Source organism: Leifsonia sp. NPDC056824, from assembly GCF_042789575.1.
Taxonomy (GTDB): domain Bacteria; phylum Actinomycetota; class Actinomycetes; order Actinomycetales; family Microbacteriaceae; genus Leifsonia.
Map to the genome: position 1 here is coordinate 1227818 of NZ_JBHUAV010000001.1, position 227317 is coordinate 1455134.

205 protein-coding genes, 1 tRNA gene, 3 rRNA genes and 1 pseudogene (2 of these 210 cut by a window edge) are annotated in these 227317 nt (G+C 70.5%); 141 read left to right on the forward strand and 69 right to left on the reverse strand.

The genetic code is table 11. The features are described 5' to 3' along the window. Together ACFRFH_RS06235 and ACFRFH_RS06240 are read left to right on the forward strand one after the other, a co-directional pair. Positions 1-213, forward strand: the 3' end of a protein-coding gene (locus ACFRFH_RS06235) for an acyltransferase family protein (protein WP_382462118.1). 921 nt of this gene lie to the left of the window's left edge; the window shows 213 of its 1134 coding nt (coding positions 922-1134); the start codon falls outside the window, past its left edge; its stop codon occupies positions 211-213. Positions 214-293: 80 nt separating this feature from the next. Further along, complete coding sequence (locus ACFRFH_RS06240) at positions 294-2195, forward strand: BglG family transcription antiterminator (protein WP_382462119.1); 1902 nt, start codon at positions 294-296, stop codon at positions 2193-2195. A 69-nt stretch (positions 2196-2264) separates the two neighbouring features. Here ACFRFH_RS06240 and ACFRFH_RS06245 read toward each other — a convergent pair whose 3' ends face one another. The 4 genes from ACFRFH_RS06245 to nucS all read right to left on the reverse strand — a co-directional run bounded on the left by ACFRFH_RS06245 (position 2265) and on the right by nucS (position 4622). Beyond that, on the reverse strand, positions 2265-2675 hold the full coding sequence (locus ACFRFH_RS06245; RefSeq protein ID WP_382462120.1) for a hypothetical protein: 411 nt from the start codon (positions 2673-2675) through the stop codon (positions 2265-2267). A gap of 96 nt (positions 2676-2771) precedes the next feature. After that, positions 2772-3467: an HAD hydrolase-like protein gene (locus ACFRFH_RS06250; protein ID WP_382462121.1), complete on the reverse strand. Its 696-nt coding sequence runs from the start codon at positions 3465-3467 to the stop codon at positions 2772-2774. 37 nt (positions 3468-3504) lie between these two features. Beyond that, positions 3505-3927, reverse strand: a complete 423-nt coding sequence (locus tag ACFRFH_RS06255; protein ID WP_382462122.1) for an SseB family protein — start codon at positions 3925-3927, stop codon at positions 3505-3507. Further along, positions 3927-4622, reverse strand: a complete 696-nt coding sequence (nucS, locus tag ACFRFH_RS06260) for an endonuclease NucS (protein WP_382462123.1) — start codon at positions 4620-4622, stop codon at positions 3927-3929. The genes ACFRFH_RS06255 and nucS overlap by 1 nt, the downstream gene beginning before the upstream one ends. A gap of 33 nt (positions 4623-4655) precedes the next feature. On the opposite strand from nucS, the gene ACFRFH_RS06265 reads away from it, so the two are divergent. Then, positions 4656-5699, forward strand: coding sequence for a lactonase family protein (locus tag ACFRFH_RS06265; RefSeq protein ID WP_382462124.1), 1044 nt, complete (start codon positions 4656-4658; stop codon positions 5697-5699). A gap of 391 nt (positions 5700-6090) precedes the next feature. Here ACFRFH_RS06265 and ACFRFH_RS06270 read toward each other — a convergent pair whose 3' ends face one another. After that, the gene (locus tag ACFRFH_RS06270) at positions 6091-7347 is read right to left on the reverse strand and encodes an MFS transporter (RefSeq protein ID WP_382462125.1); all 1257 of its coding nucleotides are present in this window, start codon (positions 7345-7347) and stop codon (positions 6091-6093) included. Between the two features lie 111 nt (positions 7348-7458). Between ACFRFH_RS06270 and ACFRFH_RS06275 the strand changes: the two genes are divergently transcribed. Beyond that, the gene (locus ACFRFH_RS06275) at positions 7459-8523 is read left to right on the forward strand and encodes a LacI family DNA-binding transcriptional regulator (RefSeq protein ID WP_382462126.1); all 1065 of its coding nucleotides are present in this window, start codon (positions 7459-7461) and stop codon (positions 8521-8523) included. 151 nt (positions 8524-8674) lie between these two features. Further along, positions 8675-9883 carry an amidohydrolase gene (locus ACFRFH_RS06280; protein ID WP_382462127.1) on the forward strand — a complete coding sequence of 403 codons (1209 nt, stop codon included), beginning with the start codon at positions 8675-8677 and terminating at the stop codon, positions 9881-9883. 28 nt (positions 9884-9911) lie between these two features. Here ACFRFH_RS06280 and ACFRFH_RS06285 read toward each other — a convergent pair whose 3' ends face one another. Then, a complete protein-coding gene (locus ACFRFH_RS06285; protein WP_382462128.1) occupies positions 9912-11246 on the reverse strand; it encodes an MATE family efflux transporter in 1335 nt (444 codons plus the stop codon). A 58-nt stretch (positions 11247-11304) separates the two neighbouring features. Here ACFRFH_RS06285 and ACFRFH_RS06290 point away from each other — a divergent pair, with 58 nt between their 5' ends. The 10 genes from ACFRFH_RS06290 to ACFRFH_RS06335 all read left to right on the forward strand — a co-directional run bounded on the left by ACFRFH_RS06290 (position 11305) and on the right by ACFRFH_RS06335 (position 21584). Beyond that, positions 11305-12078, forward strand: coding sequence for an MBL fold metallo-hydrolase (locus ACFRFH_RS06290; protein ID WP_382462129.1), 774 nt, complete (start codon positions 11305-11307; stop codon positions 12076-12078). Further along, the gene (locus ACFRFH_RS06295; RefSeq protein WP_382462130.1) at positions 12075-12701 is read left to right on the forward strand and encodes a hypothetical protein; all 627 of its coding nucleotides are present in this window, start codon (positions 12075-12077) and stop codon (positions 12699-12701) included. Before ACFRFH_RS06290 ends, ACFRFH_RS06295 begins: the two co-directional genes overlap by 4 nt. Then, the gene (locus tag ACFRFH_RS06300; RefSeq protein WP_382462131.1) at positions 12698-13447 is read left to right on the forward strand and encodes an HNH endonuclease family protein; all 750 of its coding nucleotides are present in this window, start codon (positions 12698-12700) and stop codon (positions 13445-13447) included. Before ACFRFH_RS06295 ends, ACFRFH_RS06300 begins: the two co-directional genes overlap by 4 nt. Positions 13448-13564: 117 nt before the next feature. After that, entirely contained in the window at positions 13565-14578 is a 1014-nt protein-coding gene (locus ACFRFH_RS06305) for a hypothetical protein (protein ID WP_382462132.1), read from the forward strand. Between the two features lie 64 nt (positions 14579-14642). Further along, entirely contained in the window at positions 14643-15587 is a 945-nt protein-coding gene (locus ACFRFH_RS06310; RefSeq protein ID WP_382462133.1) for an ATP-binding cassette domain-containing protein, read from the forward strand. Continuing rightward, the gene (locus ACFRFH_RS06315; RefSeq protein WP_382462134.1) at positions 15584-17281 is read left to right on the forward strand and encodes an ABC transporter permease; all 1698 of its coding nucleotides are present in this window, start codon (positions 15584-15586) and stop codon (positions 17279-17281) included. The genes ACFRFH_RS06310 and ACFRFH_RS06315 overlap by 4 nt, the downstream gene beginning before the upstream one ends. An 8-nt stretch (positions 17282-17289) precedes the next feature. After that, the gene (locus ACFRFH_RS06320; RefSeq protein ID WP_382462135.1) at positions 17290-17763 is read left to right on the forward strand and encodes a GbsR/MarR family transcriptional regulator; all 474 of its coding nucleotides are present in this window, start codon (positions 17290-17292) and stop codon (positions 17761-17763) included. 303 nt (positions 17764-18066) lie between these two features. Then, the gene (locus ACFRFH_RS06325) at positions 18067-18522 is read left to right on the forward strand and encodes a hypothetical protein (RefSeq protein ID WP_382462136.1); all 456 of its coding nucleotides are present in this window, start codon (positions 18067-18069) and stop codon (positions 18520-18522) included. A 33-nt stretch (positions 18523-18555) separates the two neighbouring features. Further along, entirely contained in the window at positions 18556-20511 is a 1956-nt protein-coding gene (locus tag ACFRFH_RS06330; RefSeq protein WP_382462137.1) for a M13 family metallopeptidase, read from the forward strand. 158 nt (positions 20512-20669) lie between these two features. After that, on the forward strand, positions 20670-21584 hold the full coding sequence (locus ACFRFH_RS06335; RefSeq protein WP_382462138.1) for a serine hydrolase: 915 nt from the start codon (positions 20670-20672) through the stop codon (positions 21582-21584). Between the two features lie 137 nt (positions 21585-21721). Here the strand turns inward: ACFRFH_RS06335 and ACFRFH_RS06340 are convergent, their stop codons facing one another. The 6 genes from ACFRFH_RS06340 to ACFRFH_RS06365 all read right to left on the reverse strand — a co-directional run bounded on the left by ACFRFH_RS06340 (position 21722) and on the right by ACFRFH_RS06365 (position 29229). Then, a complete protein-coding gene (locus ACFRFH_RS06340; protein WP_382462139.1) occupies positions 21722-22210 on the reverse strand; it encodes an excisionase family DNA-binding protein in 489 nt (162 codons plus the stop codon). Positions 22211-22279: 69 nt separating this feature from the next. Then, complete coding sequence (locus ACFRFH_RS06345) at positions 22280-24847, reverse strand: bifunctional lysylphosphatidylglycerol flippase/synthetase MprF (RefSeq protein WP_382462140.1); 2568 nt, start codon at positions 24845-24847, stop codon at positions 22280-22282. A 55-nt stretch (positions 24848-24902) separates the two neighbouring features. Then, positions 24903-26291 (reverse strand): glycine--tRNA ligase, encoded by a 1389-nt coding sequence (locus ACFRFH_RS06350; RefSeq protein ID WP_382462141.1) that lies wholly within the window; start codon positions 26289-26291, stop codon positions 24903-24905. 194 nt (positions 26292-26485) lie between these two features. Beyond that, complete coding sequence (locus tag ACFRFH_RS06355) at positions 26486-27139, reverse strand: DUF3800 domain-containing protein (protein ID WP_382462142.1); 654 nt, start codon at positions 27137-27139, stop codon at positions 26486-26488. Between the two features lie 129 nt (positions 27140-27268). Further along, positions 27269-27892 (reverse strand): GNAT family N-acetyltransferase, encoded by a 624-nt coding sequence (locus tag ACFRFH_RS06360; protein WP_382462143.1) that lies wholly within the window; start codon positions 27890-27892, stop codon positions 27269-27271. A gap of 35 nt (positions 27893-27927) precedes the next feature. Next, the gene (locus ACFRFH_RS06365) at positions 27928-29229 is read right to left on the reverse strand and encodes a glutamyl-tRNA reductase (RefSeq protein WP_382462144.1); all 1302 of its coding nucleotides are present in this window, start codon (positions 29227-29229) and stop codon (positions 27928-27930) included. A 113-nt stretch (positions 29230-29342) separates the two neighbouring features. On the opposite strand from ACFRFH_RS06365, the gene hemE reads away from it, so the two are divergent. From hemE to hemL, 11 genes are all read left to right on the forward strand, one after another. Beyond that, positions 29343-30491 carry a uroporphyrinogen decarboxylase gene (gene hemE, locus ACFRFH_RS06370; protein WP_382462145.1) on the forward strand — a complete coding sequence of 383 codons (1149 nt, stop codon included), beginning with the start codon at positions 29343-29345 and terminating at the stop codon, positions 30489-30491. Beyond that, a complete protein-coding gene (locus ACFRFH_RS06375; RefSeq protein ID WP_382462146.1) occupies positions 30488-32131 on the forward strand; it encodes a protoporphyrinogen/coproporphyrinogen oxidase in 1644 nt (547 codons plus the stop codon). Before hemE ends, ACFRFH_RS06375 begins: the two co-directional genes overlap by 4 nt. A 6-nt stretch (positions 32132-32137) precedes the next feature. After that, positions 32138-32458 carry a hypothetical protein gene (locus tag ACFRFH_RS06380; protein WP_382462147.1) on the forward strand — a complete coding sequence of 107 codons (321 nt, stop codon included), beginning with the start codon at positions 32138-32140 and terminating at the stop codon, positions 32456-32458. Positions 32459-32499: 41 nt separating this feature from the next. After that, a complete protein-coding gene (locus tag ACFRFH_RS06385) occupies positions 32500-32910 on the forward strand; it encodes a phage holin family protein (RefSeq protein WP_382462148.1) in 411 nt (136 codons plus the stop codon). Next, positions 32900-33115, forward strand: a complete 216-nt coding sequence (locus ACFRFH_RS06390; RefSeq protein ID WP_382462149.1) for a DUF3618 domain-containing protein — start codon at positions 32900-32902, stop codon at positions 33113-33115. The genes ACFRFH_RS06385 and ACFRFH_RS06390 overlap by 11 nt, the downstream gene beginning before the upstream one ends. A 112-nt stretch (positions 33116-33227) precedes the next feature. Then, positions 33228-33962, forward strand: a complete 735-nt coding sequence (gene hemQ / locus ACFRFH_RS06395) for a hydrogen peroxide-dependent heme synthase (protein WP_382462150.1) — start codon at positions 33228-33230, stop codon at positions 33960-33962. Continuing rightward, positions 33959-35140 carry a ferrochelatase gene (locus ACFRFH_RS06400; protein WP_382462151.1) on the forward strand — a complete coding sequence of 394 codons (1182 nt, stop codon included), beginning with the start codon at positions 33959-33961 and terminating at the stop codon, positions 35138-35140. The genes hemQ and ACFRFH_RS06400 overlap by 4 nt, the downstream gene beginning before the upstream one ends. Further along, positions 35137-36135 (forward strand): hydroxymethylbilane synthase, encoded by a 999-nt coding sequence (gene hemC, locus ACFRFH_RS06405; protein ID WP_382462152.1) that lies wholly within the window; start codon positions 35137-35139, stop codon positions 36133-36135. The genes ACFRFH_RS06400 and hemC overlap by 4 nt, the downstream gene beginning before the upstream one ends. Then, positions 36132-36929: a uroporphyrinogen-III synthase gene (locus ACFRFH_RS06410; protein ID WP_382462153.1), complete on the forward strand. Its 798-nt coding sequence runs from the start codon at positions 36132-36134 to the stop codon at positions 36927-36929. Before hemC ends, ACFRFH_RS06410 begins: the two co-directional genes overlap by 4 nt. Before the next feature lie 95 nt (positions 36930-37024). Further along, complete coding sequence (gene hemB / locus ACFRFH_RS06415; RefSeq protein ID WP_382462154.1) at positions 37025-37951, forward strand: porphobilinogen synthase; 927 nt, start codon at positions 37025-37027, stop codon at positions 37949-37951. Beyond that, the gene (gene hemL, locus ACFRFH_RS06420) at positions 37948-39303 is read left to right on the forward strand and encodes a glutamate-1-semialdehyde 2,1-aminomutase (protein WP_382462155.1); all 1356 of its coding nucleotides are present in this window, start codon (positions 37948-37950) and stop codon (positions 39301-39303) included. The genes hemB and hemL overlap by 4 nt, the downstream gene beginning before the upstream one ends. A 65-nt stretch (positions 39304-39368) precedes the next feature. Here the strand turns inward: hemL and ACFRFH_RS06425 are convergent, their stop codons facing one another. From ACFRFH_RS06425 to ACFRFH_RS06445, 5 genes are all read right to left on the reverse strand, one after another. Continuing rightward, positions 39369-39605: a hypothetical protein gene (locus ACFRFH_RS06425; protein ID WP_382462156.1), complete on the reverse strand. Its 237-nt coding sequence runs from the start codon at positions 39603-39605 to the stop codon at positions 39369-39371. 38 nt (positions 39606-39643) lie between these two features. Beyond that, positions 39644-40897, reverse strand: a complete 1254-nt coding sequence (locus ACFRFH_RS06430; RefSeq protein ID WP_382462157.1) for a sugar ABC transporter permease — start codon at positions 40895-40897, stop codon at positions 39644-39646. Further along, a complete protein-coding gene (locus ACFRFH_RS06435; RefSeq protein WP_382462737.1) occupies positions 40897-41733 on the reverse strand; it encodes an ATP-binding cassette domain-containing protein in 837 nt (278 codons plus the stop codon). Before ACFRFH_RS06435 ends, ACFRFH_RS06430 begins: the two co-directional genes overlap by 1 nt. Before the next feature lie 145 nt (positions 41734-41878). Further along, on the reverse strand, positions 41879-42997 hold the full coding sequence (locus tag ACFRFH_RS06440) for a sugar ABC transporter substrate-binding protein (protein ID WP_382462158.1): 1119 nt from the start codon (positions 42995-42997) through the stop codon (positions 41879-41881). 148 nt (positions 42998-43145) lie between these two features. Then, complete coding sequence (locus tag ACFRFH_RS06445; RefSeq protein WP_382462159.1) at positions 43146-44327, reverse strand: ROK family protein; 1182 nt, start codon at positions 44325-44327, stop codon at positions 43146-43148. Positions 44328-44475: 148 nt separating this feature from the next. Here ACFRFH_RS06445 and ACFRFH_RS06450 point away from each other — a divergent pair, with 148 nt between their 5' ends. Continuing rightward, on the forward strand, positions 44476-44862 hold the full coding sequence (locus ACFRFH_RS06450) for a hypothetical protein (protein WP_382462160.1): 387 nt from the start codon (positions 44476-44478) through the stop codon (positions 44860-44862). Positions 44863-44877: 15 nt separating this feature from the next. Here the strand turns inward: ACFRFH_RS06450 and ACFRFH_RS06455 are convergent, their stop codons facing one another. Continuing rightward, entirely contained in the window at positions 44878-45267 is a 390-nt protein-coding gene (locus ACFRFH_RS06455; protein ID WP_382462161.1) for a DUF1304 domain-containing protein, read from the reverse strand. Between the two features lie 24 nt (positions 45268-45291). Here ACFRFH_RS06455 and ACFRFH_RS06460 point away from each other — a divergent pair, with 24 nt between their 5' ends. Beyond that, a complete protein-coding gene (locus ACFRFH_RS06460; RefSeq protein ID WP_382462162.1) occupies positions 45292-46512 on the forward strand; it encodes an FAD-dependent oxidoreductase in 1221 nt (406 codons plus the stop codon). A gap of 8 nt (positions 46513-46520) precedes the next feature. On the opposite strand, the gene ACFRFH_RS06465 is transcribed toward ACFRFH_RS06460, so the two are convergent. Genes ACFRFH_RS06465 through ACFRFH_RS06475 form a run of 3 tightly spaced genes read right to left on the reverse strand, consistent with a single transcriptional unit; the run spans position 46521 to position 48785 of the window. Then, positions 46521-46901: a DUF1304 domain-containing protein gene (locus tag ACFRFH_RS06465; RefSeq protein ID WP_382462163.1), complete on the reverse strand. Its 381-nt coding sequence runs from the start codon at positions 46899-46901 to the stop codon at positions 46521-46523. A 28-nt stretch (positions 46902-46929) separates the two neighbouring features. Next, entirely contained in the window at positions 46930-47952 is a 1023-nt protein-coding gene (locus tag ACFRFH_RS06470) for an MDR family oxidoreductase (RefSeq protein ID WP_382462164.1), read from the reverse strand. A gap of 56 nt (positions 47953-48008) precedes the next feature. After that, on the reverse strand, positions 48009-48785 hold the full coding sequence (locus ACFRFH_RS06475) for an isocitrate lyase/phosphoenolpyruvate mutase family protein (RefSeq protein WP_382462165.1): 777 nt from the start codon (positions 48783-48785) through the stop codon (positions 48009-48011). Positions 48786-48830: 45 nt separating this feature from the next. Between ACFRFH_RS06475 and ACFRFH_RS06480 the strand changes: the two genes are divergently transcribed. After that, positions 48831-50324: an LssY C-terminal domain-containing protein gene (locus tag ACFRFH_RS06480; RefSeq protein WP_382462166.1), complete on the forward strand. Its 1494-nt coding sequence runs from the start codon at positions 48831-48833 to the stop codon at positions 50322-50324. 15 nt (positions 50325-50339) lie between these two features. Here ACFRFH_RS06480 and ACFRFH_RS06485 read toward each other — a convergent pair whose 3' ends face one another. Together ACFRFH_RS06485 and ACFRFH_RS06490 are read right to left on the reverse strand one after the other, a co-directional pair. After that, entirely contained in the window at positions 50340-51923 is a 1584-nt protein-coding gene (locus ACFRFH_RS06485) for a cation:proton antiporter (protein ID WP_382462167.1), read from the reverse strand. 107 nt (positions 51924-52030) lie between these two features. Next, positions 52031-52918: a rhodanese-related sulfurtransferase gene (locus ACFRFH_RS06490; protein WP_382462168.1), complete on the reverse strand. Its 888-nt coding sequence runs from the start codon at positions 52916-52918 to the stop codon at positions 52031-52033. A gap of 81 nt (positions 52919-52999) precedes the next feature. Between ACFRFH_RS06490 and ACFRFH_RS06495 the strand changes: the two genes are divergently transcribed. Together ACFRFH_RS06495 and ACFRFH_RS06500 are read left to right on the forward strand one after the other, a co-directional pair. Next, positions 53000-53788: a polyprenol monophosphomannose synthase gene (locus tag ACFRFH_RS06495; protein WP_382462169.1), complete on the forward strand. Its 789-nt coding sequence runs from the start codon at positions 53000-53002 to the stop codon at positions 53786-53788. A gap of 10 nt (positions 53789-53798) precedes the next feature. Further along, positions 53799-54329, forward strand: coding sequence for a YbhB/YbcL family Raf kinase inhibitor-like protein (locus tag ACFRFH_RS06500; protein ID WP_382462170.1), 531 nt, complete (start codon positions 53799-53801; stop codon positions 54327-54329). A 7-nt stretch (positions 54330-54336) separates the two neighbouring features. Here ACFRFH_RS06500 and ACFRFH_RS06505 read toward each other — a convergent pair whose 3' ends face one another. Further along, positions 54337-54975 carry a LysE family translocator gene (locus tag ACFRFH_RS06505; RefSeq protein ID WP_382462171.1) on the reverse strand — a complete coding sequence of 213 codons (639 nt, stop codon included), beginning with the start codon at positions 54973-54975 and terminating at the stop codon, positions 54337-54339. Between the two features lie 31 nt (positions 54976-55006). Between ACFRFH_RS06505 and ACFRFH_RS06510 the strand changes: the two genes are divergently transcribed. The 3 genes from ACFRFH_RS06510 to ACFRFH_RS06520 are packed head-to-tail and all read left to right on the forward strand — an operon-like array spanning position 55007 to position 58660. Then, on the forward strand, positions 55007-56578 hold the full coding sequence (locus ACFRFH_RS06510; RefSeq protein WP_382462172.1) for an MmgE/PrpD family protein: 1572 nt from the start codon (positions 55007-55009) through the stop codon (positions 56576-56578). Next, a complete protein-coding gene (gene prpB / locus ACFRFH_RS06515) occupies positions 56578-57477 on the forward strand; it encodes a methylisocitrate lyase (protein WP_382462173.1) in 900 nt (299 codons plus the stop codon). The genes ACFRFH_RS06510 and prpB overlap by 1 nt, the downstream gene beginning before the upstream one ends. A 58-nt stretch (positions 57478-57535) precedes the next feature. Then, entirely contained in the window at positions 57536-58660 is a 1125-nt protein-coding gene (locus tag ACFRFH_RS06520; protein ID WP_382462174.1) for a bifunctional 2-methylcitrate synthase/citrate synthase, read from the forward strand. Between the two features lie 118 nt (positions 58661-58778). Here ACFRFH_RS06520 and ACFRFH_RS06525 read toward each other — a convergent pair whose 3' ends face one another. Further along, positions 58779-59984, reverse strand: coding sequence for an acetyl-CoA C-acetyltransferase (locus ACFRFH_RS06525; RefSeq protein ID WP_382462175.1), 1206 nt, complete (start codon positions 59982-59984; stop codon positions 58779-58781). Between the two features lie 130 nt (positions 59985-60114). Between ACFRFH_RS06525 and ACFRFH_RS06530 the strand changes: the two genes are divergently transcribed. Beyond that, a complete protein-coding gene (locus tag ACFRFH_RS06530; RefSeq protein ID WP_382462176.1) occupies positions 60115-60771 on the forward strand; it encodes a RadC family protein in 657 nt (218 codons plus the stop codon). A 12-nt stretch (positions 60772-60783) separates the two neighbouring features. Here the strand turns inward: ACFRFH_RS06530 and aspS are convergent, their stop codons facing one another. Next, positions 60784-62112: an aspartate--tRNA(Asn) ligase gene (gene aspS, locus ACFRFH_RS06535; RefSeq protein ID WP_382462177.1), complete on the reverse strand. Its 1329-nt coding sequence runs from the start codon at positions 62110-62112 to the stop codon at positions 60784-60786. A 106-nt stretch (positions 62113-62218) separates the two neighbouring features. On the opposite strand from aspS, the gene ACFRFH_RS06540 reads away from it, so the two are divergent. The 8 genes from ACFRFH_RS06540 (at position 62219) to rrf (ending at position 72966) form a co-directional block, all read left to right on the forward strand. Beyond that, positions 62219-62926 (forward strand): histidine phosphatase family protein, encoded by a 708-nt coding sequence (locus ACFRFH_RS06540; RefSeq protein ID WP_382462178.1) that lies wholly within the window; start codon positions 62219-62221, stop codon positions 62924-62926. Beyond that, positions 62923-63543: a TlpA disulfide reductase family protein gene (locus ACFRFH_RS06545; RefSeq protein WP_382462179.1), complete on the forward strand. Its 621-nt coding sequence runs from the start codon at positions 62923-62925 to the stop codon at positions 63541-63543. The genes ACFRFH_RS06540 and ACFRFH_RS06545 overlap by 4 nt, the downstream gene beginning before the upstream one ends. Before the next feature lie 2 nt (positions 63544-63545). Next, complete coding sequence (locus ACFRFH_RS06550) at positions 63546-64283, forward strand: cytochrome c biogenesis CcdA family protein (protein WP_382462180.1); 738 nt, start codon at positions 63546-63548, stop codon at positions 64281-64283. Continuing rightward, positions 64267-65892 (forward strand): cytochrome c biogenesis protein ResB, encoded by a 1626-nt coding sequence (locus tag ACFRFH_RS06555; protein ID WP_382462181.1) that lies wholly within the window; start codon positions 64267-64269, stop codon positions 65890-65892. Before ACFRFH_RS06550 ends, ACFRFH_RS06555 begins: the two co-directional genes overlap by 17 nt. Positions 65893-65902: 10 nt before the next feature. Then, entirely contained in the window at positions 65903-66985 is a 1083-nt protein-coding gene (gene ccsB, locus ACFRFH_RS06560) for a c-type cytochrome biogenesis protein CcsB (RefSeq protein ID WP_382462182.1), read from the forward strand. Between the two features lie 668 nt (positions 66986-67653). After that, positions 67654-69177, forward strand: a 16S ribosomal RNA gene (locus ACFRFH_RS06565). Between the two features lie 425 nt (positions 69178-69602). Further along, positions 69603-72716, forward strand: a 23S ribosomal RNA gene (locus ACFRFH_RS06570). 133 nt (positions 72717-72849) lie between these two features. Beyond that, a 5S ribosomal RNA gene (gene rrf, locus ACFRFH_RS06575) occupies positions 72850-72966 on the forward strand. Together the 16S, 23S and 5S rRNA genes form the textbook arrangement of a ribosomal RNA operon. Before the next feature lie 319 nt (positions 72967-73285). Here the strand turns inward: rrf and ACFRFH_RS06580 are convergent. Continuing rightward, a complete protein-coding gene (locus tag ACFRFH_RS06580; RefSeq protein ID WP_382462183.1) occupies positions 73286-74392 on the reverse strand; it encodes a hypothetical protein in 1107 nt (368 codons plus the stop codon). On the opposite strand from ACFRFH_RS06580, the gene ACFRFH_RS06585 reads away from it, so the two are divergent. Both ACFRFH_RS06585 and ACFRFH_RS06590 read left to right on the forward strand, forming a co-directional pair. Beyond that, entirely contained in the window at positions 74378-75586 is a 1209-nt protein-coding gene (locus tag ACFRFH_RS06585; protein ID WP_382462184.1) for a hypothetical protein, read from the forward strand. The genes ACFRFH_RS06580 and ACFRFH_RS06585 overlap by 15 nt on opposite strands. After that, a complete protein-coding gene (locus tag ACFRFH_RS06590) occupies positions 75561-76580 on the forward strand; it encodes an HAD-IIA family hydrolase (RefSeq protein WP_382462185.1) in 1020 nt (339 codons plus the stop codon). Before ACFRFH_RS06585 ends, ACFRFH_RS06590 begins: the two co-directional genes overlap by 26 nt. A gap of 24 nt (positions 76581-76604) precedes the next feature. Here ACFRFH_RS06590 and ACFRFH_RS06595 read toward each other — a convergent pair whose 3' ends face one another. After that, positions 76605-77597, reverse strand: coding sequence for an o-succinylbenzoate synthase (locus ACFRFH_RS06595; protein WP_382462186.1), 993 nt, complete (start codon positions 77595-77597; stop codon positions 76605-76607). A 57-nt stretch (positions 77598-77654) separates the two neighbouring features. Between ACFRFH_RS06595 and ACFRFH_RS06600 the strand changes: the two genes are divergently transcribed. The 3 genes from ACFRFH_RS06600 to ACFRFH_RS06610 are packed head-to-tail and all read left to right on the forward strand — an operon-like array spanning position 77655 to position 80818. Beyond that, the gene (locus tag ACFRFH_RS06600; RefSeq protein ID WP_382462187.1) at positions 77655-78566 is read left to right on the forward strand and encodes a 1,4-dihydroxy-2-naphthoyl-CoA synthase; all 912 of its coding nucleotides are present in this window, start codon (positions 77655-77657) and stop codon (positions 78564-78566) included. Between the two features lie 48 nt (positions 78567-78614). Beyond that, positions 78615-79808, forward strand: a complete 1194-nt coding sequence (locus ACFRFH_RS06605) for an AMP-binding protein (protein WP_382462188.1) — start codon at positions 78615-78617, stop codon at positions 79806-79808. Positions 79809-79834: 26 nt separating this feature from the next. Beyond that, positions 79835-80818: a 1,4-dihydroxy-2-naphthoate polyprenyltransferase gene (locus tag ACFRFH_RS06610; protein ID WP_382462189.1), complete on the forward strand. Its 984-nt coding sequence runs from the start codon at positions 79835-79837 to the stop codon at positions 80816-80818. Here ACFRFH_RS06610 and ACFRFH_RS06615 read toward each other — a convergent pair. After that, a complete protein-coding gene (locus ACFRFH_RS06615) occupies positions 80806-81120 on the reverse strand; it encodes a DUF4229 domain-containing protein (RefSeq protein WP_370055571.1) in 315 nt (104 codons plus the stop codon). The two genes, ACFRFH_RS06610 and ACFRFH_RS06615, sit on opposite strands and share 13 nt — an antisense overlap. A gap of 42 nt (positions 81121-81162) precedes the next feature. Between ACFRFH_RS06615 and ACFRFH_RS06620 the strand changes: the two genes are divergently transcribed. Both ACFRFH_RS06620 and menD read left to right on the forward strand, forming a co-directional pair. Then, positions 81163-81516, forward strand: coding sequence for a PLD nuclease N-terminal domain-containing protein (locus ACFRFH_RS06620; RefSeq protein WP_382462190.1), 354 nt, complete (start codon positions 81163-81165; stop codon positions 81514-81516). Continuing rightward, on the forward strand, positions 81509-83284 hold the full coding sequence (menD, locus tag ACFRFH_RS06625; RefSeq protein WP_382462191.1) for a 2-succinyl-5-enolpyruvyl-6-hydroxy-3-cyclohexene-1-carboxylic-acid synthase: 1776 nt from the start codon (positions 81509-81511) through the stop codon (positions 83282-83284). The genes ACFRFH_RS06620 and menD overlap by 8 nt, the downstream gene beginning before the upstream one ends. A gap of 37 nt (positions 83285-83321) precedes the next feature. Here menD and ACFRFH_RS06630 read toward each other — a convergent pair whose 3' ends face one another. Further along, a complete protein-coding gene (locus ACFRFH_RS06630; protein WP_382462192.1) occupies positions 83322-84143 on the reverse strand; it encodes a LysM domain-containing protein in 822 nt (273 codons plus the stop codon). Between the two features lie 194 nt (positions 84144-84337). On the opposite strand from ACFRFH_RS06630, the gene ACFRFH_RS06635 reads away from it, so the two are divergent. Further along, complete coding sequence (locus tag ACFRFH_RS06635) at positions 84338-84883, forward strand: acyl-CoA thioesterase (protein ID WP_382462738.1); 546 nt, start codon at positions 84338-84340, stop codon at positions 84881-84883. 26 nt (positions 84884-84909) lie between these two features. On the opposite strand, the gene ACFRFH_RS06640 is transcribed toward ACFRFH_RS06635, so the two are convergent. Next, the gene (locus tag ACFRFH_RS06640; RefSeq protein ID WP_382462193.1) at positions 84910-86280 is read right to left on the reverse strand and encodes an FAD-binding oxidoreductase; all 1371 of its coding nucleotides are present in this window, start codon (positions 86278-86280) and stop codon (positions 84910-84912) included. Between the two features lie 94 nt (positions 86281-86374). On the opposite strand from ACFRFH_RS06640, the gene ACFRFH_RS06645 reads away from it, so the two are divergent. Then, positions 86375-87328 carry a DNA-3-methyladenine glycosylase family protein gene (locus ACFRFH_RS06645; RefSeq protein ID WP_382462194.1) on the forward strand — a complete coding sequence of 318 codons (954 nt, stop codon included), beginning with the start codon at positions 86375-86377 and terminating at the stop codon, positions 87326-87328. A gap of 34 nt (positions 87329-87362) precedes the next feature. Here ACFRFH_RS06645 and ACFRFH_RS06650 read toward each other — a convergent pair whose 3' ends face one another. The 3 genes from ACFRFH_RS06650 to ACFRFH_RS06660 all read right to left on the reverse strand — a co-directional run bounded on the left by ACFRFH_RS06650 (position 87363) and on the right by ACFRFH_RS06660 (position 90566). Further along, positions 87363-87917 (reverse strand): SRPBCC domain-containing protein, encoded by a 555-nt coding sequence (locus ACFRFH_RS06650; RefSeq protein WP_382462195.1) that lies wholly within the window; start codon positions 87915-87917, stop codon positions 87363-87365. 134 nt (positions 87918-88051) lie between these two features. Then, entirely contained in the window at positions 88052-89641 is a 1590-nt protein-coding gene (locus tag ACFRFH_RS06655) for a phytoene desaturase family protein (protein WP_382462196.1), read from the reverse strand. A gap of 10 nt (positions 89642-89651) precedes the next feature. Then, the gene (locus ACFRFH_RS06660; RefSeq protein ID WP_382462197.1) at positions 89652-90566 is read right to left on the reverse strand and encodes a LysR substrate-binding domain-containing protein; all 915 of its coding nucleotides are present in this window, start codon (positions 90564-90566) and stop codon (positions 89652-89654) included. A gap of 154 nt (positions 90567-90720) precedes the next feature. Here ACFRFH_RS06660 and ACFRFH_RS06665 point away from each other — a divergent pair, with 154 nt between their 5' ends. Beyond that, on the forward strand, positions 90721-94437 hold the full coding sequence (locus ACFRFH_RS06665) for a proline dehydrogenase family protein (protein ID WP_382462198.1): 3717 nt from the start codon (positions 90721-90723) through the stop codon (positions 94435-94437). A 34-nt stretch (positions 94438-94471) separates the two neighbouring features. On the opposite strand, the gene ACFRFH_RS06670 is transcribed toward ACFRFH_RS06665, so the two are convergent. After that, entirely contained in the window at positions 94472-94747 is a 276-nt protein-coding gene (locus ACFRFH_RS06670) for a hypothetical protein (RefSeq protein WP_382462199.1), read from the reverse strand. A gap of 49 nt (positions 94748-94796) precedes the next feature. On the opposite strand from ACFRFH_RS06670, the gene ACFRFH_RS06675 reads away from it, so the two are divergent. Next, the gene (locus ACFRFH_RS06675; RefSeq protein ID WP_382462200.1) at positions 94797-95645 is read left to right on the forward strand and encodes an aldo/keto reductase; all 849 of its coding nucleotides are present in this window, start codon (positions 94797-94799) and stop codon (positions 95643-95645) included. 4 nt (positions 95646-95649) lie between these two features. Here ACFRFH_RS06675 and ACFRFH_RS06680 read toward each other — a convergent pair whose 3' ends face one another. The 4 genes from ACFRFH_RS06680 to ACFRFH_RS06695 all read right to left on the reverse strand — a co-directional run bounded on the left by ACFRFH_RS06680 (position 95650) and on the right by ACFRFH_RS06695 (position 98894). Then, on the reverse strand, positions 95650-97161 hold the full coding sequence (locus ACFRFH_RS06680; RefSeq protein WP_382462201.1) for a sensor histidine kinase: 1512 nt from the start codon (positions 97159-97161) through the stop codon (positions 95650-95652). Beyond that, positions 97158-97892 (reverse strand): response regulator transcription factor, encoded by a 735-nt coding sequence (locus ACFRFH_RS06685; protein WP_382462202.1) that lies wholly within the window; start codon positions 97890-97892, stop codon positions 97158-97160. Before ACFRFH_RS06685 ends, ACFRFH_RS06680 begins: the two co-directional genes overlap by 4 nt. A gap of 89 nt (positions 97893-97981) precedes the next feature. Then, complete coding sequence (locus ACFRFH_RS06690) at positions 97982-98407, reverse strand: SRPBCC family protein (protein ID WP_382462203.1); 426 nt, start codon at positions 98405-98407, stop codon at positions 97982-97984. Between the two features lie 49 nt (positions 98408-98456). Continuing rightward, the gene (locus ACFRFH_RS06695) at positions 98457-98894 is read right to left on the reverse strand and encodes an Lrp/AsnC family transcriptional regulator (protein ID WP_345839942.1); all 438 of its coding nucleotides are present in this window, start codon (positions 98892-98894) and stop codon (positions 98457-98459) included. A 334-nt stretch (positions 98895-99228) separates the two neighbouring features. Between ACFRFH_RS06695 and rocD the strand changes: the two genes are divergently transcribed. Continuing rightward, positions 99229-100506, forward strand: a complete 1278-nt coding sequence (gene rocD / locus ACFRFH_RS06700) for an ornithine--oxo-acid transaminase (protein ID WP_382462204.1) — start codon at positions 99229-99231, stop codon at positions 100504-100506. A gap of 32 nt (positions 100507-100538) precedes the next feature. On the opposite strand, the gene ACFRFH_RS06705 is transcribed toward rocD, so the two are convergent. Next, positions 100539-101270, reverse strand: a complete 732-nt coding sequence (locus tag ACFRFH_RS06705; protein WP_382462205.1) for an NYN domain-containing protein — start codon at positions 101268-101270, stop codon at positions 100539-100541. A 90-nt stretch (positions 101271-101360) separates the two neighbouring features. Here ACFRFH_RS06705 and ACFRFH_RS06710 point away from each other — a divergent pair, with 90 nt between their 5' ends. Together ACFRFH_RS06710 and ACFRFH_RS06715 are read left to right on the forward strand one after the other, a co-directional pair. Beyond that, positions 101361-102875, forward strand: a complete 1515-nt coding sequence (locus tag ACFRFH_RS06710; RefSeq protein WP_382462206.1) for a peptide MFS transporter — start codon at positions 101361-101363, stop codon at positions 102873-102875. A gap of 134 nt (positions 102876-103009) precedes the next feature. After that, positions 103010-103666 carry an MOSC domain-containing protein gene (locus ACFRFH_RS06715; RefSeq protein WP_382462207.1) on the forward strand — a complete coding sequence of 219 codons (657 nt, stop codon included), beginning with the start codon at positions 103010-103012 and terminating at the stop codon, positions 103664-103666. Positions 103667-103673: 7 nt separating this feature from the next. On the opposite strand, the gene ACFRFH_RS06720 is transcribed toward ACFRFH_RS06715, so the two are convergent. Then, positions 103674-104558: a hypothetical protein gene (locus ACFRFH_RS06720; protein ID WP_382462208.1), complete on the reverse strand. Its 885-nt coding sequence runs from the start codon at positions 104556-104558 to the stop codon at positions 103674-103676. 75 nt (positions 104559-104633) lie between these two features. Between ACFRFH_RS06720 and panD the strand changes: the two genes are divergently transcribed. Both panD and ACFRFH_RS06730 read left to right on the forward strand, forming a co-directional pair. Continuing rightward, complete coding sequence (gene panD / locus ACFRFH_RS06725) at positions 104634-105071, forward strand: aspartate 1-decarboxylase (RefSeq protein WP_382457636.1); 438 nt, start codon at positions 104634-104636, stop codon at positions 105069-105071. Continuing rightward, positions 105068-105598, forward strand: coding sequence for a hypothetical protein (locus ACFRFH_RS06730; protein WP_382462209.1), 531 nt, complete (start codon positions 105068-105070; stop codon positions 105596-105598). The genes panD and ACFRFH_RS06730 overlap by 4 nt, the downstream gene beginning before the upstream one ends. Positions 105599-105608: 10 nt before the next feature. Here the strand turns inward: ACFRFH_RS06730 and ACFRFH_RS06735 are convergent, their stop codons facing one another. Then, positions 105609-106895, reverse strand: coding sequence for a saccharopine dehydrogenase C-terminal domain-containing protein (locus ACFRFH_RS06735; protein WP_382462210.1), 1287 nt, complete (start codon positions 106893-106895; stop codon positions 105609-105611). Between the two features lie 133 nt (positions 106896-107028). Here ACFRFH_RS06735 and ACFRFH_RS06740 point away from each other — a divergent pair, with 133 nt between their 5' ends. Then, positions 107029-107937: a LysR family transcriptional regulator gene (locus tag ACFRFH_RS06740; protein WP_382462211.1), complete on the forward strand. Its 909-nt coding sequence runs from the start codon at positions 107029-107031 to the stop codon at positions 107935-107937. Between the two features lie 15 nt (positions 107938-107952). Here the strand turns inward: ACFRFH_RS06740 and ACFRFH_RS06745 are convergent, their stop codons facing one another. From ACFRFH_RS06745 to ACFRFH_RS06755, 3 genes are all read right to left on the reverse strand, one after another. Further along, positions 107953-108813, reverse strand: coding sequence for an aldo/keto reductase (locus ACFRFH_RS06745; RefSeq protein ID WP_382462212.1), 861 nt, complete (start codon positions 108811-108813; stop codon positions 107953-107955). A gap of 120 nt (positions 108814-108933) precedes the next feature. Further along, on the reverse strand, positions 108934-109905 hold the full coding sequence (locus ACFRFH_RS06750; protein WP_382462739.1) for an aldo/keto reductase: 972 nt from the start codon (positions 109903-109905) through the stop codon (positions 108934-108936). Positions 109906-110000: 95 nt separating this feature from the next. After that, on the reverse strand, positions 110001-110816 hold the full coding sequence (locus ACFRFH_RS06755) for an alpha/beta hydrolase (protein WP_382462213.1): 816 nt from the start codon (positions 110814-110816) through the stop codon (positions 110001-110003). On the opposite strand from ACFRFH_RS06755, the gene ACFRFH_RS06760 reads away from it, so the two are divergent. The 3 genes from ACFRFH_RS06760 to ACFRFH_RS06770 all read left to right on the forward strand — a co-directional run bounded on the left by ACFRFH_RS06760 (position 110815) and on the right by ACFRFH_RS06770 (position 114251). After that, complete coding sequence (locus tag ACFRFH_RS06760) at positions 110815-111441, forward strand: MBL fold metallo-hydrolase (RefSeq protein ID WP_382462214.1); 627 nt, start codon at positions 110815-110817, stop codon at positions 111439-111441. The genes ACFRFH_RS06755 and ACFRFH_RS06760 overlap by 2 nt on opposite strands. 78 nt (positions 111442-111519) lie before the next feature. Continuing rightward, a complete protein-coding gene (gene helR, locus ACFRFH_RS06765; RefSeq protein WP_382462740.1) occupies positions 111520-113685 on the forward strand; it encodes an RNA polymerase recycling motor ATPase HelR in 2166 nt (721 codons plus the stop codon). Between the two features lie 59 nt (positions 113686-113744). Beyond that, on the forward strand, positions 113745-114251 hold the full coding sequence (locus ACFRFH_RS06770) for a hypothetical protein (protein ID WP_382462215.1): 507 nt from the start codon (positions 113745-113747) through the stop codon (positions 114249-114251). Here the strand turns inward: ACFRFH_RS06770 and ACFRFH_RS06775 are convergent. Together ACFRFH_RS06775 and ACFRFH_RS06780 are read right to left on the reverse strand one after the other, a co-directional pair. Continuing rightward, positions 114248-114496 (reverse strand): glutaredoxin family protein, encoded by a 249-nt coding sequence (locus ACFRFH_RS06775; protein ID WP_382462216.1) that lies wholly within the window; start codon positions 114494-114496, stop codon positions 114248-114250. The two genes, ACFRFH_RS06770 and ACFRFH_RS06775, sit on opposite strands and share 4 nt — an antisense overlap. 9 nt (positions 114497-114505) lie before the next feature. Beyond that, positions 114506-115171, reverse strand: a complete 666-nt coding sequence (locus ACFRFH_RS06780; protein WP_382462217.1) for a nucleoside/nucleotide kinase family protein — start codon at positions 115169-115171, stop codon at positions 114506-114508. A gap of 103 nt (positions 115172-115274) precedes the next feature. Between ACFRFH_RS06780 and ACFRFH_RS06785 the strand changes: the two genes are divergently transcribed. Together ACFRFH_RS06785 and ACFRFH_RS06790 are read left to right on the forward strand one after the other, a co-directional pair. Continuing rightward, positions 115275-118235, forward strand: coding sequence for a glycosyl hydrolase (locus ACFRFH_RS06785; RefSeq protein ID WP_382462218.1), 2961 nt, complete (start codon positions 115275-115277; stop codon positions 118233-118235). Positions 118236-118315: 80 nt separating this feature from the next. After that, the gene (locus ACFRFH_RS06790; RefSeq protein ID WP_382462219.1) at positions 118316-118822 is read left to right on the forward strand and encodes a MarR family winged helix-turn-helix transcriptional regulator; all 507 of its coding nucleotides are present in this window, start codon (positions 118316-118318) and stop codon (positions 118820-118822) included. Between the two features lie 39 nt (positions 118823-118861). On the opposite strand, the gene ACFRFH_RS06795 is transcribed toward ACFRFH_RS06790, so the two are convergent. Beyond that, complete coding sequence (locus ACFRFH_RS06795) at positions 118862-119872, reverse strand: LacI family DNA-binding transcriptional regulator (protein WP_382462220.1); 1011 nt, start codon at positions 119870-119872, stop codon at positions 118862-118864. A 315-nt stretch (positions 119873-120187) separates the two neighbouring features. On the opposite strand from ACFRFH_RS06795, the gene ACFRFH_RS06800 reads away from it, so the two are divergent. The 12 genes from ACFRFH_RS06800 to ACFRFH_RS06855 all read left to right on the forward strand — a co-directional run bounded on the left by ACFRFH_RS06800 (position 120188) and on the right by ACFRFH_RS06855 (position 134854). Then, positions 120188-121507, forward strand: a complete 1320-nt coding sequence (locus ACFRFH_RS06800; protein WP_382462221.1) for an ABC transporter substrate-binding protein — start codon at positions 120188-120190, stop codon at positions 121505-121507. Between the two features lie 166 nt (positions 121508-121673). Continuing rightward, positions 121674-122528, forward strand: coding sequence for a carbohydrate ABC transporter permease (locus ACFRFH_RS06805; RefSeq protein WP_382462222.1), 855 nt, complete (start codon positions 121674-121676; stop codon positions 122526-122528). Further along, entirely contained in the window at positions 122525-123358 is an 834-nt protein-coding gene (locus ACFRFH_RS06810; RefSeq protein WP_382462223.1) for a carbohydrate ABC transporter permease, read from the forward strand. The genes ACFRFH_RS06805 and ACFRFH_RS06810 overlap by 4 nt, the downstream gene beginning before the upstream one ends. Positions 123359-123421: 63 nt before the next feature. After that, the gene (locus tag ACFRFH_RS06815) at positions 123422-125692 is read left to right on the forward strand and encodes a family 78 glycoside hydrolase catalytic domain (RefSeq protein ID WP_382462224.1); all 2271 of its coding nucleotides are present in this window, start codon (positions 123422-123424) and stop codon (positions 125690-125692) included. A 133-nt stretch (positions 125693-125825) separates the two neighbouring features. Continuing rightward, the gene (locus tag ACFRFH_RS06820) at positions 125826-126143 is read left to right on the forward strand and encodes an L-rhamnose mutarotase (RefSeq protein ID WP_382462225.1); all 318 of its coding nucleotides are present in this window, start codon (positions 125826-125828) and stop codon (positions 126141-126143) included. A gap of 74 nt (positions 126144-126217) precedes the next feature. After that, positions 126218-127465, forward strand: coding sequence for an MFS transporter (locus ACFRFH_RS06825; protein WP_382462226.1), 1248 nt, complete (start codon positions 126218-126220; stop codon positions 127463-127465). 31 nt (positions 127466-127496) lie between these two features. Continuing rightward, the gene (gene rhaI, locus ACFRFH_RS06830) at positions 127497-128660 is read left to right on the forward strand and encodes an L-rhamnose isomerase (protein ID WP_382462227.1); all 1164 of its coding nucleotides are present in this window, start codon (positions 127497-127499) and stop codon (positions 128658-128660) included. A gap of 49 nt (positions 128661-128709) precedes the next feature. Continuing rightward, positions 128710-130746 carry a bifunctional aldolase/short-chain dehydrogenase gene (locus tag ACFRFH_RS06835; RefSeq protein ID WP_382462228.1) on the forward strand — a complete coding sequence of 679 codons (2037 nt, stop codon included), beginning with the start codon at positions 128710-128712 and terminating at the stop codon, positions 130744-130746. A gap of 13 nt (positions 130747-130759) precedes the next feature. Next, entirely contained in the window at positions 130760-132208 is a 1449-nt protein-coding gene (locus tag ACFRFH_RS06840; RefSeq protein WP_382462229.1) for a rhamnulokinase family protein, read from the forward strand. A gap of 91 nt (positions 132209-132299) precedes the next feature. Beyond that, the gene (locus tag ACFRFH_RS06845; protein ID WP_382462230.1) at positions 132300-133085 is read left to right on the forward strand and encodes a nucleotidyltransferase domain-containing protein; all 786 of its coding nucleotides are present in this window, start codon (positions 132300-132302) and stop codon (positions 133083-133085) included. A gap of 298 nt (positions 133086-133383) precedes the next feature. Continuing rightward, positions 133384-134115, forward strand: coding sequence for a dienelactone hydrolase family protein (locus tag ACFRFH_RS06850; RefSeq protein WP_382462231.1), 732 nt, complete (start codon positions 133384-133386; stop codon positions 134113-134115). A gap of 91 nt (positions 134116-134206) precedes the next feature. Next, positions 134207-134854, forward strand: a complete 648-nt coding sequence (locus ACFRFH_RS06855) for a GNAT family N-acetyltransferase (RefSeq protein ID WP_382462232.1) — start codon at positions 134207-134209, stop codon at positions 134852-134854. A 170-nt stretch (positions 134855-135024) separates the two neighbouring features. On the opposite strand, the gene ACFRFH_RS06860 is transcribed toward ACFRFH_RS06855, so the two are convergent. After that, positions 135025-136320: an MFS transporter gene (locus ACFRFH_RS06860; protein ID WP_382462233.1), complete on the reverse strand. Its 1296-nt coding sequence runs from the start codon at positions 136318-136320 to the stop codon at positions 135025-135027. A gap of 5 nt (positions 136321-136325) precedes the next feature. Next, on the reverse strand, positions 136326-136754 hold the full coding sequence (locus tag ACFRFH_RS06865; RefSeq protein ID WP_382462234.1) for a MarR family winged helix-turn-helix transcriptional regulator: 429 nt from the start codon (positions 136752-136754) through the stop codon (positions 136326-136328). Between the two features lie 84 nt (positions 136755-136838). Here ACFRFH_RS06865 and ACFRFH_RS06870 point away from each other — a divergent pair, with 84 nt between their 5' ends. From ACFRFH_RS06870 to ACFRFH_RS06880, 3 genes are all read left to right on the forward strand, one after another. After that, complete coding sequence (locus ACFRFH_RS06870) at positions 136839-137690, forward strand: alpha/beta fold hydrolase (protein WP_382462235.1); 852 nt, start codon at positions 136839-136841, stop codon at positions 137688-137690. 101 nt (positions 137691-137791) lie between these two features. Then, positions 137792-138841, forward strand: a complete 1050-nt coding sequence (locus ACFRFH_RS06875) for a biotin/lipoate A/B protein ligase family protein (RefSeq protein ID WP_382462236.1) — start codon at positions 137792-137794, stop codon at positions 138839-138841. 69 nt (positions 138842-138910) lie between these two features. Beyond that, positions 138911-139279, forward strand: coding sequence for a hypothetical protein (locus ACFRFH_RS06880; RefSeq protein WP_382462237.1), 369 nt, complete (start codon positions 138911-138913; stop codon positions 139277-139279). 13 nt (positions 139280-139292) lie between these two features. On the opposite strand, the gene ACFRFH_RS06885 is transcribed toward ACFRFH_RS06880, so the two are convergent. Next, complete coding sequence (locus ACFRFH_RS06885; protein WP_382462238.1) at positions 139293-139577, reverse strand: GNAT family N-acetyltransferase; 285 nt, start codon at positions 139575-139577, stop codon at positions 139293-139295. Between the two features lie 56 nt (positions 139578-139633). On the opposite strand from ACFRFH_RS06885, the gene ACFRFH_RS06890 reads away from it, so the two are divergent. Next, positions 139634-140518, forward strand: coding sequence for a DNA-methyltransferase (locus tag ACFRFH_RS06890; RefSeq protein WP_382462239.1), 885 nt, complete (start codon positions 139634-139636; stop codon positions 140516-140518). Between the two features lie 77 nt (positions 140519-140595). Here the strand turns inward: ACFRFH_RS06890 and ACFRFH_RS06895 are convergent, their stop codons facing one another. Further along, positions 140596-141060 (reverse strand): SRPBCC family protein, encoded by a 465-nt coding sequence (locus ACFRFH_RS06895; RefSeq protein WP_382462240.1) that lies wholly within the window; start codon positions 141058-141060, stop codon positions 140596-140598. A gap of 108 nt (positions 141061-141168) precedes the next feature. On the opposite strand from ACFRFH_RS06895, the gene ACFRFH_RS06900 reads away from it, so the two are divergent. After that, positions 141169-141996 carry a phosphatase PAP2 family protein gene (locus tag ACFRFH_RS06900; RefSeq protein ID WP_382462241.1) on the forward strand — a complete coding sequence of 276 codons (828 nt, stop codon included), beginning with the start codon at positions 141169-141171 and terminating at the stop codon, positions 141994-141996. A 105-nt stretch (positions 141997-142101) separates the two neighbouring features. On the opposite strand, the gene ACFRFH_RS06905 is transcribed toward ACFRFH_RS06900, so the two are convergent. From ACFRFH_RS06905 to ACFRFH_RS06925, 5 genes are all read right to left on the reverse strand, one after another. Beyond that, positions 142102-143124, reverse strand: a complete 1023-nt coding sequence (locus ACFRFH_RS06905) for a LacI family DNA-binding transcriptional regulator (protein WP_382462242.1) — start codon at positions 143122-143124, stop codon at positions 142102-142104. 57 nt (positions 143125-143181) lie between these two features. Next, complete coding sequence (locus ACFRFH_RS06910) at positions 143182-144675, reverse strand: GH1 family beta-glucosidase (protein WP_382462243.1); 1494 nt, start codon at positions 144673-144675, stop codon at positions 143182-143184. Between the two features lie 2 nt (positions 144676-144677). Next, positions 144678-145553, reverse strand: coding sequence for a carbohydrate ABC transporter permease (locus tag ACFRFH_RS06915; protein ID WP_382462244.1), 876 nt, complete (start codon positions 145551-145553; stop codon positions 144678-144680). Beyond that, the gene (locus tag ACFRFH_RS06920) at positions 145550-146689 is read right to left on the reverse strand and encodes a carbohydrate ABC transporter permease (protein ID WP_382462245.1); all 1140 of its coding nucleotides are present in this window, start codon (positions 146687-146689) and stop codon (positions 145550-145552) included. Before ACFRFH_RS06920 ends, ACFRFH_RS06915 begins: the two co-directional genes overlap by 4 nt. Positions 146690-146783: 94 nt before the next feature. Next, positions 146784-148109, reverse strand: coding sequence for an ABC transporter substrate-binding protein (locus tag ACFRFH_RS06925; protein WP_382462246.1), 1326 nt, complete (start codon positions 148107-148109; stop codon positions 146784-146786). A 291-nt stretch (positions 148110-148400) separates the two neighbouring features. Between ACFRFH_RS06925 and ACFRFH_RS06930 the strand changes: the two genes are divergently transcribed. Continuing rightward, positions 148401-148994: a TetR/AcrR family transcriptional regulator gene (locus ACFRFH_RS06930; protein ID WP_382462247.1), complete on the forward strand. Its 594-nt coding sequence runs from the start codon at positions 148401-148403 to the stop codon at positions 148992-148994. 366 nt (positions 148995-149360) lie between these two features. Next, the gene (locus ACFRFH_RS06935) at positions 149361-150707 is read left to right on the forward strand and encodes a cation:proton antiporter (RefSeq protein ID WP_382462248.1); all 1347 of its coding nucleotides are present in this window, start codon (positions 149361-149363) and stop codon (positions 150705-150707) included. Positions 150708-150720: 13 nt separating this feature from the next. On the opposite strand, the gene ACFRFH_RS06940 is transcribed toward ACFRFH_RS06935, so the two are convergent. Beyond that, entirely contained in the window at positions 150721-152805 is a 2085-nt protein-coding gene (locus ACFRFH_RS06940) for an MDR family MFS transporter (protein ID WP_382462249.1), read from the reverse strand. A gap of 317 nt (positions 152806-153122) precedes the next feature. On the opposite strand from ACFRFH_RS06940, the gene ACFRFH_RS06945 reads away from it, so the two are divergent. Then, complete coding sequence (locus tag ACFRFH_RS06945) at positions 153123-154019, forward strand: amidase domain-containing protein (protein ID WP_382462250.1); 897 nt, start codon at positions 153123-153125, stop codon at positions 154017-154019. 70 nt (positions 154020-154089) lie between these two features. Then, complete coding sequence (locus tag ACFRFH_RS06950) at positions 154090-154878, forward strand: M15 family metallopeptidase (protein ID WP_382462251.1); 789 nt, start codon at positions 154090-154092, stop codon at positions 154876-154878. Positions 154879-154884: 6 nt separating this feature from the next. Here ACFRFH_RS06950 and ACFRFH_RS06955 read toward each other — a convergent pair whose 3' ends face one another. Continuing rightward, positions 154885-156132 carry an LCP family protein gene (locus tag ACFRFH_RS06955; RefSeq protein WP_382462252.1) on the reverse strand — a complete coding sequence of 416 codons (1248 nt, stop codon included), beginning with the start codon at positions 156130-156132 and terminating at the stop codon, positions 154885-154887. A gap of 133 nt (positions 156133-156265) precedes the next feature. On the opposite strand from ACFRFH_RS06955, the gene ACFRFH_RS06960 reads away from it, so the two are divergent. From ACFRFH_RS06960 to ACFRFH_RS06975, 4 genes are read left to right on the forward strand one after another with little or no spacing between them, the layout of a single operon-like run. Continuing rightward, on the forward strand, positions 156266-157441 hold the full coding sequence (locus tag ACFRFH_RS06960; protein WP_382462253.1) for a PP2C family protein-serine/threonine phosphatase: 1176 nt from the start codon (positions 156266-156268) through the stop codon (positions 157439-157441). Further along, the gene (locus ACFRFH_RS06965; RefSeq protein ID WP_382462254.1) at positions 157438-159390 is read left to right on the forward strand and encodes a glycosyltransferase family 2 protein; all 1953 of its coding nucleotides are present in this window, start codon (positions 157438-157440) and stop codon (positions 159388-159390) included. The genes ACFRFH_RS06960 and ACFRFH_RS06965 overlap by 4 nt, the downstream gene beginning before the upstream one ends. Then, positions 159387-159719 (forward strand): STAS domain-containing protein, encoded by a 333-nt coding sequence (locus ACFRFH_RS06970; RefSeq protein WP_382462255.1) that lies wholly within the window; start codon positions 159387-159389, stop codon positions 159717-159719. Before ACFRFH_RS06965 ends, ACFRFH_RS06970 begins: the two co-directional genes overlap by 4 nt. Next, positions 159712-160137, forward strand: coding sequence for an ATP-binding protein (locus ACFRFH_RS06975; RefSeq protein WP_382462256.1), 426 nt, complete (start codon positions 159712-159714; stop codon positions 160135-160137). The genes ACFRFH_RS06970 and ACFRFH_RS06975 overlap by 8 nt, the downstream gene beginning before the upstream one ends. A 52-nt stretch (positions 160138-160189) precedes the next feature. Here ACFRFH_RS06975 and pgm read toward each other — a convergent pair whose 3' ends face one another. Beyond that, a complete protein-coding gene (pgm, locus tag ACFRFH_RS06980) occupies positions 160190-161809 on the reverse strand; it encodes a phosphoglucomutase (alpha-D-glucose-1,6-bisphosphate-dependent) (protein ID WP_382462257.1) in 1620 nt (539 codons plus the stop codon). 71 nt (positions 161810-161880) lie between these two features. Between pgm and pheA the strand changes: the two genes are divergently transcribed. The 3 genes from pheA to ACFRFH_RS06995 are packed head-to-tail and all read left to right on the forward strand — an operon-like array spanning position 161881 to position 164316. Beyond that, complete coding sequence (gene pheA, locus ACFRFH_RS06985; protein WP_382462258.1) at positions 161881-162870, forward strand: prephenate dehydratase; 990 nt, start codon at positions 161881-161883, stop codon at positions 162868-162870. After that, the gene (locus tag ACFRFH_RS06990) at positions 162845-163567 is read left to right on the forward strand and encodes a hypothetical protein (RefSeq protein ID WP_382462259.1); all 723 of its coding nucleotides are present in this window, start codon (positions 162845-162847) and stop codon (positions 163565-163567) included. Before pheA ends, ACFRFH_RS06990 begins: the two co-directional genes overlap by 26 nt. A 44-nt stretch (positions 163568-163611) precedes the next feature. Then, positions 163612-164316 carry a DUF4190 domain-containing protein gene (locus ACFRFH_RS06995; protein ID WP_382462260.1) on the forward strand — a complete coding sequence of 235 codons (705 nt, stop codon included), beginning with the start codon at positions 163612-163614 and terminating at the stop codon, positions 164314-164316. A gap of 10 nt (positions 164317-164326) precedes the next feature. Here the strand turns inward: ACFRFH_RS06995 and ACFRFH_RS07000 are convergent, their stop codons facing one another. Further along, positions 164327-165313, reverse strand: a complete 987-nt coding sequence (locus ACFRFH_RS07000) for a diacylglycerol/lipid kinase family protein (protein WP_382462261.1) — start codon at positions 165311-165313, stop codon at positions 164327-164329. A gap of 35 nt (positions 165314-165348) precedes the next feature. On the opposite strand from ACFRFH_RS07000, the gene serS reads away from it, so the two are divergent. The 6 genes from serS (at position 165349) to ACFRFH_RS07030 (ending at position 170895) form a co-directional block, all read left to right on the forward strand. Then, positions 165349-166614, forward strand: coding sequence for a serine--tRNA ligase (gene serS, locus ACFRFH_RS07005; protein ID WP_382462262.1), 1266 nt, complete (start codon positions 165349-165351; stop codon positions 166612-166614). Beyond that, positions 166611-167423: an HAD family hydrolase gene (locus ACFRFH_RS07010; RefSeq protein WP_382462263.1), complete on the forward strand. Its 813-nt coding sequence runs from the start codon at positions 166611-166613 to the stop codon at positions 167421-167423. The genes serS and ACFRFH_RS07010 overlap by 4 nt, the downstream gene beginning before the upstream one ends. A gap of 170 nt (positions 167424-167593) precedes the next feature. Continuing rightward, positions 167594-168874, forward strand: a complete 1281-nt coding sequence (locus ACFRFH_RS07015) for an LCP family protein (RefSeq protein WP_382462264.1) — start codon at positions 167594-167596, stop codon at positions 168872-168874. 172 nt (positions 168875-169046) lie between these two features. Continuing rightward, positions 169047-170303 (forward strand): MFS transporter, encoded by a 1257-nt coding sequence (locus ACFRFH_RS07020; RefSeq protein WP_382462265.1) that lies wholly within the window; start codon positions 169047-169049, stop codon positions 170301-170303. 105 nt (positions 170304-170408) lie between these two features. Beyond that, positions 170409-170496 (forward strand) — tRNA-Ser (locus ACFRFH_RS07025). A 147-nt stretch (positions 170497-170643) separates the two neighbouring features. After that, entirely contained in the window at positions 170644-170895 is a 252-nt protein-coding gene (locus tag ACFRFH_RS07030) for a hypothetical protein (RefSeq protein ID WP_382462266.1), read from the forward strand. Here the strand turns inward: ACFRFH_RS07030 and ACFRFH_RS07035 are convergent. Next, on the reverse strand, positions 170862-171566 hold the full coding sequence (locus ACFRFH_RS07035) for a sirohydrochlorin chelatase (RefSeq protein ID WP_382462267.1): 705 nt from the start codon (positions 171564-171566) through the stop codon (positions 170862-170864). The two genes, ACFRFH_RS07030 and ACFRFH_RS07035, sit on opposite strands and share 34 nt — an antisense overlap. Positions 171567-171753: 187 nt before the next feature. Here ACFRFH_RS07035 and ACFRFH_RS07040 point away from each other — a divergent pair, with 187 nt between their 5' ends. The 12 genes from ACFRFH_RS07040 to cysK are packed head-to-tail and all read left to right on the forward strand — an operon-like array spanning position 171754 to position 183600. Beyond that, entirely contained in the window at positions 171754-173466 is a 1713-nt protein-coding gene (locus ACFRFH_RS07040) for a nitrite/sulfite reductase (RefSeq protein ID WP_382462268.1), read from the forward strand. Then, positions 173463-174203, forward strand: a complete 741-nt coding sequence (locus ACFRFH_RS07045; protein ID WP_382462269.1) for a phosphoadenylyl-sulfate reductase — start codon at positions 173463-173465, stop codon at positions 174201-174203. Before ACFRFH_RS07040 ends, ACFRFH_RS07045 begins: the two co-directional genes overlap by 4 nt. Beyond that, the gene (cysD, locus tag ACFRFH_RS07050; RefSeq protein WP_382462270.1) at positions 174200-175135 is read left to right on the forward strand and encodes a sulfate adenylyltransferase subunit CysD; all 936 of its coding nucleotides are present in this window, start codon (positions 174200-174202) and stop codon (positions 175133-175135) included. Before ACFRFH_RS07045 ends, cysD begins: the two co-directional genes overlap by 4 nt. Further along, positions 175135-176481: a sulfate adenylyltransferase subunit 1 gene (locus tag ACFRFH_RS07055; RefSeq protein WP_382462271.1), complete on the forward strand. Its 1347-nt coding sequence runs from the start codon at positions 175135-175137 to the stop codon at positions 176479-176481. Before cysD ends, ACFRFH_RS07055 begins: the two co-directional genes overlap by 1 nt. Positions 176482-176492: 11 nt before the next feature. Beyond that, positions 176493-177542 carry an ABC transporter substrate-binding protein gene (locus ACFRFH_RS07060; RefSeq protein ID WP_382462272.1) on the forward strand — a complete coding sequence of 350 codons (1050 nt, stop codon included), beginning with the start codon at positions 176493-176495 and terminating at the stop codon, positions 177540-177542. A 4-nt stretch (positions 177543-177546) separates the two neighbouring features. Beyond that, positions 177547-178299, forward strand: a complete 753-nt coding sequence (locus tag ACFRFH_RS07065; RefSeq protein ID WP_382462273.1) for an ABC transporter ATP-binding protein — start codon at positions 177547-177549, stop codon at positions 178297-178299. Beyond that, on the forward strand, positions 178289-179206 hold the full coding sequence (locus ACFRFH_RS07070; RefSeq protein WP_382462274.1) for an ABC transporter permease: 918 nt from the start codon (positions 178289-178291) through the stop codon (positions 179204-179206). The genes ACFRFH_RS07065 and ACFRFH_RS07070 overlap by 11 nt, the downstream gene beginning before the upstream one ends. Next, positions 179203-179976, forward strand: coding sequence for a uroporphyrinogen-III C-methyltransferase (gene cobA / locus ACFRFH_RS07075; RefSeq protein ID WP_382462275.1), 774 nt, complete (start codon positions 179203-179205; stop codon positions 179974-179976). Before ACFRFH_RS07070 ends, cobA (ACFRFH_RS07075) begins: the two co-directional genes overlap by 4 nt. Then, positions 179973-181355, forward strand: a complete 1383-nt coding sequence (locus ACFRFH_RS07080; RefSeq protein ID WP_382462276.1) for an FAD-dependent oxidoreductase — start codon at positions 179973-179975, stop codon at positions 181353-181355. The genes cobA (ACFRFH_RS07075) and ACFRFH_RS07080 overlap by 4 nt, the downstream gene beginning before the upstream one ends. Then, positions 181352-181681 (forward strand): ferredoxin, encoded by a 330-nt coding sequence (fdxA, locus tag ACFRFH_RS07085; RefSeq protein WP_382462277.1) that lies wholly within the window; start codon positions 181352-181354, stop codon positions 181679-181681. Before ACFRFH_RS07080 ends, fdxA begins: the two co-directional genes overlap by 4 nt. Further along, positions 181674-182621 (forward strand): NAD(P)/FAD-dependent oxidoreductase, encoded by a 948-nt coding sequence (locus tag ACFRFH_RS07090; RefSeq protein ID WP_382462278.1) that lies wholly within the window; start codon positions 181674-181676, stop codon positions 182619-182621. Before fdxA ends, ACFRFH_RS07090 begins: the two co-directional genes overlap by 8 nt. A 40-nt stretch (positions 182622-182661) precedes the next feature. Next, positions 182662-183600 carry a cysteine synthase A gene (gene cysK, locus ACFRFH_RS07095; RefSeq protein WP_382462279.1) on the forward strand — a complete coding sequence of 313 codons (939 nt, stop codon included), beginning with the start codon at positions 182662-182664 and terminating at the stop codon, positions 183598-183600. Positions 183601-183612: 12 nt separating this feature from the next. Here cysK and ACFRFH_RS07100 read toward each other — a convergent pair whose 3' ends face one another. Both ACFRFH_RS07100 and nirD read right to left on the reverse strand, forming a co-directional pair. Beyond that, the gene (locus ACFRFH_RS07100; protein WP_382462280.1) at positions 183613-184311 is read right to left on the reverse strand and encodes a sirohydrochlorin chelatase; all 699 of its coding nucleotides are present in this window, start codon (positions 184309-184311) and stop codon (positions 183613-183615) included. Beyond that, entirely contained in the window at positions 184308-184679 is a 372-nt protein-coding gene (gene nirD, locus ACFRFH_RS07105) for a nitrite reductase small subunit NirD (RefSeq protein WP_382462281.1), read from the reverse strand. Before nirD ends, ACFRFH_RS07100 begins: the two co-directional genes overlap by 4 nt. A gap of 217 nt (positions 184680-184896) precedes the next feature. Between nirD and nirB the strand changes: the two genes are divergently transcribed. The 3 genes and pseudogenes from nirB to ACFRFH_RS07120 all read left to right on the forward strand — a co-directional run bounded on the left by nirB (position 184897) and on the right by ACFRFH_RS07120 (position 189381). Further along, a complete protein-coding gene (nirB, locus tag ACFRFH_RS07110; protein WP_382462282.1) occupies positions 184897-187476 on the forward strand; it encodes a nitrite reductase large subunit NirB in 2580 nt (859 codons plus the stop codon). A gap of 11 nt (positions 187477-187487) precedes the next feature. Next, positions 187488-188249, forward strand: a pseudogene (cobA, locus tag ACFRFH_RS07115) (uroporphyrinogen-III C-methyltransferase); the annotation flags it as partial. Between the two features lies 1 nt (position 188250). Beyond that, positions 188251-189381, forward strand: a complete 1131-nt coding sequence (locus ACFRFH_RS07120; protein ID WP_382462283.1) for a uroporphyrinogen-III synthase — start codon at positions 188251-188253, stop codon at positions 189379-189381. A 6-nt stretch (positions 189382-189387) separates the two neighbouring features. Here the strand turns inward: ACFRFH_RS07120 and ACFRFH_RS07125 are convergent, their stop codons facing one another. From ACFRFH_RS07125 to ACFRFH_RS07135, 3 genes are read right to left on the reverse strand one after another with little or no spacing between them, the layout of a single operon-like run. After that, positions 189388-190956, reverse strand: coding sequence for an FAD-dependent oxidoreductase (locus ACFRFH_RS07125; RefSeq protein WP_382462284.1), 1569 nt, complete (start codon positions 190954-190956; stop codon positions 189388-189390). Continuing rightward, positions 190953-193082, reverse strand: coding sequence for a molybdopterin oxidoreductase family protein (locus ACFRFH_RS07130; protein WP_382462285.1), 2130 nt, complete (start codon positions 193080-193082; stop codon positions 190953-190955). The genes ACFRFH_RS07125 and ACFRFH_RS07130 overlap by 4 nt, the downstream gene beginning before the upstream one ends. A gap of 14 nt (positions 193083-193096) precedes the next feature. Beyond that, a complete protein-coding gene (locus ACFRFH_RS07135) occupies positions 193097-194485 on the reverse strand; it encodes an MFS transporter (protein WP_382462286.1) in 1389 nt (462 codons plus the stop codon). Positions 194486-194731: 246 nt separating this feature from the next. On the opposite strand from ACFRFH_RS07135, the gene ACFRFH_RS07140 reads away from it, so the two are divergent. From ACFRFH_RS07140 to ACFRFH_RS07185, 10 genes are all read left to right on the forward strand, one after another. Next, positions 194732-195463 carry an IclR family transcriptional regulator gene (locus tag ACFRFH_RS07140; protein WP_382462287.1) on the forward strand — a complete coding sequence of 244 codons (732 nt, stop codon included), beginning with the start codon at positions 194732-194734 and terminating at the stop codon, positions 195461-195463. 136 nt (positions 195464-195599) lie between these two features. Then, positions 195600-196478, forward strand: coding sequence for a branched-chain amino acid ABC transporter permease (locus ACFRFH_RS07145; RefSeq protein WP_382462288.1), 879 nt, complete (start codon positions 195600-195602; stop codon positions 196476-196478). 2 nt (positions 196479-196480) lie between these two features. After that, a complete protein-coding gene (locus ACFRFH_RS07150; RefSeq protein ID WP_382462289.1) occupies positions 196481-197506 on the forward strand; it encodes a branched-chain amino acid ABC transporter permease in 1026 nt (341 codons plus the stop codon). 2 nt (positions 197507-197508) lie between these two features. Continuing rightward, positions 197509-198327: an ABC transporter ATP-binding protein gene (locus ACFRFH_RS07155; protein WP_382462290.1), complete on the forward strand. Its 819-nt coding sequence runs from the start codon at positions 197509-197511 to the stop codon at positions 198325-198327. Then, on the forward strand, positions 198308-199048 hold the full coding sequence (locus tag ACFRFH_RS07160; RefSeq protein ID WP_382462291.1) for an ABC transporter ATP-binding protein: 741 nt from the start codon (positions 198308-198310) through the stop codon (positions 199046-199048). The genes ACFRFH_RS07155 and ACFRFH_RS07160 overlap by 20 nt, the downstream gene beginning before the upstream one ends. Further along, a complete protein-coding gene (locus ACFRFH_RS07165; protein WP_382462292.1) occupies positions 199045-200304 on the forward strand; it encodes an ABC transporter substrate-binding protein in 1260 nt (419 codons plus the stop codon). Before ACFRFH_RS07160 ends, ACFRFH_RS07165 begins: the two co-directional genes overlap by 4 nt. Positions 200305-200382: 78 nt before the next feature. Continuing rightward, positions 200383-201612 carry a CaiB/BaiF CoA transferase family protein gene (locus tag ACFRFH_RS07170; protein ID WP_382462293.1) on the forward strand — a complete coding sequence of 410 codons (1230 nt, stop codon included), beginning with the start codon at positions 200383-200385 and terminating at the stop codon, positions 201610-201612. Then, on the forward strand, positions 201605-202792 hold the full coding sequence (locus ACFRFH_RS07175) for a citramalate synthase (RefSeq protein ID WP_382462294.1): 1188 nt from the start codon (positions 201605-201607) through the stop codon (positions 202790-202792). Before ACFRFH_RS07170 ends, ACFRFH_RS07175 begins: the two co-directional genes overlap by 8 nt. A gap of 105 nt (positions 202793-202897) precedes the next feature. Next, on the forward strand, positions 202898-203053 hold the full coding sequence (locus tag ACFRFH_RS07180) for a hypothetical protein (protein WP_382462295.1): 156 nt from the start codon (positions 202898-202900) through the stop codon (positions 203051-203053). 525 nt (positions 203054-203578) lie between these two features. Beyond that, on the forward strand, positions 203579-204436 hold the full coding sequence (locus ACFRFH_RS07185) for a hypothetical protein (RefSeq protein ID WP_382462296.1): 858 nt from the start codon (positions 203579-203581) through the stop codon (positions 204434-204436). A 17-nt stretch (positions 204437-204453) separates the two neighbouring features. On the opposite strand, the gene ACFRFH_RS07190 is transcribed toward ACFRFH_RS07185, so the two are convergent. Continuing rightward, complete coding sequence (locus tag ACFRFH_RS07190) at positions 204454-205833, reverse strand: FAD-binding oxidoreductase (RefSeq protein ID WP_382462297.1); 1380 nt, start codon at positions 205831-205833, stop codon at positions 204454-204456. 290 nt (positions 205834-206123) lie between these two features. Between ACFRFH_RS07190 and ACFRFH_RS07195 the strand changes: the two genes are divergently transcribed. Genes ACFRFH_RS07195 through ACFRFH_RS07220 form a run of 6 tightly spaced genes read left to right on the forward strand, consistent with a single transcriptional unit; the run spans position 206124 to position 213045 of the window. Continuing rightward, the gene (locus ACFRFH_RS07195) at positions 206124-207620 is read left to right on the forward strand and encodes an MFS transporter (protein ID WP_382462298.1); all 1497 of its coding nucleotides are present in this window, start codon (positions 206124-206126) and stop codon (positions 207618-207620) included. A gap of 39 nt (positions 207621-207659) precedes the next feature. Further along, positions 207660-209258, forward strand: coding sequence for a GMC oxidoreductase (locus ACFRFH_RS07200; protein WP_382462299.1), 1599 nt, complete (start codon positions 207660-207662; stop codon positions 209256-209258). Positions 209259-209282: 24 nt separating this feature from the next. Further along, positions 209283-209684 carry a DUF6379 domain-containing protein gene (locus tag ACFRFH_RS07205; RefSeq protein ID WP_382462300.1) on the forward strand — a complete coding sequence of 134 codons (402 nt, stop codon included), beginning with the start codon at positions 209283-209285 and terminating at the stop codon, positions 209682-209684. Next, the gene (locus ACFRFH_RS07210) at positions 209681-210619 is read left to right on the forward strand and encodes a sugar phosphate isomerase/epimerase family protein (RefSeq protein WP_382462301.1); all 939 of its coding nucleotides are present in this window, start codon (positions 209681-209683) and stop codon (positions 210617-210619) included. Before ACFRFH_RS07205 ends, ACFRFH_RS07210 begins: the two co-directional genes overlap by 4 nt. Positions 210620-210621: 2 nt before the next feature. Then, positions 210622-212103, forward strand: a complete 1482-nt coding sequence (locus ACFRFH_RS07215) for a DUF6379 domain-containing protein (protein ID WP_382462302.1) — start codon at positions 210622-210624, stop codon at positions 212101-212103. 6 nt (positions 212104-212109) lie between these two features. Beyond that, the gene (locus ACFRFH_RS07220) at positions 212110-213045 is read left to right on the forward strand and encodes an alpha/beta hydrolase (protein WP_382462303.1); all 936 of its coding nucleotides are present in this window, start codon (positions 212110-212112) and stop codon (positions 213043-213045) included. 50 nt (positions 213046-213095) lie between these two features. On the opposite strand, the gene ACFRFH_RS07225 is transcribed toward ACFRFH_RS07220, so the two are convergent. Further along, positions 213096-214031, reverse strand: a complete 936-nt coding sequence (locus ACFRFH_RS07225) for a LysR family transcriptional regulator (RefSeq protein WP_382462304.1) — start codon at positions 214029-214031, stop codon at positions 213096-213098. A gap of 229 nt (positions 214032-214260) precedes the next feature. Between ACFRFH_RS07225 and ACFRFH_RS07230 the strand changes: the two genes are divergently transcribed. The 11 genes from ACFRFH_RS07230 to ACFRFH_RS07280 form a co-directional block, all read left to right on the forward strand. After that, positions 214261-215550 carry an ABC transporter substrate-binding protein gene (locus ACFRFH_RS07230; RefSeq protein ID WP_382462305.1) on the forward strand — a complete coding sequence of 430 codons (1290 nt, stop codon included), beginning with the start codon at positions 214261-214263 and terminating at the stop codon, positions 215548-215550. A gap of 65 nt (positions 215551-215615) precedes the next feature. Next, entirely contained in the window at positions 215616-216572 is a 957-nt protein-coding gene (locus ACFRFH_RS07235; RefSeq protein WP_382462306.1) for a carbohydrate ABC transporter permease, read from the forward strand. A gap of 3 nt (positions 216573-216575) precedes the next feature. Beyond that, positions 216576-217418: a carbohydrate ABC transporter permease gene (locus ACFRFH_RS07240; protein ID WP_382462307.1), complete on the forward strand. Its 843-nt coding sequence runs from the start codon at positions 216576-216578 to the stop codon at positions 217416-217418. A gap of 4 nt (positions 217419-217422) precedes the next feature. Then, complete coding sequence (locus ACFRFH_RS07245) at positions 217423-218931, forward strand: family 43 glycosylhydrolase (RefSeq protein WP_382462308.1); 1509 nt, start codon at positions 217423-217425, stop codon at positions 218929-218931. Further along, positions 218931-221099, forward strand: coding sequence for a glycoside hydrolase family 3 N-terminal domain-containing protein (locus tag ACFRFH_RS07250; RefSeq protein WP_382462309.1), 2169 nt, complete (start codon positions 218931-218933; stop codon positions 221097-221099). Before ACFRFH_RS07245 ends, ACFRFH_RS07250 begins: the two co-directional genes overlap by 1 nt. Continuing rightward, entirely contained in the window at positions 221096-223723 is a 2628-nt protein-coding gene (locus ACFRFH_RS07255; protein ID WP_382462310.1) for a glycosylhydrolase-like jelly roll fold domain-containing protein, read from the forward strand. The genes ACFRFH_RS07250 and ACFRFH_RS07255 overlap by 4 nt, the downstream gene beginning before the upstream one ends. Further along, positions 223720-224091 (forward strand): nuclear transport factor 2 family protein, encoded by a 372-nt coding sequence (locus tag ACFRFH_RS07260; protein WP_382462311.1) that lies wholly within the window; start codon positions 223720-223722, stop codon positions 224089-224091. Before ACFRFH_RS07255 ends, ACFRFH_RS07260 begins: the two co-directional genes overlap by 4 nt. Positions 224092-224103: 12 nt before the next feature. Further along, on the forward strand, positions 224104-224898 hold the full coding sequence (locus ACFRFH_RS07265; protein WP_382462312.1) for a TIM barrel protein: 795 nt from the start codon (positions 224104-224106) through the stop codon (positions 224896-224898). Continuing rightward, entirely contained in the window at positions 224895-226484 is a 1590-nt protein-coding gene (locus tag ACFRFH_RS07270) for a GMC oxidoreductase (RefSeq protein ID WP_382462313.1), read from the forward strand. The genes ACFRFH_RS07265 and ACFRFH_RS07270 overlap by 4 nt, the downstream gene beginning before the upstream one ends. Before the next feature lie 30 nt (positions 226485-226514). Continuing rightward, positions 226515-226913, forward strand: a complete 399-nt coding sequence (locus ACFRFH_RS07275) for a DUF6379 domain-containing protein (RefSeq protein WP_382462314.1) — start codon at positions 226515-226517, stop codon at positions 226911-226913. Further along, positions 226910-227317, forward strand: partial view of a sugar phosphate isomerase/epimerase family protein gene (locus ACFRFH_RS07280; protein ID WP_382462315.1) — the beginning only. It continues 729 nt past the right edge of the window; only the first 408 of its 1137 coding nucleotides appear in the window; it begins with the start codon at positions 226910-226912; the stop codon falls past the right edge of the window. Before ACFRFH_RS07275 ends, ACFRFH_RS07280 begins: the two co-directional genes overlap by 4 nt.

Below are 227317 nucleotides of genomic sequence, written 5' to 3' on the forward strand. Positions count from 1 at the left end.
GAGGCGATCTGGCCCGGGATCGCCGCAGCCCTCCTTGTGGTCCTGATCGTGGCGGCGGCCATCCACTTCGTCGTGGAGCGAGGCGGGGCGACGCTCTGGCGTGCGCTGTTCGCGTTCGTGTTCTCTCCTGTCGCCCGGGTGGAGCGGCGGAAGGAACCGAGGGGCACGCGGCGCGGACGGCGGGCCGAGCGCGCGCCCAGCCGTTCTTCCTGAGGGGCGGAAATCTGGCGCGGGCCGCCTGCGGGAACCCCGGCCGAGTGATTGACTCGGTTGCGGAAAGGTGGTCGCGTCGCATGGCGCTCTCGGCGAAGCAGACGAGGATGCTCGACATCCTGTCGCGTCGTGCTGCCTGGGTGACGGCCGCCGAACTCGCGCACGACCTCGGCGTGACCTCCCGCAGCATCCGCAGCTACTCCGCCGCGCTCGGCGAACTGGTCGAGTCGGGGCCGAACGGCTACCGGGTGAAGGGGGAGGCCTACGCCGCCTACCTGGCCGACGCGTCCGGCGCCTCACCGACGGCGGGCTCGCCGCAGGAGCGCCTCGCCTTCCTCGCCCGGCGGCTCCTCGACGAGCCGGAGGGGATCGACGTCTACGAGACGGCGGAGAGCCTCTTCGTGAGCGACTCCACCATCGAGTCGGATCTCACCCGGGTGCGCAGCCTCCTCGCGGACACCGAGCTGGAGCTCGACCGGCACGGTCCGGTCGCGCGGTTGAACGGGCCGGAGATCGCGCGGCGCAAGCTGATCAGCCGGCTGTTCCGGGACGAGATGCGGCAGGGCGTCGTCGATGTCTCGCGCATCCAGGAGGCGTTCAAGTCGGAGGGGTTGGCCGCGTTCAAGTCCGACCTGGTGGAGATGCTGGACGCGCGCGGGTTCTTCGTCAACGAGTACGGCATCAACGACGTGCTGCTGCACATGGCCGTCGCCCTAGACCGCGTCGCCAAGGACCGGGTGCTCCCCGCGGCGGGCGCGGCGGAGGCGGGAGAGGCCCTGCGCGGCCTGGCGGACGACCTCGGCGGCCTCGTGCGCACGCACTTCGACGTGGAGCTCGACCCGACCGAGCTGCGCTACCTCGCCATCCTGCTGCGCACGCGGGTCATCGCGCCGGGAGCGCGCGCGGACAGCGTCGCCGAGTTCGTCAGCGAGGCCGACCTGGAGACCGTGCGCGGGATCGTCGCGCGGGCCTCCACCGAGTACCTGGTCGACCTCCGCGACGAGGATTTCATCGTGCGGCTCACCCTGCACGTCCAGAACCTGGTGGCCAGGGCGCACGAGAACACCTATTCGCGCAACCCGCTCACTCGTTCCATCAAGAGCTCGTACCCGATGACGTACGAGCTGGCCGTCTACATCGCCAGCCGGCTGCAGGCGGCCGAGGGGATCGCGGTCAACGACGACGAGATCGCCTACATCGCGATGCACGTCGGCGCCTACCTGGAGCAGCAGTCCCGCCGCCGGGACGCCGTGCGCACCGCGGTGGTCTGCCCGAACTACTACGACATGCACATCCTGCTGCGCGAGAAGCTGGAGAGCGCGCTCGGCGACGAGTTGGACATCGTGAGCGTGATCACGTCCACCGACGCCGACTGGTCCGCGATCGACGCCGACCTCGTGCTGACCACGATCGACCCGCGCGGACGGCGGGAGAACACGGTCATCGTGCAGCCGTTCCTCACCGCGACCGACGTGGAGCACATCCGGCAGTCGGTCGCGCGCATCCGCCGGCAGCGCCGCAGGGCTGGGATCAAGAATGAGCTGCTGGAGTACTTCGACGACAGCCTGTTCCTCCGCAACTTCTACGCGCGCGACGCCATCACGATGATCCGCGCGCTCGGCGACAGGATGATCGCGGCGGACGCGATCGGCCGCGACTACGTGGAGCAGGCGGTCGAGCGCGAGCAGATGTCGTCCACAGCGTTCACGGACACCCTGGCGGTGCCGCACGCCATGACGATGAACGCGAAGCGGACGGCGATCGCGATCGTCGTCAACGACACCGCGATGGACTGGGGCGACGCCCGGGTCAACGTGATCGCGTTCATCGCCTTCTCGGAGGGCGGCCGCGCCGCGTTCCAGACGGTCTTCGACCAGTTCGTGGAGGTCTTCTCCGACCGGGAGGCCGTGCTCGGCCTGATCCGCCGCGCCGACACCTTCACCGCCTTCATCGACGAGCTCGTCCGCATCATCGACGCGTAGCGCCCCCCGAAACGTGAGAAGTCGCGGGAATCGACCGTGCGATTCCCGCGACTACTCACTGTTCGATCGTCAGTTGGCGGTGACGGCGTACGTCACGGCGACGCCGGGGGTGCCGACGGCGACGGTGTACGTGGCGTTCTTGTAGACGGCACGGCTGTCGGTCGCGCCGGGCTGGGCCGTGTAACCGGCCTTCTCGAGAGCGGCCTTGGCGTCGGCGAAGCCGTTCTTGTCCTTCGGCTGGACGGTGACGGACCAGCCGTCGTTCTTGTCGCCGTTGGCCACGATGACGGTGCCGGCGACGAGCGGGACGTCCGACTTCGGGAAGTCGGACGGGAGCGACTTGGCGGCCGCCTCCTGGGAAGCCGACGCCGCCGGCGTCGAGCTGGAGCCGCTGCCGCCGCCGGAGCAGCCGGTCAGTGCGGCGATGGACAGTGCCGCGACGAGGGCGGCGGGGACGAGCAGTTTGCTGTTGGTGCGCATCATTCTTCCTAGTGCTGTATGCGGTTCGGTAGTACAACACTCCAGCGTACTGCGCAGCCTCCGGCGCTCTCGCCTCCGGGCCCTGGCGGCCGGCGCTCAGCCCAGCAGCAGCGTGCTGAGCTGGTCGGCGGAGTGCACGACCGCGATGGCGCCCGCCGCCTCGGCCGGGGAGCCGTAGCCCCACTCGACGAGGATCGTCGGGATGCCGTGCTCGCCCGCACCCTCCACGTCGTACGCGCGGTCGCCGACCATCACGGTGTGGTCGAGCGCGACGCCCAGCTCACCGAGGCGGCGCAGGGCGTCGGCGATGACGTCGGCCTTCGCGCTGCGGCTCTCGTCCTCGGTCGCGCCGGCGATGATGTCGAAGTACTGCGCGAGCTCGAAGTGCTCCAGGATGCGCGTGGCCTGGGCCTCCGGCTTGCTGGTGGCGACGGCGAGCGGGATGCCCGCGGCCTGCAGACGCTGGAGGAGGCCACGGACGCCGGGGAACACGGCGCTGTCGAACGCGCCGTTGGCCGCGTAGTCCGCGCGGTAGACGGTGAGTGCGGCGCGGGCGCCCGCCTCGTCGAAGCCGGCCATCTCCTGCAGCGAGTCGAGCAGGGGAGGCCCGACGTACTCCACGAGTTCGGCGGGGGTGGGGATGGGGAGGCCGAGCGTCTCGAACATGCGCACCAGGGAGGACGTGATGCCGGGTGCGGAGTCGGTGAGGGTGCCATCGAGGTCGAAGAGGACGCAGGTCCAGGTGCGCGCGACGGGCGCGGGTGCCTCGGTGATCGTGGTCGGATTTGTCATAGCCGTCCAATGCTATGTGAGATGTACGAATGTATCGTCAGTGCTCGCTGAGAGCCGACTCGATGTGCGAGCGCGCGACGACCATCGTGTGGGCGGCTCCCGGGTCGAACTGCACGGCCACGAAGTCGGCGTTCGCGATGTAGCCGAGGGCCTCGGCGGCCGGGACGATCACGGCCTGCACCCGCGTGCCCGTGCCACCCGCGGCCCCGACGGCGTTGCGCAGCGCCTTCATCGAGGTGAACAGCGGCAGCACCGGCTCGCCCGCGGTGGACTGGATGGTCCGCAGCCGCACCTCCCCGGGCTCGGACCCGGTGACGTCGACCACGAGGCCGCCCGTCGTCGCGGCGGAGAGCAGAGCCTCCAGGTTCTCCATCGTCGGCTCGCTGGCGATGGCGGCGAGGGCCTTGCGGACGGGCCCGTTCTCGTAGGTCTGCGGGAAGCGTCCAGCGGGGGCGGCCATCAGAACAGCCTGCTGTCGCTGTCGTCCAGCCCCCGCATGGCGTCGTAGTCGAGCACCAGACAGCGGATGCCGCGGTCCTCGGCCAGCGTGCGGGCCTGGGGTTTGATCTCCTGAGCGGCGAACACCCCGGACACCGGCGCCAGCAGCGGGTCGCGGTTCATCAGCTCGAGGTAGCGGGTGAGCTGCTCGACGCCGTCGATGTCGCCGCGGCGCTTCAGCTCGACGGCGACCGACGCTCCGCGGTCGTCGCGGGCCAGGATGTCGACCGGGCCGATCGCGGTCATGTACTCGCGGCGGACCAGTACGTGGCCGTCGCCGAGGAGGTGGATCTGCTCGGCAAGCAGCTTCTGGAGGTGCGCTTCCACGCCGTCCTTCTGCAGCCCGGGGTCGACGCCCAGCTCGTGCGCGGAGTCGTGCAGCACCTCGTGGATGGACACGATCAGCATGTCGGCGGTCTTCGCCTGCGTGACCCGCCAGACCTCGGTGATCCCGGCCTCCTGCTGGAGCTCGTCCGGCTCGTCGACCGTGAGCGTGCAGGGCGGACTCATCCAGTTGAGCGGCTTGTAGGAGCCGCCGTCGGAGTGGACGAGGAGGCTGCCGTCGGCCTTGAGCATGAGCAGGCGCTTGGCGAGCGGGAGGTGGGCGCTCAGGCGGCCGGCGTAGTCGACGGAACAGTTGGCTATCACGAGGCGCACCGGTCAAGTGTACGGTGCTGGCAGGATGAGGGGATGGCCCACGACCTCCTCATCGGCACCTATACGCAGCGCCTCCCGCACGTCGACGGTCACGCCGACGGTGTGCTGTCCGCGCGGTTCGACGGCACGGCGGTCGTTGACGTGGCCGTGGCGGCCGAGGTGCCGAACCCGTCGTGGGTGGCGGTGTCGGCGGATGGCTCCCACGTCTACGCGGTCGAGGAGACCGGACCCGACGGCGGCGTCTCGGCTTTCGCGCGTTCGGCGGACGGCTTGCTGCGACCGCTCGGCCGGGTGTCGAGCGGCGGGGACTCGCCCGCGCATCTGGCGCTGCATCCGTCCGGCCGGTTCCTGCTGACGGGTACCTACGTCGGCGGCAACGTCTCCGTCTTCGCCCTCGACGGCGGGGCGATCGGCGAGCGGACCGCGTTCGTGCAGCACGAGGGCCACGGCCCCGACCCCGCGCGGCAGGAGGCTCCGCACGTCCACCAGCTCTCGGTCGACCCGGTGACCGGGGACGTCGTGGTCGTCGACCTCGGGCTCGGCGAGGTGCGCTGGTACGCGCTGTCTCCGTCGGGTTCGCTGACCCTCCGCCCGGAGGCGACCGTCGCGGTGGGTGCTGCGGGAGCGCGGCACCTGGCGTTCCACCCGGACGGTCGGCACGCCCTCCTGCTGAACGAGCTGGACAGCACCCTCGACGTGCTGCGCCGGGAGGGCGACCGCTTCGAACGCGTCGCCTCGGCCGGGACGCGTGGCCCGAACGCCGCCGGCGCGAACCTGCCCGCCGCAGTACGAGTGACGGACGACGGTCGCACCGTGCTCGTAACGAACCGCGGCGACGACACGATCGCGGTGTTCGCGTTCGACGCGGCGTCGTCGGCCGTCGAGCTCGTGGACGTCGTGGAGGTCGGAGGCCGCGCCCCGCGCGACCTCGTGCTGTCGCCGGAGGGCGACCGCGTTCTTGCCGCGTGCCAGGACAGCGACGAGGTGGCCGTGTTCGCGTTCGACGCCGCGTCGCGCGCGCTGCGCCGACTCGGCGCGACGCCCGTCCCGACCCCCGTCTGCCTCGCGTTCGCGTAGCCGCGCGCCGCACATTCGTGCCGAATGTCGCCTTCGGCGCCCCGATACCCCACATTCCTCACGAATGTCGGCACCACTTCACGCGCACATTCGTGACGAATGTCGTGTTCGGTGCCGCGATACCCACATTCGTGCCGAATGTCGGCACCACTTCGACGCCCCACGATTCGTGGCGAATGTCGCGTTTGACGCCGCGATACCCCACATTCGTCACGAATGTCGGCACCACTTCGACGCCGCACGTTCCTGACGAATGTCGCGTTTGGCGGCGCGATACCCCACATTCGTGCCGAATGTCGGCACCACTGCATGCGCGCATTCGTGACGAATGTCGCGATTGGGGGCGCGATACCGCGCATTCGTGCGGAATGTGCGGAGTGCGGCGGCGGGGCTACTCGGCGGCGGGCTGGACGCGCGTCCGGCGCTGCGCGGCGGGGCGCACGGCCGGCGCGGCGAGGAACGACGCGACCAGCAGCACGAGGATGAGGTACAGCGCGTTCAGGAGGCCGAACTCCTTGCCCAGGAAACCGATCAGCGGCGGCCCGACCAGGAACGCGCAGTAGCCGATGATCGCCACCGCCGAGACGCGCGCGGCCGGGTTCTCCGTCCCCTCCGACGCCGCCGACATCCCGAGCGGGAAGCCCAGCGACACGCCGAAGCCCCACAGCACCGTGCCGATCACGGCCACCCACAGCGGGCCGCCGAGGATGAAGAGCAGGAGGCCGGCCACGCCCATCGCCGCCGTCACGCGGATCGCGGCGACGCGTCCGACGCGGTCGACGATCGGTCCGCCGAGCACGCGGCCGAGCGTCATCGCGGCGACGAAGAAGCCGAACACGAGCGCGCCGGTGGAGTTGGACTGGCCGTGCCCGTCGACCGTGGCCAGCGCGATCCAGTCGTTCGCCGAGCCCTCGCCGAACGCCATGCCGAGCATGACCACACCGATGAGGATCAGCCGCCAATCCGTCCACACCGCCAGCGACGCGCGCAGCCGCTGACCGAAGGGGATGCGCGGCCGCTCGGCCGTCTCGTCGCCGAGGTCGGCCTCCCGCGGGATGAAGCGGATCGCGACCAGTGCCACCGCGACGAGCACCACGGCGATGAAGGACAGGTGCCACACGACGCCGATGTGGAGGGCCGCGGCGGCCGCACCCATCCCGGCTCCGAGCACCGTGCCCAGGCTGAAGAACGCGTGCATGAGCGGCATCAGCGTCTTGCCGATCTCCCGCTCGACCGCGGTGCCCTCGACGTTCATCATCACGTCGACCATCCCGTTGCCGAAGCCGAGCAGGATGAGGCCGACCGCGACCATCGGCACCGCGTGGAACACCGTCGAGCCGAAGCCGATCGCCAGCGTGCCGATCGCCACGATCACGAGGCTCCCGACCATCCCCTTGTGCGGGCCGAAGCGCACGAGCACGAGGGAGGACACCGACAGCCCGATGATGGCGCCGGCCGACATCCCGAGGATGAGCAGCCCGACCGACGACGGGTCGCGGCCCAGGCCGAGGTCGTCGCGGACGCCGGGGATGCGGGCCACCCACGTCGCCATCGCGAGTCCGCTGAGGATGAAGATCACGAAGACCGCGTTGCGCCAGGCGCGCAGTTCGCTGCGGTCGCGGGTCGTCGTCGGGGTCGGCTGTGACATCGGCTGTCCTGGGAGGAGCGGGGGCCGCGAGCGGCCGGCGGGTTCTGGTGGGGGAGCGGATTTCACCACTCGAATCGTTTCGATCGAAACGATTCGACTAAGCTACCACATGTGAACGACAGCAGCACACCCCTCGCGGGCGCCCGGCCGACGCTGGCCGCCGTCGCCCGCCTGGCGGGTGTCTCCAACTCCACCGCCTCCCTCGCCTTCTCCGGCACCGGCCCCGTCTCGGACGCCACGCGCGAGCGCGTCCTCGACGCCGCCAAGCAGCTCGACTACGCCGGGCCCGACCCGCGCGCCCGCTCGCTGCGCCGCGGCCGGTCCGGGATCGTCGGCGTGGTGATGGAGGAGCGGGTCGGCGACGCGTTCCGCGACCCGATCAAGATCGCCCTGCTCGACGGCATCTCCGACGAGATCGCCGCCGTCGACGCCGGCCTCCTCATCCTCACCGACGCGGGGGAGACCGCCCAGCGCATCGAGGACGCCCCGATGGACGCCGTGGTGCTGGTCGGCTGCAGCCCGCGCCTCGACGAGTCGGTCGCGATGCTGCGCCGGCGCGGCATCCCGCTCGTGGCGATCGAGGGTGACCCGGCCGACGACGTCCCCTCCATCGGCCAGGACAACAGGGAGGCCACCCGCCTCGCCGCCCAGCACCTTCACGACCTCGGCCACCGCGACGTCGCGATCGTCACCCTGCCGCTCCCGCGCGATCGCGCGCGTGGACCGCTGACGCCCGCCATCGTGCGCGGCAGCGGCTCCACCACGGCCACCCAGCGCCTGGCCGGCGCCAGGGACGTGTTCCCCGACGCGGGCGGCTGGACGACCCGCGGCTCGTTCGTGGAGGAGGGCCGCATCGCCGGCGCCGCCCTGCTCTCCGAATCGTCGCGCCCCACCGCGATCATCGCGCAGAGCGACCTGCTCGCCGCCGGCGTGATCCGCGCCGCCGAGGAGCTCGGCCTGGAGGTGCCGGGCGACGTCAGCGTGGTCGGCTTCGACGGCGTCCGCGTCGACGGCCTCTGGCCCTACGACCTGACCACGCTGGTCCAGCCCGCCGTCGAGAAGGGCCGCGCCGCCGGCCGCGCCATCGTCGACATGCTGGAGGGCCGCGCCCCCCACCCCACCTCCTTCACCAGCAACTTCCACCCCGGCAACACCACCGCCCCACCCCACCCCTGACCCCCGCCCTCACCCCACCCCCGCGCCACCTTCCCGTCGCCAACGGAGGACTCCCACCCCGCCACCGCCCCGATCTCCTCCGTTAACCGACATCCCGCGCCACAGCCCCACAGATCTCCTCCGCTACCGACACCCGCATAGGGTGGACCGCATGGACCTCGAAGCCCTCTACCGCGACCTCCACGCCCACCCCGAGCTCTCGTTCCAGGAGCACCGCACCGCCGGCATCGTCGCCGAGCACCTGTCCGCCCTCGGACTGGAGGTGCACACCGGCATCGGCCGCACCGGCGTCGCGGGCGTGCTCCGCAACGGCGACGGCCCGACCGTGCTGCTGCGTGCCGACATGGACGCGCTGCCGGTCCGCGAGGAGACCGGCCTCCCGTGGGCGTCGACCCAGACCGCGCCCGGCGACGACGGCAACCCCGTCCCGGTCATGCACGCGTGCGGCCACGACATCCACATCACCTGCCTACTCGGCGCGGTGGAGCGCTTCGCCACGACCACCGGCGACTGGTCGGGGACGCTCGTGGCCGTGTTCCAGCCGGCGGAGGAGCACGGCGGCGGCGCTGACGTCATGGTCCAGGACGGCCTGTACTCGAAGGTCCCTGCGCCGGACATCGTGCTCGGCCAGCACGTCACCCCGTTCCCCGCCGGCATGGTGGGCGCCCACCCCGGCCCCGCGATGGCCGCGGTCGACGCCTTCGAGGTGACGCTGCACGGCCGCGGAGGCCACGGCTCGCGTCCGGAGACGACCATCGACCCGGTGGTCATGGCGGCCTCGGCGGTCATGCGCCTGCAGACTGTCGTGTCGCGCGAGACCGCCCCGCAGGACACCGCGGTCGTCACGGTCGGCACCCTCCACGCCGGCACCAAGAACAACATCATCGCGCCGTCGGCGACCCTCGGGATCAGCGTGCGCAGCTTCGACGAGGCCGTCCGCACGCGCGTGCTGGAGGGCGTCGACCGCATCCTCCGCGCCGAGCTGCTGGCCAGCGGCTCCCCGCACGAGCCGACGACGGAGTGGGGCGAGCGCTACCCGGTCACGGTCAACGACCTGGAGGCCACGGCGCGCGTGAACGCGGCGTTCGCGTCCGAGTTCGGTGCGGAGGCCGTTCTCGAGCCGGGCGCGCTGTCCGGCAGCGAGGACGTCGGCAATCTGGCGACGGCGGCGGGCGTCCCGCTCGTCTACTGGCTGCTCGGTGGCGGCGACCCGGAGACGGTGCGCGCGGCGATCGCGGCGGGGACCGTGGAGACGGACATCCCGTCCAACCACTCGCCGTTCTTCGCGCCGGTCGCGCAGCCGACGATCGATGTGGGCGTGCGTGCGCTGGTGGTGGCGGCGCAGGAGTGGTTGGGGTGAGTTGATCGGTAGCGGGGCGCGCGCCCCGCTACCGCTCCGCCCCCACCCGCATCCACGCCCGCCCTCGCGCCCGCAGCCCCAGCGTCACCGCCCGCGCCCCGAGGTATCCGAACGCGAACGCCGCCGTCAGCGCTGCAAGCCCGCCCGCGTCGTGCGACCCCCACGCCACCACCGCGAGCGCCAGCGGCACGAACACTGCGACGTTCAACACTCCCGTCAGCGCCAGATACCGCGCATCCCCCGCGCCGATCAGCACACCGTCGAGCACGAACACGTAGCCGCCCAGCGGCGCGCTCACCCCGATGATGGCGAGCGCGGTCGGCAGCAGCGCCGCCACCGACGGGCTGCTCGTGAACAGCCCCGCCGCGACCGGGCTGAGCGCGACGGTCGCCGCGCCCAGGACCACGCCGGCGCCGAGCCCCCACTGCACGCACCGGCGCAGGACCTCCCGGACGTCGCCGAGCTCCCCGGCGCCGAGCCCCTTGCCGACCAGCGCCTGCGCGGCGATCGCGAGCGCGTCCAGGGCGAACGCGAGTGTTGCGAACACAGTCATCGTCACCTGGAAGGCCGCGAGCTCGTCCGGCCCCAGCCGGGTCGCGCAGAACACGGCCAGCAGCATCGCCGCCCGCAGGCTCGCCGTGCGAAGGAACAGCCATCCGCCCGCCCGGGCGGTCCGGCCGATCCCGGCGTGGTGCGGGAGCAGCGGGGAGCCGACCCGTCGCGCGTGCCGGACCACGATGACCGCGTACACGACGACCATCGCCCACTGTGCCACGACGGTCCCGAGCGCGGAGCCGGCGATCCCGAGCCCGGCCAGATAGATGAAGCAGAAGTTGAGCAGGATGTTCGCCCCGAATCCCGCGACGGCGACCGCGAGCGGGGTGCGGGTGTCCTGGAGGCCGCGCAGCAGCCCGGTCATCGCGAACACGAGCAGCATGGCCGGGAGCCCGAGCATCGAGATCGCGAGGTACGTTTCCGCCTGGGAGGCGACCTCCGCGGACGCCCCGAACAGCCCCACCAGCAGCGGTGAGGCCGCCCATCCGGCCGCGGCGAGCACGACTCCGAGCGCGAGCGCCAACCAGCTCCCGTCCACCCCGGCCGCGACAGCCCCGCGCTCGTCGCCCGCTCCCAGGCGACGCGCGACGGCGGGCGTGGTCGAGTAGGCGAGGAACACCATGAGCCCGACGATGGTCTGCAGGATGGCGCTCGCGATCCCGAGCCCGGCAAGCGGCGCGACCCCCAGGTGCCCGACCATCGCCGAGTCGGCCAGGAGGAAGAGCGGCTCGGCCACGAGCGCGCCGAGCGCGGGGACGGCGAGCCGCAGTATCTCGCGGTCGAGCGGGCGGCGGGGGAGGACGTTCACGGCGGGGACAACGCTACCGCGAAGGGGTGACGCGGGCGGGGGCCGCTACCATCACTCAATGCGCCTCACCATCCTCGGCACCGCATCCCACTACCCCACCCCCGCGTCACCCTGCTCCGGCTATCTCCTTGAGCACGGCGCCGCCTCCATCTGGATCGACGCCGGACCCGGGACGCTCGCCGAGCTGCAGCGTCACCGCTCTCCAGCCGACCTGGACGCCGTCTGGATCTCGCACGCGCACGCCGACCACACGGCCGACCTGCTCCCGCTCTTCTACGCGCTCGCATTCGGCGACCTCCCGGCCCGCCCGCCGCTCCGCGTGTTGGGCCCACCCGATCTGCGGGCCCGGCTCGTAGGGTTCCTCGGCGCCCACGCCGCCGACGACCTCGATCGCGTCTTCGCGTTCGAGTCGCTCGCCGACCGACCGGGCCAGCAGGTGGGCGACCTCGACCTCGCCTGGGAGTCCATCGAGCACGACGTCCCCGCCTGGGCGCTCCGGGCGCGGGCCGATGACGCCTCCCTCTTGTTCACCGGTGACGCCACGCCGTCCCGCGGTCTGACCGCGTTCGCCCACGGGTGCGACCTCCTGCTCGCCGAGGCCGGCGCCGACGAGCCGGACGGCAGCCACCTGACCCCGGAGGACGCCGGCGCCCTCGCCGCGGACGCGTGCGCCGGCCGCCTCCTGCTCACGCATCTCGCCCTCGGCCTCCATCCCGCCGAGGCGGTCCGGCGGGCCTCCACGCGCTTCGACGGCCCCGTCGCCGCCGCGCGTCCCGGCGCCCTCGTGTCGGTCGCCCCGGTGTCGGTGGCTGTTCCTACAGTGGAGGGATGAGCCACCTGATGCCGGAACTGCTGTCCACCTGGTCCTGGCGTCTCGAGCGGGTCCGCAACGGGCGCACGGTGCTCACCAAGGGGCAGGCGGCGTCCGCGCGCACCGACCTCCTCCACGACCGGTCCGCGCATCCGGGGGACTACTCGGGCTACGAGGAGGAGTACAGCTCGGCCGTCGACGCGCTGGGCGTGCTCGTGCAGCAGGCCAACCGCAGCGACGACCTCCTGGCGGTGCTCCGTTCCGAGCGGCGGACTGCTGACGCCCCTGCGCGCGAACGCTACGCCACCGCGCCCGACAGCGCGGGAGCCCCGCGCGCCTCCCTCGCCGCCGAGCACGATCGCGTGCCGGCGGGCCTCCCGGAGGCTCTGGATCAGTGGGTGCACCGGCTGATCCGCTTCCGGAGCGGCGCCAAGATCATCGCCCCGGTCGAGGCCGCCCGCGCCGAGATCCGGCTGCGGAACGAGGCCGACCTCAACCCGGGCGCCTACCGCAACGCGACCGCCGCGCCGTACTTCGCGAGGGTGATGCGGGAGCTCGGCGAGATCGCGACCTCGCAGCGACCGGGGGTCCACCTCTCCCGGCGCGGGCTCCACCGCGGCCTCGCCGACGACTCGTTCCTGTGAGCAGGACGTCCGCGCGGCGTCGTCGTCCGGCGCCGTGGCCGGTCGCTGTGGTCGCGCTGCTGCTCGCTCTCGCCGGAGCGGGAGGCTACGCCGCCCTGAACGGCAAGGGCACGGCGACCGCGCCCACGACGGCGGCTGCCTCCTCGCCGGCGCTCGTCTCCCCGCCCGGCGCCCGCTCGGCGGCGGGACTGCTCGACGCGTCCGGCGCGCGCGCCGCCCTCGCGCAGCTCCCCGTGAAGGGCCGGGCGCCGGCGACCGGGTACGACCGCGTCGCCCGTTTCGGTGAGGCGTGGCTCGACGTGGATAAGAACGGCTGCGACACCCGGGACGACATCCTCGCCCGCGACCTCGCCGCGGTCACCCGCCGCACGGACTGCGCGGTCCTCACCGGCACGTTGAACGACCCGTACACCGGCCGCAGCATCGCGTTCACCCGCGGGGTGCAGACGTCCGCGCTCGTCCAGATCGACCACGTCGTCGCGCTGCTCGACGCCTGGGAGACCGGCGCCCAGGGGTTGAGTCAGGAGACGCGCGTCCAGCTCGCGAACGACCCGCTCGCGCTTCTGGCGGTGGACGGGGCGACGAACCAGGCGAAAGGCGCGGGCGACGCCGCGACCTGGCTGCCGCCGAACCGCGGATTCCGGTGCGAGTACGCGGCCCGCCAGGTCTCCGTGAAGGCGAAGTACGGACTGTGGGTGACGGCCGCGGAGGGCACGGCGCTGAAGGGGATATTGGCGGGGTGCTGAGCGCCGCGCCGCCGCCGCGTCGACCCTGTGTCGGGCCGCGGCCGGCCGCTACGATCAACGCATGCAGCAGCCAGATCGCATGATCCCCGGCCGGTCCGGCGTCACCGCGGTGCGACCGTGACGCCCGCCGAGGCGGCCGCCCTGCTCGGACTTCCCGAGAATGCGACCGAGGCCCAGATCAGCGAAACGTACGCCGCACACATCGCGACCGTCCCCGAGAGCGACATCGCCACCGTCGACGCGCTCGCGCGAGCCAGGGACGCCCTGCTCGCCGGGGTCCGCTGGCAGCCGCCGCAGAGCACCGGTGCGCCGCAGGGCTGGGGGATGCCTCATGGCGCGGCGACGCCGATCGGTCTGGCGCCGCAGCCGGGTGGGGGAGTGCCGCCGACGCCGCCTGCTGGTGCGCCGCAGGGCGGATTCATTCCGCCGACGCCGAACACGAATCAGCCGGGATACCCGCCGCAGCCGACTCAAGCGCCGCAGGGAGCGGCACCCCGGCACGCCGCATACCCGCCGCCGCAGCCCGGCTACCCCTCGCAGCCTGCCTCTGCGCCGCAGTACCCCACTCCTCAATACACCACTCCTCAGCAGCCGGCCTATCCTCCCCAACAGCCCGCATACCAGCCGCCCTACCCCGGCTACCCCCAGCCCTCCGCCTATCCCACCCTCCCCCGCACACCTCTCTCCAACGGCGCCATCATCGGCATCGCCCTCGGCGGCACCGCCGTGCTCCTCGTCGTCCTGCTCGTCGCGGTTATCGCCCTCGCCGGAAGCGCTCAGCGCGGCCTCTCCAACACTGCCGCCCAGCACGGTTCCGCCGCCGCGCCCTCCGCCCCGTCGAGCGGCGCCCCGTCGAGCGGCGACCCGTCGGCGGCCGACCAGAGCTACGTCATCGACGGCGTGACGATCCAGCCGGAGCAGGGCTGGACCTTCCTGCTGACCGCCCAGCGCGACTGCCCCGCGGCTGAGGTCATCGTCGGCTTCGCGGACACCGTCGACGGCGACACCATCGATCAGCACACCGACACCGTGTCGCTGAAGGCAGGCGTCCCGTACACCTACACGGTCCCCGACACCGCCTCCACGCACCAGTACGCCGGCATCGACGACCTGCAGTGCGTGCCGACCTGACCCGGGTGTAAGGATTCCGTTAAAAGTTTTCACAAATTACTGAATCAAGCGTAGATTTACACGCATGACCACAGTGATTGAGGCCTCGGGCCTCGAGAAGCGATTCGGCCGGGTCCGGGCACTCGACGGGCTCGACCTCACCGTCACCGAGGGTGAAGTCCACGGATTCCTCGGCCCGAACGGCGCGGGCAAGTCGACGACCATCCGCGTCCTCCTCGGCCTCGCGCGCTCCAACGGCGGCACCGCCCGCGTCTTCGGCAGCGACCCCTGGCGGGACGCCGTCGCCCTGCACCGCCGCATCGCCTACGTCCCCGGCGACGTCAGCCTCTGGCCGAACCTCTCCGGCGGCGAGGCCATCGACCTCCTCGCCCGGCTCCGCGGCGGCACCGCCGACAAGGCCGCCTACGCCGAGCGGAAGAAGCGGTTGATCGAGGTGTTCCAGCTCGACCCGACCAAGAAGGGCCGCGCGTACTCCAAAGGGAACCGGCAGAAGGTCGCGCTCGTCGCCGCCTTCGCGACCCCGGCCGACCTCTACATCCTCGACGAGCCGACCAGTGGGCTCGACCCGCTGATGGAGGCCACCTTCAACGCCGAGATCGCCCGCACCTCCCGGGACGGCGCGACCGTCCTGCTGTCCAGCCACATCCTCTCCGAGGTGGAGCAGCTCTGCGACCGGGTCAGCATCATCCGCGAGGGCAAGACGGTCGAGACCGGCACGCTGGACGAGCTCCGCCACCTGACCCGCACCGAGATCTCGTTCGCGGCCGACGGCATCACGGACGAGCAGCTCGCCCGCATCCCGGACGCCCACGACCTGCGCACCGACAACGGCCGGGTGAAGTTCACCGCGGACAGTGACGGCCTCCCGCCGGTCCTCGCGGCGCTCGCTGACCTGAACGCCAAGAGCCTGACCGTCGCCCCGCCGTCGCTGGAGGAGCTGTTCCTCCGCCACTACGGCGACGAGCTCGCCGGTGTGGCCGAGCTGGAGGCGGAGGCGAAGGGGCGATGAGCACCACGACCACCGACCGCCCGGCCACGCACTCCGGGCACACCGCGGTCCCGGAGCGCGGACGCGTCGCGACCCTGGGCGTCCTGCTCCGCCAGCGCCTGCGACGTGACCGCTGGCAACTCCTCATCTGGATCCTCTGCATCGCGTTTCTCGCGCTGTTCTCCGCGGCGAGCATCGACCAGACCTACGGGTCGGCGACCGGGCGCGCGGAGCTGATCCGGCTCGCGATCGCGAACCCGACCGTGCTCGTCCTCCGCGGCCTCCCGCAGGGCACGGGCCTCGCGGCGGTCACCTTCTTCGAGATCTACACCTTCCTCGCGCTGCTCGCCGGGCTGATGAACACGTTCCTCGCCGTCCGGCACTCCCGGGCGGAGGAGGAGTCCGGCCGCGCCGAGCTCGTCGGCTCGACCCCCGCGGCGCGGATCACCCCGACCGTCGCGACGGTGATCCATGGCGTCCTCGCGGACATCGTGCTCGCGCTGGCCACGGCGCTCGGCTTCATGGCGTCCGGCCTCCCGGCGTACGGCTCGCTCGTCGCGGGGGCCGCGGTCGGTGGGGCGGGCATCGCCTTCCTCGCCGTCGGCCTCCTGCTCGCCCAGGTGATGAGCACCTCGCGCGGCGCGAACGGCTACGCCTCCGCTGTCGTCGTGCTCGCCTGGGTGCTGCGCGGGATCGGCGACGCGATCGGCACGGTCACCAGCACGGGCACGACGATGGTCTCCGGCTGGCCGACCTGGCTCAGCCCGATCGGCTGGGGCGAGCAGTTCTCGCCGTACGTCCGCAACGACTGGACGCCGCTGCTTCTCCAGCTCGGCTTCGCGGTCGTGCTCATCGCGGCGGTGTTCGGCCTCCAGGCCGTGCGCGACTCGGGTGCGGGGATCGTGCCGGAGCGTGCAGGCCGGCGGGACGCCCTCCCGATGCTGAACGGCCCGCTCGGGCTCGCGTGGCGCCTGCAGTGGCCGACCGTCCTCGGCTGGACGATCGGCGGCCTCGCCACCGGCGTGCTCGCGGGCGCGCTCGGCAGCGTGGTCAGCTCGTCGATCGCGAACGACCCCAGCCTGGGGAACATCCGGGATGCCGTCGCCCACCTGGGCGCGGGCGGCTCCGGCCCCATGACGGCGCTCTTCCTCTCCGCGATCATGTCGATCGTCGGCGTTCTCGCCGCGGCGTGCGCGGTGCAGGCGGTCATCCGGCTGCGCCAGGAGGAGGTCGGAGGCTCGGCCGAGGTGATGATGGCGACCCCGGTCTCCCGGGTCCGCTGGCTGCTCGACTTCGTGCTGGTCGGCCTGATCGCGATCGTGCTCGTGCTGGTGGCGGCGGCGCTCGCCGCGGGCCTGTCGGCGACGGCGGCCGGGGAGAAGGCGTCCGTCTTCAACGACGCGTTCGCCGCCGCCGCCGCGCAGTTCCCGGTGGCGCTCGTCTACCTCGGCGTGCTGACGCTGGTGTTCGTCGTGCTGCCGAGCTGGACCGTCCCGGTCGGCTGGGCCGCCCTCGGCGCCGGCGCCTTCATCGGCATCTTCGGCGCCCTGATCAAGCTCCCGGACTGGCTGCGCCACTTCTCCCCGTTCGCCGACGCCCCCGTCGTCGTCGGGAAGGTCGATTGGACCGGTGGATACTGGATGTTCGGCATCGCGGTGGTCGCGCTGGCCGCCGCCGCGGCGCTCATCCGACGCCGCGACTTCGCGATCGGGTAGGGACGGGCATGGCCAGGGACGAACGGGCTCTGACGGAGATGATGGAGCACTCCGCGGCGGTGCTGACCGCCGCGGGGTTCCCGAAGATGCCCGCCCGCGTGCTGATGGCGCTCACCGTCACCGACTCGACCGGGCTGACGGCGGCGCAGCTCGCCGAGCGGCTGGATGCGAGCCCTGCGGCGATCTCCGGAGCGGTCCGCTACCTCCAGACCCTCGGGATCGTGCGGCGCCTGTCGCAGAACGGCAGCCGCCGCGACCTGTACCAGATGCCGGCCGACTGGTACGCCCTGATGGTCCGCAACAGCCCGATCTACGGCGTGCTCGCCGACCAGGCGGACGCCGGCCTCGCCGCTCTCGACGACGCGGACGACCCGGCGACGGAGCGGCTGCGCGACATGGCCGGCTTCTACCGGTTCATGCAGGACCGGCTGCCGGAGATGCTCAACGAGTGGGAGCAGATCCGGGCGTCGCGGGATGCGTGAGCGGGTCTCTACCCGGCTTGCGATCACACAAATATCACACTAGTGTCTGACGTGCGTCCGTTTACGGACGTCGCGCCGCCCTGGCTAAGGGGAGGCGGCGCGGCCGGTCGTCGAACGGGTCTCACACTGGCCGGCCCGGGCGTTGCGAGGGCGGAAAAGGGGGCTCTACGCGACGCCGGGCCGTCACTGAGCGGCTTCGGGGCACTGTTGCCGCACCGTGGATCGGTTCGGCGACCGGCGTGCCTCGACGGCCGCTCGTGAACATCTGAAATGCTAATGATCGGACTCACCAGGGGGATCGACATGCGTTTCACCACTCCAGCGCGGAAGGCGCTGGTGGTCGCTGTGCTGCTCGCGGTCAACATCGCGCTCGCGCTGCTGTTCGACGCCCTCCACTCGGAGCCGGCCTCCATCGTGCTGACCGGGCTGCAGGTCGCCGGATGGTACATCGTCTCCCGGATGTTCCGCGGGCCGGGGGAGCCTGTTCGCGCGGCGCGCCCGTGGTGGCGGATGACGAACCGCCCGCTCCTTTCCGGGGTCTTCGGCGTCGGGTACGCGCTGCTCGCCCTGGTCAACATCGGCTTCTCACTCGCCGGGTTCGGCAGCCTCTCCGGAACGGTCTCGATCCTCGCCGAGCTGGTCCTGGCCGCGCTCTTCCTGAACTCCTACGCGTGCCTCCGTCCGCGGCGGAATGCGCCGGCTCAGGTCGCCGCCCGGCAGCAGTCCCGCCCGCGCGTCTCCGGCGGCGCGCGCACCTGACAGGCGGGGCGCACGCGCCGTAGGCTGGGGCGCATGACGCTCTCCTCCGGCATCGCCACCGACGAACTCGATCCCACGATCCGCCCGCAGGACGACCTGTTCCGGCATGTGAACGGGACCTGGATCGCCCGCACTGACATCCCGGGCGACAAGGCTCGCTGGGGCTCGTTCATGGAGCTCGCCGAGAAGTCGGAGGCCGCCGTCCGCGAGATCGTGGAGGCCGCGCAGACCGCGCCGGAGGGCACAGAGGAGCGCACGTTCGGCGACCTCTACACGAGCTTCCTCGACGAGGACCGCGTCGACGCGCTCGGCGTCGAGCCGATCCGGGCGCAGCTCGCGATCGCCGACGACGTCGACAGCATCCCGGAGTTCCTGAAGACCCTCGGCGAGCTGGAGCGGCACGGCGTCGGCGGGATCTACCAGCTCTTCGTCGACAACGACCCGGGCGACCCCAGCCGCTACCTCGTGTTCGCCGAGCAGGCGGGCATCTCGCTGCCCGACGAGTCCTACTTCCGCGAGGAGCGGTTCGCGCCGATCCGGGAGGCATTCGCCGCGCACGTCCAGCGGATGTTCGAGCTGGCCGGCTTCCAGGATGCTCCCGAGCGCGCCCAGCGGGTCTACGACCTCGAGGTGGAGATCGCCGCGCAGCACTGGGACAACGTGACCTCCCGCGACTCCGAGAAGACCTACAACCTGTTCTCGTGGGCCGACGCGACCGCCCTTTTCGGGTCGAAGGGCCTGGACGACTGGGCCGCCGGTCTGGGCGCACCGCAGGGTGCGCTCGCCGAGGTCGTCTTGCGCCAGCCGTCCTTCACCTCCGGCGTCGCCGGTCTCCTCACCGAGGAGAAGCTGCAGTCCTGGAAGGACTGGCTGGCCTGGCAGATCATCCACGACTCCGCCCCGTACCTGACCGGCGACTTCGTGGACGCCAACTTCGACTTCTACGGCCGCACCCTCACCGGCACGCCCGAGATGCGGGCTCGCTGGAAGCGCGGCGTCTCGCTCGTGGAGGGAGTGATGGGGGAGGCCGTCGGCCGCATCTACGTCGAGAAGCACTTCCCGCCCGCGGCCAAGCAGGAGATGGACGAGCTGGTCGCCAACCTGATCGAGGCGTACCGGCAGAGCATCCAGAAGCTCGAGTGGATGGGCGAGGACACCCGCCACCGCGCCCTCGACAAGCTCAGCAAGTTCACGCCGAAGATCGGCTTCCCGGTGAAGTGGCGCGACTACTCCGCGCTCGTCATCGACCCGACGGACCTGGTCGCCAACGTGCGTGCTGCCGCGCTGTTCGAGTTCAACCGCGAGCTGAACAAGATCGGCAAGCCGATCGACCGCGACGAGTGGTTCATGACCCCGCAGACGATCAACGCGTACTACAACCCCGGCTTCAACGAGATCGTCTTCCCCGCGGCCATCCTGCAATACCCGTTCTTCGACGAGAGCAGGGACGCCGCAGCCAACTACGGCGCGATCGGCGCGGTGATCGGCCACGAGATCGGCCACGGTTTCGACGACCAGGGCTCCAAGTTCGACGGCGACGGCAAACTCAACGACTGGTGGACCGCCGCCGACCGCGCCGCGTTCGAGAAGCGCACCGGCAGCCTGATCGCCCAGTACGACGCGCTCGCCCCGGCGCAGGTGCCCGACCACCACGTCAACGGCGCCCTCACCATCGGCGAGAACATCGGCGACCTCGGCGGTCTCGGCATCGCGTGGAAGGCGTACCTCCTCTCGCTCGGCGGCGAGCAGCCTCCCGTGGTGGACGGCCTGAGCGGCGCGGAGCGGTTCTTCCTCAGCTGGGCGCAGGCCTGGCAGCAGAAGGGCCGCGACGAGGAGGTCATCCGCCTGCTGGCGATCGACCCGCACTCGCCGAACGAGTTCCGCTGCAACCAGATCGTCCGCAACATCGACGCTTTCTACGAGACGTTCGGGGTCGCGGACGGCGACGGGCTGTGGCTGGCTCCGGAGGAGCGCGTGACCATCTGGTGACGCGCCGGGGACTGCGCGAAAGGGATCGCCCAGCCACCCCTCCGGCGAGGTAACATCGTCCCTATCGCGTCGAGGAAACCCTGCCTCGCCGCGTCGCGGACCGGGGGGACCGCAGCACGGACCGAAGCCCGGACTCGGAAGAAAGACCCAGCGCGACTGTGACGATCCAGACCCCGGAGACCGACCACCGCCGCCGGCACGCGAGCGCGCGCCGAGGACGGCACCGCCGGACTGCTGCTGCTGCTCCCGAGGTCTTCAGCCGCGGCTTCGACGCGCTCGGGCGGCTGGCCATGCAGGGCGTCCAGGTCTCGGCCCGGGCGACGGACCTGTCCACCGGCGAGGTGCTGTTCTCTGTGGACGACCACGTCGTGATGCCGACGGCGAGCATCGGCAAGGTGCTGCTGCTGGTGGAGGTCGCCGCGCGCCTCCAGTCGCGGCAGCTCAGCCCGCTGGCCCAGCTCGACCGCGCCCCGCAGGACACGGCGGGGGAGTCCGGCATCTGGCAGCACCTGCAGGTCCCGGCGCTCCCGGTCGCCGACCTGGCCGCCCTTGTCGGCGCAACGAGCGACAACCTCGCCACCAACGTCCTGCTGCGCCGCGTCGGCCTGGAGGCCGTGAGCGCCCGCACCGAGTCCCTCGGCCTCACCCGCACCGCCCTCCTCGACCTGGTCCGCGACCACCGCGGCCCGGACGACGCCCCGCAGCTGTCGGTCGGCAGCGCGAACGAGCTCACCTGGCTGTTCTCGGCGCTGGCCCGCGGGGAGGTCGTGGACGCCGCAACGAGCCGCCAGGTCATCTCCTGGCTGTCCCTGAACAGCGACTTCTCCCTGGTGTCGAGCGCGTTCGGCCTCGACCCGCACTCGCACCGGCATCCAGAGCACGGCATCCTGCTGGTCAACAAGACCGGCACCGACGCGGGAGTCCGCAGCGAGGTCGGCGTGCTGCGCGGGCCGCGCGCGGGGGTGACCTACGCGGTGTCGACGTACTTCGACGACACGGCGCTGCCTGCGCGGCTGTCGGTGATCGACGGGATGCGGACGGTGGGGCTGGAGCTGCTGGAGTATGTGTTCTGAGGCTGGTGCTCTCAGTCAGTCACGTTGAAGCTCGTCCAGTCACGTTGAAGTTCGTCGCCGACCCTCTCGGCGAATCGCAGCGCTCCGCTACGCGCCAGCCGGTCAAGCATCCAGGAACGCGGTGAACAGCCCCAACGTTACGACTTCCTCGCCTCGGTGAGCGCGGCCCGGTAGGCGTCACTGTCCATGTCGTACAGGCCGTCCTCGTCGGCCTGGCGGGTCAGCTCATCAAGTCGTGCACGTCGATCGGCGCGCGTGCGCTCTCGGTAGGCCAGCACGTCGTGCAACCGCAGCCGCCGATGCCGGGACTCTCCCAGCCGATCGAATGGCAGCTCGTTCTCGTCCAGGAGGCGCACCAGGGTGCTGCGGCTGATTCCGAGAAGGCTCGCCGCCTGTTGTGTCGTCAACTGTCGATCGATCGCTTCGACGCTGACCGACTCACCGTGCTGCATCGCAGCCACCACCTGGCGAAGCACTTCATACGCCTCGAGCGGGAGAGCGATCTGTTCACCGTCGGGTCCGACGAGAACGGCAGGAGCCGAGTGGTGCTCCAAGAACCGTGCCAGGTCAAGCAGTTCGTTGAGATCCTGGGGAGGATCGACGACGAGGGAGTCCTTTGCGCTCATGGCTCCCATTATCGCGCAAATCGCTCAAATCGTCCATATCGATCAGAGCGCGGCCGTCCGCAGACCCCTTCACCCCAGCAGCGTCCGCGCCAGCGCCAGGTACTCCCGCGCATTCGCGTCCGGCAGGTAGGCCCGCCCGATCGCGTTGCCGATCGCCGGCAGGGACACCGCGTCCGGGTACGCCAGCCACAGCGTCTCGTACGTCGGGTTGAACTTACTCTTGAACGTGAACAGCGAGGCGAACCCGTAGGCCGGCTCCAGCGTCCTGGCCAGGAAGGCGAGCAGTCGGTCCATCACCGCCGGTCCCTCTTCGGAGGAGTCCGCTCCCGTGTCAGCGGACCCGGCCGGTTTCGTCGCCAGCGGCGCCCCCGACAGGCTCAGCACCTCGACGCCTTCGCCGCGCATCCGCTGCGCCGCGGACGCGATGACGAACTCCATGATGCCCGGGATGCTCTTGTCCGCCCGGCGCATGAAGTCGATCGTGTACCCGACCACCCGGCCGTCGTGCCAGCTCGGCAGCCAGCTCGTGACCGCCTGGAGGTCGCCCTGCGGGTTGTAGGCGAGGTAGAGCCGCACCTCCGGGTCCTTCAGCTCGGCCATCCCGCCGAGGGTGAAACCCATCTCGGGCAGCTCCTTCTCGGACACCCACTGCTCGCTCAGCGCGACGATCTGGTTCTGCTGGATCGGGGCCAGCTCGGCCCACGTCGTCCACAGCGTCGAGATGCGCTCCTTCACCCCGCGGTTGTGCGCCTGGCGCACCTTCTGCCAGGGCTTGCCCTGCATGTCGAAGGTCTGCGGGTGCATCAGCGTCTCCTCGCCGACCGACACGCTCTGCCAGCCGAGCGACTCGAACACCGCCAGGAACGCGCCGTGGATGCTGTAGAAAGCGGGGGTCCAGCTGTTCGCGTCGCAGAAGCCGATGAAGTCGATGATCGTCTGCTCGGCCCGTTCTGGACGGCACACCGGGTCGGACAGGGTGATCGCCACCCCGTTGATCACCCGGTAGGCGACGGCGGCCTCCCCGTCCTCCGAGAACCAGTAGACGTTGTCCGGCCAGGTGCCCATGAAGCCGAGCGTCCCGCCGCCGCCCGCGCGCAGGAGCTCCCGGAAGCGCAGTTCGTCGCCGACCGTCCGGCCGGTGGAGGTCGCCCGGTACAGCCGCATCGTGCCGATGACGAAGATCGTCCAGAACACCGGTCCCACCCACTGGTAGAGCAGCAGCGTGAACGGCGAGGTCGGCACGATGACGGGTCCCAGCACGGACTCGAAGCCAGACGGGACGAACCGGCGCAGTGTGGACGCGAACACGTCGCCGATGGAGGCCTCCGGCACGAAGGACGACAGCGTCGCCAGCCCCGCGATCAGGTACACGACCGCGAGCAGCGCGAACGCGACGACCGCCAGGATGGTGAAACGCACCACCGCGTCCCTGGGCGCACGGATCTGGAACTGGCGCCGCGTCGCCACCAGCAGCGCGATCGAGGCCAGCGGAACCAGCAGCGTCGCCAGCAACCACAGCAGCACCTCGATCGCGGGCGCGAGAGCGTCGATGCTGTCCACGTTGATGCTGATCTCGCCGCCGGGTAGCGCCGTGAACGGGAGGACGACCATCGCCGCGTTGACGACGATCCCGAGCAGCCACGCGAAGTGCCGGCCGCGGCGGAGGCCGATGGCGGTCACGATGAGCAGCACGAGCGGCAGCAGGCTGAGCAGCAGCGGGCCGACGCCTTGCACCGAGACGGCCGCGAGCTCGTCATGGCAGTTGGTCGTGTCGGCGGCCTTGCACGCCGCCAGCACCGTCGCCGCGGCGACCTCCCGATGCTGGAACAGCGCCGAGACGAACGAGAGCGGGCCGAGTCCGCCGGGCGGCAGGAGCGCGGCGAGCGGGCCGATCGCGGTGATCGCGACGATCGCGGCGACCAGGGTCCGCGTCTCCCCGTGTGAGCTGCGGCGCATCCGGTGCAGCGGCCCACGGCGCAGGATGACGCCGAGCGCGAGGCCGAGCAGCGCCGCGAACAGCCGGTAGACGTTGTTCTGGTCGCCGTTGTAGAGCACGAACATGACGACGGTGGCGAAGGTGAGCAGCCGGATCCGACGTCGCCACAGGGTGGTCGCGAACGCGCTCGCCGTGACCAGCGCCCCCACGATCCCGATCGTCGGGTCCAGGGTGAAGTCGAATTCGGTGGCGTGCGCGAGGATCTCTCCCACGTTCGCCGCCGCCCACTGGCCGAGCACGCCGAGCGTGATGCCCAGCACCCCGGTGACCAGGAAGGCGATGATCAGGCGCACCGTGCCGAGCAGCCGTTCGGCCGCCGCGAGCACCGTCAGCGCCAGCAGGAACGAGATCACGAACTGGATCGGGTCCTCCGGCACGAAGAGCGCCGTGAACGGCGTCCACCAGTACCCGGCCCGGATCGTCGTCGGAACGCCCGCCGCCCAGACCAGCGAGCCGCCGCCCACGCTCGCGGCACTCCACAGCGTGCTGGTCGCGATGGAGGTTGCGAGCACGATCACGGCGAGCGTCACGCTCGCGGGCGCGACCTGCACGTAGGCGCGCAGCATCGCCAACGCCGGGGGTCGCCCTGGGGGCGGATCCGCCTGCGGCGCAGGTGCGGTGTTCGTGGGGGCCGTGCTCATCGTGTCTCCGTCGCGGTGGCCCCCACCCTAGCGGTCGCCCTCCGTTTGCGGAGGGTCAGATCTCGCGCAGGCGCTCCGCGAGGTAGCGGTCGAGGCCTTCGAGCGGGATGCGCTCCTGCTTCATCGTGTCGCGGTCGCGCACGGTCACCGCGTCGTCCTCGAGCGAGTCGAAGTCGACCGTGACCGCGAGCGGCGTGCCGATCTCGTCCTGGCGGCGGTAGCGGCGGCCGATCGCACCCGAGTCGTCGAAGTCGACGTTGCGGCGCTTGCGCAGCGTGTCGGCCAGGCCGCGCGCGAGCGGCGACAGCGCCTCGTTGCGGGACAGCGGGAGGACGGCGACCTTCACCGGCGCGAGGCGCGGGTCGAGGTGCAGCACCGTGCGCTTGTCGGTGCCGCCCTTGGCGTTCGGCACCTCCTCCTCGTCGTACGCGTCGACCAGGAACGCCATCAGCGCGCGGGTGAGGCCGAAGGACGGCTCGATCACGTACGGCACATAGCGCTCGTTCTTGTTCTGGTCGAAGTAGCTGAGGTCCTTGCCGGAGTGCTCGATGTGCGTCTTCAGGTCGAAGTCGGTGCGGTTCGCGACGCCCATCAGCTCGCCCCACGCGCTGCCGACGAAGTCGAACTTGTACTCGATGTCGATCGTGCGCTTGGAGTAGTGCGCGAGCTTGTCCTTCTCGTGCTCCAGGCGGCGGATGTTCGCCGGGTCGATGCCGAGGTCGACGAACCAGTCCCAGCAGAGGTCGATCCAGGTCTGGAACCACTCCTCGTCCGTGCCGGGCTCGACGAAGAACTCGATCTCCATCTGCTCGAACTCACGGGTGCGGAAGATGAAGTTGCCCGGCGTGATCTCGTTGCGGAACGCCTTGCCGATCTGGCCGATTCCGAACGGCGGCTTCTTGCGGGCGGCCTGCAGCACATGCGCGAAGTCGGTGAAGATGCCCTGCGCGGTCTCCGGGCGCATGTAGTGGAGGCCGGACTCGTCGTCCACGACGCCGAGGAAGGTCTTCATGAGGCCGGAGAACTGCCGGATCGGCGTCCACTGACCCACCTTGTCCGGGTGGTCCGGGTCGGCGATGTCGTCGAGTCCGTTCGCCGGCGCGTGGCCGTGCTCGGCCTCGTACGCCTCGAAGAGGTGGTCGGCGCGGTAACGCTTGTGGGTGATGAGCGACTCGGTCAGCGGGTCGCTGAACACCTGGACGTGACCGGAGGCCTCCCACACGGCGGTCGGCAGGATGATGGCGGAGTCGAGGCCGACCATGTCGCCGCGGCCGCGCACGAAGGCGTTCCACCACTCGCGCTTGATGTTCTCCTTGAGCTCGACACCGAGGGGACCGTAGTCCCACGCGGAGCGGGTGCCGCCGTAGATCTCCCCCGAGGGGAAGACGAATCCGCGGTGCTGCGCCAGCGTGATGACGGATTCCAGTCTCGACGGTGCGGCCATGGGTGCTCCCTGTTCGGTGCCGGGGTGGTGGGGGACCCGTCCATCCTACTGAGGATGCGGTGACCGCGTTCGGGCTCACGAGAGCACCGAAACTACTTTGTTGTAGACTCGACATCGCAAAACTCCATGCAGGCTTAGGACTGCTCGCGGGGTATTGCGATGCAGACCCCTGGCTCAGGCCGGGGGTTCTTGCGTTAACTCAGCCAATGGACGCCCTCGTCGCTATCAGCCGGCCAGTGGGCCGAGGTCTGCATGTACGCCGCGATCGCAGCGTGTGACGGCTGAAAAGAGCCGCCCCATACGTCTGGATACTTGTGGCGATGCTTGTGGTACGCGCCATAGGCGATCAAGTCCGCAGCTTGAATGAGTTGGCTGTACCTGCTGTCCTGCATGATGACGTCCTCCACGATCCGGCGTGTCGACAGTTCGAGGGAGCGATGGACATCTCGATACGGACCCGACGCGCGCAGCGCACGCTCCCAGAGCTCATGTCGTTCCCTCGCGTCGAGCGTTCCCGTCTCATCGATGCCGTGCTGTCCGTCGTAGAAGATCATCACCCGCGTGTCGTGAAGCGTCGCCCAATCCTCCAGCCATGCGATGAAGCGCGCGTACATCGTATGGGGAGATCGTTCTGCCGCCCCGATGGTGACCAGTTCGAAGGAACTGCCCTCGCTCAAATGACCCAATGCGATGCGCGCAGCCTTGGCGCGGGCGCGGCTGCTGAACGCCGATTCCTGTTCCGGGCTCTCGCAGAACTGCCCGCGTCCTTTGAACAGTTTGTTCGCGTGGAGTTCCTGCGCTTGTGGACGCCGAAAAGCCGATGCAGTTCCTCGCGACCCGTGAGCCACGCGTCGAGCACGTCGGCCCAATCGGTGTCCCGGATGAGAAGGGCCGTCAGCAGCTTTCCCCGAGACGGGTCGCCGGAGTCATCGACATAGCAGAGGTGCACGCATCTATGATTTCAGATGCCGCCGACCTCACCGGCCCGCGCGGAAGTCGTCCTCCAGGATCGCGAACACCGCGGTGTCCGACCATTCGCCCTTGAAGATCTCGCTCTGGCGCAGCAGTGCCTCCTGCTTCATCCCGATGATCCCGCAGAGCCGCGCCGACGCCTCGTTGCGCGCGTCGAGCTGGGCGAAGACGCGGTGGCCGCCGAGGGTGTCGAAGCAGAGTTCGAGGAGGCGGGTCGTCGCCTCGGTCGCGTAGCCACGGCCGTGCACCGCCGGGTGGAACACCCAGCCCATCTCGAACTTCGCCCACTCCGCCTTCTTGAGGAACAGGCTCACATGGCCGATCACCCGGCTGTGGCCGCCTTCCGGGTCCGGGAGCTCGACCGCGTACACGATGCCGTCGCCGTCGGCGGCGAGGCGGTTCATCGCGATGCGCTTGCGCAGGTGCTCCGCCGACTCGTCGTGGTCGTGCACCTCCCAGTAGAGGTAACGGGCGACGTCCTTCAGGCGCTCGAACTCGTGTCCGTTCTCCAGGTCGCCGCTGTTCAGCGGGCGCAGCAGCAGGCGCTCGGTGCGCAGCTCCTCCGCGGCGTAGGGCAGGCCGGTGGCGGCGTGCGGCTCGGTGGCGGTGATCGTGGCCTCGTCGCTCACGGTGTCCTCCTCTGGTGGGTGCTCCTGGACGGACGTCAGGAGGCGGCGGTCTCGTCGTCGACGGCTCGGAGCGCCTGCGGGTGGGGTGCGTCGTCGACCTCCACGCCGAACAGCGCCGACGTCGCGTCCACGAACGTCTGCGCCTCGCCGTTCCTGGCGAGCTCGCGTGCTCGGACCGACGGAGTGTGCAGCAGCACGCCGGCCAGGTGGCGCAGCGCCGCCTCGGTCTGCTCGGTCGAGTCGCCGCGCGAGCGGGCGCGGGCGATCTCCGCGTCGAGGATGCCGAAGACGTGGGTGCGGAGGGCGATCAGCGCGGGCGTGACGGCCTGCTCGGCGTTCTGCGCCGCGAACTCCGCTGCGGCGGCGCCGACGAGCTCCCTGGCGTCGGCCGCGGCGTTCAGCTCCTCGACCGGCGCGTGGATGCTGATGGTCTCCAGGTCGAGCAGCTCGACGTCGCGCAGCTCGGCGACGGCCGGGTCGACGTTGCGGGGGAGGCCGAGGTCGATCACGAGGCGGCGCGCGGCGGCGTCCGGCGCGGCGATCGCGTCCGCCAGCAGGGCGCGGGTGATGACGTGGTCGGTGACGGCCGAGCAGGTGACGACGAGGTCCGCGGCGCCGAGCGCCTCCAGGAGGTCGTCGGATTCGACGGGGACGACATCGTGCGACAGGGCGAACTTCGCCGCGCGCCCGGTCGGCGAGAACACCTGCACGTCGACCACGCCGCGCTCGCGCAGCGCTGCCAGGCTGGCGCCGGCGTACTTGCCGGTCCCGACGAGCAGCACCCGAACGGCCGCCCAGTCGCTGATCCGGCTCTCCGCCAGCTCGAGCGCGAGGCGGACCATGGAGCGGCCGGCCGTCATGATGCCGGTCTGGTTCTTGACGCCGCGGGACGTGCGCGACGCGACCTGGAAGACGCGCTCCAAGCTCCCGGTCACGGTGCCGGAGGTGCGGGCCGCCTCCAGGGCGCGCCGTACCTGCCCGGCGATCTCGCCCTCCCCGACCACGACGGACTCGAGTCCGCTGGAGACGGAGAAGAGGTGCTCGGCGACGGCGTCGTCGCTGTAGACGGCGCTCGAGGAGCGGAGGAGGTCGGCGTCGATGCCGCTGGCGGCGGCGACCGTCTGGATCACCCGGTCGGTGGTCGCGTCCGCGGCGATCGGCTTCACGTCCACGTCGAGGTAGGCCTCGAAGCGGTTGCAGGTGGCGAGGACGACCGAGCCGGCGACGAGTCCGTGCTGCTCCGCGAGTGCCGCAGTGACGGCGGGCGCATGGCGCTCGAGCCGTTCGAGGAGGTCGAACTCCGCAGTGCGGTGGCTCGACGAGAAGCAGAGAAGCACGGGGGAAAGGATACGCTCGGCGCCGACCAGACTCGAATCGGGATACCCCGTCCTGAGCCGGTTCGACACGATTCCCGGGGGATTGGCAGATTGGCGCCTGGCAGAATCATCGGGTGACCTCCCTCGACCCGACCCACCCGCTCTCCGAAGGCCGAACCGCGGGCAGTCGCCTGATCCGCTCCTATCAGGGCGACCGCCAGGAGACCGTCCCCGTCTGGTTCATGCGCCAGGCCGGGCGATCGCTGCCCGAGTACCGGGAGTTGCGCGTCGGTACGCACATGCTCGACGCCTGCCTCGACCCCGCGATGGCGAGCGAGATCACGTTGCAGCCGGTGCGCCGGCACGGCGTGGACGCGGGCATCTTCTTCAGCGACATCGTGGTGCCGCTGAAGCTCGCCGGCGTGGCCGTGGAGATCCAGGCGGGCAAGGGCCCGGTGTTCGAGAGCCCGGTGCGCACCTCCGATGATGTGGCACGACTGGAGGAGGTCGACCCGGCCTCGCTCGGCGCCGACACGTTCGCGCCGATCGCGGAGGCCGTGCGCCTGACGACGGCCGAGCTCGGCGACACCCCGCTGATCGGCTTCGCGGGCGCCCCCTTCACCCTCGCCGCCTACCTCGTGGAGGGCGGCCCCTCCAAGGACCACATCCGGGCCCGCACGCTCATGCACGCCGACCCGGAGACCTGGGCCCGGCTGATGGCGTGGAGCGCCGACGTGACCGGTGCCTTCCTGCGGGCGCAGCTGCTGGCGGGAGCGAGCGCCGCCCAGCTCTTCGACTCGTGGGCAGGGTCGCTGTCGCTGCACGACTACGTCGAGCACGTCGCCCCGGCGTCCGCGCGGGCGCTCTCGCACATCCGCGACCTCACCTACGAGGTGCCGCGAGCGCAGGAGGTCGAAGCCGATGCTCCGGCGAACGACGAGCCCCTCGTGCGCAACGTGCCGATCGTGCACTTCGGTGTCGGCACCGGCGAGCTGCTCAAGGCCATGCACGAGGTGGGCGCCGATGCGGTCGGCGTCGACTACCGCACGCCGCTGGACGAGGCCGCCCGCCGGCTCGGCCACGTCGTCCCGGTGCAGGGCAACGTCGACCCGGCGATGCTCGACGCTCCGTGGGAGGTGCTCTCGGCGCACGTCGTGGACGTCCTGGAGCGCGGCCGGGAGGCGCCGGCGCACGTCCTGAACCTGGGCCACGGCGTCCCGCCGGAGACCGACCCGACGGTGCTGACCCGCGTGGTCGAGCTCGTCCACGGATGGCGGGCATGACCTCCCAGCCGCTCGATCACGACGCCGTCACGGAGAGCATCCGGCACGCGGTGGAGGCCGCGCCGACGCGCATCGTCGTGATCGGCGGCGGCGTCTCCGGGCTGGTCGTGGCGCGCGAGTGCGCCCGCCCGGGCTTCGAGGTCACCGTGCTGGAGGCCTCCGGCCGCGTCGGCGGCTCGGTGGCGCCGCTGGAGCTCGGCGGCATCACCGTCGACGCCGGCGCCGAGAGCTTCGCGACCCGCGGCGGCCACGTCGCCGCCCTGCTGGCCGACCTGGGCCTGGCGGACGACGTCGTGGAGCCGAACCCGGCCGGCGCGTGGGTGCGCAACGGCACGCGCACCGTCCCGCTGCCGAAGGCCGGTCTGCTCGGCATCCCGAGTTCCCCGCTGGCGACCGACGTCGTCGCCGCGATCGGCTGGGGCGGCGCGGTGCGCGCCTACCTGGACCGGCTGCTCCCGGTGTTGAAGATCGGCCAGGAGCGCAAGCTCGGCACCCTGGTGCGCAAGCGGATGGGGTCGAAGGTCCTCACCGAGCTGGTGTCCCCTGTCGTGACGGGCGTGTACTCGGCCGATCCCGACGACCTCGACGTGGATGTGGTCGCCCCCGGGCTCAACGCGGCGCTCACCCGGCTCGGCTCGCTCTCCGGCGCCGTGGGCGAGTTGCGCTCCGCCGCGAAGGCGGGGAGCGCAGTCGGAGGCATCCGCGGCGGCATGTGGCGCCTGCCGGCGGCGCTCGCCGCGGACATCGCGGCACGGGGCGGGACCATCCGCACCGACGCGGCGGTCGTCTCGGTGACGCCGTGGGTCGCGCCCGACCCGGAGGACGTCGCCGCAGCGGCGGTGGAGGCCGCGATGGCCGACGCCGTCGACGAGGCCGCACTCGACGGGCTGGCGCTCGCCGGGCAGCTCCCAGCAGAGCCGGCCGAATCCGCCGCTGAGCCCACCGCCCCGCGCCCGGCCCGCTGGACCGTCACCCTCGCGGACGGCTCCACCCTCGATGCAGACGTCGTGGTCATCGCTGCGCCCGCCGACGCCGCCCTCGAACTCCTCCCCGGCATGGACGCCGCCCTCGGCGACCTCGCCGCTCTCGACTGGCCTCCCGCGTCCAGCGTCGAACTGGTCACGCTCGTCCTCACCGACGATCGGGTCGGCGCCGCTCCCCGCGGCACCGGCGTGCTCGTCGCCGACGGCCCCGACTCCGGCGTCTCCGCCAAGGCGATGACGCACTCCAGCGCCAAGTGGGCGTGGGTCGCGGAGGCCGCCGGCCCCGGCCGCCACGTCGTCCGGCTCTCGTACGGCCGCGCCGGCCGCGCGTCCGGGACCGTGGCGCTCTCCGACGCCGAGCTGCGGGCGCTCGCGGTCGCCGACGCGGCAGCGCTGCTGAATATTCCGCTCACGGAATCCGCTGTCTCCGCGTTCGCCCGGACCCCCTGGACGAACGCCCTCCCCTATGCAACAGTGGGGCAGCGGGAGCGCATCCAGCGCGTCCGCGACGGAGCTGAGAACGTCGAAGGGCTCGAGGTGACCGGCTCCTGGCTGACCGGAACCGGTCTCGCGTCCGTCATCCCGGACGCGCGCCGGGTGGCGGAACGGGCCAGGGGTCTACGCTGGAAGGCACTGACCGACGACCTGGAGGGGTAGGACGCAATGCGGGGCAAGATTCTCTTCGTGACGGGGGCGGCGGTGGGCTACGTGCTCGGCACGCGCGCCGGTCGCAAGCGTTACGACCAGATGAAGTCGGCCGCTCTCAAGGTCTGGGAGTCGCCCGGGGTGCAGAAGCAGGTGAACGCCGTCGAGGACTACGTCGCGGCGAAGATCGGCGAGGCTCCGGAGGCGCTGTACACCACGATCAAGAAGGGCGTGGTCCGGGCGAACGATCGCCGCAAGGAGGCTCGGGCCGACTCCCGCACGACGGGGGTGGCCGTCGTCGCCGTCACGCGAGATGATCCTGACGAAGTGATCCGGTAGCGCGCAGTCTTAAACGAGTGTCACGGAAGGGCGGTGAGCCGATGACCGATCGGGAACGTGCCAGGTCGCAGTCGCTCGGTGAGCTGATCGCGTCGCTCCCGCGGCTGCTGATCCAGCTCGTCAAGGCCGAACTGGCGAACCTGAAGGCCGAGTACGCCGAGAAGGCGAAGTATGCCGGGATCGGCATAGGACTCTTCGTGGTGGCCGCGGCTTTCCTCTTCTTCGCGCTCGGGGTGCTCGTCGCCGCGGCGATCCTCGGGCTCGCGCTCGTGCTGCCCGGCTGGGCCGCTGCGCTCATCGTCTTCGGCGGCCTCGTCGTCATCGCGGTGATCCTCGCGCTGATCGGCGTCGGCTCGCTCAAGCGGGTGGACGGCGCGGCGCCGAAGGAGACCATCGCCAGCGTCAAGTCCGACATCGACGCCGTGAAGGGGCTGGGCAAGTATGACAACTGACCGAAGCGGCGTCGAGAAGGCCCGCGCCGACCTGGCCGCGACCATCGACGCCATCCAATACAAGGTCAACGTGCCCGCGCGGGCGTCCGAGCGGTTCCGGAGGCTCCGCGACGACAACCCGCTGGCGCTCGTCGGCCTCGCGGTCGGGGTAGCGGTCGCCGTCGGCGGCACGGTCTGGGCGATCGTCGCCGCCTCCCGCCGCTGACCGAATCGTCGAAGGGCACGTAAACGCCCTTTTCCGCGCGTTTTAAGGGCGTTTACGTGCCCCTCGACGCCCTGGTTTTTGCCTTCTCAGCTTTGCGAGGGAGACTGTCGGTATGAGTACCCCGGCTGCCGTTCCGGCAGAGTCGACCGCCCCCGAAGACACCGCCCCCGAAAGCCCCAGCGGATTCACCCTGTGGGCCGTCCTGCGCCGGGACCCCGCCCGTCCCGACGACCTCGACGGCACCGACGTGCCCAAGGCCGTCCAGGAGCTCGAAGGCGTGATCGCCGACATCGAGCTGCAGGGCGTCGTCACCCGCGGACTCTACGACGTGAGCGGCCTCAAGGCCGACGCCGACATCATGATCTGGCTGCACGGCCCGGAGGCCGAGGCCCTGCAGTGGGGTCTCCGCCAGCTCCGCCGCACCCGCCTGTTCAAGACGCTCCTCCCGACCTGGAACGCGATGGGCGTGCACCGCGACGCCGAGTTCAACCGCCAGCACGTCCCCGGCTTCCTGCGCGGCAAGGAGCCGAAGGGCTGGCTGTGCGTCTACCCGTTCGTGCGCAGCTACGAGTGGTACCTGCTGCCCGACGAGGACCGCTCGAAGATGCTCGCCGAGCACGGTCGCAAGGGCGCCGCGTTCCGCGGGGTGCTGGCCAACACCGTCGCGGCGTTCGCCCTCGGCGACTACGAGTGGATCCTGCCGCTGGAGGCCGACGAGCTCACCGACCTGGTCGACGTGATGCGCGACCTCCGCTACACCGAGGCCCGCCGCCATGTGCGCGAAGAGGTCCCGTTCTACACCGGCCGTCGCATCCAGCCGGCCGAGGTCGTCGAGGTGCTGCAGTGACCGACACCGAGGCCGTCCCACGAGTGCTCGGCGCGACGGACGCCGCCGCGTCCGGTCCGGAGCATGTGACCGAGCCGGTCGCGTACGACGCCATCCTCCTCGCCGGCTTCGGCGGACCGGAGGGCCAGGACGACGTCATCCCGTTCCTCCGCAACGTGACCCGCGGCCGCGGCATCCCCGAGGAGCGCCTCGAGGAGGTCGCCCACCACTACCGGCACTTCGGCGGGGTGAGCCCCATCAACGACCAGAACCGCGAGCTCAAGGCCGCGCTGGAGGCCGAGCTCGCCTCGCGCGGCATCGACCTCCCCGTGCTGTGGGGCAACCGCAACTGGGACCCGTATCTGGAGGACGCCCTCGCGGAGGCGCAGGAGCGCGGTCTCACCAAGCTGATCGCCATCGCGACGAGCGCGTACTCCTCCTACTCGAGCTGCCGCCAGTACCGCGAGGACTTCGCCCGCGTGCTGGAGGAGAAGGGGCTGGACGGCACCATCCAGATCGACAAGGTGCGCCAGTTCTTCGATCACCCCGGCTTCGTCGAGCCGTTCATCGAGGGCGTCCGCAACGCCGTGGACGAGCTGCGCGAGCGCATCCCCGGCATCGACCCGGCGACCGAGATCCGCATCCTCTACTCGACGCACTCCATCCCGTCGACGGACGCCGCCAAGTCCGGCCCCGCCGACCGTGGCTTCGGCGAGGGCGGCGCCTACGCGGCCCAGCACCTCGCCGTCGCGGAGGTCGTCTCGCAGGAGGCCGCCGGCGGCGTCATCGGCTGGGACCTGGTCTACCAGTCCCGCTCGGGCCCGCCCTCGATGCCGTGGCTGGAGCCCGACATCAACGACCGCATCGCCGAGCTCCCCGCGCTCGGTGTCAAGGCCGTCATCATCGTTCCGCTCGGCTTCGTGAGCGACCACATGGAGGTGCTCTGGGACCTCGACAACGAGGCGATGGAGACCAGCGAGGAGAACGGCCTCGTCGCCGTCCGCGTGCCCACCCCCGGCACCCACGCCCGCTACGTGAAGGGCCTGGTCGAGCTCGTCCTGGAGCGCCGGGACGGCGTCCCGGTCGAGCAGCGTCCCGCACTGACCACGCTCGGCCCCTGGTACGACGTGTGCCGCCCGGGCTGCTGCGAGAACGTCCGCCTCGGCTTCAAGCCGGCCGCCGCTGGACTCGCGCCGTGAACGGCACCGTGAGCAGGGCCGAAGGCGCGTCCGCGCGCCGCGACGGCGTGCTGCGCATCGGCACACGGGGCAGCGCCCTCGCGGTCGCGCAGACGACCGCCGTCGCCGAGTCGATCGCCCGGGCGACCGGGCTCGACATCGAGCTGGTCACCATCACCACGCACGGCGACACCTCGCGCGAGTCGCTGTCGGAGCTCGGCGGCACCGGGGTGTTCGCCACCGCGCTGCGGGAGGCCCTCCTCGCCGACGAGTGCGACCTCCTCGTCCACTCGCTCAAGGACCTGCCGACCGCGCCGGCGCCCGGGCTGGTCATCGGCGCGGTGCCCAAGCGGGCGGACGCCCGGGACGCGCTGTGCGCGCGCGACGGCTTCACGCTCGACACGCTGCCGGAGGGCGCGAAGGTGGGCACCGGCTCGCCGCGCCGCGTCGCCCAGCTCAAGTCGGTGCGTCCGGACCTCGACGTGGTCGACATCCGGGGCAACGTGGACACCCGGCTCGGCAGGGTCGTGGAGGGCGACCTCGACGCCGTCGTGCTCGCCGCCGCGGGCCTCGGCCGGCTCGGCCGCCTCGACGCCGTCACGGACTTCTTCCCGCTGTCGCAGGTTCCGACCGCTCCGGGCCAGGGCGCGCTCGCGCTGGAGGTCCGCGCGGGCGAGCAGACCGGCCGCGGAGACGTGGCCCGCGCGCTGAAGGCCGTCGACCACGCGACCACGCACGCTTGCGCGACCGCCGAGCGCGCCGTGCTAGCCGGGCTCGAAGCCGGCTGCGCCGCCCCGATCGGCGCGTCCGCGCTGGTCGACGACGGCCTCCTGTTCCTCACCGCGACCGTGTACCGCCCGGACGGAACCGAGCGGCTCACGGCCTCCCACGCCGCCACCCCGGACTCCTTCGGCCACGCCGACCTCGACGAGGCCGCGCGCGAGGTCGGCGCCCGCGTGGTGGCCGAACTGCTCGGCGCGGGCGCAGCCGACCTGGCCCCGCTCGGGAGCGAATGATGCCCTCCACGCCGTCCTCTCCGAAGCCGCTCGCCGGCTGGCGCGTCCTCGTGCCCCGGGGAGGGCCGTGGGGTGACTCGGTCGCCGCCGACCTCCGCGCCAAGGGCGCCTCGCCGGTCGTGGCCGCGATGATCAACTTCGCGCCGACCGCCGACTCCCCGGCTCTGGAGGCCGCCCTCGCGCGGCTCGCGGCCGGCGGCTTCGACTGGGTCACGGTCACCAGCGCCACCACCGTCGACGTGCTGAGCGCCGCCCGCGCGGTCGTCCCGCCCTCCACCCGGATCGCGGCCGTCGGCGAGACCACGGCCGCCGCGCTGGCCGCCGCCGGCTACGCCGTCGACCTGGTGCCATCGGAGGACAACTCCGCGCGCGGACTGCTCGCCGAGTGGGAGGCCGCGACCGAGGGCGTCGTCCCGCTGCGCATCCTCACCCTCCGCTCCGAGATCGCCAAGCCCCTCCTCACCGAGGGGCTGCGTCGTATCGGCCACGAGGTGGAGTCGGTCGTCGCGTACCGCACGATCGGCATCCCCGTATCGGAGAACATCGTCGCCGACGTGCGCGAGGGTCTGGTGCAGGCCATCCTCGTCACGAGCGGCTCCGTGGCCGAGCAGGTGCAGGTGCAGCTCGGCCCCATCCCCGAGACCACCCTCGTCGCCGCGATCGGCCCGCAGACGGCGCGGGATGCCAGGGAGTACGGCCTCCGCGTCGACGTGATCGCCGACGAGCGCACCGCGGCCTCCCTCATCGAGGCGGTCGCCGCTGCCGCGACCGCGCACCGGTCCGCCGCCTCCTGAGCGTGCGCGGGCACCCGGCGCCGCGGCGTAGGCTGGGGAGAGTGAGTGAGTTGCATCCCGTCGTACGGCCCCGGCGCCTCCGGCAGTCACCTGCCATGCGCCGTCTGACGGCCGAGACCCGCCTCCACCCGGCCGAGCTGATCCTCCCGCTGTTCGTGCGGGAGGGCGCCTCCGAGCCGCAGCCGATCGGCTCCATGCCGGGTGTCGTGCAGCACAGCCTCGACTCCCTGAAGCGCGCAGCCGTGGAGGCGGCGGAGGCCGGCGTCGGCGGCGTCATGCTCTTCGGTGTTCCCGAGACCCGTGACGCGACCGGCACCGCCGCGACCGACCCGGACGGCATCCTCAACGTCGCCACCCGCGCGCTCGCCTCCGAAGTCGGCGACGCCCTCGTCGTCCAGACCGACCTGTGCCTGGACGAGTTCACCGACCACGGCCACTGCGGCGTGCTCGACGCCGAGGGCCACGTCGACAACGACGCCACCCTGCTGCGCTACCGGGACATGGCCCTCGCGCAGGCGGAGGCCGGCTCCCAGCTGCTCGGCCTCAGCGGGATGATGGACGGCCAGGTCGCCGCCGTGCGCGACGCGCTCGATGCCGCCGGACGCATCGACGTCGTCATCCTCGCCTACGCCGCCAAGTACGCCTCCGGCTTCTACGGCCCGTTCCGGGAGGCCGTCGACTCGCAGCTCTCCGGCGACCGCCGCGCCTACCAGCAGGATCCGGCCAACCGCCGCGAGGGCCTGCGCGAGGCGCAGCTCGACCTGGATGAGGGCGCCGACATCCTCATGGTGAAGCCGGCCCTCAGCTACCTCGACGTCCTCAGCGACGTCGCCGCCATCAGCGACGTGCCGGTCTGGGCCTACCAGGTCTCCGGCGAGTACGCGATGGTGGAGGCCGCAGCCGCGAACGGCTGGATCGACCGCGAGCGCGTCATCGAGGAGACCCTGATCGGCACGCGCCGTGCGGGCGCCGACGCCGTGCTCACCTACTGGGCGACCGAGGTCGCAGGATGGCTGCGATGAACAACACCGACTCCCAGGACCTGCAGGGCCTGGCCGACGGCGCCGCGATCGGCGACGTGAACCTGGCCCAGTTCGAGCGCGCGCAGCGCGTCATCCCCGGCGGCGTGAACTCCCCGGTCCGCGCCTTCCGCTCGGTCGGCGGAACGCCGCGCTTCATGGTGTCGGCGCACGGCCCCTACATCGTGGACGCGGAGGGGCGCGAGTACGTCGACCTGGTCGCGTCCTGGGGTCCGGCGATCCTCGGCCACGCGCACCCTGCCGTGATCGACGCCGTGCAGGCGGCCGCCGGGCGCGGGCTCTCGTTCGGCGCCTCCACGCCGGCCGAGACCGAGCTGGCGGAGGCCGTGCTCGGGCGGGTGCCGTTCATCGACAAACTGCGGCTGGTCTCCACCGGCACCGAGGCGACCATGACCGCGATCCGCCTGGCGCGTGGCTTCACCGGCCGCCCGCTGCTGATCAAGTTCGCCGGCCACTACCACGGCCACTCCGACAGCCTCCTCGCCGAGGCCGGCTCCGGACTCGCGACGCTGTCGCTGCCCGGCTCCGCCGGCGTCACCGAGGCCACGGCCGCTCAGACCCTGGTCCTCCCGTACAACGACCTCGACGCCGTGCGCGCCGCCTTCGAGGCGAACGGCCCGGACATCGCGGCCGTCATCACCGAGGCCGCCGCCGCGAACATGGGCGTCGTCGCCCCGGACGAAGGCTTCAACGCCGCGCTGACCGACCTCGCCCACGAGTTCGGCGCGCTGCTCATCCTCGACGAGGTGCTCACCGGTTTCCGCGTGAGCGACGCCGGCTACTGGGGCCTCGACCGCGGCTACACGCCCGATCTGGTCACCTTCGGCAAGGTCATCGGCGGCGGGATGCCGCTGGCGGCCGTCGGCGGCCGCGCGGAGCTCATGGACTTCCTGGCCCCGACCGGCCCGGTCTACCAGGCGGGCACGCTGTCGGGGAACCCGGTCGCGGTCGCCGCCGGTCTCGCCACGCTGGCGCACGCCGACGAGGCCGTCTACGACCGCCTGGATGTCGTCGCGGAGACGCTGTCGGGCGCCGTCTCCGACGCTCTGTCAGCGGAGGGCGTCGCCCACCGTGTGCAGCGCGCGGGCAACCTGTTCAGCTTCGTCTTCGGCGACTTCGCTGCCGCGCCGCGGACCTACGCCGAGGTGCTGTCGCAGGAGGCGTTCCGCTACCGGCCGTTCTTCCACGCGATGCTCGACGCGGGCGTCTCACTGCCGCCGAGCGTCTTCGAGGCCTGGTTCGTCACCGCCGCCCACGACGACACCGCCGTCGCGCGCATCCTCGCGGCCCTCCCCGCCGCCGCCCGCGCCGCCGCCCAGGCAACCCCGGCCTGACCCCACCCGAAACGTGAGCAATCGCGGGAATCCGATCGCGGATTCCCGCGATTAGTCACGTCTCGTCAGGTGTCGGCGGGGGAGGGGGTGCGGGAGAGGGAGTCGACGTAGGTGTAGGTGGCGGACGCCGGCCAGCCGTCGGCGTCGAGGAGTGCGTAGACGTCGAAGTTGAGCTCCCCGCCGCCACCGGCCGCGCGGCGCAGCGTGCGCGGCGGGATGTCCGACGACGCCCGCACGGTCACCGTCTGCGGGTCCACGCCGGCACGGAGAAGGCGGGCGTGGAAGGTGGTGGTTCGGGTCACCGGTCCACCTTCTCACACCCGCCCGGAGTGCTGTCCCGCTAAGCCTGCCCGTGCGATTCGCGCGAGCGACGGGACAGCGAGTCGATGATCACGGCGAGCAGCAGCACTGCTCCGGTGATCATGAAGCGGTACGACGAGTCGAGGTTGAGCAGCGTCAGGCCGTTCGAGATCGACTGGATGACCAGGATGCCCAGCAGTGCCGACCACGCCGAACCGCGTCCGCCGAAGAGGCTCGTGCCGCCGATGACCGCCGCCGCGATCGCGTTCAGGTTCGTGTCCGTTCCGCCGGAGCCTGCGCTCACCGACGCGAGGCGCGCCGCGGCGAGCAGCCCGCCGATGGCGGCGAACGTCGAACACAGGATGAACACGCTGATGAACACCCGGTTCACCTTGATACCGGCTCGGCGTGCGGCCTCAACCGAACCGCCGACCGCGAAGACCGAGCGGCCCCACTTCGTGCGTGTCAGGAAAAAGTTCATGATGATGACGAGCACGACGAAGAACAGGAACATCGCCCCGGTGCCGCGGTCGGTCGACAGGTACCAGACCGCGATGCAGAGGCCGACCAGGAGCAGTCCCGCCTTGATCAGGACGACGGCCATCGACCCCTCGGACAGCCCGGCGTTGCGACGGCGGACGTTGCGGCGCCAGTCCGACCAGAACATCGAGCCCGCGGCGATCACGGCCAGCGTGTACGCCGCCCACGGCGGGAGGAACGTCTGCTGGGCGAAGTTGACGATCCACGAGTTGTAGGGGATGTTGATCGAGCTGTTCGGTCCGAGGATCCAGAGCTGCACGCCCAGGAAGCCCAGCAGTCCGGCCAGCGTGATCACGAAGCTCGGCACGCCGAACCGGGTGAAGAGCTGGCCGTACAGGAAGCCGATCGCCGCGCCCGCCAGGATGGCGACGATCACGGTGAGCGCCAGCGGCCAATGCAGCTGCGTGAAGCCGACGCCGAGGATGGCCGCGGACACACCGCTCACCGAGCCCACCGACAGGTCGATCTGGCCGAGGAGCAGCACGAGCACGATGCCGATGGAGATCGTCCCGATCGCCGCGCACTGCAGCGTCAGGTTGACCAGGTTGTTGGCGCTGAGGAAGTTCGGGTTGAGGATCTGGAAGACCACCCAGATCACGATGAGCCCGACGACCACCGGCAGGGAGCCGAGGTCGCCGCCGCGCACACGGCGCCCGAAGGCGCGGGCCGCACCGCTGAGCCCTTCCTCGCGGATGAGCCGCTCGTCCTGCAGGTCGGCGGCGAGCTGGGCCGGGGTCTCTGGTGCCTTGGTCATCAGTCCTGCTTCCCTTCGGTGTGCTCGACGCGCTCGACGCGCTCCTCGATGCGTTCGGCCCGCTGCGCGACGACATTGTCGGTGGCGCCGGTGATCGCCGAGATGATCTCTTCGTAGCTGACGTCGGGGACGCGGAAGTCCCCGTTGTTGCGGCCGAGCCGCAGCACGGCCACCCGGTCGGCGACCGCCTGGACGTCCGCCATGTTGTGGCTGATCAGGATGACCCCCAGCCCGCGCTCGCGCAGCCGCTCGATGAGGTTGAGCACCTCGGCGGTCTGCGCGACGCCGAGGGCCGCGGTCGGCTCGTCGAGGATGACGACGCGCGGGTCGCCGATCAGCGAGCGGGCGATCGCGACGGTCTGGCGCTGGCCTCCGGAGAGGGACGCGACGGCGATCCGCACCGACGGGATGCGGGCCGAGAGCTGCCGGAGCAGGCTCCACGACCGCTTCTCCATCTCCTCCTCGTCGAGCGTTCCTCGGGTGACCTCCCGTCCGAGGAAGAGATTGGAGACGACGTCCAGGTTGTCGCAGAGCGCGAGGTCCTGGAACACCGTGGCGATGCCGAGCCCACGGGACGCCGAGGGCGACGGGATGTTGACGTCCTGACCGTCGAAGCTGATCGTCCCGGTGTCCTGCGGGTGCACTCCCGCGAGGATCTTGACCAGGGTCGACTTCCCGGCTCCGTTGTCGCCGACAAGGGCGACGACCTCCCCCGGGTAGACGTCGAGGTGGATGTCGGTGAGCGCCTGAACGGCTCCGAACCCCTTCGACACCCCCCGCAGTGAGAGGACGGGCTGTCGGCTGGAGGGCTCCTGGTCGGTGACCGGGGATTCCATCGTCACGGCGTTCTCCTTCGGGCCTGACGCGATGCTGTCGCGTGGTGCTGGATAGTGCTGTCTTGGCTAACTGTATGGCGGAACCACCCGGCCCGGGGATGCGGAATCCGCGCCCCGGGCCGGGTGGCCCCGTGTGGTTCGATGACTACTTGATGCCGTACTTGTCGCACGCCGCCTTCAGGTCCGCGGTGCAGATCTTCGAGGCGGAGTCGGAACCGTAGAACTGGTCCTTCACGACCGTGGACTCGATGTTGTCCGTGGTCACCGCGACCGGGGTCAGCAGGATGGACGCGATCTTCGCGCCGCCGGCCGTGGCCACCTGAACGGTCTGCTCGGACGGCTTCTGGCCCTTGGTCAGAGCGATGGCGAGCGTCGCCGCCTGCTCGGCCTCCGGCTTCAGCGCCTTGTAGACGGTCATGTACTGGTCGCCGGCGAGGATGCGCTGGATGCCCGCGAGCTCAGCGTCCTGACCGGTCGTCGGGGGCAGCGGGCTCAGGTTGGCCGCCTTCATGGCCGCGATCGCGCCACCGCCGGTGCCGTCGTTCGCCGCGTAGACGCCCTTGATCTGGTTCTTGAACTGCGAGACCTGACCGGACACCCAGTCCTGGGCCTTGGCGGGGTCCCATCCTGGTGTGTCGAACTCGGCCAGCACCTTGTAGCCGCTGGAGTCGATCACGCTGTGCGCGCCCTTCTTGAAGAGGGTCGCGTTGTTGTCTGTCGGCGAGCCGTTGACCATCAGGATGCCGGCGCCCGAGGGCACGTTGTCCTTCTTCAGCTTGTCGACCAGCGCCTGGGCCTGCAGCTGTCCGACCTTCTGGTTGTCGAACGAGATGTAATAGTTCAGGTCGGGGCTGTTGATGAGGCGGTCGTAGGAGATGACCGGGATGTTCTTGGCCTTCGCCTCGCCGACGATCGACGCCGCGGCCTCGCCGTCGAACGGGTCGAGGACGAGCACCTTGACGCCCTGGGTCAGCATGGACTCCGCCTGCTGCTGCTGCTTGCTGGCGTCGCCGTCCGCGTTCGCGTACAGGACCGTGCAGCCGGAGCAGAGCGACTTGACCTTCGCCTCGAAGTAGGGCTTGTCCGCCGCCTCGTAGCGGGCGGTGACCGAGTCGGGGAGGAGGAGACCGATCTTGGCGTTCGCGGCGCCCGACGCGTTGTTCGTCGACGTGTTGCCGGAACCGTTCGAACAGGCTGTGAGGGTGAGTGCTGTGGCCAGGATCGCAGCGGACACCATGACCGCTCTCTTGGTGGCGATCTTCATTGAAAAACCTCCGATTCGAAGCCGCCGACGTTGGCGACTGGGTTGAGTGTGTCAGGGGCCGCGGCTTGGCGTCAATACTTGAATTCAAGCTTTCGATAACGGTTCGTCACGGACGGGGGACAACGGGGGACACCGGTTCGCCGCGGTCTCAGACGGCGACGACTCCGCTCGTGAGCGAGATGCTGTCGACCGCGTGGACGACGGCGCCGAGGGTCGCCGCCCTGACGCCGAGCTGGCCCTGCACGATGTCGGGCATCAGGTCCTGGCTCACGATGATCGAGCGCTCGACGGCGTGACGCATCGGGCCGAGCAGCAGCTCCCCGGCGCGGGCGAGCTCGCCGCCGACGACGACCCGCTCCGGGTCGAGCAGGTTGCAGAGGTTGGCCGTCGCGATCCCGATGTGCCGTCCGGCGTCCGCGATCGCGCGGATGCACCGGGCGTCGCCCGCCATCGCCTGGAGGACGACGTCGCCGAGCTTCAGGCTGCCGAGGTGGTCGCGCAGCTCGTCCAGCACGGCCGGGCCTCCGGCGATGGCCTCCAGGCAGCCGCGGTTTCCGCAGCGGCAGAGTGGGCCGTTCTCCCGGATCGTGGTGTGGCCGAACTCGCCGGCCACGCCGTTGGTCCCGCGGAAGAGCTGGCCGTTGAGCAGCAGCCCCGCGCCGATCCCGTCGCCGACGTCGAGCGTGATGGAGGTGCGCTTGCCCCGGCCGGCGCCGAGGCGCGACTCCGCCAGGGCCGTGAGGTTGGCGGCGTTGTCGATGAAGACCGGGCGCTTCACCCGGCGCTCGAGGGCCTCCGCGATCACCACGCCGTCCCAGCCGCGCATGATGCCGCTGCGCGCGATCGTGCCGGTGGCCCTGTCGAGCGGCGCAGGCACCGCGAGGCCGACCGCCAGCACCTCGTCGCGGGACGCGTCGACCGAGTCGAGCATGTCGTTCAGCAGCAGCGCGACCTTGTCGAGCTCGTTGTCCGCGCGGTGGTCCTTGGCCAGCGGCATGTGGTTCTCGGCGACGACCGTGTTCGCCACGTCGGCCAGCGCGACGCGCAGATGCCGGGTGGAGAAGTGGACGCCGACCACGAGCCCGAGCGCGTGCGCCAGGGTGACGTGCTGGGCGCGCCTGCCGGAGCGGATGCTCTGTGCGGTGTGCAGTACGCCGGAGGTGGCGAGCTCCTTGACGATGTTGGAGACCGTGGCGGGGGAGAGCCCCGTCGCGCCGGCCAGCTCCACCTGCGTCAGGCCGCCGTGCTTCTTGATGGCGTCGACGATCCGAGCCCGGTTGGCTTCACGAAGTGAAGTCTGCGAGCCCGGAGTTCGCCGCTGCGTTGCCACGCGAGAAGGATACATGCCGCTCGGGCGACCGGATCATGAGAGTCCTGCGACCACTTCGCGTCGTCCTTCGCGGCCCTCCAAGCCAACGGTTACGGGTTTGTGAGATTCGCGACCCCCGCCGACCCCGGTCGGCGGGCAGGATAGACCTATGGCCGACCTGCACGTTCACCCCGACCGCCTGGAGATCCACCTCACCCGGGCCGAGAAGGTGCTCTCCGTGCGTCGGGAGGATCTGGTGATCCCGCGCGAGAGCATCCGATCGGTCGCGATCACGGAGGACCCGTGGATCTGGATCCGCGGCATCCGCGCCCCGGGAGCCGCCGTCCCGCTCACGCTCTCGGTCGGCACCTGGAAGTTCCACGGCGGCAGGGACTTCCTGCTCATCAAGGGCAAGCAGCGTGCCGCGGTGGTCGTCGACCTCGATGGCGAGGAGTTCTCCCGCGTGATCGTGTCGACGCCGCACGCCGCGAAGTTGGTGGAGGCGCTGCGCGTCGACGTGGGGGAGATCCCGTCCGGCGGGGAGGTCATCGACTGACGGCCGGGGTGCGCCTCACCCCGCGTGCGCGACCGAGAACAGCACCAGCCCCACCAGCGGCGGCACCCCCTGCAGCAGCGCCGCCCCCCAGAACCGCCGCCCGGTCGTGAGCAGCACGATCGCGGCCAGGACCATGCACGCCCCCGTGAAGAACATGATCCCGAACCCGACGTGCCGCAGTGTCGTCCAGTAGAGGACGAGCCCGACCGCCGTGCCGCCTGCGAGGAACAGGTTGTAGAACCCTTGGTTGTAGGCCATCGGCCGCACCACGTCGGCGTCCCGCTGCGTCGTGAGCCCGAACCGGCGCCACACATTCGGTGACGACCACAGCATGCTCTCCATCGCGAAGAACACCAGGTGCACGACGGCCGCGAGCGCGAGGAGGACGGACCCGATGATCGTCATGGGGGGAGACTACGCTGCGTGGTGATGGAATCGCTGCAGGCATCCTGCGCCGTCTCCGGGGGTGGACCCGCCGGGATGATGCTCGGGCTGATCCTCGCCCGCGCCGGGCTGGACGTGGTCGTGCTGGAGAAGCACGCCGACTTCTTCCGCGACTTCCGCGGCGACACCATCCACCCGTCGACCGTCGGCGTGCTCGGCGAGCTCGGGCTGCGGGACGCGTTCCTCGGCCTCCCGCACACCAGCATCCGCACGCTCGACGCCGTGGTCGACGGCACGCGGCTGCACCCGATCGACTTCGGGAGGCTGCCGCCGCCCGACGACTTCCTCGTCCTCGCGCCGCAGTGGGACTTCCTGACCTTCCTGGCCGAGGAGGCGGAGCAGTATCCGAACTTCCGGCTGCTCCTGCGGACCGAGGCGACCGGGCTGATCCGCGACGGCGACGTGGTGCGAGGGCTCACCGCCGAGGGACCGGACGGACCCCTGCGGGTGGAGGTCGACCTCACCGTCGCTGCGGACGGCCGCGACTCCGTCCTGCGCGCCGCCGCGGGTCTGCGTCCCCGCCGGTTCGGCGTGCCGATCGACGTCATCTGGTTCCGCCTCCCGAAGCCCGCGCAGCCCCAGCCGTTGACGCTCGCCTATCTCGGCTACGGCGCGATGGTGATCACGATCGACCGCGGCGACTACTTCCAGACCGGCCTCGTGATCGCGAAGGGCGGCATCGACGAGCTGCGCTCCGCCGGCCTCCCGGCCTTCCGCTCGGCCGTGGCGGGCGCCGCCCCGTTCCTGCGCGAGCCGCTGGAGACGATCACCGACTGGGAGCCGCTCAAGCTGCTGAGCGTGCAGATCGACCGGCTGCCGCGCTGGTACCGGCACGGCTTCCTCGCCATCGGGGACGCCGCGCACGCGATGTCCCCGGCCTTCGGCGTCGGCGTCAACTACGCCGTGCAGGACGCCGTCGCCACCGCGAACGCGCTCGCCGCACCGCTCCGCGACGGCCCGGTCGACCTCCGCCTCCTCGACGCCGTGCAGCGCCGCCGCCTCCCGCCTGTGGAGTGGATGCAGCGCATCCAACTCGCCGCCCACCGCGGCATCTCCCGCCCCGGCGCCGGCCCGCTGCTCCCGCGGTCGCCGTCGCCCGCAATGCGGCTGGCCATCGGCGCGGCCACCCCCGTCGCACAGCGGCTCACCGCGCGCCTGATCGGCCGCGGCCTCCGGCCCGAGTCGGTCGCGCCCTCCCTGCGCTGAGCGGCCGGCTACGAGAACAGCATGAGCACGATGCCGATCAGCGGCAGGATGCCCTGGATCAGCGCCGGGCGCACATAGCCGCGCCCGGTGGTCACGAGCACGACGGACGCCGCGAGCATGCTCCCCATCGTGAAGTAGATGAGCGCCAGCCCCGCCGCGTGCGCCCCGACGCCGAACAGGATCAGCCCGATGATCGCGCCGATCGCAAGGAAGAGGTTGTAGAACCCCTGGTTGTAGGCCATCGGCCGCGTGGTGTTCGCCGCCGCCTGATCGGCGACCCCGAACCGCTTCCAGACGGCGGGCCGCACCCAGCCGACGCTCTCCATGAAGAAGATCCCGACGTGGAGCGCAGCAGCCAGCGTGACGACGACGGTCGCGAGGACGATCATGCGGTCAGCCTAACGGCAGCGACGCGGATCAGGCCCGAACATCGACCACCGTCCGCCCACGCAGCCGCCCGGCCAGGATGTCCTCCGCCGCCGGGATGGCCTCCGCGAGCGGGACGAACCGCGTCATCGCGGCGAGCGCCTCCTCGTCCAGGTCGGTCGCCAGCCGCCGCCACGCCGTCTCGCGGAGCGCGGCAGGCGCCTCCACGGAGTTGATCCCCACCAGCGTCACCGCCCGCAGGATGAACGGCATCACGGTCGACGGGAGGTCCGGCCCCTGCGCGAGACCGCACGCCGCGACCGTCCCGCCATAGCGGGTCTGCGCGAGCACGTTCGCGAGCGTGTGGCTGCCGACGGAGTCCACGGCGCCGGCCCACTTCTGGCTCTGGAGCGGCCGCCCCTCCAGGGACAGCTCGGCCCGGTCGACGATCGCCGTCGCCCCGAGATCCGTGAGGTAGCCCTCGAGCTCCTCCGGGCGCCCTGTGGAGGCCGTAACCGGATAACCGAGTTTCGCCAGCAGAGCGATGGCGACCGACCCGACCCCGCCCGCCGCTCCGGTGACCAGCACACTCGAGCCGGCGGCATGCACGGTCTCCGGCTCGACCCCGTTGCGTTCCAGCGCGAGGACCGCCAGCATCGCCGTGAACCCCGCGGTTCCGATCGCCGCGGCCTGCTCGGAGCTCAGCGTGTCGGGCACCCGGACCAGCGCGTCCCCGCGTACCCGCGCCCGCTCGGCAAGCCCGCCGTGATGACTCTCCCCGACCCCGTCCCCGTTGAGCACGACGCGGTCGCCCGGCCTCCACCGCGGATCATCGGAGGCCTCCACGACACCCACCAGGTCGATGCCCGGGATGAGCGGCGACACCCGCGCGACCCCCGGCTTCCCGGCGATGGCGAGCCCGTCCTTGAAGTTGAGGTCGGAGAACTCCACGGCGACTGTCACGTTCCCTGGCATCAGGAAGGCGTCGGTCAGCCGCCGCACCTCGGCGGTGTGCGCCAGGATGCGGGACCCCTCCTTCTCCTGTTCGATGACGATGGCACGGAAGTCGTTCATTCTTGTCCTTCGGTCGTGGCGACGGGGTGGGGAGGCCGTGGGCTATCGCACGCGGCTCAGTTCAGCGTCGGTACATCCCTCGGCAGTTCACCACCCGCGTACAGCTCCGCCGCCGTCCGCTGCACGGCGGCGAGCGCCACCCGCTGCGTCCACGGCCCGTACGAGACGCGCGCGACCCCCAGCTCGTGCAGCCGCGCCGGCGGCAGCGATCCGGGCACCGCGATCACGCTCAGCTTCCGCACTCCGAGCCCGGCGACGAGCTGCGTCACGGTCTCCTCGTCGAGGCGCCCCGGCACGAACACGCAGGTCGCACCCTCGTCCAGGAACGCCCGGCCGCGGCGGATCGCCTCCGCGGTCTTCTCCGCCGCCGTCGGGTAGGTGTTCCTGAGCCACACATCCGTGCGCGCGTTGAGCGCGAACGGCACGCCCTCGGCGTCGGCCGCCACGACGGCCGCCCGAACATGCGCGACGGCCTCCTCGAACGGCCGCACCTGGTCCTCCAGGTTCGCCCCGACCGCGCCGACGCCGATCGCCCGGCGGATCGTCTCGCCGGGGTCCCCGTACCCGCCTTCGAGATCGGCGCTCACCGGGAGGTCGGTGGTCGCGACGATGCGCCCGACCATGTCGATCATCAGGTCGAGCGGGATGTTCTCGCCGTCCTCGTACCCGAGCGTCGCCGCGATCGAGTGGCTGGCCGTCGCGAGCGCGCGGGTCTCCGGGAGGGCGGCGACGGCTTTCGCGCTGATCGCGTCCCACACGTTGACGACCTGCAGCAGTTCGGGGGCGTCGTGAAGACGACGCAGCTCGGCGCCACGTTCGGTGATGGAGGTCATGACGCCACCCTACGACCCGCGCCTGGCGCGCTCTAGGATGAGCGCATGGCGGGTGCCGCTGAGCCGGAGGGACCGCCGCGAGCGGAGCCCGCGGCGGGCGGGGGAGGGCCGCGCGAGGCGCCGGCCACCGGCACACCGGGCCCGGCCAAGACCCTCTCGGCCTCCGGCCGGCGCGTGTCCGTCAATGCCGTCGTCGACAACCTCTTCTTCGTGTTCGGCGGCGTCGCGGCCGTCTGGCTGGCGTTTCTCATCTTCACCGAGAGCTTCTCGTGGGGCTGGTTCCTGCTCCTCTTCTTCGTCGTCTTCTGGATCGTCCTCGCCTACCTGGTGCTTCCGCGCCTGCACCGCATCCTCACCCAGATCTACGTGCCGGACTACTTCATCGGCCGCGCCCGCACCAGCGACGGCCTCCTCGGCGACCCGATCAACCTGGCGCTGCTGGGGTCGGAGGCGCAGCTCGACGAGGCGATGACCCAGGCCGGGTGGACGCGCGCCGACGACGTGACCGCCGCCTCCAGCCGTCGCATCATCACCTCCACGCTGCTGCGCCGCAGCTACGACGAGGCGCCGGTGAGCCCGCTCTTCCTGTTCGGGCACCAGCAGGACGTCGCGTACCAGCAGGAGGTCAAGGGCAATCCGGCCAAGCGCCATCACGTCCGGTTCTGGCGGTGCCCGGAGGGCTGGCTGCTGCCGGGAGGCCACCGCGTCGACTGGCTGGCGGCCGGGACCTTCGACCGCTCGGTCGGCTTCTCCTTGTTCACACTCCAGATCACGCACAAGATCGACGCGAACACGGACATCGAACGCGACCACATCGTCTCCACGCTGACGAGCGCCGACACCGGCGCGGAGGTGGCGGTGATCCGCGACTTCTCGTCCGGCTATCACGCACGCAACGGCGGCGGCGACGCCATCGAGACCGACGGCGACCTCCCTGTCGTCGACCTGTCGAACGTGCTGGTGGAGCCCCGCGCCGTCGCGGTCGCCGCCGACGCGGACCAGCGGAGGCTCGCCCGCGCCGAGCACCGCCCGGTGCCGACGACGCTCGGCTTCCTGCTCATGCTGCTGCGCGTGCTGGCGGGCGTGCTGACCGTGGTGCTCACCGTGCTGGCGTGGCCGCTGTTCATCCGGTCGGAGCTCGTCTCCGCGACCGGCAAAGCCCTGACCGCCTCGGAACAGCAGAGCGCCGACCTGGTCTTCGGCATCGCGATGGGCGTGTTCGCCGCGGGCCTGGTGTTCTACTTCGCGATCGCCCTGCTCGTCTTCACGGGGAGCAACTGGGCCCGCATCGTCGCCATGTCCTACAGCGCCCTGCTGATCATCCTGGCCGCGATCGACTTCTTCAACGGCGGCGAGCAGGTCACCCTCCGCACCAACATCCTCGGCCTCCCACTCGACATCCTGGTGGTGCTCGCGCTGTCGTCCCAACGTGCACGGCTGTGGGCCCGGCGTCCCCGGTTGCGCGAGCCGCGGGGAGGGCCCGCCGCCACGATCACCACGGAATCGGCCACGGCAGCCCAGCAGCCGGCCACCCAGTAGGGCCCGACCTCACCGTCACATCAGCTTCTTCCCCTCCGCCCCTCCCGCCTTCAGCGCCGACTCCTCGGCGTCCAGGAATGCGAGCACCGATCGCACCGCAGGCTCCTGGTAGCGCCCTTCGGCCCGCGCTTCGAGGACCGCCTGCCGTTCCGCCACGATCATCGACCGCCGCAGCTTCCGATACTCCAGCGGCGCAGGGACCTCGGCGTCCGGAACCGGGTTCTCGAGCGCCTCCGACAGGAACACCGCGTTGACGCGCAGCCGTTCGATCACCCGTTCGTCCTCCTGCCCGGTCACCCGCGACTCCAGGTGCTCCAGCCCGGCCGCTTGCGCCTCGGCGAGCAGCCGCTCCATCTCGCCCGCCTCCTGCGCGAAGTCCGGGGGCGGCAGCTTCAGCCGGCGGATGACCCACGGCAGCGCGAGCCCCTCCAGCAGGGTCGCCACGACAACGACGAACGCCAGGAACTGCAGGAACTCGCGATGCGGAGTCGACTCCGGCAGCAGGAAGACCGCCGCGAGTGTCACCACCCCGCGGATGCCGGCGAACGACACCGCGATGCCGGTCGGCCACGTCCACCCGCGCTCCCGGAGGCGTTGCGGCCCGTACCGGTAGAGGGCGGTCGTGCCGACCATCCAGAGGAAGCGCGCCACGAACAGCGCCAGCAGCACGGCGATGCAGATCCACACCGTCTCGGGAACCGTGATGCCCGAACGGAACGCCGAGTTCAGGATGCTCGACAGCTCCAGCCCGATGAAGAGGAAGACCGCGTTCTCGAGCAGGAACTCGATCGTCCGCCAGTTGATGGTCTCCGCGATCCGGGCTTCCGCCGTCTGGATGGTGGGCGATCGGTAGCCGAGGTACAGGCCCGCCACGACGACCGACAGGATGCCCGACCCGTGCAGGAACTGCGACGGGATGAACGCCAGGTACGGCGTGATCAGCCCGATGGAGGTGTCCAGCACGGGGGAGCGGAGCTGCTTGCGGATGAGCGAGAGCACCCACCCCACGAGGAGGCCCATCCCCACCCCGACCACGACCGCGATCACGAAGTCTCCGGCGATGGCCCACGGGTTCACGATGCTGACGATCGCGGCGATGCTCGCGTTCAGCGCCACCAGCGCGGTCGCGTCGTTGAGCAGGCTCTCGCCCTCCAACACCGTGACGAGTCGCCGCGGGAGGTGCACCCGTCCTGCGATCGCCGTCACCGCCACCGTGTCCGTCGGCGCCACCACCGCCCCGAACGCGAAGGCCGCCGCGACCGTGATCGCCGGCACCACCAGCCACGTCGTGACGCCGACCACGACCACCGTGAACACCACGAGCCCGACCGAGAGCAGGAGGATGCCGTCGCGTCTGGCGCGCACGTCGACGATCGACGTCTGGATGGCCGCCGCGAACAGCAGCGGAGGCAGCAGCCCGTAAAGCACGACCTCCGGCTCCAGCGCCACCTGCGGCACCCCGGGGATGAAGGACGCGATCGCGCCGACGACCACCAGCACGACGGGCGCCGACCAGTTGACGCGCCGCGAGAGCCCCGTGACCGTGACCGTGACGACGACGAAGGACACGATCCAGACGATGGTGGTGACCGGATCCATGAGGTTCATCTTGGCCGCAACGCGAAACGGCCAGCAATGGTTCCCGCGAATCAGTGGAGAACTCGCCGGACCCGGAAGCTGTGGAGGACTAGAGGACTATCCCCGTGTCACGCCGCGTGCGCGGCGCACTCCACCACGTCGCACTCCTCGCACACCACCAGCTGCTCCCGGCACGACGGATCGCTGCAGTTCCGCATCCGGTCGGTCGCCGTCCCGCACCCCGCGCAGCGCCCGACCACCGCGGAGTGGTCCGAGAACCGCACGGACCCGCGCCCGTCGAACACATACAGCGACCCCTCCCAGAGCCCGTCGTCCCCGAAGCGCTCGCCGTAGCGGACCACACCGCCGTCGAGCTGGTAGACCTCGCCGAACCCGCGCGAGCGCATCAGCCCCGACAGCACCTCGCAGCGGATGCCGCCGGTGCAGTACGTCACGACCGGCTTGTCCTTGAGATGGTCGTACCGTCCGCTCTCGAGCTCGGCGACGAACTCGCGGGTCGTCGCCACCTCGGGCACGACCGCTCCGCGGAACCGGCCGATCTCCGCTTCGAAGCGGTTGCGTCCGTCGAAGAAGACCACGTCGTCGCGGGAGTCCAGGAGCGCGTGCAACGCGTCGGGGTCGAGCCGCTCGCCCCCGCCGACGACGCCCGACTCGTCCACCCGCAGCTCTTCCGGCGCACCGAACGACACGATCTCCTCGCGCACGCGCACCGAAAGCCGCGGGAAGTCCAGGCTCCCGCCCGAGGCGTCCAGCCCCGACCCGTCGCTCCACTTCACGTCGAGGTCGTGGAACGCCGCGTACTGCTTCGTCTTGCGCAGGTACCGTTTGAGCGCGTCGAGCTCCCCGCCCAGCGTCCCGTTGATGCCGTCCTCGGACAGCAGGATGCGCCCCCGCAGCCCGAGCGCCTCGCACAGGTCGCGCTGCCACAGCCGCACCGCGTCCGGGTCCGACAGCGGCGCGAAGGCGTAATAAAGGAGGACTTTCGCGACAGGCACCGAGGGATGCTAGCAGCGGCGACTGCGAGAACAGACAGATTCGTTAGTCATCCGTTCAGCGGAATGGACCAGAGTGGTTGTATGCGAACCATCGTCATCCTGCCCACGTATAACGAGCGGGAGAACATCGGACCCGTGGTCGGCCGCATCCGCGCCTCGGCGCCGGAGGTCGACGTGCTCGTGGTCGACGACGGTTCGCCGGACGGCACGGGCGAGATCGCGGACGCGCTCGCCGCGACCGACGCCAACGTCAAGGTGCTGCACCGTGCCGGCAAGGAGGGCCTCGGCGCCGCCTACCGTGCCGGGATGGCCTGGGCGCTCGACGACGGCTACGACGCGGTGGTCGAGATGGACGCCGACGGCTCGCACCGGCCGGAGGAGCTTCCCTCCCTGCTCGCGGCGCTCCGCACGCTCCCGCAGGGCGACGCGGCGGACGGCGCCGACCTCGTGCTGGGCTCCCGCTGGGTCCCGGGCGGCGGCGTGGTCAACTGGCCCGCGCGCCGGCGGTTCCTCTCCAAGGGCGGCAGCACGTACTCCCGGTTCTGGCTGGGCGTCCCCGCGAAGGACGTGACCGGTGGCTACCGCGCGTTCACCGCCGATGCGCTGCGCCGCATCCACTTCGAGAGCGTCGAGAGCCAGGGCTACTGCTTCCAGATCGACATGCTGCGCCGCGCATACGACGCCGGCCTCAGCGTCGTGGAGGTGCCGATCACGTTCGTCGAGCGGGAGCACGGCGTCTCCAAGATGAGTGGCGGCATCGTTGCGGAGGCCATGCTGCGCGTCACCGGCTGGGGGATCGCCGGGCTCCCGCGCCGCTTCCGCCGGCGTCCCGTCCCCGCGACCGTGACGGAGTCGACGCAGCGGGCGTAGCGTGAGCGCTATGTCGAAAGATCCGCTGGAGCGCTTCGGCGCCGTTCCTCAGTTCACGGTCACGAGCGACGACGTCGCCGACGACCGCCCGCTCGGCCGCGCGCAGTGGGGCGCGGGCGGAGGCGGTGGCGATGTGTCGCCGCAGCTCTCCTGGAGCGGGTTCCCCGCCGGGACGAAGAGCTTCGCCGTCACCATCCACGACCCGGACGCCCCGACCGGCTCGGGATTCTGGCACTGGGCCGTCTACAACATCCCGGCGTCGGTGACCTCGCTGGCGTCCGGCGCGGGGGCGGAGGGCGGCGCGAGTCTCCCGCAGGGCGCCGCCATGCTCTCCAACGAACTGCGCTCGAAGAGCTTCACCGGCGCGGGCCCGCCTCCCGGAACCGGCACGCACCGATACCACGTCGTCGTGCACGCCCTGGATGTCGACCACCTCGACCTCGACCCGGAGTCGACCCCGGCCGTGTTGGGCTTCAACGCCCACTTCCACTCGCTGGGCCGCGCCGTGGTCACACCGGTCGCGACCGCGGGGGACATCTAGCCGACGCTCAGTGCTTGTTCCCGGTCAGCGCCAGCACACCACCGAGCCCGATCATCAGCACGCCACCGGTCGCGCCGAGCCGCTCGACCCGCTTCGGTGACCGCCCGAACCACGCCCGGGCGGTCCCAGCGGCGAGCGCCCACACGCTGTCGAACGTCAGCGCCAGCAGCAGGAACACCACCCCAAGCTCGAACAGCTGCACCGGGATGCCGCCCGCTCGGTAGTCGACGAACTGCGGCAGCACCGCGACGAAGAACACCAACGACTTCGGGTTGGTGGCCCCCACCAGCATCCCCTCGCCGATGATCCGCCAATGCGACCGCCGCGGAGGCGTCGCCTCGTGCGTCACCGCCGTGTGCCTGCGGTGCCGGATGGCCTGCACGCCGAGGTACATCAGGTACGCCGCGCCCGCGAACTTAACGATCGTGAACGCCACCAACGACTGCGCGACGAGCGCCCCGATCCCGAGCGAGACCGCGACGATGAGCGGCAGCATCCCGAGCGCGTTGCCGAGCACGCTCAGGAGGCCGCCGAGCCTCCCGAGGGCCAGCGACCGCCCGATCACGAACAGCACGCTGGGCCCGGGGATCACGATGAGCGCGATCGACGCGAGCGCGAAGGCGAGCAGGGAGGGCGGCGGGACCATAGCAGGAGCGTAGGCGAGGTAGGTTCGTTACGTGAAGCTCCACAACGTTCGTGTGCACAGAAGCGACGAGAACCTCGCCCGTCAGGACCAGCTCGCCTGGAAGATCGCCGAGGTCGCCGCCGACCCGGTGGAGGTCGGCTCCGAGGTCGCCGACATGGTCATCAACCGCGTCATCGACAACGCCGCCGTGGCCGCCGCCTCCCTCACCCGCAGGCCGGTCGTGTCGGCGCGCTCGCAGGCGCTGGCCCACCCGCTCGCGGCCGCGCAGCTGGAGGAGCTGACCGCCTCCGCCGACCACCCGCAGGACGGCTCGACGGTGTTCGGCGAGCCGCAGCGGACCCGCGTCAGCCCGGAGTGGGCGGCCTGGGCGAACGGCGTGGCCGTGCGCGAGCTCGACTACCACGACACCTTCCTCGCCGCGGAGTATTCGCACCCCGGCGACAACATCCCGCCGATCACCGCCGTCGCCCAACACGCCGCCCGCGCCTACGGGCTGACCGGCCGCGACCTGGTCCGCGGCATCGCGACCGGGTACGAGATCCAGATCGACCTCGCGAAGGCGATCAGCCTGCACGCCCACAAGATCGACCACGTCGCCCACCTCGGCCCGAGCGCCGCGGCCGGCATCGGCACGCTCCTGCACCTGCCGCCCGAGACGATCTTTCAGGCCATCGGCCAGGCCCTCCACACCACGACCGCCACCCGCCAGTCGCGCAAGGGCGAGATCTCCAGCTGGAAGGCGCACGCGCCCGCGTTCGCCGGCAAGATGGCCGTCGAGGCGATCGACCGGGCGCTGCGCGGCGAGACCAGCCCGACCCCGATCTACGAGGGCGAGGACGGCGTGATCGCCTGGCTGCTTGACGGCCCGAGCGCGTCCTACGACGTGCCGCTGCCGGAGGCCGGGGAGGCCAAGCGCGCCATCCTCGACTCGTACACCAAGGAGCACTCCGCCGAGTACCAGGCGCAGGCCTGGATCGACCTCGCCCGCAAGCTCCACAAGGAGCACCCGGAGGCGGCCGACCCCGAGCGTGTGGAGAGCATCGTCATCCACACCTCGCACCACACCCACTACGTGATCGGCTCCGGAGCGAACGACCCGCAGAAATACGACCCCACCGCGTCGCGGGAGACGCTGGACCACAGCATCCCGTACATCTTCACCGTCGCGCTGCAGGACGGCGGCTGGCACCATGTGGAGTCCTACCTCCCGGCCCGCGCCGCCCGTCCCGACACGATCGCGCTCTGGGGCAAGGTCACCACGACCGAGGACCCGGAGTGGACCCGCCGCTACCACTCGATCGACCCGGCCGAGAAGGCGTTCGGCGGCCGCGTCGTCATCACGCTCGCCGACGGCCGCGTGATCGAGGACCAGATCGCCGTCGCCGACGCCCACCCGCTCGGCGCCCGGCCGTTCGCCCGCGCCGACTACGTCGCCAAGTTCCGCTCCCTGGCGGCGGAGGTGCTGGAGGAGGCCGAGATCGACCGCTTCCTCGCCCTCGCCGAGCGTCTCCCCGAGCTGTCCGCCGCCGAGCTCGGCGGCCTCACCATCACCGCGCGCCCCGGCCTGCTGGCCGGCATCCCCGCGCCGAGAGGACTGTTCTGATGCTGTACTCCTCCCTTCCCGCGCACGAGAAGCGCGCGGCGTTCCGGGCGCGGCTGGCGTCCGGCGAGCTGGTGCGGATGCCGGGCGCCTTCAACCCGCTGAGCGCGCGACTCATCGAGCGCAAGGGCTTCGAAGGCGTCTACATCTCCGGCGCCGTGCTGTCCGCCGACCTCGGCCTCCCGGACATCGGGCTCACCACCCTCACCGAGGTGGCCGGCCGCGCAGCGCAGATCGCCCGGATGACCGACCTCCCGACCCTGGTCGACGCCGACACCGGCTTCGGCGAGCCGATGAACGTCGCCCGCACGGTTCAGACGCTCGAGGACGCCGGAGTCGCCGGCCTCCACATCGAGGACCAGGTGAACCCCAAGCGCTGCGGCCACCTCGACGGCAAGCAGGTCGTGGACGAGGACACCGCGCTCAAGCGCATCCGCGCCGCCGCCGACGCCCGCCGCGACCCGAACCTGCTGATCATGGCGCGCACCGACATCCGTGCGGTGGAAGGGCTGGATGCCGCGATCGACCGCGCCAAGGCACTCGTCGATGCGGGTGCCGACGCGATCTTCCCCGAGGCGATGGCCGACCTGTCCGAGTTCGCGGCGGTCCGTGCCGCGGTGGACGTGCCGATCCTGGCCAACATGACCGAGTTCGGCAAGAGCGACCTCTTCACCGTCGACCAGCTCCGTGACATCGGCGTCAACATCGTGATCTGGCCGGTCTCGCTGCTGCGCCTCGCGATGGGGGCCGCCGAGCGCGGTCTCGACCAGCTCCTCGCGGAGGGCACCCTGGAGCCGATGCTCGGATCGATGCAGCATCGCGCCGAGCTGTACGACCTGATTGACTACGAGGGCTACAACGCGTTCGACACCTCGGTGTACAACTTCGAAGTGCGCCGCTGAGCGCTGCTCACAGCCGCATCAGCACGAGTCACGACCACAGCAGCGAAGGAGCAGCACAATGACCGACCCCGAGATCCACAAGGGCCTGGCCGGCGTCGTCGTGGACACGACGACCATCTCGTCCGTGAACCCGCAGACCAACTCGTTGCTGTACCGCGGCTACCCGGTGCAGGAGCTGGCCGCGAACTGCTCGTTCGAGGAGGTCGCCTGGCTGCTGTGGAACGGCGAGCTGCCGACGCCGGACGAGCTGGCCGGGTTCGTGAAGCTGGAGCGCAGCCTCCGCAGCATGGACGACCGCACCCGCCGCGTCCTGGACGACATCCCCGTGTCCGCGCACCCGATGGACGCCCTGCGCACCGCAGTCAGCCAGCTCGGCGGCCTCGACCCGACGCTGGAGCAGGAGAACGGCATCCTCGACCCGGAGCTCAACCACAGCCGTGCCGTCCACCTCTTCGCCCAGCTCCCGACGATCGTGGCCTACATCCAGCGCCGCCGTCGCGGGCTCGACCCGGTGGAGTCGCGGGATGACCTCGACTACGCGGAGAACTTCCTCTGGCTGACCTTCGGCGAGGTGCCGGACGACGTGGTCGTGAACGCCTTCCGCGTCTCGCTGGTGCTCTACGCGGAGCACTCCTTCAACGCCTCCACGTTCACCGCGCGCGTGATCGCGTCCACCCTGTCGGACGTCTACTCGGCCGTCACCGGCGCGATCGGCGCCCTCAAGGGCCCGCTGCACGGCGGCGCGAACGAGGCCGTCATGCACACCTTCGACGAGATCGGCAGCGCCGACCGGGCGGAGGCCTGGCTGGACGACGCCCTCGCTGAGAAGCGCAAGATCATGGGCTTCGGCCACCGCGTCTACAAGAACGGCGACTCCCGCGTCCCGACCATGCGGGCCTCCCTGGAGACGCTGGTCGAGCACTACGACCGCCAGGACATGCTCGACCTCTACGACGCGCTCGAGAAGGCGATGGGCGACCGCAAGAACATCAAGCCGAACCTGGACTACCCGTCCGGCCCGGCCTACAACCTGATGGGCTTCGACACCGAAACCTTCACCCCGCTGTTCGCCGCGGCCCGGGTCACCGGCTGGACCGCCCACATCTTCGAGCAGTACGCCGCCAACTCCCTCATCCGCCCGCTGTCCCTGTACACCGGCCCCACCGAACGCCACCTCCCCTAACCCCGGCCTCCCGCCGCCGCCCCTCTCGCAAACAACGGAGGAGACCCGCCCCATCCCGGGCCGGATCTCCTCCGTTGACTGCTTAATCGGGCTCAGCGCACCTCGATCTCCTCCGTTATCAGCGCCACAGCAGCAGCGCATCCCCCTGCCCGCCGCCACCGCACAGCGCCACAGCCGCCCGCCCGGACCCCCGCCTGGCCAGCTCATGCGCCGCATGCCCGGCCAGCCGAGCCCCCGACGCCCCGATGGGATGCCCCAACGCGATCGCACCGCCGTGGATGTTGACCTTCTCCGCGTCGAGGTCCAGGTCGGCCGTCGACTGCAGGGCCACCGCAGCGAACGCCTCGTTGATCTCCACCAGGTCGAGGTCATCCACACCCCACCCGGCCCGCTTCAGCGCTGCATTGATGGCGTTCGACGGCTGCGAGTGCAGCGAGTTGTCCGGCCCCGCGACCTGCCCGCTGGCTCCGACGACGGCGAGCCACTCCAGCCCGAGCCGCTCGGCGTTCTCCCGCGATGTGAGGATCAGCGCCGCCGCGCCGTCACTGAGCGGCGACGAGTTGCCCGCGGTGAGCGTCCCGCCCTCCGCGAAGCTCGGCCGCAGCTTGGCCAGCACCTCCACCGTCGAGTCCGGCCGCACGCCCTCATCCACCGCCACGACGATCGGGTCGCCCTTTCGCTGAGGGATGCTGACCGGTGCGATCTCCTCGGCGAAGACCCCGGACGTCGCCGCCGCGCCCGCGCGCTGGTGCGACGACGCCGCGAACGCGTCCTGCGCCTCCCGCGTGAGGCCGAGCTTCTCCGTGTAGCTCTCGGTCGAGGCGCCCATCGAGATCTTGTCGAACGCGTCGGTCAGCCCGTCGTAGGCGGCCGTGTCCAGCGCTTCGAGCGAGCCATAGGTCCAGCCCTTCCGCGAGCCGGGCAGGATGTGCGGGGCGTTCGTCATGGACTCCTGGCCGCCCGCCGCGACCACGGTCGCCTCGCCGGCGCGGATGAGCCGCGCGGCGTCGATCACGGCCGCGAGCCCGGACAGGCACACCTTGTTGATGGTCGTCGCCGGGACGTCCCAGCCGATCCCGGCGGCGATGGCCGTCTGGCGGGCCGGGTTCTGGCCAGCGCCGGCCTGGAGCACCTGCCCGAAGATCACGGTGTCGATGTCGGACGCCTGGAGCCCGGACTGCTCGATCGCCTTCCGCAGCGCGACGGTGCCGAGCTGCACCGCGGTCTGGCTCGCGAGCACGCCGGTCACCTTGCCGAGCGGTGTGCGCGTGGCGGAGAGGATGACGACATCGTTCGGGCGGGGTTCGGGGATGTTGCTGGTCATTGCGTGGCGACTCCTTCGTCGGCTGATTCTCTTCACCCATTGTCATCCACAGGTGGAGGCCGCTGGCCAGTTCTCCACAGATTGAGACGATCGGCCACGAACGACCCCGTCCGGTTCCTACCGTGGACGTATGTCCGAGCCGGAAGAGGTGTCCCTTGCCCATGTACCGAGTCACGACCGACCACGGGAGCGGATGCGCCGGCTCGGCGTCGGTTCGCTCACCGACGACGAAGTCCTCGCCCTCGTCCTCGGCTCCGGCCAGATGGGGCGGAACGTCCTGTCGCTGGCGCGCACCATCCTGGCCCGCTGCGGCGGGTTCCCCGGGCTCGCGACGATGGACTTCGCCCGACTGGAGACCCTGCCGGGCGTCGGCCCCGCGACCGCCGGGCGGCTGGTCGCCATCATCGAGATCTGGCGTCGCGCCGGGCGATCATCCGCATGGACGCGGCTGGTCGACCACGACGCCATCGCGGAGGTGGTCCGACCGGAGCTGCTGCACCGCGACAGCGAGCGGTTCGTCGTGGTCGTCGCCGATCGTGCGGCCCGGCCCCTGGAGGTCGTTCTCGTGCGCGACGGCGGCGTCGACGAGCGGTCCATCCAGCCGGCCGACATCCTCCAGGCCGTGCTCACCCGCGGCGGGCGGTCGTTCGCCGTCGCGCACAACCATCCGGCGGGATCGCTCGACCCGTCCGTGGCCGACACCGTCCTCACCCGCAGGCTCGATCAGGCCGCGGCCACCATCGGGCTCCGCTTCCTCGGCCACATCCTGGTGGCCGGCGAGCAGTGACCGCGCTCTCGGCTACGGGGTCAGTCGCGTCGGTCCGCGGAAGAGATAGGTCGTCTCGCGCAGGTTGGCGAGATGCAGCATCAGCATGAGCACGCGCGCCAGTCCCATCCCGAATCCGCCGTGCGGCGGGATGCCGTAGCGGAACGTCGCGAGGACGTCCTCCAGCTCCTCCACCGAGAGGCCCTTGTCGACGGCCTGCTCCTCGAGGACCTCGACGCGGTGCTCGCGCTGGGCGCCGGTGGAGATCTCGACGCCGTTGAAGATCAGGTCGTAGCTCTTGGTGATCGACGGGTCGTCGGCGTGACGCATGTGGTAGTACGGGCGGATGCTCGAGGCGTAGTCCGTCAGGAACACGAACTCGTGACCGTAGGTCTCCTTGACGAACGCGGAGATGCGGCGCTCGCCCTCCGGGTCCATGTCGTCATCCGCGCGCGGCACCTCGTAGCCCTGCTCGGCGACGATGCGCTTGGCCTCGGCCAGCGGGATGCGCGGGAACGGGGTCGCCGGAACCGTGACCTCGATGCCGAAGAGCGCCTCGATCTCGGCGCCGTGCTTCTCCTTCACCGCCGTGAAACCGGTGACCAGGAGGTCCTCGTGCACCTTCATGACGTCCTCGTGGCTGTCGATCCAGCTCAACTCGGTGTCGACGCTCGTGAACTCCGTCGCGTGCCGGCTGGTGAAGCTGGGGTCGGCGCGGAACGCCGGGCCGATCTCGAACACACGGCCGAAGCCGGCCGCCTGCGCCATCTGCTTGAAGATCTGCGGGCTCTGAGCGAGGTACGCGGTCGTCTCGAAGTAGGGGAGCTCGAAGAGCTCCGCGCGCGACTCGGACGCCGACGCCATGAGCTTCGGGGTGTGGATCTCGATGAAGCCGTTGTCCACCCAGTACTGCCGCATCGCGTGCTCGAGCGTGGTCTGCACGCGGAAGATCAGGTTGTGCTTCGGCTCGCGCAGGTCGAGGAAGCGCCAGTCCATGCGCTTGTCGATGCCGCTGTCGGCGGCGATCGGCGTCTCCGGGATGGCGGCCGTCTCGACTTCGAGGGTGTTCAGCTTGATCTCGATGCCGCCGAGCTTGACCCGCTCGTCGTGCTTGAGCTCACCGCTGGCCCTCACGAACGACCCCTGCGACAGACCGGAGATGGTCGTCGCGGGCTCGTCGGCGACCACGGCGCCGTCCTCGTCGACGGTGCGCGGGTTGACGAGCTGGACAGCGCCCGACTCGTCGCGCAGCACGACGAACTGCACCTTCTTCTGGTCGCGGACGGTCTCGACCCATCCGGCGACGTTCACGGGGCCGTCGGGCAGAGCGGCGAGGTCTTTGATCAAAACGCGTGCGGTCACGATCGACAAGCCTACCGCTCGCCTTTACCGCCCGAGAGGGGAGGCCGGCTGCCCAGCACTCCCACGCTCAGTGAATTCAAGGCAAGCCGCTCCGTAGACTGGTGCGGTGGTAGCAAGCCAGGTACATCTCGTCCGTCACGGAGAGGTGTTCAATCCCGACGGCATCCTGTACGGCAGGCTGCCGGGCTTCGGGCTGTCCAAGCTCGGCCATCGGATGGCGCAGGCCGCCGCCGACGACCTGGTCGCCCGCTCCCGCCCGGTGTCCCTGTTGCGCATGTCGCCGCTGCAGCGCACCCGCGAGTCGATGGCGCCGATCGCGGCGGCCTTCGGCCTCGAGCCCGAGGTGGACGAGCGGATCATCGAGCCCACCAACCACTTCGAGGGCACCAATATGCGCCGTGCCCTGAAGAACCCGGCCAACTGGCCGTTCATCGTCTACCCGCCCCGGCCGAGTTGGGGCGAGGCGTACACCAGCATCGAGAAGCGGATGCAGGAGGCCGTCGCCGATGCGTTCGACTCCGTCGAGTCCGGCGACGTCGTCCTGGTCAGCCACCAGCTCCCGATCTGGGTCATGCACCTCTCGGCGGCGGGGGAGCGGTTCCCGCACGACCCGCGCAAGCGGCGCTGCGCGCTCTCCAGCATCACCACCTTCGAGCGGACCACCGAACCGGCCCCGGCACCCCAGCCGCGTCCCGGCGAGGCACAGGTCCCGGCCGACCCGGACGCCCCGCCCGTCGTCCGGGTGGTGGAGGTCGGCTACGTCGAGCCCGCCGGCAGCCTGATCAGCGCCGCGACCGATGTGGGGGCCGTGTGACCTCCGTCCGACGCTCCGCCCGCCGCCGCCTGGCGCTCCTTCTTCCGGCGGCCGCCGCGGCCACGGCGCTCCTTCTCTCCGGCTGCACGTCCAACGATGCCCTCGCCAACCAGTACCGCTCCGGCAACGGCCAGAACTACATCGCAGGCGACGGCAGCGTGAGCGAATACGCGGCGGCGAACCGCGGCGCCCCGATCGCCTTCTCCGGCAAGCTCGCCGACGGCACCACGGTGTCCTCGAAGGACTACGCAGGCAAGGTCCTCGTCGTGAACTTCTGGTACGCGGGCTGCCCGCCATGCCGGGTGGAGGCGCCCGACCTTGAGTCGCTGTCGCAGAAGTACGCGTCGCAGGGCGTCAGCTTCCTCGGCGTCAACCTCTACGACTCCGCGAGCACCGCGGCCAGCTTCGAACAGGACAAGGGCGTGACCTACCCCTCCGTCCTCGACCGTGACACCGGGTCCGTCCTGCTGGCCTTCAGCGAGACCGTCCCTCCCAAGGCCACACCGACCACGATCGTGATCGACAAGCAGGGCCGTGTGGCCGCCCGCATCCTCGGCGCCATCCCGGACAAGAGCATCCTCGACTCGCTCATCTCCGACGCCGTGGCCGGGAAGTGACCGTGAACGTCGGTCAGATCGTCTTCAGCGGCCAGCTCCTGCTCGCACTTCCCATCGCGCTCCTCGCGGGACTGGTCTCGTTCGCCTCCCCGTGCGTGCTCCCGCTGGTGCCCGGCTATCTCGCCTACGTCGGCGGGATGAGCGATCCGGGCGCCAAGCGCGACCGAAGCCGGGTGATCACCGGTGTCGCGCTGTTCGTCCTCGGCTTCGCCGTCGTCTTCATCGCCTATGGAGCCGCGTTCGGCGCTCTCGGCCTGTGGCTGGTCCGCTGGCAGGAGGTGGTCATCCGGGTCCTCGGCGTGCTCGTCATCCTGATGGGCCTCGTCTTCATCGGGCAGTTCTCCTTCTTGCAGCGCACGATCAAGCCGACCTGGCGTCCCGCAACCGGCCTCATCGGGGCGCCGCTGCTCGGCGTGGTCTTCGGCCTGGGCTGGACGCCGTGCATCGGCCCGACCCTCGCGGCGATCAGCGCGCTGAGCGTTGGCAGCGGTTCCCCGTGGCGCGGAGCCCTGCTCGGGCTCTTCTACTGCATCGGCCTCGGCATCCCGTTCCTGCTGGTCGCCCTCGGCTTCGACTGGGTCGCGGGCTCCGTGGCCTTCCTCAAGCGGCACATCCGCGTCATCAACATCATCGGAGGCGCGCTCCTGGTCGTCATCGGCGTGATGATGGCGACCGGCCTCTGGACCGCCATGATGTCCCAGTTCCTGGGGGTGATCTCCGGCTTTGTCCCGGCCATCTGACCACATCGATGTCGCGCCTCCGCGCGAGGACCCGAACGTCGTCCAGCCCAAGCTCGGCCCGCTCGGCTGGCTGCGCTGGGCCTGGCGTCAGCTCACGAGCATGCGCACGGCGCTGTTCCTGCTGCTCCTGCTCGCGATCGCGGCGGTCCCCGGCTCGCTGTTCCCGCAGCGCGGCGCCGACCCGAACGGCGTCACCAAGTACTTCAGCGACAACCCGCAGCTCGCACCGGTGCTCGACAAGTTCCAGCTCTTCGACGTCTACACGTCGTTCTGGTTCTCGGCCATCTATCTGCTGCTCTTCGCATCGCTGATCGGCTGCATCATCCCGCGCACGGCGCACCACTTCCGCGCCCTGCGCGCCCGCCCGCCGCGCACGCCCGTCCGGCTCACCCGGATGTCGGCATTCCAGGCGCGCATCCTCCCGGCCGAGCTCCGCGCCGACGGCCCGAACCCGATCGAGTCGGCGCGCCAGGTGCTCCGCCGGTCGCGCTACCGAGTGGCCCTCTACCAGGACGCCCGATCGACCTCGGTCTCCGCCGAACGCGGCTACCTGCGCGAGACCGGCAACCTCGTCTTCCACATCGCCTTGCTCGGCGTGCTGGTCGCGGTCGGCATCGGCGGAGGCTTCGGCTACACCGGCCAGAAGGTCGTCGTCGTCGGCCAGAGCTTCGTCAACAGCCTGCCGTCCTACAACTCGTTCAACCCGGGGAGGTTCTTCTCCGACGGGTCGCTCGAGCCGTTCTCCATCCGGGTCAACAGCCTGGATGTCGCCTACGAGACGAAGAACCCGAACGCCAAAGGCACCCCGCTCGACTACACCGCGAAGGTGACCACGACCGGGCCCGGAGACACCTCGAGCGATTCGACGATCAAGGTCAACGAGCCGCTGGCGATCGGCGGCACCAACGTCTACCTGCTCGGCAACGGGTACGCGCCGACCATCACGGTCCGCGATCCGAAGGGCAAGGTGGTGTTCAGCGACTCGGTGCCGTTCATCGCGGAGGACGCGAAGCTCACCTCCCTCGGCTGGGTGAAGGTGCCGGATGGTCTCCGCGAGCAGGTCGGCATGATCGGCTTCTTCTACCCGACGGTCGGCAAAAGCGCGACGGCCGCCGGCGCCCTGACCTCGACGTTCCCGGGCCTGAACGATCCCGTCCTCAGCCTCAATGTGTACGCCGGCGACCTCGGCGTCGACAGCGGCGTCCCGCAATCGGTCTACAGCCTGAACACCGACAAGATGTCCCAGCTCGCCGGGCCCGGCACGAAGACCAAGGCCCTGCAATTGAAGCCGGGGCAGACCGTCGAGCTCCCGAGCGGCCTCGGCACGATCTCGATGGGCGACGTCAAGCGTTACGCGTCACTCGACGTGCACCACGACCCCGCTCAGGGCTGGGTCCTGCTCTTCGCGATCCTCATCCTCGGCGGCCTGCTGACGTCGCTCTTCGTGCCCCGACGTCGCATCTGGGTCAAGGCCGTCGAGAACCCCGACGGCTCCCTGACCCTGGAGTACGCTGGCCTCGCCCGTGGTGAGGACCCCAACCTCCTTGCGGCTGTGACCGCCGTCGCCGACGAGCACACCGCACTCCTCACCCGAACCCCGAAGAATTAGGCTTGCACTCGTGACCGAAACCCTGTCCCAGTTGTCCACGGTCTTCATCTATGTGGCGATGGGGTTCTACGCGGCCGCGTTCATCGCGTTCGCGCTCGACCTCGCGCGCAGAGGAGCCAGAGCCACGGCCGAGGAGGCCGCGGTCGTCCCGAGCGCCGTCGCCCGACGGGCGGAGGTCGCCCAACCCGTGGGAGCGACGGCCGCGCGGATGTCCGCGTCCGGCGGTGGCGGCGAAGCGCCTCCCGCGACGCCGCCGTCGTCCGCGCTCGGCCGGCTGTCGTCCCGGATCAGCACGCGTCTCGAGGACGACGTGATGAACGGCGCCGCCTCGTCGGCGTCGATCAAGTGGGCGTTCGGTCTCACCATCGTGGGCTGGGGCTTCCACCTGATCGCCACAGTGCTCCGAGGAATCGCGGCCGATCGGGTGCCGTGGGCCAACATGTGGGAGTTCTCGATGACCGGCACGCTGGTCATCGTCGGCGTCTTCCTGGTGGCGAACCTCAAGTGGGACATCAAGTACCTCGGCACGTTCATCATGGGCCTGGTCCTGGTGCTGCAGGGGATCGCCCTGTTGCGGTACTACGTCCCGGTGGTCCCGTTGCAGCCGGCGCTGCAGTCGTACTGGCTCGTCATCCACATCATCGTCGCCGTGCTGGGCACGGCGTTCTTCGCGCTCGGCTTCGCGCTGTCAGGGCTCCAGCTCCTGCAGTACCGGCGCGAACGTCAGGTCGAAGAGTCCCGTCCCCAGCAGTTCCGGTTCCTCGCGACCCTCCCCAGCGCGGCCGCCCTGGAGAACCTCGCGTACCGGATCAACATCGTCGGCTTCATCGCCTGGACCTTCACGCTGATCGCCGGAGCCATCTGGGCCGAGAAGGCGTGGGGTCGTTACTGGGGGTGGGACACCAAGGAAGTCTGGACGTTCATCATCTGGGTGATCTACGCCGGCTACATCCACGCGCGTGCCACCCGCGGCTGGCGCGGATCGCGTTCCGCCTGGCTCGCGATCATCGGCTTCGCCGCGGTGCTCTTCAACTTCGGCGTCGTCAACGTGTTCTTCCACGGACTGCACGCCTACTCGGGCCTCGGATCCTGATCGGATCAGCCCCTCCCGCCTGACGCGGTCGCCCCTCCGGGCGGCCGCGTTTTCGCGTTCCAGGGGGCGACTTCCGCGGAATCACGCGGATCCGGCCCTGCGACACGCCCGGGATGTCCGCGGAATTTGCGACGTCCCGGAGGCCTGCGTAAAGTACTTACTTGTCACCCCAAAGGTGCGGGAGAGCGGAAGAGCTCCCCGGCCTCAAGCGGGACCGAATCCTTAGCCTAGCGGCAAATCTCAACTTGAAAGAGTTGCTTTGCTGCGCTTAGGATTAACACCCACTCACTGAACAGGTCTGACCGGTTCGGTTCGTGCAAATCGGATGTATCCCACGATGGATGAACGAGCGAGCGCGAAACGGCCAACTTGACAAACTGACTGAGAGTGGTAAGGTAGAGAAGTTGCCTCACAGAGAAACCCGAGAGGGTTGAAGGTGAGAGCGTCCGATCCTTGAGAACTCAACAGCGTGCACAATGTCAAATGCCAAAAACCTCGGCATTGACCCGAAGACCTCGGTCTGAAAGTCGATGCATGAGATTCCTTTGGATTAGAAACAGAATGTCAGTAGATATTCGAAACTAGTCAAGACAAACTCGCAGGAGACGAGATATTCCTCTCCGATCCTGCACTATGTTTCCAGTCGCTTGCGACTTGGAGCAAAACATTTTACGGAGAGTTTGATCCTGGCTCAGGACGAACGCTGGCGGCGTGCTTAACACATGCAAGTCGAACGATGAACCTGGAGCTTGCTCTAGGGGATTAGTGGCGAACGGGTGAGTAACACGTGAGTAACCTGCCCTTGACTCTGGGATAACCTCCGGAAACGGAAGCTAATACCGGATATGACGCACGGAGGCATCTCCTGTGCGTGGAAAGAACTTCGGTCAAGGATGGACTCGCGGCCTATCAGGTAGTTGGTGAGGTAACGGCCCACCAAGCCTACGACGGGTAGCCGGCCTGAGAGGGTGACCGGCCACACTGGGACTGAGACACGGCCCAGACTCCTACGGGAGGCAGCAGTGGGGAATATTGCACAATGGGCGAAAGCCTGATGCAGCAACGCCGCGTGAGGGACGACGGCCTTCGGGTTGTAAACCTCTTTTAGTAGGGAAGAAGCGAAAGTGACGGTACCTGCAGAAAAAGCACCGGCTAACTACGTGCCAGCAGCCGCGGTAATACGTAGGGTGCGAGCGTTGTCCGGAATTATTGGGCGTAAAGAGCTCGTAGGCGGTCTGTCGCGTCTGCTGTGAAATCCCGAGGCTCAACCTCGGGCCTGCAGTGGGTACGGGCAGACTAGAGTGCGGTAGGGGAGAATGGAATTCCTGGTGTAGCGGTGGAATGCGCAGATATCAGGAGGAACACCGATGGCGAAGGCAGTTCTCTGGGCCGTAACTGACGCTGAGGAGCGAAAGCGTGGGGAGCGAACAGGATTAGATACCCTGGTAGTCCACGCCGTAAACGTTGGGCGCTAGATGTGGGGACCATTCCACGGTTTCCGTGTCGCAGCTAACGCATTAAGCGCCCCGCCTGGGGAGTACGGCCGCAAGGCTAAAACTCAAAGGAATTGACGGGGGCCCGCACAAGCGGCGGAGCATGCGGATTAATTCGATGCAACGCGAAGAACCTTACCAAGGCTTGACATATACGAGAACGGGCCAGAAATGGTCAACTCTTTGGACACTCGTAAACAGGTGGTGCATGGTTGTCGTCAGCTCGTGTCGTGAGATGTTGGGTTAAGTCCCGCAACGAGCGCAACCCTCGTTCTATGTTGCCAGCGCGTAATGGCGGGAACTCATAGGAGACTGCCGGGGTCAACTCGGAGGAAGGTGGGGATGACGTCAAATCATCATGCCCCTTATGTCTTGGGCTTCACGCATGCTACAATGGCCGGTACAAAGGGCTGCAATACCGTAAGGTGGAGCGAATCCCAAAAAGCCGGTCTCAGTTCGGATTGAGGTCTGCAACTCGACCTCATGAAGTCGGAGTCGCTAGTAATCGCAGATCAGCAACGCTGCGGTGAATACGTTCCCGGGCCTTGTACACACCGCCCGTCAAGTCATGAAAGTCGGTAACACCCGAAGCCAGTGGCCCAACCCTTGTGGAGGGAGCTGTCGAAGGTGGGATCGGTGATTAGGACTAAGTCGTAACAAGGTAGCCGTACCGGAAGGTGCGGCTGGATCACCTCCTTTCTAAGGAGCATCTGGCACCCTCGGGTGTCCAGGCGCCGGATCTGAGCGAATGTCTCAGCCGGTTAGCTCATGGGTGGAACATTGACATTGGTGCGGAGCCGAACGGCTCGAACTCAGTACATCTCTTGTAGATAGGAACGGTTCGGACCTGGAAGCCCCGCACATGCACGCTGTTGGGTCCTGAGGGACCGGACCTCATCCACTCGGATGAGAACCGAATCCTCTGGACCTTTTCTGGTCGGCCATAACTAGGCCGGCGGAGAAGGTACCGCCCGTACTTTGAGAACTACACAGTGGACGCGAGCATCTTAGATTCGAACCTTCGGGTTCGGATCACAAAGATGATCACAGTACTTATGTACTGATAGATCATTGGTCAATCTGCTCATCTTCGGATGAGTCGATCGATTCTAAAACTCATGTGATTTCAAATTTCTAAGAGCAAACGGTGGATGCCTTGGCATCTGGAGCCGAAGAAGGACGTAGTAATCTGCGATAAGCCTCGGGGAGCTGATAAACGAGCTTTGATCCGAGGATCTCCGAATGGGGAAACCCCGCTGGGCCCGCAAGGTGACCCAGTGACTCCCGCCTGAATATATAGGGCGGGTAGAGGGAACGTGGGGAAGTGAAACATCTCAGTACCCACAGGAAGAGAAAGCAAAAGCGATTCCGTTAGTAGTGGCGAGCGAAACCGGAAGAGGCTAAACCGATCATGTGTGATAGCCGGCAGGCGTTGCATGGTCGGGGTTGCGGGACTTTTCAGCAGCTTCTGCCGAACTGCAAGCGTTACAGAGGATCATAGGCGAACGGCATTGAAAGGCCGGTCATAGAGGGTGCCAACCCCGTAGCCGAAATGGTCCAATGGCGCGAAGAGTATCCCAAGTAGCACGGGGCCCGAGAAATCCCGTGTGAATCTGTCAGGACCACCTGATAAGCCTAAATACTCCCAGATGACCGATAGCGGACAAGTACCGTGAGGGAAAGGTGAAAAGTACCCCGGGAGGGGAGTGAAATAGTACCTGAAACCGTTTGCTTACAAACCGTTGGAGCCTCCTTGTAGGGGTGACAGCGTGCCTTTTGAAGAATGAGCCTGCGAGTTAGCGATATGTGGCGAGGTTAACCCGTGAGGGGTAGCCGTAGCGAAAGCGAGTCTGAATAGGGCGATTCAGTCGCATGTCCTAGACCCGAAGCGAAGTGATCTATCCATGGCCAGGTTGAAGCGACGGTAAGACGTCGTGGAGGACCGAACCCACTTAGGTTGAAAACTGAGGGGATGAGCTGTGGATAGGGGTGAAAGGCCAATCAAACTTCGTGATAGCTGGTTCTCTCCGAAATGCATTTAGGTGCAGCGTTGCGTGTTTCTTGCCGGAGGTAGAGCTACTGGATGGCCGATGGGCCCCAAAAGGTTACTGACGTCAGCCAAACTCCGAATGCCGGTAAGTGAGAGCGCAGCAGTGAGACGGTGGGGGATAAGCTTCATCGTCGAGAGGGAAACAACCCAGACCACCAACTAAGGTCCCTAAGCGCGTGCTAAGTGGGAAAGGATGTGGAGTTGCACAGACAACCAGGAGGTTGGCTTAGAAGCAGCCACCCTTGAAAGAGTGCGTAATAGCTCACTGGTCAAGTGATTCCGCGCCGACAATGTAACGGGGCTCAAGCACGCCACCGAAGTTGTGGCATTGACATTATTGGTAGGCCTTCGTGGTCCAGCCGTGTTGATGGGTAGGAGAGCGTCGTGTGGCGAGTGAAGCGGCGGTGTAAACCAGCCGTGGACGCCACACGAGTGAGAATGCAGGCATGAGTAGCGAAAGACGGGTGAGAAACCCGTCCTCCGAAAGACCAAGGGTTCCAGGGCCAGGCTAATCCGCCCTGGGTAAGTCGGGACCTAAGGCGAGGCCGACAGGCGTAGTCGATGGACAACGGGTTGATATTCCCGTACCGGCGAAGAACCGCCCAAGCTAATCCAGTGGTGCTAAGAGTCCTAATCCTGGACACTGATCCCTTCGGGGTGACGGTCCGGGCCTAACGCTCGACCCCATGCTGGTGCGGCTAGCGTATTAACAGGTGTGACGCAGGAAGGTAGCCCAGCCGGGCGATGGTTGTCCCGGTGTAAGTGTGTAAGCCGAGAGATAGGCAAATCCGTCTCTCACATAGGCCCAGGCACGATGCGTAGTCTTCATTGACGAAATGGGTGATCCTATGCTGCCGAGAAAAGCATCGACGCGAGGTTCCAGCCGCCCGTACCCCAAACCGACTCAGGTGGTCAGGTAGAGAATACTAAGGAGATCGAGAGAATCGTGGTTAAGGAACTCGGCAAAATGCCCCCGTAACTTCGGGAGAAGGGGGGCCTGAGGCGTGAACGGACTTGCTCCGGGAGCGTTTGAAGGCCGCAGAGACCAGTGGGAAGCGACTGTTTACTAAAAACACAGGTCCGTGCCAAGTCGCAAGACGATGTATACGGACTGACGCCTGCCCGGTGCTGGAAGGTTAAGAGGAAGGGTTAGCTTCGGCGAAGCTCAGAATTTAAGCCCCAGTAAACGGCGGTGGTAACTATAACCATCCTAAGGTAGCGAAATTCCTTGTCGGGTAAGTTCCGACCTGCACGAATGGCGTAACGACTTCCCAGCTGTCTCAACCGCGAACTCGGCGAAATTGCACTACGAGTAAAGATGCTCGTTACGCGCAGCAGGACGGAAAGACCCCGTGACCTTTACTACAGCTTGGTATTGGTGTTCGGAGTGGCTTGTGTAGGATAGGTGGGAGACTTTGAAGCGGACACGCCAGTGTTCGTGGAGTCAATGTTGAAATACCACTCTGGTCACTTTGGATATCTAACTTAGAACCGTAATCCGGTTCAGGGACAGTGCCTGGTGGGTAGTTTAACTGGGGCGGTTGCCTCCCAAAAAGTAACGGAGGCGCCCAAAGGTTCCCTCAACCTGGTTGGCAATCAGGTGTCGAGTGTAAGTGCACAAGGGAGCTTGACTGTGAGACTGACAAGTCGAGCAGGGACGAAAGTCGGGACTAGTGATCCGGCAGTGGCTTGTGGAAGCGCTGTCGCTCAACGGATAAAAGGTACCTCGGGGATAACAGGCTGATCTTGCCCAAGAGTCCATATCGACGGCATGGTTTGGCACCTCGATGTCGGCTCGTCGCATCCTGGGGCTGGAGTAGGTCCCAAGGGTTGGGCTGTTCGCCCATTAAAGCGGTACGCGAGCTGGGTTTAGAACGTCGTGAGACAGTTCGGTCCCTATCCGCTGCGCGCGTAGGAAATTTGAAAGGATCTGACCCTAGTACGAGAGGACCGGGTTGGACGAACCTCTGGTGTGTCAGTTGTTCCGCCAGGAGCACCGCTGATTAGCTACGTTCGGGATGGATAACCGCTGAAAGCATCTAAGCGGGAAGCCGGCCTTGAGATGAGATTTCCATGCCTTCGGGCGAGAGGCTCCCAGCTAGACTACTGGGTTGATAGGCCGGATGTGGAAGTGGGGACTAAAGACCCATGGAGCTGACCGGTACTAATAAGCCGATAATTTGATAATCACTACTCTCATACTGTTGTAAGGCTGGTATGAGGGGTTGAGATTGCCCGCGTCCACTATGTGGTTCTCGATGTACGGTCGAGAACTGATTCAAGCTAAAGCTTGATCGTTCACTTTGATACATCAATAGTGTTTCGGCGGCCATAGCGAGAGGGAAACGCCCGGTTACATTCCGAACCCGGAAGCTAAGACTCTCTGCGCCGATGGTACTGCAGGGGGGACCCTGTGGGAGAGTAGGACACCGCCGGACTTCTTTGTGAGATGGCCACCCAGTGATGGGTGGCCATTTCGCGTTAACGGAACAATTTCGCGCGGGCGGTTCCCGGCGCGATCCACGCACATAGGCTGGGCGGAAACCCCGGCACCCGACAGGAGAAGTCGTGAGCGATACACCTGCAGACGACGACAGGACGTCCGCCTCGGGCGGCAACGACCGCGGTCGAGGCTCGGATCGCCCACGCAGCAGCGCCGGTCGGGACAGCGATCGCTCCGGTGGAGCCCCTCGGCGCGACTCCGGTCAGGGGTACGGGCCGTCCCGAGCCGGCGACGGCGCGGACCGCAAGGGCGGCTCATCCGGCGGTGCTTCGCGCACCGGCGGCGCGAGCCGGCCGCGAGACGGTCAGTGGAGTCGCGACGGCCAGCGTGGCGGAGCTCAGCGCAATGACGCGCCGGGCCGCGGAGCGCAGGGGCGCGACGGATACAGCCGCGGCGGGCAGAGCCGTGATGGTCAGGGTTATGGCGGCCAGAGCCGTAGCGGCCAGGGCCACGACGGGCAGCGCCGTGAGGGCCAGTGGAATCGTGATGGTCAGGGCCGTGATGGTCAGCGTCGCGCGGACCAGGCCGGTGGCGGCCACTGGAATCGTGACGGTCAGAACCGTGACGGTCAGAACCGTGACGGGCAGCGCCGTGAGGGTCAGTGGAATCGTGATGGTCAGCGTCGTGACGGCCAGGGCGGCGGCCAGCGGAATCATGACGGCCAGGGCCGTGACGGACAGCGTCGCGAAGGCCACGGCGGTGGCGGCAACTGGAATCGCGACGGCCAGAACCGTGACGGTCAGCGTCGCGAGGGTCAGTGGAACCGCGACGGCCAGAGCCGCGATGGTCAGCGTCGGGACGGCCAGGGCGGCGGGCAGAGGAATCGTGATGGCCAGGCCCGTGACGGACAGCGTCGTGAGGGTCAGTGGAACCGCGAAGGCCAGGGCCGTGACGGTCAGCACCGTGACGGCCAGGGCGGTAGTGGTCAGTGGAATCGTGACGGCCGGAGCCGCGGCCCCCAGGGTAGCGGCGGCCAGAGCAGTGGCGGCCACGGTCGCGAGGGCGAGCGACGTGAGGGCCAGTGGAACCGTGACGGCCAGCGCCGCGACGGGCAGCAGTCCCGCGACGGGCAGCGCGGCGGTTCCTGGGACGCGACACGTTCGCGCGACGGGGCCGGGTCCCGAGGTTTCGCTGGCAGCCGTGACGGCTCCGGGTCCCGGGGCGGTCAGGGCTCGTACGGTGACCGCGCTGGTCGCCCGGCCGGCGCCGGCGGCTCGAGAGGCTACGGCCGCTCCGATGACAAACTGTGGACGAGGGACGGTCGTCCCGCGCGCGGTGATCGCGACGCCCGTGAGCACGAGTACGAGCTCAGCGCCGAAGAGGCGCTGGCCCGGGAGCTCCGGTCGGTGCGTCCGCGGCACGACGACCCCGACATCCCCGCGGATGTCGAGGCGCGTGACCTGCCGAAGGAAGCCCGCGTCGAGCTCAAGACGCTCAGCAAGGACAACGCCGACTGGGTCGCGCAGCACCTGGTTATGGCCGGGCGCCTGATCGACGAAGACCCCGAGCTCGCGCACCGTCACGCCCTGTCGGCCGCGCGACGCGCCGGCCGCATCGGTGTCGTGCGCGAGACGCTCGCCATCACCGCGTACGCGAGCGGCGACTTCGCGCTCGCACTGCGCGAGCTCCGCACGTACCGGAGGATCACCGGCTCCAACGACCAGATCGCGTTGATGGTGGACAGCGAGCGCGGCGTCGGCCGACCCGACCGCGCGCTCGAGCTGGGGCGGTCGATCGACCGCAGCACGCTGCCGTCCGACGTCCAGGTCGCCCTGGCGATCGCCATGTCGGGCGCACGGCTCGACCTGGGACAGGAGGAGGCCGCTCTGGCCGAACTGGAGATCCCGCAGCTCGACCCGAACCGCGCTTTCGCCTGGAGTCCTGACCTCTTCCACGCGTACGCCGAGGTCCTCGAGGCACTTGGTCGCGACGCCGACTCCGCGTCCTGGCGCGAACGCGCCGAACGGGCCGAGCTCGCGCTCGAGGAGGCCCAGGCGGACGCCGAACTCGAGACGGTCCATGTGATCGAGGAGGAGTTCGAGCTGGCCGTGGTGATGGATGACCTCGAGTCGTTGGACTCGGACGACGTGGAAGGCGACTTCTTCGACGTGGCAGCCGGAGACGAGGACTCGATCGGCGCTGAGGTAACCGATGAGGACGCCGCTCGCGAGAGCTCGGACGACGAGTTCGTCGGCGAGGCCGTGAGCGACGAGCTTCCAGCCGACGAGGATGCCGTCAGCGATTACGCGGAAGACGAGTTCGCCGCCGACGAGGTCGTAGCCGACGAGGCTGTGGCCGACGAGGTGGACGTCGACGAGGCCGTGGACGGAGAGGTCGACGAGGCTGTGGCTGAGGAGGCCGCCGCTGAGGAGGCTGCGACCGGCGAGGCTGTGGCTGAGGAGGCTGCGACCGGCGAGGCTGCGGCTGAGGAGGCCGCGACCGGTGAGGCTGCGGCTGACGAGGCCCTGGTTGACGAGGCCGCTGCCGGCGACGCTGCGACCGGCGAGAGCGCGGAGGACGAGCCGCACGATGGCGCTGTTCCGACGGGCGAGTGACGCTGTGACGCCGTTGGACGGTGTCGACCTGGTGCTGGCCGACCTCGATGGGGTCGTCTACACGGGGCCGAATGCCATCCCGCACGCCGTCGACAGCCTGAACGGTGTGGCCGAAACCGTCAGGGTCGGTTACATCACCAACAACGCCTCTCGGACCGATGCGTCCGTGGCGGCGCACTTGCGCGAGCTGGGGCTGCACGTCGAGCCGCAGGACGTGGTCACGTCGCCGCAGGCCGCGGTCCGGCTGCTGAGTCAGCATGTGCCGGCGGGGTCCACGATCCTCGTCGTCGGCGGCGACGGGCTGGTGGACGAAGTCCAGAAGGGCGGGTTCTCCGTAACCCGCTCGGCAGACGACGACCCGGCCGCGGTCATCCAGGGCTTCTCGCCCGACATCGGCTGGACGCAACTCGCGGAGGCGTCGTTCGCGCTGCAGGGACGCACCGACGCCGAGCGTCCGTGGATCGCGACGAACACGGACTGGACCATCCCGGTCGAGCGCGGCATTGCGCCGGGCAACGGGACGCTGGTCTCCGCCGTCCACACCGCTGCCGGCCGGCTCCCGCTGGTCGCAGGGAAACCGGAGGTGGCGATCTTCGAGGAGGCCGTCGCCCGCTTCGATGCAAAAAAGCCGCTGTTCATCGGCGACCGGCTCGACACGGACATCCTCGGCGCGAACCGCGCGGGGATCGACTCCGTGCTCGTACTCACCGGGATCGACCGCGCCAAGCAGCTCCTCGCGGCGGACGCGAACTCGCGGCCGACCTACATCCTGGGCGATCTACGCGCGCTGGATGAGCCGTATCCGGAGGCGAAGACCGCGCGGAACGGCGCGGTCACGGTCGGGAAGTCGACGGTCGCGATCGACGGCAACGATGTCCGCATCGTCAGCGAGGGCGACGATGGGCTCGACCTGCTGCGGGCGGCGTGCCGGGCGATCTGGGATTCGGGACGCGCGATCTACGGGCTCGAGGTGCCGGAGCGGCTGTACGGCTGACGCTCGCTGTGCCTCGCGGGGGCGTCAGAGCGCGGCCGCGTGCTCCACGATCCGGTAGCACCTGCGCACGCGGTCGAGCCACCACTGGGTGCGGTCGTCCGGAGCGGCCAGGCGGTCGAGTTGCGTGCTCAGCACGCGCGGGCGGAGGACGGGGATCGCGCCGTCCACCGGGACGAGCGGCGCCTCCGCGACGTCGTGCTCGAACATCGCGACGGTGCCGAGGCCGCAGTCGAACTCGAGGTCGGGCACAGCGGCGGCGAGGTGCGCGCCCATCGCGATGCCGATCGAGGTGTCCAGCGCGCTGGAGACGACGACCGGGAGGCCGGCCTCCGCCACGATGCGCAGCGCCGCGTGGATGCCGCCGAGCGGCTGGGCCTTGATGACGAGCAGGTCTGCGGCTCCGGCGCGCGCGACCTCCAGCGGGTCGCTCGCCTTGCGCACGCTCTCGTCCGCGGCGATCGGGATGTCCATGTAGCGCGTGCGGCGGCGGATCTCGGCCAGCTCCTCCACGGTGGCGCAGGGCTGCTCGACGTACTCGAGGTCGAACGGGGCCAGCGCGTGGATGGCGTGCTCGGCCTCGTCCACGTTCCACAGGGCGTTCGCGTCGACGCGGATGCGGCCCTCCGGACCGAGGTGCTCGCGGACCGCCCGGACGCGGGCCACGTCGTCGGCCAGGGTCTGGCCGGGTTCGGCGACCTTCACCTTCGCGGTGCGGGCTCCCGGGTACCGGTCGAGGACGGCGGGCACGTCGGCCGCAGCGACGGCCGGGACGGTGGCGTTGACCGGGATCCGGTCGCGCAGACGGGCCGGGGCGGTGCGCCAGCCGAAGTCGATCGCGGCGTGCAGCCAGGCTGCGGACTCCTGGTCGTCGTACTCGACGAACGGGGAGAACTCGGTCCAGCCCTCGGGGCCCTCGAAGAGGACGGCCTCCCGGACGGTGATACCGCGGAATCGCGTGCGCAGCGGGAGTCGGACGACGCGCGCTGTCCCTAACAGGTCGGTGAGTTCGGGCAGCATTGCACCAGTTTGGCACGCGACCCGATTTCGCATTGCGCTCGACCGTAGGCTTGTGGCATGGCTTCGGCAGTATCAGACATCTTCGACCCCGCGGTGTGGACGGACGTCCCCGGATTCGGGGGGCTCACCGACATCACGTACCACCACGACGTGAGCGGGCGCATCGCGCGGATCGCGTTCGACCGGCCCGAGGTGCGCAACGCCTTCCGCCCGCACACGGTCGACGAACTGTACGCGGCGCTGGACGACGCCCGCACGAACCCGAAGATCGGAGTCGTGCTGCTGACGGGCAACGGGCCGAGCCCGAAGGACGGCGGCTGGGCGTTCTGCTCGGGAGGCGATCAGCGCATCCGCGGCCGGGACGGCTACAAGTACGCCGAGGGCGAGACGGCGTCCGGCATCGACGCCGCGCGCAGCGGCCGGCTGCACATCCTCGAGGTGCAGCGGCTGATCCGGTTCATGCCCAAGGTGGTCATCGCCGTCGTCCCCGGATGGGCGGCGGGTGGCGGTCACTCGCTGCATGTGGTGTGCGACCTCTCCATCGCGAGTGCGGAGCACGGCCGGTTCAAGCAGACCGACGCCGACGTGGGGTCGTTCGACGCCGGTTACGGGAGCGCGTACTTCGCGCGGCAGGTCGGGCAGAAGTTCGGGCGCGAGGTGTTCTTCCTGGCCCGCGAGTACTCGGCGCAGCGCGCGTACGAGATGGGGGCGGTGAACGCGGTCGTTCCGCACGCCGAGCTGGAGGCGACGGCGGTCGACTGGGCGCAGGAGATCCTGACGAAGTCGCCCACGGCGATCCGGATGCTCAAGTTCGCTTTCAACGCGGTGGACGACGGGATGGTCGGACAGCAGGTGTTCGCGGGGGAGGCGACGCGGCTGGCGTACGGGACCGACGAGGCGGTGGAGGGGCGCGACGCGTTCCTCGAGAAGCGGGAGCCGGACTGGTCGCCGTTCCCGTGGCAGTACTGAGCGGGTGCGTGATCGGACTGTGTTCATGGATTCAGTGGTGAGGGCGAGGTGACGAGACCGTATCGAGTGGTCGACGCTCGCCGGACGGGAGAAGTCTTCGCCGCGTTGAGGAAGGCGCTCTCGGAAGGGGGAGCGGCGGTTGTGCCGCGGAACGTGGGCGGGGGCGACGCGCAGCCGGGCGCCGCGGGACGCGCGGACGGTGCGTGGCCCAGCGCGGCGGAGCGGGCGCCGCAGAACGTTGCGCTCGTCATCGAGACCTCCGGCTCGACCGGGGTGCCGAAACGGGTGGCCCTCTCGGTCGACGCGCTGCTGGCCAGTGCGGCCGCCTCCGCCGGCGCGATGGGAGGTCAGGGGCAGTGGCTGCTCGCCCTCCCGGCGCACTACGTCGCCGGCGCGCAGGTGCTGGTCCGCTCGCTGGCGGCTGGGACGGAGCCCGTCGTCTACGGCGACGGCCACTTCGATCCGCTGCGGTTCGCGGTGTCGGCCGGCGAGCTGACCGCTGACCTCCGCTACACCTCGCTCGTCCCGGTGCAGCTCGCCCGGCTCGTCGACGCGGCGGAGGCGGGCGCCCGCGAGGTCGGGTCCGCGCTGCGCAGGTTCGACGGCATCCTCGTCGGCGGGCAGGCGCTCGACCGCGGGCTGCGCGAGCGGGCCGAAGCGCTGGGTGCGCGGCTCCTCGCGACCTACGGGTCGAGCGAGACCGCGGGCGGGTGCGTCTACGACGGGGTTCCGATCGGGCCGACCGTCGTCCGGGAGGTGGACGGGCTGCTCGAGATCAGCGGGCCGACGCTCGCGGAAGGCTATCTCGGTGATCCCGAACGGACGGCGGCGGCGTTCCACGAGGAGGACGGCGTCCGGTGGTATCGCACGGGTGACTTGGGGGAGGTGCGCGACGGGCGCGTGACCGTGCGCGGGAGGTCGGACAACGTCATCATCTCCGGCGGCGAGAAGGTGCTGCTGGACACCGTCGAGCGACTCGTCCGCTCCTGGGACGGGCTCGGGGACGCGGTCGTCGTCGCCGCCGAGGACGCGCGATGGGGGCAGGTCCCCGTCGTCATCACGACGGGCAGTGCCGAGCTCGCCGGACTCCGGAGCCTGGTGACCGAGCAGCTCGGGCGGGCGGCGGCGCCCGACCGGATCGTGACCGTCCGCGAGCTCCCGCACCTCAGCAGCGGCAAACCGGACCGGGTCGCGGCCGCGCGGCTCGCGCGTGGCGACGCCGCCGATAGGCCTGTGGCATAGCGGTTGTTGTTACGATTCGCACTGTGATGAGCCAGAACAACCCTCGAATGCAGCGGATGGTGCCGCCCCCGGCGCGCGGACCTCGTGGCGGGCGGAGCGGCCGCCCGGGCGCCAAGGCGTCCGCCGTGCGTCCGGCCACGGCATCCGACTGGATCGCCGGCGCGCGGCTGCGGACGCTCCCGCTCGCCGTCGCTCCCGTGCTCATCGGCGTCGGCGCGGCGAAGATCGTGGAGGGCGCCGGCATCTGGCATCCGATCCGCTCGCTGCTCTGCCTGGCGGTCGCCGTACTGCTCCAGATCGGCGTCAACTACGCGAACGACTACTCCGACGGCATCCGCGGCACCGACCAGTACCGCGTCGGGCCGGGCCGTCTCACCGGCTCAGGCAAGGCCGCGCCGAAAAAGGTGCTCACGGTCGCCCTCACCTTCTTCGGCCTCGCGGCGGTCGCGGGGCTCATCCTCGTCCTGCTCACGCAGCTCTGGTGGGTGCTCCTCGTCGGGGCCGCCGCCATCGCGGCCGCCTGGTTCTACACCGGAGGCAAGCGTCCCTACGGGTACTACGGACTCGGCGAGGTCTTCGTCTTCGTATTCTTCGGGCTGGTCGCCACCATGGGCACGACCTACATGCTGGCCAAGACGGTCAACCAGGAGGCATTGCTCGGCGGCGTGATCGCGGGACTCATCGCGTGCGCGGTGCTCATGGTCAACAACATCCGCGACATCGAGCCCGACCGGCTCGCGAAGAAGCGGACGCTCGCCGTCCTGCTCGGGAGCATGGCCTCCCGGATCGTGTTCTGCGTGTTCCTGCTCGTGCCGTTCGGCATCCTCGCGGTGCTGGCGCTGTTCTACCCGTTCGCCTGGTTCGGGATGTTCGCGCTGCTCGCCGCGCTGCCGGCCTGCGTCATCACGCTGTTCGGCAAGGCGCCGCGCGAGCTCATCACGGCGCTGCAGCTCACCAGCCTCACCGGGCTGCTCGTGGCGCTCGCGCTCGGCGCGGCTTACGCCTTCTGACCGGGCGCGTTCTTGTGGGCCTCGCCCGCAGCGGCCTCCGCCTGGGCGGCGTCGATCGCCTCGTCCTCGGCGTCGTCCGCTGACGGAGCCGGCTTGTCGCGGTGGCGTGCGGCGTACAGATCGGACGCGACCGCGTGGCGCTGCTTGGCGAGCAGGATGTACGAGAGGCACAGTCCGATGAGGGCCGCGGCGATGACCGATGCGTACCAGACGATTCCGAGCAGAAGCAGGATCACGAGCGGCACCGCGAACAGCACGAGGCGCAGCACGGTGTAGGTCAACCAGGAGGGAATCCGCTTCACCCTCCCAGCTTAGGCAGGCTCGCTGAGAGTTACGATGTAGGCATGGTTCGCCTCTGGATAGTCCTCGGCGTCGCAGCCGCGGTTTTCTACATCTATTCGGTGGCAGACTGCGCTCTCTTCGACCGTTCCAGGGTGCGTGGCCTACCCAAGCCCGTGTGGGTGCTCATCATCGTCCTGTTCCCGATCATCGGCGGTGTCCTCTGGTTCCTGATCGGCCGCGGCCGGCGACGCGCGGAGGCCGGCCGGAGGATCAGCGCCCCGGACGACGACCCCGCATTCCTCGGCAAGCTCCGGATCGACCACGACCAGGAGGAGCGCATCCGCCGGCTCGAGAAGGAGCTGGCCGACCTCGACGACAACGGTCCAGACGACCAGACCGGCCGACGGGATGGGTGACCCGCGGGTCTCGGAAGAGCCCGCGGAGGTCGAGCAGACCGGGAACCCGGCGACCGACTACGCGCTCGCGCTCCTCGCCGGCTTCGTGGAGGCCGGGGTCGCCGACATCGTCGTGAGCCCGGGATCGCGTTCGCAGGCGCTCGCGCTCGCCGCGGCCGAACTCGAACGCGTCGGGTCGGCGCGGCTGCATGTGCGGATCGACGAGCGCGTCGGCGGCTTCCTCGCGCTGGGGCTGACCCGGGAGACGGGCGCCCCAACGGTGATCGTCACGACCAGCGGCACGGCGACCGCGAACCTCCACCCGGCCGTGCTGGAGGCCCACGAGGCCGGCATCCCGATGATCGTCGTCACCGCCGACCGGCCGAGCGAGCTGCGCGGCATCCGCTCGAACCAGACCACGCGGCAGGACGGGCTGTACGGGACCGTCGTGCGCGCGAGCCATGACGTCACGGCGCCCGTCGGCGCGGAGGGCGAGCCCGAGGAGGCGCGGGCGCTGGCGCGTTCCGCCGTCGAGGAGGCCGTGGGCGCGGCGACAGCGGACCCCGGGCCGGTGCACCTCAACGTCGGATTCCGCGAGCCGCTGTCGGTCGCGGTCCCGCCCGTGCGGGGACTCGTCCGCGGCGACCTGCCCGCGACGGCCGGACCCTCGGCGCTCGGCCGTGAGGTCGTGGAGCTGCCGGACGGCCCGCTCACGGTCGTCGTCGCCGGAGCAGATGCCGGAGACGCGGCCGCGGAGCTCGCCCGCGCGGGCGGCTACCCGTTGCTCGCGGAGGTGTCGAGCGGCGCCCGCTTCGGGCCGGAGCTGGTGGTCGCGTACCGCGAGCTGCTGCGGGACGAGTCCTACGGCGCCAGGGTGCAGCGGGCCGTCGTGTTCGGGCATCCCACGCTCAGCCGGGAGGTCCCCGCCCTGCTCCTGCGCGACGACGTCGAGGTGCTGGTCGTCGCTCCGACCGGCCGCGAGGCGTACAACCCCGGCCGGCGCGCACAGGTCGTCGGCGGTGTCAGCGCGCCCGCCGGCGTCGACCTCCGCAGCCCGGAGGTGCGGTCCTGGGTCGGGAGCTGGGTCTTCGCGAGCCGGCGCCTGACCGAGGAGGCCGAGCGTGCGGCAGACCCTGCGGCGTCCGCCCCCGACGTCGAGAAGGCGCGATCGTACGAACCGGCCGACGCGCTCGCGTTCGCCCGCGCCGAGCTGGCCGCGGTCCGCGCGCCGATCACCCGCCCGCTGCTGGCCGAAGCGCTCTGGCGGTACACCTGGCCGCACGACCGGCTCGTGCTGGGAGCGTCCCGCCTCATCCGCGACGCCGACCGGCTGGTGCCGGGGAAGAAGATCGTGGTGCACTCCAACCGCGGGCTCGCCGGCATCGACGGGACGATCGCGACGGCCACGGGCATCGCGCTCGCCGCCGAGGCGCGGGCGGTGGAGGCCGCCGCCGCCGCGGGTGTCACCCGTGTGCTGCTCGGCGACCTCGCCCTGCTGCACGACGTCGGCGCGTTGCTCGGCGGGGCGGGGGAGGCGCGCCCGCACCTGCAGGTGGTTGTGGGCAACGACGGCGGCGGGACGATCTTCGACGGGCTGGAGGTCGCGGCGTCCGCGCCGGCCGAGGCGTTCGACCGGGTGCTCTACACGCCGCAGGCGGTCGACCTGTCCGCGCTCGCGCGCGCGTACGGCTGGGAGTACGGCATCGCGCGCACCAAGGGCGAGCTCGACCAGGCGCTCTCGGCGCCGCCAGCAGGGCCGAGCATCCTCGAGGTGCCGCTGCCGCGTTGAGCGGTGTCGACCGCCCGGGCGCGCTGCGGCGTCCTCCCTACAGGCTGTCCGGGTCCAGGTTCAGCGCCGTCGACGCGAGCAGGTACTGGTTGCCGCCGTCGCCGGGCAGGTTCGGGTTGAGCCAGAGCAGCCATTCCACCGGTATACCGAAACGATCCGCGACCGCCGTCGTCGTGTCCCCCTCCGCGACCTCGTAGCGTCGCGGGGCGCCGCTCGCGGTCGTCGCCGTCACCGCGCCGGCCGCGTTGGGTCGGGCTCCGGAGTCGACAGGGTGCACGTTCGACGTCCGGACCGGCACCGACCAGCGCACCGTGTCCACGGCGAGCACCTTGTCCGGGCCGAGCTCCTGCGGCACTCCGTCGAAGGTTGCCGCGGACGAGTAAGTCACGAGCGTGCCGAGGTAGGACGGCTGGCTCACGCCGGCCAGGAGCGCCGTGGAGGCGGCGGGTGCGGAGGTCGGGCCGCCGAGCAGGTGGTCCCCGACGCCGTGGTAAGTCAGGCCGTCGCCGACGCGCGGTGCGATGTCGATGAAGGTGACCGACACCGGGACCGGAACCGTCGAGGTGAAGTTGGAGAACTCCGCCGAGTAGGTGTCGTTCCCGTTCGAGACCACCCGGTAGTGGAAGTGGATGCTGCCCTTGGGCGACGCGACGCTCGCCTCCGCGACCACCGTTCCGGCCGGGACCGTGGTCAGCGTCGCGGCGGGCACCGGCGTCGGCGTGGGTGTCGGCGTAGGTGTCGCAGTGCCATAGCTGCGGTTCTCCGCCATCCCTGTCGAGGTGGGCTTCGGCGTCCGCGAGTGCGTGGGCGCGGCGCCCGGTCGGCCTCCGCCCGCGAACAGCGCGCAGCCTGCAAGCATCGAGACGACGGCGACGGCGGTGACCGCCGCGGCCGCCGTCCGTCGAGCGTGTGCGCGAGTGGCCGTCGACGCAGTGATTCCCCGAAATATTCGATTCAGCACGATTTCCCCCTCGCAGAACCCTAGCGGGCTTGGAGAGGGTCCACAACGAAGATGAGGAGGGCTTGGCGCTTCACTAACATGACCGCGTGCACATGATCTTCCGGACGATGCTCCACGCGCTCCTCTCCCGGTTCGGCGCCCGCCTCGGCCACTGGGACGTGGCCCGCACCCGCTTCCGCGTGCTGCCGACGGACCTCGACATCCTCAAGCACATGAACAACGGCGTGTACCTGTCGATCGCCGATATCGGGCGCTTCGACCTGCTGCGCAGGAACGGAGTCTGGGCGATCTTCGAGCAGCGCGGCTGGTATCCGGTGGTCGCGTCGGAGACCATCTCGTTCCGCAAGTCGCTGGAGCTCTGGCAGTCGTTCGTGGTCGAGTCGCGCATCCTCGGGTTCGACGAGAAGGCCGTCTACGTCGAGCAGCGGTTCACGGTCGGCGGCGAGATCTACACCCAGGCATTCATCCGCGGCCGCTTCCTGAAGCGCAGCGGCGGGGTCGTCTCCATCGAGGAGCTGCTGGAGGCCGTCGGGCCCGCGCCGACCGATGTCACCATCCCGGAGTGGCTGCTCGAGTGGGGTGGGGACGCCGCGCTGCCCTCGACGCGCGCGGAGGCGCCGAGCGTCTGGGCCGACTGAGCATTGGGCCGACTGAGCGCCGCCGCTCAGGCCGGACCGAACGCGAAGACGCCCTCCGGATCGTAGCTGGCGCGCGCCTCGGTGAGCCGGGCGCCGACATCGGCCGGCCAGGAGGCCGCGAACGTGGCCGGATCGGTCAGATCGGCAGCCCAGTTGACATTGGTGACGGCGGAGACGCGGTGCTTCAGCGCGCGGGTGATCGCCTCGGCCGCCGCAGGCGCGGCGGAGTCGAAGGTCGCCGGATCGGCGGCGATGGCGCTCAGGGTGTAGCCGCTGGCGCGTCCGCCGACGGCCGTGCCGTCGTGGGTGTCGCGCCGGGCCGCGCCGCCGAGCTGGCGGATCTCCAGGGCGAGGAAGGGCGACTCGACCTTCGGGCCGGCGATGTCGAGCAGGGCGTCGCCGTCCGCGGCGTCGAAGTCGTCGAGCATGAAGCCGCGGATCCAGGCCGGGGAGCCCTCCTCCGGGTCGTTGTGGATGGTCGCGACCGCCGTCGTCGGGATCTCGCCCACGACGTCGAGGAAGACCGGCGCTGCCGCGCGGATGGGGGCGAACAGGCGCTCGCCCACCGCCGCGTCGCCCGGGTAGGCGAACCGCACGCTCAGCACGGTGCGTCCGCGCAGCGGCGGAGGCGGCCCGTCGACGTCGGGGATGCGCAACAGGACGACCGAGGTCGTGGCGACCTCGCCGAGCGAGCCCGCCCAGTCGACCCAGGCGCGGAAGGCCGGCTCGATCGCCTCGCCCTCGAAGAACACGCTGCCCGCGTAGAGGGTGGTGAGCGGCACCAGCTCGAGCGTCATCTCGGTGACGACACCGAGGCCGCCCTTGCCGCCGCGGAGCGCCCAGAACAGCTCAGGGTGCGAGTCGGCGTCGGCCGTCACGGTCTCGCCCTCCGCGGTGACGACCCGGAAGCCGCGCACCCAGTCGGCGGTGAAGCCGTGCGTGCGGGCCAGCGGGCCGAGGCCTCCGCCGAGCGTGTAGCCGACCGCGCCGACGCTGGTCGAGGACCCGGTGACCGGGGCCAGCCCGAACTCGGCGGCCGCGGCGATGACCGGCGCCCAGCGGACTCCCGCGCCGAGCCGGACGAGCCGGGACGCGGCGTCCACATCGATCGCGTCGAGCGCGCGGGTGGAGACGATGAGGCCGCCGCCGATCGGCGCCTCCGAGCCGTGGCCGGTGGCCTGCACGCGCACAGGCAGGCCCTGCTCGCGCGCGAACCGCACGGCCTCCGCCACGTCCTCCTCGTCGGCGACGGCGACCACGACATCCGGGTCGTGGAGGACGGTGGGATTGAAACAGGCGACCTCGGCGGCGAGCCCCTCGTCGCCGCGCACGTAGACGGTTCCGTGGACGCGGTCGCGGAGGCGCGCGACGGCGTCGGCTTCGATAGCGATTCCCATGGGGAGAACCTAGGGGAGGCCACCGACAGGCGGCCAGTCCCGTCCTCGGCGCAACACGGCGCCGCAGTCAGCCGCGTGACGTAGCATGCCGTGCATGACCGCCGTGCTCCCCGCCGACGCCCCCTCCGGGCGCGCCGTGGAGACCGTGTACCGTCCGGACGGCCCGCTCGACCTCTCCGGCACGCTGGGCCAGCTGGGCCGCGGGTCGTACGATCCGACGACCACCTGGGACCTCGGCGGGATGTGGCGCACCTGGCGCACCCCGGAGGGGCCGGCGACGCTCCGCGTCCTCCGGCCCGCGGCCGACGGCAGTGTCGCGGCAGCAGCGTGGGGTCCCGGCGCGCACTGGGTGATCTCCGCGGTCCCCGGGCTGCTCGGCCGGGGCGACGACTGGTCGGCGCTCGACGTGGGGTCGCATCCGCTGCTGAGGCAGAGCCTGCACCGCAATCCCGGGCTACGCCTGACGCGCACGGGCCTGGTGCTGGAGGCGCTCCTCCCGGCCATCATCGAGCAACGCGTCACCAGCCTGGAGGCGTACCGGTCCTGGGCGCGACTGTTGCGCTGGTACGGCGAGCCCGCGCCGGGGCCTGCGCCCGAGGGGATGCGGGTAGTGCCGACGCTGCAGCAGTGGCGCGGCATCCCGTCGTGGGACTGGCATCGCGCCGGAGTGGACCCGCGGCGGGCCCGTGCCGTCCAGGCGGTGCTCGTGCTGGCGCCGTCGCTGGAGCGCGCGATCGGGGCCGCCGCCTCCCTCGACGACGCGGAGACCGCCCTCCGCACCATCTCCGGCGTCGGGCAGTGGACGGCAGCCGAGACCCTGCAGCGCACGCACGCGCATCCGGACCTGGTCAGCGTCGGCGACTACCACCTGGCGCACCAGGTCGGCGAGGCGCTCACCGGCTCGCGCGTGGACGACGACGGCATGCTCGAACTGCTGGAGCCGTGGCGCGGCCAGCGTCAGCGCGTCGTGCGGCTGATCCTGGCCAGCGGGTTCCGGTTCCAGCGCAGGGGACCGCGCATCACCCTCCAGGACCACCGCTGGCACTGAGCGGCGGCCGGAGCGGCGGTGGGCGCAAGAGCGCTCAGCCGGTGGTGCCGTTCCGCTGAGCGGTCTGGTGCTCGATGCGGATGTCATGGTCCAGCTCGCGGCACAGCGTCTCGTAGTGCTCGCGCATCGCCGGGTAGTAGTCGTCCCAGTTCGGCAGCGGCTTGCCGTTGTGGGCCGCCACGAGGCGGTCGAGGTAGTAGTCCCAGCCGATGCAGTAGTCGGCCGAGGTGCCGATCGCGCGCAGGCGCTGGCCGAAGGTGACGGTCGTGTGGCCGCTGGCCTCCGTCAGGTGCACGAACATCACCAGCGAGTCCGGCGCCTGGCCGACGTCGACGTGGAGGCGGTGCGGGGCGTCGCAGAGCATGACGGCGACGTTCTGCCACTCGGCGCCGTCGCCCTCGGCGTTCATCCGGAACTTGACCGCGCCGGTCGAGCCCGTGCCCGTGTACTCGCCGATCCACTCGGCGAGCCGGGGGGACCTGCTGAAGTAGGTCCACACCTCCTCGATCGGAGCTTTGAAGATGCGGTCGAGCACCACGTACACTCCGTCGTCCTTGCGTACGAGTCGTCCTGTCGGCTGCGGCATCATGGTGACCTCCTACAGAGTCCCCCTCGTGATCCACACACTAGTCACCGGTTCGCGATTACGGCAGGGGGCCACGCCTGGGTGTCGCGTGCGAGTCCTTCCAGTCCTCGAAGGCCAGTCCTCGCAGGCGCGCGGGATCAGCCCTCCAGGACCGCCATCGCAGCGTTGTGGCCGCCGAGCCCGCTCACCGCGCCGCCGCGCCGGGCTCCCGAGCCGCAGAGCAGGATGCGGTCGTGCCGCGTTGCCACGCCCCAGCGCTCGGCCGGGGTGCGCAGGTCGTCGCCGTCCTCCGCGAACGGCCAGGACAGCGGGCCGTGGAAGATGTTGCCGCCCGGCATGTTGAGCGCGTGCTCGAGGTCGCGGGTGGTCTTCGTCTCGATGCACGGGTTGCCGTCGCCGTCGGTGAGCAGGAGGCTCTCGACCGGCTCGGCCAGCACCGAGTTCAGCGAGGCGAGCACGGCGTCCTGGAGGCGCTGGCGGGTGGCGTCGTTGTTGTCGTCGGTCAGCCAGCGATCCGGGGTGTGCAGGCCGAAGACGGTGATGGTGTGCGCTCCGCTCTCGGCGAGCTCCGGGTCGAGGATGCTCGGGTCCGCGAGCGTGTGGCAGTAGATCTCGCAGGGCAGGAGCTCGGGCATCACGCCGCGCAGCATCCCGTCGTGCGCGGCCTCGAGCTGCGTGAGCGTCTCGTTGATGTGGAACGTGCCGCCGAACGCCGCGGCCGGGTCGACCGACTCGTCCCGCAGCCGTGGCAGCCGCTTCAGGAGCAGGTTGACCTTGACCTGGGCGCCCTCCGCGCGCGGGCGGGGCGGGTCGGCGGTCTCGCCGAGGAGGCCGTCGAGCACGTCCGGGGCGACGTTGACGAGCACGGTGCCGCCGTCCACCCGGCGCTCGTGGCCGTTGCGCGTGTAGGAGACGGTGCCGTCCGGGCTGATGGAGGTGACCTCCGCACCGGTGACGATGCGCGCGCCGGCCTCGCGGGCGACGCGGGCGAGCTCGCCGGTGACGGAGCCCATGCCGCCGACCGGGACGTCCCACTCGCCGGTGCCCTGACCGATGACGTGGTAGAGGAAGCAGCGGTTCTGGGACAGGTCGGGGCTGTCGACGCTGGCGAACGTGCCGATCACGGCGTCCGTCGCCGCGACTCCGCGCACGAGGTCGTTCCGGAGGCGCGACTGGATGAAGCCGCCGATCGGGCGCTCGATGAGTGCGTCCCAGAGCTCGTCGTCGCCGACGAGGGCCTTCGCCTCGCTGCGGGTGAGCAGCGGCTCGGTGACTGTGGGCCAGAGCGCGCGGGCCACAGCTCCCGTCGACTCGTAGAAACGGTCGAACGCCGCGGCGTCGTCGGCGGCGCCGATCCGGGCGAAGGACGCGGCGGTGGCCTCCGCGTCGGTGTTGTCGATGAGGAGGCCCGCGCCGTCCGGGTCGCCGGGCACGGGCGTGTAGGAGGAGTAGCGCCGCCGGGCGAGCCGGATGTCGAGGCCGAGGTCTTCGATGATCCGCTGCGGCAGGAGGCTGACGAGGTAGGAGTAGCGCGACAGCCGTGCCTCCACGCCGGGGAACGCCTGGGCGCTGACGGCCGCGCCGCCGACGTCGTCCAGTCGTTCGAGCAGGATGACGCTGCGTCCTGCCTTGGCGAGATAGGCGGCGGCGGTGAGGCCGTTGTGCCCGCCGCCGACGATCACGACATCGTGGCTCGCGGCTGCGGGAGAGGCTGCGGGGTCGGTCATGGCTCAGAGCCTAAGGGATGTGCTCCGGCGGAACCGCCTCGGCCAGCGCCCGGCGGGCGGCGACCACGCCGGGGGCCGACGCCGACGACCGCCGCGCCGATGTGAAGATGGTGCGCCGTGGCGACCCGGGGAGGGGGAGGAGCGCCACCTCGGGGCGGGCGCCGGCCCAGACCAGGTCGGGGAGGAGGCCGACCGCGTTGCCCGACGCGACCAGGCGGATGTGCGTCACCAGGTCGGCGGTCTCGAAGCGCACGTCCGGCTCGAAGCCGGCGGCGCGGCAGAGCTGGACGGCCCAGGTGCGCGACACCGTGCCCTCGGGCTCCAGGACCCACGGGAGGTCTGCGGCGTGCGTGAGGGAGGTCGCGCGGATGCGCGCCGTCCGGTCGGCCGAGGTGGCGAGGTGGATGCCGTCGGCGGCCAGTGGAGTGCGGTCGAGGTCGGCGCGGAGCGGTCGGGTGCTGCCGGGGTACTGCTCGGCCACGGCGAGGTCGAAGTCCCGTGCGGAGACGTCGAAGAGGCCCTGCTCCGGCTCGCTCTCGGTGACCTCCACCCGCAGTTCGGGGTAGTCGCGGGCGAGGGCTGCGACGGCCGCTGGGAGGATCGCGTGGGCGGCGGACTGGAAGACCGCGACCCGGACGACCCCGGCGACGGTCGCGCTGGAGCCGGCGACGGCGGCCTCCGCGGAGTCGAGGGCGTCGAGGATGGCGGCGGCGCGCTGGGCGAGCAGCTCGCCCTGGGGTGTGAACTGCAGGCGGCGACCCGACTTCACGAGGAGGACGGCGCCGGCCTCCTGCTCCAGCGTCGCGAGCTGCTGGGAGACGGAGGACGGGCTGTAGGAGAGGGCCGCCGCGACCCCGGCGACGGTGCCGCGGATCCTCAGTTCGTGGAGGAGGCGGAGCCTGCGGATGTCGAGCATGCCAACCATTCGGTCTAGGTGAACGATATCGTTCGGAAACGTTCGCTATTGCCGATGGTAAACCACGTCGAGAATGTATTCCACAGGCAGTGGCGACTGCGACTCATCCACGGATCCCCGGACATCCCGCGTCGCCTCAGGAGCGAGGAATACAGTCGTGGACATGGTTGAAGACACGGACGACGCACGTACGCTGCGGACCGAGGCGCCGAGCGCGCCTGTGGCCGGCGCGCACGCTGCCGGCGAGGTGCCGCCTGCGCAACTGGCTCAGGAGGCCGTCGAGCTCGTCCGGAGCTGGCTCGCCGAGAGCGCGCGCACCGGCCAGGACGCCCCGCGCGACCCGGCCGCCGAGCGACTGGCCGGAGTGCTGCGCGACCCGCGCGGGCTCGACTTCGCAGTCGGGTTCGTCGACGGTGTCGCCCGTCCGCAGGATCTGTTCGTTGCCGGGTACAACCTGCAGCGGGTCGCCAAGAAGATCCCGGCCTTCCTGCCCTGGTACATGCGCGCGGCCGTCTGGCTCGGCGGCGTGTTCGGGCCGGTGCTGCCATGGGTCGTCATCCCGATCGCCCGGCGCGTGCTGCGCGGCATGGTCGGGCACCTCGTGGTCGACGCGACGCCCGAGAAGCTCGGGCCGGCCATCGCGCACCTGCGCTCGCCGAGGGACCCGGAAGGACACGGCGCCCGCCTCAACCTCAACCTGCTCGGCGAGGCGGTGCTGGGCGAGGAGGAGGCCGCCCGGCGGCTCGAGGGCACGCGCGCGCTCCTGTCCCGCGACGACGTCGACTACGTGTCGATCAAGGTGTCGTCCATCGCCTCCCAGCTCTCGATGTGGTCGTTCGACGAGACGGTCGACCGGGTCGTGGAGCGACTGGTGCCGCTGTACGAGCTGGCCGCGGCCTCGCCGTCGCCCAAGTTCATCAACCTCGACATGGAGGAGTACCGCGACCTCGACCTCACGATCGCGGTCTTCGAGCGCATCCTCGGCCGTCCGGGGCTGCTCGGGCTGGAGGCGGGGATCGTCCTCCAGGCATACCTCCCCGACGCGCTGGACGCCCTCCAGGGGCTGACCGAGTGGGCCGCCCAGCGCCGCGCCCAGGGCGGCGCGGCCATCAAGGTGCGCGTCGTGAAGGGCGCGAACCTCGCGATGGAGCGCGTGGACGCGGCGATCCACGGCTGGCCGCTCGCGACCTACGGGAGCAAGCAGGCGACGGACACCAACTACAAGCGCGTCCTCGACTGGGCGCTCACGCCGGAGCACGCCGACGCCGTCAAGATCGGCGTCGCCGGCCACAACCTGTTCGACGTCGCCTACGCCTGGCTGCTCGCATCGCATCGCGGCGTGACCGGACGCATCGACTTCGAGATGCTGCTCGGCATGGCGACGGAGCAGGCGGAGGCCGTCAAGCGCACGGTCGGGCAGCTCCTGCTCTACACACCCGTGGTGGACCCGGGCGAGTTCGATGTCGCGATCTCGTACCTCATCCGCCGGCTGGAGGAGAACGCCAGCCCGGAGAACTTCATGTCGGCCGTGTTCGAGCTGGGCTCGGACCGCGGGCTGTTCGACCGGGAGCGGGACCGCTTCCTGGCGTCGGTCGCCGAGCTGGCGGCCGACCCCGCGCCGCGCGGGGCGGCTCCGCTGCCCAACCGGCAGCAGGACCGCTCACGCGAGTGGGAGCAGGAGACGGCCGAGTCGTTCACGCGACCGCCCGCGGTGGACGCAGAGGCGTCGCTCGGCGCCGGTGCGGGCGGACCGGAGGAAGGGCTCACCAGCGTCGTGCTCGGACTGACCCGGGGGTCGGCCGGCGTCACGGCGGAGCCGCCGGCTGCTGTCGCGGGCGCCGCGTCGACCGGATTCCAGAACACCGCGGACACCGACCCGTCGCTCGCGGCGAACCGCGCGTGGGGGCGGCGCATCCTGGCCCGCTCGGCCACGAGCGACCTGGGCGTCCGAACCATCGCGGCGGCGGCGGTCACCGACGCCGATCACCTCGACCGCATCCTGACCGCCGTCCGCTCGTCGGGCGCAGCATGGGGGACCCGTGCGGGCTCCGAGCGTGGAGCAGCCCTCGACCGGGCGGGGCACGCGCTGGAGGCCAACCGCGACCGCCTGATCGAGGTCATGGCGAGCGAGACCGGCAAGACGATCGCCGAGGCGGACGTCGAGGTGAGCGAGGCCGTCGACTTCGCGCACTACTACGCCTCGCTCGCGCGCGAGCTGGACGCGGTGCAGGGCGCGGTGTTCGTGCCCTCCGCGCTGACGGTCGTCACGCCGCCGTGGAACTTCCCGGTCGCGATCCCCGCCGGCGGTGTGCTGGCGGCGCTCGCCGCGGGCAGCGGCGTCGTCATCAAGCCGGCCCCGCAGGCGCGTCGTGCCGCGGCCGTCATGGTGGAGGCGCTGTGGGAGGCCGGCATCCCGCAGGACCTGCTGGCGCTCGTCGATGTCGCGGAGAACGACCTCGGCCGGCAGCTCGTGGCCGACCCGCGCGTGGACCGCGTCATCCTCACCGGCTCGTACGAGACGGCCAAGCTGTTCCGGTCCTGGCGGCCGGAGCTCCCGCTGCTCGCCGAGACGAGCGGGAAGAACGCCATCATCGTCACGCCGAGCGCCGACTACGACCTCGCCGTGGCCGACATCGTGAAGAGCGCGTTCGGCCACGCAGGGCAGAAATGCTCGGCGGCGAGCCTGGTCATCCTCGTCGGCTCGGCGGCGCGCTCCGAGCGCTTCCGCAACCAGCTCGTCGACGCGACGAAGAGCATGCGCGTCGGCTACCCGCAGGACCCGGTGAGCCAGATGGGGCCGCTGATCGAGCCTGCATCCGGCAAGCTGCTGCACGCGCTGACCACTCTGGGCGCCGACGAGGAGTGGCTCGTCGAGCCGCGCCCGCTCGACGACACCGGCCGGCTCTGGTCGCCCGGCATCCGCACCGGCGTGCAGCCGGGGACCTACTTCCACCTCACCGAGTTCTTCGGCCCGGTGCTCGGGATCATGACCGCGAGCACCCTCGAGGAGGCGATCCGGTTCCAGAACGCGATCGAGTACGGCCTCACCGCCGGCCTCCACTCGCTCGACTCGGACGAGCTCGCGCAGTGGCTCGAGACGGTGGAGGCCGGCAACCTCTACGTCAACCGCGGCATCACCGGTGCGATCGTGCGGCGCCAGCCGTTCGGCGGCTGGAAGCGCTCGTCGGTCGGCGCCGGCACCAAGGCGGGCGGCCCCAACTACCTGCTCGGTCTCGGCTCCTGGCGGCCGGAGTCGGGTGCGTCCAGCTCCAGCCTCCACTTGCGCGGCCTGGAACCCCGCGTCCAGGACCTGATCGAGTCCGGGCAGTCCTCGATGGACTACCCCGCGTTCGACCTCGTCCGCCGCTCGGCGCTCAGCGACGCGATCGCCGTGGCCACCGAGTACCACCAGGCGAAGGACGTCTCCGCGCTCGGGGTGGAGCGCGACATCTTCCGCTACCGGCCCGTCCCGGTCGCCATCCGGCTCTCGGAGGGCAGTGGCCTGCCCGAGCTGTTGCGCGTGATGGCGGCGGCGACGGTCGCGCGATCGGCGTTCACCGTCAGCACGAGCATCGCGCTGCCGCGGGGGACGCAGCAGCTCCTCAAAGCTCGTGATGTGGACGTCGTGGTCGAGACCGACGAGCACTGGCTGTCGCGCGTGCGCGGCCGCCGCATCACGGCCCACCGCATCCGCCTCATCGGCGGAGACCCGGTGGCGCTCGCGACGGCTCTCGGCGGGACGCCGGACGTCGCGGTCTACAACGGCGCGGTCACCCCGTCCGGGCGGATCGAGGTGCTGCCGTTCCTCCACGAGCAGGCCATCTCGATCACCAACCACCGCTTCGGCAACCCGACGACGTTCTCGGAAGGGGTGATCTAGGGGGCTACCGGGGCGTCGGGCCGGCGGGGAGGCTCTATTCTTCTTCCTCCTCGAGCTCGAGGAGCTCGTCGGCGGCGTCGCGGTTACCGAGAGCCGCCAGCCGGCGCAGCTCGTCAAGGTCGCCGCGCTCGGCGGCGAGTTCGACCAGGGCGTCCTCGGCGTCGGAGCTGCCGGCGTCGGCGAGTCGGCGCAGCAGGGCGAGGTCCTCGGCCTCGATCGCAGCCTCCACGGCGAGGGCGACGGCGTCCGGGTCGGTCGGCAGCGGGACGTCGGTCGGCAAGCCGGGGTCAGGCGGGGATGTGGCGGGCATGGCACTCCTTCCGATGAGCGCCACCTTACCCGGGGCTACGCTGTGACGCATGACCGAGAACCCGCCTATCGTCGCCGTGCCCTCGATCGCCCTCAACGCGGGGACCCGCATCCCCCAGCTCGGCCTCGGGACCTGGCCGCTCGACGACGCGGAGGTCGAGCGCGCCGTCGTCGCGGCGGCGGAGCTCGGCTACCGCCACGTCGACACCGCGGCCAAGTACGGCAACGAGACCGGCGTCGGCCGGGGCGTGCGCGGCAGCGGGCTCGCCCGCGAGGAATGGTTCGTCACGACCAAGCTCGACGGCGGCTACCAGGGCGACGACCGTGCCGTCGCCGGGCTCGACGCGAGCCTCGGACGGCTCGGACTCGACTACGTCGATCTGCTGCTCATCCACTGGCCGCTGCCCGGGCGCGACCAGTACGTGTCCACCTGGGAGACCTTCATCCGGCTCCAGGAGAGCGGCGCGGCGCGTGCGATCGGCGTCTCCAACTTCAAGCCGGCCCACATCGACCGCCTCATCGCCGAGACCGGCGTGACTCCCGCTGTCAACCAGATCCAGCTCAGCCCGGCCATCCAGCGCCGCGAGCAGCGCGCGTACGGGGCCGAGCACGGCATCGTGACCGAGTCGTGGAGCCCGATCGGCGGCTCCGGCGACCTGCTCGCGGCGCCGGTGCTCGCGGAGGTCGCGGCGAAGCACGAGCGCACCGTGGGGCAGATCGTGCTCCGCTGGCACGTCCAGAACGGCCTCGTCGCCATCCCGAAGTCGCGCAACCCGGAGCGGATGGCGGAGAACCTCGCGGTCTTCGACTTCGAACTCGACGCCGACGACCTCGCGTCGATCGACAGCCTGGACGAGGGGCCCGACGCCGGAGTGGACTCCGACCACACCGGGCATTGACGGGTCAGACCCGGACGAGCGGCAGCCGCACCGTCGCCACGAGGCCGCCGGTCGGCGCGTTCGCGAGCTGGACCGAGCCTCCCGCCGCGCCCGCCAGGGCAGCCACGATCGCCAGGCCGAGTCCGCCGCCACCGCCGGCGCGGGAGGTGGTACGGGCCCCGTCCGCGCGGGTGAAACGGTCCAGGGCCACCGGGATGAACTCCTCCGGCATCCCCGGGCCCGAGTCGTGCACGGTGAGCACCACCCACTCCGGCTCCACGCGCAGCGCGGCGCTCACGACGTCCTCCACCGCGGCCGCCCGCGGCTCCGGCGGCACGACCTCGATCGGCCCGTCCACCGCGTCGCTCAACCGCGGCACCGGCCCGGTGTCCGAGCGGGCGTCCCTGGCGCGGATCGCCGTGATCGCGTTGCCGAGCAGGTTGTCCAGGATGCGCCCGAAGTCCGTGGGCGAGAGCGCCACCCTGGCGTCCGCGCTCGGGCGCCGCTTGGGGTCGTACTCGAAGTCCACCGAGATCGAGCCCACGTCCTCTGCGCTGCTGACCAGGAGGCGGGCGCGGTCGATCGCGTCGGTCAGCTCGTCCACCAGCGTGCGCCAATCGATCCGGCCGCTGGACGGGCCGGCCTCGATCCGCGAGAGCTCCAGCAGGTTGTTGGCGAGCGTGCCCAGGCGCAGTGCGGTCGAGTGGGAGGAGCGGATGTCGTCCAGCAGCGCGTCGGCGTCGCCCGCGTCCAGCTCGGCGAGCTCCAGCTGCCCGCGCAGCACGGCCAGCGGCGTGCGCAGCTCGTGGCTGGCGTCCGACACCATCTGCCGCTCGCGGTCGGCGGACGCCCGCAGCCGGCGGATCAGGTCGTTCAGGGTGGTCGCCAGCTCGGACAGCTCGTCCTGGGCCGGCCCGACGGTCAGCAGGCCCGCGGCGTCGTCGGTCCCCGTGGGCTCGCCGCCGGCGATCCGGTCGGCCTGCTCGCGCATCCGGCTCACCGGTCTCAGCGCCGTGCGGGCCAGCAGCCACGACGCCCCGCCGAAACCGAAGATGAGCACACCGGCGCCGATCAGCAGCGCGAGGGTGAGGCGATCGAGGATGAGCGAGGTCGTCTCGTCGTTGCGCGCGGCGATGACGTGCATCGTGCCGCGCTTGGTGACGACGGGCTTCACGAGCACCTCATACGTGTCGTCCGCGAGCTGCACGGTCGTCGCCGAGGGCGGGAAGGACAGCAGATGGTCGATCCGGTTCTCCAGCGCCGTCGGCAGCGTGGAGTCGAGGATGACGCCGTTCGCGTCGACGATGCCCAGCTCTTGGCCGCCGCCGGGCAGGTCGAACGGCCCGGACGGGTTCGCCAGCACCGACGCGGCGGGCGCGGTGACGTCGTTGTTGAGGAGCGTGACGGTCGCGTTGTGGAGGATGGAGGACACCCCCACCCGGATGACGACCACCGCGACCAGGCCGAACAGGGTGGCGACGATGAGACTGCCGATCGTGATGCGCGCGGAGATCGACAGGCGCCGCAGCCAGGTCACGGCGCCGGCGTCTCCGTCGTCGTCTTGGCCTCGGCCTTGTCGCCCTTCGACTCCAGGGCGTTCTTCGCGTCCAGCCGGTAGCCGCGGCCGCGCTCCGTCACGATGGACAGGCCGGCCCCGGCCAGGTCGAGCTTCTTGCGCAGGTACGAGACGTACTGGTCGATGACGTTGGTGCCGATGTTGTCCGTCGTGCCCCACACCGACTCGAGGATGTCAGCGCGAGACAGCGTCTTGTCCGGGTTCGTGGCGAACAGCCGCAGCAGGGTGAACTCCCGGCGGCTGAGCGGCATCTCGTGCCCGGACACCAGCGCCTGGTGCTCGTGCGAGTCGATGGTGAGGCGGCCGACGCTGACCTGCGGACGCATCCCGCTCGGCTCCCGGCGCAGCAGCGCACGCACACGCGCGGCCAGCTCGGCGAACGCGAACGGCTTGGTGAGGTAGTCGTCGGCGCCCGAGTCGAGGCCGTGCACGCGGTCCTCGATGGCGTCGCGCGCCGTGAGGAGCAGGATCGGCATCGGGTTGGCCGCCTCGCGGATGTGCCGGCACAGCTCGAAGCCGCTCATCCCGGGCAGCATGACGTCGATCGCGGCGGCCGAGAACGAGTCCCCGCGCAGCGCGATGAGGGCGTCGACGCCGTTGGTGACCAGGGTGACGTCGTATCCTTCGGCGGCGAGACCCCGCTCGACGAGGCCTCCCATGTCCGGATCGTCTTCGACAACGAGCAGCTTCATGCGCCCATCGTGCCACTGATCGCCGTGGTCGCGCTCGGATCGGGGGGTCGGCGGCTTGACGTCTGCTGAATGTTTTCGCAGAACGGTCGTCAGGTTTCCTCCACCACGGACTTGAGCGATCCCAACGTCATGCCCCAGTTCTCGCTCATCCGCTCGGCCTCCGCAGTGTCGGCGCAGCCGTCCTGGGTGATGGTCACCTCGGTGCCGCCGGCGTCGTCGGCGAGCAGGTAGGAGACGGTCTGGTAGCTCTCCGGCACGTCCGGCTTGCCGCTCAGCGGGCTGTAGTAGCTGGAGACGAGGCGCTCGCCGGGGACGACCTCCAGGATCGTGCCCTTGTCCTCGTAGGGCTTGCCCTCCCATTCGCCGCGGTACAGGATCGGGCTGCCCTCCTGCCAGTCGGTCTCCACGCGGCTGCCGAACAGGTAGCGCGCGATCGTGTCGGGGTCGGTGATGGCGTGCCAGACGTCGGCGCGCGGGACGTCGACGTGGATGGTCGCTCGTGCTGTCGTGGTCATGGGGACAGCATCCACCCGCCGGGCGCCGGCGGATAGAAGATTCGCGACGTCAGCTGTTGCCGCGGTTGATGAGCCGGGAGAGGACGATCGCGCTGCGGGTGTGGTCCACGTTCGGCGCCAGGCGCACCTTCTCGAGCGCGGCCTCCAGGCTCGGGATGTCGCGCGAGCGGATGTGGACGATCGCGTCGGCACTGCCGGTGACGGTGCCCGCGTCGACGACCTCCGGGACCGCCGAGAGGATGCGCAGCAGCTCCTCGGGCGAGACGGTGCCGCGGCAGAACAGCTCGACGTAGGCCTCGGTGCTCATCCCGTCGATGGCCGGGTCCACCTGGATGGTGAAGCCGCGGATGACGCCGTCCCCGACCAGCTTGTCGACCCGGCGCTTGACCGCCGAGGCGGACAGGCCGACGACCCCGCCGATGTCGCCGTAGCCGGCGCGCGCGTTCTGACGGAGCAGGTCGAGGATGCTGCGATCGAGGTTGTCCACGGCGCAAGCATACGGTGAATCATTGCGCGGAGGTGGAGGTTACGCGGGAATCGTGCGCGAGGGCGCAACGGATGAGCGCGAGGATGAGCCGGCGTGCGGCTGTCCCGACTCTCGCGCAGGAATGCTGCGGACCGTAGGTGAACGCGGCGATTTCGTGCGCGAAGACGCAGCCAATCGCTGACATCCGCGTGTGAGACTAGCTCACAGCTTCGGTGGCGGCGCCGTGACGTCCCGGCGGCGATGACGTCTGCCCGCGACGGCTGCGTCCGTCGCCGATCCTCCGCACGAAGACCTGCCGCACGATGACGTGCCGCACGACCCAGAGAGGACGACCATGACCGATACCGTCGCCCACCGCATCCACCCGTCCACCCCCGCGCCGACGGAGCGCCAGGCGCAGGCGATCGCCCTCGAGGACGAGCACGCGGCGCACAACTACCATCCGCTCCCCGTCGTGATCGCCGAAGGCCAGGGCGCGTGGGTCACCGACATCGACGGCCGGCGCTACCTGGACTGCCTGGCCGCGTACTCCGCCGTCAACTTCGGCCACTCCAACCCGGTGCTGCTGGACGCCGCACGGGCGCAGCTCGACCGCATCACGCTCACCAGCAGGGCGTTCCACAACGACCAGCTCGGCCCGTTCGTCACCGAGCTGGCTGCGCTCGCCGGCAAGGACATGGTGCTGCCGATGAACACCGGCGCGGAGGCTGTGGAGACCGCGATCAAGGTGGCGCGGGCCTGGGGCTACCGGGTGAAGGGCGTGCCGGACGGTCGCGCGAACATCGTCGTGATGGCGGGCAACTTCCACGGCAGGACCACGACGATCGTGAGCTTCTCCGACGATCCGGACGCGCGCGACGGGTTCGGGCCGTACACGCCCGGATTCCGCAGCGTGCCGTACGGGGACGCCGCCGCCGTCGCCGACGCGATCGACGAAGACACGGTGGCGGTGCTGGTGGAGCCGATCCAGGGCGAGGCGGGTGTCGTCGTGCCGTCGCCGGACTTCCTTCCCGCGGTGCGGGCGCTCTGCGACGAGCGGCGCGTCCTGCTGGTGGCCGATGAGATCCAGTCCGGGCTCGGGCGGGTGGGTGCGACCTTCGCCTGCGACCTGGTCGGCGTGGTGCCCGACCTGTACCTGCTCGGCAAGGCGCTCGGCGGCGGGATCGTCCCGGTGTCGGCCGTCGTCGGGAATCGCGACGTGCTGGGCGTCCTCCACCCGGGCGAGCACGGGTCGACGTTCGGCGGGAACCCGCTGGCCGCAGCGGTCGGCCGCGCCGTCGTCGCGCTGCTCGCGACCGGCGAGCCCCAGGAGCGTGCCGAACTCCTCGGCCGCCGCCTGCGCGGAGACCTCGTGCGCCTGATGGGCCACGGCGTGCGGGAGGTGCGCGGTGCGGGCCTCTGGGCGGGAATCGACATCGACCCCGCACTCGCGACGGGGCGCGAGGTGTGCGAGCTGCTGATGGAGCGCGGAGTGCTCGCGAAGGACACGCACGGCTCGACCATCCGGCTGGCACCGCCGATCGTGGTCGAGCCGGGGGACCTGGACTGGGCGGTGGAGCAACTGGAGGCGGTGCTGCGGGAGTTGGGGGAGCGGGAGTTTGGGGAGCGCTGAGGGACGGGTTTCGGAAAAGCCGCGGGTGTGGGCTAGACTGAAATAACACCCCCGGATGCTTCGGCTACCGGGTACGGGGCCCCGAGAGGGGCCCCTGTTTCGTTTGCGGACCACTCTTCGGGGCGCTTGAGCACACCGACCCCCGCGGAGCGCACTTCCGTCGGGAGTTGGCTCGTCAGAAGAGCACCACGGCGGATCGGCTTGATGAACACCGGGTTCAGCGCGAGAAGGCTCTGATTCGGATTGTCGACAGGGCTCAGAAGCGCCCACTGCTTGTCCAGTTCCGTGGTGAGCAGCGTCAGCATGGCTGCGAAATCCGAATCGTTCGATACCAGCACGAAAAGGTCGGCATCGTCGCGGCACGCGTCGAACACCATGTACGACGCGAGGTTCACGTCGGAACCTTTCTCCTCCGTCTTGCGCACCTTGACGCGAGTGATCCGCCCTGCGTCGTCGAACGTGATCGGAAGCGCGGGCATCAGCCGGGCGTCATTGCGGTACTGGCCCTCGTGGATCGTGACCTTGGGATTGGTCCGCAACGCCCGCACATACGTCTGCTGCCGGATGGGCGCGCGCGGATCGGTGCCGAGCGCCGGTCGGATCATCGCGGTGAAGTACCTGATCCGTTTGATCGCGTGCGTGGGGATGAGCAGTGCCGCCAGGGCGTCCAGGTCGAGCCACTTCGCGTCAGGATGATGCTGGAGCTTCTGCCGGTAGAGGTTGAACCCGTCGACGTAGATGTTCGCGGTCGGTTTGGACTCCATCCAACAGATCGTATCCTCAGTGGAGTCTTACGTGTAAAATGTGAATCCTGGGCGTTCACCTCTGCGGCGGGTAGTGGGAGCATGGGCGCCATGAGTGACAGCAACACACCCAACGACCCCGACCGTGAGCCCGGGGCGGGGAGAGCGACCAGCACGGCCACGACCACCGACGCCAGTCACGGGTTCTTCGGGCAGCCGCGCTCGCTCGCCAACATCTTCGGGGTGGAGATGTGGGAGCGGTTCTCGTTCTACGGGATGCAGGGCATCCTTCTCATCTACCTCTACTACAGCGTGGCCAAGGGCGGCCTCGGCATCGACCAGGCGACCGCCGCCGGCATCGTCGGCGCGTACGGCGGGGCCGTGTACCTCTCCACGATCCTCGGCGCATGGCTGGCGGACCGGCTGTTCGGGTCCGAGCGGGTGCTGTTCTGGAGTGCGGTCGTCATCATGGCGGGGCACATCTCGCTTGCCGTGCTGCCCAGTTTCGCCGGCGTGATCGTCGGACTCCTCCTGGTCGCCGTCGGCAGCGGTGGGCTGAAGGCGAACGCGACGCGCATCGTCGGGACGCTGTACGACGAGCACGACTCCCGTCGTGACGCCGGATTCTCGCTCTTCTACCTCGGCATCAACCTCGGCGCGTTCTTCGGGCCGCTGCTGACCGGGCTGCTGCAGTCCACGCTCGGCTTCCACTGGGGCTTCGCGCTCGCCGCGGTCGGGATGGCCATCGGCCTCATCCAGTACTCGCTCGGCCGCAAGCGCCTGCCCGACCTGGCGCGCGAGGTGCCGCACCCGCTGCCGCGCACGCGCCTCCCGCTGGTGATCGGCATCGCCGTGGCCGGAGTGATCGTCATCGTCGCCCTCGTCCTCACCGGACTCATCAACGCGATCAACCTCGCCCTCTGGGTGATCGGCATCACCATCGTCGCGGCGATCGCGTACTTCGTCCTCATCCTCAGCTCGAAGCTGTTGAGCAGCGTCGAGCGCAGCCGGATCGTCGCCTTCATCCCGCTCTTCATCACGAGTGCCGCGTTCTGGTCGCTCTACCAGCAGCAGTTCACCGTGGTGACGATCTACTCCGACAAGCGGCTCGACCGGATGCTGTTCGGGTGGGAGTTCCCGGTCTCGTGGGTACAGTCCATCAACCCGATCTTCATCATCATCCTGTCCGGCGTGTTCGCGGCGATCTGGACCAAGTGGGGCGACCGGCAGCCGTCGACGCCGCTGAAGTTCGCGGCGGGGACGATCGTGATGGGCCTCGCGTTCTTCCTCTTCCTGTTCTGGGTCGGCGGCGGAGCGAACAGCACGCCGCTGCTCGCGATGATCGGCATCCTGCTCGTCTTCACGATCGCGGAACTGCTGATCTCGCCGGTCGGCCTGTCGGCGTCGACGAAGCTGGCGCCGCACGCCTTCCAGACGCAGATGGTCGCGCTGTACTTCCTGTCGGTGGCGCTCGGGACGGCGATGTCGGGCCAGCTCGCGAAGCTGTATTCGCCGGCGACGGAGGGTGTCTACTTCGGGGTGATCGGCGCGGTCGCGGTGGTGATCGGCATTGTGCTGGCTGTGATGAGTCCGTGGGTGCTGCGGATGATGCGCGGGGTGCGGTAGGGGCCGTCGGCAACGGAGGAGATCGCACGCGGCACGCCGGTTCGTGACAGTGAGCGGAGGAGATCGGACGCCTTAGGGGTCGGATCTCCTCCGTTGGCTGCGGTGGGGAGGCGGGGGCCCGACATACTGGGGGCATGCGTGTGGGTGATGGGGCTCGGGTTCTTGCGGTGTGTCGGGTTGCGGAGTTGCTGCCGGATGACGGCAACGTGGGCGTGACGGCGATCGACAAGCAGCCGGTGGAGTCGCGGCTGAAGGTGCGCGGGCTCGGTCTCTACGGCGACGTGCAGGCCGACCGCAAGCACCACGGCGGCAACACGAAGGCGCTGTACGCGTACGCCGACGAGGCCGCCCAGTGGTGGGCTGCCGAGCTGGGCCGGCCCATCCCGCCCGGACTCTTCGGCGAGAACCTGCGCACCGCCGGCCTGGACGTCGACGGCGCCGAGATCGGCGAGCGCTGGCGGATCGGTGAGAAGCTGGTGGTCGAGGTGACCTGCCCGCGCGTCCCGTGCGCGACGTTCCAGCGCCGGATGGGCGAGCCGCAGTGGGTGCGCCGGTTCACCGAGGCGGGGCGCGTGGGCGCGTACCTGTCCGTCGTGCACACCGGCACGGTCGGTTCGGGCGACTCCGTGGAGGTCGTGCGGCGGCCGGGACACGGGGTCACGATCGCGTCGTGGTTCACGGCGGGGGACGCCGACCAGGCCGACGCGCTCGTGGCGGCGGAGGCCGGTGGACTCGAGCTCGCCCGGGAGATGCGGGAGTCGATCGCGAGGGTGCGCGCCCGCGCGGCGTGAGGCCCGGCTAGTCCTCCTCCAGCCCCAGCTCGCGCCGCCAGTGCGCGAGGAACTCCGCCCCGGCGGTGTCGTGCACCGCGTCGCCGATCGTGATGACCTCGTATGGCCGGTCCAGCACGCCGTCGGCTGGCCGGACATCCACATGGGCGACCTCGCGGCCCGTGCTGTGGACGTAGTCCGCCATCTTGTAGTCGCTGCGCGAGTCGCCGATCGACCGCCAGCGGTGCGGCAGCGGGCCGCGCTCGGCGAAGTAGTCGAATGCGCGCTGGGCGCCGCGGTCCTTGTCGAGCAGCACGGACTCGATGTCGGTGGAGATGATCGTCGGGTCGATCCGGAACGGGACGTCGCCTGCCGCGTCCGGGGCGACGCGCTCGCCGTAGCGGAGGCCGAGGCCGAGCCCGGTCAGGAGGTCGAAGGCGGCATCCTCGAAACGGGCCTGTGCCTCCCGGTAGGTCTCCGAGTCCACGTCGGTGCGCTGCTCGACGGAGATCATCGCGCGCTTCGTCTCGTCGAAGAACATGGTGACGGCGAAACGTTCCCGGACCAGTGTCCGGATGCCGTCGACCGCCGCGTCGGGGAGGGCCACCGACGCGTCGACCGCGACCTCACCCATCCCCTCACCCGTGATCGGCGCCCACGCGCCGCCCTTCTCGAACACGCCGAACATCCGCGCGCCGTGCGACTCCAGCGCGTCGCCCAGGCCGGCGTCGCACAGCGGCGCGACCACCTGGTGGCGGATGAATTCGCCCGAGCGGCCGGTGATGAACGCGATCGGCACGCCCGCGGCCGTCATCGCGACCAGGTCGGTGACGATGCTGCGGATGGCGATGGTCCGGGTGACGGGGCTGGCGATCGGGCCGTCGACGTCGAAGAGGAGTCCGAGGTTGTGCACGCTCCATTCTCCCGTGCGGGACGACAGCACCCCGAACCGCGGGACAATGGATGCAGGCCACGAAAGGAACGTCCCGTGCTCCGCACCATGTTCAAGTCGAAGATCCACCGCGCCACCGTCACCCACGCCGACCTCCACTACGTCGGCTCGCTGACCGTCGACCTCGACCTGATGGAGGCCGCCGACCTGCTGCCCGGCGAGCAGGTCGCCGTCGTCGACGTGACCAACGGCTCCCGGTTCGAGACCTACCTGATCGCGGGTGAGCGCGGCAGCGGCGTCATCGGGGTGAACGGGGCGGCGGCGCACCTGGCGGAGGTCGGCGACACCGTCATCGTCATCTCCTACGCCCAGCTGGACAACGCGGAGGCGAAGAGCTTCGTGCCGACGGTCGTGCACGTCGACGGCGGCAACCGCATCCTCGCGGTCGGCGCCGACCCGGCCGAGGCGCTCAGCGAGGGCGTGAGCGTCCCGCCGTTCGCGGTGCCGTCCGCCGCCGGCACCGTCGTCGCGTGACCTACCGCGCGACCGAGCGCATCCACACCGTCGAGGCGCGGCGCATCGAGCTGGAGGCCGAGGTGCCGTTCGCGCAGCTGCGGCGCGCGTTCGAGGAGCAGGTGCCCGAGCTCGACCGGAGGCTGCAGAGCGGTCTCCTGGACCAGGGCGCGGACTGGTCGACGCTGACCCGCATGCTCGAGGGGCCGGGGATGCACGGCCTCGTCCGGTTCTGGACCGACGACCCGCGCCCGGTCATGCGGGTGGGCGGCGTCGACACGGCGAGCGTCGGCTATCTCGTCGGCGATTATGCGTCGGCCGCGCGGATGTACCGGCACGACGCGGGCGCGCTGCTCTACACGCCGCTGCGCGTCGAACTGCACGACGCGGGTGGAGGCCGCACCGTGCTCAGCGTGGAGCAGCCGAGCGCGCCGTTGCGCGGGTTCGGCAACAACAAGATCACGCAGGCCGGCTACGAGCTGGACCGGAAGCTGGGCGACCTCCTCGAAGACCTCGGGCTTCCGCGCCCGAGCGTGCTGCGCCTTTAGCTGGTGGAGCTCAGGGCTCCCGCAGCCCCCAGGCCTGGCCGTAGCCGCCCTCCGCCACCGGCCGTTCCATCAGCTCCAGGAACGGCCGGGCCGGGAACGCCTCCGGCCCGAGCACGCCGGCGCCGCTCCAGGTCCCGTTGGCGAGCAGCTCCAGCGCGATCACCGGGTTGAGCGCCGTCTGCCACACCACGCACTGCGCGTCATACTCGCGCATCGTCCACTCGTTGTCGGCGACGTGGTACAGGTACACGCTGCGCGGGAGGCCGTCCTTCCCCGTGCCGGACACCCACACGCCGGCGCAGGTCTTGCCGGTCATCCGCGGGCCGATGCCGGCCGGGTCGGGGAGGGCCGCGGCGACCACGTCGCGCGGGGCGACCTCCACCGGGCCCGACGCGCTGCGGACCCGCAGGGGCGACGTGGAGTCCAGCCCGAGCAGGTGCAGCGTCTTGAGGACGCCGATGAACTCCGCGCCGAGCCCGTACTTGAAGGTCACCCGCTCGGCGTCCAGCCAGCGCGGCATCAGCAGCACCTCCTCGTGCTCGACGTTCACGCACTCCACCGGGCCGATGCCCTCGGGGAAGTCGAAGACCTCCGGCTCGCTGAACGGCGGGGTGGTGAACCAGCCGTCGCCGTCCTCCGCGAGCCGGCGCTTCTCGAAGATCACCGGAGGGTTGAGGCACTCCTCGATGGTCGTCCAGATGCTGAAGGAGGGCGCGAAGATCTCGTTGCCGTCGTCGTCGCGGACCACGAGGTTCGCGCCGTCGCGCGTGCCCAGCTCGTCGATGTGCGAGAACAGCTCGTCGGAGGCGTACCGGGCGAACACATCGGACAGGCCGGGCTCGACGCCCATGCCGACCAGCGCCAGGCGGCCGGCGGCCTCCCAGCGCTGGTTCTCGGCGAACTGGGCGTCGCCGAGCTTCACGCCGGTGCGGCGGTACGGCTCGGTCTCGTGCGGGTGGGAGAGGCTCATCGCCATGTCGAGGTAGTCGGCGCCCGCCGAGAGCGCCCCCGCGAAGATCGACTCCACGAAGGAGGGCTCGACGGCGTTCATGACGTGGGTGGCGCGGTGCTCGCGGGCGACGGCCGCGACCGAGCTCGGGTCGGACGCGTCGATGCGGGTCGCGGTGAAGCGGCGGCCGACCTGCTCGCCGTGCCGCTCGCGGACCCACGCGACCGTGGCCTCCGCCCGGGACAGGTCGTAGTCGCTGACGACGATGGATTCGAAGAACGACCGGCGGGCGGCGATCTTCGCGATGGCGTTTCCGACGCCACCGGCGCCGATCAGCAGGATGCGCATGGTGCTCATTGTGCCCGCGCAGCACCGATTCGGCACGAATCGCGAATATGAAGCGCGCAGAGTCGACATTCGGCACGAATCGGTCACCTGCCGGGGCGATGGAGGGCGCGTGATTGACACGTATTATTGCTGAATGGAACTTCGCCAGCTCGAGCACTTCGTCACCGTCGCCGAAGAGCGGCACTTCACCCGCGCGGCGGAGCTGTTGCAGATCTCCCAGTCCGGGCTGTCGGCCTCCATCCGCTCGCTGGAGCAGGAGTTGGGCACGTCGCTCTTCATCCGGAGCACCCGCCGCGTCGAGTTGACGACGGCCGGCCAGGCGCTGCTCGCGGACTCGGTGCGCACGCTGGCCAGCGCCGCCGCTGCCCGCAACGCCGTGGCCGCCGTCCGTGGCCTGCTGCGCGGCCGCCTGACGATCGGCGCCGAGCCGTGCCTCGGGTCGGTCGACCTCCCGGCCGAGCTCGCGGCCTTCCGCACGGCGAACCCCGGCGTGGAGGTCCGGCTGCGGTACTCCGGGTCTGAGGAGCTGGTGGAGGCCGTCGCCGGAGGCCGCGCGGACGTCGCCGTGGTCGTCGACACCGGCCACGCCCCGAGCGGTGTGCGGCTGCGTCCGCTGAGCACCCAGTCGCTGCTCGTGCTCTGCCACCCGGAGCACCCGTTCGCGGCGCAGGACAGCATCCCGATCGAGGCTCTGCGCGGCGAGCCGCTGGTCGGCTTCCAGGAGGGCTGGGCCGCGCAGACACTGGCCCGGCGCGCGTTCGCGGCGGCCGGCTTCGACTACCGCGCGGCGATGGAGGTCAACGACGTCCATCCCCTACTCGACCTCGTCGGCTACAACCTCGGCATCGCGGTGGTCCCGGAGAGCTTCGGGCGCAAGCGACCGGAGCAGCTGCGGGCGGTCGCGCTCAGCGGCGACGTGCCGGAGTGGACCGTGGCGGTGGCGGTGTCGGATGAGCCGAGCCCGGCGGCGGCGGCGTTCCTGCGGCAGTTGGCGCGGGTAGAGGCGCCGACTCCCGTCGACGCCTCCGTGACCGCTGCCTGACGGTCGTTGGGGAGGCTACGCCGCGTTCAGTGTCGCCAGCTCCTCGGACGTGAGCTCCACGTCCACCGCCGTGAGCGAGTCCAGGATGGTCTCCGGTCGCGACGATCCCGGGATCGGGATGACCTGCGGGCTCTGGGCGAGGTGCCACGCCAGCGCCACGACCTGCGGGCTCACGCCGCGGGCGGACGCGACGTCGGCGAACGGCGCGAACCGGTCGCCGAGGCCGCCCGCGTTCGAGATGCCGCCCAGCGGGCTCCACGGCAGGAACGCGATTCCGCGCTCGTCCGCCAAGTTCAGCTCGGGCTCGCTCGAGCGGAAGGCCGGTGAGAACTGGTTCTGGACCGATGCCAGCCGGCCGCCCAGGATGTCCTGCGCCTGGCGGATCTGGTCGGGGTCGGCGTTCGAGATCCCGGCGTAGCGGATCAGCCCCTCGTCGAGGAGGTCGCGGACGGCGCCGACCGACTCCGCGTACGGGACGCTCGGGTCGGGCCGGTGGAACTGGTACAGGCCGAGCGCGTCGCCGCCGAGCCGGCGCAGCGACTCCAGCGCGGCCTCCCGGATGTGCTCCGGGCGGCCGTCGACGGTCCAGCTCCCGTCGCCCGGGCGCAGGTGGCCGCCCTTCGTCGCCACCAGGACAGCGGAGGCGTCGCCGCTCCAGGTGCGCAGTGCCTCGGCGATGAGCTCCTCGTTGTGTCCGACCTCGTCGGCGTGGAGGTGGTAGGCGTCGGCCGTGTCGATCAGGGTGACGCCGGCGTCCAGCGCCGCGTGGATGGTCGCGATCGAGCGGGCCCGGTCGGGGCGCCCTTCGATGGACATGGGCATTCCGCCGAGGCCGATCGCGGACACCTGCAGGTCGGCCAGTGCGCGGTACTTCATGTGTTCTCCTTGCGTGTGCGGGATGGAGTGACGCGCGAGGGGCACGTCGTTGTCACTTTTCGGGGGCGAAAGTGACAACGACGTGCCCCTCGGCGGGTGGTGACAGGGGGAGGGGAGGGGTTACCAGGCGTAGTGCTCGGGGGCCGTCTTGTGGCCGGGGAAGATCTCGTCGAGGCGCGCGAGCGCCGCGTCGTCCAGGTCGACGTCGAGGGCGCGGATGCCGGCGTCGAGCTGGTCGCGCGTCCGCGGGCCGATGATCGGGCCGGTCACGCCGGGGCGGGTGAGCAGCCACGCGAGGGCGACGTCGCCCGGCTCGTGGCCGAGCTCGGCGGCGAACGACTCGTACGCCTCGATCGCGTCCCGGTGGGTGGCGAGCGTCTCGGCCGCGCGGCCCTCCAGGCGGCGCCGGCCCTCGTTCTGCTTGCGCAGCACGCCGCCGAGCAGGCCGCCGTGCAGCGGCGACCACGCGATCACGCCGACGCCGTTCGCTTGGGCGGCGGGCAGAACCTCCAGCTCCACCTGGCGGGTGAGGAGGTTGTAGATGGACTGCTCGCTGACCAGGCCGAGGAGGTCGCGCCTGCGGGCCTCCGCCTGCGCCGTCGCGATGTGCCAGCCGGCGAAGTTGCTCGAACCGGCATAGAGGATCTTGCCCTGGGTGACGGCGACGTCGATCGCCTGCCAGATCTCGTCCCAGGGCGTGTCCCGGTCGACGTGGTGGAACTGGTAGATGTCGATGTAGTCGGTCTGCAGCCGCTTGAGGCTGGCGTCGAGGGCGCGGCGGATGTTCAGCGCGGACAGCTTGCCCTCGTTGGGCCAGTCGCCCATCGCGCCGTAGAGCTTGGTGGCGAGGACGGTCCGCTCGCGGCGGCCGTCGCCCTGCGCGAACCAGTCGCCGATGATCGTCTCGGTCGCCCCGTGGCCCTTGCTGCGGCCGTAGACGTTCGCGGTGTCGAAGTAGTTGACGCCCGCCGCGTGGGCGGCATCCATGATCCCGTACGAGTCCTCCGCTGTGGTCTCCGGGCCGAAGTTCATCGTGCCGAGCACGAGGCGCGACACCTTCAGTCCCGAGCGGCCGAGCTGCGTGTACTGCATGTCTGTCATGGCGCCAGCCTCCGCCGGAAGCCGCGAGAAGTCCAACAGGGGGTGTGGATGGGATTGTGCGGTCGGGCTTATGGATCGCCGGGCGCTCAGAAGTCGTGGAAGCGTCCGGCCTCGGCGATCACGTCCTCCGCGACGGCGAGGTCGGGCCCGCCCATGAAGCCGTGCGCGGCGCCGGGGACGATCCGCAGCCGGGCCGGGACGCCTGCGTCGGCGCGCGCCGTGATGAGGCGGTCCGCGTCGGCGAGGAGGGAGTCGTCCGCGCCGACCGCGAGGTAGACGGGCGGGAGGCCGCGGGCGCCGGCCGCGAAGTCGGGGGCGTCGGCGAGGGTCCCGCCGCCGGCCCAGCGGGCGAACGACCACTCCGAGAGCGCGCGGCCGGGGCCTCCCGGCGCCGTGTCGTCGTACGAGGCGAGGGTGAGGTCGACGTTCGGGTTGGTGAGGACGAGCGCGTCCGCCCGGGCGTCGCGCGCCGCGGCGAGGGCGACCGTGCCCCCGGCGGAGTCGCCCCAGAGGACGACGCGGGAGAGGCCGTCCGCGCGGAGGAGCTCTGCCGCCGCGACGGCGTCGGCCGCCGACTCTGCCAGCGTCGCCTCGGGGGCGAGGCGGTAGGCGACCGAGAGCACGACGACGTGCAGGGCGCCCGCGATACGGCGGCAGTACCCGTCCTGCAATTCCAGGTCGCCGAAGAGACCGAAGCCGCCGTGGAGGAAGACGACGGCCGCGCCGCCCGGTGCGGGTCGCGCCGGTAGGTAGCGGCGCGTCGCCACCGCGGCTGCTCCGGCCACGCCCTCCGACACCGTGCCGTCGAACGGCCACCGCGGACGGGCGAGCGCGCGCTCACGGGCGTCGCGTCTCAAGGCGGCGATGTCGGGAGGCTGCACGCGGACTAGCATCCCACTCATGCGCGAAGTGATCCCCGGAGTCCATCGGCTGCAGTCCGCCCGCGCCGGCAACGCCTACCTGATCGAGGAGGGCGACCGCGCGGTGCTCGTCGACACCGGGCTCCGGTCGAGCGCGGAGGCCGTGGTCGCCGAACTGGCGGCGGCGCGCATCCCGCGGGTGACCGACGTCGTGCTGACGCACTACGACCCCGACCATGTCGGCGGCGCGGCGGCTGTGCAGCACGCGACGGGCGCGCGGGTGTGGCTGGGCGCCGCGGACGCGCGGATCCTGCGCGGCGAGGAGCCGCCGCCCACGCGCATGCGCCGCGCGATGTACCGCTCCGGATGGCTGGGCCGCGCCGAGTTGCCGGACCTGACCGAGCTCCCCGACACCGCCGAGACGGAGGTCGCACCCGGTGTCGTCGCGGTCCCGGCGCCGGGCCACACGCCCGGCCACCACCTGGTGCGCTGGCGCGGGGTCGCGTTCGTGGGCGACGCGGGCCGCGTCTCCGGCGGGCGGCTCGTGCACCTCCCGGGCCTGCTCATCAGCGACCGTGCGGCGGCCGATGCGACGCTCGCCGCGATCGCGGCCTCCGCTCCGCGTCTCGTCTGCCCCGGCCACGGCGCCCCCGCGCGACTGGTGTGACGCTTTCCCCCTGCATTTCCAGGATACGGGAGGGCAGGGGGCTTGCGGCAACGCCCCGGTGAGGGCGGAGAATCGTCGATCGTGACTGCCTCCTCGCCTGCCTTCGCCCTGCCCGAAACCCTCCGCGCCAAGTCCGTCCCCGCCCTCATCGCCGCCGACGAACGGCACTTCGCCACCATCGACCACACCCTCCGGAAGACCGTCGCCGAGCTGTCCGATCAGCTCGCCGCCGAGCTGCGCGCGCCGGGCGGGCACGGCCAGAAGGCACTCGACCGGGACACCGAGGTCCGGCGACTGAGTGCCCGGCTGCGCGCGCTCGGCCGGTTCGGGATCGACGTCTGCCTCGGGCGGATGGTCACCGACGCCGCGGACACCGTCTACATCGGCCGGTTCGGGCTCACCGGCGACGACGGCGAGAAGCTGCTCGTGGACTGGCGCTCGCCCGCGGCCGAGCCGTTCTTCGGGGCCACGCTCGGGGACCCGATGGGGCTGGTCAGCAGGCGGCGATACCGCTGGGCGAAGGGCCGGGTGGCCGACTACTGGGACGAGGTCTTCGCCGCAGACGCCCTCGACGACGCCACCGAGCGGGCCGCGCTGGACGATCAGTCCGCCTTCATCGCCAGCCTCGGCGCGAGCCGGTCGCCGCGGATGCGGGACGTGCTCGCGACCATCCAGGCCGACCAGGACGCCATCATCCGGGACGGCTCCCGCGGCGCGCTCGTGGTGGACGGCGGGCCGGGCACCGGGAAGACGGTCGTCGCGCTGCACCGCGCGGCCTACCTGCTCTACTCCGACCCGCGGCTGTCGCAGGGGCACGGCGGCGTCCTGTTCGTCGGGCCCAGCCCGGCCTACCTCGCCTACGTCTCCGATGTGCTCCCGAGCCTCGGCGAGGAGGGGGTGCAGCTCTGCACGCTCCGCGACCTGCTGCCCGAGGGTGCGTCCGCCGAGCCGGAGACCGACGAGGAGGTCGCGCGGCTCAAGGCGTCCGCCGCGATGGTGACGGCGGTCGAGCGGTCCGTCCGGTATCACGAGGTCCCGCCGTCGCGCGGGATGGTCGTGGAGACCGAGTGGGCCGACCTCCCGCTGACCCCCGACGACTGGGCGGACGCGTTCGACGCGGCCGGGGCCAGCGCGCCGCACAATGAGGCGCGCGACGAGGTGTGGGAGGAGCTGCTGACAATCCTGGTCGCGAAGGCCGGTGACGCGATCCCGGAGGCCGCCCTCCGCCGCCAGCTCACGCGGAACGACGGACTCCGCGCGGCCTTCACCCGCGCGTGGCCGCTCCTCGACCCCGCGGGCGTGCTCGGTGACCTGTTCTCGGTGCCCGCCTACCTCCGCGCGTGCGCGCCGTGGCTGAGCGACGAGGAGGTGCGAGCGCTGCAGCGGGAGGAGCCCCGGGCGTGGACGCTGTCCGACCTCCCGCTGCTCGACGCCGCGCGGCAGCGGATCGGCGACCCGGCCGCGACCCGGGTGGCGCGCGAGCGGGAGGCCGTGCTCGCCTTCGAGCGGGCGGGCCGCAATCGCGTGGTGGACGACCTGATCGCCGCCGACGACGGCGAGGGGCTCGTCACGATGCTGAAGGTGGAGGACGCGCAGCGCTCCCTGATCGACGAGGCCGCCCTCCCGAGCCTCGACCCCGACCTGCTGGCCGGGCCGTTCGCCCACATCGTCGTGGACGAGGCCCAAGAGCTCACCGACGCCGAGTGGCCGATGTTGCTGCAGCGCTGCCCGTCGCGCAGTTTCACGATCGTGGGCGACCGGGCGCAGGCGCGGCACGGGTTCACGGACTCGTGGGCCGGGCGGCTCGCGGCGGCGGGCATCCCGGACGTGCGCGTCTCTACGCTGACCGTCAACTACCGGACGCCGGAGGAGATCATGGCCGAGGCGGCGCCGGTGATCCGGGCGGCCATCCCGGATGCGAACGTGCCGACCTCGGTCCGCAGCAGCGGGATGCCGGTGGTGCGCGGGCGGCGGGACGAGCTGGACGGGATCGTGGCGCGGTGGCTGGACGCGAACCCGGCGGGGATCGGGTGCGTGATCGCGGCGGAGGGCCCGCAGGGGTGGTCGTCGCCCTCCGGCCGCCTTCGGGTCCTCACGCCCGCCCAGTCGAAGGGGCTCGAGTTCGACCTGGTGGTGCTGCTCGACCCGGACGGGTTCGGGGACGGGATCGAGGGGGCGGTCGATCGGTACGTGGCGATGACGCGGTCGACGCGGGAGTTGGTGGTGCTGCACCTGAACGGGTGATGACAGGGCGGACGCGCCGAGCGCTAGGCTCGCGACCGACGCTTCGAGCGAGGAGACCGATGAGCGCGAGCGAGGCAGGGGAGGCTGCGCCGGTTGTGCCCGAGGCGCCGGCGGCGAAGTGGCCCGTGCAGGTCAGGATCGCGTTCTGGGTCTTCATCGCGGTGATCGCTTTCCGGGTGGCCCTCATCCCGTTCACGATCGTGCACCAATGGGCGTTGGCCGACGCCCTCCTCCACTCCGAAACGGCGAAATACGGAGAGCGGGCGGCGAGCGACGCGCAGGGGATGATGCATGGGACGTCAATCGTCGCTGACCTGATGGTCGTCGCGTTGTACGGCCTCTGCGTGCTCGCGGCCTTCGCGCTCAGGCGGGGCTCCGGGTGGGCTCGGATCATACTGACCGTGCTCGGCGCACTCTCGATCCTGACGGCGATCCTCGCGCTGGGCACTCCGAAGGGTGTGGCTGAGGGGCTCGCCGGGGCGGCAGGAATCGTCCTGCTCTGGTTGAAGCCGTCCAACGCCTGGTTCCGCGCGGGCAAAGCCGCGCGCCTCGCCGCGGCTCGCTAGACCGCCAGCGCCGCCTGCAGCTCCGCGTCGCTCGGCTCCACGAGGTGCCGTCCGTCCGGGAACACGATCACCGGGATGTTGGTGCGGCCGCTGATCGCGTGGGCGCGGTCGGCCTCCTCCGGGCGGGCGACGAGGTCGATGTACTCGTAGTCGGCGCCGAGGCGGTCGAGGAGGGACTTGGAGCGGATGCAGTCGCGGCACCAGTCCGCGCCGAACATCGTGACGGTGTCGAAAGTGTCGGTCATGCCTCCAGGCTAAGCGGCGCCGACTGGGAGTCCGCCGTCCACGATGAGTGTCGCGCTCGCTGCGGTCGGCTCGATGAGGCGGGCATTCGCGCCGTCCACGTCGCGCGCCCAGGCGAGGGCGGCCTCCGGAGTGCGGCCGTGGCGGGTGTGCCGGTCGACGAGCCGGCGCAGCCGCTCCTCCTCGGGTGTCGCGACGAACCAGGACTCGGCCAGCAGCGGTGGGATGCGCGACCACGGGTCGGTCGGCGCGAGCAGGTAGTTGCCCTCGACGACGATCAGCCGCGTGCCGGGCTGGACGGCCACACTCCCGGCGATGGGCTCGCCGACCGCGCGGTCGAAGGCCGGCGCGTAGACCGGGTGGTCGCGCTCGGCCAGGACACGCTCGAGCAGCGCCACGAAGCCCCAGCTGTCGAAGGTGTCGATCGCGCCCTTGCGCTCGTGGCGGCCGAGCGTCTCCAGGGTGGCGTCGGCGAGGTGGAAGCCGTCCATCGGGAGGTACGCGGCGACCGGCTCGCCGGCCTGCTCGTTCGCCGCGTCGACCACCGCGCGGGCCAGCGTCGTCTTGCCGGAACCCGGGCTGCCGGCGATCCCCACGAGCGCTCGGCCGTCGGCGGCCAGGCTGAGGCCGCGCCGAGCAAGCGCGTGCGGATCGGCGGATGAGGGCGAAGGCTGCATACCGACATTGTCGCGGGATGGTGGGTTCAGCCGATCGTTAGTGTCTTGAGGAAAACAAGTGTTATGCTCCCGACACCACCCCGTCGTTCGAAGGAGATCGCCGATGCCCGCAGAAAACCAGCCCGGCCCGCTCGACGCCCACCGGGCCGCCCTCCAGGACCCGCCGATCGAGTACCGCCCGGAGCTGCGCTGGTGGCTGGCCGAAGGCCTCCACACCGACCGCACCCTCCGCTTCGAGATCGACGCCGCGCACAGGCTCGGCTTCGGCGGCATGGAGTTCCTGGCGATGGACGAGCAGGCGATCGACCACGCCCGGTACGGCTGGGGTTCGGAGGAGTGGGTGCACGACTCGCAGCTCGTGGTCGAGGAGACCACGGCGCGCGGGATGTCCGTGAGCTTCACCTCCGGCACCAACTGGTCGAACGCGAACCTGCCGACGATCGACCCCGACCACCCGGCCGCGGCGCGCGAGCTGAACTACGTGGTCGAGGAGGTCCGCGCGGGCGCAGGACGCAGTGGGGCGCTCCGCCGCATCGACCTGGACGCGCAGCGGGAGGAGAGCCTCCTGCCCGGGCACCGCAGCGCGCCGACGACGCAGGAGTTCTTCGCGGTGGTGGCCGCGCCCGTGGTCGAGGACGGCGACGTGCCCGTCCTCGACGCGGACGGAGTCCTCGACCTCACCGCCCTCGTCGCCGACGGCGCCCTCGACTGGGAGCCCGCCGACGACCGCGAGTGGAGGCTGTTCACGTTCTGGTCGCACGGCACCGGCCAAACCGCCTCCCCGTCCGCGAGCGTCAACTACACGGTCAACTACCTGGAGCGCGCCGGCGTGGACGCGGTGATCGACTACTGGGGCTCGACCGTTCTGACGCCCGAGCTGCGCGCCCTCATCGCCCGCAACCCGCGCGCGCAGATGTACATGGACTCCCTGGAGCTGAACACCTGGGGCGACGGCGGGCTGTTCTGGGGCGCGTCGGTCGCGCGGGAGTTCCGCGAGCGACGTGGCTACGACATCACGCCGTGGCTGCCGTTCCTCACCCGCAGGGTGCAGCTGATGGCGTCCGCCACGACCTACCGCTCCCAGCCGACGGAGGCTCAGCGCGGCACGGTGGAGAAGGTGCGGCACGACTACGTGGAGACGCTCACCGATCTGTACATCGAGAACATGCTGCGGCCGTTCGCCGCGTTCCTGCACGAGAACGGCATCCTGCTGCGCTCGGAGATCAGCTACGGCCTCCCGTTCGAGCTGACCCGTCCCGGCCCGGAGGTCGACGGGATCGAGACCGAGTCGCTGGAGTTCGGATCCCAGATCGACGCGTACCGGCTGCTCGCCGGCCCGGCGCACCTGTTCGGCAAGCAGTACTCGTCCGAGACGGGCGCGACGACGCGCAACCACATGCTCGACCACCGCTTCTACGACCAGATCATCGCGACCCAGCTCGCGGCCGGCATCACGAAGACCGTGCTGCACGGCTGGGCGAGCACCGCGGGCGCGGAGGGCGCGACCGAGTGGCCGGGGCACGAGGGCATGTGGCCGGGATTCTCGGAGCGGTTCGACCTCCGCCAGCCGGCCAGCGAGTTCTACCCGCAGTGGAACAGGGCGGTCGGCCGGTTCCAGTACCTGCTGCGCCAGGGCCGGCCGCGCATCGACGTCGGCATCCTGCGCACCGACCACTTCGTGGACAACATGTCCGGGCTGTTCTTCCTCGACCAGGACGGCGCCCGCATCCCCGACGAGGTCGCCTACGGCCGGATGTGGATGCGGAACCGCGAGAACCACTGGTGGCAGGACCTCGGCATGCAGGACGCCGGCTGGAGCTACGAGTTCCTCGACGGCTCGCTGCTGCTGCGCGACGAGGTGGTCTTCGGCGAGGGGCTCGTGCAGCCGGACGGCCCCGGCTACCAGGCGCTGATCGTGTACCAGGAGGCGCTGAGCGCGGACGTCGCGCAGCACCTCCTCGGCTGGGCGCGGCAGGGGCTCCGGGTGCTGATCGTGAACGGCGCCCGGGAGCTGAAGCTGCTGATGACCGGCGAATACATCGTCAACGAGCGCGCGGCCTCCCGGACGCCGGGGCTCGACCACCGCGACGACGAGCTCGCCGCGATCCTGGCCGAGCTGCGCAGCCTCCCGACCGTGGCGGAGGTGGACGACCCTGCGGGCACCGTGGCGGCGCTGCGCGACCTCGGCGTGGCGGGCCGCGCCGAGTTCACCGCCGAGAACCGCGACGTGCTCGGCTACCTGCGCGAGGACGGCGACTTGCTGCATGTGTACCTCTACCACTTCCTCTACGAGACCGGCGGGGACACCGTGGTGCAGGTCGCGCTGCCCGGGCTCGGGACGCCGTACCGGGTCGATCCGTGGAGCGGCGCGGTCGCCGAGCACAGCGGGGTGCGCACGGACGGCGTCCGCACGTTCGTGACCGTCGCCCTGGCTCCGGGGGAGACCGCGCTGCTCACGGTCGACCGCTCGCAGCGCCCGGCTCCGTCGCAGCCCGTCGAGCCCGAGGTCATGACGGAGCTCGACGGCTGGACGATCGCGGTCGAGAGCTGGGACGCCGGCGAGGACGAGCTGATCGTGGAGGACCGCGGCCTCGGCTACGAGAGCCGGGAGGTGCGGCCGACGACGGCGGTCAGCGTGCTGACCGCGGCGGGCTCCGAACTCCTGCCCTGGAGCGAGCTGCCGGGCGTCGGCCCCGAGGTGTCCGGGGTGGCGGAGTACCGCACGTCGTTCACGCTCGACGCGGCCGCGGCACCCGGTCAGCGGCTGCTGCTCGACCTCGGCTCGACGGCGGGAGGCCTCGGCTCGGTGGTCGTGAACGGCGGCGAGGCCGTGGGCTTCGACACGTCGCGCCCGGTGGTCGACATCACCGACGCGGCCCGGGAGGGCGTGAACACGGTCGTGGTCCGGGTGGCGAGCTCGCTGAACAACCGGCTCATCGCGCGCGGGTACTACGACGGCATCCCGGACATGGGGCTGTTCCTGCTGGGGCGGCAGGAGCCGCACGTCACCGTCGTGCGCCCGCACGGTCTGCTCGGGCCGGTGCGCGTCGTGCGGGAGGGGTGAGCCCGGCTGGGATACTGGCCAGACGCGACGAGAAGCACGGCGCGACGAGAAGCACGACGCGACGAGAAGGAGGTGGCAGCGTGTCGGACGACCCCGACCTCTCGCCGGTCATCGAGCAGGACCCGCTCGACCTGCGCCTGTCGATCGCGTCGATCGTGCACTGGGCCGACAGCCGGGACGTGCGCGTGCGCGTCATGGAGCAGATCGGCTTCCCGGTGGACGACATCCCGATGTTCGTCGTCGTCAACCAGCTCGCCTACCGCGGGGCGCTGCGGCCGACCGACCTGGCGGCGACGCTCGGAACGGGCAAGGCGAACATCTCCAAGATCGTCCGCCGCCTGGAGGAGATCGAGCTGGTGGAGCGGGTGCCGTCGCCGCGGGACGAGCGGAGCGTGCTCGTCGCGCTGACCGCCGCCGGCCGCGAGCTGGGCGAACGCATCATGGCGGTCGCCCAAGCCCAGGTGGACGAGGTCACCCTCGGCTGGGACCCGCAGGAGGTCGAAACCCTCCGCCGCTACGTGGCCCGCTTCGCCCGCCACGCCTTCGCAGGCCTCGCCATGACGCCGAAAGGTGAGTCGTTGCGGTAACCGCCCTGGGGATTTCCGCAACGAGTCACGTCTCGGGGGCTAGCGCGGGGCGGTGCTGGCGCGGATGACGAGTTCGGGCTGGTAGAGGACGCGGCGCGCCTCGAGGTCGGGGTCGGCGGCCTCCTCGAGCAGGATCTGCACGGCGGTCTCGCCGATCAGGTGGCTCGGCTGGCGGATGGAGGTGAGCGGCACGACCGAGGCGCCGGCGAACTGGATGTCGTCGTAGCCGATCAGGGCGATGTCGTCAGGGACCGCGAGGGTGCCGTCGATGACCAGCGTCTGCAGCAGGCCGATCGCCAGGAGGTCGTTGGCGGCGAAGACCGCGTCGGGTCGGTCGGCGGGAGCGCGGTCGGCGATGGCCTGGCCGGCGCGGCGGCCCTCCAGGACGTTGAGCGCCTCCACGTCCACGACCTCCAGGGTCACCCCGGGATGCCGCTCGACGACCGAGCGGGCCCCGGCGAGGCGGTCGGCGACCTGCTGGATGGCGAGCGGGCCGCCGACGAAGGCGATGCGCGTGCGGCCGGTCTCGATCAGGTGCGTCGCGGCCATCGCGCCGCCGGCGACGTCGTCCACCGAGACCGAGCTGAAGGTGCTGTCGCTGCTGACCCGGTCGACCAGCACGGCCGGGATGCCGCGGTCGCGCATCCGCCGCAGCCGCGCAGCCGCGTCGCCGACCGGGGCGAGCAGCACGCCGCGCACCCGGAGCTCCTCGAACAGGTTGAGGTAGCCCGACTCGCGGTCCTGGCGCTCGGTGCTGTTGCCGACGATCACCGAGTAGCCGGCGTCGGCCGCCGCGTTCTCGGCGGCCGTGGCCACGTCGGTGAAGAACGGGTTGGCGCCGCTGAGGCTGATCAGCCCGATCGCCTGGCTGTGCCCGAGGCGGAGCTGGCGCGCGGCCTCGTTGCGCACATACGAGAGCTTCTCCATCGCGAGGTGGACCCGTTCGACGGTCTCGGCGGACACGATCTCGGGCCGGTTGAGCACATTGGACACGGTCCCCACGGACACCTGAGCCAGTGCTGCGACGTCTTTGACGCTTGCGGAAGCCATAGTGATTCCCCTCTCGCCGGTCATCGTAACCGATGCCCGGGTTGAATCGAAACAATTTTCAAGTCGACACAGGATGTGAATGATCTCAGGCGTAAACCACGCCAGTTAAATTCCAGGTCAAAGCCACATTATCAAACCCGAACGCGAGGCCGGCCGACTTGAACGCACGATTCAGTGCCGAATTTCAGCGTCGTTACTGAATCGACACAATTGGTTCTTGACGTAATCCTCCACAAGACTTATCTTCATGTGAAGCGTTTCAAAACACCCCGAACACCCAGGGGCGGAAGCGTCCCGAATACAAGGAGGTATTTGATGTTCTCTCGCAGGACGACGACCAGGGTCGTCGCCACGCTCGGCGGAATCGCCATCGCGGCGCTCGCGCTCGCCGGCTGCAGCTCGTCGGGCGGAAACTCGAACGGTCCGGTGACCATCTCACTGCTCGCCGCGGGCAACGACCCGGCCAGCACCAAGTTCGCGAACGACCTCTCGACCGCGTTCCACAAGGCCAACCCGAAGATCACGGTCAAGGTCGAGACCCGGCCGACGGGCACGGACGGTGACAACCTCATCAAGACGCGCCTCTCCACCGGGGACATGAACGACGTGTTCCTGTACAACTCGGGCTCGCTGTTCCAGGCGTTGCACCCCGACACCCAGCTCCAGCCGCTCACGGACGAGGCCTGGGTGAAGGACATCACCCCCGACTTCAAGAAGACGGTCAGCACCTCGAAGGGCACCTACGGCGCCCCGACCGGCACGACCTTCGACGGCGGCATCATGTACAACAAGAAGGTCTACGAGAAGCTCGGCCTGTCCGTGCCGAAGACCTGGAGCGAGTTCATCTCCAACAGCGAGAAGATCAAGGCCGCGGGCATCGTCCCGGTGATCCAGTCCTACGGCGACACCTGGACCAGCCAGCTGTTCGTGCTGGCGGACTTCGCCAACGTCAACGCGAGCGACCCGAAGTGGGCCGACGACTACACGGCGAACAAGTCCAACGCCAAGTACTCGAAGGAGCCGGCGCTGGCGGGCTTCACGCACACGCAGGAGATCTTCGACAAGGGTCTGATGAACAAGGACTACGCGTCCCTGACCAACGTCAACGCCCTCAAGATGCTGGCGACCGGCGAGGGCGCGCAGTACCCGATGATCACCACCGTGATCAGCAACGTGCTGCAGTCCAACCCGGGCAACATCAACGACATCGGCTACTTCGCGGTCCCGACCGACTCCGGTCAGCCGCACGCCACCGTCTGGGAGCCGGGCGGCGCGTACGTCCCGAAGACCACCACCGGCGACAAGCTGACGGCCGCGAAGAAGCTGGTCGCGTTCATCAACTCGCCCACCGGCTGCGACATCCAGAACAGCGCAGGCACCCCGGCCGGCCCGTTCGCGATCAGCAGCTGCACGGTCCCGGACAGCGCCCCCGCGCTGGTCAAGGATGAGCTGAAGTACCAGGACGACAAGAAGACGGGCCTCGCGCTCGAGTTCCTGTCCCCGATCAAGGGCCCGAACCTGGAGAAGATCCTGATCCAGGTCGGCTCGGGCATCTCCAACGCCCAGCAGGGCGCGGCCCTCTACGACCAGGATGTGAAGGCTCAGGCCCAGCAGCTCGGTATCAAGGGCTGGTGAGCCCGTCCGGGCCGGCGCTGCGGCGCCGGCCCGGGCACCACACACCCCCAGAAGACTCGACGAGGAGCAGACAATGTCGACGGCAAGCCCCGCGACCGCAACACAAGCGGCCGACATCATCACCGAGGTGGGGGCCTCGGTACGGAACAGACCGAGGAAGAGCCGGATGCGGTCGCACTATCCGACCTGGTTCTTCATCCCCGCGATCGTCCTCTACGTGATCTTCTTCGCGATCCCGACGGTCTCGTCCTTCTACTTCTCGCTGACCCGCTGGTCGCTGTTCGACTCCCAGTTCATCGGGTTCGCGAACTACGTGCAGTTCTTCCAGGACCCCCAGCTCTACACGAGCTTCATCCACACCCTGATCTACGCCGTGCTGACCTCCGGCGCGAAGGTGATCATCGGCTTCGCGCTGGCGCTCCTGCTGACCTCCCCGGTCGTGGGCCGCGGCTACCTGCGAGCGGTCGTCTTCTTCCCGGTCCTGCTCTCGACGATCGGCGTCGGCATCCTCTGGAAGTCGCTGCTGGACCCGTTCCACGGCATGGTCAACGCGGTGCTCGGCTTCTTCGGCCTCCCGCAGCCCGGTTGGTTCACCGACCCGAACCTGGCGCTCTACACGATCGCCGGCGTCGACATCTGGAAGGGCGTCGGCATCGCGACGCTCATCTTCATGGCCGGGATGGTCGCCATCCCGAACGAGTATCACGAGGCGGCCCGCATCGACGGCGCCGGCGGCTGGAACATCCTGCGCCGCATCACGATCCCGCTGAGCCGCGGAGCGACCGCGACGGTCATCATCCTGTCGCTGATCGGCGGCCTGCGCTCGTTCGACATCATCTGGGCGACCACGGGAGGCGGCCCCGGCTTCACCAGCGACGTGCTCGCGTCGGTGATCTATAAGCAGTATCAGGCGGGCTTCTACGGCCTGTCGACGGCGGGCAACGTCGTGCTCTTCCTCGTGGTGACGCTGATCATGGTGCCGCTCTCGTACGTCTTGAACAGAAAGCAGGTGGAGCTGTGACCCGCACGAAGGTCCGCGCCTGGATCGTCGGCGTCGTCGCGATCCTCGTCTCCGTCGTCGTCTTCCTCGTCCCGTTCGCCTTCGTGGTGCTGCAGGCCTCGAAGGCCCCGGACGACGCCTCCACCCTCGCCTTCACCTGGCCGAAGGAGTGGCAGTTCTTCCCCAACCTCATCGCGGTGCTGCAGAGCGGCGACGGCCTGATCTGGCGGGCGTTCCTCAACTCGTTCGTCCTCACCGTCGGCTCGGTGGCGCTCATGGTGGTGCTGTCGGCGATGGCCGGCTACGTCCTCGCCCGCAAGCGCAGCAAGTGGGGCCCGGTCGTGAACTTCTTCGTTCTCGCCGGCCTGATCGTGCCGCCCGCGGTCGTGCCGACCATCTGGGTGCTGCAGGGGACGGGGCTCTACAAGACCATGCCGGGGATGATCCTGATCGAGACCACCTTCGGGTTGTCGTTCTGCATCCTGCTCTTCCGGGCCTTCTTCAACACGGTGCCCAAGGAGCTGGACGAGGCGGCGGTGCTGGACGGCGCGGGCCGGGTGCGGCTGTTCTTCCAGGTCATCCTGCCGCTGCTGAAGCCGGTGATCGTGACCGTGATCGTGGTGCAGTCGGTGTTCGTCTTCAACGACTTCGCCGGGCCACTGTACTTCCTGCCCGGCTCCGACAACGCGACCGTGCAGACCACGCTCTACACCTTCGCGGGGCAGAACCTGAGCTTCTACAACCTGCTCTTCATGGACATCCTGCTCATCACCATCCCGCCGCTCGTCGCGTACATCTTCTTCAACCGGCAGATCGTCGCCGGCATGACGAGCGGCGCGGTCAAGGGCTGACGCCGTCCACTGACAACGAACACCGACACCGAACACACGACACGAAACCGGAGACACCGAAACATGACTTGGCACGCCCAGATGATCGCCGCCGACCAGGCCTTCGACGGAGCCCCGCTGCTGCGCAGGGAGTTCGCACTGGAGGCCGGCCACGGCGCCGTCGCCCGCGCGACCCTCACGCTCACCGCCCAGGGGGTGGTGGAGGCCTGGCTGAACGGCCGTCCCGTCTCGGACGACGTGCTCACTCCCGGCTGGAGCAGCTACGAGTGGCGCCTCCGCTACGCGACCTACGACGTCACCGCTCTGCTGGAGGAGACGAGCGTGCTCGGCCTCGCCCTCGGCAAGGGCTGGTTCGGCGGCCGCCTCGGCTGGTCCGGCGGCGGCTCGTACTACGGCGACGCCCAGGGCGCCTTCGCGCAGCTCGAGGTGGAGTTCGCCGACGGCAGCACGCAGCTGATCGTCACCGACGACGCGTGGACCAGCGGCCCGAGCGCGGTGCTCGCCAACGACCTGTACGACGGCGAGACCATCGACGCCCGGCTCAGCGACGACGCCTGGAAGAAGCCCGGCTTCGCCGGTGACGGCTGGACGGGAACACACGCCGTCGAGTTCGACACCGCGAAGCTGGAGCCGTACATCGGCCCGTCGGTGAAGCGCTGGGCCGCCCTCCCCGTACAGGAGATCAGCACGTCCCCGTCGGGGAAGACCCTGGTCGACTTCGGGCAGAACCTGGTGGGCTGGATCAAGGTCCGCGTGCAGGGGCCGGCCGGAACCGAGGTGACCATCCGGCACGCGGAGGTCCTGGAGCACGGCGAACTCGGCGTGCGCCCCTTGCGCTCGGCGCAGGCCACCGACCGCTACCTCCTCAGCGGCGGCGTGGACGAGTTCGAGCCGACCTTCACCTTCCACGGCTTCCGCTACGCCGAGGTCACGGGCTGGCCGGGCGAGCTGAAGGCCGAGGACCTGACGGCGATCGCGATCGGCTCCGAGCTGACCCGCATCGGCGAGTTCAGCAGCTCCGACCCGCTGCTCAACCAGTTCCACGAGAACGTGGTGTGGGGCATGCGCGGCAACTTCGTGGACGTCCCCACCGACTGCCCGCAGCGCGACGAGCGGCTCGGCTGGACCGGTGACATCGCCGCGTTCGCGCCGACCGCCGCCTACCTCTACGACGTGGACGCGTTCCTGTCCGACTGGCTGGTCGACCTCGACCTGGAGCAGCGGCACAACGACGGGATCGTCGGCTTCGTCATCCCGGACGTGCTCAAGTACATGCCGCACCCGGAGGACTTCGGCAAGCCGAACACGACCGCGCTCTGGAGCGACGCCGCCGTCTGGGTGCCGTGGGACCTCTACGAGGCGTACGGCGACACCGCGGTTCTGGAGCGTCAGTTCGACTCGATGGCGTCGCACGTCCGCCGGGTGAAGTCGCTGCTCTCGCCGGCCGGCGTCTGGGACGGCAACTTCCAGTTCGGCGACTGGCTCGACCCGGACGCCCCGCCGGAGGACCCGGCGAAGGCGAAGGCCGACAAGGGAGTCGTGGCGACGGCGTGCGCCTACCGGTCCGCGCGGATCCTCGCCGACACCGCGGCCCTGCTCGGCCGCGCGGCGGAGCACGCGGAGTTCGAGGCGCACGCCGCCGACCTCCGCGCCGCCTTCAACCGCGAGTACGTCTCGGGCGGCGTCGTGCTGAGCGACTGCACCACGGTGTACTCGCTCGCGATCGTCTTCGGACTGCTGGACGAGGCGGACGAGGAGTTCGCGGGCGACCGGCTCGCCGAGCTCGCGGAGGAGGCCGGCTACCGCATCTCCACCGGGTTCGCCGGCACGCCGTTCATCGCGGACGCGCTGACCCAGACCGGCCGCACCGACGTCGCCTACCGCCTGCTGCTGGAGAAGGAGTGCCCCTCGTGGCTCTACCCGGTCACGATGGGCGCGACGACGGTGTGGGAGCGTTGGGACTCGATGCTGCCGGACGGCACCATCAACCCGGGTGAGATGACCTCCTTCAACCACTACGCGCTCGGCGCGGTGGCGGACTGGATGCACCGGGTCGTCGGCGGCCTCGCGCCATTGAAGCCGGGCTACGCGTCGGTGCTCGTCGCCCCGCAGCCGGGCGGCGGCCTCACCGAGGCGGCCACCTCGCTGGAGACCCGGCACGGCCGGGTGTCGGTGCGCTGGAGCCTCGACGGCGACCTCCTGACGGTCGACGCCGAGCTCCCGGAGGGCGTCGACGGCATCCTGCGGCTGCCCGGCCGCGAGGACCAGCAGCTGAGCGGAGGGCCGGTCTCGGTCACCGCGGAGGTTCCCTCGTCCGTCGGCGCGCTGCGCTGAGACGGGGGTGAGCGACCATGCGGCGCGAGTGCCTCTGCTCGGCACCGCGCCGCGTGGTATGCTTTGAATCGATTCAACTTGAATCGATTCACAACAGATCAACGACGAGAACACAGACGACGAGGGAGTTGACGTGGAACGGGTGTGCTTCACGATGCGGCTGAAGCCGGAGCGGGTCGCAGAGTACCTGGCCGCGCACGAGACGGTCTGGCCGGAGATGCTCGACGCACTGCGCGAGACCGGCTGGTCGAACTACTCCCTCTTCGTCGACCGGGAGGAAGCGCTCGTCGTCGGTGTCCTGGAGACCGACGACTTCGAGGGCGCGATCGCCGCGATGAACGAGCGCGAGGTCAACGCGCGCTGGCAGGCCACGATGGCCGGCTTCTTCGCGGAGGAGACCGCTCCGGACAGCACGATGACGCGGCTGACCGAGTACTTTTTCCTGGCTTGAGCAGAGAGGGACACGAAGACGTGAGAGTCGGAAGCAGCAACACGACCGGATGGCGGGCCACGAGCTCCGTCGCCATGAGCAACTACATCGAGTCGGGGTCGATCATCGCGATCGCCACCAGCCTCGGGTTCTGGCAGGCGGAGTTCCACCTGACCGACGGGTTCGTCGGCATCCTCGCCGCGTTCAGCGCCAATGCGTTCGGCGCGGCGATCGGCGCCATCCTCGGCGGACCGCTCACCGACCGGCTCGGACGCAAGTTCATCTACACCTACGACCTCCTGCTCTACATGCTCGGCGTCCTCCTCGCGGTGTTCGCCGTCAACGCGGGAATGCTGTTCGCCGCGTTCCTGATCACCGGCATCGCGGTGGGCGCGGGTGTCCCGGCCTCCTGGACCTACATCGCCGAGCAGGCGCCCGACCACGCCCGCGCCAAGCACGTCGGCATGGCGCAGCTCGCCTGGTCGATCGGCCCGCTCATCGGCTTCGCCCTCGCCGCCGCGCTCGCGCCGCTCGGCCTGCTGGGCAGCCGGATCATCTTCTTCCACCTCTTCGTCGTGGCCGCCATCGTCTGGTGGGTCCGCCAGGGCCTGCCGGAGTCGAAGCTCTGGACCGACGTCAAGACCGGCGCCGTCTCCACCGCCGCTTCGGGACGCGGGATGCGCGCCCTCTTCTCCAAGCGCGTGAACCTCACCGCGCTGCTGTTCCTCTTCGGCGTCTACGGCTTCTGGAACCTGGTCGCCGGCCAGGCGGGCATCTTCATGCCGCGCGTCTACGAGGCCGCCGGCGTGCACAGCGCGGTCGAGCAGGACCTCCTGCAGGTGCTGGTCTGGGGCTGCACGGTCGCCGCGACCTACTTCGGCTTCATGCGGCTGGCCGACCGGATGTCGCGCCGCATCCTGTACGGGATCGGCGCGGTGCTCGGCATCGTGGCCTGGTTCGTGCTCGTCTTCGCCCCTCCCGGCCTCCCGACCCTGCTCACCTTCGCGATCACCTGGGGCGTCGCCTCCGGCATCGGCGCGCAGGCGTTCTACGGAGTCTGGACGGCCGAGCTGTTCGCCACGCCGTACCGGGCGAGCGCGCAGGGCGTCCTGTTCTTCGCGGCGCGCATCGCGGTCGGCCTGCTCAGCTCGGTGTTCCCGGTGCTGCTCGCCAGCACGGGCGTGCCGACCGTCGGCCTCATCCTCATCGGCTTCCTCGCCGTCGCGCTGCTCATCGGCGTGATCTGGGCTCCGGCCACGCAGGGGAAGTCGCTGCGGCAGATCGAGGCGGAGCGTTACGGCTCCGCAGTCCCGTCCGATGTCAGCGCCGACGCGCGCGTCTGAACACCTACCCATTCCGACCGAAAGGGAGACCATGACCCTCACCGACGACATCCGTTCGCAGCTCGCGCTGCAGGCGATCGAGCTGCCCTCCTGGGCGTTCGGCAACTCGGGGACGCGCTTCCGGGTGTTCGGCACGCCGGGCACGGCGCGCGACCCGTTCGAGAAGATCTCGGACGCGGCGCAGGTCCACAAGTACACCGGACTCGCGCCGACGGTCGCGCTGCACATCCCGTGGGACAAGGTGGACTCCTACGCCGACCTCAAGAAGCACGCGGAGGACAACGGTGTCGAGCTCGGCACGGTCAACTCGAACACGTTCCAGGACGACGACTACAAGTTCGGCTCGGTGACCCACTGGGACGACCGGATCCGCCAGAAGGCGATCGACCACCACCTCGAGTGCATCGACATCATGGACCAGACCGGGTCGCGCGACCTGAAGATCTGGCTCGCGGACGGCACCAACTACCCCGGGCAGGACTCACTGCGTGCCCGGCAGGACCGGCTGGCGGACTCCCTGGCGAAGATCTACGAGCGGATCGGCGAGGGCCAGCGACTGGTGCTGGAGTACAAGTTCTTCGAGCCGTCGTTCTACCACACCGACGTTCCGGACTGGGGGACCAGCTACGTGCAGACCGCCGCGCTCGGCGAGCGCGCGCTGGTGTGCCTCGACACCGGCCACCACGCGCCGGGGACGAACATCGAGTTCATCGTGATGCAGCTGCTGCGCCTCGGGAAGCTCGGCTCGTTCGACTTCAACAGCCGGTTCTACGCCGACGACGACCTGATCGTGGGCGCCGCCGACCCGTTCCAGCTGTTCCGGATCGTGTTCGAGGTCATCCGCGGCGGCGGCTACGCCAACCCGGACGTCGCGTTCATGCTCGACCAGTGCCACAACCTGGAGGCGAAGATCCCGGGCCAGATCCGCTCGGTCCTCAACGTCCAGGAGGCCACGGCCAAGGCGCTGCTGGTCGACACGGAGGCGCTCGCCGCAGCGCAGACCGCCGGCGACGTGCTCGCGGCCAACACGGTGTTCATGGATGCCTTCAACGCCGATGTGCGCGCCGACCTGGGGGTCTGGCGCGAGTCGCGCGGCCTCCCGGCCGACCCGATGGCCGCCTACAAGGCGTCCGGCTACCAGCAGAAGATCGAGACCGAACGCGTCGGCGGCACCCAGGCCGGCTGGGGCGCCTGAGCGTCCGCACCATCCACTCGCAGACCTCCCACCGAAGGAACCACGCAGAATGACGAACGAGACCGTCGCGGCCCTCCTGGCCCGGTCGAACCGCCTCGGCGCCGACCCGAAGAACACGAACTACGCCGGGGGCAACACCTCCGCCAAGGGCGTGGAGACCGACCCGGTGACCGGGGAGCCGGTCGAGCTGCTCTGGGTGAAGGGCTCCGGCGGCGACCTCGGCACGCTGAAGGAGCAGGGTCTGGCGGTGCTGCGGCTCGACCGGCTGCGCGCCCTCCAGAACGTCTACCCGGGCGTCGACCGCGAGGACGAGATGGTCGCGGCGTTCGACTACACGCTCCACGGCAAGGGTGGCGCGGCGCCGTCGATCGACACGGCTATGCACGGCCTGGTGGATGCGGCGCACGTCGACCACCTCCACCCGGACTCCGGCATCGCGATCGCGACCGCGGCCGATGGTGAGTCGCTGACGTCGACGATCTTCGGAGGTCGCGTGGTGTGGGTGCCGTGGCGTCGTCCCGGCTTCCAGCTCGGCCTCGACATCGCCGCGATCAAGGCCGCGAACCCCGACGCGATCGGCACGGTTCTCGGCGGCCACGGCATCACCGCGTGGGGCGACACGTCCGAGGAGGCGGAGGCCAACTCGCTGTGGATCATCCAGACGGCCGCCGATTACATCGCGGCGCACGGCCGGCCCGAGCCGTTCGGCCCGCGCATCGCGGCGAACGAGCCGCTGGCCGCGGCCGAGCGACGGGCGAAGGCGGCTGCGCTGGCGCCGACGATCCGCGGGCTGGCGTCGACGGACAAGCCGCAGGTCGGCTCGTTCACCGACGACGACGTGGTGCTCGACTTCCTCGCGTCCTCCGAGCACACCCGGCTCGGCGCCCTGGGCACCTCCTGCCCGGACCACTTCCTGCGCACCAAGGTCAAGCCGCTCATCCTCGACCTCCCGGCCGACGCCTCCGTCGAGGACTCGATCGCCCGGCTGACGGAGCTGCACGAGCAGTACCGCGCCGAGTACACCGCGTACTACGAGCAGTACGCGACGCCCGAATCCCCGGCCATGCGCGGCGCCGACCCGGCCATCGTGCTCATCCCGGGCGTCGGGATGTTCTCCTACGGCAAGGACAAGCAGACCGCGCGGGTCGCGGGCGAGTTCTACATCAACGCCATCAACGTGATGCTGGGCGCGGAGGCGCTTTCGACCTACGCGCCCATTTCGGACGCCGAGAAGTTCAACATCGAGTACTGGTCGCTGGAGGAGGCCAAGCTCCAGCGGCTGCCCAAGCCCAAGTCGCACGCGGGCCGCATCGCGCTCGTCACGGGCGCGGCCTCCGGGATCGGCAAGGCGATCGCCACCCGGCTCGCGGCCGAGGGCGCCTGCGTGGTCATCGCCGACCTCGACCTGTCGAAGGCGCAGGCCGCCGCGGCAGAGCTGGGCGGCACGGACGTCGCGATCGGGGTGGCGGCGAACGTCACCAGCGAGGCAGACATCCAGGCCGGCATCCAGGAGGCGCTGCTGCAGTTCGGCGGCCTCGACCTGATCGTCAACAACGCCGGCCTCTCCATCTCCAAGCCGCTGCTGGAGACCACCGAGGCCGACTGGGACCTGCAGCACGACGTGATGGCCAAGGGGTCGTTCCTGGTCTCCAAAGCGGCCGCGAAGGTGCTCATCGAGCAGGGCCTCGGCGGCGACATCGTCTACATCTCCTCCAAGAACTCGGTGTTCGCCGGCCCCAACAACATCGCGTACTCGGCGACCAAGGCCGACCAGGCCCACCAGGTGCGCCTGCTGGCCGCCGAGCTCGGCGACTACGGGGTGAAGGTCAACGGCATCAACCCCGACGGCGTGGTCCGCGGCTCGGGGATCTTCGCCGGCGGCTGGGGCGCCAAGCGCGCCGCGGTCTACGGGGTGCCGGAGGAGGAGCTGGGCAAGTACTACGCCCAGCGCACCCTCCTCAAGCGCGAGGTGCTGCCGGAGAACGTCGCGAACGCCGTCGCCGTGCTCACCTCCAGCGACCTCGACCACACAACCGGACTCCACATCCCCGTCGACGCGGGCGTCGCGGCGGCCTTCCTGCGATGAACGGGGTCGTGGGATGAGTGCGGTTCGGGCGGGCACGGTCGCCGCGGTCGACCTCGGGGCGACCAGCGGCCGGGTGATGCACGCCCGCGTCGGCGCGAACACGCTGGAACTGACCGAGGCGGCGCGCTTCCCGAATGGGCCTGTTCGGGTGCAGGAGGGCGGCCGCGAGGCACTGCACTGGGATGTGACCGGGCTCTACGCCCAGGTGCTGGACGGCCTCCGCGCGGTCGCCGATGCGGACCCCGGCCTCCGGAGCGTCGGCGTGGACGCGTGGGCCGTCGACTACGGCCTCCTGAGCGCCGGCCGCCTGCTCGGTGAGCCGTACCACTACCGCGACGAGCGCACCGCCGCGGGCGTCGAGCTCGTGCACGCGCGCGTCGCGCCGGAGGAGCTGTACCGCGAGGGCGGCCTGCAGTTCCTGCCGTTCAACTCGCTCTATCAGCTCGCCGTCGACCAGGAGTCGGGGGCGCTGGAGGCTGCGGACGGCTTCCTGCTGGTCCCGGACCTCATCACGTACTGGCTGAGCGGGCAAGCTGTCGCGGAGCGCACCAACGCCTCCACCACCGGGCTGCTGACCGCGGCCGGGGCGTGGAACGACCCGCTCATCGAGCGGCTGGGTCTGCGGCGGTCGCTGTTCCCGTCGCTCGTGGACGCCGGGGCGGTCGTGGGCTCCCTGCTGCCGTCGCTGGGTCTCCCGTTCGCCGGGTCCGGTCCCGCGGTCACGGCAGTCGGGTCGCACGACACCGCGTCCGCCGTCGTGGCCGTACCGATGGACGCCTCCCGGGCCGCCTACATCTCCTGCGGGACGTGGGGTCTCGTTGGCGTCGAACTCGAGGGCCGGGTCGTCAGCGACGCGGGCCGTGCCGCCAACTTCACCAACGAGGGCGGCGTGGACGGACGGGTCCGCTACCTCCACAACGTCATGGGGTTGTGGCTGCTGAGCGAGTCGATTCGCGAGTGGCAGCGGCGCGGCCTCCCGGTGACCCTGGAGAGCCTGCTCGCGGAAGCCGCCGCGCTGCCGCGGCCGGCCGACCTGTTCGACGCGGACGACCCGCGGTTCATGGCGCCGGGCGACCTCCCGTCGCGCATCGCGGACTGGTTCGCCGAGCGCGGCCTCCGTGCCCCGGTGAGCCCGGCCGGGATGGTGCGGGTCATCGTCGAGAGCCTCGCAGAGGCATTCGCCGCCTCCGTCCGCGCCGCCTCCGAACTGTCCGGCATCCCGGTCGAGACGGTGCACATCGTCGGCGGGGGAGCGCGCAACGCCCTGCTCTGCCAGGCGACGGCCGACCGGGTGGGCGTGCCCGTGCTCGCCGGCCCGGTGGAGGCCACGGCGCTCGGCAACGCGCTGGTCCAGGCCCGCGCTGTGGGGCTCGTCTCCGGCGACCTGGAGACGCTGCGCGCGCTGGTCGCCCGCAACTACGCGCCGGTGCGGTACGAGCCAGCGCGGGTGGCCGTGCGTTGAGGGGGCGCCACGAGCGGGCAATCGAACGGGGCAGCGCACCGGTACGGTACGAGCCGGCGCGGGTGGCCGTTGCGCTGATGGTGGTGCGCTGATGGAGCACCACGAGCGGGCGATCGAGCGGTACGTCGCCGACGTGTCCACCGACCCCGAGGTGCTGGCCGTCGTCGTGAGCGGCTCGGTCGCGCGCGGGGCCGAGCGGGCGGACTCCGACGTCGACCTGTACCTGGTCGTCACCGAGTCGCGCTGGGACGAGGCGTACGCCGCGCGCCGCCTGATGTTCACCAGCACGGAGGGCATCGGCTACGACGCGGGCTACTTCGACGTCAAGCTGGCGACGCTCTCGTACCTGGACGACGCGGCCGAGCGCGGGGACGACCCGGTGCGGGACTCCTTCGCGTCCGCTCGCGTGGTGTTCAGCCGGGTGCCCGACTTGGAGGGCCGGCTGTCGCGGGTGACGCAGGTCTCGGCTGCCGACTGGCAGGACCGCGTCGCGGGCTTCGTGGCGCAGTGCCGGCTTCATGGCGGCTACTTCCTCCCGCAGGCGCACGAGCACGGAGACCCGCTGCTGCTGGCGCACGCCGCCGTCCACCTGGTGACGTCGGCCGCGCGGGCGCTGCTCGCGCACGACCGCGTGTTCTTCCCCGGGCCGAAGTACCTGCGAGCGCGGGTGGCGGGGCTCGCCTCGGCGCCTCCCGGGTTCGGTTCCCTGCTCGACGACGTGATCGCTGCGCCGTCGCCGATGACGGCCGCCGCGCTGCTGGAGGCGGTGGAGGCGTCGGTGGGCGACGCGCTGCCGCGCGACGAGACCCTGTCGCGTTTCGTGCTCGACAACGAGCTCTCGTGGCGCTACCGCACGGCCCCGCCCGAGTACTCCTAGCCGCGACATTCGTGCTGAATGTGGCCTTTGGCGCTCCCATTCACGACATTCGTGCCGAATGTGCGCGGGGGAGGTGGCCCTCACATTCGTGCCGAATGTGGCGTTTGGCGCCCCCATTCGGGACATTCGTGCCGAATCAGGGCGGTGCGCGCTATGCTCTCCCACGGTTCGGACCATTCGAGGAGGTGAGCATCGTGAACGCAACCACGTACGGGTGCTCCCCGTCCCGCCTCAGAGCGCGCGACTGATCGACCGGTCGCCGGGAGCGCCGCACAGGCATCCCCGAAAGGCGACCATCATGAACCTCTTCACCGACGACACCACCGCGGACGGCGTGCGCCGCCGCGGCTTCCTCCTGGAGGGCGTCCCCGGCGTCCTCTGGACCCCTCCCACCGCCGCCCCCGGCGCACCGCTGATCCTTTCGGGTCACGGCGGCGGCCTCCACAAGGAGGCACCCGGGCTGGTGGCCCGCGCCCGGCGACTCGTTCTCGACCTCGGGTACGCCGTCGCCGCGATCGACGCGCCAGGCCATGGCGACCGTCCCCGTCCGGCCCGCGACCAGCAGTGGGTCGATGCCATGCTCGGCGCCCGCGAGCGGGGCGAGCCGCTCGATCCCATCATCGCCGAGTACAACGCCTCGCTCGCCGAGCGCGCCGTGCCGGAGTGGCGGGCGGCGCTCGACGCGCTCCAGCAACTCGAAGACATCGGCGCCGGCCCGGTGGGCTTCACCGGGATGACGCTGGCCTCCGCCATCGGCATCCCGCTCGCTGCCGCCGAGCCGCGCATCCGCGCCGCCACCTACGGAGGGATCGCGGCGCACCGCTTCGTGCTCGACGCGGCGCAGGAGGTCAGCATCCCGATCGAGTTCCTGTTCCCGCTGGACGACCCGGAGATCACCCGGGAGTCCCAGCTCGAACTGTTCGACGCGTTCGCCTCGGCCGAGAAGACGCTGCTCGGGTTCCCGGGCAGCCACTTCCGCGTGCCGGCGGAGCGGCTGGACACGGGCCTCTTCCCGCGCGTGTTCGGGTGAGGCGTGCGGGGACGCGGCGTGTGTCGCGTCCCCGCACGGCGCTTGCCTGCCGACACGCCGCAGCGTAGTTTCGCGCCAGAGGGGAGGCCGCATGAGCGACGCTGAAGCCACGACCTTCACGATCCGACCGCTCGACACCTCCACCTGGGACGCCTTCGTCGCGCTCTGCGACCGGCACGGCGGAGGCGGTTTCGGCGGCTGCTACTGCACCTGGTTCCACCGCGACGCGCACTCGGCTCCGGAGTCGCAGCCCGAGCGGCCGGCCGACTTCACCAAGGAGTTCAAGCACGACCTCGTGACGGCCGGGGAGGCGCACGCCGCGCTCGTCTTCGACGGCGACCGCGCGGTCGGCTGGGCGCAGTTCGGGAGCCCGGAGGAGCTGCCCGGGATCTACCACCGCAAGCAGTACCTGGAGACGACGACCACCCTCCCGGACTACCGGATCACCTGCATCTTCGTCGACCGCGCGTACCGCGGCCGGGGTGTCGCGCGCGTCGCGATCGCCGGCGCGCTGGAGCTGATCGCGGAGGCCGGCGGCGGCGTGGTCGAGAGCTACCCGCGCGAGACCGACAAGCGCATCCCGCCGTCGTTCCTCTACAGCATGACGCGCCAGGTCTTCGAGGACGCCGGCTTCGAGTACGACCGCCCGAAGGGCACCGTCAACTGCGTCATGCGCACCGCCGTCCCCGCCGTCGCGAACGGAGGAGATCCCCGCACCTCCACCACCCCACGACCGTAACCGGAGGACATCCCACCCCGCCCACCCCGAATCTCCTCCGCTACCAACGGCCGCGGGTGGCCGCGGGTGTGGCGAACGGAGGAGTTCCCTCCCGAACAGGCACGGATGTCCTCCGTTGCCTGCCGACACGCGGGCGGGGAGCGTCGATGTCCTCCGTTGGCGACGGCCGCTCAGCTCGCGCGGGTGGCGGTGACTTCGGCCTCCTCGAGCTCCTCGCGGGCCTCGCGCGGGCTGAGCACCACGCGCGGCCGCAGCCCGGAGAACCGCACCCGCATCCCGCGGTACGTCACGAGGTAGAACACCCCCACCAGCGCCGCTGCGAACCCGCTCGCGCCGCCGACGCCCATCGCCCAGCGCGGGCCGAACGTGTCGGCCACCCAGCCGACGATCGGCGCGCCGACGGGGGTGCCGCCCATGAAGATCGCCATGTAGATCGCCATCACCCGGCCGCGCAGCATCGGGTCGGTGGTCATCTGCACGGTCCCGTTCGCGGTGGTCATCAGGGTCTGCGACGAGACACCGATGATGATGAGCGCGAGCGCGAACAGCCAGTAGGTCGGCATCACCGCGGCGATCACACAGCCGGCGCCGAAGAACGCCGCTCCCGCGAACAGCAGCGAGACGCGCGGCCGCTCGCGGCGGGCGGACAGCAACGCGCCGACCACCGACCCGATCGCCATGATGGAGGACAGCAGCCCGTACTCCCCGGCGCCCTGGTGGAACACACTCACCGACATGGTCGAGATGAAGATCGGGAAGTTGAGGCCGAACGTCCCGATCAGGAACACCATCACCAGGATGACCACGATGTCCGGCCGCCGCCGCACGTAGCGGAAGCCGTCGATCAGCCCGCCGCGCGAGCGCTTGGCCCGCTCGGTCCGGTACAGCTTCTCCTTGCGCAGCAGCATCAGCGACAGCAGCACCGCGCCGAAGGTCGCCGCGTTGATCAGGAACACCCAGCCCGCGCCGACCGCTGCGGTCAGGAGGCCGGCGACGGCAGGCCCGAGCAGGCGCGCCGAGTTGAACGACGCCGAGTTGAGCGCGACCGCGTTGGACAGATTCGGGCCGGCCACGAGCTCCGACACGAAGGTCTGCCGCGCCGGAGCGTCGAACGCGGCGACCACGCCGAGCAGCATCGCGAACACGTACACATGCCAGAGCTGCACCACCCCGGTCACCGTCAGGATGCCGAGCCCGAGGCCGAGCAGCCCCATCATGCCCTGCGTCATCATCAGCAGCTTGCGCCGGTCGAGGTGGTCGGCCGCCCACCCGGTCACGGGCAGGAGGATGAGCTGCGGCCCGAACTGCAGCGCCATGACGAACCCGACCGCAGCCGCGTTGTTGTGGGTGAGCTGGGTGAGGACGATCCAGTCCTGTGCCGTGCGCTGCATCCAGGTGCCGACGTTGGAGACGAGGGCGCCGCCGGCCCAGATGCGGTAGTTGACCCCGGAAAGGGAACGGAACATGGCGCTCACGAGTCGGCGATCCCCCTCATGATGGCCGCGGCTTCAGCGAGGGTGTCGCGCTGCTCGGGCGTGAGCGTGCGCAGGCGCTGGTTGAGCCAGGCGTCGCGTCGGCGGCGCGTCTCGGTGACGAGGCGGAGGCCGGACTCGGTGGGGACGACGATCACCTTGCGGCCGTCGACCGCGTCGGCGGTGCGCTGCACGTAGCCTGCCTGCTCCAGGTGATTGACCGTGCGGTTCATGGAGGGCGGGGTCACGCGCTCGTGCTCGCTCAGCCTCCCGATCGTGCCGGAGCCCTCGCGGACGAGGAAGGCGAGGGTGGAGGTCTGCGTGTCGCTCAGTTCGTCGTCCTCCTTCTCGGCGCGCAGGCGCCGCCCGAGACGAGCGACGGCGATGCGCAGCGCGCTGCTGAGGTCGTGCGTCGAGAGGCGTCCCATAGATAGTTAGCCTAACAAATTAGGCTGGCTAAATAAAACGCGTTCGCCGACGGCGTGCCGGCCGAGGCGTGCCAGAATGAGCGCGTGCAGCGAGAGTTCAGCGCCGACGACGGCCTCCGAATCTTCTTCGACGTCTATCCGGCCGAGCGCCCGCGGGCCGCGGTGCAGGTGGCGCACGGGGTGGGGGAGCACGCCGGACGCTACCGGGAGCTCGCCGAGCACCTCGTCGGCGAGGGGTACACCGTCTATGCCGACGACCACCGCGGTCACGGCCGTACCGGGATGGAGCAGTGGCACGGCGACGCCACCAAGCTCGGGAGGCTCGGCCCGGGCGGGCTGCGCGGCGCCGTCCGCGACCTGCGCTCGTTCAGCCGGCTCATCCGCGACGAGAACCCGGACCTCCCGCTGGTGTTCGTCGGCCACAGCTGGGGCTCGCTGATGGGCCAGATGGCGCTGAACCACCACGCCGACGACTACGACGCGGCCGTGCTGACCGGCACCGCCTACCGGATGGTCGGCTCGATGAACAGCGGCGACCTGAACAAGCGGCACGCGCACCTCGGCACCACCGGCGCCGAGTGGCTGAGTCGCGACCCGGCCGTCGCGCAGGCGTTCGTGGACGACCCGCTGTGCACGCTCGTGCCGTTGCAGAAGCTGTTCGGGATGGCCGACGCGGCCCGCCTGCTGGGCCGCCCGGCGCGGCACCTGGCCCGCGACCTCCCGCTGCTCCTCCAGGTGGGCGGCGACGACCCGGTGGGAGGCCCGGCCTCCGTCCGCAAGCTGGAGCAGTCGTACCGCACCCGCTCCGGCCTCACCGACGTGACGACGATCGTCTACCCCGGCGCCCGCCACGAGGTCTTCAACGAGACCAACCGCCACGAGGTCTTCGCCGACCTCACCGCCTGGCTCGCCCCCCGCCTCCCCGCGCGCACTTGACCGCAGCCATCTCTCCCGGAGTTGTGTACGCAACACGCCGTGCTCAGGCGTGCATAACTCCGGAACGGATGGCTGGCTCGCGCGGGTTCTAGGCTGGGGGCATGCATGGTGAGTACAAGGTCCCTGGCGGCAAGCTCGTCGTGGTCGACCTGGAGGTGGAGGACGGCCTGATCGCCGGCTTCCGGCTGGCGGGCGACTTCTTCCTGGAGCCCGACTCCGCGCTGGAGGCGATCGACGACGCCGTCAACGGCCTCCCCGCCGAGACCGACTCCAAGACCATCGCCACCACCGTGAAGGACGCCCTCCCCGAGGGCGCATCGCTGCTCGGCTTCTCGCCGGAGGCCGTCGCCGTCGCCGTGCGCCGCGCACTCGCCCGCGCCACGAGCTGGCGCGACTACGACTGGCAGATCGTCCACGCCAAGGCCGTCTCGCCGCTCATGCACTTGGCCTTGGACGAGGTGCTTACCGCCGAGGTCGGCGAAGGCCGCCGCGGCCCGACCCTCCGCATCTGGGAGTGGGACCGGCCCGCCGTCGTCATCGGCAGCTTCCAGTCGGTGAAGAACGAGGTCGACCCGGTCAACGCCGAGAAGTACGGCATCGAGGTGGTGCGCCGCATCACCGGCGGCGGCGCGATGTTCATGGAGGCCGGCTCCGTCGTCACCTACTCGATCTACGCCCCGGCCGACCTGGTGCAGGGGATGAGCTTCGCCGACAGCTACGCGTTCCTGGACGAGTGGGCCATCATCGCGCTCAAGTCGCTGGGGATCGACGCGAGCTACGTGCCGCTCAACGACATCACCAGCCCGAAGGGCAAGATCGGCGGCGCCGCGCAGAAGCGCCTCGGCTCGGGCGCCGTGCTGCACCACGTCACCATGAGCTACGACATGGACGGCCAGAAGATGACGGAGGTCCTCCGCATCGGCCGCGAGAAGATCAGCGACAAAGGCATCACCAGCGCGGCCAAGCGCGTCGACCCGCTGCGCAGCCAGACCGGGCTCAGCCGCGCCGAGATCATCGAGCAGATGAAGACGACTTTCCGCAGCCTGTACGGCGCGACGGACGGCGACCTCACCGAGGCGGAGTACGCGGAGGCCGAGCGGCTGGTGACGTCGAAGTTCGCGACGGAGGAGTGGCTCTACCGGGTGCCCTGACCGGCCGCTACCTTGGTTGTTCCTGTGGGTCAGCCGGGCGCACAGCGAGCCTCCGGTACCCTTGATGCCGTGAACTGGTGGGCCGTGGTCATCGTGGGCGTCATCGTCGTGGCCATCGTCATCGGCGTGAGGCTCGGCTGGATCGACCTCTCGAACAAGGCGAACCGCGGGTCCGGCACGATGAGCGGAGCGGTCGGCGGCTCATTCGACGAGATCTTCGCACCGACCCGTCACGAGGCCCAGCAGGAGCTCGACCGTCAGTCGTTCCTCCCGGCGCCCGCCCCGCTCCCCGGCGACGGCGACAAGGGTGTCTGGGACACCGCGGGCAAGATCACGATCGACGTCGGCTCGGCCGGGCGCGGCCAGCGCGCCGAGGGCCGGGCGCCCTCCGAGGAGGGCCGCGCGACCACCCGCAAGGCGGCCTCCCACCGCGCTTGACGCAGCCCCGGGCTCAGCGGCGCTGCAGCTCGCGGTACTCGGGGTGGTCGGCGAGCCAGCGCCGCACGTACGGGCAGGTGGCGACCACCCGCAGGTCGGTGCGGTCGCGCACGTCGTCGAGCGCCGTCTGGACGAGCTGGGAGGCCATCCCGCGCTCGCGCTTCTCGGGGTCGACCACCGTGTGCACGAACACGATCGTGCCGTCGCGGAGCTCGTATTCGGCGACCCCGATGACCTCGCCGTCCTTCAGCAGGGCGTAACGGGACTGGTCGGCCTGATTCTCGACGGTCAGCGTCATGCCGCCAGGCTACCCGTCGGCCGCCGCGCACCGGCGCATGCAGGAGAATGGAGGACATGTCAGAGCCCGCCGCCGCCACACAGCCGCTGTGGCTCCCCGACGGGCCGAGCACGGTGGTCCACGGCGACAACTTGGAGGTCGTCGCCGGTCTGCCCGACGGAGCCTTCCAGCTCATCTACCTCGACCCGCCGTTCAACACCGGCCGGTCGCAGGCGCGGCAGCGCACCACCGCCGTGCGCACGGAGGCCGGCGTCGGCAGCGTCATCGGATTCAAGGGCCGCAGCTACGAGCGCATCAAGGGCGACATCCTCAGCTACGACGACCGCTTCGAGGACTACTGGGGGTTCCTGGAGCCGCGGCTGATCGAGGCGTGGCGCCTCCTCGCCGACACCGGCACGCTCTATCTGCATCTGGATTACCGCGAGTCGCACTATGCGAAGGTGCTGCTCGACGCGCTGTTCGGCCGGGAGTCGTTCCTCAACGAGATCGTCTGGGCGTACGACTACGGAGCCAAGGCGAAGAACCGCTGGCCGGCGAAGCACGACACGATCCTCGTGTACGTGAAGAATCCGGGCTCGTACTATTTCGACTCGTCCGCCGTCGACCGGGAGCCGTACATGGCGCCCGGCCTCGTCACGCCGGAGAAGGCTGAGCTCGGCAAGCTGCCGACCGACGTCTGGTGGCACACCATCGTGTCGCCGACCGGCCGGGAGAAGACCGGCTACCCGACCCAGAAGCCGGAGGGCGTCCTCCGCCGCATCGTGCAGGCGTCGAGCCGGGAGGGCGACTGGGTGCTCGACTTCTTCGCCGGCAGCGGCACGACGGGCGCGGTCGCGGCGGCGCTCGGCCGGAGATTCGTGCTGGTCGACAGCAGCCCGGACGCGGTCGCGGTGATGCGCGCCCGCTTCGCCGCCCACCCCGAGGTCCGCTTCGTCGGCTGAACCACCGCCGAGGGGCACGTAAGCGCCCCTAAAACTGCGCTTTAAGGGCGTTTACGTGCCCTTCGGCGAGTGGGGTATCAGGCGCCGTGCTCGACCGGCGCAGCCTCGATGTGGGCCTTCAGCGCACGCATGGTGCGCCGGCTCTCCCTGGCCGCCATCATCACGAACATCGGTTCGACGGCGCGATACACGCCGTGCGTGGTGAGCTGGCCGATCCGCGTGACGCGGGTGACGCCTCCCCGGTCTTCGACCCCGTACACGATGAGCGCGTCGACGCGCCCGGACGGCTTGGCCTGGTGGAAGCGCAGCTCGTGGTCGGGGATGTCGTCGATCAGCTCGCCGCGCATCCGTCCGACCATCGTCGAGTCGACGTAGGTCGCGGAGCCGGGTGCGGGCACGGCCGCCGCCGCAGTGGGCACGCGGGTTCCGCGGTAGACGAGGGAGTGGCCGAGCCAGGCCGGGTAGGCGTCGACCGCCCGCAGGGTGGCGTAGACATCGTGCGCCGACGCGTCGATCTGGATGGTGTCGGTGAAGCTCTTCATGGCGCCCGTCCTACACCGTGCGGGAGGGGTTGCGCACTGGCCATCTCCTGGAGACGTTCCGCGTCCTTCATGGAAGTTCCCGGGGACGGTGTGGAAGGGTTGTCTTCTATGCGACCCGCGCCCCTCCGTCTGCTCCCGTTCGTCTGGGGTGCGCTCGGGACGGCCGTGATGTTCGTCGCGATCTATCTGTTCTTCGTGCGGAGCTACATCGGCCAGGTGATCGATGAGCGGTCCTTCGCGGGCGCGGACGAATGGAAGGGCAACCTGATCGACTTCGCCCACGCATTCCTCAACGCGCTGCCGGTCGCGGCCGTGGTGGCGGGCGCGATCATCGCGGTGATCATCGTGCTGGTGCGGCGCAACTGGCTGGTGTTCGCGGTAGCGGTCGGCGCGGCCATCGCGGCCAACGTGAGCACGCAGGTGCTGAAGTACTCGGTGCTCTCCCGCCCGGAGAAGGGTGTGGACGCCGGCCTCGCGAACTCGCTGCCGTCCGGTCACACCTCGGTCGCGGCCTCCGCTGCGCTCGTCGTCTTCCTGGTCGCGTCGCCACGCCTGCGGCCGCTCGCAGCAGTGGTCGGATCGGTGTTCACCATCGCCGCCGGCGCCTCCACGCTGGTCGAGCAGTGGCACCGGCCCAGCGACGTCATCGCCGGGATGCTCGTCGTGGCCTTCTGGGGGTGCATCGCGGGGGTCGTCCTCGCCGCGCTGCGCATGCGCCCGGCCGACCCGCCCGTACGGTCGAAGCTGTGGGCACTGGTCTGGATCGCCGCCGCCACCGGCGTCGTCGCCGCGGTGGCGCTCGTCGTCACCTACAACTCCACCCAGAACGGCACCGAGCACCTCTTCATCGCGTACGCCGGCGGCGTCACTGCGATCGCGACGACGGGCTTCTTCCTCGCCGTCGTCGGCAACCGCCTCTACCGAGCCCTCGCCTGACCCCAGCCGCCGCCTCTGCAGCCATCTCTTCCGGACTTAAGTACGCGACACGCCGGTGCCGGGCGTACACAACTCCGGAAGAGATAGCTGCGGCGGCGGCGGGGGCTAGGAGCTCTGGCGGACGACGAGTTCGGTGGGGAGGAGGGTGACGCGGTCGACGGGCTCGCCGGCGAGGCGGCGGACGAGCACGCGGGCCATCGCCTCGCCGAGGCCGATGGACGGCTGGTGCACCGTGGTGAGCGGCGGGGTCGCAGTGAGCCCGAAGTTGTCGTCGTCGAAGCCGACCACCGCAATGTCGCCCGGGATGCTGAGCCCGGCCTCGTGGATGGCCGAGTACGCGCCCGCCGCCATCTGGTCGTTCGCCGCGAACAGGCCGTCGATCGGGCGGCCGGTCGCGAGCAGCCGCCGCATGGCCTCCATGCCGGAGTACGGCGAGAAGTCGCCGTACTCGACCAGCGTGTGGTCCAGCCCGTGCGCCTCCAGCGCCCGGCGCCAGCCCGTGTAGCGGTCGAGGCCGGCAGGCATGTCCTGCGGGCCGGTGATGAGCGCGATGTTCCTGCGGCCGCGGGCGATGAGGTGCTCAGCGGCCCCCGCCGAACCCGCGACGTTGTCCACATCCACGAAGTACGACTCGTGCTGCGCCTCGCTCACCGGCCGGCCGCCGAACACGATCGGCAGCGTCGAGCCGAGCTGCGCGTACGAGTGGTCGCCGGAGTGGTGCGAGACCACGAGCGCGCCGTCCACGTTGCCGCCCATCAGGTAGCGGCGGGTCTTGTCGGGGTTGGTCTCCGACGAGATGACCATGTTGAGCGTGTACTCGGTGTCCGCCAGGCTGAGCGCGACGCCCTGCACGATCGACGCGAAGAACGGGTCGGCGAACACCTTGGCCGTCGACTCCGGAACAACCAGCGCGATCACCTGCGTGCGGCGGGAGGCCAGCGAGCGGGCGGCGCGGTTCGGCACGTAGTTGAGGTCGGAGATCGCACGCGTCACGGCCTCGGCGACCTCCGGGGTCACCTTGGTGGACCCGTTCACGACGCGGGACACGGTCGCCCGGGAGACGCCCGCGCGCGCGGCCACGGCCTCCAGGGTGGGCACGCTGCGGCCGTCCACCTGCTCCGTCGTCATGGGGTCCTCTCCTCGGGCCGCTCGGGCGTCGGGGCGCCGGTCGACGCCCGACCTATGTTAGGCGTGTGCCGCGGCAGGTCCAGTGGGCGCGCCCACGACCTCGGCGGCGCGTGCGGCCTCCGCGATGCGGGCCTCCGTGATGACGCGCGCGTACGCCCGCCCGGAGTCCTTCACCGTGCGCTCCAGCGTCTCGTAGTCGACGTGCACGATCCCGAACCGCTTCGCGTACCCCCACGCCCACTCGAAGTTGTCGAGCAGCGACCAGACGAAGTACCCGCGCACGTCTGCGCCCCGCTCGATCGCCTCCCGGACCGCGTCCAGGTGGTCGAGGATGTACGCCTCCCGCTCCAGGTCGCGGATGCGGCCGTCCTCGTCCACGATGTCGTCGTACGCCGCGCCGTTCTCCGTGATGTAGAGCGGAGGCAACGCCGGGTACTCGGCCGTCAGCCGCAGGAGCAGGTCCCGGAGGCCATTCGGGTTGACCTCCCAGCCCATCGCGGTGGTCGGCAGGTCGCGGGACGGGAACGTGACGAACTCGCTGCCGACGAACGGCGACGACTTCGGCCGGTCGGTCGGCACCGGCGCGTGCACGGTGTCCGCCGGGAGCGGCCGGCCGCTGACGTTGTCGTCGTGGTAGTGGTTCACGCCGAGGAAGTCGATCGGCTGCCGGATGACGCCGAGGTCGCCGTCGTGCACCAGCTCCTCGAAGCGGTGCTCGCGGAGGTCCTCCAGCACATCGGCGGGATAGGTGCCGTCGAGCAGCGGGTCGAGGTACATCCGGTTCCACAGTCCGTCGATGCGGCGGGCGGCGTCCAGGTCGCGGGCGTCCTCCGGGTCGTCGGGGATCGCGTTGGTCAGGTTGAGCGTGATGCCGACGCGCAGCGCCTCGGCACGCCCCTCGTGCTCCCCGGCCAGATCGCGGATGGCCGCGGCGGCGAGGCCGTGCGCGAGGTGCTGGTGGTGGAGGGCGGCCAGCGCCGCACGCGGCTCCCGGCGGCCGGGCGCGTGCTCACCCGCCGCGTACGCGATCAGGGACGAGCAGAGCGGCTCGTTGAACGTCGTCCAGTGCGTCACCCGGTCGCCGAGCGCGTCGTACACGGCCACCGCGTAGTCGCGGAAGCGGTACGCCGTCTCGCGGTTCGCCCAGCCGCCGCGCTCCTCCAGGGCCTGCGGCAGATCCCAGTGGTAGAGCGTCAGCCAGGGCAGGATGTCCGCCTCCAGCAGCTCGTCGACCAGGCGGCTGTAGAAGTCCAGCCCCGTGCGGTTGACCGAGCGGTCGCCGGGCTTGACCCGCGCCCACGAGGTGGAGAAGCGGTACGACTGGAGGCCGAGCTCCCGCATCAGCGCGACGTCCTGCGGAACGCGGTGATAGTGGTCGATCGCGCGCTCGGGGGTCTCGCCGCCGGCGATCGCGCCGGGGACCCGGGCGAACGCGTCCCAGATCGAGTCCTCCTTGCCGTCCTCGTGAGCGGCGCCCTCGATCTGGGCGGCCGCGGTCGCGGAGCCCCAGAGGAATCCTGCCGGCCAGGCGGCGGTGGAGTCGTCGGTCATTATCAGCCTTTCACCGCGCCGGCCATGATGCCGGAGACAAGCTGCCGGCCCGCGAGCACGAAGAGGATGAGCAGGGGGATGGTCGCGAGCACCGCGCCGGCGAGCACGATCGAGTAGTCGACGTACTTCGCGGACTGGAGCTGGCTCAGCGCGACCTGCAGGGTCGGGTTCTGCGGGGCGACGAGCAGCGGCCAGAGGTAGTCGGTCCACGCGGTCATGAACGTGAACAGCCCGAGGATCGCCATCGCCGGCCGCGCCGCGGGGACGCCGACGTGCCAGAAGGTGCGGATCATGCTGGCGCCGTCCACGCGGGCGGCCTCGATGAGCTCCTCCGGGATGACGTCCACGAGGTACTGCCGCATGAAGAACACGCCGAACGCGGTGACGAGGGTCGGCACGATCACCGCGCCGAGGGTCCCGGTCCAGCCGAACTGCTTCATCACCATGAACAGCGGGATGATGCCGAGCTGGGTCGGCACGGCGAGCGTCCCGACGACGAAAACCAGCAGCCCTTCGCGGCCGCGGAACCGCAGCTTCGCGAACGCGTACCCGGCGAGGGTCGAGAAGGAGACGACGGACGCCGTGATGACGGTGGAGACGATGATCGAGTTGCCGAGCGCCTGCCAGAACGGCACGGTGTCGAGCACGGCGCCCACGTTCGTCCAGAACTGGCCGCCCGGGAGCAGCGGAGGCCACGTCGAGGTGAGCACGGTGCTGTTGCTGGAGCCGGCGACGAACGACCACCACAGCGGGTAGGCGCCGCCGACGAAGATCGCGAGCAGGATGCCGTAGGTGAGGAAGCCGGGCCGCCGGTCGATGCCGAGCGCGCGGCGGCGCGGGGCGCGCTGCGTGGCGGGGGTGCGGGTGGCGGTGGTCATACGTTCTTCTCCTCGCTCGCCGCGGCCAGCGCCAGGGCGCCCTCGGCGCTCGCCGCAGTTCTGGCGTCGGAATCGGAGTCGGTCTCGGTCGGGGCGCCTCCGGCCGCAGCCGCCCGGCTGCGCGCCAGTCGCTTGGCCGTGCGCGACCGGTGCACGCGCGCCTCTGTGGAGGCGATCCGGCGCGAGATCAGGAAATTCAGCACGCCGAACACCACGATGATGAGGAACAGCATCCACGCGATGGCGGACGCCCTCCCGAAGTTCTGGCGGTTGAACGCCATGTCCCACAGGTAGAGCACAGTGGTCTGGTACTGCCGCTGCGGGCCTCCCGGCACCGCGCTCGACGGGTTGAACAGCTTGGGCTCGGTGAAGATCTGGAGGCCGCCGATCGTGGCGGTGATGATCACGAAGATCATGGTGGGCCGGATGCTCGGCAGCGTGATCGAGAAGAACCGGCGGAACGATCCCGCGCCGTCCAGCGCCGCCGACTCGTGGATGTCGCGCGGCACCGCCTGCATCGCTGCGAGGAGGATCAGCGCGTTGTAGCCGGTCCAGCGCCAGTTGACCATCGTCGCGATCGCGATGTGCGAGGGGAAGGTCTCGGTCTTCCACATGACGGGGTGGAGGCCGACGGCCTGGAGGATGTTGTTGATCAGCCCGTACTTCTCGTCGAACGCGCTCGAGAAGATCAGCGTGACGGCGACGGGGGTGACGACGTAGGGGAGCAGCACGCTCATCCGCCAGAAGGTCTTCGCCCGCAGGTTCTGGTCGAGCATCGCGGCGATGAACACCGCGGCGATGAGCTGCGGGATGGCGGAGAGCAGGAAGATGCTGACCGTGTTGAAGAGCGAGTTCCAGAAGAACGGGTCCTTCAGCTCGGTGAGGTAGTTGGCGAAGCCGACCCACTGGCCGGGGCCGGTGAGCAGGTTCCAGTTGTTGAGCGAGACGACGAACGTGTAGATCAGCGGGAACAGGCCGACGAGGGCGAAGAGCACGAAGAACGGCGCGATGTAGAAGTACGGCGACGCCTTGACGTCGAAGCGGCTGAGCTTCTGCTTGAACGTGAGCGCCCGGTCGTCGCGGTCGCGCGGGGGCGTCGCCGGGGCGGCCTCCGGGGTGCGGGTGACGGTGGTCATGCGGTTCTCCGTGGGGGAGGGGAGCGGATGGTTCGGGTGGAGGGTCCGGGCCCCGCCGCGTGCAGCAGCGGGGCCCGGCTGGTGAGGTGTACTACTACTTGTTGACGACGAGCTGGTTCAGCAGCGTCATCGCGTTGGCCCAGGCCTGGTCGCCGTTCGCCTTCTTCGAGTCGAGCTGCTGGACGGAAGGCCCGAACACCTGGGACTGGATGACCGAGTCGTCCGGTCCCTTGTACTGGGCGACGACGCCCTTCGCGCGCTCCGCCAGGATCTGGCCGACGGGGGCGTTGTTGAAGAACTTCGTCAGGTCGCTCGCGCCGGTCACTCCGGGGTCGGACTGCGCCGCGGTGACCGAGGGGAACGTGCCGGCCGCCTGGAACGTGGCGACCTGCGACTTGGCGGAGGTCAGCCAGGCAGCGAGCTCAGCGGCCTCCTTCGGGTGCTTGGACTGCTTCGGGACCGTCAGGAACGAGCCGCCCCAGTTGGCCGCGCCGCCCGGGAAGACGTTCGCGAAGTCCCAGCCGGTGGAGGCGTCGCCGCCGCCGGCCTTGACCTGGCCCTGCACGACGCCGAGCATCCAGCCCGGGCAGACGAACGTGGCGAAGGAGCCGTCGGTGAAGGCCTTGCCCTTGCCCCAGTCCCACTGGGTCTGGTTGGAGGAGAGACCCGCGGCGGCGCCGCCGGCCAGCTTGCTCCACAGCGCCTTGAGGTCGCTGTTGTTCTCGATGTTGAGCTTGCCGTCCTTGGTGTAGTACCCCTCGGGCTGCTGGTTCACCATCGCGTTCCAGATGAAGCCGGACTGGTCGTAGAACGCCTTGCCGGTGGCGGCCTTGTACTGCTGGCCGACCTTGAAGAAGTCGTCCCAGGTGGCGTTGGCGCCGCCGAACAGCTTGGCGACGGAGTCGCGGTCACTGGGCAGGCCCGCCGCGGCGAAGAGCTTGCTGTTGTAGCAGAGGCCCTCCGGTCCGATGTCGGTGCCGTAGCCGATGATGCGGCCGTTCTTGTCGGTGGCCTGCTTCAGCTTCCAGTCGACCCAGCGGCTCTTGATGTCGTTGGCGCCGTAGGACTTGAGGTCGTTGAACTGGTCGGAGACCTGCATGACCTTGGAGAGCCAGCCCTCCTCGACCGCCTGGACGTCGGGGAGCCCGCTGCCGGCGGCCTCCTTGGTCTGCCAGTCGGTCAGGGCGTTGTCACCGGTGTCGATGTTGGTCGCCTTGATCTTGATCCCCGGGTGCTCCTTCTCGTACTGCGAGTAGAGCTTGTCGAAGCCCATCGTGCCGAACGTCGTGACGGTCAGTGTGATGGGGTTCGAGCTGGTTCCTGCGTCGCTGCCGCTCGCTGAGCAGCCAGTCGCGAGGAGGGCGAACGAGGCCGTGGCGGCGACTGCCGCCGCGACCTTGGTGCGTCGTGAAAGCTTCACGGATCACTCCCTTGTGCGTGTGTGTGCGTGGTCTGGTGTGACCAGTGAGAGCGCTCTCTTTGAAGGCCGTGAGAGCGCTCTCACGGGTTGGAAGAGAATGTAAATCGAGGAGGATGCGCTTGTCAAGCGCGAGTATGGTCGCGCTCTCATCGCCGGAAAGACGGGATTTGTTGAGTCTACCGCGAAATGCGCGGGATTCCGCGTTCCCGTGGTCGGCGGTGTAACCGAACCGTGATCTTGAATCAGCGTTCTTTCGGTAGACTGACCTACCTAGATAGGGGAGGACGCTCGATGGCGGAGTCCGCGCGCAACACCGGGGCCCGCACGGGTGCGGCTCGCCGGCGCATCCTCGAAGCGGCCGCCCGCAGGTTCTACACCGACGGCATCGCCGCCACCGGGATCGACACGATCACCGCCGACGCCGCCGTCGCGAAGATGAGCCTCTACAACAACTTCGCCTCCAAGTCGGCGCTGGTCGCGGCCGTGCTGGAGGCCCGCCACGCCGAATGGCTCGCCCTCTACGCCCGTCGCGCACGCCGGACGCCGGACCCGCTCACACGCGTCCTCGCCGTCTTCGACGCCTACCTCGACCAGGCCGCGCTCGCGCCCGAGTCCGGCTACCGCGGCAGCGGCCTCCTGAACGCGGCCGCCGAACTGCCGCTCGGCGACCCCGGCCGCGAGACCGCGCGCCGTCACCTGGCGGAGGTCGACGCCATCCTGGCGGCGGGCCTCCGCGAGCTCACCGACCGCGCCAGCGCCGAGCGGAGCGCCCGGCACCTCTCCTACGTGCTGAACGGCGCCCTCGTCCGCGCCGGCCTCGAGGCCGACCGCCGCTCGCTCCGCGAGGCCCGCGCCCTCGCCGTCGACCTCCTCACCGCCCTCTAACGCGCCCCCCTCCCGCGCACATTCGGCACGAATGTCGCGTTTCGCGCCCCCTTTCACGACATTCCGCACGAATCGCGCCCTCGCGCCGCGCACGCATTCGGCACGAATCGCGACTCCCGCCTGCGCGCACATTCGGCACGAATGGTGCGTTTCGCGCCCCCATTCGCGACATTCGGCACGAATCGCGCCCTCGCGCCGCGCGCACATTCGGCACGAATGGTGGGTTTCGCGCCGCCATTCACCACATTCGGCACGAATGGCGCGCTGGCGCCGCGCGCATATTCCGGGGGAATGTGCGGGCCTGGTGCGGGGGCGGGTGGGGAGGCAGACTGGACGCGCTTCGGGAGCGAACGGGAGGTGCGCGGGATGCCGGTCATCATCCTCGTCGGGTTCGCCGCCGTCGCGCTCTGGTCGCTGGTCGCGCACCGGTTCGAGCGGTTCGGGATCGCCGGGCCGGCCGCGCTCGCGCTGCTCGGCTCGATCGTCGTACTCGTGGATGTGAAGGGCTTCACCGAGGCCATCGACAGCGACGTCGCCCAGCATGTCGTCGAGCTGATCCTCGCCGTGCTCCTCTTCGTGGACGCCTGCGAGGTGCGCGGCGGCATCTTCGGCGGCCAAGGCCGGAGCCTCGCGCGGCTCGTGCTGATCGCCCTCCCGCTGTCGCTGGCGCTCGTGGTGGTGACCGGCGCCTGGCTGCTGCCCGCGCTCAACGTCTTCGTGCTTATCGTCATCGCCTGCATCGTGATGCCCACCGACTTCGCGCCGGCGACCGCCCTGCTCCGGTCGGGGCGCGTCCCCGCCCGGGTGCGTCAGATCCTCAACGTGGAGAGCGGCTACAACGACGGCCTCATCTCGCCGCTGTTCGCCATGTCGGTCGCGATCGCCGTAGCGCTCCCGAGCATCCTCAAGGTCGCGAACTCCGGGGCGAAGCTCTCCGGCGCCAGCGAGAAGGAGGTCGAGAAGAACCTGTCGGAGGCCGTCTACGCCTTCTTCGGCGCGATCCCCGCGACCGGCGTCGCGATCGTCGTCGGCATCGTGATCGGCGGCGTGCTCGGCCTGCTGACCCGCTGGGCCTCCGACCGCGGCTGGGCGAACGCGTCCGGCATCCGCTTCGTGATGCTCATCGCGCCGCTCCTGACGTACGGTATCGCGACCATCCACGACCTGGCGGCGAACGGCTTCGTCGCCGCCTTCGTCGCCGGCGTGATGTTCCGCGTCACCCGCACGCGCCGCCGCGAGCTGAGCGCGGTCCCGGAGGACGAACTGCTGCTGGTGGAGGAGGCGAGCAAGGTCGCGTCCGACTTCGTCTGGTTCATCCTCGGCGGGATGACCACGGCGGTGATCGTGGAGGGCATCGACTGGCGGGTGCTCGTCATCGCAGTGCTGGCGCTCACCCTGTTCCGCGCCGTGCCCGTCTACGCCTCGATGCTCGGCTCGCCGGTGACCTGGCGGGAGCGCACCTACATCGGGCTGATCGGCCCGCGTGGCACCGCCTCCATCGTGTTCGGCCTGCTGGCCTACAACCACCTCCCGGACAGCGACAGCGGCGACGTGCTGAGCGTGACGGTGCTGACGGTGGTGGGGAGCATCGTCCTGCACGGCGTGGTCACACCGCTCGTGCTGCGCCGCGTTCCGCCGCAGCCCGTGGGCACAGACGGCGGAACGGCCGCCGCCCGGATGGGCGACGGCCGTCCCGTCGGTGAGGTGGACTGAGCCGCTACCGGTGTCAGTCGACCGCCGGCCGCGGTCGCTGTGCGGCGACGGAGGCGGTGTCGATCACCGGCTCGATGAGCGCACCGGTCTCGCCGGCCACGCGGCTGGCGATCAGGCCGAGGTCGGTCTCCTCGAGCTCGCCGCGGGCGGCGGCGTCGGAGTCGGCGGAGGCCATCGCCCCGACCGGCACCGGCTGACGGTCGCCGGCCTCGGCGCTCTCGCGGGCGGCTGCGGCCTCCGCGCTGGCGTCCGCGGCCTCCTGCAGCGCCGACTTGGCGCGCAGCGGCGGGGTGCGGAAGAACAGCGACAGGACGAACGCGACCAGGACCACGATCATCGCGACCCAGTAGACCTGCACGGCCGAGCTGTTGAACGCCACCAGGAACGGCTTGGACAGCCGCTTGTCTGCGGTGTTCAGGAACGACGTGTCGTTGATGTCCGAGCTGCTGTTCGCCCCGTTGCCCGTCTTGAGCTTCGCCTGCACCACAGGCACAGTCTTGTCGACCACGGCCTTCCGCTGGTCGGCGTTGGAGAAGTCGATCGGCGCTGCGGGGACCTTCTGCTCGGCGATGTCCTGCGGTACGCCCTTCGCAACGAGCTGCTGTACGCCGGACGCGTGAGCAGCGGCCTGCGCCTGCTTCTGGATGGGCTCGGTGATCGGCGTGTAGATCTTCTCCATGATCTGCTTGTTCTCGGGAGCCGAGGCGACCGAGGGGGTCAGCGCGGCGTCGAGGGCGCTGGTCAGCGTCGGCTTGTCGGCGAGCGCGGTCTGGATGTTCGTCGGGAACACCGTGAACAGCAGCGACAGCAGCACGGCCGTGCCGAGCGTTCCACCGATCTGACGGAAGAACGTGGAGGCGCTGGTCGCCACACCCATGTCGCGGAGGCCGACCGAGTTCTGGCTGGCGATGGTCAGCGTCTGCATGAGCTGGCCGAGGCCGAGGCCGATCAGCAGCATCGCGCCGGCGATGAACCAGTACGAGTCGCCGAACTTCAGGAACGTCAGGTAGAAGAACCCGCCCGCGAGCATCGCGGTGCCGATGATCGGGAACTGACGGTAGCGGCCGGTGCGCGCGATGATCTGGCCCGAGGCGATCGAGGAGATCATCAGGCCGAGGATCATCGGCAGGAGCTGGAGGCCCGACACGGTCGGGCTCGAGCCGAGCACGATCTGCAGGTAGAGCGGGAGGGTCAGCATCGCACCGAACATGCCGAAGCCGACGAGCACGCCGATGACGGTCGCCATCGAGAAGGTGCTGGAGCGGAACAGCTTGAGCGGGATGAGCGCGTCGTCCTTCATCGCACGCTCGACGAGGATGAACCCGATGATGCCGATGGCGCCGATCACGTAGCAGGCGATGGAGCCCGCGCTGCCCCAGCCCCAGTCGCGGCCCTGCTCGGCGACGAGCAGCAGCGGGACGAGCGCGACGATGACGCCCGTCGCGCCCCACCAGTCGATCCGCGCGGCACCCCGGTCGTGCTTCGGCAGGTGCAGGAAGCGCAAGACCATGAACAGCGCGGCGATGCCGATCGGCACGTTGATGAGGAACACCCAGCGCCAGCCGGCGATCCAGAGGATCTGGTCCGCGCCGGCGAACAGGCCGCCGATCAGCGGGCCGATCAGGCTGGAGATGCCGAAGACGGCGAGGAAGTAGCCCTGGTATTTGGCACGCTCGCGCGGGGCGAGCATGTCGCCCATGATCGCGAGCGGCATCGACATCAGGCCACCGGCGCCGAGGCCCTGGATGGCGCGGAACGCCGCCAGCCCGAGCATCGAGGTCGAGAACGAGGCCAGGATCGAGCCGACGATGAAGATGCCGATGGCGATGATGAACAGCGGCCGGCGTCCGAAGATGTCGGAGAGCTTGCCGTAGATCGGCGTCGAGATCGTCGAGAGGATGAGGTAGCCCGTGGTGACCCAGGCCTGCTGGCTGAGGCCGTGCAGGTCGTCGCCGATCGTGCGGATCGCGGTTCCGACGACCGTCTGGTCGAGGGCCGAGAGGAACATGCCGGCCATCAGGCCGAAGATCACGAACAGGATCTGCCGATGCGACATGATCGGTTTGGGTGCGGCCACTGCCGCGGTCTGACTGGACATCTGTCTCCGTGTCGAGAGTCGTGTGGGGGGACGCCCGTCACTGTGGGAGCGTCACACCGGTGTGGGGCAAAATATTTTTGCGGAGAGTGCAAAGTTACACCCAGTGCGAGTCTTTCGGCAACGCGAGACTACGCCTCATGCACCTCCGTTCGCCATGGGCGAACGTCCGGGTGAATCCCGCGAACCGACGCGGCCAGGCTGCGGATTCCCGCAGCTTTCACATGGCGTCTGTACCCCATCCAGGTGTCGCATAGGTCTGAGGCGTACGCTGCCCGAAGGTGGTTCCCGTCACCCTCCCAATCCTCCCCGAAGGTCGTATGAGTCCTCTCAATCGTTCCCGTCGCCTGTTCGCCGTCGCCGCGGCGGTGGCCGCAGCGACCCTCCTGTTCACGGGGTGCGCGGGCGAGCCGTCCCCTGTGATGAAGGCGATCGCGAAGGCGGCGCCCATTGCGCAGCCGAAGAACGCGACCGTCGCGGACATCCAGCCGGCCGGAGGAAGCGTCTCCGGCGGCACGGCGACCATCACCGGCACGAACCTCGACAAAGTGGCCTCGGTGCAGATCGGCGGCCAGGCGGCTCCGGTCACCCAGCCCGGCAGCGACAAGATCGTCGTGACCGTCCCGCAGGCCGCGAACTTCGCGGCCGGCGCGGTGCCGATCGTCGTCACCGCGGCGGACGGCAAGGTCATCCCGACCGCCGGCAAGACCTTCACCTACCAGGTGCAGACGCCGGTGGACCAGCAGCTCTCCTACGCGATGGCGCACTGGAACAACTACAACACCGCCCAGTACGGCGACCTCAACCCGGTCGGCGGCGACTGCGCCAACTTCGTCAGCCAGACCCTGATCGCCCGGGGTTGGCAGATGAACTCCGAGTGGTACAACCACGACGCCGCGGCCGACTGGAGCCCGGCGTGGGGCTACGTGCCGGCGATGGACGACTACTTCCGCCAGAACGCGACGCAGCTCGGGCTGACGAGGTACTCGCTCGACCAGCGCGACAAGATCAAGGTCGGCGACATCGTGATGTTCGACTGGAACAACAACAACTCGCTCGACCACGTCCAGATCGTCTCCGCGGTGAGCACCGTGAACGGCAAGGTCACCATCCAGATGGCCGGCCACAACACGGACACCGACTACCGCGACCTCGACCACACGATCACGGTCGACCACCCGGGCGCGACCGGTCACTTCTGGAGTCTCTCAAAGTAGGAGGCCCACTTCGGGTCAGACCGGGAATGCGCTGACAGGATCGGCACGCTGAGGCGCATATGCTCGTGCAGTGAATTCGACCGGACCCCGTCGTCGTGTCGCGGCCGCTGCTGCCGCGGCGATCGTGCTGCTCGCCGTCACGGCGTGCTCCGCCGCCGACCAGCCGCCCCGCAAGCCGGCGCCGTCCCGATCCGCGGCGCACGCCTCCCGGCCCGTTCCCACAGCCACCCCGACGGCGACCGTCGCCGCCTTCGACAAGCACGCCCAGTCGATCGACGACCCGGCGAGCACCTGGGTGGTCGTGAACAAGCCGCGCCCGCTGAATCCCGTCGCCTACGCGCCGGCCTCCCTGGTCTACCCGGAGGTCGCCTACGTCAACCGCCAGCCGATGCGGCCGGAGGTGGCGGAGGCGCTGGTCTCGATGTTCCACGCGGGCAAGGCGGAGGCCGGCCTCGACTTCTCGGTGCAGAGCGCCTACCGCTCGTTCGAGTCGCAGACCAGCGTCTACAACGACGACGCGGCGCGCAACGGAGCGGCGTACGCCGACACGGACACCGCCCGCCCGGGCCACAGTGAGCACCAGACCGGCCTCGCGGTCGACATCAGCGCCGTCCCGGCCAAGTGCTCCCTGGACGCCTGCTTCGCCCACACGCCGCAGGGGGAGTGGCTCGCCGCGAACGCCTGGCGCTTCGGCTTCCTGCTGCGCTACCCGGCCGACAAGGTCGCGGTCACCGGCTTCACCTTTGAGCCGTGGCACTTCCGGTACATCGGCGTCCCGCTCGCCACCCAGCTCCGGGCGACGAGCGTCACGACCCTGGAGGAGTTCTTCGGGGTGCCGGGCGGGACGGAGTACCACTAGGTACCACTAGTCCGCGAACGGCCGCGAGCAGGTGACCTGCGCCGCGGTCTGCCCGTGCACGTTCGACGGCAGCTCGACCGTGGCGGAGGCGGCGGGCTCACCGGCCGCGAGCTCCGCCGGCGCGGGCGCCGCCTCCACGGTCTCCGACCCCAGCCCGGTGTCGCCGGTCAGGGTGACCGGGCGGTCCTCGCGCAGCGCCGACATGAGCAGCTCCGCCTCGTCGACGGTCGGAGCGACACCGTCGCCGTCGAGGTGGTTCGGGTACTGGACGAACACGACCTTGGCGGGGTCGACCTCCTTCAGAGCGACGCCGAGGGACGCGATCGTTGTGACGTCCTTGAGGCTCTCGGAGAGCTGGATGTTGTCCGCCGCCGCCTTCGCCAGTCCGTAGAGCCTCAGCGGGTTGGCCAGGGTGTCCGCGCTCTTGATCGTGCGCACCAACGATGACAGGAACACCTGCTGATTGCTGATCCTGGCGAGGTCCGAGCCGTCGCCGACGCCGTGCCTGGTGCGGAGGAACGCGAGCGCCTGCGCGCCCTGGAGGCTGTTGTCGCCGGCCCTCACATCGAGTCCGCTGTACGGGTCCACGATGTCTCCCGAGACGCAGACGGGCACTCCGCCGACTGCGTTGGACATCTCGATGACGCCGTCGAACTCGATCACCCCGGCGTAGTCGATGTCCAGTCCGGTGAGCTGCTTCACGGTCAGCACCGTGCAGGCGAGGCCGCCGTAGCTCAGGGAGGTGTTGAGCTTCTGGCGGCTCATCGAGTTGTGGCTGCCGCCCGTGCCGTCCGGGCAGGACGGGATGGGCACGTACAGGTCGCGCGGGAGGCTGACGACGGTGGCGTCCCTGTGGTCGGCCGACACATGCAGCAGCATCGTCACGTCGTTGAGGGCGGCGTCGCGCTCGTCGTAGGCCGGGTTCCCGCCTCCGCTGTCGCTGCCTGCCAACAGGACGGTGAACGCCCCGTCGACCGCCCCGACCCGCGGCGGCAGGGCGTTGCCTGCAGCGTCGACGAGCTGCACCCCCTCTTTCGCGTTCACGGTCGCGAACACGTCGAGGACGGCGAAGCCGGCCAGGGCCGCGGCGCTCACCGCGACGACGGCGACGGTACGGAGGGCCAGGGCGCCGAGGGAGGACCGCAAGGAGCGGGGCTTCAGGCGTCCATGTCGGGCGATCGGCGCGCCCGGCGACTTCTCGCCGGCACGCGCCTGCGCGCGGGTCGGGGTGCCGGGCGTCGGGTCGGAGTGCATCGCCTCAGGCTAGCCGTCGATCCTGAATGTAGGACGTAAGCACTGTGCAGGCTAGATTTCATGCCGGAATTACCCTGCGTAACGGAATGACGTCACCCTGGACTGCGGTAGACACCTCAGTACAGTTGTACGCATGGTCGTCGACGCGCAGGCGGTGCAGCAGACAGAGAGCGCGCGGCAACGCGCCCTGGCCGGCCTCCGGGTCGTGGACAGCGGGCCGGAGGCGCGGTTCGACCGGATCACCCGGCTCGCGCAGCAGCTCTTCGCCGTGCCGATGGTGAGCATCACCCTCCTCGACGGCGACCGGCAGTGGCGCAAGTCGCACATCGGGCTGACCACCGAGGCGCCGCGCGAGAAGGCGTTCTGCGACGTCACGGCCCGGCAGGACTCGGCGCTGATCGTGTTCGACGCGACCGCGGACGATCGCTTCGCCGACAACCCGTTCGTCGTCGGCGACCCGCACCTCCGCTTCTACGCGGGCGAGCCGCTGCACGCGCCGGGCGGGGAGGCCGTCGGCACCCTGTGCGTGCTGGATACCGAGCCGCACGCGATCACGCCGGAGCAGGAGCGCGTGCTGCGCGACCTCGCGGACTGGGTGCAGGACGAGCTCAACCGCGACGACGAGATCGACCGGGCGGCGATCGCGCAGAAGGGCCTGCTGCCGCGCCGCAAGCCCCGGGCACCCGGGTTCGACGTCGCGGCGGCCTGCGAGCCGTCGCGCGGCGTCTCCGGCGACTTCTACGACTGGTACGACGTCGGGGACGACTTCTGCGTCACGGTCGGCGACGTGATGGGCAAGGGGATGGCCGCGGCGATCGTGGGCGCGTCCGTGCGCACCGCGCTGCGCAGCGCGATGGACTTCTCCGACCTGGAGGACTCCGTGGACGCCGCCTCCCGGCTCGTGGAGGAGGACCTCGACCAGCTCGCCACGTTCGTCACCCTCTTCCACGCCAAGGTGCACACCGACGGCGCGGTCGACTACGTCGATGCCGGCCACGGGCTCGCGGTGATCGTCCGCGACAGGGGACCGCTCGAACGGCTGCAGAGCAGCGCGCTCCCGCTCGGCCTCCCCGCGCCGGAGCCGCGGACACCCGACCGGGTGATGCTCGGCCCCAACGACTCCCTGGTCTGCGTGAGCGACGGCGTCCTGGACGCGCTCGGCGGAGACCGCGCCTTCCCGGTCCTGGAGGCGATCGTGCGGGGCAACGTCACGCCGGGCGGCGCGGTCTCCCGCATCCTCAGCGCCGCGCGCGGAGGCGTGCCGATCGACGACGTGACCGCCGTGATCGTGCGCCGGAGCACCTGGTGAATCGCGGGCTGCTCCGCATCGTCTGCGTCCTCACGGTGTTGGCCGGCCTCGACTATGTGGCGTGGCGGTGGCTGGCGTCGGTCAACTGGTCGGCCTGGTGGATCGCCGTGCCGCTCGTGGTCGCGGAGACCTACAGCCTGGTCGACACCTTCTTCTTCGCCATCACGATGTGGCGCGTGAAGGTGCGCACCGGCCCGGACGCGCCGCCCGCCGGAACGGTCGACGTCTTCATCACCACGTACGACGAGCCGATCGACCTCGTGCTGACGACCGCGCGCGCCGCGAAGGCCATCCACTACCCGCACAGCACCTGGGTCCTCGACGACGGCGACCGCCCGGAGATGCGCGCTGCGGCGGAGCGGGAGGGGCTCGGCTACGTCACCCGCTCCGAGGACTGGGTGGACAAGCCGCGCCACGCCAAGGCGGGCAACCTCAACAACGCGCTCTTCCAGACCGACGGCGAGTTCCTCCTCATCCTGGACGCCGACCAGATCGCCGAGCCGCAGATCCTGGACAGCACGCTCGGCTATTTCGCCGACCCGAAGGTCGCGCTCGTGCAGACGCCGCAGTTCTTCTCGAACGTGGACGAGGCCGACCCGCTCGGCAACCAGGCGCCGCTGTTCTACGGCCCCATCCAGCAGGGCAAGGACGGCTGGAACGCCGCCTTCTTCTGTGGCTCCAACGCTGTGCTCCGCCGTGACGCGCTGATGGAGCTGGGCATCGTCGGCTACGTGCGCGACGTCGAGCAGACGGTGCGGCTCTCGCTCCGCTCCGCCGACCGCCTGCTGGCGAAGGCGGAGCGCTCCGCCCGCTCCGACCCGGACGCCGCGCGCCTCATCTCCGAGGTGCGCGGACATGTGGAGGCCGCCAACGCCCGCCTGCGCGCCGGCGACAGCGTCGGCGAGGTGACGTACCGCCTCCAGAAGCAGGTGGACGACGTGTCGCGGTCGGCCGTCCGCAGCGACGTCGCCGCGATGGAGGAGGACCTGCGCGCGATCGCCGCACTCCCGGTGCAGGCCGACTCCGAGCTGGGCGCGTTCGTGGTGGACGAGGTCGCGCTCGACCGGCTCGCCGAGCGGGACTGGTCGCCGCTCGGCGCGATCGACTCCGTGCAGCGCATCGCCGACACGCTCGCCGTCGACCGGCCCGGCCAGGCGCAGCCGGTCATGCCGATGGCGACCATCTCGGTCACGGAGGACATGGCGACGGCGATGCAGCTCCACGCGGGCGGCTGGCGCAGCGTTTACCACCACGAGATCCTCGCCTGGGGGCTCGCGCCGGAGGACCTGGGGACGATGCTCGGCCAGCGGCTGCGCTGGGCCCAGGGCACCCTCCAGGTGATGCTGAAGGACAACCCGCTCGTCAAGCGCGGGCTCACCGCGGGCCAGCGGCTGATGTACTTCGCGACGATGTGGAGTTACCTCTCCGGCTTCGCGTCGGTCGTCTACCTGGCGGCGCCGGTCATCTACCTGCTCACGGGGATCATGCCGGTGACCGCGTGGAGCGTCGAGTTCTTCGCGCGATTCCTCCCGTATTTCATCCTGAGCCAGTTGATGTTCCTCGTCGCGGCCCGCGGGCTGAAGACCTGGCGCGGCCAGCAGTACGCCCTCGCGCTGTTCCCGTTGTGGATCCGCGCGTGCTGGACGGCCGCCGCGAACGTCTGGTTCGGCCGCAAGCTCGGCTTCGTCGTCACGCCCAAGGAGCGCAGCAGCCGAGCGCCCATCCCGTGGCGGCAGATCTGGCCGCAGCTCACGGCGATGGCGGTGCTCGTGATCGCCGCGGTGGTCGGCGTCCTGCGTGTCATCGCCGGAACCGCGGACGGGTTGGGCACGCTGGTGAACACGGTCTGGGTGATCTACGACCTGGTCGTGCTCGCCGTCATCCCGCGCGCGGCCCTGTACCGCAGACCGGCCGCACACGCGGCCAGGAAGGAGCCCCGCCTCCGATGAACATCACCACGACCATCCGGGAGGACGGTGTCGCCGTGCTCGCCGCGGACGGCCGGATCAACCTGGTCACCGCCCCGACCGTGCGCCGGGAGGTGCAGCGGGTGGTCGACGAGGGCCACGCACGGCTCACGCTCGACCTCAGTGAGGTGGAGTTCATCGACTCCTCCGGCCTCGGCGCGCTGGTGAGCGGGCTGAAGACCGCCCGGACGGCGGGCGGCGACCTGCGACTGGCCGCGGCGTCCGAGCAGGTCGCGAGCGTCCTGCGACTGACCAACCTGGACCGCATCCTGCGCGTGTACCCGGCGACCGACGACGCCTACCGTGACTGACGCGTTCCGCGAGGCGTTCCTCGCGCCGGCGGACGCCGAGGCGATCGAGCGCGTCCACACGCTCTTCGAGGAGCTCGCCGTGCGCCGGCCGGACATCCCGGCCGAACGCCGCGGCGCGTTCGAGCTGGCCGTCGTGGAGGTCGTGACCAACGTCATCCAGCACGGCAAAGAGGGAACCCGCACCCGCGTGGAGCTGGAGGTGGGGCACACCCCGGACGGCATCCGCGCCGTCGTCACCGACGACGCCGAGCCCGCCGACATCGACCTGACGTCGACGGCCATGCCCGACCCGGAGGACTTCGGCGAGTCCGGCAGGGGCCTCGCGCTCATCGCCCTGCTGGTGGACGAGTTCACGCACGAGCCGCTGCCGCACGGCAACCGCTGGACGCTGGCCTCCGGCACGCCGAAGGGCACGTAAACGCCCCTAAAACCGCGTTTTAGGGGCGTTTACGTGCCCCTCGACGGAGGATTTACGCGCCGAGGGCGTCGCCGACGATGCGCTTGGCCTCCTCTTGGACCTCGCGAAGGTTGTCCTCGCCCGCGAAGCTCTCGGCGTAGATCTTGTAGACGTTCTCGGTGCCGCTGGGGCGGGCGGCGAACCACGCCGTCGCGGTCTCCACTTTCACGCCGCCGAGGGGTGCGTCGTTGCCGGGCGCGCGGCTCAGCTTGGCGGTGATCGGCTCGCCGGCGAGCTCGGTCGCGGCGATGGCGTCGCCGTCGAGCTTGCCGAGGGCGGCCTTCTGCTCCGGGCTGGCCGGGGCGTCCACCCGCTGGTAGACCGGGTCGCCGAAGCGCTCGGTCAGCTCGCGGTAGAGCTGGGAGGGCGACTTGCCGGTCACGGCGCGGATCTCGCTGGCGAGCAGGGCCAGCAGGATGCCGTCCTTGTCGGTGGTCCAGGCCGAGCCGTCGAAGCGCAGGAAGCTCGCGCCCGCGCTCTCCTCGCCGCCGAAGCCCACTGAGCCGTCGATCAGGCCCGGGACGAACCATTTGAAGCCCACCGGGACCTCCCACAGCCGCCGGCCCAGGGACTCCGCCACCCGGTCGATGATCGACGACGAGACGAGCGTCTTGCCGACCGCGGCGTCCTCCCGCCAGCCGGTGCGCGTCGCGAACAGGTAGTCGATCGCCACCGCCAGGTAGTGGTTCGGGTTCATCAGGCCGCCGTCCGGCGTCACGATGCCGTGCCGGTCGGCGTCGGCGTCGTTGCCGGTCAGGATGTCGAAGTCGCCGCTGCGCGCGACGACCGACGCCATCGCCGACGGGCTGGACGGGTCCATCCGGATCTTGCCGTCCCAGTCGAGGGTCATGAAGCCCCAGGCCGGGTCGACCTCCGGGTTCACGACGGTGAGGTCGAGTCCGTAGGTGTCGGCGATGGCCTGCCAGTAGTTGACGCTCGCGCCGCCCAGGGGGTCGGCGCCGATGCGGATGCCGCTCTCCTTGATGGCCTTCACGTCGATGATGTTCGCGAGGTCGGCCACGTAGTTGCCGCGGAAGTCGTAGGTCTCGACGCCGCTCGGCTCGGCCATCCGCACGTCGCGCATCCCGTCCGCGATGATCTCGTTCGCCCGCTTGGCGATCCAGCTCGTCGCGTCGGTGTCGGCCGGGCCGCCGTGCGGCGGGTTGTACTTGAAGCCGCCGTCGCGCGGCGGGTTGTGGCTCGGCGTGACCACGATGCCGTCGGCCTGGTCCGGGTGGCCGGCCTTGTTGTAGGCGATGATCGCGTGCGAGACGGCGGGCGTCGGCACCCAGTCGTCGAACTCGTCCACGAGCACGCGCACCTCGTTGCCCACCAGCACCGCCAGCGCGGTGGTCGTGGCGAACTCGCTGAGCAGGTGGGTGTCGGCGCCGATGAACAGCGGGCCGGTGATGCCCTGCGCGTTGCGGTACTCCACGATCGCCTGCGTCGTCGCGGCGATGTGGTTCTCGTTGAAGGCGGTGTCGAGCGCCGACCCGCGGTGCCCGGAGGTGCCGAACACCACGCGCTGCTCGGCGATGCTCACGTCGGGCTTCAGCTCGTAGTACGCGCGCCGGAGGGCGTCGACGTCGATGAGGTCGGAGGGCTGCGCGGGGGTGCCTGCTCGTTCGTCCATGCGACTACTCTTCCACGGCGGCGGGGAAGGGGCGAGGGCCGGACGCGACGCCCCTCGATATGCTGAGGCCCATGTCCTCCGCGCCCGACCCCACCGCCGAGCTGACCGCGTCCGTGGACGAGGTCTACAGCTTCCTCGGGCCGTCCGGCACCTTCACGGAGGCCGCGCTCGCGCAGGTCCCGGAGGCGCGCGGCAAGAGCTGGCGGGCCGTCAACAACGTGGGGGAGGCGCTCGCCGACGTGGTGTCCGGGCGCAGCGTCGCCGCGATGATCGCCATCGAGAACTCCATCGAGGGCGGCGTCTCCGTCGCGCAGGACGCGCTGGCGACCGTCCCCGGGCTGCGGATCGTCGGCGAGTACCTCGTGCCCGTGAACTTCGTGCTCGTCGCCCGGCCGGGGACGACGCTGGCCGATGTGCGCACGATCAACGCTCATCCCGTCGCGTACGCGCAGTGCCACCAGTGGCTCGACGCCCACCTGCCCGCGCACGGGCATCTTCCCGCGTCCAGCAACGTCGCCGCCGCGGCCTCCCTGTTCGACGGGAGCACCGCCGATGCCGCCATCGCACCGCCCGGGATCGTCGACCACCACGACGTGACCGTGCTCGCCGAGAACATCGGTGACAACCCGAACGCCGTGACCCGGTTCGTCCTGGTCAGCACGTCGCGCAGCGTGCCGGCGCCGACCGGGGCCGACAAGACCAGCCTGATCGCCGAGCTGCCGGACGACCGTCCCGGCTCGCTGCTCGACCTCCTGGAGCAGTTCTCCACCCGCGGCATCAACCTGAGCCTGATCGAGTCGCGGCCCATCGGCGACGCCCTCGGCCGCTACCGGTTCGTCATCGACGCGGACGGCCACATCCACGACGAGCGCGTCGCGGACGCCCTGCTCGGCCTCCGCCGGTTCAGCCCGTCCGTGATCTTCCTCGGCTCGTATCCGCGGGCGGACGGGGTGCGCGTCGACTTCGACCAGCGCTACCGCGACGAGGTCTTCACCGAGGCGCGCGCCTGGCTCGGCACGCTGGTGGACGATCACGGTGACGCTGCGGACGACCGCGGGTAAGCTGCGCAGCAGGGAGCGCTCCCATCCGAGGCCGCTCCCATCCGATGCGCGGGAGGTCGGGATGATCGTGGACGACGAGCAGAAGGACGCCGCGCGCGGCATCGACCCCCGCTACGACCCGCAGTTCCAGCGCGGCTACCGGCCGCAGCCGGGTGAGCGGGCCAGGACCCGCCTCCGTGCGGCGCCGTCCGTGGCGACGGAGGACGACCGTCGCGAGGAGGAGGACCGCGCGCCGGTCGAGGCGGCCTCGCTGAGCATCGCGCCGGTCGACGTGCCGCGGGTGGCGCCGGCGGCGCAGCCTCCCGCCGAGGCCGGTCTCGACCGCGCGTACGCGGCCCCGGCGCCGGCCCCATCGTCGGTCCCGTCCTCGGCCGCCGGCATCCTCGACCGGCTCGAGCTCTCGCCGCGCCGCAATCCGCTGATGCTCGCCCTCTGGCTGGTGTCCGGCGGCTTCGTCGTGCTGGGCATCGTGCTCTACTCGGTCTCGGTGAGCCTCTCCTACACCGGCTCCACGCCGTCGACCGACGTCGGCTCGCTCGTGATCTCGCAGCTCGGCTGGATGCTCGCCGGCCCGCTGATCACGGTCGGTCTGCTCACCCTGGTGGCGCTGCTGTTCCTCACGGCTCTCGCCGGGCGCGGCCCGAAGCGCACGCCGTATCCGGAGGGCGAGAGCGAACTGCCGGACGACGAGCGGTAGGTCGCGCGGCCGGAACCTGCGGCAGGCTGCACAATGGGAGGCCTATGGCCTCCGACCCCGTCCCGCCGTCCGACCGGTCCCCGTACCCGTCGCCGTACGCGCAGTATCCGCCGTACCAGCCGTACCCGCCGTACTCGCCGTACCCTCCGCCCGAGCCGGCGACGAACGTCCTGGCCATCGTCGGGTTCATCACGTCGTTCTTCGTCGGCCTCGCCGGGATCATCTGCGGGCACATCGCGCTGTCCCAGATCCGGCGGACGGGGGAGAAGGGCCGCGGCCTCGCGCTCGCCGCGACGATCATCGGCTATGCGCAGGTCGCCCTGCTCGCCCTGTGGATCGGCGCGGTCGTCATCATCGTCGCGATCAGCAGCGTCGGCCACTTCGCGACGGCGGCGGGCTCCGACGCCCCGGTCGCGCCGAGCTCCGAGTGCACCACGCTGCAGAGCGCGGCGCAGGCGCTCTCCACTGCGCTCACGACCCTCCAGTCCTCCGATTGGAAGGATCGGCCGGCCGACGCGAAGACCACGCTCCTCGACGAATGGTCGACCTTCGACGGTGCGACGTCCTCGCTCCAAGACCAGAAGAGCTGGGATGCGATCGACACGACCGACAACGACCTGAGCGCCCTCAGCACCGCCCTCGTCGACTATGAGGCGGCGGCCCCGGGCCAGGGCGACGCGTCCGCGGTCGCATCCGCGTTCACGCAGGTCGAGGACGGCCTGCACACGCTGATGTCCAGCTGCGGGTGAGGTCGGGCGCTCACCGGGGCACGCGCACCCGCAGCCCCTGCGGGTCCACGGCGATGCCGAGCCGGATGACCTCCCCGAACCCGTCGCCGTCGATCTCGAACGGCTCCGGCACGTCCAGCTCGACCGCCACCGCCGCCCCGCGCAGGTAGCTGAGCCGTGTGCGGATCGCGCGGTCGGTGAAGCGGATGATCCGCCGCCCGAGCGAGCTCCGGCGCAGCACCCGGTTCTCCCAGGTGACCTTGCGCCAGATCGCCAGCCAGCCGAACAGCGTCGCGGGCTGCAGGATGGCGATGTCGATCAGGCCGTCGTCCACCTCGCTGTCCGGGATGAGCTGCATGTTGCCGGGGAGGGCGCCGCAGTTCGCGAACAGGATGGTGCTGACGTGCGCGGTCTGCTCCGGCTCGTCGTCGATCCCGAACCGGACCCGGACCTTCCGCGAGCGGGGCCACGACCGGAACGCCGACTCGACGTAGGCGAGCCAGCCGACCCGGCGCTTGAGCTCCGGACGCGTGGTCTCGATCATCCGGGCGTCGAAGCCGATGCCGGCCATGACCAGGAAGGCGTGCTCGCTGCTGCTCCCGTCGGGCCGCTCGGCCGTGGCGACCCCGAGGTCGATGCGGCGGGTGACGCCGCCGAACGCGACGGCGACGGCCTCCTCCAGTCCGCTGAACGGGACGCCGATGTTGCGGGCGAGGAGGTTGCCGGTGCCGCCAGGGAGCAGGCCCAGCGTGGCCTCCTGGTCGCGCAGCGCCTCCGCGACCGCACGCACGGTGCCGTCGCCGCCGGCCGCGAGCACGAGCGTGGCGCCGCGTTCGAGCGCCCGCCGGGTCTGGCCCTGGCCGCCGTCCTCCGGCGTCGTCTCCAGCCAGAGCAGCTCGATGTCGCCTGCCTCCGCCGCGCGCGCCTCGACCGCCGCCCGCACCCGCCGCACGTCCACCCGCACGGGGTTGTAGACGACGGCGACCGTCGTGCCGCTCGCCCCCGCCCGATCGTCCACGGGTTCACGCTACTGGACGACGATAAGCTGGGGCAGTGATCGATCCCGTCCTGCTGCGCGAGAACCCCGATGTCGTCCGACGTTCCCAGGAGGCCCGCGGCGACTCCGTTCAGCTCGTCGACGAGGCCCTGCAGGCCGACATCGAGCGCCGGGCCGCTCTCACCGCGTTCGAGGAGCTGCGCGCCGAGCAGAACGTGTTCGGCAAGCAGGTCGCGCAGGCACCCAAGGATCAGAAGCAGGCGCTCGTCGCCCAGGCGCAGGCGCTCGCCGGCCGGGTGAAGGAGGCGCAGCAGACCGCCAACACCGCGGAGGCGCACTTCTCCTCGGTGCTGCGGCGCATCGGCAACCCGATCGTGGACGGCGTCCCGAGCGGCGGCGAGGACGACTTCATCGTCCTCAAAGAGATCGGCGGCGTCCCTGAGTTCGACTTCGAGCCGCGCGACCACCTGGAGCTCGGCGAGCTGCTCGGCGCGATCGACATGGCCCGCGGCGCCAAGGTCGCCGGGGCCCGGTTCTCGTTCCTGCGCGGCATCGGCGCGCGCCTCGAGATCGCCCTGATGAACATGGCGCTCGACAAGGCCGTGTCGAACGGCTTCGTCCCGATGATCACTCCCACCCTGGTGAAGCCGGAGGTGATGCAGGGCACCGGCTTCCTGGGCTCGCACGCCGACGAGGTGTACCACCTGGCCGACGACGACCTCTACCTCACCGGCACCAGTGAGGTCGCGCTCGCCGGCTACCACGCGGACGAGATCCTCGACGTGACCGAGCCGCTGCGCTACGCCGGCTGGTCCACCTGCTACCGGCGCGAGGCGGGCTCGGCGGGCAAGGACACCCGCGGCATCATCCGCGTGCACCAGTTCAACAAGCTGGAGATGTTCGTCTTCACGCTGCCCGAGCACGCGGAGGCCGAACACGCCCGGCTGCTCGCCTGGCAGGAGGAGATGATGCAGGCCCTCGGGCTCAGCTACCGCGTCATCGACACCGCGGCAGGCGACCTCGGGTCGAGCGCCGCGCGCAAGTACGACGTGGAGGCGTGGATCCCGACGCAGGGCCGCTACCGCGAGCTGACGTCGACCTCCAACTGCACGACGTTCCAGGCCCGCCGCCTGGAGATCCGCTACCGCACCGAGTCCGGCAAGACCGCGCCGGTCGCGACGCTGAACGGCACGCTCGCGACGACCCGCTGGCTGGTCGCCATCCTGGAGACGCACCAGCGCGGCGACGGGTCGGTGCTGGTGCCGGAGGCGCTGCGGCCCTACCTGGGCGGCCTCGAGGTCCTGGAGCCGATCGCGCAGTGAGCACTGTTGCCGGGAGCGACCGCCTGCTGATCGCGCTCGACGTGGACGGCACCCTCATCCACGAGGACGAGTCCGTCGGCGACGCCGTGCTGGCGGCCGTCACGCGCGTCCGGGAGGCCGGGCACGAGGTGATGCTGGCCACCGGCCGGAGCTGGGAGACCGCACGGCCGATCCACGAGAAGTTCGGCCTGACCAGCCGGTTCGTCGTGTGCGCCAACGGTGCGCTGACGATGATGCGAGACGAAACCGTCGAAGGCGGTTATCGGCGCGAGTTCATCGAGACGTTCGACCCGACCGAGGTGCTGCGCACCATCCGGCCGCACCTGCCCTCCGGCAGCTTCATGGTCGAGGACCCGACCGGGTTCCGCCGCTACACCGAGGGCATGACCGACTGGGAGCTGGTGAACGCCGAGCAGGTCGAGTTCGACGAGCTCACCGAGCATCCCGCGACCCGCGTCGTGGTGGTCTCGCCGCAGCACGACGAGGAGGAGTTCCTCGCGATCGTGGACCGGATGGGCCTCCAGCGGGTGAGCTACTCGATCGGCTGGACCGCGTGGCTCGACATCTCGCCGGACGGCGTGAACAAGGCGACGGCGATGGAGCGGGTGCGGCACGCGCTCGACATCCCCGCCGCCCGGCTGGTGGCCGTCGGCGACGGCCGCAACGACTTGGAGCTGCTCGAGTGGGCCGGGGCGGAGGGCCGCGGCGCCGCGATGGGGCAGGCGCCGGACGAGGTCAAGGCCATCGCGTCGGAGGTCACCGGGGCGGTGGCGGACGACGGTCTCGCGGCGGTGCTCGACTCGCTCTGAGCGCGTCGCGGGCGGCTGTCTGAGCGCGCCCAAAGGCGGACCGCAGGCTCGAATCGTCCGTTGAGCTGGGATTTCTTCGCCCAGAGCATTTCCAGGCGCCTGTGTCAGGCTTGTGAATGGTGTGTGCCTTCTCAGGTGCCGCCGTGACGACGTCCGACAAGAGGGAGTGAATGAACGAGACGCCCACCCGCGCCCAGGCGCGAGCGCAGGAGAAGTCGGCCGGCCCTTCGGTGGCACGGCACGGACGCCTCAAGCGGCATCACCCGTTCAAGACCGTCGCAGCCCTGCTCGTCGGCCTGCTCGCCGTCGTCGGTATCAGCACGGCAGGCGTCGCGGCCTACGCGACGTACGACGTGGCCTCCAGCCTGAAGCCGGCGGTCAAGCTCGTGGATGCGAAGGGCAAGGTCGTCACGCCCGGCATCGGCGCGATGGACGGCGCGTTCAACGTCCTCCTCGCGGGCTCCGACTCCGGCGGCGGCAACAAGGGCTACGGCGACCGCGGCGAGAACCTCAACGACGTGACGATGCTGCTGCATGTGTCGGCCGACCACAAGAACGCCACCGTCGTCAGCTTCCCTCGAGACATGTACGTGCCGATCCCGTCGTGCCCGGACGGCAAGGGCGGCAGCTTCGACGCGATGAGCAGTCAGAAGATCAACAACACGCTCAGCTACGGCGGACTGGCCTGCACGGTGCTCACGGTCGAGAAGCTGACCGGGCTCGACATCCCGTACGCGGGCGTGATCCAGTTCGACGGCGTGATCGAGATGTCGAACGCGGTCGGCGGCGTGAATGTCTGCGTCGCGGGCGACATCAAGGACCCGTACACCGGACTCGACGTGAAGGCCGGCGAGAACACCCTCCAGGGCGCCCCGGCGCTGGCATTCCTCCGCACCCGGCACGGCGTCGGCGACGGCTCGGACCTCGGCCGGATCAGCAACCAGCAGGTGTTCCTGTCGTCGCTGGTCCGCACCATCAAGAGCGCCGACACGCTCGCGAACCCGGTGAAGGTGTACGCCCTGGCCAAGGCTGCGACGAGCAACATCTCGCTGTCGGAGAGCCTCAACAGCCCGACGACCATCGCCTCGATGGCGATGGCGCTCAAAAACGTCGACGTCCCGAAGGTCGTCTTCGTGCAGTACCCGAACCACTACCAGGGCGACGGTGTGGCCCCGACCAAGGACGCCGCGGACACCCTGATGACGGCGCTGCAGGACGACAAGCCCGTCACCCTGACCGGTGACACCGGCGTCGGCTCGGAGGCGGCGCCCGGCGCGGCGACGCAGGCCCCGGCCGCGCCCGCCGCCCCGGCCACCCAGGCTCCCGCGGCCCCGGCTCCGACGGACACCTCGAGCCCGGCCCCGGGCGACGGCTCGTCCGTGCAGCTCCCGTCCGACGTCCACGGGCAGACGGCCGCGCAGGTCACCTGCTCGAAGCCGTTCCAGGACTGACCTGCTCGGTGTGCCTGGCGGGAATGAACCGCTGTGGTGCACACTTGAATGCAGTGGAGGTCGTCCCTCCGCTCACAGTTCCATCGTGTAACTACCTCGCGCCGGCTCGTCCGGCGGACCAAGGCGGCACTTGAAGCCCGCGGTCCGCCGCGGTGAAGACAGAAGGCCTGGCATGACACGATCCGACACGACCCGCGAGGGCGTGACCCACGAGCCGGAGCGTCCGGCCACGCTGGTCCGCGCCGCGGGGTTCTCCTACTTCCCGGTCGCGCTGCTGGCGCGACTCCCGTACGCGATGATGGTCGTCGGCGTGCTGACGCTCGTCGTCTCGGCGCGCGGCGAGCTGTCGCTCGGCGGCCTGACCTCCGCGATGGTCGGCCTCGGCACCGCGATCTTCGGCCCGCTGATCGGCGCCGCCGCCGACCGGATCGGCCAGCGCGGCGTGGTGCTCGCCGCCGGCATCGCGAACAGCGTCGTGCTGGTGGCGATGGCGTGGGTGGTCTTCAGCCCGGCGCCCGACGGGCTCGTGCTGCTGGTCGCGTTCCTGATCGGCGCGACCGCCCCGCAGGTGTCGCCGATGTCGCGCAGCCGCCTGGTCGGCATCATCGCGAGCCGCCTCCCCGGCGACCGGCACGCCGCCGTCCTCAACGGGACGATGGCGTACGAGTCCGCCGCGGACGAGGTCGTGTTCGTCTTCGGCCCGTTCATCGTCGGCCTCCTGGCCACCACGCTGAACCCGGCCGCCCCGATCATCGGCGCCGCCGTGCTCACCGCGCTCTTCGTGACCGCGTTCGCCCTGCACCGCACCGGCTCCGCCCGCCCGACCGAGGCGGACGGCCTCCCGGTGCGGCAGGCGCCGGTGCGCGAGCTGTTCCGTCCCGGCCTGATCGCGGTCACGGTCGGCGTGCTCGGGATGGGCCTGTTCTTCGGCTCGATGCTCACGGCGCTGACGTCGTTCCTGTCGGACTTCGGCCACCCGGAGCAGGCCGGCCTGGTCTACGGGGTGATGGGCGTCGGCTCGGCCGCGCTCGCGCTCGGCGTGGCCTGGTTCCCGCTCCGGTTCGCGCTGCGCTGGCGCTGGCTGACGTTCGCCGGCATCCTGGCGCTGTCGACGGCCGCCCTCCCGTTCGCGACCACGGTCCCCGGGATGGTCCTGGTGCTCCTCGTCGCCGGCTTCGGCGTCGGCCCCACGCTCGTGACGCAGTACAGCTTCGGCGCCGAACGCAGCCCGGTCGGCCGTTCGGCGACGGTGATGACGATCCTCGGCTCGGCCGTGATCGTCGGCCAGTCGGCGTCGTCGGCGGTCGTGGGGGCGCTGGCCCAGAGCGCCGGCACGCACGCGGCGATGTTCGCCCCGGTCGCGTCGGCCCTGATCGTGCTGGCCGCGGGCGCGGCGAACGTGTTCATCACGGGCCGACGCCCGCGCTGACCGACCCAGATTCGTGCCGAATGTCGCGTTTCACGCGGCGATAAGCGACATTCGGGCCGAAAGTGTCGCCCTGTAGACTTCAACGACGCCGGCACGCCGGCGCCGGGAGGGCTGTCCGAGCGGCCGATGGAGCCAGTCTTGAAAACTGGTGGGCAGAAATGTCTCGTGGGTTCGAATCCCACGCCCTCCGCCACGTTTGCTCTGAGCGGACGAGGCGGACGCCTAGGCGTTCACACTCCGTAACGGTGGCTACCCACGCGCTCTGCACGCCGCCTATCCTTCCCCGGATCGGCTGGTCTTTCCGCACGCAGCCGGCTGCAGGCGAGGAGACGGGGTCCGGATGTCCGAGAGTGTGAGGGAGCGCCGGCGTGCGCTCGTCTTCCTCGGGGTCGTGAGCGTCCTGCTCGGCGCCGTGGCCGTCGTGAGCCTGGTGTTGCCCCAGCCGCAGGCCGGCGCCGGGGTGACCGTGACGGCCGTGCTGCTCCTGATCGGGGCGGCGTACGGCGTGGTGGCCTCGTCGCTGGCGCTCGTGCGCGGCCCGCGCGGTGCGGCGGACGATCAGCGGGCGAACGCCGACAACGCGGTCGAGTAACGGTCGCGTGCAACGGCGATCAGCTCGGGGGCGGGAGGCGTATCCGTGGTCAGCAAGGGCGCGGTGACGATGTCGGCCGCGCAGGCGCGGGTCCGGTCGTGGAAGTAGCCGGGAGCGAGCAGGTAGCTGGCCACCGCGACGCGGGAGCCGTCGTTCGCGAGGTTCCGAACGATCGCGTCGTCGAGTCGCGGAGCGGCGGCACTGAGGAAGCCGACGGTGACGGGATGCTGCGTTGCGGCCTCCAGCAGCAGTCCGGTACGGAGGGCGTCCTCGACGCCGGCGCGGTCGCTGGAGCCGGCGGCCGCGAGGACCAGCCGATCCTCCGGCTCGGCGCCGGCCTCCCGGAGCCGGCGGCGGAGCACCTGCGCGATCCGGTGGTCGGGGCCGAGCGCGTCGGCGACGATCACACGCTCGCCGAACGGCGCCGCGGCGAGGGGGAGGTCGTGGCCGAGGTGGTAGCCGCGGGAGAGCAGCAGCGGCACGACGACGATCGTCGCATCGGCCGGGAGCGCCGCGAGCGCGGTCGGCACGTCCGGCTGCTGGACGTCGACGAACGCGTGGGCGGCGACGTCCGCGTCCACAGCGGCGTGGGTCGCCTCGGCGTAGGCCCCGATGGCCTGCTGGCCCAGCGGGTCGGAGGTGCCGTGCGAGACGGTGAGGATGGCGATCATGGGCTCTCGGGGAGGGTCGTGGACACGGTCGGTCGAAGGCGTGCAGATGGTCGACCCAGGATGCCTGAACGGCCGTACAGCCTTTCTGTATTGCGTCTGTTTATTACCGTCGCCCTTCCGTCGCGCTTCGCATCCGGCCTAGGTTCCGTACTCGATCCGCCCCGCAGCGGAGGGAAGGACGAACCGCGTGACGATCTCCGAACAGCACACCGCTCCGGCGGCTGCTCGGCCGCGCCGCACCGACGCCCGGCCGAACGGTCAGTGGGCGGTCGACGGGCAGGCGCCGCTGAACGCGAACGAGGCCTGGAAGCAGGAGGACGGCGGCCTCGCCGTCCGTGAGCGCATCGAGCGCGTCTACGCCGATGGCGGGTTCGCCTCCATCGACCCGACCGACCTGCACGGCCGCTTCCGCTGGTGGGGCCTCTACACGCAGCGCAAGCCCGGCATCGACGGCGGCAAGACCGCGACGCTGGAGCCGCACGAGCTGGAGGACGAGTTCTTCATGCTGCGGGTCCGCATCGACGGCGGCCAGCTGACCACCGAGCAGCTTCGGACGATCGCGGGCATCTCGACCGAGTTCGGCCGCGACACCGCCGACCTGACCGACCGTCAGAACATCCAGCTGCACTGGATCCGGGTGGAGGACGTGCCGGAGATCTGGCGGCGGCTGGAGGCCGTGGGCCTCAGCACGACGGAGGCGTGCGGCGACGTGCCGCGCGTGTTCCTCGGCTCACCGGTCGCGGGGATCGCGGCGGACGAGCTGATCGACCCGACGCCGCTGATCCAGGAGATCGCGGACCGGTTCCTCGGCGACCCGGAGCTCGCCAACCTCCCGCGCAAGTTCAAGACCGCGATCAGCGGGCACCCGAGCCAGGACGTCGTCCACGAGATCAACGACGTGTCGTTCGTCGTGGTCGAGCATCCCGAGCTGGGCGTCGGCTTCGACCTGTGGGTCGGCGGCGGGCTGTCCACGACTCCGCGGCTCGCCGAGCGGCTGGGCGCGTTCGTGCCGGCCGAGCGGGTGCCGGAGGTGTGGCACGGGGTCGTGCAGATCTTCCGCGACTACGGCTACCGTCGGCTCCGCAACAAGGCACGGCTGAAGTTCCTGCTCGCCGACTGGGGGGTCGAGAAGTTCCGGCAGGTGCTGGAGGACGAATACCTGGATGAGCCGCTGGCCGACGGCCCCGCACCTGCGGCGCCCACGACGACCGGCGACCACGTCGGGGTCCACAAGCAGAAGGACGGCCGCTACTTCATCGGTGTCACCCCGTTCGTCGGCCGGGTCTCCGGCACGACGCTCGCGCAGCTCGCCGACCTCCTGGAGCGGCACGGCTCGACCCGGCTGCGGACGACCCCGCACCAGAAGATCCTCGCGCTGGACATCCCCGAGGCGGACGTCGAGCAGGTCGTCGCCGAACTCGACGACATCGGGCTGAGCGCCAAGCCGAGCGTGTTCCGCCGCGGCACGATCGCCTGCACGGGCATCGAGTTCTGCAAGCTCGCGATCGTGGAGACCAAGCTCACTGCGATCGCCGCGGTGCAGCAGCTCGAGGAGCGGCTGGCGGGGCTCGACCTCCCGACGCCGCTCAGCCTGCACGTCAACGGCTGTCCGAACTCCTGCGCGCGCATCCAGACGGCCGACATCGGTCTGAAGGGTCAGCTGCTCCCGGACGGGAACGGCGGCCAGGTGCCCGGCTTCCAGGTGCACCTGGGCGGCGGCCTCGCTTCCCGCGACCGGGACGAGGCCGGGCTCGGCCGCACCGTGCGCGGCCTGAAGGTCACCGCGGACGGGATCGCGGACTACGTCGAGCGCGTCGTCACCCGCTACCTGGCGGACCGCACCGGCGCCGAGACGTTCGCCGAGTGGGCGCACCGAGCTGACGAGGAGGCGCTGCAGTGACCGCGACCAACCTGGGCAGCCTGCCCGTGCGACCCGCCGAGCTGCGGCCGGTCTCCGAACTCAAGGCGCTCGCCGAGCGCGGCGCGCGCGAGCTGGAGGACGCGACCGCGGAGCAGATCGTCCGCTGGGTGGCCGACAACTTCGCCGTGGAGCGCACGGCTGTGGCCTGCTCGATGGCCGACGCCGTCCTCCCGCACGTCGTCGCCGCCGCGCTGCCGGGTGTGGACGTGCTGTTTCTGGACACCGGCTACCACTTCGTGGAGACCTACGTGACCCGCGACGAGGTCGCCCGGGCGCTGGACGTGCGGGTGGTGGACGTGAAGCCGAAGCAGACCGTGGCCGAGCAGGACGCCGAGTTCGGCGCCGAGCTGTTCGCCCGTGACCCCAACCTCTGCTGCGCCCGGCGCAAGGTCGAGCCGTTGCAGCGCACGCTGACCGGCTACGAGCTCTGGTTCACCGGGGTCCGCCGCGAGGAGGCGCCGACGCGCTCGGCGACGCCGTTCATCAGCTGGGACGAGAAGAACGGGCTGGTGAAGGTCAACCCGCTGGCGGCGTGGACGTTCGACGAGCTGCTCGACTACGCCACCGCGAACGCCGTGCCGCTGAACCTGCTGCTGTCCAACGGGTATCCCTCGATCGGCTGCGAACCGTGCACCAAGCCGGTGGCCGAGGGGGAGGACCCGCGCTCGGGCCGGTGGGCCGGGCTTGCCAAGACGGAATGCGGGTTGCACCAATGACCGACACCAGCCACACCGACACGACCTCGGCCGCCGTGCCCGCCCTCGACCTGATCGACCAGCTCGAGAGCGAGTCCATCCACATCATCCGGGAGGTCGTGGCCGAGTTCGAGCGGCCGGTGCTGCTGTTCTCCGGCGGCAAGGACTCCGTGGTCGTCCTCCACCTGGCGGCGAAGGCGTTCTGGCCGGCGCGCATCCCGTTCTCGCTGCTGCATGTGGACACCGGGCACAACTTCCCGGAGGTCCTCGACTTCCGCGACGCGACCGCCGAGCGGTTCGGGATTCCGCTGGCCGTGGCCCGGGTGCAGGACTACATCGACGACGGCCGGCTGACCGAGCGCGCCGACGGCACCCGCAACCCGTTGCAGACCCTGCCGCTGCTGGACGCGATCGAGGCCGGACGGCACGACGCGGTCTTCGGCGGCGCGCGCCGCGACGAGGACAAGGCGCGGGCGAAGGAGCGCATCCTCTCGCTGCGCGACGGCTTCGGCCAGTGGGACCCGCGCAACCAGCGCCCGGAGCTGTGGAGCCTCTACAACGGCCGCCACACGCCCGGCCAGCATGTGCGGGCGTTCCCGATCAGCAACTGGACGGAGCTCGACATCTGGCGCTACATCGAGCGCGAGGGCATCGAGCTGCCGCCGCTGTACTACGCGCACGAGCGCGCGGTGTTCGCCCGCGACGGGATGTGGCGGGCGGTCGGCCCGGTCTCGCCCGCCGACCGCGGCGAGACGGTCGAGCGGCGGCTGGTGCGCTACCGCACGGTCGGCGACATGAGCTGCACGGGCGCGGTCGAGTCCGACGCCCGCGACGTGACCGCTGTGGTGCGGGAGGTCGCTGCCTCCACGCTCAGCGAGCGCGGCGCCACGCGCGCCGACGATCGCATCTCCGAGGCCGCGATGGAAGACCGGAAACGACAGGGATACTTCTGATGACGCTGCAACTCGACGACACCACGCGACCGGACACCACGCGACCGGCGGCGGCCGCGACCCGCGGGACGCTGTTCCGCTTCGCGACGGCGGGCTCGGTGGACGACGGCAAGTCGACGCTGGTCGGCCGGCTGCTGCACGACTCCAAGGCGATCCTCGCCGACCACCTCGCCGCGGTCGAGCGCACCTCCCGGGAGCGGGGCTTCGGCGGGGAGGCCGGTGGGCTCGACCTGGCGCTCCTCACCGACGGGCTCCGCGCCGAACGCGAGCAGGGCATCACCATCGACGTCGCCTACCGGTACTTCGCCACCGACGCGCGCTCGTTCATCCTCGCCGACTGCCCGGGGCATGTGCAGTACACCCGCAACATGGTCACCGGCGCCACCACCGCCGACGCAGTCGTGCTGCTGGTCGACGCGCGCAACGGCGTGCTCGAGCAGACCCGCCGCCACCTCGCGGTCATCAGCCTGCTGCGCGTGCCGCATGTGATCGTGGCGATCAACAAGATCGACCTGATCGGGTTCGACGCGGAGCTGGTCCGGCAGGTGACGGAGGAACTGGTCGCGGTGACCGAGGAGCTCGGCATCCGCGACCTCCACGTCGTGCCGGTGTGCGCCGTCGCCGGGGACAACGTCGCCGAGCGGTCGGCCCGCACGCCCTGGTACGACGGTCCGGCGCTGCTCGAACTGCTGGAGGCGCTGCCGAGCGCCGACCAGACCGAGGCCGCCACCGAGGACCTCCGCCTCCCGGTCCAGCTCGTGCTGCGACCGCAAGGCGCACTCGCATCCGGGCTGGACGCGACCGCGTACCGCGACTACCGGTCGGCCGCCGGCCGCATCGCCTCCGGCTCCGTCCGCGTCGGCGACAGGGTCAGCGTCCACCCCGGCGGGGCGACCTCGGTCGTGACCCGGATCGACGTCGCCGGCCGCAGCGTGGAGTCCGCGGTCGCCTCGCAGTCCGTCGCCGTCAGTCTGGCCGACGACCTCGACCTCGCCCGCGGCGCCCTCCTCGGTGCGGCGGGCACCCTCCCGGAGCCGCGGTCGGCGATCACCGCCGAGGTGTTCTGGCTGGACCCGGCCCGTGGCGTCACCGGCGCGCGGCTGCTGCTGAAGTGGGGGACCGCGACCGTCCAGGCGCGGCTCACCGCGATCGAGGGGCGCCGCGACCTGACCACGCTGCAGGTCGTCCCCGCCGGGGCTCTGGAGGTCAACGACATCGGCCACGTCGCCCTCCAGCTCGCCGAGGCGCTGCCGGTCGAGCCCTACGCGGCCAACCGGGAGACCGGCGCCTTCCTGCTCATCGACCCGCAGTCCGGCGCGACCCTCGCCGCCGGCATCGTCTCCTGAAAGGACCCCGCATGCGCACCCCGCTCCGCACCGTCGCCGTCCTCGCGCTCGCCGCGGCCACCGCCACGCTGACCGGCTGCGCGGCCTCCGCCGCCAGCGCCGATCCCACCCCGGCGAAGACCATCCGCGTCGGCTACTTCGACAACGTGACCCACGCGCCCGCACTCGTCGGCATCCATGACGGGCTGCTCCAGAAGGCGCTCGGGAAGACCGCGCTGAAGACCACCCAGTTCAACGCCGGCCCCGCGGAGGTCGAGGCGCTCAGCGCCGGCGCGATCGACGCCGCCTACATCGGCCCGAGCCCCGCGATCAACTCCTACCTGAAGAGCGCCGGCCAGTCGCTGAAGATCGTCTCCGGCGTCGCCATCGGCGGCGCGGCACTGGTCGTGAAGAGCGACATCACGTCGCCCGACCAGCTGAAGGGCAAGACCATCGCCACCCCGCAGCTGGGCAACACGCAGGACGTCGCGCTCCGCCACTGGCTGAGCACGAAGGGCCTGCACACCTCGACCACCGGAGGGGGAGACCTCACGATCGCCCCGACCGACAACGCCCAGGCGCTGACCGCGTTCGAGGCGGGAAAGATCGACGGCGCCTGGGTGCCGGAGCCGTGGGTGTCCCGGTTCGTGCTCGACGGCAACGCGAAGGTGCTCGTCGACGAGGCGTCGCTGTGGCCGGGCGGGACGTTTCCGACCACCGTGCTCGCCGTCTCCGCCTCGTTCCTGAAGGCGCACCCGCAGACGGTGAAGGCCCTCGTGCAGGGCAACGCCGACGCGGTCGCCGCCCTGAAGAACCGGGCGAAGGCCGCGAACGACATCAACGCGCAGCTCAAGGCCGACACCGGCAAGACCCTCCCGACCGCGGTGATCGCGCGGGCGCTCGAGCACGTCGCCTTCGACACCGACCCGGACGCCGCCGCGTTCCCGATACTCGTCGAGCACGCCGCCGCGGTTGGCCTCGGCAGCAAGGGTTCACTGAAGGGGCTGTTCGACCTGACCGCCCTGAACGCCGTCCGCTCGGCCGCCGGGCAGGCGAAGGCCTCGGCCGGGAGCCTGGGGTGACATCGTGAGCGACCTGGACCGCACCGCCGTCACGCTGACGGGCGTGAGCAAGCGCTTCGGCGCACACGCGCCCGTCGTGCTCGACGCGGTGGACCTGCGGGTGGGCGACGGCGAGTTCGTCTGCCTGCTCGGGGCGTCCGGGTGCGGCAAGTCGACCATCCTGAACCTGATCGCCGGGCTCGAGCAGCCGACCACGGGCGAGATCGCGGTGCCCAGCGGCGCGGTCGCGATGATGTTCCAGGATGCCGCCCTGCTGCCCTGGCTGACCGCGCGCCGCAACGTCGAACTCGCCCTCGACCTCGGTGGAGTGCCGCGCAATGAGCGCAGGACCCGCGTCGACGAACTCCTGGAGCTCGTTTCGCTCTCGCACGCCGCCGACCGCCGGCCGCACGAGCTCTCCGGCGGGATGCGGCAGCGCGTCGCCCTCGCCCGCGCGCTCGCGCAGGACCGCCATGTGCTGCTGATGGACGAGCCCTTCGCCGCGGTCGACGCGATCACCCGCGACCTCCTGCACGTCGAGCTGGAGCGGATCTGGCGGCAGACCGGCCGCACCATCGTCTTCGTCACCCACAACGTCCGGGAGGCGCTGCGCCTCGGCCAGCGGATCGTGCTGCTCAGCTCGCGGCCCGGCCGAGTCGCCGCCGAATGGGCGGTGCCCGCGTCCGTCCGGGCCGGCGCCGACCCGGTGGAGACCGCCCGGCTGGACGACGAGATCACCCGCCGGCTGCGAGAGGAGCTGATCCGCAATGCCGCCTGAAGCCACCGCCACCCCCACCATCGCGCCCGTGCCCTACCGTTCGGAGGCCGGGACCTCCGAGCTGCGCGCCCTGGAGTCCGGCCTGGACTCCCTGCAGACCGTTCGGGATGCCGGGCCGGGCCGCGCCCGCCGTCTCGGCCGGTCCGTCGTCCCGCCGATCGTGTTCGTGCTCGCCGCCGTCCTCGCCTGGCAGCTCTACACCGTCATCGCGCACCCGCGCCCCGACCTCTACCCGGGGCCTGCGGACGTGCTCGGCGCGCTCGGCAGCGCCGCGGCCTCCGGTCACCTCGCCACGGCCATCGGCACCAGCCTGGGCCGCGGCGGCTTCGGCTTCCTGCTCGCCATCCTCATCGCGACCCCGCTCGGGCTCCTGCTGGCCGAGGTGCGCTGGCTGCGTCGCGCAGTCGGGCCGATCCTCTCCGGCCTCCAGGTGCTGCCCTCGGTGGCATGGGTGCCCGCCGCGATCCTCTGGTTCGGGCTGACCGACGCGGCCGTGTACTTCGTGGTGCTGCTCGGCGCCGTCCCCTCGATCGTCAACGGCCTCCTCGCCGGCATCGACCAGGTGCCGCCGCAGCTTCGCCGCGTGGGCGTCATCCTCGGCGCGAACCGCCGCCGGCTGCAGACCCGCATCCTCTTCCCTGCCGCCCTGCCCGGCTACGTCGCGGGACTCCGGCAGGGCTGGGCGTTCGCGTGGCGGTCGCTGATGGCGGCCGAGATCATCGCGGGCTCGCTCGGCTTCGGCCTGGGCTCGATGCTCGAACAGAGCAGGACGCTCGCCGACCTGCCCAGCGTGCTCGCCACCATCCTGACCATCCTCGTCGTCGGCATCGTCGTCGAACTGGCGATTTTCGCACCGGTCGAGCGCACGCTGCTGCGCCGCCGCGGACTGACGGGAGCATCCCGATGACCGGACAACGTCTTGGCTCCGTCGCCCTGGTCGGCGGCGGGCCCGGCCACCCCGACCTCATCACCGTGCGCGGCCGTCAGCTGCTGACCGCGGCCGACGTCGTGATCGCCGACCGGCTCGGGCCGCGCGCCCTCCTCGACGACCTCGCGCCCGGCGTGGAGGTCATCGACGTGGGCAAGCGCCCGCACCACCATCCGGTGCCGCAGTCGCGGATCAACGAGCTGCTGGTCGAGCACGCCCGTGCGGGCAAGCGCGTCGTGCGGTTGAAGGGCGGCGACCCGTTCGTGTTCGGCCGCGGCGGCGAGGAGGCCGAGTTCTGCCGTGCTGCCGGCATCCCGGTGGAGGTCGTGCCCGGCGTGACGAGTGCCATCGCAGTGCCGTCCATCGCCGGCATCCCGGTCACCCACCGCGGTGTCGCCGCCGGGTTCACCGTGCTCTCGGCGCACACCGACATCGACGAGGTGCCTGGTGGGCCGGAGCACACCGTCATCCTGCTCATGGGCGTATCGGGGCTCGCCGGCACCGCCGCCACTCTTGCCGCGGGCCGCCGCGGCGCGGACTGCCCGGTCGCCATCGTGGAGGACGGCTACGGCGACGGCCAGCGCGTGACCGTCGGCACCCTGGGCACCATCGCCGCTGAGGCCGCCGTGCGCGGCGTGCAGTCGCCGGCCGTGATCGTCGTCGGCGACGTGGTCCGGCTGGCCGACCCCGACCTCCTCCCCATCCCCGCAGCACACAGCACTGCACCATACCGAGAGGCACCTCAATGACCCGACCGTTCCGCGTGGCCGTCGTCGGCGCCGGACCCGCCGGCATCTACGCCGGCAACATCCTGCGCACCCGCGCCGCCGAGGCCGGCATCGACGTCCGGATCGACCTGTTCGAGTCCCTGCCTGCGCCGTACGGCCTCATCCGCTACGGCGTCGCCCCCGACCACCCGCGCATCAAGGGCATCGTCACGTCGCTGCACGACATGCTCGCCGAGGGGTCCGTGCGGCTGATCGGCAACGTGGAGGTCGGCGCGGACATCACTGTGGACGAGCTCCAGTCGCTCTATCACGCGGTGATCTTCGCGACCGGTGCGCAGCGGGACGCCGTGGTCGACCTCCCCGGCCTCGGCCTCCCTGGCAGCTTCGGCGCCGCCGACTTCGTCTCCTGGTACGACGGCCACCCCGACGTGCCGCGGCACTGGCCGCTGGAGGCCACCGAGGTCGCGGTGCTGGGCAACGGCAATGTGGCACTGGACGTCGCACGCGTGCTCGCCAAGCACCCGGCCGACCTGCTGACCACCGATATCCCCGACAACGTGCACGCGGGCCTCGTCGCGTCGCCGGTCACGGACGTCCACGTCTTCGGCCGCCGCGGCCCGGAGGACATCAAGTTCACCCCGATCGAGCTGCGCGAGCTCGGCGAGGTCCCCGGCGTCGACATCGTCCTGTACGAGGAGGACTTCGATCGCGCCGACGCCTCGACCGGGGAGCGGCGGGCCGCGGGCAACCAGGCCAAGGTCATGGCGCGCATCCTGCAGTCGTGGCGCGACCGCGAGCCCACCGGCGCCCCGCGTCGCCTGCACCTGCACTTCTGGCACAAGCCGGTCGAGCTGCTCGGCGAGGAGGCCGTCACCGGCATCCGCTTCGAGCGCACCGAGCCCGACGGGCAGGGCGGCATCCGCGGCACCGGCGCCTTCGCCGACTACGACGTGCAGGCCGTCTACCGGGCGATCGGCTACCGCGGCACACCCGTACGCGACCTCCCGTTCGACGAGGCCGCCGGGGTCATCCCGAACGACGGCGGCCGCGTCCTCGACGGCAGTGAGTCGGCTACCGGCCTCTACGCGACCGGCTGGATCAAGCGCGGCCCGGTCGGACTGATCGGCCACACCAAGGGCGACGCCGGCGAGACCATCGAGAAGCTGCTGGAGGACCACTCCGTCCTGGCCGACGCGGAGCGCCCGGGGGAGGACGCCGTGCTGTCCTTCCTCGAGTCGCGCGGTGTCCGCTACACGACATGGGAGGGCTGGCTCGCCCTCGACGGCCACGAGCGCGCCCTCGGCGAGGGGTTCGCCGGCGACGTGGTCCGGGAGCGGATCAAGGTCGTGCCGCGCGACGAGCAGGTCGCGATCTCCAACCGCGAGGTGATCGTCCGATGACTTACGTGATCGCGCTGCCGTGCGTGGACGTGAAGGACCGCGCCTGCATCGACGAGTGTCCGGTCGACTGCATCTACGAGGGGGAGCGCTCCCTCTACATCAACGTCGACGAGTGCGTCGACTGCGGTGCGTGCGAGCCGGTCTGCCCGGTCGAGGCGATCTACTACGAGGACGACCTCCCCGAGGAGTGGGCCGACTACCACGCCGCGAACGTCGAGTTCTTCAGCGAGCTCGGCAACCCCGGCGGGGCGTCCAAGGTCGGGCCGCAGCCGTACGACCACCCGCTGATCGCGGCGCTGCCGCCGCAGGAGGTCGTGCATGCCTGAGGTCGTCGTCATCGGCGGCGGCCCGGCCGGGCTCTCCGCCACGCTCAACCTCGCGCGGGCGCTGGTCGACGTCGTGCTGGTGGACGCCAGCCGGCCGCGCAACTCGGCCACGCTCCGTTCACACGGGTTCCTCACCCGGGATGGCATCCGCCCGACCGAGTTGCGCGCCCTCGCCAAGGCGGAGCTCGCGGTGTACGAGAACGTCGAGCACCTGGAGCGGCGGTCGGTCACCTCGGTGCGCACGGACGGCGACGGGTTCGTGGTCGAGATCGCCGGCCGGGCGCCGGGGGAGGAGCACATCGTCTCCGCCGAGGCGGTCCTCCTCACGACCGGGCTGACCGAGACGCTCCCCGCGCTGCCGAGCATCCGCTCGTTCTACGGGATGAGCGTGTTCAGCTGCGTCGCGTGCGACGCCTGGGACCTGCGCGGCAAGCCGCTCGCCCTCATCGGCGAGACACCGGACCTCGCCCGCCGCGCGGTTCACCTGGCCCGCTGGACCACTGACCTCACCGTCTTCACCAACGGTTCCCCGGTCGTCACCGCCGATGAGGCGACCGCCCTGAACGCGCTCGGGATCCGGGTCGAGCGGATGGCGATCGCCGACCTCGAAGGCGAACGCGGAGCCGTCCACTCCGTTCTGTTGCAGGACGGCCGGTCCATCCCCATCGACGGCGGCTTCATCCGCCCCACCTGGCAGATCGCGACCGGCTTCATCGACGGCCTCCAGCCCCAGGAGTCGCCCGAGGGCTTCCTCGTCACGGACGACGACGGCCGGACCTCCATCCGCGGGCTGTATGCCGCCGGCGACGTCGCCGCGCCTGGCCCGCAGCAGATGATCATCGCCGCCGGCAACGGCGCTCGCACCGCGGCCGCCATCGTCGCCGACCTGCAAGTCGGGGCCGCCGCCGCGGTCAGCCCGATCGCGGAAATCCTCACCTGACCTCCCGCACCTCCATCCTTCACGAACACGAGAGAGAGCCATGCCCACGAACGTCTACGAAGACATCACCGCCGCCGTCGGCCGGACCCCGCTGGTCAAGCTCAACAGGATCGCCGCCGACGCCGGCGCGACCGTGCTGGCGAAGCTGGAGTTCTACAACCCCGGCGGAAGCGTCAAGGACCGGATCGGCGTCGCCATCATCGACGCCGCCGAGAAGTCGGGCGAGCTGCGCCCTGGCGGGACGATCGTGGAGGGCACCAGCGGCAATACCGGCATCGCGCTCGCGATGGTGGGCGCGGCCCGCGGCTACAAGGTCATCTTGACCATGCCCGAGACCATGTCGAAGGAGCGCCGCGTGCTGCTGCGCGCGTTCGGCGCCGAGATCGTCCTCACCCCCGGCCCGGAGGGGATGCGCGGGGCCGTGGAGGCCGCGCAGAAGATCGTCGCGGAGAACGACAATGCGATCTGGGCCCGCCAGTTCGCCAACGAGGCCAACCCCGCGATTCACCGGGCCACCACGGCCGAGGAGATCTGGGCGGACACCGACGGCGGCGTCGACATCCTCGTCGCAGGGATCGGCACCGGCGGCACCATCACGGGCGTCGGCCAGGTGCTCAAGGAGCGCAAGCCCGGCGTGCAGATCGTGGCGGTCGAGCCGGTCGACTCCCCGATCCTCAGCGGCGGCAAGCCCGGCCCGCACAAAATCCAGGGCCTCGGCGCAAACTTCGTGCCGGAGATCCTCGACACGACCGTGTACGACGAGGTCATCGATGTGTCGTTCGACGACTCGATCGCGACGGCCAAGAAGCTCGCGTCCGAGGAGGGCATCCTGGCCGGCATCTCGTCCGGGGCGATCGTGTGGGGCGCCCTCCAGGTCGCCGCGCGGCCCGAGAACGCCGGGAAGACCGTCGTGGCGATCGTCGCCGACACCGGCGAGCGGTACATCTCGACGGCGCTGTGGGCGGACCTGCTGGACTGAGCCGCCTCGGAGCTACACGTACGCGCCGGAGGTCGCCCGCTCGACGACGGTCTCCACCAGCTCGGCCGGAGTGTCGTCTGGCGTCAGCAGCGGAGCTGTCGTGACGTCCGCACCGGCTCGGCCGACGAGGTCGGTGAAGTAGCCGGGGGCCAGCAGATACGTGGCGATGACGACGCGGGTGCCGGGGTTCGCGGTCCGCGCCGATGCGACGGCGTCGGCCAGCCGGGGGCTCGCTGCGGAGACGTAGCCGAGCCCCACCGTCCGGCCGAGGCGTGACTCGAGCAGTTCGCGCATGCGTTCGCAGTCCGCCACAGCTCGGGAGTCGGTGGACCCGGCGGCCGCGAGCACGATCGAGTCATCGTGCCGGAGGCCGACGTCGTTGAGCCGTCGGGCGAGCACGGCCGCGAGGCGTGGATCGGGCCCGAGCGCGGGAGCCACGGTCGTCGGGATCGGGGACGCGTCGGCGCTCTCAGCGAGGTCGACGAAGACGTGGTAGCCGGCCGAGAGCAAGAGCGGGACGATCGTCGCGCGATGCCCGAGCGCTGCCGCTGCGGCAAGGGCCGACGGCACGTCCGGCTGCTCGACGTCGACGTGGCAGCCGATGACCGGGACGGGCATTCGGGCGGCGACCGACTCGACCAGGCGGCGTACCGCGGCCTGTCCCTCCGCGGACGACGTCCCGTGCGAGGCGGCGAGGACGACGTCGCTCACTCGCCCTCCAGCTCGATCTCGATGAACCCGCCGACGATGCGGGTGCGGAAGGTCGTCAGGACCAGCCCGGGGTCGGTGAAGCACTCGCCGGTCCCCAGGTCGTACACCTCCTTGTGCAGCGGCGACGCGACCGTCGGGCGGTCGCCGCGCGAGCCGACGATGCCGCGCGCCATGACGGGCGCGCCGCCGGCCGGGTCTTCGTGCGCGACGGCGTAGACCTCCCGCGGTGCGAGCAGGAAGAGCGCGATCTGCCGCATCCGGAGCAGCACGGCCTCGCCCCAGGACGGCTCCAGGTCGTCGACGCGGCAGGCGCGCACCCAGTCGGTGCGCCGGACATCCGGGTGCGGGAGGCTCTGCGTGATCGTCATGGTCCGACGCTATGTCTCGCAGGTTTCCGCGGGCGACGCGGTGTGTAACGACCGCATGAAGCCCCGCTCACAGCCGGAGAGCCGTCCTGTGCGCCCGTGTTAACGGACGGTCACACGGGCGAAACGGGAGGGAAACGCCGCCCGCCTACGCTCGGAAGGCACCGGGAGAGGTCCGACCGGTGCGGCAGCCGCCGCTGCAGACCCGGAAGGGGCCCGCATGACGACCGAACGCACCCTGATCGTAGGAGGCGGCCCGGCCGCGCACCGCCTGGTGGACGCTCTCGTCTCGCGCGGCGGTGCGGCCTCCCGCTCCATCGTGGTGATCGCCGAGGAGCCCTACCTGCCGTACGACCGCGTCCAGCTGAGCAAGCGGCTCGCCGACGGCGCGGTCGATCTCACGCTGGAGCCGGCCTCGCACTGGGAGGACGCGGCGGTGGAGCTGCGGGTCGGCGAGAGGGTGACGACGATCGACCGGAAGTCGCGGACGGTAACGACTTCGACCGGCGCCACGCTCGGCTACGACCAGCTCGTCCTCGCGACCGGCTCCTCCGCTCCCGTGCCCGACATCCCCGGTTCGGCCGCGAGCCGGGTCTACCGCACCATCGACGACGTGGACGCGCTGGTCGCCGAGATCGGCGGCCTGCGCGAACGGCTGGGCCGGGCTCCCCGGGTCGCCGTGGCCGGCGGCGGCCTGCTCGGGCTGGAAGCCGCGGGCGGCGCTGCGGCGCTGGGCGCGGAGGCCGTGATCATCCACTCGGGCGGCTGGCTGATGTCGGCGCAGCTGGACGAGGGCGCCGGTCAGGCGCTGGGCCGGCTGATCGCCGCGCGCGGGATCGACCTGCACCTCGGCACGCGGCCGCGCGAGATCCGCCTAGGTGACGACGGCCTCCCGGTCGCGGTGCTCTGCGCCGACGGACGCAGTGTCCCGGCCGACGTCGTGGTCTTCGCCATCGGCATCCGGGCGCGTGACGAGCTGGCCAGGGACTCCGGGATCGCGACGGCCGAGCGCGGCGGGGTGGTCGTCGACGAGGGCTGCCGCACCTCCGACCCGTCGGTGTGGGCGATCGGGGAGGTCGCCGCGATCGACGGCCGCACGGTCGGCCTGGTCGCTCCGGCGAACGCGATGGCCGAGACGGTCGCGGACCGGCTGCTCGGCGGCGACGCCGCGTTCACGACGGTGGACGACGCGACCAAGCTGAAGCTCTCCGGGGTCGACGTCGCGAGCTTCGGGGACGCGTTCGCGCGGGAGCCCGGCGCGCTGGAGATCGTCTACGCCGACCCGGCGCGCGGCCTGTACCAGAAACTCGTGGTCAGCGGCGACGCGAAGACCCTGCTCGGCGGCGTCTTCGTCGGCGACGCGGCACCGTATGCGGGCCTGCGCCCACTGCTCGGCCGGGAGCTCGATGCCGAGCCGGCGGCCTACCTGTCCGCCGCGGGCGCCGAGCCTCCCGCCGGCGGCGCGCTGCCCGACGACGCGTTCGTCTGCTCGTGCAACAACGTGACGGCCGGCGCCGTCCGCTCGGCCGTGGGCGATGGCTGTCACGAGCTCGGCGAGCTGAAGTCCTGCACCCGTGCCGGCACCCAGTGCGGTTCGTGCGTGCCGTTGGTGAAGAAGCTGCTGGAGGCCGAGCTCACGGCCGCGGGCGCGACCGTCTCGCACGCGCTGTGCGAGCACTTCGAGCTGTCCCGTCAGGAGCTGTTCGAGTCGATCCGCGTCCTCGAACTGAGGAGCTGGGACGAGACGATCGCGCGGCTCGGGACCGGCCTGGGCTGCGACATCTGCAAGCCGGCCGTCGGCAGCATCCTGGCCAGCCAGCACAACGGGTACCCGCTCGACGGCGGCCGCGGCCCGCTGCAGGACACCAACGACCGCGCCCTCGCCAACATGCAGAAGGACGGCACCTACTCCGTGGTCCCGCGCATCCCCGGCGGCGAGATCACTCCGCAGAAGCTCGCGGTGATCGCCCAGGTCGCGACCGACTTCGGCCTCTACACGAAGATCACCGGCGGCCAGCGGATCGACATGTTCGGCGCCAGGCTCGACCAGCTCCCGGACATCTGGAAGCTGCTCGTCGACGCCGGCTTCGAGTCGGGCCAGGCGTACGGCAAGGCGCTGCGCAACGTGAAGAGCTGCGTCGGCTCCACCTGGTGCCGGTACGGGGTGCAGGACTCGGTCGGCATGGCCGTCGGACTGGAGCTGCGCTATCGCGGCCTCCGGGCGCCGCACAAGTTCAAGTTCGGGGTCTCCGGTTGCGCCCGCGAGTGCGCAGAAGCCAGGGGCAAGGACATCGGCGTGATCGCGACGGACAAGGGCTGGAACCTCTACGTCGGCGGCAACGGCGGATTCCAGCCCGCGCACGCGCAGCTGCTCGCCTCCGACCTCGACGACGAGACGCTGGTGCGCTACATCGACCGCTACCTCATGTACTACATCCGCACGGCCGACCGGCTGCAGCGCACGGCCCGGTGGATGGAGGACCTCGACGGCGGTGTCGACCACGTCCGCGAGGTGGTCGTGGCGGACTCGCTCGGCCTCGGCGCCGAGCTGGAGGCCGCGATGGCCGCGCACATCGACACCTACGAGGACGAATGGGCGGCGACGCTGCGCGACCCGGAGCGGCTGCGCCGGTTCCGGTCGTTCGTGAACGCGCCGACGGAGGCGGACCCGTCGATCGCCCGCGTCGAAGAGCGCGGACAGCTGCGCCCGGCGACCGCCGAGGAGCGGGCGGCAGGGGCTGTGCTGGTGGCCGGGGCGAGGATCCCGGTCCGCGGCGCGACGGAGGGAGACGAACTGTGAGCATCCGAATCGGATCCGTGACGTTGGTCGGCGGAGGCCCCGGCGACCCCGACCTCCTCACGGTCGCCGCCGTGCGTGCGCTGGCCGCGGCCGACGTCGTCCTCTTCGACCGGCTCGCACCGCACGAGACGCTTGCGGCTCTCGCACCCGGGGCCGAGCTCGTGGACGTGGGCAAGCGTCCCGGCCACCATCCCATCCCGCAGGACGAGATCGAACGGCTGATGGTCGCCCACGCGCTGGACGGCGCGAACGTCGTTCGGCTGAAGGGCGGCGACCCGTTCGTGTTCGGCCGCGGTGCGGAGGAGGTGGAGGCCTGCCGTCGTGCGGGTGTCCCGGTCCGCGTGATCCCCGGGGTCACCAGCGCCATCTCCGTTCCGGCCGCCGCGGGGATCCCGGTGACGCACCGGAACACGTCGCGATTGTTCACCGTCGTCTCGGGCCACGCGCCGCTGTCTCCCGCCGAGCTGGAGCATCTGGCCGGACTCGGCGGGACCATCGTCATCCTGATGGGCGTCACGAACCTGCCGTCGATCACGGCAGGTCTCGCCCGGTTCGGCATGGACCCCGCGATGCCGGTGGCGGTCGTCGAACAGGGCTACACGGCTCGGCAGCGGACCACCTTCGGTGACCTGACCACCATCCTCACCGAGTCGGTGCAGGCGGGCGTCGCGTCCCCTGCCGTCATCGTGATCGGCGAAGTCGTCGCGCTCGCCCGCGGCGGCGACGCGGAGGCGGCTGCCGCGCTGGTGGACGCGGCCGCGACGGGATCCTGACATGGTCGACGAGCGTGCCGGTGCCCCGGCGTTCCGGTCCGATCAGCTGGCCGGCTTCCGGATCGGAGTGACCAGCGACCGGCGGTCCGCCGACCTGATCGACGCGTTCGAGCGACGCGGAGCGAGTGTGCTGCACGCGCCGACCGTGCACATGCGGCACGCCGACGACGACGCCCCGGTCATCGCGGACACGCAGCGCATCATCGCCGCGGCGCCCGAGGTGCTGCTCGCCACGACCAGTTACGGGATGCGCCGCTGGTTCGAAGTCGCGGACTCCGCAGGTCTCGGCGAGGATCTCCATCGCGTGCTCTCCGTGACGACGATCCTGGTCCGCGGACCGAAAGCGCGAGGCGCCGTCCGCGCGGCCGGCCTCGACGACGCCGGGATGAGCGACGAGGAGACCACGGCCTCCCTGGTGGGCAAGGTGATCGCGGAGTTCCCGCCCGGGACGTCCGTCGCCGTCCAGTTGCACGGGCAGACCGACGAGGTGCAGCTGCGACGGCTCAGGGACGCCGGCGATCACGTCATCACTGTGGCGCCGTACACCTGGTCGGTCGCGACGGACACGGACGAGCGCGCCAGCCGGCTCGTGGATGCGATCGCGGGCCGGCAGCTCGACTGCGTGACGTTCACCAGCGCGCCCGCCGTCGACGGACTCCTCATCGCGGCTCTCGCGCGCGGCCGGTACAGCGAGGTGCTGGAGGCGTTCCGTGAGGACATCGTCGCCGCGACCGTCGGACCCGTGACCTCCGCGCCGCTGGTCAGCGTGGGGATCGAGCCGCTGCAGCCCGACCGGTTCCGGATGGGCGCGCTGATCCGGCAGGTCTGCGAGCACCTCGAGGCCCGGTCGACGCGGCGGGTCAGCACGCGGCACGGCGACATCGAGCTGCGGGGCAGCGTGGCCGTGGTTGCCGGAACGCCGGTGCGGCTCACCCCGACCTCGCTGTCGCTGTTCCGGGCGCTCGTCGCCGCGAACGGCGCGGTGGTCTCGCGCCGGGAGCTGGCGGTCGCGCTCGACGGCGGCTGCGACGAGCACGCGATGGAGGTGTCGCTGAGCCGGTTGCGGCAGAGCCTCGGGACGCCGGGACTCGTCGCCACGGTCGTCAAGCGCGGCTACCGCCTCGACGTCTGACGCGCGTCACGGGACGGTCGCGGCGGCGAGGATGGCGGCGATGCGGCCCTTGCAGCCGCCGCAGCCGGTGCCGGCGCGGGTGTCCTTGCCGACGCACTCGACCGTGTGGCAGCCGGAGGCGACCGCTTCGCCGATCCGGCCGGCGGTGACGCCGTTGCACCAGCACACGGTCGCGTCGGGGCCGAGCGGGTCCTCGACGGGGGCGGAGCCGGCGTCGGCGGCGTCCAGTCGTAGCAGCGCGGACGGCTCGGCGGGGAGGGCGGCGCCGCGTTCGAAGAGGAGGGTCAGCTCGGCGCCGGCGTGCGGCAGCCCGACCGAGACGAATCCGGTCAGTGCGCCGTCGCGCACCACGGTCTTGAGGTAGGCGGCTCGCGCGGGGTCGAGCCACACCGTGACCTCGGCGTCGGCATCCCACGGCTCGGCGGAGTGGTCGCCGCCGGAGACCACGTCCACCCCGGTCGCTTTGAGCATGACCGCGGTCGGTCGCTCACGGAGGGCGACAGCGGCGTTCGGGCCCGCGGCGGCCCCGGCTGCTTCTGCGCGAAAGCGTCGTGCCAGAGCGGCGGCCTGCCGCCAGCCCGGCCCGATCAGGCCGCTCGGGGCTCCGGGCACCCGACCGGACGGGTCGGCGTCCTCCGGCGCGGCCACCTGCGCGCAGTCCCCGATCGCGAACACGTCGGGGTCGGTCCAGCTCCGCAGCTCCTCGTCGACGAGGATGCCCGCCGAGCAGGCGAGCCCGGCCGCGAGCGCCAGTTCCACCCGCGGTCCCACCCCGCAGGAGAGGACCAGGAGGTCGCCGGGGATGTATGTGCCGTCGGCGCAGCCGACGCCGTCGAAGATGCGGAGCCCGTCGGTGTCACGGAAGCCGACGCTTTCCGCCCGCGCGTGCGCCGCCATCCCGACGTCGAGCGCCCGCACGGCGCGGGTGAGCATGCGGCCGCCCGGTTCGTCGAGGTTGCGCGCCATCGGCGTCGGTCCGTGGTGCACGACCACGACGCGCGCGCCGTGCTCGGCCGCGAGCAGCGCGAACTCCATCCCGAGGACGCCGGCGCCGAGCACCACGATCGTGCCGCCGCCGGCGACGACCGGAGCGACCGCGTCGGCGTCCGCCAGGTCGCGGAGGGCCACGACGCCGACCGGCAGCGGGCGCGGTCCGCGGTCGAGGTCTGGTGCGGGCCTGGAATCGCGTTCGCGCCGGGACTGTTGCAGCCCGTCCAGGGTCGGGATGTTCGCCCGGGCGCCGGTGGCGAGGACAAGACGGTCGTAGGGGAGCTCGTCCCCGGCGGAGGTAAGAACCCGCTGGCGCTCGCGGTCGAGGGCGACGGCGGTGTCGCCGAGGCGGATGTCCGCGCCGGCGGCCCGGGCGGCCTCCGTGTCGGTGACGTCGAGCCGCTCGCGCGGCGTCGCCCCCACCGCGTACTCGGCGACCAGGACTCGGTTGTAGGCGTCCTCGTGCTCCGCCCCGACGACGACGAGGGAGACCTGGCCCGCGCTGATCGCCGGCAGCATCTCCTCCACGAACCGTGCGCCCACCGGCCCGTAGCCGACCAGCACGACGCGGAGCGGCCGGTTCATGCCGCACCTCCCGCTCCCGCGCCGACGGCGGCCGGCTGCTGCGCCCGCTCGACGGTGACCGCGGTGCGCTTGAACTCGGGCATCGCCGATACCGGGTCCACCGCGGACTCGGTGAGGAGGTTCGCGCACTGCGTCCCGGCGAAGTGGAACGGCAGGAAGACGGTGTCGATGCGCATCCCGTCGGTGAGCAGCGCGGTCGCCTCGACGGCGCCGCGCGCGTTGCGGACGTGCACCGGGTCGCCGTCGCCGATGCCGAGCCGTGCGGCGGTCGCTGGGTGCAGTTCCGCGCGCACCCGCGGCTGAGCGGTGAGCAGCTCGGGGACCCGCCGGGTCTGCGCTCCCGACTGGTAGTGCTCCAGCAGCCGTCCGGTGATGAGGGTGAGCTCGCCCGCGCCGCTGCCGGTCGTGAGCTCGCGGGCGCGCACCGCGACGAGGCGCGCCCGGCCGTCGGCGTGCCCGAAGCGGTCGAGGAACAGCCGCGGCGTGCCGCCGGATCCGGCCGGGTACGGCCAGTGCGCCGCCTGATCGTCGGCGAGCTGGGCATCCAGGAGGGCGTGGCTGAGCCCGGAGTAGTCGGCGATGCCTCCCGCCGACGCGCGCGCCAGCTCGTCGAACACGTCGGCCGGGTCGGTCGGCCAGATCGACGGCGCGTCCAGTCGGAGGGCGAGGTCGGCCAGGATGTCGAGCTCGCTGCGCACCTCGGCCGGCGGGTCGAGGGCCCTGCGCCGCCGGAGGATGCGGCCCTCCAGGTTCGTCATCGTGCCCTCCTCCTCGGCCCACTGGGTGACCGGCAGCACGACGTCGGCGAGCTCGGCCGTCTCCGACAGCACGAAGTCGCAGACCACCAGCAGGTCGAGCGCTTCCAACCCGGAGCGGATCGCGCCGACGTCGGGCCCGGAGACCACCACATTGGAGCCGTGGACCAGCAGCGCACGCACGCCGCCGGGCCTCCCGAGCATCCCGAGCAGCTCGACCGCGGGCACGCCGGGGCCGGGGATCGTCTCGGGGTCGACGCCCCACACCGCGGCGACCGCGGCTCGGTGTGACGGGTCGGCGATCGTGCGGTAGCCGGGGAGCTGGTCGCACTTCTGCCCGTGCTCCCGGCCGCCCTGCCCGTTGCCCTGGCCGGTCAGGGTCCCGTAGCCCGACCCGGGGCGGCCGACGAGTCCGAGCACGAGCGCGAGGTTGATCGCCGCGGTCGCCGTGTCGGTGCCGTCGACGTGCTGCTCCACCCCGCGTCCGGTGAGGATGTAGGCGCCTCGACCGCGGGCGAGCCGGGTGGCGACCTCCCGCAGCTGGGCAGCGGGGACGCCGGTGTGCTCCTGGACGCGTTCCGGCCACCAGGACGCGACGCTGCGGCGCACGGCGTCGAAGCCGGTCGTGCGCGCCTCCAGATAGGCGGTGTCGACGTGGCCCTGCGCCAGCACCAGGTGGGTGAGCCCGAGGAGTACGACGAGGTCGGTGCCGGGAGCCGGCTGAACGTGGATGCCGCCGCCGTCGGCGGTGAGCTGGGCGGTCTGGGAGCGGCGCGGGTCCATGACGATGAGGCCGCCCGCGGCGCGGGCGCCGGCGAGGTGGCCGATGAACGGCGGCATCGTGGCGGCGACGTTCGAGCCCAGCAGCAGGATGGTGTCCGCGTCGTCGAGGTCGGACACCGGGAACGGCATGCCCCGGTCGACGCCGAAGGCCCGGTTGCCCGCCGCGGCCGCGGAGGCCATGCAGAAGCGGCCGTTGTAGTCGATGCGGGAGGTGCCGAGCGCGAGCCGGGCGAACTTGCCGAGCAGGTACGCCTTCTCGTTGGTGAGGCCGCCGCCGCCGAACACCGCGACCGCGTCTGCGCCGTCCTCCCGGCGGATGCCGGCCAGGCGGTCGGCGACCAGCGTCAGCGCCTCCTCCCAGCCGGCCGGCCGGAGCTCGCCGTCCTTGTGGTCGCGGATCAGCGGCGTCGTCAGCCGGCCAGGGGTCGCGAGCAGCTCGGCGGAGGTCCAGCCCTTCTTGCAGAGTCCGCCGCGGTTGGTCGGGAACATCCGGCCGGCCACCTCGACCGGGTCCGGACCGGCCGGGGACGGGGTGAGCGTCATGGCGCACTGCAGCGCGCAGTACGGGCAGTGGCTCGGCGCGGTCACGGTCGGTCCGCCGCTCAGATCCGCACCCCGCGGCGGCGGCCGTGCACCGCGACCGCGATCGTGACCGCCAGCAGCACCGCGTACGCGGCGACGAACCAGCCGAGTCCGGCCGCGTAGCCGCCGGTGGTGGACTTCGACAGGCCGAGGACCTGCGGGATGACGAAGCCGCCGTAGGCGCCGAACGCCGACACGATCCCGAGCGCGGCCGCGGCGGTGCGCTGGGCGGGGACGTCGCCGGCCTGACGGTGTCCGTCGCCGGCGCCCGACCTCAGCGCGAACAGCGTGGGGATCATCCGGTAGGTGGCGCCGTTGCCCGCGCCACTGGCGATGAACAGCACCAGGAAGCAGCCGAGGAACAGCCAGAAGCTGTCCAGCGGCAGGGTCAGGATGACGGCTGTCGCGCCGAGCGCCATGACGACGAACGCGACGATCGTGATGGTGCTGCCGCCGAACCGGTCGGCCAGCCGGCCGCCGAACGGCCGCGCCAGCGACCCGACCAGCGCGCCGAGGAACGCGAGGGAGAGCGTCGCGCCGCCCACCGGGAAGGTGCTGAAGGCGGGGAACTGGTCCGCGATGAGCTTCGGGAACACGCTGGAGAAGCCGATGAACGATCCGAAGGTGCCGATGTAGAGCAGCGCCATCAGCCACAGCTCAGGTGCACGGAGCGCCGCCAGAGACGCCTTCACGTCCGCCCGGGCGTGCGAGAGGTTGTCCATCCGCCGCCACGCCCCGACGATCGCGACGACGATCAGCGGAATCCAGATCAGGCCGGCGAGCGGCAGCTGCAGGGTCGCGCCCGCGCCGATCGTGATGACGAGCGGCACCGCGAACTGTGCGACCGCCGCGCCCAGGTTGCCGCCGGCCGCGTTGAGGCCGAGCGCCCAGCCCTTCTTGCGCTGCGGGTAGAAGAAGGTGATGTTCGCCATCGAACTGGCGAAGTTGCCTCCACCGAACCCGGCCAGCGCCGCCACCAGCAGCATCACGCCGAACGGAGTGTGCGGATTCGACACGCAGACCGCGAGCCCGATGGTCGGGATGAGCAGCAGCGCCGCGGAGACGATCGTCCAATTGCGGCCGCCGAACTTCGGGACCATGAAGGTGTACGGGAATCGCAGGGTCGCGCCGACGAGGCTCGGCATCGAGATCAGCCAGAAGATCTGCGACGTGCCGAAGTGGAAGCCGGCCGCCGGCAGCGACACGACCACGATCGACCAGAGCTGCCAGACCACGAAGCCGAGGAACTCGGCGAAGATCGACCAGCGAAGGTTGCGCTGCGCGATCCCGGCGCCCTCCGCCTTCCACTGGGCGAGATCTTCGGCGTTCCAGCCGTCGATCCAGCGGCCGGGACGGAACGCGAGGGCGGACGGTGCGGTTTCGGCGGGTGCGGTGACGGTGCTGGTCATCGAGGACCTCCTGCGGGTGAGTGGATGTCACCACGCTAGGAAGGCCGTGTTTCCGCCGACGGCGCGCGACGTGAAACCTGCGTGACCAACACCTCTCCGCCACCGGGTTGCCGTGTGAGGGGAACGCAACCCGGGGTGTCGGGAATCGTTCCGCCGCTATCATCCTTTGATATCGCTTGTCATATGGCGATAGAGAGCGAGAGCCCGGTGGTAGCTGAGGATAGCAAGAAGGCACCTGCCAATCCCATGCGTTCGCTGGAGCGTTCGCTGGATGTCATCGGGGTTCTGGAGGAGTCGGCGGCGCCACTCCGGCTCAGCGAGATCGCCCGGCGCGCCGATCTGCACATCGCGACGACTCAGCGCATCGTGAACGTGCTGATCGGCCGCGGGTACGTGCGCCAGGACGGCGCCTTCTATGCGATGGGTGTCACTCCGCTGCTGAACGCCCACGCGTTCCTCGTCAGCTTCCCGCTCCTGCTCGCGGCGAAACCCTTCCTTCAGGAGCTCTCCGCCTCGACCGAGTTCACGTCGTCGCTGGCGGTGCGGGCAGGCTTCTTCCAGGTGATCCTGGAGCGGGTGGAGGGCTCCCGGCCGCTGCGCTATCAGTTGCCCATCGGGGAGAAGCTCCCGCTGCAGCTCGGCGGCGCGCGGATGCTCGCTGCGTCGATGGATGATGACGGGTTGCGCGCGCTGCTGGAGTTCGTCGGCGAGATCAGAACAGCTGCCGGTGAACTCGTCACCGATGAGGAGTTCCTCGCCACGATCGCGACGATCCGCGAGCAGGGATTCGTGCACGGCAGCAGTCAGCGCGAGCGCGGCGCCGCCTCGGTGGCCGTTCCGGTCCTCGACCGCGATGGGAAGACCGTCGCGTCGATCCAGCTCTCCGGGCTGGAGGAGGACTTCGAAGCGGCGAATCTACCCGCGCTCGTCGCGGAGATGCAGCGGGCCAGCGCCGCCATCACCCGGCGCACGCCCTAGCTTCGGACATTCACAGAATCGCACGACGGCGATTTCCTTGACACTCCTCGGGGAGCGCCAATAAGGTCTGTCCAACGTCCCATGATAGTGATTATCACGGAGTGATAATTCTCGGGATGCCAGACAAAGGAGTCGCATGTCAGAGCTCTTGCTCGCCGTCGGGTTCGGCTTGGTGGTCGCATCCGTTCTCGCACTGTCCGCCGTCGGATTGAGCCTCCAATTCGGCATCACCAACTACATCAACTTCGCGTACGGCGACTTCATGGCGGTCGGCGCGTACATCGCCTGGACGCTGAACACGGGGCCGTGGCACACGAACATCTGGGTCGCGATGGTCGTCGGCGGTCTGGTGGTCGGGGTCTTGGCGGTGCTGTTGAACCGCTTCCTGCTGGCACCGTTCGCCCGGCGGTTCCAGAAGCTCTTCTACATCCTGATCGTCACCTTCGGCCTCTCGCTGATCCTGCTGAACGTCGTCAGCTCGATCTGGGGCGAGGAGGTCGTCCGCTACGACGTCTCCAACCAGACGCCGTTCCACGTCGGGCCGTTCCTGTTCACCACCGACCAGCTCGTCGTGATCGCGATCGCACTCGCGGCCATGGTCCTCATCCATCTGATGCTCACGCTGACGCGGGTCGGGAAGTCCATGCGTGCGATGTCGGACAACGCGGCGCTGGCGATGTCGAGCGGGATCGACACAAAGCGGATCACCACCCTCACCTGGTTCCTCTCCGGCACACTGGCGGGCATCGGAGGCACGGTGCTCGGCCTCACGCAGGCGAGCATCACACCCGGTTCCGGTGAGACCTTCCTCTTCGTGATCTTCGCAGCGGTCATCGTCGGCGGCGTCGGAAGCATCTACGGGGCGATGGTCGGAGCGGTGATCGTGGGGCTCGTCACCGAGCTCTCCGCGCTCGTCATCGACCCGTCCTACAAACTCGACGTCGCCTTCGTCGTCCTCATCCTCGCCCTCTTGTTCCGGCCGAACGGCCTCTTCACCCGACCCGGAAAGGCCTGAGCATGTCTCCGCTCGTCTATTACCTGTTCACCCTGATCTTCTTCGTCCTCGCCTACTGCATCCTCGGCTGGGGTCTCAACCTGCAGTTCGGTGAGGGCGGGATCCTGAACTTCGCCTACATCGGCTTCGTCGCCATCGGGGCGTACGTGACGGGCGTGACCAGCATGGGGCCGCCGCAGGACGGCTCGAACCAGAAGTGGATCCTCGGCTGGACACTGCCGTTCCCGCTCGGTCTGCTTCTCGGCGGCCTCGCCTCCTGCATCCTGGCGGTGATAGTCGGGGCGATAGCGTTCCGCCGGCTGCGCACCGACTACCTCGCGATGGTGCTGATCTCGGCCTCGCTGGTGCTCTACGACATCATCAACAACTTCGTGCCGCTCTTCAACGGAGCGGACGGTCTGAACAACGTCCCCGAGCCGTTCGCCGACGCGCTGGGGCTCGACGCGAACACCTTCGTGCCGTTCTTCACGGGGGTGACGTTGATCGTCACGCTGATCATGTGGTGGCTCATGAGCCGGATCACCCGGTCGCCGCTGGGCCGCACGATCCGGGCGATCCGCGACGACCCGGATTCCGCGTCCGCGCTCGGCAAGAACGTCTTCCGCTACCAGATGACCGCCATGCTGATCGGCTCGTTCTACGCCGGGATCGGCGGGGGGCTGATCATCGAGTTCTCCGGTGCCTTCAACACCAGCGCGTGGCTGCCCGGAGAGACCTTCCTCATCTTCGCCGCGGTGATCGTCGGTGGTGTGGGCAACAACAAGGGGGTCATCCTCGGTGCGTTGATCGTCCCGGTGGTCTTCACGCAGCTGCCGAAGTTCCTCCCCGACGTGCCGGGTCACCCCGGCCTCATCCTGAACATCGCGGCGATCGCGATCGGCGTGCTGCTGATGCTCACGCTCTGGTTCCGCCCGCAAGGACTCATCCCCGAAAAGAAGCGACTGAGCGCGCTGATGCCCGGCGAGCGCGCCACCGGGCTGCGCGCGATGGCGTTCGGTCAGCGAGCAGCAACGAAGGAGTCACGGTGACCATGACCCGAGAATCGACAGCCGAGGGGAACTCGACCACTGTGTCGGCGCTCGCCTGCGCCGACCTGCAGAAGTCGTTCGGAGGCGTCAAAGCCGTCAACGGTGCGAGCTTCTCGGTTCCGCGAGGCACCGTGAGCGCCTTGATCGGACCCAACGGCGCCGGCAAGACGACAGTCGTCAGCATCCTGTCCGGCGCCCTCCGGCCTGACACCGGCGCGGTCACGCTCGGCGGGGACGACGTGACGAAGCTGCCGAGTCACCGCCGGGCCGAGCTGGGCCTGATCCGCACGTTCCAGCTCTCGCGCGAGTTCGGCGGCCTCACCGTCTTCGAGAACCTGATGGTCGCAGCCCGGCGCCAGGCGGGGGAGTCGCTCGTCGACATCTATCTCCGGCCGCGCCTGGTCACCCGCCGAGAGAACGAGCTCAAGGAGCGCGCGGCCGTCGTCCTGGAGCAGTTCGGCCTCTACGCGCTCAGAGACGAGTGGGCGCGCTCCCTCTCGGGAGGTCAGAAGCGTCTCCTCGAGATCTCGCGGGCCGTCATGGCCGAGCCGACCGTCCTCCTCCTCGACGAGCCGATGGCCGGGGTCAACCCGGTGCTCATCGACCGGATCGGCGAGCACATCCTCGACCTCAGAGCGGGCGGGGTGACGGTGCTCATGGTCGAGCACAACCTCAACGTCGTGGAGAAGATCTGCGATCACGTCATCGTCCTGGCGGAAGGTCGCACCCTGGCCACCGGCCAGATGAGCGAACTCCGCGACAACACCGACGTGGTCCGCGCCTACCTGGGAGGAGTCCTCGATGGACGCATTGACAGCTGAGAACATTTCGAGCGGCTACGGAAAGTCGCTGATCGTCCACGATGTGAGCATCTCGGTCGCCGCCGGTCTCATCACGGCGATCGTCGGACCCAACGGCGCGGGCAAGTCCACCTTCGCGAAGACGCTGGCCGGTCTCATCCGCCCGGTCGGCGGCCGGATCGTGGTGAACGGCGCGGACGTCACCCGGGTGCCCGGGCATCTGTACGCCCGGCACGGCCTGGGCTACGTGCCCCAGAACGACAACGTGTTCCGCACGATGACGGTGAAGGAGAACCTGGAGGTCGGCGGCTTCGCCACCAAAGGCGACTCGCGGAGCCGTATGCAGGAGGTGCTGGAGATCTTCCCCGACCTCAAGAAGGCCGAGACGAAGAAGGCCGGGAACCTCTCCGGCGGCCAGCAGAACCTCCTCGCGATGGCCCGCGCGCTGATGGCGGAGCCCACCGTCCTCATCCTCGACGAACCGACGGCGGGTCTCTCCCCGGCGTACACGAGCGTGGTCTGGCAGCAGATCGAACGCATCGCCGGGAGCGGGACCGGTGTCCTCGTCATCGAGCAGAACGTCGAGCGGGCACTTTCCCACGCGCACGTCGTGCATGTCCTCGTGGCAGGCGCCAACCATGTCCACGGACCTGTGGACGAGATCGCCACCCTCGACCTCGCCGGGATCTTCCTCGGCCACGACCGCTCCGCCAACCACCCAGAGAAACGAGGACAGCAATGAAGCCATCCACAGCGACGATGCGACGCCGCATCGCGCTCGGCGCCGGTGTCGTCACCGCCGTCGCATTAGCCGTCACAGGTTGCTCCAGCTCGGGCGGGACCAACCCGCACGAGAAGCTCACCATCGGCGAGATCTTCCCGTTCACCGGGAGCAAGTCGATCCTCTCCGACTGGGGGACGCACGGCGTTGCCGCCGGCATTTACGAGGTGAACCACAACGGCGGAGCGCTCGGTCATCAACTCCAGACGGCAAGCGCCGATGACGCCGCCGACTCCGTCGACACACTGCCCGCGTTCCGGAAGCTTCTGCTCGATCACCCTGTCGCCGTCGTCGGTCCGTTCTCGCCGACCATCGAGGCTGTCATCAACAACTTCGGCCCCAACCATGTGCCGGACTTCATGATCGGCGGGTCCACTGCGCTCGACAAGATGAAGTATCCCTACGTGTTCCGCACGACATCGTCCGACTCGAACGAGTCGGTCGCGATGGCCTATTACGCGGCGAAGACGAAGGGATACAAGACCGCCTCTCTCATCTTCGACAACTCGGCCAACTCGCAGGGCTTCGTCGCTCCGCTGACGAAGGCGTTCGAGAAGCTCGGCGGCAAGGTGCTCTCCAGCCAGACCATCGTGCCGGGCCAGGGCTCCTACCGATCGGAGCTCTCCAAAGCGTTCGCCGGCCATCCCGACGTGATCTTCTCGTCCTTCGACACGCAGACGGCGTCCACACTGTGGGCGAACGCGGCCCAGCTGGGCTACCTGGACTCTCCGTGGGTCGGCGATGATCTGCAGTCCTCGAAGGCGTACGCGCAGGCCTTCGGCGCCAACGCGTCGAAGAACCTCTTCGCCGCGGTCGCCGCGTCGCCGACCGGGTCCGGCTACACTCACTTCCTGGCGGACTACAAGGCGGTCTACGGAAACGCCCAGCCCTTGCCGACGACGTTCAACGAGTACGACTCCATCGTGATCGCGGCTCTTGCCATGACGGAGGCGAAGTCGACGGACCCGAAGGTCTGGGTCAGTCACATCGCCGATGTCGCGAGCCCTCCCGGCACGCAGTGCAGCGACTACAAGTCGTGCGTCGCCTTGATCGACAAGGGCAAGCAGATCGACTACCAGGGTGCGGGAGGCGACGACAACTTCAACGCCAACCACAACGTCTTCAGCGGGTTCTCCGTCGTCGGGTTCAACCCCGACGTCACGAACACCGACGGCACGTACGTCACCCCGGCGCAGATCGCGGCCACCGTCGGCTGATCGCCTGTGCGGCGGGTGAGGCGTCGGCCTCGCCCGCCGCACGACGGCCCGAACGACAATCACGGACGTAGGAGACCCATGACCGACCTTCTCGCAGGCGTGCGCGTGCTCGACCTGACGACGATCCTCGCCGGGCCGTTCGCCGCCTACCAGCTCAGCCTGCTCGGCGCCGATGTGATCAAGATCGAGATTCCCGACGGCGGCGATCCGGCGCGCGAACTGGGCAGTGAGAACCCGCAGCATGTGCCCGAGTTCGGGGCGTCGTTCGTCGCGCAGAACTGCGGCAAACGGTCGATGGCGATCGACCTGAAGTCCGAGGGAGGCCGCGAGGTCTTCGCGCGGCTGATCGCGGAGTCGGATGTGCTCCTCGAGAACATGCGCCCCGGCGTGCTGGCGCGCCTGGGCTTCGCTCCCGAACGCATTCGCCAGCTCAACCCTCTCCTGGTCTACTGCGCCGTCTCCGGTTTCGGGCAGAGCGGTCCGATCGCCGGACGGCCGGCGTATGACCAGATCATCCAGGGCCTGGCCGGGATGATCGAGGTGACCGGCTTCCCCGACGCCGAACCGGTCCGCGCCGGCTTCCCCGTCGCGGACACACTCGGCGGCTTCGCTGCTGCGATGTCGATCTGCGCCGCCCTCGCGCAACGAGACGCCAGAGGCACCGGGTGCTTCCTGGACGTCTCCATGCTGGAGACGGCGCTCAGCGCGATGGGCTGGGCGGTCTCCGACTACCTGGTCGGCGGGCTTCCCGCGCAGCGACGCGGGAATGAGAACGCGACCTCATCGCCCTCAGGGACGTTCAGGACCGGCGCCGGCCGATTGAACATCGCCGCGAACGCGCAAGCGCAGTTCGAGGTCCTCTGCCGTGTCTGCGGGTGCGAGCACCTGATCGACGATGCGCGTTTTCTCACCCGCGGCGACCGCAAGAAGCATCGCCGCGCCCTCAGCGCCGAACTGGAGCGCTACCTGGCTGGTCGCCCCGCGGCAGAGTGGGAGGAGCTCCTCTCGGCGGCGGGAGTGCCCGCTGGTCGGGTGCTCTCTGTGGAAGAGTCGCTCGCGCAACCGCAGATCGCCGAACGCCGGCTCGTGCACAGCGTCACGCTGCCGTCGTCCGAGCGCACTGTGCGCGTCCTCGGCAGCGGAGTGCATGTGGACGACCACGAGCTGGCGCCATCGTCGCCGCCGCCACGGCTCGGGGAGCACACCGACGAGATCCTCGGAGACCTCGGCTACAGCGAGAGCGACATCGAGGAGTTGCGCGCCGAGTGGGCGCTCGGCCCCGCCCGAAAGAGGTCCGCCGGTGTCTGAGACGAGCTACCCACGCGTGAAGCTGATCGAGGAGGGCATGCGCGAAGGCATGCAGATCGAGAGCGCCGACATCCCGGTGGCGGACAAGATCCGCCTGCTCGACGCGCTCTCGCGGACCGGCCTCGAGTCCATCGTCGTCGGCTCCTTCGTGAGCCCCAAGTGGACGCCGCAGATGGCGCACGTCGATGAGGTCGTCGCCGGATTCACCCCGGTCGACGGCGTGGACTACACCGCGCTCGCGCTCAACCGACGCGGAGTGGAGCGGATGGAACAGTACATCCCTCCGCTGACGCCGCCGTCGCGGTCCTCCCGGACCCTCGTGCACCTCTGCGACGTCTTCGTGCGTCGCAACACGAACCGGTCGCAGGCGGCGGAGATCGCGGAGTGGCCGGCGATCGTAGGACGAGCGGTCGCCGCCGGTGAGACCACCGCATCCGTGGCCATCAACGCGGCCTGGGGTTCGAACTGGCTCGGCCTCTTCGACGAGGACTACCGCATGGACATGCTGGACCGCCAGATCCGCCTGTGGCACGACGCCGGCCTGACGGTGGACACCGTCTGGATCGGCGATCCCATGGCCTGGAACCTCCCGCAGCAGGTCGGTTCGCAGCTCCGGGCGATCCGTGAGCGGTGGCCCGAGATCACGACCTTCCACTTGCACTTGCACGATGCCAGAGGCACGGCCCTGCTGTCGGCCTACGAAGCGATCCACGCGCTCGGCCCGGAGCACACGCTCATCCTCGACACGTCGGTCGGGGGGATGGGCGGGTGCCCCTACGGCGGCCACGGCCGCATGACACGGATGATCCCCACGGAAGACCTCGTCGACCTCCTGAACGAGCTCGGCATCCCGTGCCCGGTAGACCTCCACACGATCATCGAGGCATCACTCCTCGCAGAAGAGGTCGTCGGCCACGAATTGTGGGGGCATGTCACCCGGGTGGGACCGCGGCCGCGGCCGGGGAGTCTCTTTCCGATGGATATGCCGTTCGTCGAGACGAAGGAACAGGCCGAGCACTTCCGTCGCGGCAGCGCCGCCTACGCGGGCGCCAGGTCGCCGTGGCAGGAGCCGGTCACGTCTCCTGTGCGCCAGGCGGTCGACCGGGGAGAAGACCCCAGCACGGCCGCTCACGCCTTCGCCGCGGGTGGTGTCCCCCCGATCAGGCGCCACCAGTTCTAGGTATTTCGGCTGTCCGCCACCCGACCCGATACTGATGCTGATGTAACGCAGTGAAACGAAGACGCCAAACGCGCCGACGTCCCGCCGCAGAAAGCCGACCCCGAAATGCCGACCACAGACACCAGCATCGCCGAGCCGTCACCGGCCCTCGTCACGGACCCGTGCGGGTACTTCGCAGCCCCGCACGCCCATCTCTGGGAGTACACGAACGGGCATCTGGTGTGCGCGTTCTGCGATGAGAAGCGGCCGTACCCGGCGTAACTCAGGTTGCGCGACTACAGCATGTTGTCGTTCCCCTCCGTCTGCGAATATTCACATGGTTGATAGTGAATTGGCCGTTCGTATAAATCACACTGATGCGCCGTATTACGAATCAGTCGGTGTGGATGCGGTCCCTGCCTCATTACGGTGAGGCGCAGACCGGCGCACTGGCGCGCCGGCAATGGGAGGTCATCGGATGATCCACGACGGTCGAACTCGATCGAGAAGGAATGGAACGAGACGAGTTAGCACGGGCCTCGGACTCGGCGCTGCAGCACTGATCGCTCTCGGCGCCCCCGCGACAGGCGCCCCGGCGTCCGCCTCGACGGGTGGCGACGACGGTGGTGGGCGGGAGGGGACGACCTACTCGCAGACGGCGCTCATTCCGATCCCGACGCAGGGCGGGAGTCCCTGTTCGCCGACATCGTCTTCGGCGACCAGCGCACGGGGCACGTCTATCTCAGTGACCTGGCGAACTCGACGCTCGATGTCATCGACGGCCGTTCCGCGAAGCTCCTCGCACAGGTGCCCGGCTTCACCGGCGGCCCGGCGGGAGTCGTCGCGGACGACAACGGTCAGGTCTGGGCGGGCGATGGGGCGGGATCGATCAAGGTGGTCTCGGCGAAAGCGCCGTACCGCATCATCGACTCCGTGCCGGTGGGTGCGCCGACAGCAGACGAGATCGGCTTCGACCCTGTCGACCAGGTGATCGCGGTGACCAGTCCCGACGCCACCTCCAGCACGGGGGCGGCGACACCCTGGGTGACCTTGATCGATGCCCGACCCGGTGCGGACGGGCACCATCGCGTGCTCGGGCATGTGGTGATCCCGGGTGCCGGCGCCGACTCGATCGAGCAGCCGCAGTGGGATCCGGCGACGCGATCCTTCGTCGAGGCTGTGCGGTCCACCAGCGACCTCCCGGACGGCGCGGTCGTCAGGATCGACCCGACACGAGTGCGGCTCGAAAGCCTCATGCCCATCGACGAGACGTGCCACCCGGGCGGGCTCGCGGTCGGTCTTCACGGACAGTTGCTCCTGGGATGCAACGACGGCGCTCCCGTCCTCGTCGACTCCGCCACCGGCCGCATCATCGAGGCGTACGCCGGCCACAACGCCGGGGGCGCGGACGAGGTGTGGTTCAACAGTGCCGACAACCGGTTCTACGCGGCCGAGGCGGGCGCGGCAGGCCCGCCGCCGCTGCCCCAGCTCTACCCGCCGACGGTGATGGTGATCGACGGGAGGAGCGACGCGTTCGTGACGAACATCCCGCTCGGTCAGGCCGCACTCGGGTTCCATCAGGTGACGGCGATCGGCGCTCCGGCGCGCGTCTTCGTGCCGGAGTCCGACGGCGTGCACGTCTACACCGCCTCGAATGGCCGCTGAGGCGATTCCTCGCGCTGTCAGCTCGTCGTCGGCGTGATGTTCTGGTTCACATGGAAGAGGTTTCCAGGATCGTACGTGTTCTTGATGGCGACCAACCGCTCGTAGTTGACCCCGTAGTTCTCATGGATCCTGTCCTGGTCGTCGCCGTCCATGAAGTTGATGTAGCCGCCCGGCGCAGAGTACGGGCGCAAAGCCGCACTGTAGCTCCGGACCCAGGCGATGTTCGCGGCGTTGTCCGCCGGGTCGTCCCACATGCAGGCGATCACGGGAGCGAAATTGACGTCGCGGTTGACGAACGCGGTGTCCGTCTTGCCGACGCGGTGAACGGCGCCGTCGATCGGATAGATGTGGACGGATGTCTGCACGCTGGGCACCCTGCTGCCGTACTCGAGGTGGGCGGCAATGGCGCCATCGTTGAGCTCGGCGAGGAAGTTCGCTTTCCAATAGGCCTGCATCCCTTTGGGGAGAAGCGGATCGAATGCACCGTTGAGGGCTGGGTAGGGCATGGGTCCAACCAGCGAACCTGCAACGGGGGCGACATCGAGGAAAGGCTGCCAGCGGGCTTCGCCCTCTGCGGGATCACCGGTCCACATGCCGACGATCACGCAGACGGGTTTGCCGTGCCATTCCTCGGGGAGGAAGGGCACCGGCGGTCCCTGGTGGAAACCGAGGAAGGTCCCGAACTCCTCCGGCGCCGAGGCGATGTAGTCCCGGTAGAACCTGGCCACGGTCTCGGCATGCTCGATGCTGTAGATGATGATGGCGGCATGGACCATGTCGACGGGGTGCAGCCTGTACTCGAGAGACGTCACCACCCCGAAGTTGCCGCCGCCTCCTCTCAGGGCCCAGAAGAGGTCCTCGTTCTGGGTGTCGCTCGCCGTCAGGAACCTGCCGTCCGCCGTGACGACGTCTGCGGACAGCAGATTGTCGCAGGACAGCCCGTATTTGCGTGAGAGGTAGCCGATGCCGCCACCCAGAGTCAGCCCGGAGATTCCGGTGGACCCCACAATGCCGCCCGTCGTGGCCAAACCGAACGCGTGCGTTGCATGGTTGAAGTCCGCCCAGGTGGTTCCTGCCTCCGCGCGGGCGGTGCGAGCTTCCGGGTCGACGCGGACACCGGTCCGGTCGACGAAATCTATGACGAGGGCGTCGTCCCAGGTGCCGAAGCCGGGGGCGCTGTGGCCGCCTCCGCGGATCGCCAGGGGCAGGGAATGGTCACGCGCGAAGTTCACGCCGGCGATGACGTCTGCCACCTGCGCCACGCGCACGACGCCCGCCGGGTGTTTGTCGATCATCCCGTTGTAGACCGTGCGGGCGGCGTCGTATTCGGGATCGCTGGGTGTGATGAGTTGCCCGCGGAGCTGCTCACGCAGTCCGTCGAGCGGTGTTCCGTTCATGGGTGTACCGCCGATTCATTGGCGAGACCGGAATCGCTCCACCCGTCACGCCCCCACGTATATCGACGGCTGGCGCTCTGCCGCCAGGCCTACACCCGGGGCCACGGCAGGGTCAAGAGAAGGCGTGGCTGACGCGGGAGAGGGAGTGATCTCATCAACTTAGGTTGAAAAACAACCAAAGAATGTCGTAGACTAACCATGACGTCGGGGCCCTGGCCCGTTCCTCACCGTGACGTTGCGGGGAGGGCACAAATCGTCGCGTCGATCACCCGATCGTTCGGGTCTCGCGTATGCCGCTCTCGCCTTTGAGGCTCCGCCTCCTCGTCAGCTCCCTCCTCGCCGTGTCCTTCCTCGGGGCCCTCGACAACACCGTGGTCAGCACCGCGATCGCGACCGTCGCCGGGCAGCTCGGCGCACTCGAGCACATGGCCTGGATCGTCGTGGGCTACACGCTCGCCAGCACGGTCCTGCTTCCCGTGCTCGGCAAGCTCGGCGACCGGATCGGGCCGCGCGCGGTGTTCCTCGCCTCCGTCGTGCTCTTCGTCCTCACCTCGGTCGCCTGCGGTTTCGCCGGCGGGTTCGTCTGGCTGATCGTCGCCCGCGTGATCCAGGGGATGAGCTCGGCCGGCCTCCAGCTGATGTCGCAGACGATCATCGCCGAGGTCACGACACCACGGCAGCGGCCCAAGTACATGGCGATCATCGGCGCGGCCTTCCCGGTCGCGATCCTCGTCGGCCCGGTTCTCGGCGGCGTCATCACCGACAACTGGGGGTGGCCGTGGGTGTTCTGGATCAACGCCCCGGTCGGCATCCTCGCCCTCGCCCTGGCGATCGTGGCCGTCCCGCACATCGAGCCGGGCCGGTCCGGGAGGTTCGACGTCGGCGGCGCGGTCGCGCTCACCGTCGGGCTGGTCGCGCTGGTGCTCGGCGCGACCTGGGTCGGCGACCGCTCCCAGACGGTCGCGACCGTCATCGCGTTCGTCGTCGCGCTCGCCGCGCTGGTGGTCTTCTTCGTCGTCGAGCTGCGGGTGGAGGAGCCGCTCGTCCCGCTCGGCCACTTCCGCGACCGCACGGTCGCCACCGGCACCGTGATCTCGGCGATCGTCGGAATCGGGCTGTTCTCCATCACCTCCTATCTGCCCACGTACTTCCAGATGGCCTACCGCACCTCCGCGACGGTGTCCGGCCTCGTGCCGATCGCCACGGTTTTCGGGATGCTCGTCAGCAACCTGGCGACGGGCTGGCTGGTGAGCCGCACCGGCCACTACCGGCTGTACCCGCTGATCGGCACGGCGCTCGGCGCTGCGGGTCTCGGGGCGATGGCCCTGCTGCCGGCGGGCGCGCCGCTCTGGGCGCCCACGGTGGCGATGGCCGTGGTCGGCCTCGGCACGGGCGCCTTCATGAGCCTGATCGTCGCGGTGGTGCAGAGCGCCGTGCCGCGTGCGGAGACCGGCGCCATCACCGCGAGCGTCAACCTGGTGCGCCAAGTCGGCGCGACGGTGGCGACGGCACTGGTCGGCGGGATCATCGGCGCGAGCGTGATCGCCCTGCTGCCGGCCGGGCTCGACCCGGCGACCCTCACGCCGGCGATCGTCCGCGCGCAGAGCGTCGCGGAGCAGCAGCAGGTGGCCCTGGTCTACCAGAGCGTCTTCGTCCCGATCTTCGTGGCGCTCGCCGCGACCTACCTCGTCGGAGTCGTCGCGTCGATCCTGCTGCCGAACAGCCGGCTGTCCGACGATACCGGCCCGCTCCGCGCGGTCCCGACCGAAACCATCCCCGCCGCCTGAGGCGGCAACGACCGGCAACACACCTTGTAGGAGAACAGCATGACCACTCAGACCATCGCCGTCGTCGGCAGCGGGCCGATCGGATCCGCGTACGCCCGGCTGCTTCTCGAAGCCGCACCCGACGCGCGCGTCGTGATGTTCGAGGCCGGCCCCCAGCTGACCGCCGTCGCCGGGGAGAACGTCCGCAACATCCCCGACCCGGAGGAGAAGGAGCGGGCGCGGGAGCGGTCGCAGGGTCCGCAGGCCGGCGCGTTCCGCGACTCACTCGGCATCCCGTCGTCGGTCGTCGTGGAGGGCATGTTCACCGCCCGGGGAGGCACACACCTGCTCGACTACGGGGGAGCGGGCTCCGCGCACGCGGCGAGCTTCCCTGCTGCGGCGGCCTCCACCAACGTGGGCGGCATGGGCGCGCACTGGACGTGCGCGACACCGAGCCCGTCGTTCAGCGAGCGCATCCCGTTCATCGCCGACGCCGAGTGGGAGGAGCTGGTGGCGGAGGCCTCCCGGCTGCTGCATGTGCAGACCACCGCGTTCGCCGACTCCGAGATTGGGTCGGCCATCCGCTCGCTGCTCGCCGAGGAGTTCGCGGGCGAGCTGCCGGAGGGCTACGGCCCCGGCACGCTCCCGGTCTCCGGCGACCCGCAGCCCGACGGCACGATGCGCTGGGCGGGCGCCGACGTGGTGCTCGGGCCGCTGCTCGACCCGGGGACCGACCTCGCCGACCGGTTCGAGTTGCGCGACCTCTCCCTGGTCCGCAGCGTCGACCACACCGATGGCCGGGTCACCGGGGTCACGGTCGAAGACCTGCGCAGCCACGAGGTGTACTCGGTGGAGGCCGACCTCGTCGTCGTTGCAGCGGACGCGTTCCGCTCGCCCCAGCTGCTGTGGGCCTCGGGAATCCGGCCGCGCGCGCTCGGGCACTACCTGACCGAGCATCCGGTCGTGATCTCCACCGTCGCGCTCGACGCCGACAGCATGCGGCGGTTCGCGACGGAGGAGGAGCTCGACCGCGAGCTCGCCCGCCGCGCCACGAACCCGGCCGACCCGGTCGCCGCCGTCAACCGCATCCCGTTCTCGGAGCCGGACCACCCGTTCTCGCTGCAGGTGATGTACGCGGAGAACCCGCCGTTCCAGCTCGACCCCGCCCACCCGGCCGCCGGAAACCGCTGGGGCTACGTCAATATGGGCTACGGGATGCGCAAGCAGCCGCGCTACGACGACGCGGTCACCTTCGACGACAGCGAGCTCGACTACCGCGGCTTCCCGAACCTCACGATCAGCTACGCGCTCACCGACGGGGAGCAGGCCGAGATCGCGGAGGGCACCGAGCACCTGCGCCGGGCCGGCGCCGCGCTCGGCACGTTCGTCGCCGAGCCGCGACTGCTGCCGAACGGCTCCAGCCTCCACTACCAGGGCACCATGCGGCTCGGCGCGGAGGACGACGGCACCTCGGTGGCCGACCCGTACTCGCGCGTGTGGGGGTACGAGAACCTCGTCGTCGGCGGCAACGCGCTGATCCCGACCGCGACGACGATGAACCCCACGCTGATGAGCGTCGCGATCGCCGTCCGCGGCGCGCGCGAGGCAGCCAGACGACTGACCGAGGCGACGGCGGCGACCGTCGACGCCGGCAACTGACACGACCGGACGAAGGAGGATCGGATGCTCGAAGAACAACTGATACAGACGGCGGGCTTCCGCAACGTCGGACCGGAGGGCGCGCGCACAGGCTTCCAGCTGCGCGTCCGCAGCCCGTACTACCGCGGGCTCTGGGCGAACCTCATCGAGAAGCCGACGGTGACGGTCGACGGCGAACGCTTCGACGGCGACGGCATCCGCTGGACGCTGCCCGCGGGCGACTTCTCGTTCGCCGAGCTGCAGGGGACGACCGACGCGCGCTGGCCGCTCGGTCACGCCGCGACGCTGACCGTGCCGCGCGACGGCGGCCTCGCCCGCGGCATCCACGACGTCACGCTGGAGCTGCGCCTGCGGATGTCGTACATCCCGGAAGAACTTCAGCCTTCGATCTGGACCGCGTCGCGGAAGGCGGTGATCGTCAAGTGACCACCACCACCGACGACCTCCCCTTCGGCCTCGGCGTCTCGCTCTACAGCTACACCGACGACATCGGCGTCACCATGACCGTCGAGGACTGCATCGCCGACGTCGCCGACTTCGGCGCCACCGGCCTCGAGCTCCTCGGCGAAGGTCACATCGAGGACTACCCGAACCCATCGACCGCGTGGATCGACGCCTGGTTCGCCCGCAACGAGCGGCTGGGCCTGACCCCGACGCTGTACGGGTCGTGGATCGACACCCGTCGCTTCCCAGGCCGTGGCATGACCGCCGCGGAGGGCGCCGCGCAGCTGGAGCTCGACCTCCGCCTGGCCGCCACGCTCGGCTTCTCGTTCGTGCGGCCCAAGATCGGCGTCATCTCCGAGGACCTCCGCGTCGACCCGATCTGGCAGGAGGCCGTCGAGCGCAACCTCCAGCTGGCCGCCGACCTCGACATCGTGATCTGCCCCGAGATCCACTGGCCGACGATCATCAAATCGTCCGTGGTGGAGGAGTACTTGGAGTTCAAGGAGCGCACCGGCTCCGAGCACTTCGGCCTCCTCATCGACACGGGCGTGTTCGAGCTGTCGCCGTACCCGCGGCGCGGAGGCAGTGCCTCCTTCCGCATGGGCGACGGCTCGGCGCGGCCGCCGGTGGTGCCGTTCGTGCCGGTCTCCGACCTGGCCGACGTCATGGAGCACACCGTGTACTTCCAGGCGAAGTTCTACGAGGTGGACGACGACCTCGTCGACCACTACATCCCGTGGCGGGAGATCATCGACGTCGTCCTCGACTCCGGCTACACCGGCTGGCTGTCGAGCGAGTACGAGGGCCACCACGAGCCCTACCGCGCGCCCGACCAGCTGCGCCGCCAGCACGCCCTCATCCGCACCATCGCCGCCGAGCGTGCAGCCGCCCGCCCGGCGCTCGCAGACAGGAACTGACCATGCCCAACGGACTCATCGACGACGCGAGCCTGCGCGTCCACCCGGAGGGCGCGGCCCTCGCCCTCACCATCCCCTGGTACCGCAGCCTGTGGCTGTCGTCGGTCACGACGTTCCGGCTGACGCTCGACGGCGTGGAGGTGCCGGAGGGCGACCTCGCGTTCGAGCTCGACGGCGTGCGCTACCCGATCGCCGACCTCCCGCAGCAGAGCGACGTGCTCTGGTACCTGCAGTCGCACCCGCTGCTGATCGTGCGGCGCGACGCGCCCGTCGAGCTGGGGGAGACGCACGAGGTCGAGCTGCACGGGGAGCTGCGGCTGCCGTACATGCAGATCGCCCCGGGCCAGGACGGCGGCCCGGGCCTGTACGTGCCGAACATCGTGCACCAGCGGCTCACCCTCACGGCGACGGACCACGACGCCCCGGCGCCTGCGCTCGTCACCGATGTGCCTCCGGCCCCGGAGGCGACCGACGCCGACCCGTTCAAGCTCGGTCTGACGCTGTACTCCGCGAGCGCCGAGTTCCGCGCGGGCTGGTTCGACTTCGACGGCCTCCTCGACCGCGTCGCCGAGTTGGGCATCGGTCCCGGCATCGAGATCGTCGCCTCGCAGGTGCTGACGACCTACCCGGCCGTCTCCGACGCGTTCGTCGGGACCTGGCGGGAGGCGTTCGACCGGCACGGCTTCGACGCCAGCTCGTTCGGCGCGAACCTCGACATGGGCAAGCGCCGCGACCGCGACATGGCGCCCGACGAGGAGTTCGAGTTCAGCGAGCTGCTCTTCCAGGGCGCGAAGCGGCTCGGCTTCCCGCTGGTGCGCATCCAGTCGGCCAAGCCCGAGCTGCTGCGCCGCCTGCTGCCGGTCGCCGAAGACCTCGACCTGAAGCTCGCCTACGAGATCCACGCGCCGATGGGGCCGAACTCGCCCGAGATCGTGAAGGTGCGCGACGTCTACGCCGAGCTCGACTCGCCGCTGCTCGGCTTCGTCGCCGACTTCTCGTCCACCATGCACAGCATGTCGCCGACGCTGCTGCGCGCGGTCCGCCGCGCGGGGCTGGGCGACGAGGAGGTGAAGCGCCTGCAGGAGATCTGGGCGACGGACGCGTCGATGCGCGACCGCCAGCAGGAGTTCATCGGCTACCTCAACAGCCGCGGCTTCGACCCGGGACGCCTCGGCTCCTTCGCCCACCTGGCCTTCAACATGCACGGGCACGTCGACCCGCGCGAATGGGCGGACATCATGCCGCAGATCCTGCACGTCCACGCCAAGTTCTACGACATCGACGAGAACGGCCAGGAGCCCGCCATCGACTACCCGGAGCTGGTGAAGGTCTTCGTCGAGGGCGGCTACCGCGGCTACTGGTCGAGCGAGTGGGAGGGGCACGCTTTCGCCGAGCTGGGCGAGGTCGACCCGCTCATCCTGGTGCGCAAGCAGCACGACCTCATCCGGGCGAGCATGCGGTCGCTGCAGACGGCGGGCCGGTAGGGGCGCATGAGCGAGACCGCGCCGCCGGAGACCGTGGCGGACCTCCGGACGTTGCCGCTGCCCGACGCCCTGGCCTGGCTGCGCGAGCACGGGAAGCCGGTGGACCCTCGGCCCGACATCGACACGGCGTCGCTGCGTCGGCGGTTCCCGCACCTGGCGCATGTGCGCACCCGCGACCTCGCCGTGGAGGCGCCGAGCGGACGGCAGCCCGCCCGGCTGTACCGCGACGACACCGTGCCGCATGCGGGCGCAGCGCTGGTCTGGGTGCACGGCGGCGGGTTCATCGGCGGTCACCTCGACATGCCCGAGTCGAATTGGGTGGCGCTGGAGTTGGCCGCGCGCGGCATCCCGGTGCTCGCCGTCGACTACGTGAAGTGCCTCGGCGACGTGCACTTCCCGGCGCCGTCGGACGACGTGCTCGCCGCGTGGCGGTACGCCAGGGCGGACAGCGTGGAGCTGCTGGGCGTCGAGCCCGGCGCCCTCCTGCTCGGCGGCGCGAGCGCGGGAGGCAACCTCACCGCGGGCGCCGTGGCGCGGCTGCGGGACGCGGGGGAGGCGCTGCCTGCCGGGCTGGTGCTGGTGTATCCGGCCCTCGACCCGGACGGCGCCCGTCCCGGCGAGGCGCCGGACCCGGAGTCGCCGTTCATGCGGCTCTCGCTCAATTTCGCGGGCTCGCCGGACGCGCTGCACGATCCGCACGCGTTCCCGGGGCTCGGCTCGGTCGGCGGCTTCCCGCCGACCCTCGTGGTCGTGTGCGAGCAGGACCGCTTGCGCCCGTCCGGGGAGGCCTTCGCGCGGAGACTGTCGGCCGCCGGCCGCGAGGCCGCTCTTCACCTCGAGCCCGACGCCGACCACGCCCACATAAACGAGCCCGCCCACCCTGGTGCCATACGCACCCTCACCGCCATCACCGAGTGGACCAGCCGTCGAAGGGCACGTTAACGCCCCTAAAAGCGCGTTTTAGGGGCGTTTACGTGCCCCTCGGCGAGATTCTAGGTGTGCTCGCCGGCGGCGACGATGCGGCCGGCCTCCTCGAAGAGGGAGCGCATCCAGGTGTGCTCGGGGTCGTGCGTGTGCACGGGGTGCCACCACAGCGCGTTCACGATCGGCGTCGGCGCGAACGGGAGGCCGACCGAACGGATGGCGCCGGCGCGCTGCGCGAGCGGCAGGAGCGCGCGGTGGATGATGCCGACGCGCCGGGTGCCCGCGATGAAGTGCGGGATGGCGAGGAAGCTCTCGACCACGACCTCCACGTTGGGCTCGATCCCGAGCTGCTGCACCTGGCGCTCCGCCGAGGTGAAGGCGGAGCGCGACTGGTAGTTCATCACCCAGGGCAGCTTCGACATCTCCTCGCGCGAGAGCGCGTCGCCGACCTCGTCGTTGGTCTCGGCCACGATGGCGACCCAGTCGTCCTGCCAGAGGTCGACGAACGGCAGCTCGGTGAGGAACCCGTGCGGGATGACCATGCCATCCACCGAGCGGAGCCGGTTGGTCGCGTCCTCGACCACGGTCGGGTTGTGCAGCATGAACCGGAAGTGCACCCCTGGCGCCTGCGCGGCGGCCAGCTCGGAGACCACGCGGCCGATCGTGGTGAAGCCGTAGTCGGAGCCGAAGATCGCGAACTCCCGGACCGACTCGGCCGGGTCCCAGGTCGCCCGGCTCTCGAACACCCGGCGGGCGGCCTCCAGCGCGATCGTCGTGTGGTCGGCCAGCCGCAGGGCCAGCGGCGTCAGCTCGTAGGTGTTGCCGCGGCGGGCGAGGATCGGGTCGCCGAAGTGGATGCGCAGCCGCGAGAGCGAGGCGCTCAGGGCCGGCTGGCTCAGCCGGAGGCGCTCGGCGGCCCGGGTCACGCTGCGCTCGGTGAGGAGGGCGTCCAGGGCGATCAGGAGGTTCAGATCGAGCCGCGACATCAATGGAGAGTCGGTCACGACGGTGTGATCCTTTCCTACGCGGGCCGGGCATTTCACTATAACGACGACGCCCGCGGCCGACGATGCAGCCACGGTATCGATCGCGTATCGACCCAGCTTATGTCTGGGATAAGCAGAACTACCGTTGTTTATCTGCTTTAGCGCTGAGACACTCGAAACTGCCCCCAAGGGACGGCGACACAGCCGCCGCCTCACCGACAACGAAGTCTCAGAAGAGGTCAATCCGATGAAGCACACACGCAGGAGCCGCACAGCCCGGCTTGCCTGGCTCGCCATCCCCGTCGCAACGGGCCTCCTGCTCGCAGGCTGCTCCAGCAGTGGGACCACAGGCAAAGAGCCGCAGACCATCACCTTCGCGTTCGGCGCGACGAACGACCAGGACAAGGCGGCCTACGAAGGCCTCGCCAAGGCCTTCGAGTCCGAGAACAAGGGCGCCACGGTCACGACCGAGAACCTCCCCACCCAGAGCTACGGGACGACGATCGCCACCCGGGTGCAGGGCGGGAACGCCCCCGACACGTTCTACGCGGAGGGCGGCACCGGCCAGTCCAACTCGATCCTGCCGTGGGCCAAGTCCGGACTCGTCCTCCCGCTCGACGACGCGTCGATCAAGGCGAACATCCCCGACTCGGCCAAGAGCCTCTACACCTACAACGGCAAGATCTACGGCGTCCCGCTCGGCACCCAGCTCAACGGCGTCATCTACAACGACGAGCTCGCCCAGTCGGTCGGCGTGAAGATCGACGCGACCACCAGCCTCGACGACATCATCGCCCAGTGCAGCAAGGCCCGCGCGGCCGGCAAGACGATCTACGGCCTGGCGGGCTCGACCTTCCAGAACAACGGCATCCTCGCCGTCGCGCTCGCCACCTCCACGGTCTACGGCCCGAACAAGAACTGGAACGCCGACCGAGCCAAGAACAAGGTCACCTTCGCCGGCACCAAGGGCTGGACGACCGCCCTCGAGTCGATCAAGAAGATGTACGACGCGGGCTGCTTCCAGGACGGCGCGACCAGCGCCGGCTTCGACGCCCTGACCAACGGCGCGTCCTCCGGCAAGATCCTCGGCTTCTTCGCCCCGAGCGCCGCTGCCCAGCAGATCATGCAGGCGGCCGGCGGCCACGTCAAGCTCGTCGCCCTCCCGGTCGGCGCCCCGCAGGGCACCAAGACCTACCTGTCACTGAGCGCGGACCAGGGCGTCACCGCGAGCGCCAAGACCAAGAGTCCGAAGCTCGCCACCGACTTCCTGAAGTACATCGTCTCCGACAAGGGCCAGGCGGAGTACTCCAAGCAGGTCGGCACCATCCCTGTCAACGTCAGCGCCACCTCGACCCTGCTGCCTCAGTACGCCGGCATCAAGGACGAGATGGCCAAGAACGACACCCGCGGCTACGCGCCGACGGAGTGGCCGAACGCCAAGATCTACACAGACCTCGGCAACGGCGTACAGGGCATCCTGACCGGTCAGATGACCGTCAAGCAGGTACTCCAGCAGATGGACACCGACTGGGGTTGATCCGGAGACCCGGGCGGCCGATCCTGTGAGGGCGGCCGCCCGCACCCGGGTGAAAGGAACGATCGATGACGACGCAGTCAGAGGTACGGACGATGACCACGAAGACGCAGACGCAGACCCCGGTGGCGGCGCCGCACCGCACGCCCCGGACCAAGCCCTACCGGGTGAAGCTCGGCAGCTGGTGGTGGGCGCTCCCCGCGTTGGTGCTGATGCTGATCGTGATCTACGCGACCACCGTCGCCGGCGGGTTCTTCGCCTTCACCAACTGGTCGGGACTCGGCCCGTTCGACTTCGTCGGCCTGGCGAACTTCGTCAAGATCTTCCAGACCCCCGAGCTGATCGGGTCGCTGTGGAACACGCTGCTCCTGGCCTTCGGCTTCCTGATCTTCACCAACATCCTCGGGCTGCTGTTCGCGCTGGCGCTCAACCGCACGCTGAAGTCGCGGTACGTGCTCCGCACGCTGGTCTTCATGCCGGTGGTCGTCAGCCCGATCGCGGTGTCGTACATCTGGAAGTTCATCTTCGACTACAACGGCCCGCTCAACCAGGCCATGGTCGCCGTCGGCCTCCCCAAGCAGAACTGGCTCGCCAACCCGACGCTCGCCATCTGGTGCGTGCTCATCGTGATGGTCTGGCAGAACATCGGCTTCGTCATGGTCATCTACCTGGCCGGGCTCGCGACCGTGCCGATCGAGATGGAGGAGGCGGCCGCGCTCGACGGCGCCAGCACCTTCAGCCGCTTCCGGTACGTGGTGCTACCGATGATCCAGCCGTCCGTCGCGATCGCGACGACGTTGACGCTCATCCAGGGCCTCCGGGTCTTCGACCAGGTGGTCGCGCTGACGGGCGGCGGCCCGGCCGGCGCCACCCAGACCCTGGCGCTCGAGGTCTACCAGACGGCGTTCACCTACCAGCAGTTCGGCTTCGGAGCCGCGCTGGCGCTCATCCTGAGCCTGCTGATCCTGGTCTTCTCCCTCGCGCAGCAGTACGCGACGCGCGATCGCTCGCTCAAGGAGGCGTGAGCCATGTTCCGCTACACCAAGAAGACCCTCGCGATCGAGATCATCGTGCTGATCGCGGTGGCGATCCTGCTGCTGCCGTTCTGGATCCTGCTGATGGGGTCGCTGAAGACGCTGCCCGACATCCTCAGCTCGGCCGCGGTCGCACCGCCGACCAGCCCGACGTTCGACAACTTCATCCAGCTGCTGTCGCCCGCCTCGGCGTCGTCGGGCAACATCTGGGCCGGTCTGCTCTCGAGCGTCATCATCACCACCGGCAGCATCCTGCTCCTCGTCGCGCTCGGCTCGGTCGCCGCGTACGGCATCGCGCGGTCGACCAGCAAGTGGAGCCGGCGCTCGTTCTACCTGTTCCTCGTGGCCATCATCCTGCCGACCCAGCTCGGCACGCTGCCGCTCTATATCGGTGCCCGCACGGTGGGCCTGGTCGGCAACCCGTGGGGCATGGTCCTCATCTACACGGGGATGCTGATGCCGCTGTCGGTGTTCCTCTACGCCAACTTCTTCCGCAACCTGACGCCGGAGTACGAGGAGGCCGCCGTCATCGATGGCGCGAACCGCTACCAGGTGTTCTCGAAGGTCGTCTTCCCGCTGATGTCGCCGGCGACCGGCACCGTGGCGATCCTCGCCGGGCTGATCGTCTGGAACGACTTCTTCACCTCGCTGATCTTCCTGAACGGCACCGCCTGGCAGACCCTCCCCGTCGTCATGTACAGCTATGTCGGCTCGCTGGTGTCGCAGTGGAACCTGATCTTCGCGGTCGTCATCGTGTCGATGATCCCGATCCTCGCGTTCTACGCCTTCGCTCAGAAGAAGTTCATCCAGGGCTACGCCGGCGGGCTCAAGGGCTGACCGCATGCCAGACGCACCACGGTCCGCCCCCGACCTCGGGGATGGGACCTACCGCAACCCCGTCGTGCCCGGTGACCGGCCCGACCCCGCCGTGCTGCGGGTCGGCGACCAGTACTACCTGACGTACTCGTCGTTCGACGCGTCGCCGGGGCTGGCGATCTGGCGCTCGCCGGATCTGGTCAACTGGACGTTCGTGACCTGCGCGTTGGAGCAGCCGCTGAGCACCGTGTTCGCGCCCGACTTCATCGAGCACGACGGCCGGTTCTACCTCTACATCCCGTTCATCCCGAGCGCGTGGTCGGAGGCGATCGCCGAGCCGCAGATCTGGGTGATCCACGCCGACAGCCCCGAGGGGCCGTGGAGCGAGCCGGTGTTCACCGGTGTCTCCGGCGCCATCGACCCGGGGCATGCGGTGGGGGAGGACGGCGAGCGCTACCTCTTCGTCAACGGCATCCGCCGCTGCCGGCTCAGCCCGGACGGCCTCCACGCCGTGACCGGGCTGGAGCAGGTGTACGACGGCTGGCGCTACCCCGACGAGTGGATCACCGAGGCGTACGCCCTGGAGGGGCCGAAGCTGTTCCGCCGCGGCGAGTGGTTCTATCTCGTCAGCGCGGTCGGCGGCACGGGAGGCCCGGCCACCGGGCACATGGTCATCGTCGCCCGCTCACGCTCGGTGCACGGCCCGTGGGAGAACGCGCCGGGCAACCCGATCGCGCGCACCTGGTCGACCGGCGAGGCCTGGTGGTCGCGCGGGCACGCGACGATCCTCGACGCCCCGGACGGGTCGTGGTGGATGGTGTCGCACGGCTACGCGAACGGCTACCGTACGCTCGGCCGGCAGGCGCTGCTGGAGCCGATCGGGTGGACGGAGGACGGCTGGCCCGTCGCGGCCGCGCAAGATATCGGCGTGCCCCTCCGCAAGCCGGTCGCCGCCTCCGGCCCGGTCGCGGTGCCCGCTCCCTCCGACGACTTCGCCGCTCCCGCGTGGGGCGAGCGCTGGGTCTTCGACAACCCCGGGCCTGATGAGCAGGCCCGCGCGCGGTTCGGCGACGGCCTGGTGCTCGCGGCCAAGGGCACGTCTCCCGCCGACTCGTCGCCGCTCACCACCTGGTCGATGGACGACGCCTACGAGGTGGAGGTCGAGGCCGAGGTGCGCGGCGACGCCACCGGCGGCCTGCTCCTCTACTTCAACGACCGGATGTTCTTCGGCATGGGCTGGGACGGCTCCGGCCTGGCCAGCTACGCCGGCGGCATCCGCACGCACTGGCGTGAGCCGGCCGAGCCGGGCGCGACCATCCAGCTGCGGCTGAGGAACGACCGCCACATCGTGACCTGCTGGCACCGGCGCCCGGGCGAGGACTGGGTGCGGCACGGCGTCCGTTACGACACCTCCGGAGTGCACTCCGCGACGATGAACGATCTGAAGAGCCTGCGTCCGGCGCTGTTCGCGGCCGGCGACGGGGAGGTCGTGTTCCGGCGGTTCCGCTACCGCGCGATCGAGGGGGACGCGTGATGGCCATCGACATCGAGGCCCTCCTCGGGCGCATGACGTGGGAGCAGAAGCTCCTTCAGCTCCAGATCGTGTGGCGACCGGAGGCCGCGGAGCGCGAGGCGCTGATCCGCCGGGGCATCGGCTCCACCTTCTGGCCCCCGAGCGCCGAGGAGACCAACGCCGCCCAGCGGATCGCCGTGGAGGAGACCGAGCACGGCATCCCCCTGCTCGTCGGGCTGGACGTGATCCACGGACAGTTCACGATCTTCCCCACGCCGCTCGCGCAGGCGGCGAGCTTCGACCCGGCGGTCGCGGAGCTCGACGCGCGCGTCTCGGCCACGGAGGCGCGCTCGGCCGGGGTCACCTGGACGTTCTCACCGATGGTCGACGTGACCCGCGACCCGCGCTGGGGCCGTGTGGTCGAGGGATTCGGCGAAGACGCATACCTGTCGTCGGTCTTCGCCGCCGCGAAGGTCGCCGGCTACCAGGGCCGCGACCTGTCCAGCGGAGATGCGCTCGCCGCGTGCCTCAAGCACTTCGTCGCGTACGGCGCCGCCGAGGCCGGGCGCGACTACAACACCACCGACGTCTCCGGCCGGCGCCTGCGCGAGACCTACCTCGAGACCTTCCGGGTCGGCGTGGAGGCCGGCGCTGCCACGGTCATGGCCGCCTTCAACGCGCTGAACGGCACCCCGATGCACGCCAACCGCGCGCTGCTCACCGGCGTGCTCAAGGAGGAGTGGGGCTTCGAGGGAGTCGTCGTCGGCGACGCGGACGGAGTGGCTCAGCTGGTGCAGCACGGCGTGGTCGCCGACGAGCGCGCGGCCGTGGTCGCCGCGATCGACGCCGGGGTCGACATCGTCATGGGCGGCTCCCTGCTGGTGGACGCCGACGGGACGGCCTTCGTCTCGCCCGACGAGCTCTCGGTCGAGCGGGTCGACGACGCGGTGCGGCGGGTGCTCCGCCTGAAGGAGCGGCTCGGCCTGTTCGAGCGCCCGTACGTGGAGGCCTCCACCGCTGCCACGGAGGCCACGGCCCGGTACCGCGGTCTCGCGCGCGAGGCGGCGGAGCGCTGCACCGTGCTGCTCTCGAACCGGGGTGCGCTGCCCCTCTCCGCGACCGGCCGCATCCTCCTCACCGGGCCGTACGCACGCAGCCTCGACCACCTGGGCACCTGGGTGCAGCACTTCGCGTCGCCGGTGCGCGAGACCCTCGCCGACGCGCTCGCTGCAGCGCTGCCGGACGTCGCCTGGGACGTCGTGGACGGCTGCGGCTTCTTCGACGCGAGCGACGCCTTCCTCGCGGAGGCCGTCGACCGTGCGGCGGACGCCGAGCTGGTCGTCGTGGCCATCGGCGAACCGAGCCGGATCTCGGGCGAGGCGAGCTCCCGCGCGGACATCACCGTGCCGGAGGCGCAGCGCCGGCTGATCCACGCCCTCGCGGACGCCGGCGCGCGGATCGTCGTCGTGCTCGCCACCGGCCGGCCGCTCGTCGTCGAGGACTGGATCGAGCGCGTCGACGCGACCCTGTGCGTCTGGCACCTGGGCTCGGAGGCGCCGGCAGCGATAGCGGCCACGCTCTCGGGCCGGGTCAACCCGGGAGGCCGCGTGCCGATGACGTTCCCGCGCGCGGTCGGTCAGATCCCGATCCACCACGATCACGAGCGCACCGGACGCCCGCCCCGCACCGGTGGGGCGCTGCTGCCCGAGACGATCGAGGGCTTCACCGGGCCGAACAACACGGACGACTACTACACGTCGAAGTTCCTCGACCTCCCGCTCGGACCGCGGTTCGAGTTCGGTCACGGGCTGAGCTACACGACGTTCGCGCTCGACGGCTTCGCGCTGTCTCACAGCTCGGTCGGCCCCGGCGAGCTGGAGGCCGGGATCGAGGCCGAGGTGATGGTCACCAACACGGGCGACCGCGCAGGCGACGACGTCGTCATGCTCTTCGTCACCGACGAGGTCGCTTCCGTCACCCAGCCGGTGCGCCGGCTCCGCGGGATCGCCCGGGTCACCCTCGCGCCTGGCGAGTCGACGCGGGTCGCCTTCCGCATCGACGGCGACGACCTCCGCTTCTGGGTGGACGGGCGCCACCGCGTGCTCGAGCCCGGCGACTTCACCGTGACCGTGAGCGACGGGACGACCGCGCTCCGGCACCCTCTCCGCCTGAAGGAGGTGGCGCGATGACCCTCGAACGTCTCCGTGACGCGGTGACGGGCGCCGTCCCGAACGCGATCATGCCGTTGTTCTGGCAGAAGGGCGGCCCGGTGGAGGCCGTGCGCGAGGAGATGGAGCGGATCGGCGACGCCGGGATCGGCGCCGTCATCCTGGAGGCCCGGCCGCATCCCGAGTTCCTCGGCGACGGCTGGTGGCGCGACGTGGACGCGGTGCTGGAGATCGCCCGGCGCCGTGGCATGACGGTGTGGTTCTTCGACGACGACACCTTCCCGACCGGGCACGCCGGGGGAGCGGTGGAGGCCGCGCCCGCCGCGCTGCGCCGGCACTTCCTCACCGAGCGGCACACCGACGCCGTGGGCGCGGCGCGCGGCGCCTCCTTCATCGTCGAGCGGCGCAAGTTCTGGGGGCCGGACGCCGCCCAGGAGCCGGGAGACCTCGTCCGGGTGCTGGCTTACCCGCGGGCCGAGGACTCCGACGAGCTGGTCGGCGACCCCGTCGACCTCACCGACCGGATCGCGGACGGCGTCCTGCACTGGGACATCCCCGACGGCTGGTGGCGGATCTTCTTCCTCTCGGTCGCCGGGAGCGGCGGCAGCGAGCCGCACGCGCAGCACATCGACTACCTCAACGCCGACTCCACCCAGTTGCTGATCGACACCGTCTACGAGCGCATCCACGAGCGCTACGCGGACGAGTTCGGCCGCACGATCGCGGGCTTCTTCAGCGACGAGCCCGGGCTCTACAACGACCCGGACACCTTCGACTTCGACTCGCGACTCGGCAAGGCGGTCCCGCTGCCCTGGAACGACGAGGTCGCCGCCGGGCTGTCCGAGCGGCTCGGCCGGGACGCGGCGTCGCTCCTCCCACTGCTGTGGTCGCCGGCCGGCGGCCGCGAGCGGGAGGTCCGCTACGCCTACCTGGACACGGTCTCGCGGCTGTACTCCGAGAACTTCGGCCGGCGGCTCGGCGACTGGTGCCGCGCGCACGGCGTCGAGCACATCGGGCACGTCATCGAGGACAACGGGTCGCACGCGCGGCTCGGCCCGGGCGCCGGGCACTACTTCCGGGCGATGGCCGGTCAGGACATGGCCGGTGTCGACATCATCGGCGGTCAGGTCGTACCCGGATTCTCCCGAGGCCCGTTCGGCAACCTCGGCGGTGCGGCCGACGGCGAGTTCTTCCACTTCGGCCTCGCCAAGCTGGCGTCGTCGGCCGCGCACCTCGACCCGCTGAAGCAGGGCAGGGCGATGTGCGAGACCATCGGTGCGTACGGGTGGTACGCGGGGCTGCGGCTGTTCACCTGGCTGACGAACCACCTCCTGGTGCGCGGCATCACCCACGTCGTCCCGCACGCCTTCTCGCCGGCTCCCTTCCCCGACCCGGACTGCCCTCCGCACTTCTACGCGCACGGCCACAATCCGCAGTACCCGCACCAGCACCTGCTCAGCGCGTACACGAACCGGCTGAGCCACCTGCTCCAGGGCGGGAGGCACATCGCTCCGTTCGCCGTGCTCTACCACGCCGACGCGGAGTGGCTCGGCGACGCGATGCCGTGCGAGCGGCCGCTGCGGCTGCTGATGGAGGCCCAGCTGGATGCTGACATCGTGCCGGCCGACGTCCTCCCGACCGCGGGAGCCGACGGGTCGCGGCTCGCTCTCGGCGACGAGACGTACGACGCGCTCATCGTCCCGGGCAGCGCGTTCCTGCCCGAGCACGTCGCGCGCGAGCTGCTGCGGCTCGACGACGCGGGCGTGCCGGTGGTCTTCGTCGGGTCGGTGCCGGAGGTCTCCGGACCCGGTGTCGACCCGAACGCGCTGAAACTGCACTTCCGGCAGGTGTCGCAGAAGCGGCTCGTCGACTCCGTGTCGGGGATGACCGAGCGCGCCGTGCGACTCGACCGGGCCGCCCCGTCGCTGCGGGTGCTGCGCCGCGACCTGGGCGACGCGGACGTGGTGATGCTGTTCAACGAGTCGGTGCGGGAGGCCGTGCGCACGACCGCGACCCTCCCGCGCGCGGGCGAGGTGGTGGCCTTCGACGCCACCGCGGGCACGCTGACGACGATGGCGACCGCGAGCGACGGCTGGTCGACCGCCGTCGGCCTGGACCTCGGCCCGGGCGAAGCACTGGTGCTGATCGTCGGTTCGCCGTCGGCGTGGGAGGGCCTGCCGGTGCGGCCGGCGACCGCGCACGCGGACGTCACCGAACTCGCCACGACCTGGTCGGTGGCCACCGTCGCGGCAGGGGAGTCCGGCTTCACCGAGTGGGGCGAGCTCGACGGCCTCCGCCCGCTCAGCGACCCCGACCTGCTGCCGCGATTCAGCGGGACGGCTCGCTACACGGCCTCCTTCGACGCGGACGCGGCCGCCGGCGAGCACGCCCTCGACCTCGGCGAGGTCTTCGAGCTCGCGACCGTGCGACTCAACGGCGTGGACCTCGGGACGCGTATCGCCCCTCCCTACCGCTTCGAGGTTCCGGAGGGCGTCGTCGCCGGCCGCAACACCATCGAGATCGACGTGACCAACACGCTCGCCAAGGCGCAGCCGGACTTCTTCTCCGCGTTCGCGCAGCAGGAGCCGAGCGGTCTGCTCGGCCCCGTGACGCTGGCGTCGCTGACCAGGGAGGACCGCCCATGAGCGACAACCACGCGGCCTTCGAGCGCTTCTGCGACCTCTTCTACACGCAGAAGCGGGTCGCCGACGCCTTCGCCTCCCTCGTCGCGGACGACTACCGGCAGCACAACCCGAACATCCCGGACGGGCCGGCCGCCGCGATCGAGGCGCTGACGCCGAAGTTCGACGGCAGCCCGGAGGCGCGCTTCGAGATCCAGCGGATCCTCGTCGACGGCGACCTCGCGATGGTGCACGTCAAAGCCTCCCGACCCGGCGCACCCGACGCCGCGGTCGCGGACATCTACCGATTCGAGAGCGGCCGGATCGTCGAGCACTGGGACGTGCTGCAACCCGTCCCCGTGCATGCCGCCCACGACCATCCGATGTTCTGAACAGGAGAACCCATGTACCAGCTCGCACCCAACATCGAACTGCTCTTCACCGAGGCCGGCGAGTACCACGACCGCGTGCGCGCCGCCGCCGCGGCCGGCTTCAGCGCCGTCGAGATGTGGGGACCGACCGGCGTCGACGCCCCCGCGACCCCGAAGGACCTCCCCGCGCTCAAGGCTGCGCTCGAGGAGACCGGCACGGCGCTCACCGCGCAGCTCTCGGAGCCGCGCACCCAGTTCATGATCCCGCCGTGGGACCACTCGGAGTTCTATCGCAAGCTCGACGAGGGCGTCGCCATCGCGCAGGACCTCGGCTGCCCGCGCATCGTCGTCGGCAGCGGAACGGGCTTCGGTGGCTGGAAGCGCCAGGTCCAGCTCGACAAGCTGATCGAGATCTATCAGAAGGCCATCGCGCAGATCGACGGGTCGGGGATCACGCTCGCGCTGGAGCCGGTCAACGTGCGCGTCGACCACCCCGGCTCGCTGCTCGACCGCACGGCGGAGGCCGTCTACGTCGCGCGCGGCGTCGACTCGCCGTTCTTCGGCGTCCTCTACGACATCTACCACTCGGCCGTCGAGGGCGAGGACATGGCGGCGGAGCTCGAGAACGCGGGCGATCTGATCGCCTACGTGCAGCTCGCCGACGCCCCCGGCCGCGGCGAGCCCGGCTCGGGAGAGCTCGACTGGGCAGGGCGCCTCCGCATCCTCCGCGCCTCCGGCTACGACGGCCCGATCGGGCTCGAGTACTACCCGACGCAGGAGTCGGCGGCCTCCGTCGCCCTCATCCGCGAGCTGGCGGTGAGCGCATGAGCCGCTATCCCGACGCGGTCGACGTCGTCATCGTCGGCAGCGGACCGACCGGCGCCGCGTACGCGCGCATCCTGAGCGAGGAGGCGCCGGGCGCGACCGTCGCGCTGTTCGAGGTCGGGCCGACGGTCTCGGACCCGCCGGGCGCGCACGTCAAGAACATCGAGGACGCCGCCACCCGCGCCGAGGCGCAGGAACGGTCGGAGGGCCCGGGCGCCGGTGCGGAGACCGTGAACGGGCCGGGGTCGGTGACCGCGGGCCAGCGTCGCGCGCGCCCGGGCACCTACCTCCTCGACGAGGGCTTCCAGGAGCCGGGGGAGGACGGCCTGCCGGTCGTCGCCTTCTCCAGCAACGTCGGCGGGATGGGCGCGCACTGGACCGCCGCGTGCCCGCGACCCGGCGACAGCGAGCGCATCGCGTTCCTGCCCGACCTCGACAAGCTGCTGGACGAGGCCGACCGGCTGCTCGGGGTGACGACCGACGCGTTCGACGGCGCCCCGTTCACCGCGGTGGTCCGCGAACGCCTCGCCGCTGCGGTCGATGGCGGCCGCCCGGCCGCTCAGCGCGTGCAGCGGATGCCGCTGGCCGTGCACCGCGGCGACGACGGCAGGCTGGTGTGGTCGGGCTCCGACGTGGTGTTCGGCGACGCGACCCGCGCGAATCCCGGCTTCACGCTCTACGACGACTCCCTGGTCACGCGGGTGCTGCTGGAGGACGGCCGGGCGGCGGGCGTGGAGGTCCGTGACCGCCGCACGGGCGACCTCCACACCGTGGCCGCACGATTCGTGGTCGTCGCCGCCGACGCCCTGCGCACCCCGCAGGTGCTGTGGGCCAGCGGGATCCGGCCCGCCGCGCTCGGGCGCATGCTCAACGACCAGACGCAGGTGGTCTACGCCGCCCGGATCCGCGACGCTGCTCAGGTGGCCGCGGAGAACGCGGCTGGCGGCGCGGGCGGCATCGGCTCCGACGAGGTCATCGACGGGCCGATCAGCGAGCACAGCGGCGTCAGCTGGGTGCCGTTCACCGACGCGATGCCGTTCCACGGCCAGGTCATGCAGCTGGACGCCTCGCCGATCCCGCTCGCGGACGACGACCCGGTGGTGCCGGGCTCGATCGTGGGCCTCGGGCTGTTCTGCGCGAAGGACCTGCAGTGGGACGACCGCGTCGCCTTCAGCGACGAGGAGCGCGACTGGTACGGCATGCCCGCCATGCGCGTCCACTACCGGCTCACCGACCGCGACCACGCCGTGATCGAGCGGGCGCAGGAGGAGATCGTCGAGCTCGCGAAGGCGGTCGGCGACCCGATCGGCGACCGCCCGTTCACGATGCCGCTCGGCGCCTCGCTGCACTACCAGGGCAGTGTGCGGATGGGGGAGGCCGACGACGGCCGCAGCGTGTGCGGCCCCGACAGCGAGGTCTGGGCGGCGCCCGGGCTGTTCGTCGCGGGCAACGGCGTCATCCCGACGGCCACCGCGTGCAATCCGACGCTGACCTCCGTCGCGCTCGCGGTGAAGGGCGCGCGGCGGATCGCTCGCGACCTCGCAGACCAGGCGCTCTTGCTTAGGTCTGAAAACGACATTAGTGTGTAGAAACAAGGAAAAAGAAGTCAAGGAGGACTCGTGATCCCCGATCGCATCATCGAGCAGGGCACGCTCACGACCACCGGCACGCGTGCCGCGGTCGACGTGCGCATCCCCTGGTATCGCGCGCTCCCGGCGTCCTGCATCGCCGGCGCCACGCTGTCCGTGGACGGCGTGCCCGCTCCGGCGGAGACGCTCCGCTGGGAGCTCAACGGCCGCGAGCGCACCTTCGCCGACATGGCCGACGACACCGAGGAGTGGTGGTTCCCGCTCGACTCGGCGGTCCTGTCCGGCGAGGTGCCGGTGCCGGATGACGGCGGAGAGCACGAGGTCTCGGTGGACCTCACGCTCTACATCCCGTACATCGTCATCGGCGACGACGAGGTGCTCCACATCGAGGAGCACGACACCAAGACCATGAAGGCGGTGACGGCATGACCGCCAATGCCCCGACAAGCACCAGGCCGCAGGCCCTCGGTTCCCCGATCCAGGGCGTGACCCTCTACAGCTTCACCCGGGCGTTCCACGCCCGCGAGTACGACCTGGAGGGACTGATCCGCAAGGTCGCCGCCGACGGCTACGGCCCCGGGCTGGAGGTCATCGGCTTCTCCAGCTTCCGCGGCTTCCCGGTGATCGAGGACTCCTTCGCCGGCTGGTTCCGCGACCTGGTCGCGGAGGTCGGGCTGGTGCAGACCTCGCTGGCGATCAACGCCGACGTCGGCATCCACCGCGACCGGCTGCTGAACCAGGACGAGCTGATCGAGTACATGCGCCGGCAGATCGAGGCCGCCGCGAAGCTCGGCTTCCCCATCGCGCGCGTGCAGATCTCGATCACGCCCGAC

Coding starts and splice junctions, on each gene's coding strand:
- ACFRFH_RS06240 (WP_382462119.1), top strand. CDS start 294: ATGGCGCTCTCGGCGAAGCAGACGAGGATGCTCGACATCCTGTCGCGT.
- ACFRFH_RS06245 (WP_382462120.1), bottom strand. CDS start 2,675: ATGCGCACCAACAGCAAACTGCTCGTCCCCGCCGCCCTCGTCGCGGCA.
- ACFRFH_RS06250 (WP_382462121.1), bottom strand. CDS start 3,467: ATGACAAATCCGACCACGATCACCGAGGCACCCGCGCCCGTCGCGCGC.
- ACFRFH_RS06255 (WP_382462122.1), bottom strand. CDS start 3,927: ATGGCCGCCCCCGCTGGACGCTTCCCGCAGACCTACGAGAACGGGCCC.
- ACFRFH_RS06265 (WP_382462124.1), top strand. CDS start 4,656: ATGGCCCACGACCTCCTCATCGGCACCTATACGCAGCGCCTCCCGCAC.
- ACFRFH_RS06270 (WP_382462125.1), bottom strand. CDS start 7,347: ATGTCACAGCCGACCCCGACGACGACCCGCGACCGCAGCGAACTGCGC.
- ACFRFH_RS06280 (WP_382462127.1), top strand. CDS start 8,675: ATGGACCTCGAAGCCCTCTACCGCGACCTCCACGCCCACCCCGAGCTC.
- ACFRFH_RS06290 (WP_382462129.1), top strand. CDS start 11,305: ATGCGCCTCACCATCCTCGGCACCGCATCCCACTACCCCACCCCCGCG.
- ACFRFH_RS06295 (WP_382462130.1), top strand. CDS start 12,075: ATGAGCCACCTGATGCCGGAACTGCTGTCCACCTGGTCCTGGCGTCTC.
- ACFRFH_RS06310 (WP_382462133.1), top strand. CDS start 14,643: ATGACCACAGTGATTGAGGCCTCGGGCCTCGAGAAGCGATTCGGCCGG.
- ACFRFH_RS06315 (WP_382462134.1), top strand. CDS start 15,584: ATGAGCACCACGACCACCGACCGCCCGGCCACGCACTCCGGGCACACC.
- ACFRFH_RS06320 (WP_382462135.1), top strand. CDS start 17,290: ATGGCCAGGGACGAACGGGCTCTGACGGAGATGATGGAGCACTCCGCG.
- ACFRFH_RS06325 (WP_382462136.1), top strand. CDS start 18,067: ATGCGTTTCACCACTCCAGCGCGGAAGGCGCTGGTGGTCGCTGTGCTG.
- ACFRFH_RS06330 (WP_382462137.1), top strand. CDS start 18,556: ATGACGCTCTCCTCCGGCATCGCCACCGACGAACTCGATCCCACGATC.
- ACFRFH_RS06340 (WP_382462139.1), bottom strand. CDS start 22,210: ATGAGCGCAAAGGACTCCCTCGTCGTCGATCCTCCCCAGGATCTCAAC.
- ACFRFH_RS06345 (WP_382462140.1), bottom strand. CDS start 24,847: ATGAGCACGGCCCCCACGAACACCGCACCTGCGCCGCAGGCGGATCCG.
- ACFRFH_RS06350 (WP_382462141.1), bottom strand. CDS start 26,291: ATGGCCGCACCGTCGAGACTGGAATCCGTCATCACGCTGGCGCAGCAC.
- ACFRFH_RS06375 (WP_382462146.1), top strand. CDS start 30,488: ATGACCTCCCAGCCGCTCGATCACGACGCCGTCACGGAGAGCATCCGG.
- ACFRFH_RS06380 (WP_382462147.1), top strand. CDS start 32,138: ATGCGGGGCAAGATTCTCTTCGTGACGGGGGCGGCGGTGGGCTACGTG.
- ACFRFH_RS06385 (WP_382462148.1), top strand. CDS start 32,500: ATGACCGATCGGGAACGTGCCAGGTCGCAGTCGCTCGGTGAGCTGATC.
- ACFRFH_RS06390 (WP_382462149.1), top strand. CDS start 32,900: ATGACAACTGACCGAAGCGGCGTCGAGAAGGCCCGCGCCGACCTGGCC.
- hemQ (WP_382462150.1), top strand. CDS start 33,228: ATGAGTACCCCGGCTGCCGTTCCGGCAGAGTCGACCGCCCCCGAAGAC.
- ACFRFH_RS06410 (WP_382462153.1), top strand. CDS start 36,132: ATGATGCCCTCCACGCCGTCCTCTCCGAAGCCGCTCGCCGGCTGGCGC.
- hemB (WP_382462154.1), top strand. CDS start 37,025: ATGCGCCGTCTGACGGCCGAGACCCGCCTCCACCCGGCCGAGCTGATC.
- hemL (WP_382462155.1), top strand. CDS start 37,948: ATGAACAACACCGACTCCCAGGACCTGCAGGGCCTGGCCGACGGCGCC.
- ACFRFH_RS06430 (WP_382462157.1), bottom strand. CDS start 40,897: ATGACCAAGGCACCAGAGACCCCGGCCCAGCTCGCCGCCGACCTGCAG.
- ACFRFH_RS06435 (WP_382462737.1), bottom strand. CDS start 41,733: ATGGAATCCCCGGTCACCGACCAGGAGCCCTCCAGCCGACAGCCCGTC.
- ACFRFH_RS06440 (WP_382462158.1), bottom strand. CDS start 42,997: ATGAAGATCGCCACCAAGAGAGCGGTCATGGTGTCCGCTGCGATCCTG.
- ACFRFH_RS06450 (WP_382462160.1), top strand. CDS start 44,476: ATGGCCGACCTGCACGTTCACCCCGACCGCCTGGAGATCCACCTCACC.
- ACFRFH_RS06455 (WP_382462161.1), bottom strand. CDS start 45,267: ATGACGATCATCGGGTCCGTCCTCCTCGCGCTCGCGGCCGTCGTGCAC.
- ACFRFH_RS06460 (WP_382462162.1), top strand. CDS start 45,292: ATGGAATCGCTGCAGGCATCCTGCGCCGTCTCCGGGGGTGGACCCGCC.
- ACFRFH_RS06465 (WP_382462163.1), bottom strand. CDS start 46,901: ATGATCGTCCTCGCGACCGTCGTCGTCACGCTGGCTGCTGCGCTCCAC.
- ACFRFH_RS06470 (WP_382462164.1), bottom strand. CDS start 47,952: ATGAACGACTTCCGTGCCATCGTCATCGAACAGGAGAAGGAGGGGTCC.
- ACFRFH_RS06475 (WP_382462165.1), bottom strand. CDS start 48,785: ATGACCTCCATCACCGAACGTGGCGCCGAGCTGCGTCGTCTTCACGAC.
- ACFRFH_RS06480 (WP_382462166.1), top strand. CDS start 48,831: ATGGCGGGTGCCGCTGAGCCGGAGGGACCGCCGCGAGCGGAGCCCGCG.
- ACFRFH_RS06485 (WP_382462167.1), bottom strand. CDS start 51,923: ATGGATCCGGTCACCACCATCGTCTGGATCGTGTCCTTCGTCGTCGTC.
- ACFRFH_RS06495 (WP_382462169.1), top strand. CDS start 53,000: ATGCGAACCATCGTCATCCTGCCCACGTATAACGAGCGGGAGAACATC.
- ACFRFH_RS06500 (WP_382462170.1), top strand. CDS start 53,799: ATGTCGAAAGATCCGCTGGAGCGCTTCGGCGCCGTTCCTCAGTTCACG.
- ACFRFH_RS06505 (WP_382462171.1), bottom strand. CDS start 54,975: ATGGTCCCGCCGCCCTCCCTGCTCGCCTTCGCGCTCGCGTCGATCGCG.
- prpB (WP_382462173.1), top strand. CDS start 56,578: ATGCTGTACTCCTCCCTTCCCGCGCACGAGAAGCGCGCGGCGTTCCGG.
- ACFRFH_RS06520 (WP_382462174.1), top strand. CDS start 57,536: ATGACCGACCCCGAGATCCACAAGGGCCTGGCCGGCGTCGTCGTGGAC.
- ACFRFH_RS06525 (WP_382462175.1), bottom strand. CDS start 59,984: ATGACCAGCAACATCCCCGAACCCCGCCCGAACGATGTCGTCATCCTC.
- ACFRFH_RS06530 (WP_382462176.1), top strand. CDS start 60,115: ATGTCCGAGCCGGAAGAGGTGTCCCTTGCCCATGTACCGAGTCACGAC.
- ACFRFH_RS06590 (WP_382462185.1), top strand. CDS start 75,561: ATGGCGCTGTTCCGACGGGCGAGTGACGCTGTGACGCCGTTGGACGGT.
- ACFRFH_RS06595 (WP_382462186.1), bottom strand. CDS start 77,597: ATGCTGCCCGAACTCACCGACCTGTTAGGGACAGCGCGCGTCGTCCGA.
- ACFRFH_RS06600 (WP_382462187.1), top strand. CDS start 77,655: ATGGCTTCGGCAGTATCAGACATCTTCGACCCCGCGGTGTGGACGGAC.
- ACFRFH_RS06610 (WP_382462189.1), top strand. CDS start 79,835: ATGAGCCAGAACAACCCTCGAATGCAGCGGATGGTGCCGCCCCCGGCG.
- ACFRFH_RS06620 (WP_382462190.1), top strand. CDS start 81,163: ATGGTTCGCCTCTGGATAGTCCTCGGCGTCGCAGCCGCGGTTTTCTAC.
- menD (WP_382462191.1), top strand. CDS start 81,509: ATGGGTGACCCGCGGGTCTCGGAAGAGCCCGCGGAGGTCGAGCAGACC.
- ACFRFH_RS06630 (WP_382462192.1), bottom strand. CDS start 84,143: ATGCTTGCAGGCTGCGCGCTGTTCGCGGGCGGAGGCCGACCGGGCGCC.
- ACFRFH_RS06635 (WP_382462738.1), top strand. CDS start 84,338: ATGATCTTCCGGACGATGCTCCACGCGCTCCTCTCCCGGTTCGGCGCC.
- ACFRFH_RS06640 (WP_382462193.1), bottom strand. CDS start 86,280: ATGGGAATCGCTATCGAAGCCGACGCCGTCGCGCGCCTCCGCGACCGC.
- ACFRFH_RS06645 (WP_382462194.1), top strand. CDS start 86,375: ATGACCGCCGTGCTCCCCGCCGACGCCCCCTCCGGGCGCGCCGTGGAG.
- ACFRFH_RS06650 (WP_382462195.1), bottom strand. CDS start 87,917: ATGATGCCGCAGCCGACAGGACGACTCGTACGCAAGGACGACGGAGTG.
- ACFRFH_RS06655 (WP_382462196.1), bottom strand. CDS start 89,641: ATGACCGACCCCGCAGCCTCTCCCGCAGCCGCGAGCCACGATGTCGTG.
- ACFRFH_RS06660 (WP_382462197.1), bottom strand. CDS start 90,566: ATGGTTGGCATGCTCGACATCCGCAGGCTCCGCCTCCTCCACGAACTG.
- ACFRFH_RS06665 (WP_382462198.1), top strand. CDS start 90,721: ATGGTTGAAGACACGGACGACGCACGTACGCTGCGGACCGAGGCGCCG.
- ACFRFH_RS06670 (WP_382462199.1), bottom strand. CDS start 94,747: ATGCCCGCCACATCCCCGCCTGACCCCGGCTTGCCGACCGACGTCCCG.
- ACFRFH_RS06675 (WP_382462200.1), top strand. CDS start 94,797: ATGACCGAGAACCCGCCTATCGTCGCCGTGCCCTCGATCGCCCTCAAC.
- ACFRFH_RS06685 (WP_382462202.1), bottom strand. CDS start 97,892: ATGAAGCTGCTCGTTGTCGAAGACGATCCGGACATGGGAGGCCTCGTC.
- ACFRFH_RS06690 (WP_382462203.1), bottom strand. CDS start 98,407: ATGACCACGACAGCACGAGCGACCATCCACGTCGACGTCCCGCGCGCC.
- rocD (WP_382462204.1), top strand. CDS start 99,229: ATGACCGATACCGTCGCCCACCGCATCCACCCGTCCACCCCCGCGCCG.
- ACFRFH_RS06705 (WP_382462205.1), bottom strand. CDS start 101,270: ATGGAGTCCAAACCGACCGCGAACATCTACGTCGACGGGTTCAACCTC.
- ACFRFH_RS06710 (WP_382462206.1), top strand. CDS start 101,361: ATGAGTGACAGCAACACACCCAACGACCCCGACCGTGAGCCCGGGGCG.
- ACFRFH_RS06715 (WP_382462207.1), top strand. CDS start 103,010: ATGCGTGTGGGTGATGGGGCTCGGGTTCTTGCGGTGTGTCGGGTTGCG.
- ACFRFH_RS06735 (WP_382462210.1), bottom strand. CDS start 106,895: ATGCGCATCCTGCTGATCGGCGCCGGTGGCGTCGGAAACGCCATCGCG.
- ACFRFH_RS06740 (WP_382462211.1), top strand. CDS start 107,029: ATGGAACTTCGCCAGCTCGAGCACTTCGTCACCGTCGCCGAAGAGCGG.
- ACFRFH_RS06745 (WP_382462212.1), bottom strand. CDS start 108,813: ATGAAGTACCGCGCACTGGCCGACCTGCAGGTGTCCGCGATCGGCCTC.
- ACFRFH_RS06750 (WP_382462739.1), bottom strand. CDS start 109,905: ATGCAGTACACGCAGCTCGGCCGCTCGGGACTGAAGGTGTCGCGCCTC.
- ACFRFH_RS06760 (WP_382462214.1), top strand. CDS start 110,815: ATGCGCGAAGTGATCCCCGGAGTCCATCGGCTGCAGTCCGCCCGCGCC.
- ACFRFH_RS06755 (WP_382462213.1), bottom strand. CDS start 110,816: ATGAGTGGGATGCTAGTCCGCGTGCAGCCTCCCGACATCGCCGCCTTG.
- ACFRFH_RS06770 (WP_382462215.1), top strand. CDS start 113,745: ATGAGCGCGAGCGAGGCAGGGGAGGCTGCGCCGGTTGTGCCCGAGGCG.
- ACFRFH_RS06775 (WP_382462216.1), bottom strand. CDS start 114,496: ATGACCGACACTTTCGACACCGTCACGATGTTCGGCGCGGACTGGTGC.
- ACFRFH_RS06780 (WP_382462217.1), bottom strand. CDS start 115,171: ATGCAGCCTTCGCCCTCATCCGCCGATCCGCACGCGCTTGCTCGGCGC.
- ACFRFH_RS06785 (WP_382462218.1), top strand. CDS start 115,275: ATGCCCGCAGAAAACCAGCCCGGCCCGCTCGACGCCCACCGGGCCGCC.
- ACFRFH_RS06795 (WP_382462220.1), bottom strand. CDS start 119,872: ATGGCTTCCGCAAGCGTCAAAGACGTCGCAGCACTGGCTCAGGTGTCC.
- ACFRFH_RS06800 (WP_382462221.1), top strand. CDS start 120,188: ATGTTCTCTCGCAGGACGACGACCAGGGTCGTCGCCACGCTCGGCGGA.
- ACFRFH_RS06805 (WP_382462222.1), top strand. CDS start 121,674: ATGCGGTCGCACTATCCGACCTGGTTCTTCATCCCCGCGATCGTCCTC.
- ACFRFH_RS06815 (WP_382462224.1), top strand. CDS start 123,422: ATGACTTGGCACGCCCAGATGATCGCCGCCGACCAGGCCTTCGACGGA.
- ACFRFH_RS06825 (WP_382462226.1), top strand. CDS start 126,218: ATGAGCAACTACATCGAGTCGGGGTCGATCATCGCGATCGCCACCAGC.
- rhaI (WP_382462227.1), top strand. CDS start 127,497: ATGACCCTCACCGACGACATCCGTTCGCAGCTCGCGCTGCAGGCGATC.
- ACFRFH_RS06835 (WP_382462228.1), top strand. CDS start 128,710: ATGACGAACGAGACCGTCGCGGCCCTCCTGGCCCGGTCGAACCGCCTC.
- ACFRFH_RS06840 (WP_382462229.1), top strand. CDS start 130,760: ATGAGTGCGGTTCGGGCGGGCACGGTCGCCGCGGTCGACCTCGGGGCG.
- ACFRFH_RS06845 (WP_382462230.1), top strand. CDS start 132,300: ATGGAGCACCACGAGCGGGCGATCGAGCGGTACGTCGCCGACGTGTCC.
- ACFRFH_RS06850 (WP_382462231.1), top strand. CDS start 133,384: ATGAACCTCTTCACCGACGACACCACCGCGGACGGCGTGCGCCGCCGC.
- ACFRFH_RS06855 (WP_382462232.1), top strand. CDS start 134,207: ATGAGCGACGCTGAAGCCACGACCTTCACGATCCGACCGCTCGACACC.
- ACFRFH_RS06860 (WP_382462233.1), bottom strand. CDS start 136,320: ATGTTCCGTTCCCTTTCCGGGGTCAACTACCGCATCTGGGCCGGCGGC.
- ACFRFH_RS06865 (WP_382462234.1), bottom strand. CDS start 136,754: ATGGGACGCCTCTCGACGCACGACCTCAGCAGCGCGCTGCGCATCGCC.
- ACFRFH_RS06875 (WP_382462236.1), top strand. CDS start 137,792: ATGCATGGTGAGTACAAGGTCCCTGGCGGCAAGCTCGTCGTGGTCGAC.
- ACFRFH_RS06885 (WP_382462238.1), bottom strand. CDS start 139,577: ATGACGCTGACCGTCGAGAATCAGGCCGACCAGTCCCGTTACGCCCTG.
- ACFRFH_RS06890 (WP_382462239.1), top strand. CDS start 139,634: ATGTCAGAGCCCGCCGCCGCCACACAGCCGCTGTGGCTCCCCGACGGG.
- ACFRFH_RS06895 (WP_382462240.1), bottom strand. CDS start 141,060: ATGAAGAGCTTCACCGACACCATCCAGATCGACGCGTCGGCGCACGAT.
- ACFRFH_RS06900 (WP_382462241.1), top strand. CDS start 141,169: ATGCGACCCGCGCCCCTCCGTCTGCTCCCGTTCGTCTGGGGTGCGCTC.
- ACFRFH_RS06905 (WP_382462242.1), bottom strand. CDS start 143,124: ATGACGACGGAGCAGGTGGACGGCCGCAGCGTGCCCACCCTGGAGGCC.
- ACFRFH_RS06910 (WP_382462243.1), bottom strand. CDS start 144,675: ATGACCGACGACTCCACCGCCGCCTGGCCGGCAGGATTCCTCTGGGGC.
- ACFRFH_RS06915 (WP_382462244.1), bottom strand. CDS start 145,553: ATGACCACCGCCACCCGCACCCCCGCCACGCAGCGCGCCCCGCGCCGC.
- ACFRFH_RS06920 (WP_382462245.1), bottom strand. CDS start 146,689: ATGACCACCGTCACCCGCACCCCGGAGGCCGCCCCGGCGACGCCCCCG.
- ACFRFH_RS06930 (WP_382462247.1), top strand. CDS start 148,401: ATGGCGGAGTCCGCGCGCAACACCGGGGCCCGCACGGGTGCGGCTCGC.
- ACFRFH_RS06935 (WP_382462248.1), top strand. CDS start 149,361: ATGCCGGTCATCATCCTCGTCGGGTTCGCCGCCGTCGCGCTCTGGTCG.
- ACFRFH_RS06940 (WP_382462249.1), bottom strand. CDS start 152,805: ATGTCCAGTCAGACCGCGGCAGTGGCCGCACCCAAACCGATCATGTCG.
- ACFRFH_RS06945 (WP_382462250.1), top strand. CDS start 153,123: ATGAGTCCTCTCAATCGTTCCCGTCGCCTGTTCGCCGTCGCCGCGGCG.
- ACFRFH_RS06955 (WP_382462252.1), bottom strand. CDS start 156,132: ATGCACTCCGACCCGACGCCCGGCACCCCGACCCGCGCGCAGGCGCGT.
- ACFRFH_RS06960 (WP_382462253.1), top strand. CDS start 156,266: ATGGTCGTCGACGCGCAGGCGGTGCAGCAGACAGAGAGCGCGCGGCAA.
- ACFRFH_RS06970 (WP_382462255.1), top strand. CDS start 159,387: ATGAACATCACCACGACCATCCGGGAGGACGGTGTCGCCGTGCTCGCC.
- pgm (WP_382462257.1), bottom strand. CDS start 161,809: ATGGACGAACGAGCAGGCACCCCCGCGCAGCCCTCCGACCTCATCGAC.
- pheA (WP_382462258.1), top strand. CDS start 161,881: ATGTCCTCCGCGCCCGACCCCACCGCCGAGCTGACCGCGTCCGTGGAC.
- ACFRFH_RS06995 (WP_382462260.1), top strand. CDS start 163,612: ATGGCCTCCGACCCCGTCCCGCCGTCCGACCGGTCCCCGTACCCGTCG.
- ACFRFH_RS07015 (WP_382462264.1), top strand. CDS start 167,594: ATGAACGAGACGCCCACCCGCGCCCAGGCGCGAGCGCAGGAGAAGTCG.
- ACFRFH_RS07020 (WP_382462265.1), top strand. CDS start 169,047: ATGACACGATCCGACACGACCCGCGAGGGCGTGACCCACGAGCCGGAG.
- ACFRFH_RS07030 (WP_382462266.1), top strand. CDS start 170,644: ATGTCCGAGAGTGTGAGGGAGCGCCGGCGTGCGCTCGTCTTCCTCGGG.
- ACFRFH_RS07035 (WP_382462267.1), bottom strand. CDS start 171,566: ATGATCGCCATCCTCACCGTCTCGCACGGCACCTCCGACCCGCTGGGC.
- cysD (WP_382462270.1), top strand. CDS start 174,200: ATGACCGACACCAGCCACACCGACACGACCTCGGCCGCCGTGCCCGCC.
- ACFRFH_RS07055 (WP_382462271.1), top strand. CDS start 175,135: ATGACGCTGCAACTCGACGACACCACGCGACCGGACACCACGCGACCG.
- ACFRFH_RS07060 (WP_382462272.1), top strand. CDS start 176,493: ATGCGCACCCCGCTCCGCACCGTCGCCGTCCTCGCGCTCGCCGCGGCC.
- ACFRFH_RS07070 (WP_382462274.1), top strand. CDS start 178,289: ATGCCGCCTGAAGCCACCGCCACCCCCACCATCGCGCCCGTGCCCTAC.
- cobA (WP_382462275.1), top strand. CDS start 179,203: ATGACCGGACAACGTCTTGGCTCCGTCGCCCTGGTCGGCGGCGGGCCC.
- ACFRFH_RS07080 (WP_382462276.1), top strand. CDS start 179,973: ATGACCCGACCGTTCCGCGTGGCCGTCGTCGGCGCCGGACCCGCCGGC.
- fdxA (WP_382462277.1), top strand. CDS start 181,352: ATGACTTACGTGATCGCGCTGCCGTGCGTGGACGTGAAGGACCGCGCC.
- ACFRFH_RS07090 (WP_382462278.1), top strand. CDS start 181,674: ATGCCTGAGGTCGTCGTCATCGGCGGCGGCCCGGCCGGGCTCTCCGCC.
- cysK (WP_382462279.1), top strand. CDS start 182,662: ATGCCCACGAACGTCTACGAAGACATCACCGCCGCCGTCGGCCGGACC.
- nirD (WP_382462281.1), bottom strand. CDS start 184,679: ATGACGATCACGCAGAGCCTCCCGCACCCGGATGTCCGGCGCACCGAC.
- nirB (WP_382462282.1), top strand. CDS start 184,897: ATGACGACCGAACGCACCCTGATCGTAGGAGGCGGCCCGGCCGCGCAC.
- ACFRFH_RS07120 (WP_382462283.1), top strand. CDS start 188,251: ATGGTCGACGAGCGTGCCGGTGCCCCGGCGTTCCGGTCCGATCAGCTG.
- ACFRFH_RS07125 (WP_382462284.1), bottom strand. CDS start 190,956: ATGAACCGGCCGCTCCGCGTCGTGCTGGTCGGCTACGGGCCGGTGGGC.
- ACFRFH_RS07135 (WP_382462286.1), bottom strand. CDS start 194,485: ATGACCAGCACCGTCACCGCACCCGCCGAAACCGCACCGTCCGCCCTC.
- ACFRFH_RS07140 (WP_382462287.1), top strand. CDS start 194,732: ATGCGTTCGCTGGAGCGTTCGCTGGATGTCATCGGGGTTCTGGAGGAG.
- ACFRFH_RS07145 (WP_382462288.1), top strand. CDS start 195,600: ATGTCAGAGCTCTTGCTCGCCGTCGGGTTCGGCTTGGTGGTCGCATCC.
- ACFRFH_RS07150 (WP_382462289.1), top strand. CDS start 196,481: ATGTCTCCGCTCGTCTATTACCTGTTCACCCTGATCTTCTTCGTCCTC.
- ACFRFH_RS07155 (WP_382462290.1), top strand. CDS start 197,509: ATGACCCGAGAATCGACAGCCGAGGGGAACTCGACCACTGTGTCGGCG.
- ACFRFH_RS07160 (WP_382462291.1), top strand. CDS start 198,308: ATGGACGCATTGACAGCTGAGAACATTTCGAGCGGCTACGGAAAGTCG.
- ACFRFH_RS07165 (WP_382462292.1), top strand. CDS start 199,045: ATGAAGCCATCCACAGCGACGATGCGACGCCGCATCGCGCTCGGCGCC.
- ACFRFH_RS07170 (WP_382462293.1), top strand. CDS start 200,383: ATGACCGACCTTCTCGCAGGCGTGCGCGTGCTCGACCTGACGACGATC.
- ACFRFH_RS07180 (WP_382462295.1), top strand. CDS start 202,898: ATGCCGACCACAGACACCAGCATCGCCGAGCCGTCACCGGCCCTCGTC.
- ACFRFH_RS07190 (WP_382462297.1), bottom strand. CDS start 205,833: ATGAACGGAACACCGCTCGACGGACTGCGTGAGCAGCTCCGCGGGCAA.
- ACFRFH_RS07195 (WP_382462298.1), top strand. CDS start 206,124: ATGCCGCTCTCGCCTTTGAGGCTCCGCCTCCTCGTCAGCTCCCTCCTC.
- ACFRFH_RS07200 (WP_382462299.1), top strand. CDS start 207,660: ATGACCACTCAGACCATCGCCGTCGTCGGCAGCGGGCCGATCGGATCC.
- ACFRFH_RS07205 (WP_382462300.1), top strand. CDS start 209,283: ATGCTCGAAGAACAACTGATACAGACGGCGGGCTTCCGCAACGTCGGA.
- ACFRFH_RS07215 (WP_382462302.1), top strand. CDS start 210,622: ATGCCCAACGGACTCATCGACGACGCGAGCCTGCGCGTCCACCCGGAG.
- ACFRFH_RS07220 (WP_382462303.1), top strand. CDS start 212,110: ATGAGCGAGACCGCGCCGCCGGAGACCGTGGCGGACCTCCGGACGTTG.
- ACFRFH_RS07230 (WP_382462305.1), top strand. CDS start 214,261: ATGAAGCACACACGCAGGAGCCGCACAGCCCGGCTTGCCTGGCTCGCC.
- ACFRFH_RS07235 (WP_382462306.1), top strand. CDS start 215,616: ATGACGACGCAGTCAGAGGTACGGACGATGACCACGAAGACGCAGACG.
- ACFRFH_RS07240 (WP_382462307.1), top strand. CDS start 216,576: ATGTTCCGCTACACCAAGAAGACCCTCGCGATCGAGATCATCGTGCTG.
- ACFRFH_RS07245 (WP_382462308.1), top strand. CDS start 217,423: ATGCCAGACGCACCACGGTCCGCCCCCGACCTCGGGGATGGGACCTAC.
- ACFRFH_RS07250 (WP_382462309.1), top strand. CDS start 218,931: ATGGCCATCGACATCGAGGCCCTCCTCGGGCGCATGACGTGGGAGCAG.
- ACFRFH_RS07255 (WP_382462310.1), top strand. CDS start 221,096: ATGACCCTCGAACGTCTCCGTGACGCGGTGACGGGCGCCGTCCCGAAC.
- ACFRFH_RS07260 (WP_382462311.1), top strand. CDS start 223,720: ATGAGCGACAACCACGCGGCCTTCGAGCGCTTCTGCGACCTCTTCTAC.
- ACFRFH_RS07265 (WP_382462312.1), top strand. CDS start 224,104: ATGTACCAGCTCGCACCCAACATCGAACTGCTCTTCACCGAGGCCGGC.
- ACFRFH_RS07270 (WP_382462313.1), top strand. CDS start 224,895: ATGAGCCGCTATCCCGACGCGGTCGACGTCGTCATCGTCGGCAGCGGA.